The organism is Brevundimonas sp. C43 (assembly GCF_030732185.1).
GTDB classification, from domain to species: Bacteria; Pseudomonadota; Alphaproteobacteria; order Caulobacterales; family Caulobacteraceae; genus Brevundimonas; species Brevundimonas diminuta_C.
On sequence record NZ_CP132231.1, the window covers coordinates 1 to 222,374 of the forward strand.

228 protein-coding genes, 1 other RNA gene and 6 pseudogenes (1 of these 235 running past the window's edge) are annotated in these 222,374 nt (G+C 64.8%); 76 read left to right on the forward strand and 159 right to left on the reverse strand.

The window, feature by feature from the left end; all coding sequences use genetic code 11:
* Positions 1-390, forward strand: a pseudogene (locus tag Q9R14_RS00005) (IS5 family transposase); the annotation flags it as partial.
* A 94-nt stretch (positions 391-484) separates the two neighbouring features.
* Here Q9R14_RS00005 and Q9R14_RS00010 read toward each other — a convergent pair.
* Positions 485-2,266 (reverse strand): bifunctional diguanylate cyclase/phosphodiesterase, encoded by a 1,782-nt coding sequence (locus Q9R14_RS00010; RefSeq protein WP_167493331.1) that lies wholly within the window; start codon positions 2,264-2,266, stop codon positions 485-487.
* Between the two features lie 134 nt (positions 2,267-2,400).
* Between Q9R14_RS00010 and Q9R14_RS00015 the strand changes: the two genes are divergently transcribed.
* From Q9R14_RS00015 to Q9R14_RS00035, 5 genes and pseudogenes are all read left to right on the forward strand, one after another.
* Positions 2,401-3,134, forward strand: a protein-coding gene (locus Q9R14_RS00015) for an IS5 family transposase (protein WP_371929738.1) whose coding sequence is annotated in 2 segments (ribosomal slippage) — positions 2,401-2,721 and positions 2,724-3,134 — 732 coding nt in all. Because the reading frame shifts where the segments join, the coding sequence is not laid out codon by codon here.
* A gap of 50 nt (positions 3,135-3,184) precedes the next feature.
* Complete coding sequence (locus Q9R14_RS00020) at positions 3,185-3,451, forward strand: IS3 family transposase (protein ID WP_003170335.1); 267 nt, start codon at positions 3,185-3,187, stop codon at positions 3,449-3,451.
* Positions 3,436-4,371: pseudogene (locus Q9R14_RS00025) on the forward strand (IS3 family transposase); the annotation flags it as partial. The gene Q9R14_RS00020 and the pseudogene Q9R14_RS00025, both read left to right, overlap by 16 nt.
* Entirely contained in the window at positions 4,368-4,709 is a 342-nt protein-coding gene (locus Q9R14_RS00030; RefSeq protein ID WP_306003062.1) for a DM13 domain-containing protein, read from the forward strand. The pseudogene Q9R14_RS00025 and the gene Q9R14_RS00030, both read left to right, overlap by 4 nt.
* Positions 4,710-4,717: 8 nt before the next feature.
* Positions 4,718-5,986: an MFS transporter gene (locus Q9R14_RS00035; RefSeq protein ID WP_306003063.1), complete on the forward strand. Its 1,269-nt coding sequence runs from the start codon at positions 4,718-4,720 to the stop codon at positions 5,984-5,986.
* 24 nt (positions 5,987-6,010) lie between these two features.
* On the opposite strand, the gene Q9R14_RS00040 is transcribed toward Q9R14_RS00035, so the two are convergent.
* The 7 genes from Q9R14_RS00040 to Q9R14_RS00070 form a co-directional block, all read right to left on the reverse strand.
* Positions 6,011-6,550: a hypothetical protein gene (locus Q9R14_RS00040; protein WP_234791967.1), complete on the reverse strand. Its 540-nt coding sequence runs from the start codon at positions 6,548-6,550 to the stop codon at positions 6,011-6,013.
* Positions 6,547-7,107, reverse strand: coding sequence for a hypothetical protein (locus Q9R14_RS00045; protein WP_229342198.1), 561 nt, complete (start codon positions 7,105-7,107; stop codon positions 6,547-6,549). The genes Q9R14_RS00040 and Q9R14_RS00045 overlap by 4 nt, the downstream gene beginning before the upstream one ends.
* Positions 7,108-7,210: 103 nt before the next feature.
* Positions 7,211-8,179 carry a magnesium and cobalt transport protein CorA gene (locus Q9R14_RS00050; protein ID WP_037520579.1) on the reverse strand — a complete coding sequence of 323 codons (969 nt, stop codon included), beginning with the start codon at positions 8,177-8,179 and terminating at the stop codon, positions 7,211-7,213.
* Complete coding sequence (locus Q9R14_RS00055; protein ID WP_037520577.1) at positions 8,176-8,880, reverse strand: glutathione S-transferase N-terminal domain-containing protein; 705 nt, start codon at positions 8,878-8,880, stop codon at positions 8,176-8,178. The genes Q9R14_RS00050 and Q9R14_RS00055 overlap by 4 nt, the downstream gene beginning before the upstream one ends.
* Positions 8,881-9,014: 134 nt before the next feature.
* The gene (msrA, locus tag Q9R14_RS00060) at positions 9,015-9,554 is read right to left on the reverse strand and encodes a peptide-methionine (S)-S-oxide reductase MsrA (RefSeq protein ID WP_037520576.1); all 540 of its coding nucleotides are present in this window, start codon (positions 9,552-9,554) and stop codon (positions 9,015-9,017) included.
* Between the two features lies 1 nt (position 9,555).
* Positions 9,556-9,999, reverse strand: a complete 444-nt coding sequence (gene msrB / locus Q9R14_RS00065) for a peptide-methionine (R)-S-oxide reductase MsrB (protein WP_037520575.1) — start codon at positions 9,997-9,999, stop codon at positions 9,556-9,558.
* 150 nt (positions 10,000-10,149) lie between these two features.
* Complete coding sequence (locus Q9R14_RS00070; RefSeq protein ID WP_306003064.1) at positions 10,150-11,025, reverse strand: LysR family transcriptional regulator; 876 nt, start codon at positions 11,023-11,025, stop codon at positions 10,150-10,152.
* Positions 11,026-11,219: 194 nt separating this feature from the next.
* Here Q9R14_RS00070 and Q9R14_RS00075 point away from each other — a divergent pair, with 194 nt between their 5' ends.
* From Q9R14_RS00075 to Q9R14_RS00085, 3 genes are all read left to right on the forward strand, one after another.
* Entirely contained in the window at positions 11,220-12,446 is a 1,227-nt protein-coding gene (locus Q9R14_RS00075; protein WP_037520572.1) for a bifunctional alpha/beta hydrolase/OsmC family protein, read from the forward strand.
* 30 nt (positions 12,447-12,476) lie between these two features.
* The gene (msrA, locus tag Q9R14_RS00080; protein ID WP_051886815.1) at positions 12,477-13,010 is read left to right on the forward strand and encodes a peptide-methionine (S)-S-oxide reductase MsrA; all 534 of its coding nucleotides are present in this window, start codon (positions 12,477-12,479) and stop codon (positions 13,008-13,010) included.
* A 76-nt stretch (positions 13,011-13,086) separates the two neighbouring features.
* Positions 13,087-13,848 (forward strand): ZIP family metal transporter, encoded by a 762-nt coding sequence (locus tag Q9R14_RS00085; RefSeq protein WP_051886772.1) that lies wholly within the window; start codon positions 13,087-13,089, stop codon positions 13,846-13,848.
* 20 nt (positions 13,849-13,868) lie between these two features.
* On the opposite strand, the gene Q9R14_RS00090 is transcribed toward Q9R14_RS00085, so the two are convergent.
* A complete protein-coding gene (locus Q9R14_RS00090) occupies positions 13,869-14,363 on the reverse strand; it encodes a MarR family winged helix-turn-helix transcriptional regulator (protein WP_206366640.1) in 495 nt (164 codons plus the stop codon).
* Between the two features lie 683 nt (positions 14,364-15,046).
* On the opposite strand from Q9R14_RS00090, the gene gap reads away from it, so the two are divergent.
* Both gap and Q9R14_RS00100 read left to right on the forward strand, forming a co-directional pair.
* Positions 15,047-16,054 carry a type I glyceraldehyde-3-phosphate dehydrogenase gene (gene gap / locus Q9R14_RS00095; RefSeq protein WP_037520571.1) on the forward strand — a complete coding sequence of 336 codons (1,008 nt, stop codon included), beginning with the start codon at positions 15,047-15,049 and terminating at the stop codon, positions 16,052-16,054.
* 67 nt (positions 16,055-16,121) lie between these two features.
* Positions 16,122-16,424, forward strand: a complete 303-nt coding sequence (locus Q9R14_RS00100; RefSeq protein ID WP_037520570.1) for a hypothetical protein — start codon at positions 16,122-16,124, stop codon at positions 16,422-16,424.
* Between the two features lie 192 nt (positions 16,425-16,616).
* Here the strand turns inward: Q9R14_RS00100 and Q9R14_RS00105 are convergent, their stop codons facing one another.
* Both Q9R14_RS00105 and Q9R14_RS00110 read right to left on the reverse strand, forming a co-directional pair.
* The gene (locus tag Q9R14_RS00105; RefSeq protein ID WP_037520568.1) at positions 16,617-17,585 is read right to left on the reverse strand and encodes a YeeE/YedE thiosulfate transporter family protein; all 969 of its coding nucleotides are present in this window, start codon (positions 17,583-17,585) and stop codon (positions 16,617-16,619) included.
* Between the two features lie 26 nt (positions 17,586-17,611).
* The gene (locus tag Q9R14_RS00110; RefSeq protein WP_037520567.1) at positions 17,612-18,142 is read right to left on the reverse strand and encodes a MarR family transcriptional regulator; all 531 of its coding nucleotides are present in this window, start codon (positions 18,140-18,142) and stop codon (positions 17,612-17,614) included.
* Between the two features lie 212 nt (positions 18,143-18,354).
* On the opposite strand from Q9R14_RS00110, the gene Q9R14_RS00115 reads away from it, so the two are divergent.
* Positions 18,355-19,257, forward strand: coding sequence for a LysR family transcriptional regulator (locus tag Q9R14_RS00115; protein ID WP_038303941.1), 903 nt, complete (start codon positions 18,355-18,357; stop codon positions 19,255-19,257).
* On the opposite strand, the gene Q9R14_RS00120 is transcribed toward Q9R14_RS00115, so the two are convergent.
* The 26 genes from Q9R14_RS00120 to Q9R14_RS00245 form a co-directional block, all read right to left on the reverse strand.
* The gene (locus tag Q9R14_RS00120; protein WP_037520564.1) at positions 19,254-19,490 is read right to left on the reverse strand and encodes a DUF2274 domain-containing protein; all 237 of its coding nucleotides are present in this window, start codon (positions 19,488-19,490) and stop codon (positions 19,254-19,256) included. The genes Q9R14_RS00115 and Q9R14_RS00120 overlap by 4 nt on opposite strands.
* Positions 19,491-19,492: 2 nt before the next feature.
* Positions 19,493-20,710, reverse strand: a complete 1,218-nt coding sequence (locus Q9R14_RS00125) for a TrbI/VirB10 family protein (protein WP_037520563.1) — start codon at positions 20,708-20,710, stop codon at positions 19,493-19,495.
* Positions 20,707-21,756 (reverse strand): P-type conjugative transfer protein TrbG, encoded by a 1,050-nt coding sequence (gene trbG, locus Q9R14_RS00130; protein ID WP_037520560.1) that lies wholly within the window; start codon positions 21,754-21,756, stop codon positions 20,707-20,709. Before trbG ends, Q9R14_RS00125 begins: the two co-directional genes overlap by 4 nt.
* Entirely contained in the window at positions 21,753-22,436 is a 684-nt protein-coding gene (gene trbF, locus Q9R14_RS00135; RefSeq protein WP_037520558.1) for a conjugal transfer protein TrbF, read from the reverse strand. Before trbF ends, trbG begins: the two co-directional genes overlap by 4 nt.
* A complete protein-coding gene (gene trbL / locus Q9R14_RS00140; protein ID WP_037520557.1) occupies positions 22,436-23,800 on the reverse strand; it encodes a P-type conjugative transfer protein TrbL in 1,365 nt (454 codons plus the stop codon). The genes trbF and trbL overlap by 1 nt, the downstream gene beginning before the upstream one ends.
* 4 nt (positions 23,801-23,804) lie before the next feature.
* Positions 23,805-24,170, reverse strand: a complete 366-nt coding sequence (gene trbK-alt / locus Q9R14_RS00145; protein ID WP_037520714.1) for a putative entry exclusion protein TrbK-alt — start codon at positions 24,168-24,170, stop codon at positions 23,805-23,807.
* A gap of 10 nt (positions 24,171-24,180) precedes the next feature.
* Complete coding sequence (gene trbJ, locus Q9R14_RS00150; protein ID WP_037520555.1) at positions 24,181-24,951, reverse strand: P-type conjugative transfer protein TrbJ; 771 nt, start codon at positions 24,949-24,951, stop codon at positions 24,181-24,183.
* The gene (trbE, locus tag Q9R14_RS00155) at positions 24,948-27,404 is read right to left on the reverse strand and encodes a conjugal transfer protein TrbE (protein ID WP_037520553.1); all 2,457 of its coding nucleotides are present in this window, start codon (positions 27,402-27,404) and stop codon (positions 24,948-24,950) included. Before trbE ends, trbJ begins: the two co-directional genes overlap by 4 nt.
* 11 nt (positions 27,405-27,415) lie before the next feature.
* Positions 27,416-27,697, reverse strand: a complete 282-nt coding sequence (locus Q9R14_RS00160) for a VirB3 family type IV secretion system protein (RefSeq protein ID WP_008827607.1) — start codon at positions 27,695-27,697, stop codon at positions 27,416-27,418.
* The gene (locus tag Q9R14_RS00165; RefSeq protein WP_306003065.1) at positions 27,697-28,029 is read right to left on the reverse strand and encodes a TrbC/VirB2 family protein; all 333 of its coding nucleotides are present in this window, start codon (positions 28,027-28,029) and stop codon (positions 27,697-27,699) included. Before Q9R14_RS00165 ends, Q9R14_RS00160 begins: the two co-directional genes overlap by 1 nt.
* A complete protein-coding gene (gene trbB, locus Q9R14_RS00170; protein ID WP_371929799.1) occupies positions 28,026-28,961 on the reverse strand; it encodes a P-type conjugative transfer ATPase TrbB in 936 nt (311 codons plus the stop codon). Before trbB ends, Q9R14_RS00165 begins: the two co-directional genes overlap by 4 nt.
* Positions 28,962-29,178: 217 nt before the next feature.
* Positions 29,179-29,610 carry a hypothetical protein gene (locus Q9R14_RS00175; RefSeq protein WP_037520549.1) on the reverse strand — a complete coding sequence of 144 codons (432 nt, stop codon included), beginning with the start codon at positions 29,608-29,610 and terminating at the stop codon, positions 29,179-29,181.
* Between the two features lie 9 nt (positions 29,611-29,619).
* Positions 29,620-31,605, reverse strand: coding sequence for a conjugal transfer protein TraG (locus Q9R14_RS00180; protein WP_037520547.1), 1,986 nt, complete (start codon positions 31,603-31,605; stop codon positions 29,620-29,622).
* A 26-nt stretch (positions 31,606-31,631) separates the two neighbouring features.
* Complete coding sequence (locus Q9R14_RS00185; protein ID WP_037520713.1) at positions 31,632-33,371, reverse strand: VirD2 family relaxase/mobilization nuclease; 1,740 nt, start codon at positions 33,369-33,371, stop codon at positions 31,632-31,634.
* Positions 33,372-33,615: 244 nt separating this feature from the next.
* Positions 33,616-34,377: a lytic transglycosylase domain-containing protein gene (locus Q9R14_RS00190; protein ID WP_051886771.1), complete on the reverse strand. Its 762-nt coding sequence runs from the start codon at positions 34,375-34,377 to the stop codon at positions 33,616-33,618.
* A 3-nt stretch (positions 34,378-34,380) separates the two neighbouring features.
* Complete coding sequence (locus tag Q9R14_RS00195) at positions 34,381-34,728, reverse strand: DUF736 domain-containing protein (protein WP_037520546.1); 348 nt, start codon at positions 34,726-34,728, stop codon at positions 34,381-34,383.
* A 46-nt stretch (positions 34,729-34,774) separates the two neighbouring features.
* A complete protein-coding gene (locus tag Q9R14_RS00200; protein ID WP_037520543.1) occupies positions 34,775-35,320 on the reverse strand; it encodes a S26 family signal peptidase in 546 nt (181 codons plus the stop codon).
* The gene (locus Q9R14_RS00205; protein WP_037520540.1) at positions 35,317-35,838 is read right to left on the reverse strand and encodes a DUF2840 domain-containing protein; all 522 of its coding nucleotides are present in this window, start codon (positions 35,836-35,838) and stop codon (positions 35,317-35,319) included. The genes Q9R14_RS00200 and Q9R14_RS00205 overlap by 4 nt, the downstream gene beginning before the upstream one ends.
* Positions 35,835-36,089 (reverse strand): hypothetical protein, encoded by a 255-nt coding sequence (locus Q9R14_RS00210; protein ID WP_037520539.1) that lies wholly within the window; start codon positions 36,087-36,089, stop codon positions 35,835-35,837. The genes Q9R14_RS00205 and Q9R14_RS00210 overlap by 4 nt, the downstream gene beginning before the upstream one ends.
* The gene (parA, locus tag Q9R14_RS00215) at positions 36,086-36,724 is read right to left on the reverse strand and encodes a ParA family partition ATPase (RefSeq protein ID WP_037520537.1); all 639 of its coding nucleotides are present in this window, start codon (positions 36,722-36,724) and stop codon (positions 36,086-36,088) included. Before parA ends, Q9R14_RS00210 begins: the two co-directional genes overlap by 4 nt.
* Positions 36,725-36,932: 208 nt before the next feature.
* Positions 36,933-37,820, reverse strand: coding sequence for a replication initiator protein A (locus Q9R14_RS00220; RefSeq protein WP_037520536.1), 888 nt, complete (start codon positions 37,818-37,820; stop codon positions 36,933-36,935).
* Between the two features lie 11 nt (positions 37,821-37,831).
* On the reverse strand, positions 37,832-38,116 hold the full coding sequence (locus Q9R14_RS00225; RefSeq protein WP_037520534.1) for an AlpA family transcriptional regulator: 285 nt from the start codon (positions 38,114-38,116) through the stop codon (positions 37,832-37,834).
* Positions 38,117-38,242: 126 nt separating this feature from the next.
* Positions 38,243-38,638 carry a DUF2285 domain-containing protein gene (locus tag Q9R14_RS00230; RefSeq protein ID WP_306003066.1) on the reverse strand — a complete coding sequence of 132 codons (396 nt, stop codon included), beginning with the start codon at positions 38,636-38,638 and terminating at the stop codon, positions 38,243-38,245.
* A 55-nt stretch (positions 38,639-38,693) separates the two neighbouring features.
* On the reverse strand, positions 38,694-39,005 hold the full coding sequence (locus Q9R14_RS00235; RefSeq protein WP_234791947.1) for a transcriptional regulator domain-containing protein: 312 nt from the start codon (positions 39,003-39,005) through the stop codon (positions 38,694-38,696).
* 118 nt (positions 39,006-39,123) lie between these two features.
* Complete coding sequence (locus Q9R14_RS00240) at positions 39,124-39,387, reverse strand: DNA -binding domain-containing protein (RefSeq protein ID WP_037520533.1); 264 nt, start codon at positions 39,385-39,387, stop codon at positions 39,124-39,126.
* A gap of 120 nt (positions 39,388-39,507) precedes the next feature.
* Positions 39,508-39,750, reverse strand: a complete 243-nt coding sequence (locus Q9R14_RS00245) for a helix-turn-helix transcriptional regulator (protein WP_037520532.1) — start codon at positions 39,748-39,750, stop codon at positions 39,508-39,510.
* A gap of 160 nt (positions 39,751-39,910) precedes the next feature.
* On the opposite strand from Q9R14_RS00245, the gene Q9R14_RS00250 reads away from it, so the two are divergent.
* On the forward strand, positions 39,911-40,126 hold the full coding sequence (locus Q9R14_RS00250; RefSeq protein ID WP_306003067.1) for a helix-turn-helix domain-containing protein: 216 nt from the start codon (positions 39,911-39,913) through the stop codon (positions 40,124-40,126).
* Between the two features lie 204 nt (positions 40,127-40,330).
* Here Q9R14_RS00250 and Q9R14_RS00255 read toward each other — a convergent pair whose 3' ends face one another.
* From Q9R14_RS00255 to Q9R14_RS00275, 5 genes are all read right to left on the reverse strand, one after another.
* A complete protein-coding gene (locus Q9R14_RS00255) occupies positions 40,331-41,374 on the reverse strand; it encodes an IS110 family transposase (RefSeq protein ID WP_107327047.1) in 1,044 nt (347 codons plus the stop codon).
* Positions 41,375-41,488: 114 nt separating this feature from the next.
* Entirely contained in the window at positions 41,489-43,753 is a 2,265-nt protein-coding gene (merBA, locus tag Q9R14_RS00260) for a bifunctional organomercurial lyase/mercury(II) reductase MerBA (RefSeq protein WP_107327046.1), read from the reverse strand.
* Positions 43,754-43,797: 44 nt separating this feature from the next.
* Positions 43,798-43,998 carry a mercury transport protein gene (locus tag Q9R14_RS00265; RefSeq protein ID WP_107327045.1) on the reverse strand — a complete coding sequence of 67 codons (201 nt, stop codon included), beginning with the start codon at positions 43,996-43,998 and terminating at the stop codon, positions 43,798-43,800.
* Between the two features lies 1 nt (position 43,999).
* A complete protein-coding gene (locus tag Q9R14_RS00270; RefSeq protein WP_107327044.1) occupies positions 44,000-44,293 on the reverse strand; it encodes a cation transporter in 294 nt (97 codons plus the stop codon).
* A 21-nt stretch (positions 44,294-44,314) separates the two neighbouring features.
* Positions 44,315-44,740: a mercuric transporter MerT family protein gene (locus tag Q9R14_RS00275; RefSeq protein WP_107327043.1), complete on the reverse strand. Its 426-nt coding sequence runs from the start codon at positions 44,738-44,740 to the stop codon at positions 44,315-44,317.
* Between the two features lie 85 nt (positions 44,741-44,825).
* Here Q9R14_RS00275 and Q9R14_RS00280 point away from each other — a divergent pair, with 85 nt between their 5' ends.
* Entirely contained in the window at positions 44,826-45,248 is a 423-nt protein-coding gene (locus tag Q9R14_RS00280; protein WP_107327042.1) for a helix-turn-helix domain-containing protein, read from the forward strand.
* Between the two features lie 210 nt (positions 45,249-45,458).
* Here the strand turns inward: Q9R14_RS00280 and Q9R14_RS00285 are convergent, their stop codons facing one another.
* The 3 genes from Q9R14_RS00285 to Q9R14_RS00295 all read right to left on the reverse strand — a co-directional run bounded on the left by Q9R14_RS00285 (position 45,459) and on the right by Q9R14_RS00295 (position 47,096).
* The gene (locus Q9R14_RS00285; protein ID WP_037520531.1) at positions 45,459-45,785 is read right to left on the reverse strand and encodes a DUF736 domain-containing protein; all 327 of its coding nucleotides are present in this window, start codon (positions 45,783-45,785) and stop codon (positions 45,459-45,461) included.
* A gap of 561 nt (positions 45,786-46,346) precedes the next feature.
* Positions 46,347-46,790: a hypothetical protein gene (locus tag Q9R14_RS00290; protein ID WP_037520530.1), complete on the reverse strand. Its 444-nt coding sequence runs from the start codon at positions 46,788-46,790 to the stop codon at positions 46,347-46,349.
* Positions 46,791-46,928: 138 nt separating this feature from the next.
* A complete protein-coding gene (locus Q9R14_RS00295) occupies positions 46,929-47,096 on the reverse strand; it encodes a hypothetical protein (protein WP_170828631.1) in 168 nt (55 codons plus the stop codon).
* Between the two features lie 313 nt (positions 47,097-47,409).
* Here Q9R14_RS00295 and Q9R14_RS00300 point away from each other — a divergent pair, with 313 nt between their 5' ends.
* Positions 47,410-47,619 carry a hypothetical protein gene (locus Q9R14_RS00300; RefSeq protein ID WP_037520529.1) on the forward strand — a complete coding sequence of 70 codons (210 nt, stop codon included), beginning with the start codon at positions 47,410-47,412 and terminating at the stop codon, positions 47,617-47,619.
* Between the two features lie 73 nt (positions 47,620-47,692).
* On the opposite strand, the gene Q9R14_RS00305 is transcribed toward Q9R14_RS00300, so the two are convergent.
* The 4 genes from Q9R14_RS00305 to Q9R14_RS00320 all read right to left on the reverse strand — a co-directional run bounded on the left by Q9R14_RS00305 (position 47,693) and on the right by Q9R14_RS00320 (position 54,898).
* Positions 47,693-48,619: a DUF2493 domain-containing protein gene (locus Q9R14_RS00305; protein WP_037520527.1), complete on the reverse strand. Its 927-nt coding sequence runs from the start codon at positions 48,617-48,619 to the stop codon at positions 47,693-47,695.
* 316 nt (positions 48,620-48,935) lie between these two features.
* Positions 48,936-49,982: a toprim domain-containing protein gene (locus Q9R14_RS00310; protein ID WP_037520526.1), complete on the reverse strand. Its 1,047-nt coding sequence runs from the start codon at positions 49,980-49,982 to the stop codon at positions 48,936-48,938.
* Positions 49,982-54,304: a strawberry notch-like NTP hydrolase domain-containing protein gene (locus Q9R14_RS00315; RefSeq protein WP_038303978.1), complete on the reverse strand. Its 4,323-nt coding sequence runs from the start codon at positions 54,302-54,304 to the stop codon at positions 49,982-49,984. The genes Q9R14_RS00310 and Q9R14_RS00315 overlap by 1 nt, the downstream gene beginning before the upstream one ends.
* A 156-nt stretch (positions 54,305-54,460) precedes the next feature.
* A complete protein-coding gene (locus Q9R14_RS00320) occupies positions 54,461-54,898 on the reverse strand; it encodes an antirestriction protein (RefSeq protein ID WP_037519553.1) in 438 nt (145 codons plus the stop codon).
* Between the two features lie 239 nt (positions 54,899-55,137).
* Between Q9R14_RS00320 and Q9R14_RS00325 the strand changes: the two genes are divergently transcribed.
* On the forward strand, positions 55,138-55,497 hold the full coding sequence (locus Q9R14_RS00325) for a hypothetical protein (protein WP_202902432.1): 360 nt from the start codon (positions 55,138-55,140) through the stop codon (positions 55,495-55,497).
* A gap of 6 nt (positions 55,498-55,503) precedes the next feature.
* On the opposite strand, the gene Q9R14_RS00330 is transcribed toward Q9R14_RS00325, so the two are convergent.
* The 19 genes and pseudogenes from Q9R14_RS00330 to Q9R14_RS00420 form a co-directional block, all read right to left on the reverse strand.
* A complete protein-coding gene (locus Q9R14_RS00330; RefSeq protein WP_037519555.1) occupies positions 55,504-55,740 on the reverse strand; it encodes a DUF6117 family protein in 237 nt (78 codons plus the stop codon).
* Positions 55,737-56,150 carry a hypothetical protein gene (locus tag Q9R14_RS00335; RefSeq protein WP_037519560.1) on the reverse strand — a complete coding sequence of 138 codons (414 nt, stop codon included), beginning with the start codon at positions 56,148-56,150 and terminating at the stop codon, positions 55,737-55,739. The genes Q9R14_RS00330 and Q9R14_RS00335 overlap by 4 nt, the downstream gene beginning before the upstream one ends.
* A 71-nt stretch (positions 56,151-56,221) precedes the next feature.
* Positions 56,222-56,443, reverse strand: coding sequence for a hypothetical protein (locus Q9R14_RS00340; RefSeq protein ID WP_037519563.1), 222 nt, complete (start codon positions 56,441-56,443; stop codon positions 56,222-56,224).
* 58 nt (positions 56,444-56,501) lie between these two features.
* Positions 56,502-58,640, reverse strand: a complete 2,139-nt coding sequence (locus Q9R14_RS00345) for a ParB/RepB/Spo0J family partition protein (RefSeq protein WP_371929739.1) — start codon at positions 58,638-58,640, stop codon at positions 56,502-56,504.
* Between the two features lie 172 nt (positions 58,641-58,812).
* Entirely contained in the window at positions 58,813-60,009 is a 1,197-nt protein-coding gene (locus Q9R14_RS00350) for a hypothetical protein (RefSeq protein ID WP_037519568.1), read from the reverse strand.
* A 172-nt stretch (positions 60,010-60,181) separates the two neighbouring features.
* Positions 60,182-60,931 (reverse strand): hypothetical protein, encoded by a 750-nt coding sequence (locus tag Q9R14_RS00355; RefSeq protein ID WP_037519570.1) that lies wholly within the window; start codon positions 60,929-60,931, stop codon positions 60,182-60,184.
* Positions 60,932-60,936: 5 nt separating this feature from the next.
* Complete coding sequence (locus tag Q9R14_RS00360; RefSeq protein ID WP_037519572.1) at positions 60,937-61,584, reverse strand: DUF2971 domain-containing protein; 648 nt, start codon at positions 61,582-61,584, stop codon at positions 60,937-60,939.
* A 74-nt stretch (positions 61,585-61,658) separates the two neighbouring features.
* Positions 61,659-64,931: an error-prone DNA polymerase gene (locus Q9R14_RS00365; RefSeq protein WP_037519573.1), complete on the reverse strand. Its 3,273-nt coding sequence runs from the start codon at positions 64,929-64,931 to the stop codon at positions 61,659-61,661.
* Positions 64,928-66,439, reverse strand: a complete 1,512-nt coding sequence (locus tag Q9R14_RS00370; protein WP_037519577.1) for a DNA polymerase Y family protein — start codon at positions 66,437-66,439, stop codon at positions 64,928-64,930. Before Q9R14_RS00370 ends, Q9R14_RS00365 begins: the two co-directional genes overlap by 4 nt.
* Entirely contained in the window at positions 66,354-67,079 is a 726-nt protein-coding gene (locus Q9R14_RS00375) for an ImuA family protein (RefSeq protein ID WP_214442674.1), read from the reverse strand. The genes Q9R14_RS00370 and Q9R14_RS00375 overlap by 86 nt, the downstream gene beginning before the upstream one ends.
* A 199-nt stretch (positions 67,080-67,278) precedes the next feature.
* Positions 67,279-69,909, reverse strand: coding sequence for an AAA family ATPase (locus Q9R14_RS00380; RefSeq protein WP_051886739.1), 2,631 nt, complete (start codon positions 69,907-69,909; stop codon positions 67,279-67,281).
* Complete coding sequence (locus tag Q9R14_RS00385; RefSeq protein WP_037519582.1) at positions 69,909-70,676, reverse strand: helix-turn-helix transcriptional regulator; 768 nt, start codon at positions 70,674-70,676, stop codon at positions 69,909-69,911. The genes Q9R14_RS00380 and Q9R14_RS00385 overlap by 1 nt, the downstream gene beginning before the upstream one ends.
* A 205-nt stretch (positions 70,677-70,881) precedes the next feature.
* The gene (locus Q9R14_RS00390; RefSeq protein ID WP_037519585.1) at positions 70,882-71,937 is read right to left on the reverse strand and encodes a hypothetical protein; all 1,056 of its coding nucleotides are present in this window, start codon (positions 71,935-71,937) and stop codon (positions 70,882-70,884) included.
* Between the two features lie 81 nt (positions 71,938-72,018).
* Positions 72,019-72,867, reverse strand: coding sequence for a hypothetical protein (locus tag Q9R14_RS00395; protein ID WP_037519587.1), 849 nt, complete (start codon positions 72,865-72,867; stop codon positions 72,019-72,021).
* 6 nt (positions 72,868-72,873) lie between these two features.
* Positions 72,874-73,248, reverse strand: coding sequence for an XRE family transcriptional regulator (locus Q9R14_RS00400; RefSeq protein ID WP_080727226.1), 375 nt, complete (start codon positions 73,246-73,248; stop codon positions 72,874-72,876).
* Positions 73,249-73,251: 3 nt separating this feature from the next.
* A complete protein-coding gene (locus Q9R14_RS00405; protein WP_037519589.1) occupies positions 73,252-73,617 on the reverse strand; it encodes a type II toxin-antitoxin system RelE/ParE family toxin in 366 nt (121 codons plus the stop codon).
* A 40-nt stretch (positions 73,618-73,657) separates the two neighbouring features.
* Entirely contained in the window at positions 73,658-73,957 is a 300-nt protein-coding gene (locus Q9R14_RS00410) for a nuclease (RefSeq protein ID WP_306003070.1), read from the reverse strand.
* A gap of 116 nt (positions 73,958-74,073) precedes the next feature.
* Positions 74,074-75,327 carry a site-specific integrase gene (locus Q9R14_RS00415; protein WP_037519595.1) on the reverse strand — a complete coding sequence of 418 codons (1,254 nt, stop codon included), beginning with the start codon at positions 75,325-75,327 and terminating at the stop codon, positions 74,074-74,076.
* 117 nt (positions 75,328-75,444) lie between these two features.
* Positions 75,445-75,672: pseudogene (locus Q9R14_RS00420) on the reverse strand (JAB domain-containing protein); the annotation flags it as partial.
* A 32-nt stretch (positions 75,673-75,704) separates the two neighbouring features.
* Between Q9R14_RS00420 and Q9R14_RS00425 the strand changes: the two are divergent.
* Positions 75,705-77,381: a recombinase family protein gene (locus Q9R14_RS00425; protein WP_306003071.1), complete on the forward strand. Its 1,677-nt coding sequence runs from the start codon at positions 75,705-75,707 to the stop codon at positions 77,379-77,381.
* 51 nt (positions 77,382-77,432) lie between these two features.
* Here the strand turns inward: Q9R14_RS00425 and Q9R14_RS00430 are convergent, their stop codons facing one another.
* The 11 genes from Q9R14_RS00430 to Q9R14_RS00480 form a co-directional block, all read right to left on the reverse strand.
* The gene (locus Q9R14_RS00430; protein WP_306003072.1) at positions 77,433-77,921 is read right to left on the reverse strand and encodes a hypothetical protein; all 489 of its coding nucleotides are present in this window, start codon (positions 77,919-77,921) and stop codon (positions 77,433-77,435) included.
* A gap of 108 nt (positions 77,922-78,029) precedes the next feature.
* Entirely contained in the window at positions 78,030-78,929 is a 900-nt protein-coding gene (locus Q9R14_RS00435) for a tyrosine-type recombinase/integrase (RefSeq protein ID WP_306003073.1), read from the reverse strand.
* Positions 78,926-79,423, reverse strand: a complete 498-nt coding sequence (locus tag Q9R14_RS00440; RefSeq protein WP_306003074.1) for a hypothetical protein — start codon at positions 79,421-79,423, stop codon at positions 78,926-78,928. Before Q9R14_RS00440 ends, Q9R14_RS00435 begins: the two co-directional genes overlap by 4 nt.
* Entirely contained in the window at positions 79,420-79,716 is a 297-nt protein-coding gene (locus Q9R14_RS00445; RefSeq protein ID WP_306003075.1) for a hypothetical protein, read from the reverse strand. Before Q9R14_RS00445 ends, Q9R14_RS00440 begins: the two co-directional genes overlap by 4 nt.
* A gap of 55 nt (positions 79,717-79,771) precedes the next feature.
* A complete protein-coding gene (locus Q9R14_RS00450) occupies positions 79,772-79,999 on the reverse strand; it encodes a hypothetical protein (RefSeq protein ID WP_306003076.1) in 228 nt (75 codons plus the stop codon).
* Positions 79,996-80,154 carry a hypothetical protein gene (locus Q9R14_RS00455; protein WP_306003077.1) on the reverse strand — a complete coding sequence of 53 codons (159 nt, stop codon included), beginning with the start codon at positions 80,152-80,154 and terminating at the stop codon, positions 79,996-79,998. The genes Q9R14_RS00450 and Q9R14_RS00455 overlap by 4 nt, the downstream gene beginning before the upstream one ends.
* A gap of 341 nt (positions 80,155-80,495) precedes the next feature.
* The gene (locus Q9R14_RS00460; protein ID WP_306003078.1) at positions 80,496-83,387 is read right to left on the reverse strand and encodes a hypothetical protein; all 2,892 of its coding nucleotides are present in this window, start codon (positions 83,385-83,387) and stop codon (positions 80,496-80,498) included.
* Positions 83,388-83,828: 441 nt separating this feature from the next.
* Positions 83,829-83,972, reverse strand: a complete 144-nt coding sequence (locus Q9R14_RS00465) for a hypothetical protein (RefSeq protein ID WP_306003079.1) — start codon at positions 83,970-83,972, stop codon at positions 83,829-83,831.
* Entirely contained in the window at positions 83,969-84,274 is a 306-nt protein-coding gene (locus Q9R14_RS00470) for a hypothetical protein (RefSeq protein WP_156146835.1), read from the reverse strand. The genes Q9R14_RS00465 and Q9R14_RS00470 overlap by 4 nt, the downstream gene beginning before the upstream one ends.
* Positions 84,275-84,330: 56 nt before the next feature.
* Complete coding sequence (locus Q9R14_RS00475) at positions 84,331-85,893, reverse strand: ArdC family protein (RefSeq protein WP_306003080.1); 1,563 nt, start codon at positions 85,891-85,893, stop codon at positions 84,331-84,333.
* 110 nt (positions 85,894-86,003) lie between these two features.
* On the reverse strand, positions 86,004-86,168 hold the full coding sequence (locus Q9R14_RS00480) for a hypothetical protein (protein WP_306003081.1): 165 nt from the start codon (positions 86,166-86,168) through the stop codon (positions 86,004-86,006).
* Between the two features lie 558 nt (positions 86,169-86,726).
* Between Q9R14_RS00480 and Q9R14_RS00485 the strand changes: the two genes are divergently transcribed.
* Both Q9R14_RS00485 and Q9R14_RS00490 read left to right on the forward strand, forming a co-directional pair.
* The gene (locus tag Q9R14_RS00485; RefSeq protein WP_306003082.1) at positions 86,727-87,131 is read left to right on the forward strand and encodes an HNH endonuclease; all 405 of its coding nucleotides are present in this window, start codon (positions 86,727-86,729) and stop codon (positions 87,129-87,131) included.
* Between the two features lie 172 nt (positions 87,132-87,303).
* A complete protein-coding gene (locus Q9R14_RS00490) occupies positions 87,304-89,139 on the forward strand; it encodes a site-specific DNA-methyltransferase (RefSeq protein WP_306003083.1) in 1,836 nt (611 codons plus the stop codon).
* On the opposite strand, the gene terL is transcribed toward Q9R14_RS00490, so the two are convergent.
* From terL to map, 25 genes and pseudogenes are all read right to left on the reverse strand, one after another.
* Positions 89,136-90,863 carry a phage terminase large subunit gene (gene terL / locus Q9R14_RS00495; RefSeq protein WP_306003084.1) on the reverse strand — a complete coding sequence of 576 codons (1,728 nt, stop codon included), beginning with the start codon at positions 90,861-90,863 and terminating at the stop codon, positions 89,136-89,138. The genes Q9R14_RS00490 and terL overlap by 4 nt on opposite strands.
* A gap of 69 nt (positions 90,864-90,932) precedes the next feature.
* Entirely contained in the window at positions 90,933-91,226 is a 294-nt protein-coding gene (locus Q9R14_RS00500) for a hypothetical protein (RefSeq protein WP_306003085.1), read from the reverse strand.
* Positions 91,223-91,414: a hypothetical protein gene (locus Q9R14_RS00505; protein ID WP_306003086.1), complete on the reverse strand. Its 192-nt coding sequence runs from the start codon at positions 91,412-91,414 to the stop codon at positions 91,223-91,225. Before Q9R14_RS00505 ends, Q9R14_RS00500 begins: the two co-directional genes overlap by 4 nt.
* A gap of 66 nt (positions 91,415-91,480) precedes the next feature.
* Entirely contained in the window at positions 91,481-91,945 is a 465-nt protein-coding gene (locus Q9R14_RS00510; protein ID WP_306003087.1) for a hypothetical protein, read from the reverse strand.
* Positions 91,945-94,956 (reverse strand): tail fiber domain-containing protein, encoded by a 3,012-nt coding sequence (locus tag Q9R14_RS00515; protein WP_306003088.1) that lies wholly within the window; start codon positions 94,954-94,956, stop codon positions 91,945-91,947. The genes Q9R14_RS00510 and Q9R14_RS00515 overlap by 1 nt, the downstream gene beginning before the upstream one ends.
* Before the next feature lie 6 nt (positions 94,957-94,962).
* Positions 94,963-95,184 carry a hypothetical protein gene (locus Q9R14_RS00520; protein ID WP_306003089.1) on the reverse strand — a complete coding sequence of 74 codons (222 nt, stop codon included), beginning with the start codon at positions 95,182-95,184 and terminating at the stop codon, positions 94,963-94,965.
* A gap of 72 nt (positions 95,185-95,256) precedes the next feature.
* The gene (locus Q9R14_RS00525) at positions 95,257-97,815 is read right to left on the reverse strand and encodes a phage tail fiber protein (RefSeq protein WP_306003090.1); all 2,559 of its coding nucleotides are present in this window, start codon (positions 97,813-97,815) and stop codon (positions 95,257-95,259) included.
* 76 nt (positions 97,816-97,891) lie between these two features.
* On the reverse strand, positions 97,892-101,821 hold the full coding sequence (locus tag Q9R14_RS00530; RefSeq protein ID WP_306003091.1) for a hypothetical protein: 3,930 nt from the start codon (positions 101,819-101,821) through the stop codon (positions 97,892-97,894).
* Positions 101,822-101,830: 9 nt separating this feature from the next.
* A complete protein-coding gene (locus Q9R14_RS00535) occupies positions 101,831-104,035 on the reverse strand; it encodes a M23 family metallopeptidase (protein WP_306003092.1) in 2,205 nt (734 codons plus the stop codon).
* Positions 104,028-104,498: a hypothetical protein gene (locus Q9R14_RS00540; RefSeq protein WP_045811631.1), complete on the reverse strand. Its 471-nt coding sequence runs from the start codon at positions 104,496-104,498 to the stop codon at positions 104,028-104,030. Before Q9R14_RS00540 ends, Q9R14_RS00535 begins: the two co-directional genes overlap by 8 nt.
* Before the next feature lie 13 nt (positions 104,499-104,511).
* Positions 104,512-105,015: a hypothetical protein gene (locus tag Q9R14_RS00545; protein ID WP_045811632.1), complete on the reverse strand. Its 504-nt coding sequence runs from the start codon at positions 105,013-105,015 to the stop codon at positions 104,512-104,514.
* 31 nt (positions 105,016-105,046) lie between these two features.
* Positions 105,047-107,236 carry a hypothetical protein gene (locus tag Q9R14_RS00550; RefSeq protein ID WP_306003093.1) on the reverse strand — a complete coding sequence of 730 codons (2,190 nt, stop codon included), beginning with the start codon at positions 107,234-107,236 and terminating at the stop codon, positions 105,047-105,049.
* On the reverse strand, positions 107,233-107,838 hold the full coding sequence (locus Q9R14_RS00555; protein WP_306003094.1) for a hypothetical protein: 606 nt from the start codon (positions 107,836-107,838) through the stop codon (positions 107,233-107,235). Before Q9R14_RS00555 ends, Q9R14_RS00550 begins: the two co-directional genes overlap by 4 nt.
* A gap of 91 nt (positions 107,839-107,929) precedes the next feature.
* The gene (locus Q9R14_RS00560; RefSeq protein ID WP_306003095.1) at positions 107,930-108,883 is read right to left on the reverse strand and encodes a hypothetical protein; all 954 of its coding nucleotides are present in this window, start codon (positions 108,881-108,883) and stop codon (positions 107,930-107,932) included.
* A 250-nt stretch (positions 108,884-109,133) separates the two neighbouring features.
* Positions 109,134-109,979: a hypothetical protein gene (locus tag Q9R14_RS00565; RefSeq protein ID WP_306003096.1), complete on the reverse strand. Its 846-nt coding sequence runs from the start codon at positions 109,977-109,979 to the stop codon at positions 109,134-109,136.
* Positions 109,976-111,493 (reverse strand): portal protein, encoded by a 1,518-nt coding sequence (locus tag Q9R14_RS00570; RefSeq protein WP_306003097.1) that lies wholly within the window; start codon positions 111,491-111,493, stop codon positions 109,976-109,978. Before Q9R14_RS00570 ends, Q9R14_RS00565 begins: the two co-directional genes overlap by 4 nt.
* A 17-nt stretch (positions 111,494-111,510) precedes the next feature.
* The gene (locus tag Q9R14_RS00575) at positions 111,511-111,801 is read right to left on the reverse strand and encodes a hypothetical protein (RefSeq protein ID WP_045811636.1); all 291 of its coding nucleotides are present in this window, start codon (positions 111,799-111,801) and stop codon (positions 111,511-111,513) included.
* Positions 111,802-111,803: 2 nt separating this feature from the next.
* Entirely contained in the window at positions 111,804-112,016 is a 213-nt protein-coding gene (locus Q9R14_RS00580) for a hypothetical protein (RefSeq protein WP_045811637.1), read from the reverse strand.
* Complete coding sequence (locus tag Q9R14_RS00585) at positions 112,013-112,198, reverse strand: hypothetical protein (protein ID WP_045811638.1); 186 nt, start codon at positions 112,196-112,198, stop codon at positions 112,013-112,015. Before Q9R14_RS00585 ends, Q9R14_RS00580 begins: the two co-directional genes overlap by 4 nt.
* 206 nt (positions 112,199-112,404) lie before the next feature.
* Positions 112,405-112,755, reverse strand: coding sequence for a hypothetical protein (locus Q9R14_RS00590; RefSeq protein ID WP_197071086.1), 351 nt, complete (start codon positions 112,753-112,755; stop codon positions 112,405-112,407).
* Positions 112,718-113,014, reverse strand: coding sequence for a hypothetical protein (locus Q9R14_RS00595; RefSeq protein WP_045811640.1), 297 nt, complete (start codon positions 113,012-113,014; stop codon positions 112,718-112,720). Before Q9R14_RS00595 ends, Q9R14_RS00590 begins: the two co-directional genes overlap by 38 nt.
* Before the next feature lie 45 nt (positions 113,015-113,059).
* Complete coding sequence (locus Q9R14_RS00600; protein WP_306003098.1) at positions 113,060-115,492, reverse strand: DNA-directed RNA polymerase; 2,433 nt, start codon at positions 115,490-115,492, stop codon at positions 113,060-113,062.
* 78 nt (positions 115,493-115,570) lie between these two features.
* Positions 115,571-116,029: pseudogene (locus tag Q9R14_RS00605) on the reverse strand (RadC family protein); the annotation flags it as partial.
* 69 nt (positions 116,030-116,098) lie between these two features.
* Positions 116,099-116,815: a hypothetical protein gene (locus Q9R14_RS00610; protein WP_306003099.1), complete on the reverse strand. Its 717-nt coding sequence runs from the start codon at positions 116,813-116,815 to the stop codon at positions 116,099-116,101.
* A 21-nt stretch (positions 116,816-116,836) separates the two neighbouring features.
* Positions 116,837-117,655, reverse strand: coding sequence for a type I methionyl aminopeptidase (gene map / locus Q9R14_RS00615; RefSeq protein WP_017504701.1), 819 nt, complete (start codon positions 117,653-117,655; stop codon positions 116,837-116,839).
* 98 nt (positions 117,656-117,753) lie between these two features.
* Between map and Q9R14_RS00620 the strand changes: the two genes are divergently transcribed.
* Together Q9R14_RS00620 and Q9R14_RS00625 are read left to right on the forward strand one after the other, a co-directional pair.
* On the forward strand, positions 117,754-118,521 hold the full coding sequence (locus Q9R14_RS00620) for a competence/damage-inducible protein A (RefSeq protein ID WP_306003100.1): 768 nt from the start codon (positions 117,754-117,756) through the stop codon (positions 118,519-118,521).
* Positions 118,522-118,683: 162 nt separating this feature from the next.
* Positions 118,684-120,051 (forward strand): OmpP1/FadL family transporter, encoded by a 1,368-nt coding sequence (locus Q9R14_RS00625; protein ID WP_306003101.1) that lies wholly within the window; start codon positions 118,684-118,686, stop codon positions 120,049-120,051.
* Between the two features lie 113 nt (positions 120,052-120,164).
* On the opposite strand, the gene Q9R14_RS00630 is transcribed toward Q9R14_RS00625, so the two are convergent.
* A complete protein-coding gene (locus Q9R14_RS00630; RefSeq protein WP_306004168.1) occupies positions 120,165-121,637 on the reverse strand; it encodes a DEAD/DEAH box helicase in 1,473 nt (490 codons plus the stop codon).
* 295 nt (positions 121,638-121,932) lie between these two features.
* On the reverse strand, positions 121,933-122,496 hold the full coding sequence (locus Q9R14_RS00635; protein WP_306003102.1) for a hypothetical protein: 564 nt from the start codon (positions 122,494-122,496) through the stop codon (positions 121,933-121,935).
* 163 nt (positions 122,497-122,659) lie between these two features.
* On the opposite strand from Q9R14_RS00635, the gene Q9R14_RS00640 reads away from it, so the two are divergent.
* Positions 122,660-123,412 carry a hypothetical protein gene (locus Q9R14_RS00640; RefSeq protein ID WP_306003103.1) on the forward strand — a complete coding sequence of 251 codons (753 nt, stop codon included), beginning with the start codon at positions 122,660-122,662 and terminating at the stop codon, positions 123,410-123,412.
* Positions 123,413-123,655: 243 nt separating this feature from the next.
* Here the strand turns inward: Q9R14_RS00640 and Q9R14_RS00645 are convergent, their stop codons facing one another.
* The 3 genes from Q9R14_RS00645 to uvrB all read right to left on the reverse strand — a co-directional run bounded on the left by Q9R14_RS00645 (position 123,656) and on the right by uvrB (position 128,093).
* Positions 123,656-124,210 carry a hypothetical protein gene (locus tag Q9R14_RS00645; protein WP_306003104.1) on the reverse strand — a complete coding sequence of 185 codons (555 nt, stop codon included), beginning with the start codon at positions 124,208-124,210 and terminating at the stop codon, positions 123,656-123,658.
* Positions 124,203-125,570 carry an AAA family ATPase gene (locus Q9R14_RS00650; RefSeq protein WP_306003105.1) on the reverse strand — a complete coding sequence of 456 codons (1,368 nt, stop codon included), beginning with the start codon at positions 125,568-125,570 and terminating at the stop codon, positions 124,203-124,205. Before Q9R14_RS00650 ends, Q9R14_RS00645 begins: the two co-directional genes overlap by 8 nt.
* 183 nt (positions 125,571-125,753) lie before the next feature.
* Positions 125,754-128,093: an excinuclease ABC subunit UvrB gene (gene uvrB, locus Q9R14_RS00655; protein ID WP_306003106.1), complete on the reverse strand. Its 2,340-nt coding sequence runs from the start codon at positions 128,091-128,093 to the stop codon at positions 125,754-125,756.
* Positions 128,094-128,234: 141 nt separating this feature from the next.
* Here uvrB and Q9R14_RS00660 point away from each other — a divergent pair, with 141 nt between their 5' ends.
* From Q9R14_RS00660 to Q9R14_RS00685, 6 genes are all read left to right on the forward strand, one after another.
* A complete protein-coding gene (locus Q9R14_RS00660) occupies positions 128,235-128,570 on the forward strand; it encodes a PadR family transcriptional regulator (protein ID WP_161638426.1) in 336 nt (111 codons plus the stop codon).
* 26 nt (positions 128,571-128,596) lie between these two features.
* Positions 128,597-129,706, forward strand: coding sequence for a hypothetical protein (locus Q9R14_RS00665; protein ID WP_306003107.1), 1,110 nt, complete (start codon positions 128,597-128,599; stop codon positions 129,704-129,706).
* Positions 129,707-129,781: 75 nt separating this feature from the next.
* Complete coding sequence (locus tag Q9R14_RS00670) at positions 129,782-130,483, forward strand: hypothetical protein (RefSeq protein ID WP_306003108.1); 702 nt, start codon at positions 129,782-129,784, stop codon at positions 130,481-130,483.
* Entirely contained in the window at positions 130,476-130,685 is a 210-nt protein-coding gene (locus Q9R14_RS00675; RefSeq protein WP_017504712.1) for a helix-turn-helix transcriptional regulator, read from the forward strand. Before Q9R14_RS00670 ends, Q9R14_RS00675 begins: the two co-directional genes overlap by 8 nt.
* Positions 130,686-130,743: 58 nt before the next feature.
* Entirely contained in the window at positions 130,744-131,835 is a 1,092-nt protein-coding gene (locus tag Q9R14_RS00680; protein WP_306003110.1) for a bifunctional transcriptional activator/DNA repair enzyme AdaA, read from the forward strand.
* Positions 131,819-132,346 (forward strand): methylated-DNA--[protein]-cysteine S-methyltransferase, encoded by a 528-nt coding sequence (locus Q9R14_RS00685; RefSeq protein ID WP_306003111.1) that lies wholly within the window; start codon positions 131,819-131,821, stop codon positions 132,344-132,346. Before Q9R14_RS00680 ends, Q9R14_RS00685 begins: the two co-directional genes overlap by 17 nt.
* On the opposite strand, the gene Q9R14_RS00690 is transcribed toward Q9R14_RS00685, so the two are convergent.
* Positions 132,343-133,053 carry a LamG domain-containing protein gene (locus Q9R14_RS00690; RefSeq protein ID WP_306003112.1) on the reverse strand — a complete coding sequence of 237 codons (711 nt, stop codon included), beginning with the start codon at positions 133,051-133,053 and terminating at the stop codon, positions 132,343-132,345. The genes Q9R14_RS00685 and Q9R14_RS00690 overlap by 4 nt on opposite strands.
* Positions 133,054-133,162: 109 nt before the next feature.
* Here Q9R14_RS00690 and Q9R14_RS00695 point away from each other — a divergent pair, with 109 nt between their 5' ends.
* Entirely contained in the window at positions 133,163-133,561 is a 399-nt protein-coding gene (locus tag Q9R14_RS00695) for a host attachment protein (RefSeq protein WP_017504716.1), read from the forward strand.
* Positions 133,562-133,598: 37 nt separating this feature from the next.
* Here the strand turns inward: Q9R14_RS00695 and Q9R14_RS00700 are convergent, their stop codons facing one another.
* Positions 133,599-135,806, reverse strand: a complete 2,208-nt coding sequence (locus Q9R14_RS00700; protein WP_306003113.1) for a methyl-accepting chemotaxis protein — start codon at positions 135,804-135,806, stop codon at positions 133,599-133,601.
* 69 nt (positions 135,807-135,875) lie between these two features.
* A complete protein-coding gene (gene ilvA, locus Q9R14_RS00705) occupies positions 135,876-137,390 on the reverse strand; it encodes a threonine ammonia-lyase, biosynthetic (RefSeq protein ID WP_306003114.1) in 1,515 nt (504 codons plus the stop codon).
* 189 nt (positions 137,391-137,579) lie between these two features.
* Here ilvA and nadA point away from each other — a divergent pair, with 189 nt between their 5' ends.
* Genes nadA through nadC form a run of 4 tightly spaced genes read left to right on the forward strand, consistent with a single transcriptional unit; the run spans position 137,580 to position 141,955 of the window.
* Positions 137,580-138,671, forward strand: coding sequence for a quinolinate synthase NadA (gene nadA / locus Q9R14_RS00710; RefSeq protein WP_306003115.1), 1,092 nt, complete (start codon positions 137,580-137,582; stop codon positions 138,669-138,671).
* Between the two features lie 58 nt (positions 138,672-138,729).
* On the forward strand, positions 138,730-139,590 hold the full coding sequence (locus Q9R14_RS00715; RefSeq protein WP_306003116.1) for a site-2 protease family protein: 861 nt from the start codon (positions 138,730-138,732) through the stop codon (positions 139,588-139,590).
* On the forward strand, positions 139,587-141,101 hold the full coding sequence (locus Q9R14_RS00720) for an L-aspartate oxidase (RefSeq protein WP_306003117.1): 1,515 nt from the start codon (positions 139,587-139,589) through the stop codon (positions 141,099-141,101). The genes Q9R14_RS00715 and Q9R14_RS00720 overlap by 4 nt, the downstream gene beginning before the upstream one ends.
* Positions 141,098-141,955: a carboxylating nicotinate-nucleotide diphosphorylase gene (gene nadC, locus Q9R14_RS00725; RefSeq protein WP_306003118.1), complete on the forward strand. Its 858-nt coding sequence runs from the start codon at positions 141,098-141,100 to the stop codon at positions 141,953-141,955. The genes Q9R14_RS00720 and nadC overlap by 4 nt, the downstream gene beginning before the upstream one ends.
* Before the next feature lie 21 nt (positions 141,956-141,976).
* Here the strand turns inward: nadC and Q9R14_RS00730 are convergent, their stop codons facing one another.
* Positions 141,977-143,170, reverse strand: a complete 1,194-nt coding sequence (locus tag Q9R14_RS00730; RefSeq protein WP_306003119.1) for a cell wall hydrolase — start codon at positions 143,168-143,170, stop codon at positions 141,977-141,979.
* 378 nt (positions 143,171-143,548) lie between these two features.
* On the opposite strand from Q9R14_RS00730, the gene Q9R14_RS00735 reads away from it, so the two are divergent.
* Positions 143,549-143,734: a hypothetical protein gene (locus Q9R14_RS00735; RefSeq protein ID WP_137722277.1), complete on the forward strand. Its 186-nt coding sequence runs from the start codon at positions 143,549-143,551 to the stop codon at positions 143,732-143,734.
* 246 nt (positions 143,735-143,980) lie between these two features.
* Positions 143,981-144,337: a DUF6481 family protein gene (locus Q9R14_RS00740; protein ID WP_055752926.1), complete on the forward strand. Its 357-nt coding sequence runs from the start codon at positions 143,981-143,983 to the stop codon at positions 144,335-144,337.
* Positions 144,338-144,400: 63 nt separating this feature from the next.
* Here the strand turns inward: Q9R14_RS00740 and Q9R14_RS00745 are convergent, their stop codons facing one another.
* Positions 144,401-147,640, reverse strand: coding sequence for a PAS domain S-box protein (locus Q9R14_RS00745; RefSeq protein ID WP_306003120.1), 3,240 nt, complete (start codon positions 147,638-147,640; stop codon positions 144,401-144,403).
* Between the two features lie 236 nt (positions 147,641-147,876).
* Between Q9R14_RS00745 and Q9R14_RS00750 the strand changes: the two genes are divergently transcribed.
* The 4 genes and pseudogenes from Q9R14_RS00750 to Q9R14_RS00765 all read left to right on the forward strand — a co-directional run bounded on the left by Q9R14_RS00750 (position 147,877) and on the right by Q9R14_RS00765 (position 152,576).
* On the forward strand, positions 147,877-149,058 hold the full coding sequence (locus Q9R14_RS00750; protein WP_306003121.1) for a cell wall hydrolase: 1,182 nt from the start codon (positions 147,877-147,879) through the stop codon (positions 149,056-149,058).
* 79 nt (positions 149,059-149,137) lie between these two features.
* Positions 149,138-151,075: a PAS domain-containing protein gene (locus Q9R14_RS00755; RefSeq protein WP_306003122.1), complete on the forward strand. Its 1,938-nt coding sequence runs from the start codon at positions 149,138-149,140 to the stop codon at positions 151,073-151,075.
* A 48-nt stretch (positions 151,076-151,123) separates the two neighbouring features.
* Positions 151,124-151,546, forward strand: a pseudogene (locus tag Q9R14_RS00760) (response regulator); the annotation flags it as partial.
* A 70-nt stretch (positions 151,547-151,616) separates the two neighbouring features.
* Positions 151,617-152,576: an aldo/keto reductase gene (locus Q9R14_RS00765; protein WP_306003123.1), complete on the forward strand. Its 960-nt coding sequence runs from the start codon at positions 151,617-151,619 to the stop codon at positions 152,574-152,576.
* A gap of 16 nt (positions 152,577-152,592) precedes the next feature.
* Here the strand turns inward: Q9R14_RS00765 and trxB are convergent, their stop codons facing one another.
* The gene (gene trxB / locus Q9R14_RS00770) at positions 152,593-153,600 is read right to left on the reverse strand and encodes a thioredoxin-disulfide reductase (RefSeq protein ID WP_306003124.1); all 1,008 of its coding nucleotides are present in this window, start codon (positions 153,598-153,600) and stop codon (positions 152,593-152,595) included.
* A gap of 69 nt (positions 153,601-153,669) precedes the next feature.
* Here trxB and Q9R14_RS00775 point away from each other — a divergent pair, with 69 nt between their 5' ends.
* Entirely contained in the window at positions 153,670-153,960 is a 291-nt protein-coding gene (locus Q9R14_RS00775; protein WP_306003125.1) for a hypothetical protein, read from the forward strand.
* A gap of 124 nt (positions 153,961-154,084) precedes the next feature.
* On the opposite strand, the gene Q9R14_RS00780 is transcribed toward Q9R14_RS00775, so the two are convergent.
* From Q9R14_RS00780 to Q9R14_RS00800, 5 genes are all read right to left on the reverse strand, one after another.
* Positions 154,085-155,080, reverse strand: coding sequence for a mitochondrial fission ELM1 family protein (locus Q9R14_RS00780; RefSeq protein ID WP_306003126.1), 996 nt, complete (start codon positions 155,078-155,080; stop codon positions 154,085-154,087).
* Positions 155,081-155,085: 5 nt separating this feature from the next.
* Positions 155,086-155,559 (reverse strand): transcription elongation factor GreA, encoded by a 474-nt coding sequence (gene greA, locus Q9R14_RS00785; protein WP_055752933.1) that lies wholly within the window; start codon positions 155,557-155,559, stop codon positions 155,086-155,088.
* Positions 155,560-155,705: 146 nt separating this feature from the next.
* Complete coding sequence (locus Q9R14_RS00790; protein ID WP_045809837.1) at positions 155,706-155,906, reverse strand: hypothetical protein; 201 nt, start codon at positions 155,904-155,906, stop codon at positions 155,706-155,708.
* A 54-nt stretch (positions 155,907-155,960) separates the two neighbouring features.
* On the reverse strand, positions 155,961-156,626 hold the full coding sequence (locus Q9R14_RS00795) for a glutathione S-transferase (RefSeq protein WP_306003127.1): 666 nt from the start codon (positions 156,624-156,626) through the stop codon (positions 155,961-155,963).
* Positions 156,627-156,696: 70 nt separating this feature from the next.
* The gene (locus tag Q9R14_RS00800; RefSeq protein WP_039244534.1) at positions 156,697-156,897 is read right to left on the reverse strand and encodes a hypothetical protein; all 201 of its coding nucleotides are present in this window, start codon (positions 156,895-156,897) and stop codon (positions 156,697-156,699) included.
* Positions 156,898-157,025: 128 nt separating this feature from the next.
* On the opposite strand from Q9R14_RS00800, the pseudogene Q9R14_RS00805 reads away from it, so the two are divergent.
* A pseudogene (locus Q9R14_RS00805) lies at positions 157,026-158,324 on the forward strand (dicarboxylate/amino acid:cation symporter).
* On the opposite strand, the gene Q9R14_RS00810 reads toward Q9R14_RS00805, so the two are convergent.
* The 4 genes from Q9R14_RS00810 to Q9R14_RS00825 all read right to left on the reverse strand — a co-directional run bounded on the left by Q9R14_RS00810 (position 158,314) and on the right by Q9R14_RS00825 (position 163,129).
* Complete coding sequence (locus Q9R14_RS00810) at positions 158,314-158,592, reverse strand: DUF1294 domain-containing protein (protein WP_306003128.1); 279 nt, start codon at positions 158,590-158,592, stop codon at positions 158,314-158,316. The pseudogene Q9R14_RS00805 and the gene Q9R14_RS00810 overlap by 11 nt on opposite strands.
* 70 nt (positions 158,593-158,662) lie before the next feature.
* The gene (gene carB, locus Q9R14_RS00815; RefSeq protein WP_306003129.1) at positions 158,663-161,962 is read right to left on the reverse strand and encodes a carbamoyl-phosphate synthase large subunit; all 3,300 of its coding nucleotides are present in this window, start codon (positions 161,960-161,962) and stop codon (positions 158,663-158,665) included.
* 25 nt (positions 161,963-161,987) lie between these two features.
* Entirely contained in the window at positions 161,988-162,302 is a 315-nt protein-coding gene (locus Q9R14_RS00820) for a ribonuclease E inhibitor RraB (RefSeq protein WP_306003130.1), read from the reverse strand.
* A gap of 125 nt (positions 162,303-162,427) precedes the next feature.
* The gene (locus Q9R14_RS00825; RefSeq protein WP_306003131.1) at positions 162,428-163,129 is read right to left on the reverse strand and encodes an HAD family hydrolase; all 702 of its coding nucleotides are present in this window, start codon (positions 163,127-163,129) and stop codon (positions 162,428-162,430) included.
* Positions 163,130-163,170: 41 nt separating this feature from the next.
* On the opposite strand from Q9R14_RS00825, the gene Q9R14_RS00830 reads away from it, so the two are divergent.
* Both Q9R14_RS00830 and Q9R14_RS00835 read left to right on the forward strand, forming a co-directional pair.
* Positions 163,171-163,881 carry an SDR family NAD(P)-dependent oxidoreductase gene (locus Q9R14_RS00830; RefSeq protein ID WP_306003132.1) on the forward strand — a complete coding sequence of 237 codons (711 nt, stop codon included), beginning with the start codon at positions 163,171-163,173 and terminating at the stop codon, positions 163,879-163,881.
* Positions 163,882-163,931: 50 nt separating this feature from the next.
* On the forward strand, positions 163,932-165,203 hold the full coding sequence (locus Q9R14_RS00835) for a S41 family peptidase (RefSeq protein ID WP_306003133.1): 1,272 nt from the start codon (positions 163,932-163,934) through the stop codon (positions 165,201-165,203).
* Between the two features lies 1 nt (position 165,204).
* On the opposite strand, the gene Q9R14_RS16315 is transcribed toward Q9R14_RS00835, so the two are convergent.
* The 5 genes from Q9R14_RS16315 to tkt form a co-directional block, all read right to left on the reverse strand.
* On the reverse strand, positions 165,205-165,435 hold the full coding sequence (locus tag Q9R14_RS16315; RefSeq protein WP_369814622.1) for a YbdD/YjiX family protein: 231 nt from the start codon (positions 165,433-165,435) through the stop codon (positions 165,205-165,207).
* Positions 165,428-167,515, reverse strand: a complete 2,088-nt coding sequence (locus tag Q9R14_RS00845; RefSeq protein ID WP_306003134.1) for a carbon starvation CstA family protein — start codon at positions 167,513-167,515, stop codon at positions 165,428-165,430. The genes Q9R14_RS16315 and Q9R14_RS00845 overlap by 8 nt, the downstream gene beginning before the upstream one ends.
* 253 nt (positions 167,516-167,768) lie before the next feature.
* Positions 167,769-168,965 carry a formate-dependent phosphoribosylglycinamide formyltransferase gene (gene purT / locus Q9R14_RS00850; RefSeq protein WP_306003135.1) on the reverse strand — a complete coding sequence of 399 codons (1,197 nt, stop codon included), beginning with the start codon at positions 168,963-168,965 and terminating at the stop codon, positions 167,769-167,771.
* A gap of 5 nt (positions 168,966-168,970) precedes the next feature.
* On the reverse strand, positions 168,971-169,363 hold the full coding sequence (locus Q9R14_RS00855) for a VOC family protein (RefSeq protein ID WP_306003136.1): 393 nt from the start codon (positions 169,361-169,363) through the stop codon (positions 168,971-168,973).
* A gap of 61 nt (positions 169,364-169,424) precedes the next feature.
* Entirely contained in the window at positions 169,425-171,416 is a 1,992-nt protein-coding gene (tkt, locus tag Q9R14_RS00860; protein WP_371929740.1) for a transketolase, read from the reverse strand.
* Between the two features lie 95 nt (positions 171,417-171,511).
* On the opposite strand from tkt, the gene Q9R14_RS00865 reads away from it, so the two are divergent.
* The 5 genes from Q9R14_RS00865 (at position 171,512) to Q9R14_RS00885 (ending at position 173,764) form a co-directional block, all read left to right on the forward strand.
* Positions 171,512-171,760, forward strand: a complete 249-nt coding sequence (locus Q9R14_RS00865; protein WP_306003137.1) for a hypothetical protein — start codon at positions 171,512-171,514, stop codon at positions 171,758-171,760.
* A complete protein-coding gene (locus Q9R14_RS00870) occupies positions 171,760-172,083 on the forward strand; it encodes a cell division protein ZapA (protein ID WP_306003138.1) in 324 nt (107 codons plus the stop codon). The genes Q9R14_RS00865 and Q9R14_RS00870 overlap by 1 nt, the downstream gene beginning before the upstream one ends.
* Before the next feature lie 63 nt (positions 172,084-172,146).
* A non-coding RNA gene (gene ssrS, locus Q9R14_RS00875) (6S RNA) lies at positions 172,147-172,307 on the forward strand.
* Positions 172,308-172,383: 76 nt separating this feature from the next.
* Complete coding sequence (locus Q9R14_RS00880) at positions 172,384-172,932, forward strand: 5-formyltetrahydrofolate cyclo-ligase (RefSeq protein WP_306003139.1); 549 nt, start codon at positions 172,384-172,386, stop codon at positions 172,930-172,932.
* Between the two features lie 10 nt (positions 172,933-172,942).
* Complete coding sequence (locus Q9R14_RS00885; protein WP_055752952.1) at positions 172,943-173,764, forward strand: TIGR00282 family metallophosphoesterase; 822 nt, start codon at positions 172,943-172,945, stop codon at positions 173,762-173,764.
* Here the strand turns inward: Q9R14_RS00885 and Q9R14_RS00890 are convergent.
* The 4 genes from Q9R14_RS00890 to purL form a co-directional block, all read right to left on the reverse strand.
* A complete protein-coding gene (locus Q9R14_RS00890) occupies positions 173,743-174,834 on the reverse strand; it encodes a glycosyltransferase family 4 protein (protein ID WP_306003140.1) in 1,092 nt (363 codons plus the stop codon). The two genes, Q9R14_RS00885 and Q9R14_RS00890, sit on opposite strands and share 22 nt — an antisense overlap.
* 72 nt (positions 174,835-174,906) lie before the next feature.
* Entirely contained in the window at positions 174,907-176,292 is a 1,386-nt protein-coding gene (locus Q9R14_RS00895; RefSeq protein WP_306003141.1) for a cytochrome P450, read from the reverse strand.
* Between the two features lie 48 nt (positions 176,293-176,340).
* Positions 176,341-176,781 carry a DUF305 domain-containing protein gene (locus Q9R14_RS00900; RefSeq protein ID WP_306003142.1) on the reverse strand — a complete coding sequence of 147 codons (441 nt, stop codon included), beginning with the start codon at positions 176,779-176,781 and terminating at the stop codon, positions 176,341-176,343.
* Complete coding sequence (gene purL / locus Q9R14_RS00905) at positions 176,778-178,994, reverse strand: phosphoribosylformylglycinamidine synthase subunit PurL (protein ID WP_306003143.1); 2,217 nt, start codon at positions 178,992-178,994, stop codon at positions 176,778-176,780. The genes Q9R14_RS00900 and purL overlap by 4 nt, the downstream gene beginning before the upstream one ends.
* 110 nt (positions 178,995-179,104) lie before the next feature.
* Here purL and Q9R14_RS00910 point away from each other — a divergent pair, with 110 nt between their 5' ends.
* Together Q9R14_RS00910 and Q9R14_RS00915 are read left to right on the forward strand one after the other, a co-directional pair.
* Entirely contained in the window at positions 179,105-179,245 is a 141-nt protein-coding gene (locus Q9R14_RS00910; protein ID WP_153922446.1) for a hypothetical protein, read from the forward strand.
* A complete protein-coding gene (locus Q9R14_RS00915) occupies positions 179,242-179,487 on the forward strand; it encodes a Tat pathway signal protein (protein WP_184279288.1) in 246 nt (81 codons plus the stop codon). Before Q9R14_RS00910 ends, Q9R14_RS00915 begins: the two co-directional genes overlap by 4 nt.
* A 3-nt stretch (positions 179,488-179,490) precedes the next feature.
* Here Q9R14_RS00915 and Q9R14_RS00920 read toward each other — a convergent pair whose 3' ends face one another.
* Positions 179,491-180,288 (reverse strand): hypothetical protein, encoded by a 798-nt coding sequence (locus tag Q9R14_RS00920; RefSeq protein ID WP_306003144.1) that lies wholly within the window; start codon positions 180,286-180,288, stop codon positions 179,491-179,493.
* A 75-nt stretch (positions 180,289-180,363) separates the two neighbouring features.
* Here Q9R14_RS00920 and Q9R14_RS00925 point away from each other — a divergent pair, with 75 nt between their 5' ends.
* Together Q9R14_RS00925 and Q9R14_RS00930 are read left to right on the forward strand one after the other, a co-directional pair.
* Positions 180,364-180,783: a hypothetical protein gene (locus Q9R14_RS00925; protein WP_306003145.1), complete on the forward strand. Its 420-nt coding sequence runs from the start codon at positions 180,364-180,366 to the stop codon at positions 180,781-180,783.
* Between the two features lie 56 nt (positions 180,784-180,839).
* On the forward strand, positions 180,840-181,064 hold the full coding sequence (locus Q9R14_RS00930) for a hypothetical protein (protein ID WP_306003146.1): 225 nt from the start codon (positions 180,840-180,842) through the stop codon (positions 181,062-181,064).
* Here Q9R14_RS00930 and purQ read toward each other — a convergent pair whose 3' ends face one another.
* The 5 genes from purQ to purC all read right to left on the reverse strand — a co-directional run bounded on the left by purQ (position 181,065) and on the right by purC (position 184,594).
* Positions 181,065-181,727, reverse strand: a complete 663-nt coding sequence (purQ, locus tag Q9R14_RS00935) for a phosphoribosylformylglycinamidine synthase subunit PurQ (RefSeq protein WP_017504766.1) — start codon at positions 181,725-181,727, stop codon at positions 181,065-181,067.
* A 33-nt stretch (positions 181,728-181,760) separates the two neighbouring features.
* On the reverse strand, positions 181,761-182,963 hold the full coding sequence (locus Q9R14_RS00940) for an MFS transporter (RefSeq protein ID WP_306003147.1): 1,203 nt from the start codon (positions 182,961-182,963) through the stop codon (positions 181,761-181,763).
* Positions 182,964-183,023: 60 nt separating this feature from the next.
* Complete coding sequence (locus Q9R14_RS00945; protein WP_306003148.1) at positions 183,024-183,503, reverse strand: YbhB/YbcL family Raf kinase inhibitor-like protein; 480 nt, start codon at positions 183,501-183,503, stop codon at positions 183,024-183,026.
* A 96-nt stretch (positions 183,504-183,599) separates the two neighbouring features.
* Positions 183,600-183,836: a phosphoribosylformylglycinamidine synthase subunit PurS gene (purS, locus tag Q9R14_RS00950; protein WP_306003149.1), complete on the reverse strand. Its 237-nt coding sequence runs from the start codon at positions 183,834-183,836 to the stop codon at positions 183,600-183,602.
* Positions 183,836-184,594 carry a phosphoribosylaminoimidazolesuccinocarboxamide synthase gene (purC, locus tag Q9R14_RS00955; RefSeq protein ID WP_039244425.1) on the reverse strand — a complete coding sequence of 253 codons (759 nt, stop codon included), beginning with the start codon at positions 184,592-184,594 and terminating at the stop codon, positions 183,836-183,838. Before purC ends, purS begins: the two co-directional genes overlap by 1 nt.
* 289 nt (positions 184,595-184,883) lie before the next feature.
* On the opposite strand from purC, the gene Q9R14_RS00960 reads away from it, so the two are divergent.
* Complete coding sequence (locus Q9R14_RS00960) at positions 184,884-185,207, forward strand: DUF1476 domain-containing protein (RefSeq protein WP_039244540.1); 324 nt, start codon at positions 184,884-184,886, stop codon at positions 185,205-185,207.
* A 185-nt stretch (positions 185,208-185,392) separates the two neighbouring features.
* Here Q9R14_RS00960 and Q9R14_RS00965 read toward each other — a convergent pair whose 3' ends face one another.
* The 3 genes from Q9R14_RS00965 to purB all read right to left on the reverse strand — a co-directional run bounded on the left by Q9R14_RS00965 (position 185,393) and on the right by purB (position 187,972).
* Entirely contained in the window at positions 185,393-186,025 is a 633-nt protein-coding gene (locus Q9R14_RS00965) for a fasciclin domain-containing protein (protein ID WP_055752966.1), read from the reverse strand.
* A 148-nt stretch (positions 186,026-186,173) separates the two neighbouring features.
* Positions 186,174-186,674: a DNA-deoxyinosine glycosylase gene (locus Q9R14_RS00970; protein ID WP_306003150.1), complete on the reverse strand. Its 501-nt coding sequence runs from the start codon at positions 186,672-186,674 to the stop codon at positions 186,174-186,176.
* Positions 186,671-187,972 (reverse strand): adenylosuccinate lyase, encoded by a 1,302-nt coding sequence (purB, locus tag Q9R14_RS00975; RefSeq protein WP_306003151.1) that lies wholly within the window; start codon positions 187,970-187,972, stop codon positions 186,671-186,673. The genes Q9R14_RS00970 and purB overlap by 4 nt, the downstream gene beginning before the upstream one ends.
* A 162-nt stretch (positions 187,973-188,134) precedes the next feature.
* On the opposite strand from purB, the gene Q9R14_RS00980 reads away from it, so the two are divergent.
* From Q9R14_RS00980 to Q9R14_RS00990, 3 genes are read left to right on the forward strand one after another with little or no spacing between them, the layout of a single operon-like run.
* Positions 188,135-188,455 (forward strand): multidrug efflux SMR transporter, encoded by a 321-nt coding sequence (locus Q9R14_RS00980; RefSeq protein ID WP_306003152.1) that lies wholly within the window; start codon positions 188,135-188,137, stop codon positions 188,453-188,455.
* 22 nt (positions 188,456-188,477) lie between these two features.
* Positions 188,478-189,146 carry a glutathione S-transferase family protein gene (locus tag Q9R14_RS00985; RefSeq protein ID WP_306003153.1) on the forward strand — a complete coding sequence of 223 codons (669 nt, stop codon included), beginning with the start codon at positions 188,478-188,480 and terminating at the stop codon, positions 189,144-189,146.
* Between the two features lie 29 nt (positions 189,147-189,175).
* A complete protein-coding gene (locus Q9R14_RS00990; RefSeq protein WP_306003154.1) occupies positions 189,176-189,313 on the forward strand; it encodes a hypothetical protein in 138 nt (45 codons plus the stop codon).
* A 4-nt stretch (positions 189,314-189,317) separates the two neighbouring features.
* On the opposite strand, the gene Q9R14_RS00995 is transcribed toward Q9R14_RS00990, so the two are convergent.
* Complete coding sequence (locus Q9R14_RS00995; RefSeq protein ID WP_242077136.1) at positions 189,318-191,003, reverse strand: lytic transglycosylase domain-containing protein; 1,686 nt, start codon at positions 191,001-191,003, stop codon at positions 189,318-189,320.
* A gap of 84 nt (positions 191,004-191,087) precedes the next feature.
* Complete coding sequence (locus Q9R14_RS01000) at positions 191,088-191,900, reverse strand: uracil-DNA glycosylase (protein WP_306003155.1); 813 nt, start codon at positions 191,898-191,900, stop codon at positions 191,088-191,090.
* Positions 191,901-192,095: 195 nt separating this feature from the next.
* Between Q9R14_RS01000 and Q9R14_RS01005 the strand changes: the two genes are divergently transcribed.
* From Q9R14_RS01005 to Q9R14_RS01040, 8 genes are all read left to right on the forward strand, one after another.
* Positions 192,096-193,751 (forward strand): electron transfer flavoprotein-ubiquinone oxidoreductase, encoded by a 1,656-nt coding sequence (locus tag Q9R14_RS01005; RefSeq protein WP_306004102.1) that lies wholly within the window; start codon positions 192,096-192,098, stop codon positions 193,749-193,751.
* Positions 193,752-193,815: 64 nt separating this feature from the next.
* Positions 193,816-195,693 carry a tetratricopeptide repeat protein gene (locus tag Q9R14_RS01010; RefSeq protein ID WP_306003156.1) on the forward strand — a complete coding sequence of 626 codons (1,878 nt, stop codon included), beginning with the start codon at positions 193,816-193,818 and terminating at the stop codon, positions 195,691-195,693.
* Between the two features lie 3 nt (positions 195,694-195,696).
* Positions 195,697-196,575: a 4-(cytidine 5'-diphospho)-2-C-methyl-D-erythritol kinase gene (locus tag Q9R14_RS01015; protein WP_306003157.1), complete on the forward strand. Its 879-nt coding sequence runs from the start codon at positions 195,697-195,699 to the stop codon at positions 196,573-196,575.
* 203 nt (positions 196,576-196,778) lie between these two features.
* Positions 196,779-197,675: a fasciclin domain-containing protein gene (locus Q9R14_RS01020; RefSeq protein ID WP_306003158.1), complete on the forward strand. Its 897-nt coding sequence runs from the start codon at positions 196,779-196,781 to the stop codon at positions 197,673-197,675.
* 100 nt (positions 197,676-197,775) lie between these two features.
* Positions 197,776-198,708, forward strand: a complete 933-nt coding sequence (locus Q9R14_RS01025; protein ID WP_306003159.1) for a glycine--tRNA ligase subunit alpha — start codon at positions 197,776-197,778, stop codon at positions 198,706-198,708.
* A 4-nt stretch (positions 198,709-198,712) separates the two neighbouring features.
* Complete coding sequence (gene glyS / locus Q9R14_RS01030; protein WP_306003160.1) at positions 198,713-200,782, forward strand: glycine--tRNA ligase subunit beta; 2,070 nt, start codon at positions 198,713-198,715, stop codon at positions 200,780-200,782.
* 301 nt (positions 200,783-201,083) lie between these two features.
* On the forward strand, positions 201,084-203,765 hold the full coding sequence (gene ppdK / locus Q9R14_RS01035) for a pyruvate, phosphate dikinase (protein WP_371929741.1): 2,682 nt from the start codon (positions 201,084-201,086) through the stop codon (positions 203,763-203,765).
* Positions 203,766-203,997: 232 nt separating this feature from the next.
* On the forward strand, positions 203,998-204,525 hold the full coding sequence (locus tag Q9R14_RS01040; RefSeq protein ID WP_039244441.1) for a porin family protein: 528 nt from the start codon (positions 203,998-204,000) through the stop codon (positions 204,523-204,525).
* A 72-nt stretch (positions 204,526-204,597) separates the two neighbouring features.
* Here Q9R14_RS01040 and Q9R14_RS01045 read toward each other — a convergent pair whose 3' ends face one another.
* On the reverse strand, positions 204,598-204,867 hold the full coding sequence (locus tag Q9R14_RS01045; protein ID WP_017504786.1) for a hypothetical protein: 270 nt from the start codon (positions 204,865-204,867) through the stop codon (positions 204,598-204,600).
* A gap of 136 nt (positions 204,868-205,003) precedes the next feature.
* Here Q9R14_RS01045 and Q9R14_RS01050 point away from each other — a divergent pair, with 136 nt between their 5' ends.
* Both Q9R14_RS01050 and Q9R14_RS01055 read left to right on the forward strand, forming a co-directional pair.
* Positions 205,004-206,209, forward strand: coding sequence for a M48 family metallopeptidase (locus Q9R14_RS01050; RefSeq protein ID WP_306003162.1), 1,206 nt, complete (start codon positions 205,004-205,006; stop codon positions 206,207-206,209).
* 41 nt (positions 206,210-206,250) lie between these two features.
* The gene (locus Q9R14_RS01055) at positions 206,251-206,712 is read left to right on the forward strand and encodes a DoxX family protein (protein ID WP_306003163.1); all 462 of its coding nucleotides are present in this window, start codon (positions 206,251-206,253) and stop codon (positions 206,710-206,712) included.
* Between the two features lie 4 nt (positions 206,713-206,716).
* Here the strand turns inward: Q9R14_RS01055 and Q9R14_RS01060 are convergent, their stop codons facing one another.
* From Q9R14_RS01060 to Q9R14_RS01080, 5 genes are all read right to left on the reverse strand, one after another.
* Complete coding sequence (locus Q9R14_RS01060) at positions 206,717-207,871, reverse strand: beta-ketoacyl-ACP synthase III (protein ID WP_306003164.1); 1,155 nt, start codon at positions 207,869-207,871, stop codon at positions 206,717-206,719.
* A gap of 74 nt (positions 207,872-207,945) precedes the next feature.
* On the reverse strand, positions 207,946-210,000 hold the full coding sequence (locus tag Q9R14_RS01065; RefSeq protein WP_306003165.1) for a capsular polysaccharide biosynthesis protein: 2,055 nt from the start codon (positions 209,998-210,000) through the stop codon (positions 207,946-207,948).
* Positions 210,001-210,052: 52 nt separating this feature from the next.
* Positions 210,053-210,889: a CoA ester lyase gene (locus Q9R14_RS01070; RefSeq protein ID WP_306003166.1), complete on the reverse strand. Its 837-nt coding sequence runs from the start codon at positions 210,887-210,889 to the stop codon at positions 210,053-210,055.
* Entirely contained in the window at positions 210,889-211,566 is a 678-nt protein-coding gene (locus Q9R14_RS01075; protein WP_306003167.1) for an SDR family NAD(P)-dependent oxidoreductase, read from the reverse strand. The genes Q9R14_RS01070 and Q9R14_RS01075 overlap by 1 nt, the downstream gene beginning before the upstream one ends.
* A 60-nt stretch (positions 211,567-211,626) precedes the next feature.
* Positions 211,627-212,124, reverse strand: coding sequence for a GAF domain-containing protein (locus Q9R14_RS01080; protein ID WP_306003168.1), 498 nt, complete (start codon positions 212,122-212,124; stop codon positions 211,627-211,629).
* 143 nt (positions 212,125-212,267) lie between these two features.
* Between Q9R14_RS01080 and Q9R14_RS01085 the strand changes: the two genes are divergently transcribed.
* Positions 212,268-212,765 (forward strand): hypothetical protein, encoded by a 498-nt coding sequence (locus Q9R14_RS01085; protein ID WP_306003169.1) that lies wholly within the window; start codon positions 212,268-212,270, stop codon positions 212,763-212,765.
* A 28-nt stretch (positions 212,766-212,793) separates the two neighbouring features.
* Here Q9R14_RS01085 and Q9R14_RS01090 read toward each other — a convergent pair whose 3' ends face one another.
* Genes Q9R14_RS01090 through Q9R14_RS01105 form a run of 4 tightly spaced genes read right to left on the reverse strand, consistent with a single transcriptional unit; the run spans position 212,794 to position 215,186 of the window.
* Positions 212,794-213,255, reverse strand: a complete 462-nt coding sequence (locus tag Q9R14_RS01090) for a DoxX family protein (protein ID WP_306003170.1) — start codon at positions 213,253-213,255, stop codon at positions 212,794-212,796.
* The gene (locus Q9R14_RS01095; RefSeq protein ID WP_306003171.1) at positions 213,252-214,037 is read right to left on the reverse strand and encodes a DNA-binding domain-containing protein; all 786 of its coding nucleotides are present in this window, start codon (positions 214,035-214,037) and stop codon (positions 213,252-213,254) included. The genes Q9R14_RS01090 and Q9R14_RS01095 overlap by 4 nt, the downstream gene beginning before the upstream one ends.
* Positions 214,018-214,881, reverse strand: coding sequence for a DUF692 domain-containing protein (locus Q9R14_RS01100; RefSeq protein ID WP_306003172.1), 864 nt, complete (start codon positions 214,879-214,881; stop codon positions 214,018-214,020). Before Q9R14_RS01100 ends, Q9R14_RS01095 begins: the two co-directional genes overlap by 20 nt.
* 14 nt (positions 214,882-214,895) lie before the next feature.
* On the reverse strand, positions 214,896-215,186 hold the full coding sequence (locus Q9R14_RS01105; RefSeq protein ID WP_306003173.1) for a DUF2282 domain-containing protein: 291 nt from the start codon (positions 215,184-215,186) through the stop codon (positions 214,896-214,898).
* A gap of 197 nt (positions 215,187-215,383) precedes the next feature.
* Here Q9R14_RS01105 and Q9R14_RS01110 point away from each other — a divergent pair, with 197 nt between their 5' ends.
* Both Q9R14_RS01110 and Q9R14_RS01115 read left to right on the forward strand, forming a co-directional pair.
* Positions 215,384-215,911: a sigma-70 family RNA polymerase sigma factor gene (locus tag Q9R14_RS01110; protein WP_306003174.1), complete on the forward strand. Its 528-nt coding sequence runs from the start codon at positions 215,384-215,386 to the stop codon at positions 215,909-215,911.
* Positions 215,901-216,542, forward strand: a complete 642-nt coding sequence (locus tag Q9R14_RS01115; RefSeq protein WP_306003175.1) for a DUF1109 domain-containing protein — start codon at positions 215,901-215,903, stop codon at positions 216,540-216,542. The genes Q9R14_RS01110 and Q9R14_RS01115 overlap by 11 nt, the downstream gene beginning before the upstream one ends.
* Positions 216,543-216,759: 217 nt before the next feature.
* Here Q9R14_RS01115 and Q9R14_RS01120 read toward each other — a convergent pair whose 3' ends face one another.
* Both Q9R14_RS01120 and Q9R14_RS01125 read right to left on the reverse strand, forming a co-directional pair.
* Positions 216,760-216,897, reverse strand: a complete 138-nt coding sequence (locus Q9R14_RS01120) for a hypothetical protein (protein ID WP_157004566.1) — start codon at positions 216,895-216,897, stop codon at positions 216,760-216,762.
* A gap of 112 nt (positions 216,898-217,009) precedes the next feature.
* Positions 217,010-217,930 (reverse strand): hypothetical protein, encoded by a 921-nt coding sequence (locus tag Q9R14_RS01125; protein ID WP_039248382.1) that lies wholly within the window; start codon positions 217,928-217,930, stop codon positions 217,010-217,012.
* A gap of 265 nt (positions 217,931-218,195) precedes the next feature.
* Here Q9R14_RS01125 and Q9R14_RS01130 point away from each other — a divergent pair, with 265 nt between their 5' ends.
* The 6 genes from Q9R14_RS01130 to Q9R14_RS01155 all read left to right on the forward strand — a co-directional run bounded on the left by Q9R14_RS01130 (position 218,196) and on the right by Q9R14_RS01155 (position 221,332).
* Positions 218,196-218,465 carry a hypothetical protein gene (locus Q9R14_RS01130; protein ID WP_039248387.1) on the forward strand — a complete coding sequence of 90 codons (270 nt, stop codon included), beginning with the start codon at positions 218,196-218,198 and terminating at the stop codon, positions 218,463-218,465.
* Positions 218,466-218,468: 3 nt separating this feature from the next.
* Positions 218,469-218,807, forward strand: coding sequence for a hypothetical protein (locus tag Q9R14_RS01135; protein ID WP_039248390.1), 339 nt, complete (start codon positions 218,469-218,471; stop codon positions 218,805-218,807).
* A 95-nt stretch (positions 218,808-218,902) separates the two neighbouring features.
* Complete coding sequence (locus Q9R14_RS01140; RefSeq protein ID WP_306003176.1) at positions 218,903-219,082, forward strand: DUF3606 domain-containing protein; 180 nt, start codon at positions 218,903-218,905, stop codon at positions 219,080-219,082.
* Positions 219,079-219,291 (forward strand): hypothetical protein, encoded by a 213-nt coding sequence (locus tag Q9R14_RS01145; protein WP_039248396.1) that lies wholly within the window; start codon positions 219,079-219,081, stop codon positions 219,289-219,291. Before Q9R14_RS01140 ends, Q9R14_RS01145 begins: the two co-directional genes overlap by 4 nt.
* A gap of 276 nt (positions 219,292-219,567) precedes the next feature.
* Complete coding sequence (locus tag Q9R14_RS01150; RefSeq protein WP_039248399.1) at positions 219,568-220,164, forward strand: DUF4142 domain-containing protein; 597 nt, start codon at positions 219,568-219,570, stop codon at positions 220,162-220,164.
* A gap of 922 nt (positions 220,165-221,086) precedes the next feature.
* Complete coding sequence (locus Q9R14_RS01155; RefSeq protein WP_039248404.1) at positions 221,087-221,332, forward strand: hypothetical protein; 246 nt, start codon at positions 221,087-221,089, stop codon at positions 221,330-221,332.
* Positions 221,333-221,424: 92 nt separating this feature from the next.
* Here the strand turns inward: Q9R14_RS01155 and Q9R14_RS01160 are convergent, their stop codons facing one another.
* Complete coding sequence (locus tag Q9R14_RS01160; protein ID WP_039248406.1) at positions 221,425-221,709, reverse strand: hypothetical protein; 285 nt, start codon at positions 221,707-221,709, stop codon at positions 221,425-221,427.
* 133 nt (positions 221,710-221,842) lie between these two features.
* On the opposite strand from Q9R14_RS01160, the gene Q9R14_RS01165 reads away from it, so the two are divergent.
* Positions 221,843-222,061, forward strand: a complete 219-nt coding sequence (locus Q9R14_RS01165) for a hypothetical protein (RefSeq protein ID WP_306003177.1) — start codon at positions 221,843-221,845, stop codon at positions 222,059-222,061.
* Between the two features lie 16 nt (positions 222,062-222,077).
* On the opposite strand, the gene Q9R14_RS01170 is transcribed toward Q9R14_RS01165, so the two are convergent.
* Both Q9R14_RS01170 and Q9R14_RS01175 read right to left on the reverse strand, forming a co-directional pair.
* Entirely contained in the window at positions 222,078-222,248 is a 171-nt protein-coding gene (locus Q9R14_RS01170) for a hypothetical protein (protein WP_306003178.1), read from the reverse strand.
* A gap of 28 nt (positions 222,249-222,276) precedes the next feature.
* Positions 222,277-222,374: the end of a hypothetical protein gene (locus tag Q9R14_RS01175; protein ID WP_039248409.1), read on the reverse strand. The gene runs 313 nt beyond the window's last position; the window shows 98 of its 411 coding nt (coding positions 314-411); its start codon lies off the right edge, out of view; it ends in the stop codon at positions 222,277-222,279.

Genomic DNA, 222,374 nt, shown 5'->3' on the forward strand with positions numbered 1-222,374 from the left:
ATGAACACCAAGCTTCACGCCGTGACCGATGCGAACGGAAGGCCCATCAGCCTCTTCATGACAGCGGGTCAGGTCAGCGACTACATTGGCGCCGCCGCCCTCCTCGACAGCCTGCCCCGCGCCCAGTGGCTGCTGGGAGACCGAGGCTACGACGCCGACTGGTTCCGGGACGCCTTGCAGGCCAAGGGGATCATGCCGTGCATCCCGGGCCGCAAAACCCGCACCGAGCCCATCCGTTACGACAAGCGTCGCTACAAGCGGCGAAACCGCATAGAAATCATGTTCGGACGCCTGAAAGACTGGCGGCGGGTCGCAACCCGCTACGATCGCTGCCCGAACGTCTTCCTGTCCGCCATAGCCCTCGCCGCTACCGTGCTGTTCTGGCTATGAGTCCTGAGCCTAGCCGTTTTTCGTTAACCGACAGTGGCTTGCAATGACAAGGCGCATGCACGGCTTCATGGACCGTACATGCGCGCGGGGTGCCTTACGCCGCTATTGTCGCTTTTCCTGTCCACAGCATGAGGTCCGTTGCCGGCATCGGCTTGGCCATGAAGTAGCCCTGCCCCTCGTCACACCCCCAGTCCCTCAGCATATCGAAGACGATGGGCGTTTCGATGCCTTCGGCGACGACGCGATAGCCGAGATCGTGGGCCATGGCGATGATGGTGCGCACCAAGGTAAGGTCGCGCTCCGAGGTCTCCAACCCCATTACGAAGCCGCGATCGATCTTGAGCACGGAGGCAGGCAGTTGCTGGAGATACTGCAGATTGCTGTAGCCGGTGCCGAAATCGTCGATTGCCACGTCAATGCCGGCATCGCGCAGAAGGCTGAGCTGCTCGGTCACGCGTGCACTGTCACGCGCGACGGCACTTTCGGTGAATTCGAGTTCCAGCGACGCTGTGCTGACACCGTGGGCGTCGATGGCGTCGAGCAGGCGCTCGGTAAAGTTCGTTTCATCGAGATTAAGCGCCGAGACATTGATCGACACCTTCAACTCCAATCCCGCCGCATTCCATGCCTGAATCTGCCGCAGCGCCGTGTTAGCGACCCAGGCGGTCAACGGCCGGACCAGCGCGGTTTCCTCGACCGAAGGGATGAACTCGGCCGGCGGGATCGGACCCAATGTCGGGTGGGTCCAGCGCAATAGCGCCTCGGCACCGATGCAGGCACCGGTTCGCATGTCGATGCGGGGCTGGTAGACCAGCGACAACTGGTCATCGGACTCCAGCGCCAGCTTGAAATCGTTGAGCAGCATGAAGCTGCGCATGTTCTTCATGTCGTGCGCCGGCGAGTATTGCGCGAGGCCGCCTTCGGCAAGGCCGGCATCGTCGAGCGCGTTGAACAGCCTGCGCAGCACATCGCGAGGCGTCAGTTCACCGATAGGGAACTCGCAGATTCCCAGCAACGGCGCTGGCGTCACCGGTATTCCGTTGCAGGGGACCGGTTCGTGCATGAGTTCGGCCAGTTCGTGAATGAAGGCCTGCGGATCGCCGCCGAACTGCGGCGTCAGGAGAACGACGCAGCGTGTGAGGCCGACATGATAGAGACGCGCCGAATTACCCAATCGCGGGCGCAAACGGTCAACCGTGCCCTGAACGAGCGCCTCGGTGAAGTCTGACCCAAGAACCCGCTGACCTTGCCCGAACTGGCGGGTCGAAAGCAGTTCGAACATGATGCCGGTGCAGGAAGCGTCACGATTGCTTGTCGCCAGCTCTTCCAAGTCCTCGAACATCTGATGCTGGTTTGGGAGACCGCTCGTCGCATCGACCCGGCCGATCATGTTCTGCAATTCGACCTGGGCCATCACCATGCCGGCAAGGTCGCGCAGCACCTGACGCTGATCGGATTCGAGATCGCGCGGCTTCGCGTCGACCACGCATAGAGTGCCGAGCCCATGCCCCTGTCGCGTGAACAGCGGCGCGCCAGCATAGAACCGGATTCCAACCTGGGCGAGCGGGCTTGTGGCGAAGCGCGGATCGGCGAGAAGGTCAGGTACGACGAACACGTCATCGCCGCCGATCGCGTAGCTGCATGGTGCCTGCTCACGCGGAATCTCGGTCAGATCGACGCCGACGCGCGACTTGAACCATTGCCGATCATTGTCGGTCAGCGAGATCGTCGAGACCGGCGCGTCGAGCAGCCTACTTGCCAGCCGGGTCAAGCGATCAAAGCTCTCGCTCGGCGATGTGTCCAGCAAATTCAGATTACGCAACGCATTCAGCCGTGCTTCTTCGCTGTAGGCGGCGCTGTGAAGATACTCAGTCATTCCATCCCCCATACCCTTGGTTTGATCGGGTTGAGATTACGAGGAACGAGCAAGAGAAATGTTAACCGTCCTTAGGCTCAGGACCCATTGATGTGAGGCGAACGATCTGATTCAGGCTCCTGAGGAGTCTGGATATGAGCGATCTGTATTGGCTAACGGACGAGCAGATGGCTCGGCTGGAGCCTTTCTTCCCCAAGAGCCACGGCAAGCCGCGCGTTGACGACCGCCGGGTGTTGAGCGGGATCATCTTCGTCAACCGCAACGGCCTGCGCTGGCGAGATGCGCCGGCGGCCTACGGGCCGCACAAGACCCTCTACAACCGCTGGAAGCGATGGAGTGAGGCTGGCGTCTTCATCCGGATGATGGAGGGCCTGTCCGGGGCTCAGGCCGAACGCCGCACGGTCATGATCGACGCGACCTATCTCAAGGCGCACCGCACGGCTTCGAGCCTCGCGGTAAAAAAGGGGATCTCGGGCGACTGATCGGACGCACGAAAGGCGGCATGAACACCAAGCTTCACGCCGTGACCGATGCGAACGGAAGGCCCATCAGCCTCTTCATGACAGCGGGTCAGGTCAGCGACTACATTGGCGCCGCCGCCCTCCTCGACAGCCTGCCCCGCGCCCAGTGGCTGCTGGGAGACCGAGGCTACGACGCCGACTGGTTCCGGGACGCCTTGCAGGCCAAGGGGATCATGCCGTGCATCCCGGGCCGCAAAACCCGCACCGAGCCCATCCGTTACGACAAGCGTCGCTACAAGCGGCGAAACCGCATAGAAATCATGTTCGGACGCCTGAAAGACTGGCGGCGGGTCGCAACCCGCTACGATCGCTGCCCGAACGTCTTCCTGTCCGTGACGTGCCCCTGAGAATTTCCTCCACGCGGAGCTAGAGTCCGGCCCTTGAAAGGACGGACGGAATGAAACGAGCGAGATTCACGGAAGAGCAGATCATCGGGATCCTGCGGGAGAACGAGGCCGGCGCCAAAGCGGGCGAGCTGGCGCGCAAGCACGGCGTGTCGGAGGGCACGATCTACGCCTGGAAGGCCAAGTTCGGCGGGATGAGCGTGTCGGACGCCCAGCGCCTCCGGGCCCTGGAAGACGAGAACGGAAAGCTGAAGCGCCTGCTGGCCGACGCCATGCTCGACAAAGCCGCGTTGAACGATCTGCTGTCAAAAAAGTGGTAGGGCCCGCGGCGCTGCGCCAGGCCGTCGCCCATCTGAAGGCGGCGTTCGGCGTCAGCGAGCGACGGGCCTGCTCCATCATCAAGGCGGACCGTAAGTCGGTGCGCTATCGCTCCTGCCGACAGCCGGACACGGCGCTGCGGGAGCGGCTGCGCGCCCTGGCTGTCGAGCGGCGACGGTTCGGCTATCGGCGGCTGTTCGTGCTGCTGCGGCGTGAGGGAGAACCCTCGGGCAAGAACCGGATCTACCGGCTCTATCGCGAGGAAGGCCTGACGGTGCGCAAGCGCCGCTCACGTCGTCGCGCCATGGGCACGCGCGCGCCGATCCTGGTCGAGGCCAGGCCGAACGCCCGCTGGTCGCTGGACTTTGTGCACGACCAGTTCGCCACGGGCCGCCGCTTCCGCATTCTCAACGTGGTCGACGACGTCACCCGCGAGTGCCTGGCGGCGATCCCCGACACCTCGATCTCGGGACGCCGCGTCGCGCGAGAGCTGACAGCGCTGATCGCTCGGCGGGGCCGTCCCGCCATGATCGTCAGCGACAACGGCACGGAGTTCACGTCCACCGCCATCCTGGCCTGGGCGCAGGATCATGGCGTCGACTGGCACTACATCGCGCCGGGCAAGCCGACCCAGAACGGGTTTGTGGAATCCTTCAACGGCCGGATGCGCGACGAACTGCTCAACGAGAGCCTGTTCTTCAGCCTGGATCACGCCCGCCAGAAGGTCGCCGCCTGGGCGCTGGACTACAACACCCGCCGGCCGCACTCGTCGATCGGCTACCTCACCCCGGAGGCTTTTGCCGCCAGTCTGACCGCAACAGGCCGACCCGCTGCGCAGGATGAAAGCTGCGCGGCCCGGCCTGTTGCTCACCCCACGCTGCGAGGCGTAACTAACCCAAGGACTCTGGTCGCCGCTGGATGAAAACTCAGGGGCACGTCAAAGGCAGTGATCTCCTCCATTGGGGCACTGGAGAAGTTCGGATTGCGCCCGATCGGATCGCGCACCTAGGGCGTCTTTCGCCTGGTCCGGATTACAAGCTCTACCTCGCGCCCCGGTTCGTCGAGACCAAGGCGGCCTTCCTCGAGATCAAAAGCTCTTCGGTTAGGCTGGGCGATGTGAAGACCTTCAATGGGTTTATATTGCAGGTGCCCAGAGGCGTCGATGTTGACGATTACAGTGCAGTTGTCATCTGGTGCGAGGCTTTTGATCAATTCATCAGCGCTGCAGAGTATCGTGTTCCACATCAGGCTCTCAAATGAGCCAGGTAATGGACAATGTGAAGGCTGCTTGCACGCGTGGCCTCGTCCTCGCGCCAGTAGCCGCCTTGCTGTTGAGCGTCACCATCTTGCTGCTCGGCAACGGGCTGCTGGGCACGCTTTTGATCGTCAGAGCTGGTCAGGAGGGCTTCTCGGCCGCTGCGATCAGCGCGATGATGTCGTTCTACTTCGCAGGCTTCACGATTGGCGCGCTGGTTTTGCCTCGCATCATTGTGTCGGTGGGGCACGTACGGACCTTCGCCGGCTTTGCGGCGATCGCATCGATGACCGCCCTTCTCCATGTAGCGTTCGTAGATCCGGTAGCTTGGATGCCGCTTCGGCTCGTGACCGGCTTCGCATATGCGGGTATGATCCTCGCAACGGAAAGCTGGCTCAATGCCCACGCGGTTCAATCCACACGCGGTCAGCTTTTGTCGATTTTCGGCGTTGTATCCATGGGTTCTTGGGCGACCGGACAGGCGCTCCTCAACATCGCTCCACCCGCCGATGTTACACTTTTCCTCATCGTCTCGCTGCTGATATCTGCCGCAGTGGTTCCGATCACTCTACTTCCCAGTCATTCGCCGGCCGATGGACGGCACGAGTCGGTTGCATTCAGGGATCTCTTTTCTGTTTCGCCCTTGGCGTCGATCGGCGTCTTCTTGGCCGGGCTGGCCATAGGCGGCTTCTGGGGCATGGGGCCCAATTTTGCGCAAAGGATCGGTCTCGACGTCGTCGGCATCTCCGCCTTCATGGCCGCAGTTCTCGGAGGAACGCTTGTGTTGCAATGGCCGCTCGGTTGGCTCTCCGACCGGGTGTCCAGGAACCTGGTCATCGCAGGAGCGGCGCTGGCATCCGCCGTGGCAGCCATCGGCGTGTCGGTGGCGGCAGACGCCCCTTTGCCCGTCCTTCTTGCGGCGGGAGCGCTCTTCGGCGGTTTTGGCATCCCGATCTACTCGCTGTGTCTCGCCGCCGCGAACGACGACCTTCCTCCAGGGCGGCTGCTCGGCACCGCGCGAGGGCTTCTGCTGCTCAACGGGATCGGAACGGCGGCCGGACCACTTGTCGGGGGAGTGGTGATGGATCGTGTCGGGCCCGGTGGGCTGTTCGTCTATGCTGCTGTCCTGCTGACCATGCTAGCGGTGTTAGCGGGCCTACGCGGTCGCTCTCGCTCCGCAATCGAGGTAAAGGCGACACGTTGCCCGAGTACGCCGATGATCACCGCCTCTCTCGATGCGATGATACGAACCCAGGACGAGCCGCAGAGCGTTCGGAACTAGCGCTGCGGCCCTGGCGACCGTTTGCTATGAGACAGCTTCGACCTTCAGCTCTCGGCCGTTGAATTGAACGGTCTCGCCGGCCTGAGCCCCGTCGATTACCTCGAAGATCGGCGCCATCGTCGATATGCCCATAAGCTCGCGCCCATGGCAGACGAACTTGTCCGTTGACACCGCGACGACGAAGTAGCGACCCGACAACTTGATGACCGCCCCTTCTGTAACCGCCGTCTTCGGTCCGAAGTCGATTGTTCTCAGCTTGTCGAGCTTGTCGGCGTAATCGTCCAGCGTATCGTCGAGCGCCTCGGCGAAGTCGCTCGCGATCTCGGCTTGTGCCTGTTCGTCGTTCTCGATCGGCTCGCTCCGATCCAAGCGAGCCGTGGAAACATAATCGAGATACTTGTCGCGAGCGCTCTGCAGAGCAGCGGTCTCCAACGACAGCATCGTTTCCCGGATGTGGTCTTTATTCCAATCCATCTGCACCTCGTCGCATTGCAATTTGAAATGATAAGCCGATCTATCGGAGCAAGCCGTTGAAAGGCCGCGTTCCGCAGTCGGCGCCGTCATTCGTCGATGATGACGTCTTCGCCCTGGTAGGGGATCCTGATCAGCCGAGGATCCCGAATGATGCTGGTCACGAGCCAGACATACGTCTGTTCTGCGGTATCGAAGCCGAGAATGCTGAATGCGCCGCCGAACGGGCATGCCGGAAAGTCGGGGAAGCCTTCTCGAAGAACGTAACGCTCGGGTTCGCGATCGAATTCGGCCTTGTAGACCTTCCGCAGCCCATGCTTGCTCGGAACGTCTTCGTCGCCCGCAGGCGCTGTTTCACGATGTTCCAGGAGGCGCTCGGAAAGATCACGGTGGCAGATCTCGTCGAACACGTCGAAGGCATCAATCAGCAAACCTTTTCGCTCGGTCGCGGGATCGGTGATCGCGTAGATGTTCGAAGCATCTTCGGCACCGTCCCCGCTTTCGAGACGCAGCGCTGCGTCGACGCGAATGGAGCATGGATCGAGCCTCGATCCCAGTTCGAGATCGACCAGGTTGCCGTCCTTGACGCGGTACTCGCGGTCATAGCCCTTCGCGACGAAGGACTGCACTGCTTTTAGAACGTCGGTCACTTGGGCTGTCATTGATGCACCTCGAGTTCACGTTGGGACGGAAGAGCGGCCGTGGACGGCGCGCGGCAGCCTGCTGGGTCTAGTCGCGGCTCGCGCGTAGCGATCACAGCCACTTGGCCTTCTTGAACCGCACGAACAGGAAGAGGCAGAACATCAGCATGACACCAAGCACGACGAAGTAGCCGTAAGGCGTGTCCAGTTCCGGCATGTTCTTGAAGTTCATGCCGTATATGCCTGCAATCGCTGTCGGCACTGCGAGGATCGCGGCCCACGCCGCAAGTTGGCGGGTGACGACCCCGATTCTTTGCGCTTCGAGAAGGCTGCTGAACTCGAATACAGTGGATAGCACCTGCAGGAGGCCATCGACCATGGACTGGACACGATCAACATGGTCGGCAACGTCGTTGAAGTAGGGCCGCACCTCAGCGCTGATGCAGGGAAAGTGTCCGCGCACGAGCTTGCGCACCAGCTCGGCCATAGCGCCAAGGGTGCGCTGAAAGCGCGTCAGCTCGCATCTCAGGCCGAAGATGCGAGCAACGTCCTCTCGCCCAAGGAAGTCGTCGAGCGATCGCCTTTCCATCGCAAGTACGTCATCCTCGATCATTTCGAAGATGGGCAGATACTGATCCACGATCCGGTGAAGGATCGCGTGGAGGACGTAATCGACGCCTTTTCCGAACTGGGCGGGCGAACGCTCGAGTTGCTCTCGAAGGTTGCCCAATGCACCAGCGTTGCCGTGGCGAACGGTGATAAGATGGTTATGGCCAGTAAAGATCGCCGTCTTGCCGTAACGTATGCGGTCCCCGACCAGCTCAGCCGTCTGGGCGACGACGTAAAGCTCGCCGTTATAAACTTCGAGCTTGGGCGGGCATATCGGGTGCATCGCGTTGTCGATCGCTAAAGGATGCAGATTGTAGGTCGCCTGAAGCGCCCTCAGTTCGTTGACGGAGGGCTCGCTGAGCCCAATCCAGCAAAAGCCCGAACGGTTTTTGTCGAGTTCGACGCGCTCGTCGATAGCTACTTCCCGGATACGTCGACCCTCGTTGTAGTAATATGCAGCGATAACACTCATGCTGACCTCGCCGGAATGAGCAGCCCACGTTGGACTGCTGGGCGCGCGAGGCCGCGATCCAGCCACGCTTGGACATTCGAATGATTGCTAAGCCGCAGTAGGTCGCCGGCGTCGTAGGCGCCAACCAAGGCGTTGACCCAGCCGAGGGTCGCAATGTCGGCGATAGAATAGTCATCGACGATCCAGTCGCGCCCGTCCAGTTGGCGGTCTAAGACTCCCAGGAGGCGTTTGGATTCATCAGCGAAACGCTTCTGAGGACGCTTATCCTCATAGTCCTTGCCGCCCCCGCGCAGGAAAAAGCCGAGTTGACCGAACATCGGGCCAATCGCCGACATCTGGAAGAATACCCAGCTTAGCGCCTCGTAGCGCTTGGCTGATGCTCTCGGGACGAGCTGGTCGGCCTTCTCCGCCAAATAAACGAGGATCGCGCCGGATTCCCAAACGCCGAGCGGCTTACCGTCCGGACCCATTGGGTCGATGATCGCTGGTATGCGGCCATTCGGGTTTAGCGAAACGAAGGCCGGATCTTTGCTTTCGTTCTTAGAGATGTCGATAAAGTGCGGCTCGTACGGCAGGCCGATCTCCTCGAGCATGATCGAGACCTTGACGCCGTTGGGCGTGGGCGCGGCGTAGAGCTGCAGGAGGTCAGGGTTGGATGCCGGCCAGCGTTGTGCGATCGGAAACGACGAAAGATCTGGCATGATGTGGCGATCCTAACAACTCGATGGCTGAGGAGCGGTATGACCGCTTGATTAGCTGGGTTTCGGGCCCGCACCATCAGTGGATGCGGGTCCGATGGTGCGACCCAGGGGCTCAGCCGCAAATGTGGCTGCAGCTATTCCGCTGCCGCGCCGGCCTCAGCCTGGGTGTCGCCAGCGTCTTTACGCTTCGGGAGCACCCAGTTAGCGCGCGGGAAATGACAGGTATATCCGCCCGGCCTCTTCTCCAGATAATCCTGGTGCTCCGGCTCTGCTTCCCAGAAGTCACCCACGGGCTCGACTTCGGTGACGACCTTGCCGTCCCACAGTCCGGACGCGTCGACGTCGGCTATCGTATCTTCGGCGATGCGCTTCTGCTCCTCGTCGATGTAATAGATGCCAGATCGATAGGAGAGGCCGCGGTCGTTGCCCTGGCGGTTCTTTGTCGTCGGATCATGGATCTGGAAGAAGTATTCCAGGATATTACGGTAGCTCGTCACTGTCGGGTCGAAGGTGATCTCGATCCCCTCCGCATGAGTGCCATGGTTGCGATAGGTGGCGTTCGGCACGTCGCCGCCGGTGTAGCCGACGCGGGTCGAAACGATGCCGGGCTGCTTGCGGATCAGATCCTGCATTCCCCAAAAGCATCCGCCAGCGAGAACAGCGCGCTGATGCATGTTAAGCCTCCTCTACTTGGTCGAGATACTCGCCATAGCCCGCGGCTTCCATCTCATCGCGCGGGATGAATCGAAGCGATGCCGAGTTGATGCAGTAGCGCAGGCCGCCGCGGTCGGACGGCCCGTCCGGAAACACGTGGCCAAGATGGCTGTCGCCGTGCACCGAGCGAACCTCCGTCCGGACCATGCCATGCGAGCTGTCTCGCACTTCGTTCACGTGAGCCGCGACGATCGGCTTGGTAAAGCTCGGCCAGCCAGTGCCGGACTCGAACTTGTCCGTCGACGCGAACAACGGCTCGCCGGATACGACGTCAACGTAGATGCCCGCCTCCTTGTTGTCGTTATACTCGCCGGTAAAGGGTCTCTCGGTGCCGTCCTGCTGGGTGATCCGGCGTTGTTCCGGGGTCAGGCGTTCGATTGCTGCCTGCGACTTTTCAAACTTCATGGTGAGTCTCCATTACTTAGTTAGAGGGCCAGGCACACTACGTTCAATTTATCACGTCGATACTCACATCAACTATCGCAGTGGCTCCAACGATAATCCAATACGTCGTGCGTATAGTTTCTATACCGCACATGCCTCTTGCTTGGCGGGTCAACTCCAATCGTAACGGGCTGCAAGCTGAGCGACTTTTCGTATCTCGACCGGTGCCGTAGATCCGGACGCGGTGGCGATTACGATCTCACGCTCCAACGCGAAGCCCTCGATCGGCCTTGTGATCAGGCCGTGGGTGGTGGCCGCGCGTTCGGGCAAAATGCATATCCCCCGCCCTTCGGCGACGACGCGCTGCACCCAGTCGTCTCGATCTGAGCGGAAGCGAGGGCGCATGCGCACCTCTCGACGCGCGAAGTGCTCGAAGATTTGATCGCGGCACTCGCATTTCAGTCGATCGACGAACGGGAAAGCAAGCAGGTCTTCACCACGAACGACTTCGCACGCCGCCAAGGGGTGATCTGCAGCGCAGCCGAGCACGAAGCGCTCCCGGAAGAGAGGACGCACATCAAGTTTACGATCCGGCCTTGATTCGCGAGGCAGGATGCACGCGTGATATTTGCCTGAGAGCACCTCCGACGTGTCCTCGCCCGATTGGAGCGAGTGCAGTTTGATCTCGATGGACGGCACCTCTTCCAGCGCGCTGTCGAAAAAGGCTGTGAAGGTCCTCGGGCCGACGCTGGAGGCGACAGCAACGTCGAGAACACGATGCCGCCCCATTGCCCAGTTTTCCGAGTGGTGTCTTACGCTCTTCATCGCGACCAGCATTCGGCGGAATTCCAACTCGACGTCCTGACCCAGGCTCGTCAGCCGGCTGTTCTTCCCGTCACGATAGATGAGCGGTCCACCGAGTTCCTCCTCCAGGCGGCGGATCGCTCGTGTCAGGCTTGGTTGTGAGACACCACTGAGACGAGCAGCCGCAGTGAAATTCAGCGTCTCGGCCAAGTTGATGAAATAGCTGACCTGATTGAGTTCCATAGCCCTTTGGCCTGCGCCCTGACGAGTGGCACCCCAGAGGACCGATCCGACTACAGCCTCAGAAGTATGCGCGACGCATATAATCATGGTTTAGGGGCTTGTCTATATGCGCCGCGCATATAGAAAGAATGTCTTGGGCTGCTAGTTCGGGTCGATGGTGCTCCTGCTAAGCCGCCGTTGGAGGCTCGACGCATATGGCAGGAACGCGGTTCACGTTTGCCGGGGGAGGGGGGTCTGAACTAACCGGGCACCTGGAGGCGCCAGAAGGCACTCCTCGCGGCTGGGCGATTTTCGCCCATTGTTTCACTTGCGGGAAGGACAGCCGCGCCGCCGTGCACATCGCACGCGCGCTCTCGCGGGCCGGTATCGGCGTCTTGCGGTTCGACTTCGCCGGCACAGGGATCGCGAGTTCCGCGGAAGAAGCGGTAAGCTTCGCTTCTGACGTCGACGATCTGAGGGCAGCCGCGGAGGCCATGGCGGCCGCCGGTATGCCACCCGCCCTCCTTGTCGGGCACAGCCTGGGTGGAACGGCTGCGATCGTAGCCGCTGCCGCGCTGCCGGATGTCGCCGCGGTGGTGACGATCGGTGCGCCGGCCGACCTTCAGCATATCTTGCGCGTTTTCCGGCCTGGCGACCTTGACGCGATAGCGAGCGAGGGCGAGGCCTCTGTGGAGATCGCTGGCAGGCCCTTCCTCATCCGCCGCACCTTCCTGGAAACGGTAGAGCGAGCCGACATCGAGAAGTCCATCGCCGCGCTTCGACGTCCGGTGCTGGTCATGCATTCGCCGGTGGACCAAGTCGTGGGCATCGAGCACGCCTCGCGCATCTTCGTCGCATCACGCCATCCTAAGAGTTTTGTCTCGCTCGACACGGCGGATCACCTTCTCACCGACGTCGACGATGCGAACTACGCCTCAGCTATGGTCGCCGCGTGGGCCAGCCGCTTTCTTCCGCCGCTAGCGGCGGATCTTCCGCAGGTCGAGGCGGCAAAAGGTGTCGTTGCGTCGGAGACGCTAGCGGGGAAGTTCCAGCTCACGGTCCGCAGTGGCGAGCATACTCTGTTCGCCGACGAGCCGGAATCGGTCGGAGGTCTTGGGAGCGGCCTGTCTCCCTACGAACTGGTGTCAGCCGGGCTAGCTGCCTGCACGGTGATGACGATGCGCCTTTACGCCAACCGCAAGGGCTTCCCGCTCGAAAGAGCGACGACGAGCGTGCGGCACGAGAAGGTGGCGGACATAATGCCTCCCGACCGCTTCACACGCACCATCGTTCTCGATGGGCCGCTCAGTGATGATCAACGCGCGCGCATTCTTGAGATCGCGGATCGGTGTCCCGTCGATCTGACGCTCGTCCGGGGTTCTGATGTGCAGACCGAGCTTTCGAGCGGCGGCCAGCCTGCAGGTGCAAGGCCGTCGAACTGATTGGCACACAGCGTTTAGGGTGATCGGATGATGAGCCTGCCAGCTACAGACCAGACGCCGACGCAAACCGAGCGAGCGATACTCGCGGGTGGCTGTTTCTGGGGCCTGGAGGATTTGCTGCGCCGCGCCAAGGGGGTCGTGGCCACGCGTGTCGGCTATATTGGCGGTGAAATGCCAGATCCGACTTATGCGAGACATTACGGCCACGCGGAAGCCGTCGAGGTGACCTTCGATCCGTCCATTCTGACGTATCGGGCTCTACTGGAACTATTCTTCCAGATTCATGATCCGACGACCTACGAGCAACAGGGCAGCGACGTCGGCCCAAGCTATCGGTCGGCGATATTCTATACGTCTAAAGCGCAGATGGACATCGCCTTAGCGACGATCGCCGAGATCGAAGCCTCGGGTCGCTGGCCTGGGCCAGTCGTGTCCGAGATCAACCCGGAAGAATCCTTCTGGGAGGCTGAGCCCGAGCATCAGAAGTATCTCCTGCGTCAACCCGGTGGCTATAGCTGCCACTTCCCGCGACCGACCTGGCGATTGGACCGAGCGAACCGATGAGCGAGCTTCGACTATCATCGACAATACTGCTGCAAGGGTGCTCGCGCTTTGTCGTGCTGCCAGCCGGGTCACCGTCATGATGCCGGAATACGTGATCGCCGGCTTGTGGGGCCTTTTGTCGGGAAGCGGACTGCTGGTGGGGGCGGTGCTGGCGGACGTGCTTTTCGGGCGGCTTACTCACCGCATGATCTCCGCAGTCATGGGCTTTGGTGGCGGCGTGATGATTGCCGTTGTCGCTACCGAACTCATCGGCGATCGCGTTTCGGCCGGGATGGGCCCATTTGCGATCTTCGCGCTACTCGCCGGAGCTGCGATCTTCAGCGGCACGAACTGGTTTTTGTCTCGCCAAGGCGCGAAGCACCGAAAGCGATGCGGTGAATGCACGGAACAGGCCACTGAACAGGAGCACCGCGGTAGTGGTGCTGCAATTGCGCTCGGCAGCGTTCTCGACGGAATTCCAGAGGCCCTTGTGATCGGGATGTCGGTGGCTGGTGGCGGCAGGATCAGCCTGGCCGTCGTGGCAGGCTTCTTTCTTGCAAACGTGCCCCAGGGCCTATCGAGCACTTCAGGAATGAAGGTTGCGGGCCGACCCCGAAGCTATATCTACGCGGTCTGGATCGGCATTCCCCTACTCGTTTGCGTTGCCGCCGGTGTGGGAAATCTCATCCTCGGCTCGGCATCGACTCAGGCGCCAGCCATCCTTTCTTTCGCGGCCGGCGCCGTCATAGCGATGCTGGCAGAAGCTATGATTCCCGAAGCGTTCGAAAAGGCGCCGCCGTTCATAGGGCTCATCACGGTCGTGGGATTTCTGGCGGCATATCTCATCGCTCAACATTGATTCATGCGATTGCGATGGTCCTACGCCTCGCCGCTGTTCTCGCGATCTACGCCACGCTCATGCAACTCGGCATCAATCGGGCAATTCGTGCAACCCTCATAGCAACACAAGCGGCAGATACGGTAGGAATGCTCAAGATTTTCCAGGCGATGCCGTAAGACGCGTTCCGCGATGTCGCAAAGAACTCTCAATTCGTCTGGGCTTAGGATGGATAACCCCTCAGCGATCACCTCGTCGCGTGAGGAAAGGACTTCGTCGCTCGCTACCTTGCCCGCCGCAGTGAGATAGAGAGACCGGGTGCGACCATCCGTGAAATGCTCACGGCGTTCGACCAATCCCTCAGCAGCTAACCGATCCACCAAACGGACAGTCGCTGCATGGGAGAGGCCGACGCCGATGGAGAGCATGCGAATCGAGAGCCCAGGCATGTGCGCAATCAACGCCAGGGCCGATGCTGCGGGTCCAGCTTCCGGCGCCCGCGATGAACTAGCGCGAACGATGTCGTCGCTGATCATGAGTGCGAACGCCCCGAAGATATTTCGATCTCGAGGTCCATCCATTGTCACATCTATATGTGCGCGAAGCATAGACAGCAAGTCATACGCGTGTGGTGCGGGTCGGCAAGCGTGCGGAAAAAAGGCCGGATTCCCAGAGGCTTACGACGTTCCGCCGATGACGCGGGAGATTGAAACTCCGCAATTTAGATCATGGCGCGCACGGACTGCCGATACCTGGAGGCTATAGATCGGTGAAGTTTGCCGTGGTTTCGGCTGCCTTGAGGCCGAATCACATCGTTCCAGCGCCAGCTACGCGTTGTGGCCAAATGTTATCGGCAGGCCTGGGAGCTCGCTTTCTGCGTCCCACCTCAACCGACTCACCCTGGTCAGCCACGACCGTGCTTTAGCCGCAGCCAGCCGGCAGATGGATATCAAACCCCCTATCCGTCTTGGGGACGCGTAGGCCTTGAACGCGTTTCACGCAGCCCCCCAAAGAACGGCTGCTTGTTTGGACGGCGCAAGCTGGATCGTCCGTGCTGACACTGCCGCGTTGACCCCGAGTGCCCACCCAGATAGGTCTATGCGTGACGCATACATAATGTGTTGTTGCGCACACGCCGCCAGAGCCGATTTCGTGCGCCATGTTTCACTGAGCGAATGGCGGATGCTTCAGTCAGTAAGGCGAGCCAGGGGAGATAGGCATGACGGTTAAGGTCGCAATCAACGGTTTCGGTCGGATCGGGCGACTAGCCTTACGGTCGATCGTCGAACTACATCGAGAGGACGTCGAAGTGGTTGCGATCAACGACCTCGGGCCGGTCGCTACCTTGGCGCACCTTCTGAGGTACGACTCGGTTCATGGTCCCTTTCGTGGATCGATCGACCTCGGCGAAGACTGGATCGACGTCGGGTCCGGTAAAATCAGGGTGTCGTCGGAACGCGATCCAGCAAACCTGCCCCATGATGAGCTTGGTGTTGACGTGGCGCTCGAATGCACGGGCTTCTTCACATCCAGGGAGAAGGCCGAGTCGCACATTCGTGCGGGAGCAAGACGCGTGCTCGTCTCCGCGCCGAGCGATGGGGCAGACAAGACGATCGTCTTCAAGGTCAATCACGACACGCTGACCGCTGACGATGTCGTCGTATCAAATGGCTCATGCACGACCAATGTCCTCGCGCCTGTCGCGAAGGTACTGAACGACCTCTGTGGCATAGAGCGAGGCTATATGACCACGGTTCACGCTTATACCGGTGACCAGCCGACGCAGGATACCGTCCATAAGGATCTCTACCGCGCCCGCGCAGCCGCACTCTCAATGATCCCGACGTCCACCGGGGCTGCGAACGCGATCGGCCGCGTGCTGCCGGAACTAAAAGGTAAGCTTCATGGCTCGTCGATCCGCGTCCCAACGCCGAACGTCTCGGTCATAGATTTGGCTGTTTCGACGTCGCGTGAGGTTTCGATAGACGAGGTGAACGACGCCATCCGTCAGACTGCCGCCGGTGCAATGAGTGGGGTGCTCGCCTTCACGACAGAGCCCTTGGTGTCGGTCGATCTGAACCATCGGACCGAATCCTCAATCGTCGCACTTCCCCAGACAGATGTTGTCGACGGCAGGATGGTTCGCGTGCTTGCTTGGTACGACAACGAATGGAGCTTTGCGACGCGTATGGCGGATACCGCGGTCGCAATGGCGAAGCTCATATAGCCGATCGAGTGCCGGCAAAGTCGTCACTCGGCGAAAAGGTGGGTTTTCCAAAAAAAAGGAAGCATCGATGAGCATGAATGGACCATTGGCGCGCGCAGCGAGAGCCCTGATTCAGTGGCCGCGATCACATGTCGCCAAGATCGCTGAGTTGGACGAGGAAACGTTAGCTCGGTTCGAGGCCGGCGGTAGCATGCTTGCAGCTTCGGAACTGACGCGGTTGCGTGACGCGCTCGAACGGGGCGGCGCCGTCTTCATCGATGAGGATCATCGCGCGGGATCGGGCGTGAGGCTTAAGTTCAACGCCAAGGATGTGCGTGCCATTAATCGGATGGAGGGCGAAGGCGGGCCGGTAGGCACCGACGATGTCTGAAACCTCAGATTCTCGCGCCGGAGCTGGGGTATCAGGCGACAGACACTCATTCCTGCCGTGACCACGCCTATCATGACACCACCGGATGCTCGACGCACTATCCTTCGAGACGGCAATCAGGGGGATGGGCCCACGCAGGCGTATTACCTGATAAGTCGATATTCACGGGTCTCATGATCGGCCCAAGACCATCTACCCTCTCCCGTGGCCTGATGGGCGTTTCTTGAAAAGCCTGTCACGCGCTGCAAATCCAAAAACGATCGTCGTCGTCATCACGAGGTAGGCAACTATGCCGCCCGGAGAGAGTGTAGGCACTGCGGCGAGGATCAAAGCGTCGTTGCCACCGGGTATGAGGCCGATACCTATTCCCATCAACGCTCCGCCGACAATCGATCGCAGAATGCCGGCAACCGTCGGCCGTTGAAAACGCAAACGTCCCTGACGCACGGATGCCGTGATTGCTCCCGCAACAGAGGCAATGACCGCAACGAGTGCGACCTCGCCTGTTGGTGTCATTCGAAGAGGAAGGCCGCGTTGGATCAGGTCAGCGAACGTCCATGCCGGTGACAGGGCGTAAAGAAGTCCACCAGTGATACCGAGGCCAATCATTGAGGCGCCAAACGCCCAACCCGGTCTTCTTCGCGATGCGCCCTTCGTCGATACGAACATCACCGCCAGCGCTAGTACAACCGCAAGGGCGAGAACCGTAGCGGCCCCAGAGATGCTTGGGCTCGCGATAAGACTTGTCCACGTGACGAGAGAGCCGGGCCGACCATGATCGGCAATCAAGATCCCGACTGCTAGTCCCACAGGAAGAGCTAGCAGTCGCATTTCCCCATCGCCTAACCGTGCCAACGATCCAAGCAGACAAGTGTCATTGATGAGCGCCCCAAAGCCGAAGGCGATGGCGCCGATTAGGAGAAAGGCGTTGACGTTCGTCGAGGGTGCAAGGGTCGCGTTCAGCGTCCCAGACCAAGCGAGCGGAATAGCAACGAGGCCCGCCGCTGCAGACGCCGCAACAAATCCGACGAACATTCTTGGTGGGCGTCGTTTCTGCAACTCGTGAGCAGCTACGACCAGACATGTTCCACCTCGGTTTGCGGAATACCCGAACCAGAATGCCAGCATGCATATGAGAAGGTCGAACGCGATGGATTCCAAGGTATCAAGCCTGATTCATTTTCTCGTCAGTCGTTCTTCGAAGGACGCCGGGGTGGCGAGCGGGCTGGCGGCGTCGCGCTTTCAGTAGGTCGTGGCCTCGGGTAGCCGCCCAGATGCCGGAGGCTTGCGAGCTCATTTTTGTTCAACCCGTTTTCGAGGAGCCGCTCGGACAACGCGCCTAGGTCGTTCAGGTCCATGGGCGATAGGGGCGAGACCCACGCCGCGATCACCTGCTCGCGCGCTCTGAGCAAAGCTCTAGTCATCTCCTCACCGGAATTGGTGAGGTGGATGAAACGCGCCCGTCTGTCGACGGTGTGTCGCCGCCGTTCGACCAGATGATCGGTTTCAAGCCTGTCGATCAATCGCACCGTCCCGGCATGGGAAAGCCGAAGCCGGCTAGCTAGGACGCCGATAGGCACCCCAGGCTCAACACTAAGAAGGATCATCAGCGCAGCCGCTGGTCCGCTCGGCGAAAGCGAGGCTGAGGCACTCGCGATGTTGTCAGCCACCGCGAGCGCTAGTGCACCAAAATGATATTTGGCTGCCGCCGGCTCCATCCGTCAACGATATATGCGTGACGCATAGACATCAAGTGTCCGAAGATGCATGACTGCCGCATACATTTCTGGGATTCGGAGATGGTCATGCTCACCGAAGGACTCGGCTCGGATTCCTCGCCTGAGATCGAAAGAGATGCGCCGTCCACTGGCGGCTTAAAATTTCGCGCGCTGCTCGTGCGCTTGAATGGCGGCAGCCACGGAGGGGCATCATGCCCGATCTGACGCTTGATCTGCGATACCTCAAATACGCGATCCAGGTCGCCGAGGCAGGTAGCTTTCGCCGGGCGGCCGAACGCATTGCGATCTCCCAATCTACCGTGAGCCGTCGGGTGCAGATGCTAGAGCGTCAGCTTGGCGTTTCGCTGTTCGAGCGCACAAGAACAGGTGCCGCGCTAACGCCCGAGGGAGCACGCTTTCTTCAGCACGCGGCTGTAGGAGCGCGATACCTGCGCGAGGCTGCGACGGAGATCCGGTCCACACGAAACCTCAAGACCGGGCTTATCAGATTTGGGATGCTCGAAGCGTTTCCGGCGGGCCCAATCATCGACCTTCTCGCGGACTTTCGACATCAATATCCGACTATCGAGGTGAAGCTCGAGGAAGGCACGTCAGAAGAGAATACATCGCGGGTGCGGCGTGGATTACTGGATGCCGCAATTTGCCTTCGCACAAACAGCAACCGCCAGTTTCACATTCGACGCTTCTGCGATCCCACTTTGTTTGTGGCATTGTCCCAGCGTCACCAGTTGGCGTCGCGAATGCAATTGGCTTGGGAAGACATCTGCGACGAGGTCTTCCTCGTTCGTTCCGACGGTGCCGGACGTGAACTCTCTGACTTGCTCAAGCGCATGGTAGGAGCCGTAGAAGGAGAGGTTCAACTATCCATTCAACAGGTCAGCCGGGAGACACTCCTCACCATGGTCGAGCAGGGCTTCGGTTTAACCATCACGACGTTGGTTCGCCAAACTGACATCGCGTTGGTCCCGCTTTCATCGGCCCGAGCGCCTACGGCTGCTACGATTTCATGCTGCGACAACGACAATCCCGCCCTACCACTGCTGCTGAAATGTCTCGACACCCTCTCAGGGTTGAAGGGGAGGAGTCTTGGCTAATCTTCGGTCTTTTGCGTCGTAGCTCGCCTAGCTTTTGCAAAACCGCGGTCGGTCGCGATGAACCGCTGCAACATAGGAACGATCAACCTAGCCGGATCGACCGCAGGCTGCCCTTGTTCGCGCCCTAACAGATCGGCATAGTCGGCCAAGTCGTGATGAAGAGCAGCAGGCAACTCGACTTGAACTTTGATCGGCTTTTCTTCCGCGATAGGCCCCAGCTTGAGCTTCGACATTATCATCCCCCATATGGTTCGAGCACGAGATCGCGCGTCACGATAACCCGGACAGGGAATCCTGGCCGGACGGTGAGCGTCGGTGGCACATTAAGCTGCCGTCTGACGATCTGCTGACCCGCGTCGTTAAGCGTGTCCTGACCGCCGTTGCGGATCGCCTGGATCAAGCGATCATCATTGTCCACGGCGAGTTCGGCGCCGACGCTGAGCAGCGTGGAAAGTCCCGCCGCCTTGGCGAGATCCCACCAGTGGTAATCGACGCCGTCCTGCAGGCCGGCGAAACCTTCGGCATCGGCACCTGGCTGGCGCTCGAGCACGATCGAGCGGCCATTCGGAAAGATCAGCCGGTTCCAGACAAGCAGCACACGGCTTTGCCCGAACTGCACGTTGTTGTCGTACTGGCCGATGACGCGCGTGCCCTGGGGCACCAGAAGGATGCGGCCTGTCGGACTATCGTAGATGTTCTCCGTCACCTGGGCGGTGATCTGTCCCGGGAGGTCGGATCGGATGCCGGTTATGAGCGCCGCCGAGATGACTGCGCCGGCCTGAAGGATGTTCGGCGACGCCGGAGCAACGACGCGATCGGGCGCGACTGTCCGGCGATCGGCCGCTGCGTTGAGGAAGGCATTCTGGCGATCCTGCGCGGAGGGTGTGGCCGGCGGCGGCGCGAGGCCGAGGCTCGTCAAATCCGGCGCGGGCGGGAGTGCCGGGACACCTCCCGCCGCAGCGGGCGCCCCCCGGCTTTCCGATCCGGAGAAAAGGCGGCTGGTCCGCGCGGTCTCGATCTCCTGAAGGCGGCGCTGCTCTTCCGGGCTGATGCCGGGATTGGGCGTGGCGATTCCGGGTGTCGGCACCGGCTGTCCGCGATCCTGGGTGCTGAGGATCGGCCGCCCGAGGTCACCGGGAAGTGGCGGACCGAGCTGCGGCACGCCACTGTAATCTCGCGGCAGGCCGGCCAGTCCGTCAGCGGTCGAGCGGTTCTCGGTCGAATAGAGTTCGTCGTTCGGCCGACCGCCGTCGCGTGTCTGAAGCGCGTAGATCAGCGCACCGCCGAGCCCAACGCTGGCGACAAGACCGAGGCCGGCGAGAACCTTCCGCGATAACCGCGTGACGCGGGGCGGTTCGGCGCGCAGGCGCATCGGCGCTGGCCCGACCGGCTCGCCGGTCAAGGGCTGCCCATCGTCGGGCACTTCCTCATTCCGGGGCGGGTTCTCGCTCATGAGGTCGGCCTTCCGTCGGTGCGGAAGATCCTGACGCGCTTCTGCTCGCGACCGGAGCCGAAACGCAGTTCGGCGGCGGCGAACAGGCGGTCGACGATCATGTGGTGGCCGCGAACGCGGTAGTTCACCAGCTCGGAGGTATTGCCCTCGGGGCCGACGACGAAGAGCGGCGGCATCTCGCCCTGACCGATGCCGCGCGGAAACTCGATGAAGACCTGGCGGCCGTCATCGAAGGCGCGCAGCGGCCGCCAGGGCGCGCGATCACCCTCGATCGCGTAGCGGAAGTTGACGTTGGCGAGATCGACTCCGCTCGCCACCGGCTGGGCGGCCTGCGCCTCGGCGTTCTGCCGGCGCAGGGCGATGAGCTGGTCCTGCGGATACTGCCAGGAGACCGATGCCATATAGGTCCGCTCGGTCGAGCGCAGCTCCATGTGATAGGTGCGCATGTTGGTGTTGATGACGAGGTTCGTCATCAGGTCGGCCCGCGTCGGCTTCACGAGGATATGGATTTGGCGCGTCGCGCCCGATCCGCTCTCGGTGTCGCCAATGATCCAGCGGACCGTGTCCCCGGCCGCCACCGGACCGGCGCCGACGAGCTGCTCGCCCGGCTGAAGCGCGATGTCGGTGATCTGCCCGACAGCAGTATAGACCTGATAGAGCGCCCCTTGCGTCCAGGGATAGACCTGCATGGAGTTGATGAAGCCGTCGCGCACCGGCTGGACGCGGGCCGCCTCATTGGCCTGATTGACGCGCGCCGTCGGGTTGGTCGGCTCGGGCGCGCGTCGCGTCTCCGGCACGGGCTGCAACTGGCCGGGTAGCGGCAGCGGCCGCGGCAGCTCGACCACGGTGACGGGCGCTGGCGGATCGACCGTCTGCACAGCCGGGGCCGCATTGTCGTAGGAGATTTCCGGCGGTGGATTGGTGGTCGCACAGCCGGCCAGCGCGCTCGTCGCCAGCAGGACCGCAGGGAATGCGGCTTTCCGCAGAACTGCGAATACGATTGTGTGTGAAGCCGGATTTCCGGCTTTACGGAAAGACGGCTTCATTGCCCAAGCTCCCGTGACCAGTTGATGGCGTTGACGTAGATGCCGAGCGGATTGGCCCTGAGCCGGTCGGCGTTGCGAGGAATCTGCACGACGATCGTCAGGATCGCCGTCCAGCGCGTGGTTTCGGCGAGCTGGCCGTTCTCATAACGACGTTCGACCCAGGCGACGCGGAAACTGTCGGGAGACGCGCGGATGACGCTTGAGACGTCGACGGCGACCTGCTGGCGGCCGACCCGCGTGAACGGGTCGTTCGAGCGGGCATAGTCATTGAGCGCCATCGCCCCGCGATCGGTCGTGAAGTCGTATGCCCGCAACCAGTTCTGACGCACGATGATCGCGTCGGCAGGAATCGAGCGGACCTGCTCGATAAAGCGCGCCAGGTGGAAGGCGATCTGCGGATCGGTGGGACGATAGTCGGCCTCGGCCGGCGCCACGGCTTGAGCCTGACCGACGCGATCGACCTGCACCACCCACGGCACGATCGTTCCGCGTGCCGACTGCACGACGAGCGCGGTAGCGAAACCGGCGGAGAGGATCAGGGAGCCGAAGGCCATGAGCCGCCAGTTTTTGGCCTGGATGCGAGAGGCGCCGATGCGCTCATCCCAGACCTGCGCCGCGCGCTGATACGGCGTCTCGGGTTCGGCCGCTTTGCCGTAATGGGTGGTGGGTCGTTTGAACATCAGCGATCGCCTTCGGACAGGTTGACGGAGGAGCCGCCGCCGTGGGCGTCGCCGGAGCGGACGGCATGGGCCGTGGCTTGCACGGCATGGGTCATGCGCTGGGAGCGGCGCATCCGCTGCGCCCAGGCGGGCGGTCCGCCGGCATTGGCGGCACCGGAGGACGCGGCGCCGTCACCGGCGGCATCACCGCCGATCGAGCCCATGGTGGAGGAGCCGCCCGTCGCCTCGAACGCGGCTTTGCCACCGGCGTTGAAGCTGGAGCGCATGCTCTCGGCGGCGCGGGAGGCCGCACGGCGGAGCGGTGAGACCGCAGCGCTGCCACCGGCACGAGCGACCCCGCCAAGCCCCGAGGCGACACCTGTCGCGCCGGACTGCCCGGCAGCGCCAAGGCTGTAGGCAGTGGAAGCCCCGCCTGCGAGCGCAGCACCGCCACGGGCGGCTGCTGCTGCGCCACCGGCGAGTGCCGCGCCGCCGGACGCGGCTGCGCCGACCGCGCCGACGCCTGCCGCCACCATGCCGCCTGCGGCGAGGCCTGTGCCGACGGCGGCGCCGGCGCTGAGTTGAGGACCGCCGGAGACGATGCCGCTCGCGATCCCGGGACCGAAGATGCCGAGGCCAAGCAACGACAGAGCGGCGAGCACGATCGCCATAGCCTCGTCAATAGATGGGTTCTGGCCGCCGAAGCCGGATGTGAACTCGGAGAACAGCGTAGAGCCAATGCCGATGATGACGGCGAGGACCAGGACCTTGATGCCGGATGAGATGACGTTGCCGAGCACGCGTTCGGCCATGAAGGCGGATTTGCCGAACAGGCCGAACGGGATCAACACGAAGCCGGCGAGCGTCGTCAGCTTGAACTCGATGAGTGTGACGAAGAGCTGGATGGCGAGGATGAAGAAGGCGAGCAGCACCAGAGCCCACGCCAGGAACATGCAGGCGATCTGGATGAAGTTCTCGAAGAACGACCAGTAGCCCATCAGGCTGGAGATCGAATCGAGCAGCGGCCGTCCGGCGTCGAGCCCGGTCTGAGCGACCTTGCCGGGGCGCAGAAGGTCGGCTGTCGTGAAGCCCGTGCCGCTGGCCTTCAGGCCAAGGCCTGCGAAGCTCTCGAAGATGATCCGAGCGAGATTGTTCCAGTTGCCGATGATGTAGGCGAAGACCCCGACGAACAGCGTCTTTTTCACCAACCGTGCGATGATGTCGTCGTCGGCGCCCCAGCTCCAGAACAGCGCCGCTAGCGTCACGTCAATGACGATCAGCGTTGTGGCGATGAACGCGACTTCGCCGCTAAGCAGGCCGAAGCCGCTGTCTATGTAGCGGGTGAAGACCTCGAGGAAGTGGTCGATGACGCCGGTGCCGCCCATGATACTACCGTGCCTCGTCGGGCTGGGGCGCGCTTTCACGGCGGATCGGATTGTCGGGGATCTCGCGCGGAATCGCATTCGGCGGAGGCGGTTCGGGGAGACGCTCCATCGGACGAGCGCCGGGCGCGAGAAAGCGATGACGGTTCTCTGCCCAGGCTCGGAGGCACCCCGGATCGCGCGGCCCCGCTTCGCCAAGGGACTGGCAGCGGATCAATTCGTCACGCAGGGGATCGGCCTGAGCCTGGGTAGAGCGGCCGGATGGCCAGGCCGCCGGCGCTTCCTCCTTGCGGGTCATCTCGATCGCGGTCGCGGTGACCGCGACCGCGACGAACACGACGGCGCCAAGCCGCGCGAGCATCTTGCCGTCCATGACCATGTCCTCAGTTGCCGTTCGGGAACATGCGGGCGTTGCCGGGCTGGTAGCCCGTGCCCGGCGTCAGGAAGCGGCGGCGCTGTTCGCGGCCCTGTTCGGCCGCTGCCGCCCGCTCGGCCTCGGAGAGGCTCTGTGCGCGGCCATTGGCGGCAACGACGGCGGTGAGGTCAGCGAGCTGTTGTGCTTGCAGGGCGAGAAGCTGATTGCCCGCCTGCGTCGCCTGAAGCGCGCCGGTCGCGCCCTGGCTTTGGCCGACGAGCGCCGTCATCTCACCGCGATTGGTGTCGATGTTGCCGACGACGCCGGCCTGCACGCGCATGGCGTCCTGCAAGCCTCCGACTGTGTTCTGCCAGCGCTCGCGCGCTCCCGCGACGAGCGCCTGATCGGACGCCGACATCGACGCGTTGCCATAGGTGGTCTGAAACGCACGGTCGATCTGCTGGACGTTGAGGGCGATGCCCTGCGCCTCCGCGAGAAGTTGCTGGGTGCGCTGCACCGACTGCTGAAGCTGCTGAATCGATGAGTACGGCAGGCTCGCGAGATTGCGAGCCTGATTGATCAGCATGGTCGCTTCATTCTGAAGCTGGGTGATCTGCTGATTGACCTGCTGGAGCGTGCGCGCCGCCGTCAGGACGTTCTGCGCATAGTTGGTCGGATCATAGACGATCCACTGTGCGGCGGCCGGCGGGGCGAAGATTGGCGACAGCGCGAGCGGCGCGGCAAGGAGCGCGGCGCCGATGCGCAGCGCGCGTGAGCGGGAACGAACGGAACGGGTCATGGGCGTGCCTCCGGATCGGTTTGGGGGGTGATGTTGGTGAGGTCGGCGATGAGGTCGGCGGCCCAGCCGAGCCGGTTCTCGCCAAGCCATTCGGCAAGGAAACCATCCGTGCCGCTGCGGGCGTGAACCGCGGCGATCAGCGCCTGGTGCTGCTTCGACGAGGCGGCGCAGAGCGCCAGCGCTACGTCCGACAGACCCAGCTCGAAGAGCCGGTTGCCGCGGCGGGACTGGCAGTAATAGTCGCGCTTGGGCATCGCGCGCGCGAGGATCTCGATCTGGCGATCGTTGAGGCCGAAGCGGCGATAGATGGCGGTGATCTGTGGCTCGATCGCGCGTTCGTTCGGGAGCAGGATGCGGGTCTGGCAGCTTTCGATGATGGCTGGGGCGATCGCCGAGCCGTCGATGTCGGAGAGCGACTGCGTGGCGAAGACGACGCTGGCGTTCTTCTTGCGCAGGGTCTTCAGCCATTCGCGGAGCTGGCCGGCGAAGCCCTCGTCGTCGAGCGCGAGCCAGCCTTCATCGACGATCAGCAGGGTTGGGCGACCGTCGAGGCGGTCCTCGATGCGGTGGAAGAGATAGGCGAGCACGGCGGCGGCAGCGCCGGTGCCGATCAGACCTTCGGTCTCGAAGACCTGAACATTGGCCTCGCCCAGATGCTCGGTCTCGGCGTCGAGCAACCGGCCGTAGGGACCGCCGACGCAATAGGGTCGCAGCGCCTGCTTCAGGTCGTTGGACTGGAGGAGGACCGACAGGCCCGTCAGAGTCCGCTCGGCGATCGGTGCGGAGGCGAGCGACGACAGCGCCGACCAGAGGTGCTCCTTGACCTCGGGCGTGACGGCAACGCTCTCGCGCCCCAGGATCGCGATCAGCCAGTCGGAGGCCCAGGCCCGCTCGGCGACGTCGTCGATGCGGGCCAGCGGCTGGAGCGACACGCTGTCGTCCGATCCTTCGGTAAGCCCACCGCCGAGATCATGCCAGTCGCCGCGCATGGCGAGTGCGGCAGCGCGGATCGAGCCGCCGAAGTCGAACGCGAACACCTGGGATTGCGCATAGCGCCGGAATTGCAGCGCCATCAGCGCCAGCAGCACGGACTTGCCGGCGCCTGTGGGGCCGACGATCAGCGTATGGCCGACATCGCCGACATGGATGGAAAGCCGGAACGGGGTCGAGCCTTCGGTTCTGCCGTAAAGCAGTGGGGGTGCGTCGAAGTGCTCGTCCCGTTCCGGTCCCGCCCACACCGCCGACAGCGGGATCATATGGGCGAGATTCAGTGTCGAGATCGGCGGTTGCCGGACATTGGCGTAGACATGGCCCGGCAGGCTGCCGAGCCAGGCATCCACCGCATTGATCGTCTCTGGCATCGCGGTGAAGTCGCGGCCCTGGATGACCTTCTCGACCATCCGCAGCTTCTCGGCGGCGATGCGCGGATCGTCGTCCCAGACGGTGATCGTCGCCGTCACATAGGCCTGGCCGGCATAGTCGGCGCCCAGCTCCTGCAGCGCCATGTCGGCGTCGGCTGCCTTGTTCGCCGCGTCGGTGTCGACCAGTGCCGAGGCCTCGTTGGTCATCACCTCCTTGAGGATTGCAGCGATCGACTTGCGCTTGGCGAACCATTGCCGCCGGATCTTGGTCAGCAGCTTCGTCGCGTCGGTCTTGTCGAGGAGGACGGCGCGGGTCGACCAGCGATAGGGAAAGGCCAGTCGGTTCAGCTCGTCAAGGATGCCGGGCGTGGTCGCGGTCGGGAAGCCGACGATGGTGAGGATGCGAAGATGCGCATCGCCCAGGCGCGGCTCCAGCCCGCCGGTCAGCGGCTGGTCGGCGAGTAGCGCGTCGAGATACATCGGTGTCTCGGGGACGCGGACGCGGTGCCGCTTCGTCGAGACGGTGGAATGCAGATAAGTCAGCGTCTCGCCGTCATCGAGCCAGGCACATTCCGGCATGAAGGCGTCGATGAGTTGAAGGATGCGATCGGTGCGGTCTGCGAAGCCGCGCAGTACCTCGTGCGCATCGACGCCGGCATGATCGCGACCCTCGTAGAGCCAGGTCTCGGCGCGGGCGGCGTCCTCGGCCGGTGGCAGATAGAGGAAGGTCAGGAAATAGCTCGACTCGAAATGCGCGCCGGCTTCCTCGAAGTCGGCCTTGCGCTCGGCATCGACCAGGCCGGAAGCGCTGTCGGCGAACATGCTGGCCGGATAGGTGGCGGCGCCATGGCGCTGCGCCTCGACGAAGATCGCCCAGCCGGAGCCGAGGCGACGAAAGGCATTGTTGAGCCGGCCGGCGACGGCCACCAGCTCGGCCGGTACGGCGCTGTCGAGGTCGGGGCCGCGAAAGCGCGCCGTGCGCTGCAAACTCCCGTCCTTGTTCAGCACCATGCCTTCGCCGACCAGCGCTACCCAAGGGAGGTAGTCGGCGAGCCGGGTGTTGCGGTTGCGATACTCGGCAAGGTTCATCATCGCGTCGCTCCTCAGACCGACAGGTGGCCGGGGATGCGCAGATGCTTGCGCACGACGTCGACGAACTGGGGATCGCGCTTGGCGGCCCAGACGGCCGCGAAATGCCCGACGGCCCAGAGGCCGAGGCCGACCAGCCAGAGGCGCAGGCCGAGGCCGAGCGCGGCGGCCAGAGTGCCGTTCAGGATGGCCAGCGAACGCGGCGCGCCGCCGAGCAGGATGTGCTCGGTCAGCGCCCGGTGGACCGGGACTGAGAAGCCCGGCAGTTCGCCGCCATGATCCGCGCCGTCGGCCATCAGACGAGCGCCCCGCCGCCGAACGAGAAGAAGGACAGGAAGAAGCTCGACGCGGCGAAGGCGATCGCCAGGCCGAACACGATCTGGATCAGCTTGCGGGCGCCGCCCGACGTGTCGCCGAAGGCCAGGGTCAGGCCGGTGATGATGATGATCATCACCGCGATGATCTTGGCGACCGGCCCCTCGATCGATTCAAGGATCGACTGAAGCGGCGCCTCCCAGGGCATCGACGAACCCGACGCGTGGGCGGCCGGCGCCAGGGCGAGTGTGAGGAAAGTGACCGACACCGCCGTGGCGATGTGGCGGCGGATGCGCAGGGCGTGCTTGATCATGACGGGTCTCCTGTGAGGGGCTGGCTTGCGGGGATGACGCGGTAGTCGCCGTCGGGGCCGAGTCCCTCGATGCGAGCGAGTTCAGCCAGGCGGCGCGAAGCGCCGCGGCCGGAGAGCACGGCGACGAGATCGATCGTCTCGGCGATCAGCGCGCGCGGGACGGTAACGACGGCTTCCTGAATGAGCTGCTCCATGCGGCGGAGCGCGCCGATGGCGGTGCCAGCGTGGATGGTCCCGACGCCGCCGGGGTGGCCGGTGCCCCAGGCCTTTAGGAGGTCCAGCGCCTCGGAGCCGCGCACCTCGCCGATGGGAATGCGGTCGGGGCGCAGGCGAAGCGAGGAACGGACGAGATCGGAGAGCGAGGCGACGCCGTCCTTCGTGCGCATCGCGACGAGGTTGGGTGCCGCGCATTGCAACTCGCGGGTGTCCTCGATCAGGACGACGCGATCCGAGGTCTTGGAGACCTCGGCGAGCAGTGCGTTGGTGAGCGTGGTCTTGCCGGTCGAGGTGCCGCCGGCGACGAGGATATTGCGCCGATCGGCAACCGCCTGGCGCAAGGTCTCGGCTTGAGCCGCCGCCATGATCCCGGCGGCGACATAGTCGTCGAGCGTGAACACGGCGACGGCCGGCTTGCGGATCGCAAAAGCCGGCGCGGACACCACGGGGGGCAACAGCCCCTCGAACCGCTCCCCCGTCTCGGGCAGTTCGGCCGAGACACGCGGGGCACCCGGATGAACTTCGGCGCCGACGTGATGGGCGACGAGGCGGATAATGCGCTCGCCGTCTGACGGCGACAGTCGCTCACCCGTATCGGAAAGCCCCTCGGAAAGCCGGTCGACCCAGAGCCGCCCATCGGGGTTGAGCATCACCTCGACGATCGCGGGATCTTCCAGAAACGTGGCGATCGCGGACCCGAGGGCTGTGCGCAGCATGCGCGCACCGCGAAGGATCGCTTCCGATTTCTGGTGAGTGGCCGCCACGTCGTCCCCGTTCTCTTGCGGGACCGCGACATGCGGCCCTGGATCGGGGATGAGTAGAAGAGGCAGAAATCATGGCCTGACAACAACCATAATGTGGTCGTCGTACTGTGGCGTACAAAGACAGGGAAACGGCGGAACGCCCGAATACTTGCGATGCGTAGATCAGTGATTATTCCGCGTCGCGCGCGGGAATGTCTTCCGCGATTTCCTGCCTGAGCTTCGGTCCTTGCGCGAGTCGTCGGCCAAGGGCGGTGACGAAAGCTTCGTAGCGCTCGGCGGCCTTGGCGCGCGCCGCAACCTGTGCCGGCTCTGGCAGTGGCGGATTGGACGTCAGCCAGAAGCGAATGAACACGGCGAGCGTCTCGACTGAAATGCCAAGATCGCGCTCCATCCGCGCGATGCGACGATCGAGCTGGTCGAGCCGCTTAGTGGTGGCCGCCTCTTGCCGTTCCGCGGCATCAGGCGACAAGAAGGAGGCGATGCCTGCTTCTGCGACCAGCGACAGGGATAGGTCTCGCCGCGCGGCGTGCGCGGCGAGCGCCTTCATCACATCGGGATCGAGATAGACCGACAGCCGCTGTTTCTTGAGAGGTTTCGTCACGGCCGCCCCCTACAACTCGATCCCGTCGCCCGGGTCGAGCGATGCCTGACGGGCGACCTGGCGCATGGTCTGGGTCATGCGGCTGAGGCGCGCGGCATCCTCCTCGACGTCATCCCGAGGATCGATTTCGAACTCGTTCTCGATGACTGCCTTGCGCTCGACGGTCTTCGTTCGGCTGAGTTCGGGCTGATGGCGACGCTCGGATTCTGTCGGATCATCGTCCGACGCCTCCTGCGCGGCGATCGGTGCGTGGAGATCGGGCGCTGACGGCAGCGCCAATTTGCTCCAGTCGTCGGCTTGACCTGTCCTCGGCTTCGTCAGGGTCGGCGGAGCCAAGATGCGCTCCTGAAGCCGCTGATCCTCATAATATCGCGCCTTTTTCGCCCGGATCGGCGGAATGCCGGCGACCATGACGATCTCATCGGAAGGGGGAAGCTGCATGATCTCCCCCGGCGTCAGAAGCTGTCGGGCGGTCTCAGAGCGCGACACCATCATGTGGCCGAGCCAAGGCGATAGCCGGTGGCCGGCATAGTTCTTCATCGCCTTCATCTCGGTGGCGGTGCCGAGCGCATCCGAAACGCGTTTCGCGGTCCGCTCGTCATTTGTCGCGAAGCTGACCCGAACATGGCAGTTGTCGAGGATCGAGTTGTTCGGACCGTAGGCCTTCTCGATCTGGTTCAGCGACTGAGCGATTAGGAACGCCTTCAGGCCGTAACCCGCCATGAACGCCAGGGCGCTCTCGAAAAAGTCGAGCCGGCCCAGCGCGGGAAACTCGTCGAGCATGAGTAGCAGCCGATGGCGGTTGCTCTTGGCCTGGAGATCCTCGGTCAACCGGCGTCCGACCTGGTTGAGGATCAGCCGGATCAGTGGTTTGGTCCGGTTGATGTCGGATGGCGGGACCACGAGGTAGAGCGTGGTCGGATGCTTGCCGCCGACCATGTCGGCGATGCGCCAGTCGCAGCGCCGGGTGACCTCGGCCACGACGGGATCGCGATACAGGCCGAGGAAAGACATCGCAGTCGACAGCACGCCGGATCGCTCGTTGTCGGATTTGTTGAGCAGCTCGCGCGCCGCGCTGGCGATCACCGGGTGCGGGCCCGCGTCGCCGAGATGGGCGGTCTTCATCATCGCCGCGAGCGTCGACTCGATCGGCCGCTTCGGATCGGACAGGAAAGCGGCGACGCCGGCGAGGGTCTTGTCGGCCTCGGCATAGAGGACGTGGAGGATTGCCCCGACCAAAAGTGCGTGCGACGTCTTCTCCCAGTGGTTCCGTTTCTCGAGCGACCCTTCCGGATCGACCAGAATGTCGGCGATGTTCTGCACGTCGCGGACTTCCCATTCGCCGCGTCGCACCTCGAGCAACGGATTGTAGGCGGCCGACTTCGCGTTCGTTGGATCGAAGAGCAGCACGCGGCCATGCCGAGCGCGATAGCCGGCGGTCAGCGTCCAGTTCTCGCCCTTGATGTCATGGACGATCGCCGAGCCCGGCCAGGTCAAGAGCGAGGGCACCACCAAGCCCACGCCCTTGCCGGAACGCGTCGGCGCGAAGCACAGCACATGCTCGGGGCCGTCATGTCGAAGATAGTCACGCTCGTGTTTGCCGAGCACGACACCATCTGGACCGAGCAGGCCCGCGGCCTTCAACTCGTCAGGGCGCGCCCAGCGGGCCGAACCATAGGTCTCGACGTTCTTCGCTTCGCGTGCTCGCCACACTGACATGCCAATCGCGACCGCGATGGAGATGAAGCCACCCGACGCGGCGATATAGGCGCCTTCGACGAAGATCGGCGGCGCATAGGCATCGTAGAAGTACCACCACCAGAAGAAGGCGGGCGGATAGTAGATCGGCCATCCGGCGAGCTCGAACCATGGCTGCCCGAGCTGAGGTTGGAAACCGAAACGGTAGGCAGTCCATTGCGTCGCGCCCCAGGTCGTCATCAACACGATCAGGAAGACGGTGAGGATCTGGCCCCAAAGAATCTTCGTCGCCGACATGGCGGGGCACTCCTTTCTTGTTTGGGCTAGATGCCGAGGCCGCGATTGCGGCCGAAGCTCCAGTCGACGCCGCCGCCTCCGCGCGAGACGCCGGAGATGTGCTGGCCGAGCTGGCGTTCGAGGGATGGCGACCAGGGCACGAGCTGGAAGCCGAGGCCGTCGTCGATCATGGCGAAGCGGCCCGAGGCGAGCGCGAAGCGCTGCCGATAGGTGCCTGCCACATACTCGCCCGTTCCGGCCTTCGAGAATGGTCGGCCGGTCTCGGCCGCGAGCTTCTCTCCGAGCGCTTCGACCTCGCGCTGGCGCAAGGTCTCGATCAGCCCCGGCGAGAAGCTGACGCCTCGCGTTTGCCGCTCGGCGAGGCCTTGGCTGATGAGGTGTTCGGCCCGCCGGTCCATGGCCTGGCGCACTTCCGCGCCGAAGCCTCCGCCGCCGAGTGCTACCGGCTCGCGGGCGATGGCCTGCCGGTCGAGCCAGGTGGCGCCGGTCGCATGGACCTGTCGCTCGATATCGAGATCGGAGCGAACGGCGAGCGCGACACGGCGGCGACCCTGCGCATCGTCGAACTTGCGCAACTCGACGATCGACCCCGGCGCGCTGTCGGCGGCGGCGTCGAGATCGGGGAGCTTGATATGGTGGGTGCGCCCATCGGTGCCGTCGACCACGGCATAGGCCGTGCCCTTCAGCTCGTCATCGAGCCCCCGATCGACAAGCCGCCCAATAATCGGATCGTCGAGGCTCTCGCCGGCGAGCACATAGCTCGCGGCGCCACGCTCGATGCCGCGCTCGCTCAGGCCACGATGGATGCGCTTGATGATGTCGCCGCGTTCGCCGAGCGCGCGCAGCGTCTTCTCGGCATTCTCCGAGACGACCCACTGACCAGGGCCGACCTGATCGGCGAGGCCCAGCGTCTCCAGCTTCCGTAGCCGGCCGACCTTCAGCGCGTGGAATTCGTCGGGCTGGCGATCAGGATGCGGGGCGAGATCGGCCACGCCCGTGCGATAGCTGTCGCGGGCGATCTGGCGATCGAGATCGGTCCAGCGCTCCGCGCCGACCTGCCGTTCGAGGTTGCGGCGGATCTCATGCTCTGTCCGCGGCCCCAGCTCCTGGGTGACGAGGTCCTGCGCGCGGGCGCGCATGCCCTCCTTGATGTAGTCGCGGGAGATGACGAGGTCCTGGCCGTCATCGGTCCGCCCCCGCAGGATGATGTGGACGTGGGGGTTGTCGGTGTTCCAGTGATCGACACCGATCCAGTCGAGCTTGGTGCCGAGGTCCTTTTCCATCTGGCCCATAAGCTCGCGCGCGAAGGTCTTGAGGTCGGACATATCCGTCGCGTCCTCGGGCGAGACGATGAACCGGAAGTGATGCCGGTCGTCCTGGGTGCGCTCGGCGAAGGCCTTCGGATCGGCGTCCTCGCTCTCTGGGCCGAACAGGTGCGCCTTCTCTCCATCCCGGGTGACGCCCTCGCGGCGGAGGTAGCTGAGGTGAGCTGCGAGCGGCGCGGCCCGCGCGCTATGACGGACGACGCGGGTCTTGATGACCGTGTTGCGCGATCGGCTCGTGAGAAGACGATTGGCCTGCACCGTCGCGCGCTGCCCGCGCCCGAACCGCGAGCGGTTGCCCTTGCTGATCTGTCCGGTGCGCGAGATGCGGCCGCCAGCCCGCTGTGCGGCCGCGAGCGCCTGGGCGATGAAGGGCCGTGCCTGCTGGGCGCGGGTCGAGCGGATGCGACCAGGCCGGATGCGGAAATCGTCCTCGCCGCTCATGGTCGAGGCCCCGCACATCGCGCAATCGCGCGGAATTCTTTGGCGAAATGGCGAATGCGCAGGCTGCGCCGATCAGGCGCACCTCGCGCAGATGCGCCATAAGTCCCTGAAAACACACGACCGCACCAAGCCGCACATCGCCGGCTTTTATCTCGCCATCGTGCGGTTGTGCTGTCGGCTCCTCCTCTCCAGACCGCCCTTCGTCCGCCAGAACACGCCACAATGCGAACGGGTGCGAACGCGGTCATCGCGGACCACCGGGGACATTGCGCGCGACGAAAAGGCCATCGGTGCGCGAAGCCACCGGGCCTTGATCGCGCTCCGGGGCCGCCGCCGTCGTCGCGTCTGGCTCGCCCTCAGACTGCACCGGCGCTGCAGGTCCACTGCCAGCCGACTGCACGACAAAGAGCGGCGCCCGCGTCCAGGCGAGCGGATCGGCCGCCGCCACAACGACGGGGCCGGCGAGGTCACCGCCGCGGACAACGGGGGCAAGCGCGGCGACATAGGCGCGCGTTTCAGCCGGCAATGGGCGGCCCGCGAGATACTCTTCGTAGCGGCCCGGACCCGCGTTGTAGGCCGCCAGGAAGCCGGGCGATCCGTAGCGATCGTGCATCTCGCGCAGATACGCAGCGCCGGCCAGAATGTTGTCGCGCGGATCGTAGGGATTGCCGCCGAGCCGATGCCGGACGCGCAGTTCGGACCAAGTGGCGGGCATGATCTGCATCAGGCCCATTGCGCCGGCCGAAGAGATGGCGCGCACATCGCCTGCGCTTTCGACGCGCATGACGGCGCGTATCCATGCCTCTGGAACGCCGAAACGCTGCGCCGCCTCGGCGATGTAAGGGCCATATGGATCGCTGCGTGATGGCCGCTCGACCGGCGTCTGCTGGGCGTGGGCAGTGCTCGCGACCGGTGCGGCGAGGATCAGGCCGGAAAGGAGAAAGAGGGCTGCACGTCGGAGGGCGATCCTCCCTCCGACGACAGGCTTGATGCGCGCGGCGGGCATCGCTCAGTCCCGCTCGCCGCGCTTCGGCGGGCGATTCCAGTGCAGGCCCCAGGCGGATTTGTCGTCGGCCGACTGGAACAGGTTGGCGCGGATCGGATGTTCGAAGGTCGGATCGTCGAGCTGCAGCGAGACGTAGTCGCCGGCCTTCTCGCCGGTGCGCTTCCAGCCCGCGCCGATCTCCGCGCCGGTCTCGTTGCTCATCGTGTCGAGCACATGGACGCGGTAGTCGGGCGCGTTCTCGGCATCGGACGGCTCGGCCGCGACGATGATGATGTCCTGATGCAAGGACAGCGTCGTCAGGTGGCCGATGAAGCCATCATTTTCGCGAATGAATTGACCGATCACGGGCATGGGTCGTCTCCTTCATATTGCGGTGGATAGGGTCATGGGCGCGCCGTCACCGCGTCGGCGCGCGCCAAACGAAGCGGCTATCGCCGTCCTCGTCGGTATAGAGAGGGGTTGCCCGGCCGATCACGGCGGAGGCCGGGAGCGGCCCGAAGTAGCGACCGTCGAGGCTGTCGCGGACCTGCCAGTTCATCAGGAACAGCTCGCCGTTCGCGACCAACCGGCAGCCCTGCCAGACGGGCAGCGGGCGCCCGCGACGATCGCGATCGAGCGCGTCGCCCATCGGCACGCCGTCGACCGTGATGGCGAGCCCGGTCCGGCAAACCCGTTGTCCCGGGACCGCGGCGACGCGCTTCAGGAGCGGCACGCCGCGTGGCAGGTAGCCGCCATCGGACAGGAAGGTTGCGAGCGGCTCGGGTGCGTCGACGGCGACCAGATCGGTCACGTCGAGCGCGCCCACGTCGCCGATTGTGTAGAAGCCGACCGGCGTGCTGGCGGACGCGTTCCAGATCAGGCGCGGCGCGAACGAAGCGATCGAAGCCACGCCGATAAGCGAGACGGCCGCCGTAGTGACGATGGCGTAGGTAAGCCGGGTCATGCGCCGATCTCCCGACGCAGAAGAAAGGCGCGATGCTGGCGCGGACCATAGGCGCGCGGTGTTTCGCCGACGGTCATTCGGTTGTGGACATGGCGCCAATGGTCCGGCGAAACCTCGATCGGATCGATGCCGCGCGCTTCGATGGCGTCGATGAACTGGAGCATGCGCTCCACCTTTGGCCAGCCATCGACGTGCAGCAGGACCTCTGCGCCAGGCGTCACGGTCGGGACCGTCTGACACGGCGCATCGCACTCGACTGTGCGTAGGATGTCGAGGCGCGAGACCACGGTGCCGTGTTCGTTCCCCGCCCAGCGCACCAGCGCGAGGACGCTGCCGGGAGGGAAGAAGAGGATGCGACGGCGGCGGTCGAGGATCTGCTCGCGCCGCTCGCGACCGAAGCGGACCCAGTGCTCCGTCTGCTTCTCGATCCAGACGAGTTCGACCTGGGTGAACGCTTCGGGCGGCGGCTCGGCGGCAGCACGGCCGACGCGTTTTGGCGCGGCGACAAGGCCGGTCATTGTCCTTCTCCTGACGGGGGTGGGAATTCGCGCTCGAACAGCGCGCGCAGCATGTCGGCGACGGTCTGGCCGCGCTGGAAGGCGGTGATCTTGATGCGGCCCCGCATGTCGGCGGTTACGTCGATCGTCAGCCGGGCCGAGAAATCCTCGGCGGGCTGGCCGCGGGGCGCGTGGCGATCGGGCGCCTTGATCCAGCTTTCGGGATCGGCGGGACGCGCCGCAAAGCTGCGCTTCGGGGACCGCTCGCTCATGCGCCGATCCTCGCGACTTCCGCCGCGAGCGCGGCGATCTCGCGCGCGCCAGGGCAATCCTCGTCCTGCTCGGCGGCGAGCCGGCCGGTCTGCACAACGTCGGCAAAGACGATGCGCTGGCCGATTGTGGTCGAGAGCAAGGGCGGGTCGTGATCCGCCAGCGTTTCGGCGGTCTCGCGCGCCAGGATCGTGCGGGCAGCGCACCGGTTCAGCACGAAGCGCGCGGCGAGCTGCGGGCGATAGATGCGGGCCTCGCCGAGCAGCGCCAGCATTTCGGCCGACGCCCAGCCATCGAGCGGCGACGGCTGCACCGGGATCAGCACGAGATCGGCCGCGAGAAGCGCCGAGCGCATTAACCCCGCGACACGGGGCGGGCCGTCGATCACGACATGGTCGACGTCGCGGGCCAGCTCCGGCGCTTCACGGTGGAGCGTGTCGCGGGCCAGGCCGACGACACCGAACAACCGCTCCAGCCCCTCCCGGCTGCGCTGTTGCGACCAGTCGAGGGCCGAGCCCTGTGGGTCGGCGTCGATCAGCGTGACACGCTGTCCACGGCGAGCCCATTCGCCGGCGAGATGGAGGGCGAGCGTCGTCTTCCCGACGCCGCCCTTCTGATTGAGGAGGGCGACGATCATGACGGTCTCCCGGCGATCGGGGACTCGTCCACAGCGGCCGAAAACGGCCGTTGCGTTAGAAAGATTCCGTAGGAATCTAGGTTAGATAAGTTACGGGGCTCGCAAGCTGCTGATTCAGCGCGAGGAATCGACGATTCCGGTCCCCGATAGCACGAGAGTCCAGTCCCCGATGGCACGATAGTGCCGGTCCCTGATAGCACGACACTATTCACAGCTTATCCCCAGGGTGAGATTTGGTCCGGCGACGACGGCGCGGGGTGCCGAGGGCATCCGGATCGGTCGGCACGAAGGAGAGGATTTCCGGACCGCCGACGCCCTGCTCGATGGTCAGGCGGTAGCCGGGGAGCGGCTGGCGTTTGACGATGTCGCGGAGGTCGTAGGCGAAGTGCTTGAGCGGCGAGAGGCTGCCGGACTTCGAATGGAGATGCGGGAAGTCGAAGCTCCAGCCGAACTCCTGGCGACCGCCGTGCTTGCGCACCAGGCGGTAGAGCCAGCGTTCGAGCCCGCCGGTCAGGCCGAAGTAGTTTCGGTCGATCGTGAGTACGAGCGCGTCGTCCAGCACGGCGCCGTAGAACCAGTCGGGGACTATCAGTTCGAGCCCGAGCGGGCGGCCTCGGTGATCGGCGCGTTCCTTCCACTCGTTGATCCAGGAGAAGCGGTGCATCCGCCGCTCGGTCGGCTGACGGATGGACGTCGCCACCGTGGTCGACTGAAGCCGATCGAGTGCGGCCTTCAAGCGGTCGTAATCGCGCAGCGACACGCCACGACCGATGAAGTTGAGGATTTCATAGGGAGTGGTCGCCATTAGGCGCGACGGCCGCAGGCCGAGGTCGCGTGCTTCGACGATCTGCGAGGCGGCCCAGATCAGGACGTCGGCGTCCCAGATCGTCGCCATGCCGTGCTCGGCGACGGCTTCGACGCGAATCTTCACCGAGCCTGCCTTGAAGTCGATCGGCGCCAGGCGCTTCGACTTGGCGAGCGAGAAGAATGGATAGGCCATGAGGTCCTGCGCATCGCGGGGCGCAAGATCGCCGGGCAGCGCCCGGAACAGATCGAGCTGCGCACGCTCATCGCGATGCTGGTGGCGGGACGGCATGGCGCGCCGTCTCAGCGCGGAAAGCGCCCGCCGGCGGTGGCGGGAGATTTCGGCTGACGCTTGGCGGGCAGAACAGTGCCTGCGCGTGGATCGGAGGTGGAGGTCACGAGACCCTGGTCCGCCCAGGCCTGGAGGTCTTCCACCGCATAGACGACGCGACCACCAAGCTTGCGATAGGTCGGGCCGGTTCCGTAGGTACGGTGCTTTTCGAGCGTGCGCTCGGATAGGCCGAGGAACCGCGCGGCTTCCTGCGTTCTGAGATAGCGCTGCGGAATACTGGCGGCTATTTCGGCCATGATCGCACCTCCGTGTGCTCGCTGGTTGCCGCTGCGAACGAGCGGCGGGTTGCGAGCACCGTGGCGGGAGGCCGGCGCGTTCGACAGGAACGGAATTAGGAAGTTATTTTCGACACCGAGGGCGTGTCATCGCGAGCGACGCGGAAGCCGAAGGATTTTGCGGTAGCCGCCACGGACGAACGCCAGGCCGTCCCGGGCAAGGCGGACCGTCGTCTCGCGGACAGGGTTCTCGACCCAAGTCGCCGAGTCGTGTTTGAGGTTCGGGAAGAGCTGCGCGGCGATCTGGCGGTAGCTCGCTCCTGCGACACGGGCGTCGACGACGCGGAGCATCAGGCGAGCGCGCCGCTGGCGCTGCGGCGTGACTCGGGGGTCGGCGGGCGCACGCCGGTTCTTGATGGCGGCCCAGAAGCGCGCCAAAGCGGTGAGGCGGTCCGGCAGCAGATCATCGAGAATGAGAAGCGCGGCGAGCGCTTGGCGGCTGGACAATGCGGTCAGCGCGACGTCAAAGCTTTCGCGTCGCATCTCAAGCCGGACGAGCGCCTCGTCATACTGAAGGATTACATGGGCGTGCACATCTTCAGCGGTGAACGGGGGACCATCGGGCGCTGGGCCTGTCGTCAGGATGATCGCAGCCGGATCGACTTGCGGGGTCCAGAAGATCGGCTGGATGAGCGCCGAGTTGCGCGGGTCGGCGACGAAATCGCAACCCCCATTGGGCGGCAAACTCGCGCGCGGCGCTCTCGCTCAAGCGCCCGACGGCTATCAGCTCCCGATAGGATTTTCTGTAGTCTGGGTTGCGCCGCAGAAACTCCCAGGCAAGATCACCGGGCGTTAGCGCATCGATGTAATCGTAAGCGGCCTCAGACCGCCAGCTTTCGTCCTCGGACATCCTCCACCGCCTCCGCGCAATAAGACGCAACGCGAGTTATGCATGGGGCACGATTCCAAGTTGAATGAGGCTTGGGAATAACGAAGGTGGATGAAGGTGATGCGCGTTCCGCATCACCTCAGTGCGCGCGGGAGCCAAGGAACTCGCAGAAGCCGCCCTGCGTCATCCATCTGGCGCGTTCAAGATGTGCGTCGTAGACCTGCCGAGCGCGGGGCTCGTCCCGATCGGCCTCGAGGTCGAAGAGGACTTTAGCCACCTCTCGCCAATCCGCCCCTTGCGCCTCGGCATCGAGCAGACGGGCGTAGAGCTTTAGATGCGTCCGATCGTAGGCCGTCAGCGCCGCGCCGCCCGGTGGCTGGTCGAGAAAGTCCGTCTTGGTCACAACATCCCCCGAAGACGCGGTTTATCCATTCCGGGAAACATTGTTAACGCTGATTTGATCGCAATGATGAAGCGGGCAACACATGCGCGACGTCGTCGCGTTGCCGCGATAGCCGGAAAATCAGGCGTCTTTCTTAGCATCGACCAACAGCACTCCCTTGCCCTGGTCGGAGTTCAGGAAGACGATGCCGGCGCGTTCGAAAGCTCGTCTCACCTCATCGCGAGTCGTCTCGTACACCTCCAGCCCGCTATGGGATTCGAGGCGCTTGAGAGCGGTCAATGAGACCCGGGCCTTGTCCGCGAGCGTCTCCTGTGTCCAACCCAGCAACGCGCGTGCGGCCCGAAATTGTCGGGCGGTGATCATGCATGATCACCTCCCACACGGTCCTACGCGCACGCTAAAACTACGACTTCTCTATTCGGGCCGTGCCGCTTGCACGCCCCCTATCTCACTCCAATCGTTCAGATACATACTATAGTTGATAAACTCATAGTGTGTAAACTGCGACCGGTAGCGCATGGATATGCGCAAACTGGTCGGCCGGAACTTCGCCCGCCTGCGTCGGGAGAAGGGCCTGACCCAGGAGGAGGTCGAAGCGCGTTCCGGATTCAGCCAACAGTACCTCAGCAGCCTTGAGCGCGGGCGGCGGAATCCGACCGTCATCACGCTGTATGAACTCGCCCAGGCCCTTGGCGTGAGCCATCTCGAATTGGTTCAGCCGGACAACGACAGGACCTGATCGGCACTCCCGCGAGGATCATGCTTCTCTTCGTGGTCGGCATCAGAGCCGCCACAGGATGGGATCAGAAGAGCCGGTGGAACAATCTATAATGCGACATCGCGTAGGAAAGGCCGACGCGGTCAAGTCGTATTTGCGAACTCACCGTCCCTCGTCCCCTCGCGGGGAGCCGCTCGGATCGGGCTTACGCCCGGTCGAAGCTCATCAGTTCACAGCCGTCGTCACCGGCGGCGTGCCCCAGTTAAACTCGGTGCCGTCCACCCACATGCGATGAAGGATCACCCCGATCCGGCGAGCCAGCGCGACGATAGCCTTCTTATGGCCGCGCCGCCGGGACACCTGCGCGGCCCAGGCCTTCAATGCCGACCAGCGTTTGACGCGTGTCAGGAGCACCTGCGCTGCCTCGTAGAGCGCACTTCGCATCATCGCGTCGCCCCACTTCGAGATGCGGCCGGTTCGATCGACCTCGCCCGATTGGTGCTTGCGCGGTGTTAGACCGAAGTGCGCGCCCACCGTTCGTGAACGGCTGAATCGTGCAGGCACGTCGACAGTGGCGCGGAAGGTGAGTGCGACCACCGGGCCGACACCCGGAACGGTCATCAGCCGTCGAGAGATTGCATCGTCTCGCGCCAGGCGGACCAGAACATCATCCAGCCGAGCGAACTCCTGGCGAAGCGCCCGGCGAACGGTCAATAGCGGGTCGGCGACGATGTCCAGATCGCTTTCTGTGAGGAGTTCTCGGACGCGCGGCTCGAAGTCGCGAGCGGTAACCTTGCCGAGGTGATAACCGAAGTTGCGAATGAGGCCGCGGATCTCGTTCTCGACATCCTGCAGCTTGTTCCTCAGCAACTGGCGCGCTGTCAGAACCGTGCGCAGCCTCTGACTTGTGGGCGTCTTTACATGCACTGGCTTGAAGAGACCGACGCGCATCATCTGTGCGATGCCGCGAGCGTCATGGCGATCGGTCTTGTTGAGCTGCGCAGCCAGCGCGGCCTTCATGTGGCGCGTTTCGACGCAAATGACGGGAAGCCCCGCCGCGGCCAGTCCGGCGTATAGATGCTGGGAGAGCATTCCCGCTTCGAGGCCAATGCGGCCGAGGTTGAGCTCGAGACCATGAAGGTGCGCAGCGATGGCTTCGGGATCGACGCTCATCTTGCGCTCGTGCGCGACGCGTCCGTCACCATCGATCACGCACAGGTTGACGGAACGGGCAGATACATCAAGTCCAACGTAGTGTTTCTCTATCATCACCGGAGTCCTCAGTTGAATGTCCGGTGATTCCTTTAGCGCCTCCGGCGCGACTTTTGGCAACTACGACCTTTTTAGTCGCCCTTCACAACGACACTCGCAACCAGACTGCGCTCAGCCAGCGCAGCACGACAACTTGGCGACATCCTTACTGAATGCCAGCGCCGCCAGCTTCAAGCCCTCGACCGTGGTGAGATACGGGAAGATCGTATCCGCGAGGTCGTCGACGGTGAGACCTTGCCGGATCGCCAGAGCCGCCGTCTGAATGCTGTCGGCGCCTTCCGGCGCGAGGATATGCGCGCCGAGCAGGCGGCCGTTGCCGGTGTCGGCCACGAGCTTGATCAGCCCGCGGGTGTCGCGAGCGGCGAGCGCGCGCGGCACCTGGTCGAGGCCGATCGTCGAAACGCGAACCGCATGTCCAGCGGCTCGTGCTGCCGCTTCGGTCAGGCCGACGCTCGCCACCTGGGGGTCGGTGAATACGATCGCAGGCATCGCACTATTGTCGTAGCGCAGGCTGTCGCCGTTGAGGGCGTTCTTGGCCGCGAGCTTGGCGCCATAGGCCGCCATGTAGACGAACTGGTCGCGGCCGGTGACGTCGCCGGCGGCATAGACGCCAGCCTTGGTCGTGCGCATGCGGTCGTCGACCACGATGCCGCCCTTCGCCGAGACGGTGATCCCGTGCTCGGCCAGCCCAAGGCCTTCGATGTTGGGCGTGCGCCCCGTGGTGATCAGTACCTGATCGGCCTCGATCATAGCATCCTGGCCATCGCGCGTGACCGTCAGTGACACACCGCCATCGGTTTTGCGGATCGCGCGGTAAGCGATGCCGGAGATAACGGTGATGCCTTCGTCCTCGAAATACCCCGTGAGCGCCGCGCCGATCTCGGGCTCGGCCTCGGGGAGTAGACGAGACCGGCAGACGAGGGTCACATTGACGCCGGCACGAGCGAACATCTGGGCGAGTTCCGCGCCGATGTAGCCGCCGCCGATCACAAGCAGCGAGCGCGGCAGCTCCTCGAGGTCGAGCGCCGTCGTGCTGGTGAGATACGGCACGGTCTCGATGCCAGGAATGGCGGGCACCGCCGGCCGCGCGCCGGTCGCAATGATGATCTTGCCAGCGGCAATGCGCGTGCCATCAACTTCGACGCCGCCGTCGAGAAGGCGAGCTGGCCCGTCGCGATAGGCGATACCATTGTACGCGGGCAGCAGGTCCGCGTATTTGGCCTGGCGCAGCCCAGACACGAGCGTGTCCTTCTGACGAACAGTTCCGCGCCAGTCTGTCAGTTCGGCTTCAGCAGTAATGCCGGCAAAACGTGCTGCCACACGAGCGTTGTGAAGTGTCTCGGCCGCGCGGATCAAGGTCTTTGACGGCACGCAGCCGACATTGACGCAGGTGCCTCCGATGGTGCCGCTGCCGATGAGCGCCACCTGCGCGCCCTGATCAGCGGCCGTGATGGAAGCCGAGAAGCCCGCCGAGCCGGCGCCGATCACGACGAGATCGTAAGCGCCTCCATTGCGACCGTTTGTGCGGAACGAGCGGTTCGCGACTGCCGGGCTCTTCGATTCCGGATCGGCAGGCGGTCGTGGTATCACACCTAGTCCGGCGAGGCTCGGCCCGAACAGAGCGCGGCCGGCCTCCAGCCCTTCATCGATCGACAGCCGAAAACCTGGCTCGTCGGTGGAATGCTTGCGGCGCCAGGCGGAGAGATGGTCATCCGAGCAGAAAAAGGCGGTCGTCGTGCACAGCGAACTCGCGGCGCATGCGTCTTCATAGCGAACGCTTTGCCACATGACGGCCGTCCGCGGCTCGACATCGGCCAGTACCCGCCCTCGGTCCCGTGTGGTGATCCGGATCGGCGCGCCGCAATGGCGGCAGCGCGAGGCGATCGAGATATCGCGATCAATCATGGCGCCGATGCCAAGCGCATCGACCGCGCACATGGCATTGAGAACGCGCCCGTCCAGCGTGACCTGATAGCCCCTGTCTTGGTCGGTGAACGGATAGGCGCCGACGATCCGCTCGCCGTCGAGAACGACCAGGTCGCGCCGACGGAGCTCGTCGAGCAATGGCGGGACGGCCGCCTCACCGAGTCCTGCACGGTTTGCAATCGCGGCCATGGCCGGCGCTCGCCCGTGTTCGACGTAAAGCTGAAGCAGCGCAACGCGCGCGCGATCCGTAGCGGGATCGTAGCCGCTCCAGCGATTAAGCACATGGCCGGATCCGACCATGGCCAGCAGGGCGTCCCTCACCGCGTGCGATGTGACCGCTGACCAATCCGGGAAAGTTACGCCCGGCCGCACGGCATAGCTCGGCAGCGTCTCGGGCGTAGGGGTGACAGTCTCGTTTCGTGACGAGGAAGAGGCACAGCAATCGTTCATGGCTTCACGCCTTCTTTGTGGATCGTCGTCTCGCAACGGGCGGCCTATGCGCGGCGACGATGGAATATCCAAGCGATGAGGCCGAAGCTCGCAATCATCAGCGGAAGCGCAACCAGGCCCTTACCGGCTAGCCACGCGCCGAGGCCCGCCAAGGGCAGGCCGACAGCGAGGAGCGGCGCCGCGCAACAGATCGCGACCAGAACGGCGCCGGCCATGCCTGCACGGATTGCGGCGCGATCGATCATCTTAACTGCCCTGCTGCCTCAGATGGGCCGGATAGCCCGCGTTCATGCTGGCGGTGGCGATGGTGTCGGAGGTGGTCTTCGCGTCGTCGAAGGTCACGGTCGCGGTTTTCGCCTTGAAGGAGACGGTCACGTTCGCGACGCCCGGGACCGCCGCCATCGAGGTCTTCACGATGTAAGGGCACGAGGCACAGGTCATGTTGTCGACAGCAAACGTCACGGTGCGTTCAGCGGCGAACGCGGTCGATGCCGTCATCACCGAGGCGATCAGGGCAAGGACGCTCAAGCTCTTCTTCATGGGACGGGTCTCCTCTTGGTGTCAGGCGCGAAGCAGCAGTGGGGCGATATAGTCGAAGGCAAAGGCGGCGATCACGAGCACGGTCGCGATCCAGAGCGCGAACTGAACGAGCCGGCTGGAGATTGGACGCGCGCAGGCTGCGCCATCAGTGCACGCGCGCCGCGGCTTCCAGTAGACGAGGTAGAAGCCGTATCCGAGGAGGCCCGCCGTTCCGGCGACGAAGAGCGGCTTGTACGGCGCGAGCGCCGTCAGGTTGCCGATCCAGGCGCCGCCAATGCCGAGGCTGAACAGGATGAGCGGAATGACGCAGCAGGACGACGCGGCGATCGCGCCGAGAATGCCGCCCAGAGCAACCAGGCGCTGCCGTCCGGCGTCTGCCCGCTCCGACGATGCAAGATCTGTCGTGACGGGTCCCGTATCTGCTGTCTCGGATTGCGATGCAGCCATGTTCGACCTCTCATTCCTTGCCGAAATCTTCATTGGGCCGTAGGATGCAGTCTGTAGTTCCTACAGGGTCAAGGAGATTTTTGCGATGCGCGATCACGCTGGGGTGAAGGGTTTGCAGCGAGCCGAACTCGCCCGGCGGACGGGCAGCAATCTGGAGACGGTCCGCTACTATGAGAAGGTCGGGCTACTGCCTGAGCCGCCGCGCACGACGGCGGGCTACCGCAGCTATGACACGACGCACGAGCGGCGGCTTCGCTTCGTCCTGCGGGCGCGCGAACTCGGCTTCTCGCTGGATGAAATCCGCGAGCTGCTGCGGCTCGTCGATGAACGCGATCAACCTTGCGCGGAGGCGCGCGCCGTCGCTGCTGCCCATCTCGACGACGTGCGGGCGAAGATCGCCGATCTGAAACGGATGGAGCGGGTATTGAAGGACGTGGTCGCACAATGCGCCGATGGCACGCTGCCAGAATGCCCGCTGATAGAGACGCTATTTGGTGAAGCCGCTTGAAGGCTGCGCCTATACGCTTTGCGGACTATGGAGCAACTAGAGCCGGCCGCTAAACGCTCCGAATACCCCATCTATAATAGTCGCTCTCGCCTCTGAATTCCAGCAATTTCGCCCTCGGCGAGCGGACTGCCGGTGTCGAAGCCGCTGCCTGATTCGGTCGTTCGAGAATGCGAAGGCCCCGGCCTTCCGGCCGGGGCCTGACGCGGGTCCTCAGTCGCTGCGCCGCCCGTTGGGACGGGACCAGATCAGCGAGTAGGTGTCCGCGTCCTCGTCGTCGAAGAGGTTGGCGTAGATGGGGCTGTTGAACGAAGGGTCGTCCAGCTTGAGGCCCAGATAGTCGCGGCCCTCGTTGGAGCGCTTGGTCCAGGCGGCCCCGATCTCGGCACGGCCGACCAGAACCCGGTGGCTCGGAGCGTTTTCGCCGGTGGCGCGGGTGTCGGGGACGATGCGCACGCCCTTGGCCTGGACGCTGAGGGTGACGATTTCGCCGGTGAACTCGTTCGAGACGGTCTTCTTGAAGGTGCCGATGGTCGCCATGGTAAGTCTCCGTTTTTCCGTATTCGAGCCCGCACCATTGCGGCCTCGATGGCGATCGGTTGGCCGGAGGCGATCGACGGCGCACCCCGAAGGGGCTGGACAGCTAAGGAGGGGTTTCTTGTCCCGCGAGGAATGGCGGCGCAGCCGGCAGGGGAAGAAAGTTCGACGCCGCTGTTGCGTCATAGGCGATCGAGGCGTCAGCCGGCCTTCGGCCAGATCAGGCCATTGAAGAGGCCGTTTGGAGCGGTTGAGGCACGGTCAGGAAACGGATGCGATGGCGGCCACCCTGCATCGGCATACCGGCGCTGATGCGGACCCCCTGGCGATTGCTCCCTCGTACAGGCAAGTCGCGCTGCATCCTCGCCGTCGCCGCTATCGGAGGGATCGTGACGCCCGGTAGCAGGTCGCGCACGCCGATGCAGTTGCCCCGGAGCGCTTCAGCGGGGTCGTGCGCAGGGTCTAGCGTCGAGTTTCGCTCCACGCTCCAGCCACACGCGCCTCAGACTGCGGAGGCGTTGGCGCCAACGTGATTTTGGTCCGTCGCATCGGCGCTGAATGTGGTCAGGCTCGCGCGAGGCCCGGACCGGATGGGGCGGGGGCCGTCGCCATCCCGGCGACCCGCACGAAGGCGGTAATGCCAACGGCAATCGCGCCGATGATCGAGAAGGCCATCTGCCAACCGTCGGACGGCATGAGGTGTTTGACGATGCCGTGGGTGGCATGGAAGCCGGCGAGCGCGGCCGGGGCAACAAAGGCGATGGCGACAAGCAGCTTCAGCCAGATGGGTCGCACGAACGCGATCATGAGGTTGCCGATGGCAAGAGTGATCGCCGCAGCGACCAAGCCGACAAGAATGGCGCCCACGATGCCGGCGCCGGTGCCGTGCGCCCAAGCGCCGACGGTCACGCCGACGAAGGCCGGCAATGCGAAGACGGCGAGAGTGAACAGCAGCCAGCACAGCGCGGCAATAGCGGCGAGCGAGGCGAGAATTGCGAGAATGATCATGGCGGTGGACTCCGTGACGATTGGTCTGACGGTCGCGCCTTCCACCACCACCACGGCACATGGCAACTGTAGCCGAAATGCGTCCGCGCCGGGAGCGGAAATCGCTGAGGATCTCCGCCCGGCAGCGGATCGCGCCGGTTACGGGGCGAAGGGGTCGATCTCATGGATGATCTCCGAGGCGTCCCCGTCGTATTCGCTGGCGGGAGCCACCGACAGGGTGCCGTCTCCGGCCTGGAAGATGACGATGGCGGCCATCAGGGTTGTGGCGAGGCTGAAGGCGAAGGCGTGAGCGTCGTTGAGGGACATTTGCTTGGCTCCTGCTGGAGCGGGGGACCATCCCCCGCCGACAGGCGCCCGAAGTGTTCGGCCGTGGACTGCAATCACCGCGCAGGCGCAGCCGCAGCGGCGGCATGCTCGCATAGCCGACCCTTTATGGGTTGATGGCGACAAGTCTGCGGCTGAACCAAGGATCAGCGCTGAAAGGCGGGGGTGGTTCTCGTGTAAGGAGACCAACGTTACTGGCCTCGAACCTTACTCTGCTTTGCTCCAGCCAAGTGCCGCTGGACGAGGATCTAAGATATTCTGCCGACGGCAGGCGTGGTGTCGCGAGGGAGGGCCAATGGCGGAGTTCACAGGTAGAGATCTGCATCTCGTGAAGAAGGCTCTCGCGATCGCCGTGTTGGCCATCGAACGTCAGCCGGGTCCCTTTCAGTCTTCCTCCGACCAGGCGGATATGAAGACGCTGCTCGATGCGCTGATCGAGAGCGATACTGAGCTCGCGCACTATGCGCGATCCGCCCGGATAGCAGTGACAGGCAAGCCGGACTGAAAGCGGCTTTGCGAGAATACGCCAACGCGCTTCTGCGGGATGGCATCAATGCAGAGAAACGTAAGGGCGGCGCTTAAGCGCCGCCGAATTTCCAGACTGGGATGCCGAGCTTCTTCGCCTTGTCGGCGAGGTTGTCCTGAATGCCGGTGCCCGGGAAGTGCATGACCCCGATCGGCAGGACGTCGAGCATCTGATCATTGCGTTTGAACGGAGCGGCCTTGGCGTGTTTGGTCCAGTCTGGAGCAAATCCGACCTGCGGCACCTTGCGATGGTCGGCCCAGCGGGAGGCGATCTTCTCAGCGCCCTTCGGTGACTTGCCGTGGATCAGCACCATGTCGGGATGCTTGGCGTGGACCTGGTCGAGCTTGGCCCAGATCAGCGTGTGATCGTTGAAATCGAGCCCGCCGGTGACGGCGATCTTAGGACCGGCCGGAAGCAGAACCTCGTTGTCGGCACGCTTCTTCGCGGCGAGGAAGTCGCGGCTGTCGATCATTGCCGAGGTGAGGTTGCGATGGTTGACCATCGATCCGCTGCGGGGACGCCAGGGTGAGCCGGTGTGCCGTTCGTAGTGCTCGGCGGCCTGGTCGCGCATCAGCTCGAAGGCGTTGCGACGTTCGATCATCGTCTGCCCTTCGGCCGTCAGGCGCTCCAGCTCGACGGCCTTCACCTCGGAGCCATCCTGTTCGCGTTGCCCACGGCGCTGCGCCTGCTCATTGTCGTCCAGCTCGCGTTCGATCCGGTCGGTGGCTCGGTGGAAGACGTTGACGGTCGACCAGAGGAGATCGTCGAGGTCGGGCTCGAGGCGGGTGTCTTCCAGGGTGACGATCAGGGCGTCGAAGACATCGGCGATGGCGCCGGCGACGTGGTTTCCTTCGGGCAGCGGCCTTCCGTCGGGTTCGTCCGCGAAGGGACGGTAGCCATAAAGCTGAAGCTCGGAGAGGACGTGGTCGGTGGGGGATGATTCGTGATGCGGCTCGTAGCTGTCGTCGTGCTCGCTCATCGGGATGCTCCTTCGTCGGTGTGACCGCGACCCTCGCGGCCTTCTGGCGACGAAAGCCAGCAGGCGGTCCGGACCTGCACCCGGAGCGAAGCGAGAGGGCCGGAGCGCAGCGGAGGACGGCGAAGGCCGGCTATTTTGTTTCGCGATGGAAAGGCCCGAAGGGCCGCCGGAAAATAGTCGGGCGCCGACGTTGTCGGTCCGGGCCGTTTGCTGGCCGATCGCCCTCTCGAAGGCCAGGTTGCGGCTCTCCCTGACCCTTGGGAGTATCCGAGCGGGTAATAAGCGACGGCGTTGCCGCCACCAGCATTCCTTCCAGCTATGCCGCCAGCGCCATGAAGCGCGCGACGTCCTGGGGAGCGATCTGTACCCGCGCCGCTGCCCGCAGGCTTTCCAGTCCAGCCAAGCGGAGATCCTCGTTGAAGTCGCCCAGCCTCGGAGACACGACGATCGCCTCGATCCCGGCCGCGTTCGCCCGTTCGATCAGCGTCGCCATCGCACTGTCGCCGGCCGGGTCGTTGTCGCGCGCGATATAGAGCCTGCGCAGTGTCTCGGGGAACAGGATGGCGGAGAGATGCGCTGCCGAGAGCGCCGCCGCCATGGCCATTCCGGGCAAGACGCATCGCAGCGACAGCACCGTCTCGATGCCTTCGCCCGCCGCCATCACGTCGCCCGGTACACCGAAGCGGACCGCGTGCCCGAGAAGGTCGCCCATCGCTCGCCTCGGTGTGTCGATCGGCGCCTTGTCCGAGCCGTCCGGGGCGAGCCAGGTGCGATGCGCGCCAGTGATCCGGCCAGCCAAGTCGGTGACAGAGGCGATCATCGCCGGCCAGGTCTCGGTCGGGGAATGCTCGTCAGGACGATAGTAGCAACGGGGATGGAAGCGCAGTGATCCGGTTCCGTGCAAAGCCGTAATCGCACGTTCCCGTAGATACGCTTCCACGACAGTGCCCAAAATCGGCTTTGACATGCCGACAAGCCTTCGTGCCGCTTCGGGCGATCCGGTTGGGACTGGTGATCTGCGCTCGCCACCTTGCGAATGCTCCGGCTCGGGATGTGGCATGGACAGGAAGGTGCGCGCCTCGTCGGCGACGTCCTTGAAGTCGATCAGGCCGCAGCTTTCGCGAATGACGTCCAGCAGGTCGCCATGCTCACCTGTCGCGGCATCGGTCCATTTGCCTGCGGCCCCCTTGCCGGTGTCGCCGCCTTTCAGGCGCACGAACATCGAGCGGCCCGGCGTGTTGCGGACATCGCCGACCAGCCAGTAGCGGCCCTCGCGATGACCGGCCGACAGATAATGACGGCAGACCGCCTCGGCCTGTCGGCCGAGACGCTGCGCCAGTTCGGAAGCATCATGACGGACCATCACGCTGCCTCCCGCTCGCCGATGCGCTCGACGGGAAAGCGCTCCAGCACCTTGGCGAGGATCGACGGACCGGAAGCGTCGGTGGGCACGAAAAAGCGCAGCTTCCACGAGATGATCTCGCTGAACAGGCCATAGGCTCGCAGGCGATCGCGCATCGCGTCGGTGAAGCCGGACAGTTCGATGCGGTTGGCGCCCATGACGCGGACGCGGCGGAGTTGCATAGCCTCGGCGAGGTCGAGGATGGTCCGGCCGTCGATCAACGCTGTGAAAGCGTCGTCCGGTGTCAGCGTGCCTGCGTCCGATGCCAATGCGCCCGCCACCCAGGCCGGCGAGACACGACGGCCGATGATGCGCTCGCCTGCATCGGTCTGAAGCCGATAGACACGGGTCGACTCGTTCGGCAGCCGCTTCCAGATCGGCAGCAGCAGTCCAGCAACGATGTGGATGGTGCTGTCGGCAAATTCCGGCACCTCGGCTATCTCGGCCGTCCATGCCTCCATGAAGCCGTTCCGATCGGTTTCCTCCCAATGGCTCTCGTCCATCGAGCGCAGGGTGGCGTGATGCTGTTCCATCGGGCGGATCAGCGCCACGCGCCGTTCGATCTCGCCATCGTCGAGCATGATCGACGATGCCGTAACCTGCACGGCGGCTCGGCCGGAGCGGCCGTTGACCAGCAGCTTCGCGCGTGGGTCTGCGAGAAAATCGAACGCGGCATCGAGTGAGGTCGGCCGGTTGCGTTCGCGCCGGGTGATCGTAAGCAACTGCGTCTCGGCGCCAGCGCCCGGATGGACATGGATGGTGCGACGGTCGGTGACGACAAAGCTCTCGGCCTGGAGCGTCTCCAGCCCAAGGTCATAGACGCCGCTGGCGACGGCACCCTCGATCTTGGCGTTCAAGAGCTGCTCGAACGCCGTGAACAGGATGCCCTGCAGTTCGATCGTCAGCGCCAGCAACCGGTTGAGGAAGGTGGTGATCGGCGGCAACTCGTCCTTGATGCCGTTGTCGTCCGTCAGCTTCAGCCCGGTGGCGTCTTCGAACATCTGGAGCGAGCAACCCTCGACCTTGCCGCGGACCAACAGGAGATAGAGCTGGCGCAGCGCATCGCGCGCATAGTGCGATTCCAGATTGTCCTCGGGCCGGAACAGGCCCTGACCGCCGGTCTGGCGCTGGCCGCGCGTGATTGCGCCCAGCGTGTCGAGCCGGCGTGCGATCGTCGACAGGAAGCGCTTTTCGGCCTTCACGTCGGTGGCGATCGGCCTGAACAGCGGCGGCTGTGCCTGGTTGGTGCGGTTGGTGCGACCAAGTCCCTGGATGGCGGCGTCGGCCTTCCAGCCGGGTTCGAGCAGGTAGTGGACGCGGAGCCGCTGGTTCCGCGCCGACAGGTCGGCGTGATAGCTGCGGCCCGTACCGCCAGCATCCGAGAAGACGAGGATGCGCTTCAGGTCGTCCATGAAGGCTGAGGTTTCCGCCAGATTGGCCGAAGCGGCGCGGTTCTCGACGGCGAGGCGTTCGCCCCTTCGGACAATGCGACGGGACCTGCCGGTGACTTCTGCGACGATATCCGTGCCGAAGCGCTGGACGATCTGGTCGAGCGCGCCCGGGACCGGCGGCAAGCTGGCGAGCGTCTCGATCAGCTCGTCGCGTCGGGCCACGGCCTCCCGGCTCTCGACGGGCTGGCCGTCCCGATAGACCGGCCGCGACGACAGATTGCCCGCGCTATCGGAGAAGGGCTCGTAAAGCTGCACCGGAAAGGAATGGGCGAGGTAATCGAGAACATACTCCCTTGGCGTTATGTCGACGCGGACGTCGTTCCATTCCTCGGTCGGGATCTCGGCCAGGCGGCGTTGCATCAGCGCCTCGCCGGTCGAGACGATCTGGATGACAGCGGCGTGGCCATCGGCGAGGTCCTGATCGATCGACCGGATCAGGGTCGGCGTTTTCATGCTGGTGAGGAGATGACCGAAGAACCGCTGCTTGGCGCTTTCGAATGCCGAGCGGGCAGCGGACTTGGCCTGGCGGTTCAGCGTGCCGCCATCGCCGGTGATGTTGGCGGCTTGCATCGCTGCGTCGAGATTGTTGTGAATGATCGAGAACGCCCCGGCATAGGCATCGTAGATGCGCGTCTGCTCGGGCGTGAGCTGGTGCTCCAACAGTTCATATTCGACGCCGTCATAGGAGAGCGAGCGCGAAGTGTAGAGGCCGAGCGAGCGCAGGTCACGGGCCAGCACCTCCATCGCCGCAACGCCGCCGTCCTCGATCGCTTCGACAAATTCGGCCCGCGTGGCGAAGGGGAAATCCTCGCCGCCCCAGAGGCCGAGGCGCTGCGCATAGGCAAGATTGTGGACCGTGGTGGCCCCGGTCGCCGAGACATAGACGACACGCGCGTTCGGCAAGGCATGCTGAAGCCGCAGGCCCGCGCGGCCCTGCTGCGAGGCCGAGACGTCGCCGCGTTCGCCCTTGCCGCCGGCGGCGTTCTGCATGGCGTGACTCTCGTCGAAGATGATCACTCCATCGAAGTCGGAACCCAACCATTCGACGATCTGCTTGACGCGCGAAAGCTTCTCCCCACGGTCGTCGGACCGTAGCGTGGCATAGGTGGTGAATAGGACGCCTTGGCCGAGGGTGATCGGCTTGCCCTGCGGGAAGCGCGACAGCGGCGTCACCAGCAGGCGTTCCATGCCAAGCGCCGACCAGTCGCGCTGCGCGTCCTCCAGCAGCTTGTCGGATTTGGAAATCCAGACCGCTTTACGGCGTCCGCGCATCCAGTTGTCGAGGATGATGCCGGCCGACTGGCGGCCCTTGCCGGCGCCGGTGCCGTCGCCCAGCATGAAGCCGCGGCGGAAGCGGACGGCGTGCTGAGCATCATCCGGCGCGGCCGAGACGAGGTCGAAGGTTTCGTCAACGGTCCAGGCTCCGGCGAGGAATTCGCCATGGGCCTCGCCGGCATAGATCACGGTTTCGAGCTGGGCGTCGGACAGAATGCCGTCGGTGACGATGCTGGCGGGGAGCGTCGGCCGATAGCTTGGCTTCGGCGGTGCGACCGAGGCCATCGCCGCCGACTGGACCAGCTTGGTCGGGTGCGGCTGCGCGCCGGGAATCCGGATCGCCTGAAGCCCGTATTCCTCATAAATGGCGTCGGTCAGCCGGCCACCCTCGGGCGGCGTCCAGTCGACGGTTTCATAGGCGAGTTCGACGCCCTCTGGTTCGGCTATCGCTCGGCTTGGCGACGATGACGTGGCGCGGGCGAGATAGCCGCGCACGGTGCGGGGCGTCGGTGCGATAGACGCGAGCGGCGGCAGCGCGACCGGCAGGCGCGACGGGGCCTGGGTTTCGATCCAGCCGAGCAGCGTCGCCACATCCTGCGCGAGGCCAGCCGATGGCGGAAACGCGGTGGGGTCGTCGGCGGGTGCCTTGTCGATGACGGTCAGGCGGGTCTCGATGGTCGTGCCATGCTTGGCATAGACCGAGCCGTCGATCGCCGCCGTGAACACGACACGTCCGCGCTGCTGCAAGCGGACAAAGGCGTCGCGCCAGGCAGGTAGCTCAGGCGCGAAGCTGGCGCCCGTGATCGTCACGAGCCGTCCGCCATCGGCGAGCCGGGCGAGGGCCGAGGCGACATGGCGATAGGCCGCGTCGGCTACTCGGCCGCTGACATTCGCCATTACAGAAAAGGGCGGGTTCATCAGTACGACGCTTGGCATAGCGGTCGGATCGAGATGGTCATCGATCTGGGCGGCGTCGAATCGCGTGACGGGGATGGCCGGAAAGAGGGAGGAAAGAAGCGCTGCACGGGTTTCGGCCAGCTCGTTGAGCATCAGCGTCGCACCCGCCGTTTCGGCCAGGACCGCGAGCAGCCCGGTTCCGGCCGAGGGCTCCAGCACACGATCGACAGGTGTGATGGCGGCGGCAGCGAGCGCAGCGAGGCCGAGGGACACCGGCGTCGAGAACTGCTGGAAGGCCTGCGTCTCCTCAGAACGCCGGGTATGTGTCGGCAACAGGCTCGCGATCTTGGCCAGCATCGGGAGGCTGGCGGCCGGAGATCCGGACTTGCGGAAAACCGCCTTTCCGTATTTGCGCAGAAACAGCACCGTCGCCACTTCGCAGGCCTCGTAGGCCGTCTTCCAGTCCCAGGCGCCAGACGTGTCGGAAGCGCCGAATGCCGCCTCCATCGCACCGCGCAGCGTCGCGGCATCGACGGGCTGGCCCCGCTCAAGATGCGGAAGAAGGTGGTGGGCTGCGGCGAGGATGGCGGCCGGCGCCGGGCTCGCGGCAAGCGGAGACGGCGCAGCCGGAACGGCCGCGGATGCGGAAGCGATAGTCATGGAGGTCACCTCGGGAGAGCGGGAAACGGAGGAACCGGCAGGCGCTCTCTCTCGACCGCACCGGCTCAAACCCGTCCCGGCGAACCTCTTCCTCTGAACGGCAGGCATGAAAAAAGCGCCTGACCGGAAGGCCAGGCGCTCGGCGGGTCGCAGCGCTCAATCGATCGCCTGGAAGATCTCGGCGGACTCGGGGTGCTCCGCCGCATAGTCGTAAAGGCGGCTGTATCCCTCCGCCATCAGGTCGACGGGATATTGGAAGGAGAGATGGGAAAAGGCGAACAGCGTCGCGATGATCCCTGCCGCCCCGGCGGACACCTCGCCTTCATAGCCGTTCGTGTCGCATATGATCTGAAGGCGGGGCTTGGAGGCTGGCGCGAGGTAAAGCGGCTTGCCATCGCGCTGATAGAAGTCCCAGAGACCGCCTCGATAATCGCGCGGGCTGAGACGCTCCATGTGATAATAGACCGTCATCTCTCCGATCAGGAAATGCTGGCGGCCGAAGAGGGTCGGAAGGAAATCTATTCGACGAGCATCCGGAACAAGCACCGCCGAGCGGTCGACGGGTTGTTCAGCGTGGGCTGTAGTCTCGGTCATGGGGGGCACCTCGGAGAGCGGGAAACGGAGGAGCCGTCGGGCGCTCTCTCTCGACCGCACCGGCTCGACCCCGTCTCGGCCGGCCTCTCACTCTGGCGTGCGGAATGACCTTTTGGCCGCTTCATCTTCCGAGGCGGGCCGCGCGCCGCTACACTTGTTCATCCGACACATGGCGGGCGGCAGCCTCGACGATCGAGGGCGCGCGCTTGCTTCACCGAGAGAGGTCAAGGGAGACGGAGATGAAGGGAAGCGCGATCGGCATGCTGGCGGCGGGGTGCCTCGTGGTGGGGTTCGGCGCGGGATTCGTCGCGCGACCGATGATCTCGCCGGGCGGTTTGTCTGCCGCGGCCGTCGCCGGCGTCGCGCAGCCGAGCGAGGAAGAAGCGATCGCCGCAGTCCGCCGTCACCGGCTGTTCACGGGAACGTCGCTTGCCAATGCGACGCTGAAACTCGGCGATTGCTCTCCGGGTGGCGTCGGTCCTGGCGTGACGTGCATGACGCAGCTCACGATGGACACGACGCGGGCCAACGCCACACCGCAGAACCGGCCGGTCGGCTTCGCGCGCGTGAACGGCCAATGGGAAGTCGCGGTCTGGTAGCGGATATCAATCTTCGATGCCGTCACCGCCACTTGGGGGCGTGTACGCCTCGTAGGGATCGCCGTCGGCAAGGTGACCGAATGGCGTGAACACGTAGGCGCCATCATCGCGGCCGACCGCGCAGATGACGTAGCGGGTCTGCCCGGTGGCAGAGTCCGCGCATTCCATAAGCGCGAGGTTGCCGTCCGCTGCGGCGCGAAGCAGCGTCTTGAAATTGGAGCGCGCATGATCCGGGATGCTCATGACGCGCCTCCCGCAGCTAGGCGGTCGGCGAGCCAGCGGCCGCTGCTCATCCATTCGACGGTCTGCCCCGTCGTCAGGTCGAGGACATGGGCACCTCCGGAGAAGCCATCGATGCGCGGCTCGGAGGCGACGCCCGCCCATTGGAATCCCCAGCGTCCGGCGAGGCCAAAGGTCTCGGCGCACCGCGTCACGAAGGTGATGAGGAGCTGGGGGTCGGCGGTGCCGGGATCGCGCATCCAGAGGCGCGTGGCACCATGCTCGGGCTCGATGGACAGTAAAAACGGCTCGGCCGGAGGATCTTCGGCGGCATTCTGCGCCATCAGGTCGTTGTAGATGTCGAGCGCGCGAGCAGCGTTCTCGACCGTGCCCACGTCCAGCAGGCACGAGAAGCGTGTGAAATAGTCCGCCATGGCGGTCTCCTGAAACGAAAAGAGCCCGGCGTAGGGCCGGGCTCGAGGTGGATGTTGGGGTGTGGTTTGGTTCAGTAGCCGAACTGCCAGGACGGCCACGGCTGACCGTCGTCGGAGGCGCGCACCGCGTCCTTGAGGTAGGCGCTGTCGCCTTCGACGACGGTGGGATCGAGCACGGGCGTTTCGTCGATCACCGTCACGCGGCAGACGAGGCCATCTTCGACCTCGACGTGAACCGGGACGAGATATTGGAAGACGACGCGGCGCGGCGCGTCGGTGCCGGATGTTTCCATCTAAGGCTCCTTGAGACAAGCAACGGGGAGCGATCAGCGTCGCTCCCCGCCAAGTGGCCTATTCGGCAGCGATCAGGTCGGACGCATCCTCGTCGGCTTCGATCACCTCGTCATCGTCACCAGCGAGGAAGTCCGGCAGCGCCTCGGCGTCACCGGCGTCGCCGCCCTCAGGCTGATCGGCAACATCAGCGAGCCGCAGCGGCTCGGGCAGCCAGCCACTATCGGCCAGGAGCCGTTCGGCCTCCTTGGCCATATCGCCCTTCTTCAGGTGGTCGATGAGTTGGGCGGCCTGTTCGCCCTTCGCCTCGCGGACTGCTTCGAGGATGCGCGGCTTGGTTACGCGATTGAGGTAGTTGCCGAAGGTCGGACGCCAGCCGGCCTCCACCATGTCCAGCCCGGTCGCGCGCGTCAGGCGGTCGGCCTGGGTGAGCCGCATGTCGAGCGTATGCTGCGACACACCGCTGGAGCTGTGCGGATTCGGCCGCTCGTAAAGGGCGTTGACGCCGTAGCTGACGCAGTGGGCCAGCAGCGCCATGCGGCTGGTGTCGTGCAGGCCAGCCAGCCAATCCCAAAGCGCATCGTCGTCTTTCGGGATGTCGCTCGCCCAGGCGTCGTGCCGCTCCTGCACCGCACGGGCGGGAGGGCTGTCGGCGAGACTCTCGTCCTGCGCGGGGAAGTAGATGTGCTTCACGCCCGCTTCCATGGCGCCGTTATACATGCGGGTCATGAACCGGTCCGAGACGAACTTGTGCAGCAGCGCCGTCATGGCGACATGCGGGTTGTTCGCGACGGCGTCGCGAAGCGCGAGCGTGCGGTAGGCGGTCAACTCGATGACCAGGCGCTCGGGCAGCGGCTTGATGGCGTCGTCTTCGTCGTCATCTTCAGTCTCGGTGGGCTGGCCGCCGATGGTAATGACGGCGCGCTGGACCGTCTGGCCGGCGGTTGCGCCCGATACGCTATCGGTCTCCGAGCCGCTGTCGCCGTCGCCGTTGCCGTCGACCGGGATAACTGGAACGTCCTCGGGGCGGACAAAGCCGCGATCCACCGTCAGCGAGCCGTTGGCGTCGATGCTGACAAACACGCCGGCGATGGCGATGTCAGCCAGCTCGTAGTGAACCGGACGATCCTCGAAGCTCGCGAGCGCGGTCTCGATTTCGCCCAGACGCTGATCCACCTCATCCGGCAGCTCGTCGGCGTCCTGATACTCGGCTTCCAGCTTCGCCATTTCGGCGTTCAGCGCGTCAATGGTCGCCTGCTCTTCGGGCGAGAGGTCGAGCGGCGTGCCGGTGATCTCCTGCAGGCCGCGTGCCGCATCGTACGGGAAGCTCACGGCCACTTCGATCCACTTCCACCCTTCGGCCGCGATCGTCTCGGCTTCGGCCTTCAGCTTCTCGCCAACGAGGCGGTCGAGGAGGCCCGCGTCCTGAAGCCATCCGCCGTCGTCGGACTGGAACAGGTCGCGCATGACGGTGCCGCCCGCCGCTTCATAGGCCTCGATGCCGACGAAGATGGCACGCTTGTCGGAAGCGCGCACCGTCGTCTCGGTCAGCATACGCCGGATCTGGTAGGGTTCCTTGGACCAGGCGTCCTTGATCGTGTCCCAGACCTGCTGCTGGCGCGCATGGTCTTCGGAGACCGTGAACGCCATGAGCTGCTCCAGCGTCATGCCGTCGTCGGCATAGACGTCGAGGAGCGCCTGCGAGACCGAGGCAAGTCGCAGCCGCTGCTTGACCATGTTGACGGGCACGAAGAACGCCGCGGCGATTTCCTCCTCGGTCATATGCTTGGCGCGCATGTCCTGAAAGGCGCGGAACTGATCGAGGGGATGGAGCGGAGCACGCTCGATGTTCTCTGCGAGCGAGACCTCTTCGGCGAGGATCTCACTGTCATTGTCGCGTACGATGCAGGGCACCGGTGCGATCTTGGCGAGGCGCTTCTGCTTCACCAGCAGTTCGAGGGCGCGGAAGCGACGGCCACCGGCCGGAACCTCGAACATGCCGGTCTCAACACCTTCCGCGTCGATGACGGGCTGGACGCTGAGGCTCTGGATCAGGCCGCGACGGGCGATCGAGGCCGCCAGGTCTTCGATCGAGACGCCGGCCTTCACGCGCCGGACGTTGGACTGGGACAGAACCAGTTTGTTGAAGGGGATGTCGCGCGAGGACGACAGGGTGATCTTCTGAACGGCAGTAGCCATCGGGGTAGTCTCCGCGACGGGCGCCGAGAGACTCTCTCTCAGCCCTAAACCCGTCACGAAGCGAAGCGCCGCCCTCTTCCTCTAAAGGGGGCAGCGCCGAGGACCGGAATTGAGGACACGCGGAAGCGCAAAGCCGGAGACACGGAAATCCGCATCTCCGGCTTTGCGGATGTCAGGCGGCTCGATCGAGCAGCTTCTTCGCCTTAGCCTCCATGTCGAGGCGAGCGTCCTGATGGGGCTTGTCGCGTGCGACGGCGGTGATGCCCTGCACAAAATCGAAAATGCTCTCGGGCGGGCGACCTTCCTCCGTCAGGACCGCGTCGATGATCTTGCCGGTCTCGGCCTTCGAGAAGCCACGGCGGCGCAGGAAGTCGGTACGATCCTCGTCGGTGCGCGCCACGATCCGCTCGCGGGCCATCTTGATGCCGTTGACGAAAGGCAGCGGAGAGGAGTTGGCGAAGTTCGCCAGCGCCGGCGCGGCCTCATGGGCGAAGCGATTGGCGGCGTATTTGGAGTGGCGGATCGTGATCTCCTCGAAGTCCTCGACGCCCCACAGATTGCGGTTCTGGCAAACCGCGCGCAGATAGAAGCTCGCCATCCCGAGCGTCTTGGCGCCGACCTCTGAGTTCCAGCAGTAGAAGCCCCGGAAATAGAGATCCGGCGAGCCGTCCGGCAGCCGTCCGGCCTCGATCGGGTTCAAATCGTCGACGAGGAAGAGGAAGACGTCGCGATCTGAGGCATAGAGGGTGGTCGTATCCTTGGTGATGTCGACGCGCGGATTGTAGATCCCGGTCGACCAGTCGAGGACGCCGGGCACCTTCCAGCGCGTGTCGCCAGTGCCGTTGCCGGCGATGCGCTGCACCGCCTCGACCAGCTCGTGATCGAAGATGCGGCCGTAATCCGGCCCGGTGACGGCGCGCAGCTCGAGCCGACCGGTATCGGTTTCGAGCGTCTTGATCTGCTCCGCCCGATTGGACGTCAGGCCATATTGCAGGTTGATCGCGGCCAGCGGCGCCGGGAGCTGGCGCAGATATGCGGCCGGCGCACCGACCAGGCTGGCCAGTTGGCCGAAGCTCCAGTGCGTGGGTGCAATCGGCGTATCTGTGCCCGGCAGGATGAGCGCCAACCGCTCCGGGTCGCTGCGGTTCGCCTCCACATGGATGAGCGGGCTTTCCACAACGCGCGTGCGGCTGCGATCGGCGCGGTTGCGGACGGAGCGCGCCAGCTCGGACAGTGACAGATATCGCTCGTCCGCGGGCCGGGAAAACCACTCTGACGAGACGCGGCCGATCCGCTCTCCGCGGCCGACATCGACCTTGTAGCCGCCGCTGGTGTCGCGGCGCGCGTCTAGAACTGAAACCTGGGTCATGGGACCAATCTCCATGACGGGCGCCGGAGACCTCTTCTCCAGCCCTCAACCCGTCACGGAAAATCCCTCCGCACTCTCACTCTCAGCGGGGCGTTGTGGGGCAGCCGCCCCGCAGAAGGGGTCGACCGAGACCGACGGGCTCGGGCGCAGGGGAAGGCTTTCCCCTCAAGGTCTAGTCCAAGGTAGACGCGGCGGCCGGATAGAATGTACCGATCCATCGCTGCTTGAGCGTAGCGAACGCTAGTCGGCTTGGAAGGCCGCTACCCCACGTCGGTGGAAAGAACACAGTGAGCTGCTCGCCGACCTGAACCGCGAGTTTCCCGATTTCCGAGACAACCGCGTCCAGGGTGGTCGACTCTACAAAGGGACCGATCACGGCGTTGCCTTCGCGCTGTGGCCTGATCATGAACGCGGACTTCATCGTCGGGTGGCCAGCGAGTTCGGAAAACATTTTGTAGGTTTCGTAGCGCTTTTTGCCGGTGAAGCCGTCGCGAGCGTCGATGGCTTCGCGCACCTTTACCGGCCCGAATTCTTTCTGACGCGCCTTCTCATCAGCGAGACGCCAACGTCCAATCAGACTTCGATCGCCGGCGAAATAGCTTAGGAGGAAAGTCGTCTCGAGCACATCGCGAAGAATGAGCGCACTGTTCTGGCTGTAGCCTGACAGCGCGAGTTTGATGCTTGCCCCAAATGCGTTGAACGTGCGCATGCCGAGAATTTGAACGACCTTCAAATCTTCGTCGGCGGTTTGGAACTGTCGCAGTATGTCGGCGAGGTCCATCGCTGCCTCGGTCACCGCCAGATGCAGTCCCAGGCGGTCGTCCGCTGCGATCATCCCCAGAGCCTTCTCTCGAAGCTCCTCTTCGCCGGCGTGTAGCCGTGCCAGATTGGCCGATAGGAGGTCGGCCGCGCTCGGTTCCATCGGTGTCACCTCCAGAGGGTGTCGTTCTTGTTCCTTACTACGTTGAAGCTCCCGAACGCCGGCCGTGCCTTATAGGAGGTCACATGAGTGAGGGCGTCGCCCAGCGCTTCAGCCAGGTCCGCCCTGGTGATCGTCGAACGATCGCCGACGATCACCTCCACCGGCTTCAACTCGTCGGTGAAGGCCTCGAAGTACAAGTTCCCTTCGTGGATACTGTCGGCAAGGCGGCTAAAGCAACGGTATTCGGACTCGTACCTCCACGCGGTGAACTTGGTGAGCAGCAGATCATCGACGTCTGCGCTGATGATTTCGCGGTCGGATGGTGCCGGCAAACGTGCTCGGCGGTACTTCACGGGATGATAAGTGTCGTTCCCGTCCGGCACATCAAAGCCGATAGCCATGCCATGGTGCTTTTCGGCGTAATGGCCCCAAAGCATGGGGTGGGACCATTTGCGGCTAAAACATACGATGCCGAATTCGCGATCCCGTTCATTCTTCCAGTTGCGCATAAACGCGCGGACGCGCTTGTCGCGGAGGTTCCATCCAAGAAATTCGAAGGGATCGTTCAGCTCGTTGATGCGTGCAATCTTCAGACGACGTTGCTTGAGAGCGAGCAACCCATATTTCTGCGAAGTGAAGTGATAGAGGCGCATATTCGTTCAGGTCGCTTCGCTTCCTAGAGTTGCGTGGTCGCGGCATGAGTCGCGCAGAAGCCTATTCTACACTTTTATCTAAAGTCTCGGGTCTTCACCTTGATCGAGTCGATATGCAGATCGCGGACGTACATGTCGCGCGTGCGCAGTCCCTTCGGCGCAAGGCCGCGCGGGTCGGGCGTCGGGGAGGCATGATGGAATTCGTCGCCCCGACCGTGTGGCAACGGAAAGGCCGTGTCGCGCTCGCCGACGCTCGCCAGCTCAGCGGAGAGATCGGTCAGCCGTTGGACTACGAGGTGAACGACTTCGCCTTCGCGCTGAACGCGCCCGCGCACGGCGATCATGCCGGCCGACAGGATGGTGCGTCGGTTCTGCTCGAAGACCTTGGGCCAAACGACGAGATTGGCGATTCCGCTCTCGTCTTCGAGCGTGATGAACATGACGCCCTTGGCGCTGCCAGGCCGCTGTCTCACCAACACGATGCCGGCCGCCTCCAGCGACCGGCCATCTTTCGCGTCCATCGCCTCTTGGCAGGTGACCATGCGACGACGGCGCAGCTCCCGACGCAGGAACGAGACGGGATGGTCCCGCAGCGACAGGCTGACATGCCGATAGTCCTCAACGACTTCACCACCCGCCGTCATCGGGCGGAGGATGACCGCCGGTTCGGCGACCTCCGGCACGATCTCCGTCTCTCGGGCCGACGCGGCGGCAAAGAGCGGGAGCGGCTCATCGCGCAGAGCCTTGATCGCCCATAGCGCCTCGCGGCGTGCCAGGCCGAAGGGCGGTCGAAATCCGTCCGCTTCGGCGATCTGCGTGAGCGCCGCGACGGGGATGCCGGCACGGCGCCATAGATCGTCTACCGAGCCGAAGGGCTGATCCGCCCTGGCCGTGACGATCGCCGCGGCGTGGGCATTGGCGAGGCCTTTAACCATGCGCAGACCCAGGCGAACGGCGAACCGCTCTTCGCTGCCGGCGGGCTCGAGCGTGCAGTCCCATCGGGATGCGTTGGCGCAGACCGGACGGATTTCGACGCCATGATCACGCGCGTCACGCACGATCTGCGCCGGCGCGTAGAAGCCCATGGGCTGACTGTTCAGCAGCGCGGCGCAGAACACTTCAGGATGCCAGCATTTGAGCCAGGCTGAGGCGTAGGCGATCAGCGCAAAGGAGGCTGCGTGGCTTTCCGGAAACCCGTAACTGCCGAAGCCCTCCAATTGTTTGAAGGTCTGCTCGGCGAACGCCTGCTCGTAGCCGTTGGCCACCATGCCGCCGATCAGCTTGTCCCGGAAATGCGAGACGCCGCCCGTGAACTTGAAGGTGGCCATCGACTTGCGGAGCATGTCGGCCTCGCCGGGCGTGAAGCCGGCGCATTCGATCGCGACCCGCATCGCCTGCTCCTGAAACAGCGGCACGCCGAGAGTCTTGCCGAGCACCTTCTCCAGCTCGGGCTTCGGGTAGTGGACGGGCTCAAGGCCCTCCCGGCGACGAAGATAGGGATGCACCATGTCGCCCTGGATCGGACCTGGTCGGACGATCGCGACCTGCACGACGAGATCGTAATAAGTGCGTGGCTTGAGCCGCGGCAGCATCGACATTTGGGCCCGGCTCTCGATCTGGAAAGTGCCGAGCGTGTCCGCCTTTCGTATCATCGCGTAGGTGCGCGGGTCCTCGGCCGGGATGGAGGCGAGGTCGAGATTGACACCCTTGTGCTCGGACAGAAGATCCAGCCCCTTCTTCATGCAGGTCAGCATCCCGAGCGCCAGGACGTCGACCTTCATGAACTTGAGCGCGTCGATATCGTCTTTGTCCCACTCGATGACCTGCCGGTCCTTCATCGCAGCGGGCTCAATCGGGACCAGATCGTCGAGCCTGTCATGGGTTAGGACGAAGCCGCCTGGATGCTGGCTGAGATGGCGTGGCGCGCCCATGAGCTGTCGCGCGAGATCGAGGGTCAGGCGAAGGCGGCGGTCGGCGAGATTGAGGTTCAGCTCCTCAACATGCTTTGGCTCGACGCCTTCCTCGGACCAGGCCCAGACCTGCGACGACAAGGTGCCGATCAGATCTTCGGGCAGGCCGAGCGCCTTGCCGACATCACGCAGCGCGCCCTTAGCGCGGTAGCGAATGACGGTGGAGCAGAGCGCGGCGTGGTCACGGCCGTAGGTGTCGAACACCCATTGCATGACGATCTCGCGCCGCTCGTGCTCGAAATCGACATCGATGTCGGGCGGCTCGCGCCGCTCCTCGCTGACGAAGCGTTCGAAGAGAAGATCGTTGCGGCCGGGATCGATCGAAGTGATGCCGAGGACATAGCAGACTGCGGAGTTGGCGGCCGAGCCGCGACCCTGGCAGAGGATGTCTTTCGATCGGGCGAAGCGAACGATCGAATTCACTGTCAGGAAGTAGGGCGCGTAATCCAGCTTTTCGATCAGCCGCAGCTCATGCTGGAGCGCGGCGGTCACGCTGTCGGGTACGCCCTCGGGATAGCGCTCCGACGCGCCTTCCCAGGTCAGCCTCGCCAGCGTTTCTTGCGGCGAGAGCGCCGGATCGTCACGCTCCTCCGGATATTGATAGGCAAGCTCGTCGAGACTGAAGCGGCAGCGATCAGCGATCTGGAGAGAGCGAGCAAGCGCTTCCGGATAGCGGCTGAACAGCCGGTGCATCTCCTCCGGCGGCTTGATGTAGCGGTCGGCGTGACGTTCGCGCCGATCGCCGAGGGTGTCGATCGTGACGTTGTGGCGGATGCAGGTCACGACGTCTTGCAGGATGCGGCGACCCGGCTCGTGAAAGAGGATGTCGTTCGTCACCACCGCGGGCACGCGCATTTGCGCGGCGAGGTTCGACAGCTCGTGAAGGCGAAGCTGGTCATTGGGGCGACGGTGTAGCGTGAGGGCGACGTAGGCGCGGTCACCGAACGCGTCGCGAAGCCGGCGCAATCTGAAGCCGCACTCGTCATCGGCCAAGTCGGGCACAAGGACGGCGACCAGGCCATCGCCATAAGCTACGAGGTCCGGCCATTCGAGAATGCACTTGGCCTTGCCGCCGCGACCCTTGCCGAGCGAGAGCAGACGGCAGAGGCGCGAATAGGCGGGGCGGTCGGTCGGATAGACCAGCACCGACGTGCCGTCGGCGAGGTCGAGGCGGCATCCGACGATCAGGCGCACGCCGGTCGTCTTCGCGGCCTCATGAGCGCGCACGATGCCGGCGAGGGAGTTGCGGTCAACGACGGCCACCGCCTCGATCCCGGCAAGCGCCGCCTGGGCGAACAGCTCCTCGCAGGACGACGCACCGCGCAGGAAGCTGAAATGCGAGGTGACCTGAATCTCGACGTAGCGGGGCTCACTCATCCGAAGACCCCATGGATGAACCATCGGTGCGAGCCCGTGGCCGTGTCCTCGCCATCGCCAGCGCGGTAGAGCCAGTAACGCTCGCCGGCGTCGTCCTCGACCCGGAAATAGTCGCGCACGGCGACCAGCTCGGCGTCACGCTTCCACCATTCGCCGAAGACGCGCTCCGGGCCGTCGCCGCGACGCAGGCGCCGGCGCACGCCGCGCCAGGTGAAGGAGACCGGCGGATGGTCGGGCAACAGCGCCACCGTCTCGACCAACTCGGGATGAGGCAGGAGGCGCGAGGGCCTCGGCCAATGGCCGGGCCAGCCCGCCCCCGTGTCGGCCGCCATTGCCGGGATGCGGCAGACGGATCGCTCGGGAACGTCGCTTGCGACGGGAGCAAGCCGATAAAGGGCGCGCTCGCCCACCCGGTTCATCAACGTGTCGATGAGATCGGAGACGTCCGGTGTGCTTTCCTCGATGAGGGAATTGACGATCTGTCTGCGCTCAAGCGGCTCGGCGACGCTCGCGGCGAGCGTCATCACCTCGATGCCAAAGCCGGGTTCGATGGTCTCGATCCTGTCGCAGAGCAGACGCGTCAGGCGCTTAACGTCGCGGACCGGCGTTGCCATGCCGACCCTGACGGCTTGGGCGCGGCTGTCGACGCGGTGGCAGATGAGGTCAAGTCTGCGAGCGCCCAAGCCGCCGGCCTCGAGACGCTCGCAGAGCTGGCCGACGAGCTTGGCGATATACCGGGCTATGGTCTCGGCCGCGGCGATCGGCTCGGCGAAGGCGCGGCGCACTTCGATGAGATCGACCGGCCGGACCGGCTCGATCGGCTCGGCCGCCTGGCCGAGGGCTTGATCGATGCGGCGGCCGATTTGGGGGCCGAAGCGCAAGGTGAGCGGCGCCCGAGGCTGCGCGAGAAGGTCGCCGACCGTATCGAAACCGAGTGTCCGCAGGGCGGCGACGGTGGACGCGGCGATGCGCAGCGCTGCGAGCGGCAAAGGCTCCATTATGGATGCGCCATGTCGGTCCGGTGCGATCTGCGGGGCATAGCGGGCCAGAGCGTGCGCAGCGCCCCAGGTGTCGGCGATCGCGCCCCGAGCCGCGATCCCGGACATGGCAAGCCGGCCGATGAGGCCGTCCAGCATCGCACTTTCGCCGCCATGGAGATGATCGGCGCCCGTCGAGTCGATGATGATCCCGTCCGGCGGATCGGGAGCGACGACGGGAGCGTATCGGAGGAGCCAGGCCGCGAGCCGGTCGAGCGCCTCGGCGTCGCCTACCGGGTCGGCGTCCTGCACGATGAGTCCGGGCGCCAGGACCTGGGCCTTGGTGACGGGCATGCCAACGCGCAGGCCAGCAGCGCGGGCAGCGGCGTCAGCCGCCAGCACCACCCGCCTGTTCCCGTCGCGGCCAATCAGGACGAGCGGCGCCTCAGCCGGAGGCGCCGCGTCGCCAGCCTTCCGCCGTAGCCGGTCGGTGGACCAGCTCGGCAGGAAGAGCGAGACGACCCGTGTCATCGCACGCCTCCACTTCGAAATCTGCACTTTCGCCCGCGCGAGCGCGGATCAGTTCGACCAGCCAGCGGGCTCGACCCACGCCCGGAACGGGAAGCGATGTCGAAGGCAAAGCGGAGACGCGCCAGCGCGTCATCGCCGCTGTAGGCTGGCCGAAGTCTGTAGCCTCTGTCTGTCGCCGCCAGCGTCGCAGCGCGATCCCGATCGATCCGGTGCCTTCGGCCGCCAGTTGCAGGCGCCGCGAGGCGGTCATGGAAAGTCGGGCCACTTCACCAAGGACGGCGCCCAGGCCACCGTGGCGCAGGCCTTCCTCCATGCAGGCGAGCACGGTCTTGTCGTCGCCGGCTTCGAGATAGATCACGCGATCGGATGCAAGGCCTGCTTGGGCGATCGCTGGCGCGAAGAGGTCGGGGCGCGTGATGCACCAAAGGATCTTGCCCTTCGTGCGGGCGGCGATCCCGGCGCTGAAGAGGGCGGCAGCGGCTCCATCGATCGCGCCGTTGCCGCCGCCGGCGATCTCATGCAGGGCGCCGAGCGCGAGTCCTCCGCCGGGTAGGCGCGAGTCGACCTCGGCAATCCCGAAGGGGAGAACCGATTTGGCGCGCCGGCTGCGACCTTCGATCTTTTCGATCTGCGCGCGCAAAGACTCTATGGCGGGCTCGGGCCGCAAGCTCGTTCTTGACCTCCAAGGGCGGGTTCTTCGTCATGTTCGCTATTTGTTCTATCTTTCAGGAACGAGAGTCAAGCCCGGATCGGCGTGAGCGAGGGTGCGCGACACGGTTTTACTGTCTCGTGGCTATCTGAGCGCCGCTGGGCGGTCGAGGCGCATGCAGCGAAATCGCTTAAGCATAGGAGGTGACGGGAGCCTTGGCCTCCTTCTGGCGCTGCTGGATGCTACCTAGCCACGTCTCCAGTTTCACGACTTCGGCTATCAGATCGGCATGAGAAACAGTCTCAGGGTTCAGGGTTTCCGCGGACGTATGCATCTCTTCCGACAACCGGCCTCGCGCTGCTGTTACGGTCTTAACGTCGTCATCGCTGATGATCGCGAGCTTGAATAGACTGTTGCCCTTTATGGCGTTATCGAATCGAGCAAGGACCGGAAATACAAAGTCTGCGATGCCTTGATCCCAAGATTCTCGAAGTTGCTCGATGATGCCTTTGCAGAAGATAGTCCGCCGAGCATCCGGCCATGTATCAAATTGGTGCTTTGCTTCTTTCAGCTCCGAGCGCAGGGATTGCGCCAATTGTTGCGCTGATTTCGCCTTCATCGGCAGCTCTGACTCCACAAAGCCGGGTCGGCTCTGTTTGCGACAAACTGTCTGATACTGGATGGAGCGCGTTTTTGCGTCCGCTTCGCGACGCAACTCGAAAAGAAACGTCAGATCGTGTGTAAACACGATGACCTGCCGGTGCTCAGCCTCCTCTACAAGTCGCGCTGCTACCGCCCTGCGATGAATGTGATCGAGCGATGACATAGGGTCGTCGAACACAATACTGGAGTATTGTTTGGATGTGACAAGCTCGGCCAGGAATGCAGCGAGTGCGACGCAACGATGTTCGCCCTCGCTGAAAATCTCGCCCACAGGCTCATCAGGTTTCTCAACGAGACAAACTTGAAAATATGACACAGCATTCGAATCTTTGACTTTCCGAAGCTCGACCGGCATTCTAGCCAACTTGAGCTTATCAATCTCACGCGCGAATCGACCGCGTAAGGCGTTCGTAACAAGCTTGTCAGACAATTCCTTATTCTTAGTCGTAACGGATCGTTTTGCCGTATCCTTTGCGGCCTTGGTTATGATTTCGGCCTCTTTGCGCCTCTCAATCTCGGCTTTAATGTCCGCGAGTAGAGGGCCGAGTGCCTCTCGATCTTTCAGTTCTCGATATTCCTTCACCAAGGCAAGGTGCTCTGGGCTGTTTTGATCGGCTGACAGTTGAAGCGCACGACTCGCAAGGCGGACAGATAGCGCGGCGAGTGCAGTGGCTGGGAAGGCAGTGAGTTGCTCGGGAGCGGTCTTGCTACGGACGAAAGATCGAAGCCGCCAAGCCGCCCGCGTACTGCATTCTCTCACAACACCGGCAAGAGAGACGTCCCCGATCTCGGTCTCAATGAGGCTAACGAACTGGCGGCGGGCCGCAGCGCTCATATGCTTAGCGGCGGCTTGTTTTATCGCATCGCTATAGGCCTCTTCCGCGGCGTCTTCGTCGGCTTTTGTCGAGCCCTTAACGAACGTCTCGAACGTCACGAGGCGCTCAATCGCATCTTTTTCCATGGGCTGTTGGCAAAGCACGCACAACTCATCATGGCCCGTTGGATGCGGGAATGTCCTGCTCGGATATGCGATGCCATCGGAGTATTTCCGGGCGGCCTCCCAAAGAGCGCGCCATGTCGCCTTCCCCACGTCAGGAAGCGGCGAAGCGGCGAACAACGCGTCGGATGCCAATTTCGCGCTCTCGGCTTTGGTTTCCCAGTCGGATTTCAAGGAGGAGCGCATCGCAAACGCCGCAGGAGATGCCGTGTCGACCAGATTCTTGAGCTTGCCGATGCCATCATCAAGGCGTGCTTTCTGCGCGGTGATTTTCGCAGCGGCTCGTTTCGGTTCTTGTGCGAGATCGCTTTCCAGCGCGGCGAGGTGGGAGGTTTCCGCCTCTGACAATTGCGCCAGCAGGTCGAGCTGAGCGATGCTTGATTTTGTGGAGAGGCTGCGCACGAAAGCGCCGGCAGCGGTATCGGCACCAAGTTGGGGCTCTTTAATTGCCAGCGGCGTTTTCGCATTGATGGCGGCAAGCCGATCATCGAGCTTTGCCTTGACCTGATCACAGGCCGTAGCCAACGCTTCCAAGACACGCATTGGCTGGGGAATGTAGGCCACGGCGTTCGTCTTCTCGACGTGCACGTTGGCGCTTCTGGAGTCGAAAATGCTTATCGACGGAAGGTCAGCGTGGCTCGGCGCTTCCGGGCTCCATGCGAATTGATCCTCCGTGGCACCACGTAGGAACACAATGTTGGCGGTCTGCGGGGTAGCTGCCGCATCTTCCACGTCACGCAAGATCTTGTTGTTGCGGTCGCGTGTCCGGCAGGCGTGCTTCAGGATACGGACATAGCCAGATTTGCCTGACCCATTGTCGCCGTACACGATCGACAGTCCCGCCTGCGCGAATTCGAGTTTTTGATCGAAGGCCAGGGCATTGACGCCGGTTGGATTCTCGATACGCAACACGCTGACCGGTGCACCTAAGATACTTTGTGACGAGACATCTGCGTCTGACAACGGCGTGTGAGGCAGCGCTGGATCAAGGCAAATTTCGAGAAGTTCGTCGATCTCCTCGCTGCCAAGGATGCCGCTCTGAACAAGTCGGCGCAAAGCATCTCGTTGCCAAGCCGGACGCGTAGCAGACCAAGCAAGCACCTCGGCAAAAGCGAGGTTTTCGGTCAGCGTTTCTTCGTTGGTAGATTGAGCCTCAGCCATCAGCCTTTGCCACCTTTCTTGTCGGAGTCCCAGGCCGGGAGAATGAACGGCTGGCCATGGTCGATAGGAACGCGAATTGACGTTTCCCCCCACTCGGCGGGCGCTGCAAGCGCGATGATGAAGCGCGACGAGAGGTCGGCATATTCGCCTTCCGGCATGGGCGTATGTCGTTCGGGCAAGCGGCGGAAAAGATGAGTATGATAGACCCAAACGTCATTGCCCCTGAGCAAGACCAAGAGCTGCTTGATCCGGCGGCGAACGGCGATTTCTTCGCTTGGGGCCACCTTCTCTAGGATGCTCCGGACGGACCACGTTAGGCCGTCCAAAATGCCGATCAGCTCTTCCGCGTACTCAGCCGCCTCATCCGTCAGCGAGATCATAATTTCGCAAGCGAAGTCGTTCGAGCTGTTTGCCTGCTTGAACAGCAGACCTTCATCCATCGTCACATTTGCGAGGTCGTAGTCGTACCGGGAAACCAAACGCTCTTCGCGCATCTCAGCAATGACAGCAGAGAAAACCTCGCCGGCGCCCGCGGTCTTTGATTGAGTGGCATCACAAGGAAACGAGATTTGCTCCCGGCGGACGTTCAAAACCTTCGCAAGTCGGTCAAGAACGTCTACTGGTACAGGCGCATTTTTGTTTTCGATCTCGCGAAGCGTCCGTTCGCTGACCCGAACCTCATAGGCCAATTCTTTCTGTGTCGAGACACGCTCGGCGTTGGTGCGGAGCCTCTTTATTTGGCTTCCATCGGGGGTAACTTTCTTCACTGTCGCCTCGGTTTGTAATTGTCGATTTAGGCACAGTATAACAGTCGACCTGCGAGTAGTCGGCAACAAACCGGCAGCTAACCGGCAAGCGCGCGGCAAGCCTGCGAGCGCGGCGGCTTTCACTCGCAGATCGATGCCCCAAAATCCCGGCGGGGCGGTTGAAACAGCACATCGACAGCAGCCGTTCCGAATGGAGGGCCTTGCCTCATCGGCGATCCATGGCCAGATCCTCCTGATACTGATGCCAGCCGTACATATCTTGTATGGGCTCGGCCATGACCTCATCGAGGTCGTCGATTTCCTGATGGAGCCGAGCATAGCAATCCAGGACAGCGAGATCGTCCATGCCGAGCCGCAGCTTGGCTGCTTGCCGACGCCAACTGGCAAACGGCAACTTCTTATGACGGGGCTTCCATTCAGGAAGAAGCCTTTGGTTCGCCTCGATCAGAACGCTGCTTCCGCGGGCGATGGAAAGCCGATCCGGATCGAACGGTTCAAAGGGAGTCTGGGTCGCTTTTAACTGGCGCTCACGCTCACGATGACGGCGCACTACCTCCGCGATCGTGTCGGCCTCGAGTTGAACACGACGTAGGGTCTGAGTGGGGTCATCCTTACCGCTGCGACCCTTAGCGATTATTCCGAAATCGGTTTCCGATTTCCCTGCGAGGCCGATTAAGTGCTCCGCCAATGCATTGCCGAGCAGAAGAGGGTCGGGATCGACGCGCGCGGCGACGCGCATGCAGAACGCCGATACGTCGACCTTGCAAGCATACCGCCGCGTCTCCGCAAGCTCGGGAAAATGTTCGATGATCTCACCCCGGGAGAGTGACTCCTCCCAACGCAGGAAACGCACCGGCCTCAGCAATTGCGGCGCGTAGCTCAGTACGAGTTTGAGGTATAGGCGGGCGAGGGGGCCGATGACAGGGTCGTCGCGCAGACCAACATGGTAGAGCTGATTGCGATAGCCGTGAAGGATCTGAACAGATCTGACGTCAACGTCCGCGAAATAGCCTGCCCGCTTTAACAGGGACGTCTTCGCATCAAAATTTTGCCCACGTCCAGCGAGCTTATCTTTCAGGGTCAATTTTGGGCTTGCTAATCTGCTATCTTCTTCGATCAGTTCTAAGCATCTTTGATGGCACATCAGCTCGAAAGCATTGTCGATTAAGATCAGCGCCATCCGGCTGCTGAGCGGACGTGCCGCCGATAGTTCCGCGGCCGCTCTGTCGAGTTGCTCAGCAAGAGGTAGGATGAAGCGCATCAGACCTCCGGCGAGAGGTACTTGCGAGACAGCATCGCTTTCAAAGTGCGCCGAGCCCCCACGTTTTGATTATTCGAAGCGTCACGCGACCCGCCTAGCCAGGCGCTCATGCTCTGCGATGAGGAAAGTCAGATAGCTTCGTATGAGGTTGCAGTAGAGGCGTGCCTCATCGATCTGGAGCGCAAGGCCCTCCCTGAGATCGACCCCGTGACGGACGCCACCACCCGTCGGCGAGGAAAGATAGCCATGCAACGTCATCATCCATTGCAGGATTTGCTCTTGATGCCCGCGGCCGCGCTGGCGTAGTTCGCCGATGATTTCGTTGAAGTACCGACCCTGGATGCTGCCGTCTAAGATCTCAGGACCACGAAACGCCGTCGAGATCGTCTCCAGCAGCCAAAGGACCTCTTGGACGGCCTGACGGCCGTTGCCTTCGCTCAACGAGTGCTGGGAGGCATCAAGAGATTCGTTGATGATCGCTTGCGCCTGCACATCGAGAGATGGGGGAGCGTCGGGTACGTTGATCGGAATGTGGACCCGCGTTGCGACCAGCATGGGAGGGTCGAGCTGATAGCCAGCGTCTGCGTCCGCGAGGATGCGGTTTATCCGCCCGGCATCCGGCACGACCATGGTAGGATTGCGGGCGCGAAGTTCCTGGCATGCATCCCAGAATGCCTCGATGAATATGGGGGCGTTCGTCTCCGCACGCGCCATATCTCGGTCGAGATCTTCGGATGCGAACCGTTCGTTGGTGCTCGGCCAATACTCTGTGTTGGCTGCGGCGCAGAAGCGAGCCTTGAAATGCTCCAAAATAGCCTTCCGCTGGCCTTGCCCGCAAACGCGGTTGATGAGATCGCGAAAGCCCTCTTGGACGGCGGCTTCTATCGGGCCGGGACTGTCAAAACGCCATCTGCCATCGAACTGGAGCATCGGGTGTCACCGCGCTGCCGCCGACTTTCGGCGTGCTACGGTGCGCATAGGTCTGTCGTGGGAGACGGTTCCATCGCTGAGACGCTGGAGCCGGATGGCCGGCCGCCCCGGCAGATTCACCGTCAGCTCAAGTTTTCCGCCGATCGCCTCAACGTAGCTGCGCAGTGTCGATAGGTACATGTCAGCCTGCTTTTCGATCTTCGAGACCGACGGTTGCTTTATCTTCAGCGCCGCAGCGATGTCCTCCTGCGCCTTCCCGGCGATCTGACGCATCTCGCGCAGGCCCTCAACCTCCTGCTTCAGTTCCTCATAACGGGCTTCGATCTGCTCCTGCTGATCGCGGGGCAGAGAAGCAATGACGTCGTTAAGGCTCCGGCCCATCGATCAATCCTTCTTTGCGGATTTCAGGCTTTCCAGATGTGCGGAAAACCGACTGTCCGCCTTTGCGATAAGCTGCTTGTAGAAGCGCTTCTGGCTGCCGCCGGATTTGTCGCCTGCAACGAGAAGGATGGCCTTCCGTTCGGGATCGAAGGCGAAGGCAGCACGCCATTCGCCGTCGGCGGCAGAGAAACGCATCTCCTTCATATTGGCGTGCTTCGAGCCGTTGAGCGTGTCGGCGTATGGCCGACCGAGCTGCGGACCGAATTCGCCGAGCAGTTTCGCAACTGCCAGCAATTGGGTCTGAACCTCGCGCTCAAAAGCCAGGAACTCCGCCTCGAAGGCGTCATGCAATCTAACATCCCAGGTCATATAGCTTCCAAGCTATGTTGAGTCAATGGCGAGCGGGGCATTAGTTGCCACCCTCGGCCACGCCAGCCTGGCGAAGCAGATCGCCAAGGCTCTTTCCACCGATCCAACATCGCGCAATGACGCGGTCAAAGGAGCGGACGCGGCCGCCGCGCCCACGTTCGGCCGTGCAGGTGATCTCGCGCCGAAGGGCGACGCGTTCGAGCGCCGCTTTCGCCGCGGGACCGCCTGGCGTGTGCAGCTCCGGGGCATCGAAGTCGGCAAGGCGCACCTCGATCCACTCGTTGGGGTCCGATGTACGCCCGACGCAAAGACCGTCGCCGTCGCCGACATAACGGACCAAGCCGGAGAACTCGACTCCAACCTGCGAGGGGACAGGCGCCTCGCATGGATCTGCATGGGCCGGGACCGCAAAGCAGGCCGTGACGAATGCGCCGGTGACAGCGATGAAGCGACCGCTCACGCGGCCTTCTTCAAGGCGCTGCCGCCCTTCTTCTTCGCTAGCAGCGCCCGGACGAACTTATCCCACTTGGCCATGCCGGCGCGCTTTTCGACCATGTAGTTCCAGCGATCGTAGTGCTTCGAACTGACGTCCTGAAGGGCGTGGTTCTGAAGCCGATCGCGGATTTCCTTCGGCACACCAGCTTTTCCGGCGAGCGTCTTGAAAGTGCGCCGGAGATCGCGGTTCGTGACGTAGGGGATCACGCCGCGATCGCGCTGACGCCACATGAACGAGTATAGAGTGCCATGGCTGACCGGCTTTGACTGGTCCGTGGCGGAGGGGAAGAACCATCCATATTCGTTGGGCTTGATGGACTCGATCAGTTCGGCCGCGAGCGACGGGACCGGGACAGCGTGCGGCTGGAGGTTTTTGGTCTTCGACCAGTCGATGATCCGCTCTTTGGCGTCCCACTGGTCGACATGGAAGCGAGCGATCTCCTCAACGCGCTGTCCGGTCAGCATGAGAAGCTGCACGGCGCGGAGGTAGGAGGGAGTGACTGGCACATCGGGGCATTCGAGCCAACGATAGAGCTGCAGGAACTCGTCCTCATCCAGCCAGCGCGTGCCCTGGACCTTGGGCTCCGTCGGGATGCCGGTGGCCGGATTAAAAGGGATGCGGAAGCGGCGAGCCGATTGCTGTCGATAGTCGTTGTCGGATTTCATACCCCAGCCAAAGGCCGCGTGGAGATACGACCGCACATGATCGGCCATCGACTTCGCGCCACGATCATAGATCGGACGGATTAGCTCGATGATCTCCTCGGCCTCGATCTCGCGGGCGAGGCGGTTTCGTCCGAGCGTATCGGCAATCTTGTTCAGGCCTTTTTCCGTCTCCTTCCACGATGGCTTGCCGGCGGCCTTGAGCGACGCGACATAGCCCTCGAATAGGTCCGCGACCGTGCCAGGACGCGTATCCGTTGCGATCTTGATGCTTCGGCCCTTCTGGATCACATCCGCGAAGTCGCGCTTGAAGACCGCGCGCGCGTCAACGAGGGACATCGAGGGATACGCACCGATCTTCTTCTTGGTGCGCTTGCCATCACGCCACTGCTGGGCCATCCAATCGGCGGTCACGCGCTTGGGCATTGGCTTGAGGACAAGGACGAGACGGCCGGTGCCGCGTCCATCGCCGTCGGCGAGATTTTCTTGCTTCTGGCTCACCTCGACGCGCTTGAGCGCATGCCGGATGGCGGTGTCGGTCAGGCTGGGCATCGCGATTCTCCTGTTCCGCAACTGGGATCGGTTCAGGAGAAACAGGGGTCGCTTGCTGGGAGCGTAGAGCCGTTTTCTACCCCTTAAACCGCCCCCAGTTTGCCAAAACCGTCCCCACTACGCAATGCCAAAAATGCCCGAGTTTGCTAGTGTTTCAGCGTGCTTGTGCGTGCTCCAGCGTGATCTTATTGACCGAGTGGGATGGTTGTGCACCAGGATCAGGGCGCTGGCCGACAGCTCCAGCGCGCGCCGCACGACCTCGCGCGGATAGACCGGCGCATGATCGACCGTGCCGCGGTTCTGCACCTCGTCCAGGATCAACTGGTTCTTCTTGTCCACATTGAGTGCCATCTGCAAAACACCTATACGGCCACGCCATGCAAGCGATAGTCTATCGACGGTATTCCTCGGACGAACAAGGCGACGGCTCTGCCCAGACCTTGGAAGCGCAGCTTGAACGCTGTCAGGATTTCGCCGCCGCTCAAGGCTGGCACATCACCGAAGTTCTGACGGACCCCGGTCTGTCAGCCTTCAAGGGTGAACACCTTCGGCCGAACGCAGACCTCGGCAAGTTCCTGCGGCGGCTGCGAGAGGGCGAGTTTCCACGCGGCACGGTCCTGATCGCCGACAACCTCTCTCGCCTGTCCCGGCGTCCCGTGGACGAAGCCATGGCGTGGGTGAACGAGGTCAACGGCTACGGCATCGAAATCGCGTTGGCAGACACGCGAGATGTCTTCAAGCCAAACCCGTCTCTCGGGGATTTCCTTCAGACGGCCATCAAGTTCGGGGTCAGCCATCAGGCGTCGGCCGACAAGTCCGACCAGACGCGCCGATCCAAGAACAAACTGTGGAAGCTGGCCGAGGCCCGCCAAGGCAAATGGACCAACCTCGCCGGGCTGTTGCCGCGCTGGCTGGAACGGAACGCCACCTGTGACGGCTGGATCGTGGACAAGGACATGGCCGAGACGATCAACCAAATTTATCGCTGGTCGGCTGACGGCATCGGCGTGAATACCATCGTCAACATGTTGAACGCCCGGCCCGATCTGCCGCCGTTCGGCGACCCAGAGGACTACCGCAGCGGCGTCCCGGCGTGGTCGCGGACGACGGTTAGGCAATACCTCAAGAGTGCAGTTGTCGAAGGCGATTTCCGCCCAAGCACCGGCATGTTCAAAGGTCGGGTCATCCATGATTTCTACCCGCGCATAGTGGACGCCGATACCGTGGCCCGCGCTCGCGCCGATCTGAACGCCCGGCGGAAGGTTGCAGGAAAGGGAGCCGGGACCGGCTACACCAATCTCTTCGCCGGGGTCACGAAGTGCGGCGTTTGCGGTCAGCGCGCCTCGCTGTCCACGTCAGTCCAAAAGGGTAAGCCCTACCCCTACGTTCGCTGTGAAGGCTCGCAGGAAGGCCGCTGCACTAACAAGGGCGGCTATGCCTACCGGGCGTTCGAAACGACCGCCCTCGACACGTTCTTGGACCTCGCGCTGGACGATAGATTCTTTGAAGCGACCGGCGAACTCGGGCGCGCTCGGATCAGGAAAGCGGAAATCGAAAAGACGCTGGCTGACCGCCGGGCCTTCAAGATGAACCTGCTTCGGTCGTTCTCTGGTCAGGACCAAGAGGTCGCCACCGTGATCGCCGAAGCATCCGAGGATATTAGTCGCCTGACCGCCGAACTGACCGAGGTCGAAGCGGCCATAAGCGTCGCTTCGGGCAAGGTGGGAAACGTCGAACACCTTCGCCGCGTGAACGACATCCGCGAAGCGGCGAAATCGCCGGAAAACGCCGTCCGTAATCAGGCGCGGTCCAAACTGCGGCAAGCCCTGTCCACCATCGTCATGTCGGTCGATATAGAGCGCGATGAAGAGGACGAACGGGTGTTCACGGTGATCCTGCGTGGCGGCGTGATGGCCGTCAGGATCGACGTGAAGGGACGGATCAAGAAATCCGTCTCTGACGCCGTTGGCCAACCGCTCTACAGCTACCTGACTGACGACCAACGCGAAGTGCTGGCACCCTTGATTCAACGCATCGAGAAGCTGGCGGCTTAACAAAAAGCCCTCGCAGCGTCCTGCGAGGGCCTTCGGTCATCATCTGGCAGATTAGAACCGGATGGTGATGTCTACTTGCGAGGGCGTCACGCCATGGGCCTCGGCGACGATGGCCTTGGCCCGTTCCATCGGCGACAGAACGACGGGTTCTGGGACGGTCTGCCATTGCAGCTTGCTCTCGTCGATGTTCAGGACCGAGAGGTCATCCCAATACTGAACAGGGTTTTGGCCGGAGAGCGGTAGTTCGGGACCGTCGATCAGCGCGTATTCGCTGAACATGATCTTGTTGCGCGAGGTGCCGTCCGGGTCATGGGCTTCCCCGTCAATGTCGGCGTCCACAACCTCGCTGATTTTGCCGATCAGGAAGGCGTGTTTGTGAGGCTCGGGGCCTTCGGCCTTGTAGGGGCCATGAGCGTGTCGAGCGGCGACGACATACTTCGCGCGACGAAGGCGGCGGCGGTCTGCCCGCCATGCCTGTGAGCCGCCGACCCGGATCAGGTGATCCTTACCCTTATAAGTTAGAACTGAAACGACCTGCACGGGCCACGTCCTCCGCTAAAACGCCGGTCATTCGGCGCACGCAGAGTCATATGTGAACTATTGTGTGTCCGTCAATAGGCGTCAAACACGAAAACAATAGGCTATTGTTTACGCCGCGATCTCGTCCACCATATCCACGAGGTCGTCAGCCGACAGGTGGCCGTATCGGTCGGCCGTGATCTGGATGCTGGCGTGACCGGCGAGCTTCGACACCTTGGCCAGCGGAAACCGCTTCATGGCTTTGGTCAGGGTGGTGTGACGACAAGAATGGTAGCGGACCAGAGAGAAATCGTGACCGCGCTTGGCCATGTCCACGCGAACCGCCTTCCACAGTCCCCAAAGCTGGCTTGCCGTGAACGGGAACAGCGGGCCGTTGCCTGACTGTAGGCGTAAGGACGGGAGCATCCTGACGATCTCGGCCGACAGCGGCACGATCCGGGGCTTCTTCGTCTTGGTGGTGTAGCGTTCGAAGATCACGAAGTGCCGGGCTTTGCCGCCGACATCGCGCTGCTCGACGTGTCCCGGCCAGACCCGCAACGCCTCGCCTCGGCGACAGGCCGTCGCCAGCAGGAACCGCATGAAGGCGTCGAAGCGGGTCCAGTCACGGTGCGGCTCGGCCTCACGCCGGGCGGCGATGACCTCGAACATGTCCGCCAGTTCGGCGTCGGAGATCGTGCGCTCCTGAATGTTGTCGATGTCGAACGTCGGGAACGTCGGCTTGGCGATCAGGACAGGCGAGCCGTCCGGGTTCGTCATCTTCGTCGCGATGGTCAGGGCGTTCGACAGGGTGTCGAGCTTGCGCTTGACGGTGGCGGGCGCCGCCGCCTTTCGACCGTAGGTCTCAAGCTGTGAGGCCAGCGTCTTTAGCCGGGTGTAATGCAGACCGGCGATGTCGTCGTCGCCGATCACGGCGTTCAGTTGCTTGATGTTGGTGCGGAGCGTGGCCTTGGACCGATGCCCGCGCCACTCGTGCACTTCGCAGTATTTCAGGAGGTCGCGGACTTTCACGGCTTCTCCTTCAAGAGCTTGGCGATCTTGATGGCCATGGCCTCCCCCTCCGGCGTCAGGCGCAGGAACTTTTGGCGCCGGTCATCCTCGTTCTCTTCGACGTAGGCCCAGCCCAGAGCGTCAGGCTCTTTCTTCGTCGGCTTGAGGAACAGTTGGTAGGACCGCCCAATGGACTGGCCGAGAAGATCGTCGCCAGACGTATCGCTTCCGGCCTTCTCCCTGATGTCAGCGATGGTGACGTTGTGACCAAGGCTGACCTGTTCGACGATCATCGCAAAGGTCAGCAACTGGCGGACAGTCACCCTGTTCGGGAGTTCGTAGGCGATGGCGTGAAGCGCAGCGGCGAACGTCGAGTAGGTCCAGATGTGAGACTTGATCGAGGCCATGGGTGATTCCTTCGGCGTGATGACACGCAAAGGATGCGTCGGTTTGGCCTTCGCTTCAATGAGCATATCGAGCGTGTCGTCGCACGGCTTAAGGGCGACGGCCTTCATTTGAAGAAACTCGCGACGTTGGTCTTGATGCGCTGGGCGGCTGCACGTTGAGCAATGAGGCGGGCCGCGCCAGCCTCGCGTTGAGCCTGACGACGGGCATCATCGCGATAGTTCTTAAGATGGGTTGCGTAAGCCGCTCTCCGGCGAATGTCTTCCTCGCGCCGTGAAGCGGCTTCCTGACCGCCGCGCATTTCTATCCAAACCCGTTTCAGGCCGTTGCACACGCCGACAACGGCCATCATCGCGTAATACAGGGCGACCCATGGCAGGATCAGATACAGCAGCACGTCCACGTCGCAGCCTCCATCAAATGCGTTGACGCAATGATGGCGCCGATGACTCTTTTCGTCAATCCATCCGGCCGTGACGCAGGAAGTAGGCTTCGGCGAACTCGGCCGCTTCGGTGATCTCGTTGTCGAGCGTGACCAAGAAGTTCTCAAGCTCATGCAACCGGGTCCGTGTCTTGCTGATTTCGGATCGGGTGGTCTGGGCGTTCGCATCGGCGCGACTGAACAGCAGCAGCTTTTGGGCCAGCATCCGGGGCGTTAGTTCGGCATCCGTGTAGATGCGTTTCACTGATTGCCCTCCGGCAGGGTCCAGAGGCGGTAAGGCTCGCCGGTCAGGTCGTCGGTGTAGTCGCCGAGGATGACCGCGTTCGCGATCTCCCCGCCATCGACGGGGGCGCGGAGTTCAGTCTGGTTGATGGTCGTGCGAATGGTGCGGGCGGTCATGCGCGCCCCCGGATCATCGTCCAGAGTTGGCGCAGGATCGTGCCGTCGCGTTCGTCTCGCTCGCGTTGGCGCCTGAACTTGAGACGGGTCCAGCCTCGGCGGACTGAAATCAGATCGGCCGCTTCCTGCGGAGTGACCGGGTTGCCGTGATAGTGAAACATTACTCGTCACCTTTAATATCGCCTTCGCGTGCAGCGTCGGTTAGATTCTGTGGTGACAGAGCTTCTTCGAAGATGTCCGCGAGCATCGCGTCCATGTCGAACGTAGTTGGGTCCATGATGGGCCTCCGAGATAAGTTGTTGTGACAAACTTATTTATCGCGGAGGCCCATTTCGGCGGCTTTAGGCCGCCAATGCTTGCCGCAAGGCGGCCAACCTTTCTTTCCCTGACATCATCGGACGAACCGCGACGGCGGCTTTCGCTCCCGTCTTGCCCGCCTTCTGCACTCGCTGGCTGACGCGCTCGCGCATCTCGTAGCGCGCGAACTTCAAAAGCGGCGTCAGAGCCTCGAACAGGCGCCGGTTAATCAGGACGATGTGCGCGGGCTTCGGTCCAGACCTCGGCGCCCGGAACCCAAGGTTCCGCCCGGCCGTCTGGTTGAACTGGTCGAGGTGATAGAGCCGGATCAACTCATCCCGCCCGCACCATGCGTTCAGAGCCTCAAGGCGTGCGTATTCCTCCGGCGGGAGCAAGGCCATGGTCTGCACGATGTCGCGCCCGATGTAGCCGTTCGATCCCTTGGCGGTGTGGTGCGTCTGGGTCTGCACGAGGTCTGACATCTTGTTGCCGATGCCCCAGAGCGGACGCCCGGTCTCGTTCAGATGCTCGGCCCGCGCCTCCCGCACGAGGGTATGCAGGTTGCGCGAGATCACGTCGCGGCTCGGCCGCACGTCGGTCACGTCAGGCGCAATCTGCGGTGTGTCCAACTCCGTCACCGTCCACGGCTTGCCGATCTTGCGAATGATCGCGGTCGGCACGGCCTCTGTCGTCAGGATCAGAACCTTGGCGGCCGATGTCGTCGGCCACGCCTTGACGTGCACACGCCAGTCACGGCCCGCCGCGTCGCCGTAGATGTCGCGCCAGTCCGTATTGTTGGCCGCGACATAGGCGCCGTATTCGCCGCTGTCCTTGGCCGTCACACGATCCCAACCGTTGGCCGGGACGTCGCGGATCGCGACCGCTTCCTCGAACGTCAGACCCTCCGGCGCCGGGTTCAGTTTGGCGAACAGGGTGTAGCCTTCCAGCAGCCGCGTCAGGGGCGCCCCCTTCGGCCAAAGCTTCTTTCGTCCACCTTCCGGGTGCGGCATGGCCGAAAGGTCTTCCACCCATGCACACGCCTCGGCCGTGTCGATCCTGACGAGATTGTCTTTCGACACCTCGTCGTGGATCAGCACCGCAAGCGCGGTTTCATCCCGCGCTCGCTGACGCTGGGCCTTCGGGTCCAAGGTCTTGTCCCAGAAGGCGGGCGACAACATCAGACGCGACGCGCTGTCCTTGACCCATTCGTGGGCCACGTCATGCACCGTGAACAGGATCGGCACGGCCCCGGCATACGACCAGCGCAAGCCTCGGAACATCGACGCCACGCGCTCCATGACTTCTGGCTGGTGAACGCGCACGGCTTGCAGGATCGAAGGCGATCCAAGCTCCAACGCCCGCGCCAAGGTGATCTCCGCGACGCCAAGGGCCTCGCAAGCCTCCGAATAGTTCCGGCTCCAACTCTTCAGCACCACGGCCTTGAAACGCTTGCCGAAGCGCGGGAACGGGTGCGCCGCGTTGAACTCGTCGGCCTTCTCTTGCGCCAACTTGTAGGTCGAGAAGGCGAACATCATCAGACCGTGTTCGCCCGCGTTCTCGAACCGCTTGAGATAGCTGGGCGTGTTCGCGATCAGGGTGCGCGACTTCGAAATGCCCTCCGGCGCCGACAGGAAATGACAGGGGCGGTCATCCATCACGAGGCTGTCCAGCACCGTCCCCATCGCCGCGATGGCGGCGTCACGGTCGGTCGCAGCCTCGGCGAACCGTTGCTCAAGATCGGTGCGCTGGCGCCCGCCCGGCGCAAGGTGACGCTCGCGGTATTCGTCGCTCCAGATTGCCAGCATATCCCCGAGACACTTCGGCAGACGCGGCGGCTTGGGTCCAAGGAAACTGCCTTGGATCATGATCGAGGCGAACCCCTCGGCCATGTAGGACGACGGGCGTTTGTCGCCCGGCCCGTTGTAGAACTGTGCGCGCAACTCTCCGCGCTCGACGACGAAGCCCGCGAACGACGGATAGTCAGGGTAGAACTCGCGCAGACGATCCGCGCAGTGATCCGCCTCCGGCGTCCCCGGCAGGAAGTCCAGCGGCGCGGCCTTGCCCTTGCGAGCCGTCGCCGGAATGTCGGTGCGGGTAAAGTCCGCCGGGTTGAAAATGCTCCCCTTCGCGCCGCGCCCGGACTGGCTGCGAACATGCTCCCAAAGCACAAGCTGCGGGACCGGCTCGCCTTTGGGAACATCGAAGGCATGGGCCTTGTCGATCAGGCGGGTTCCGAGTGGAAGGCGGCGATACCACTCCGGCTGACGCAAGGTGCGGTCAGGGCTTTCCGACGCTGGGAGGGCGAGAGCGGCGAAGCCTTGGAACTCTTGGGCGAGAGCGTCCCAAGCCTTTTGCAGACCGTAGCGGAGAGAAGGCCGCTCCGGCGCCCGCTGGGCCACGATGTGGGTCGAGAAGGCGAAGTGATAGTGCAGGCTTTTGTTGCCGCTGTAGGTGACGTTCAGGCCGACGAAATCAGCATAGGTCGCGCGAAGGTGGGCGACGAACTGTCCAATGGGACTGTCGAGCGGATTATTAGGGGTGCGGAGCCATCCCAACTGCTGACGGAAAAAGGTCAGGTCAGAGTCGAACTCGACGGTGAAGATGTAGTGCGGCCCGAGAGCCGTGCGGAGCATCGGGTGATTGTAGTTCGGATCATTCACCGTCGCGATGGTCAGGACGTTGGTGAAGAGGGACTGATACTGCCAGTCGGCGTCGGCGAGGTCGCGGACGATGCTGTGATCCCGCCCCTCAAGGTTCTTCGTCGGGCTGACGGACATGTAGGTTCCGAGATCGGGACGATAGGCCGATGGTCGGATGATGGTGTCGAGGAAGGTGCGCTGCGGCTTCGCACTGGCGTCGGTGAACTGGCGAAGTTCACGGGATGAGAGGCGGGGCGCGTAGTAGGTGGCCCAAATGGGCGCGTAAGGATCGTTCATAGGTAAGTCGGCAGTAGGTCGGGGTTATGTGTGGCGGGCTGACGACCTACCAAGTCCGACCGGGTAGCTACTCCCGACGTGCCCGCCACATGACTACTTATACCGCGAGGCCAATTCGGGCGCCATTTCTTTCGACGTGTGAGACGTGATCGGTCGAAATGGGTCGGGTTTGGTCGATATTTTCCCTTATGAAACGGGTCGCCCTATTATAGTTCTTATACGGCGTCCCGTTTCGTAAGGGAAAACTGAACCACATCTCAACACACGTCATCTGGCGCGACGAAGGCGCGGCACTGACCCGTGAAGTCGATACTTCAACACGTCAGACAGAAAGAACCCGCCGGAGCGGTTAACTCGGCGGGTTCCTGTCACTTCTTATCGGGGATGTCCCGCGAACAAGCTGCGAAAGCGGAACAGATGTATTTAGGCCGGAGGCGCGGATCAGTGGCGCGGATCGACGAACCCGGCGGGCAGGGCGACACGTCGCACAACGTCATAGATCGTGGCGTCAGGCTTCCAGCCTTCGCAGACGATCACCGTGAACCGTTCCGACGTGCGACGGTCCAAGAGGGTCAGGGCGATCATCGGAACAAGTCTCCCTGCATACGATCCCGCGACGGTTCGGAAGGCTCAACGCCTTGAGGGACCGTGAAGAGATCGGGCGGACTCTGCGCGACGCCGAACGCGCAACGCTGTGCAGCCGCGCCATCGGATAGACTGACATAGCCCCACGCCAGTCCGTCGTCGGCCTCAAAGGTCCAGCCCTCGCGAGCCGCCAGATTACGCGCCGCCTCGACTTCATCCGCAAGGGCGACGCCGACTCGCTCGCAGATCAGGACGCCATCGCGCCAAGCCCGCCAAGTGAAGCGTTCACCCTCGGCGATCAAGGCTCGCGCCTCGGCCGATAGGGGCGACCATACAGCCGCCCGATTGCCCCGCGCCCTCATGCGAAGAACTCCGCATCATGGTCGCCCCAAACGTGCGCGTAGTCGTCGCGCAGTTCGCGATCCATCGCCGCGATCAACATCTCTGGCGTGACCGGGTGCATGTTGTCGCTGCTATCCATCGTCGGGACGGCGACATCATCGAAATACCCCGCCTCCCAAGCCATCATCGCAGCCCGCTCAAGGGACACGCCATCGGCGCGGACAAGCTTGCGCCGGAACGGCGCCTCGCGATGCCAGCGGTCGAGGTCGCGGGCCTGTAGCTCCCCGCCATCGTCGCAGATGCCCCGGATCGACAGGAACTCGCACAAGCTCGGATCGCGTCGGGGATGGAAAGGCCGGGCGACCGGTTCGGGAGTCAGGTCCGCCACGATGTCGTCAACGGTTCTGGCCTTGCGAGCCGCGACGCGGGAAGGCGCCCGGACGCGCCCTCCCTTGAAAGCGGTAAGCCGCGACAGGAACCCGGCTGCAACGCCAGTCGAGACGGGAGCCGGTGCAGGTGCGACAGGCGGCGTCGGATCATCATCGCCGTCATCATCGTTCAGGGCGACGGCCTCCCGTGCGGCGGCGACCAAAGCGGCTCGCGTCAGGCGGTTAGCAGCTTCCACGTCAGGGGCCGAAACCGGCTCGGTGACGCCTCCCGAGAGGTCGGGCAGACATATGACGCCAGCGGGCGGGAAAGGCCGCTCTACGGCCGTTTCTGGGGCCTTCTCGGCGAGGTCGAAAAGGTAGTCACACGCGGCTTGAGCCTTGCTCGCCGCCGTGAAAATCGCGCGCTTATCGGCTTTTAAAACCTTGAGCCATGACGCCAGATAAGAGGCGTGATCCTCGCGGGTTTCGTTCTCGATACCCAGACGGGCACAGGCGAAGGCGGCGCCCATTTCAGCGACCAATTCCTCAAAGGCGTAAGCCTTATCCCCGAACCGCTTTCCGAAGGTCCGATCAAGCCGGGCCTTGGCTCCGCTCCAATGCGTCAATTCATGCGTGAGGGTCGAGTAATAGCGTTCGGGTTCGGCATAGGCAGCGAAGGGCGGGACTTGGACATAATCGCCCTTGGGCGAATAGAAGGCTTGGCTTCCCCCGTGTCTGATGTCGGCGCCAGTCGCGACGGCCAAAGCGTCCGCCTTGGCTATGCGGGTCTCGGAAGGCTCAACCGTCGCGGGTTCAAAGAACGAGGCGGGCAGTCCGTCGATTTGCTCGATGTTGAAAACGCTGTAGCCCTTGGCAAACATGCCCGACTTGCCCTCGGACTCTTCGTCGGGTTCGGTTTTGAACGTGCCCCAATAGACGACGGGCGAGGCGCGCTCCCCCTTGCGGACGGACCCGCCTAAAGCCTTGGCTTGATTGAACGTCATCCAAGTGTGGTGACGGTATCCCTTCATTTCAGCGGCGCCCCAAAGCAAGGCGACGTTGATCCCGCGATAGGCTTGCCCGTTGGCGCGGGTCGGGATGACCGGAAGGCCGCAAGCCTTGGCGTTATGGCCCGGCGCCCAAGGCTTCACGCCCGCCTCAATCATGGCGACGATAGAGTCGGTGACGGTTTGGTAGATGTCGGTTTTCATGTCGTAAGCCTGTTGTTTGCGTGAAGGCATGTATTAGGGACGAGGATTGGTCGCGATCAGGATCGCCACGCCAGCGGCAGGCAGGATCACGGTGACGATCAGGGCGGCGATCACGAGACGACCTCAAAGAGCCAGCCGTTGATCGCGAGGCGTTCGCCCGTGTCGTCGCAGATGGCCTCGAACGTCGAGTCGAGGTCCGCGCCCGGCTGCACCCAGACAGTCAGGTCATAGGGTCCGCCGGTCAGGTCGATTAGGTTTGTGAAGCCCGGTTGCATCAATGAATCCTTTGCGTGAAAGCACTTAATGACCACGGCTTAGAATCCATTCCCGAAATGGTGTCAAGCACATTTTTTGCGTGAAAGCATCCATTCCCCAAAAAGGCAGAGACTAAACTTCGCACCAGAACGCGCGCGCAATATCGTCCGCACACGTCCTATTGAACGAGGGCAGACGATCCGGCCCCACGCTCGATTGCCGGTTATGGTGGGAATGTTCCTCAACAATCTCAACACGTTAGGCGCATCGTCCGCGCGAACATCACTCCCGACCGCCCGGCGCATCCCTATAGAACCCTCATGGGTGCAGGGTGCTGGCCAAGGGTCGGGGGATGACCCTACCCGGAGGGGGGTAGCTGGCGCGGGCGCACACGTTTTCCCCATTTCGGCCAAGTGACGCATTTTCAATCCGACCCTCTCGTGAATAATGCGAAGGCCGTTGAGGCTCTGTATTATCGCCTCATGCTCACTCAAGAACGATTGAAAGAACTTCTCCACTACTGTCCCGGCCTTGGATTGTTTTGGTGGGAACCGAGGCATTCTGGATCGCGCGGTGATATGGCCTTCAACGGTCGAGACGCGGGACATATTGCGGGAAGCCGAACACAAGACGGATACGCTGCAATCAAGCTCGATGGGTGCCACTATCTGGCGCATCGTTTGGCGTTTCTGTTCATGACAGGATCGTGGCCGAAGGATCAGGTGGATCATCGCAACGGCTGGAAGCTGGACAATGCGTGGTCCAATCTGCGTGAAGCAAGCCATAGCGAAAACATGAGCAACCGTCCCGGTTGGGGGCGACACCCGAAAGGCGTGACGCAGGATCGAAGCGGGCGTTTCCGTGCGGCCATCCGAAAGGACGGTAGTCGCGAATATCTGGGAACTTTCGACACGCCAGAGGAAGCACACGCAACATACGTCGCTCGCGCGCGCGAACTGCACGGTATGTTTGCTCGCCCCTAAACTCCGGCCGATTTGGTTGACGCCTCCCAATTCTATGAGATCATGAAAGAAGGTGGCGTTGCGGACTGATGTGGGTTTCATAAGTCACTGAAATAGTTGGGCAAATATGCTTGACGAGTGGGCGACCTGTGGCAGCTTGATAGACATCTATCGCTGCTACGGAGACCCGGATTTGACGACCAAGAAGATCGCTCGCGGAGGTTTTGCCGCTGTCCCCGATCCGGCATTCGCCGAGGGAAGCACGGCGCGTCTGGTGACGGGCCACTCGCTGCAATGGCTCAAGGCCCAGCCGTCGAAGTCCGTCTCGATCTTCTTCTTCTCGCCGCCCTACAACAAGCGTTCGCGCCGCAAGCGCCGTGGCCATGAGGGGGGAACGTGGGGTGGTGCGCCTCTGCTGGTGGAAGGCTACGCCAGCTTCAGCGATGACCTCCCGCACGACGAGTATGTCTCGTGGATGCATGATCTGCTGAATGAATGCTGGCGCGTCCTCAAGGACGACGGCGCGATTTTCTTTCAGCACAAGGACCAACCCTTTAAGGGTCGTCTCCTGACGCCCGAAGAACTGATCCCTGCTGACGTTCTCGACCATCTGCGCCAACGGATCATCTGGCATCGTCAGGCGGCGTATACGCCGAACAAGAACTTCCTGAACCCGAGCTTCGAGTTCATCCACCTGCTGGCGAAGCCGAAGTTCAAGTTCGCGACGGCGGGCAAGCTGTTCGACGTGCTGTCGATCCGTCCGACTGCGAAGATCGATCCGAACCATCCGGCGCCTATGCCGGTCGAACTGCCGCGTCGTATCTTCGAACACCTCAAGCCCGAGCATGACATCATCTGCGATCCGTTCAGCGGATCGGGAACGACGGGCGTCGCGGCTCGCGCGACCGGCCGTCACTACATCGGGATCGAACTGGACGCGGGCTACAACGCCAAGGCTGCGAAGCGTTTGAACTGCACCGTCGAAACGCTGGCGCCCCCGGCGCCGGTCGAGCGTCCTGCGGTCAAGGCGACGCTGTTCAACGCCGATTGCCTCAAGGCGATGACGAAACTGCCTGACGAGTCTGTCCACCTGATCGCGGTGGACCTGCCTTACGGAGTCTCGGTCGAAGTGTGGGACAAGATCGTCCCGTTGGATAAGATGTTCGCGGAGTTCCGCCGCATCCTGACCCCGACCGGCAACATTGTTCTGACGGCTCAAGGCCGGTTCACGAACGCGCTGATGAACGCCGCGCTGGACCTGCACCGCTTCAACATGGTTTGGGCGAAGACCCGCAAGACGCAGCACCTGCACAAGGACTATCGCGTCCTCGCGGAGCATGAGGATGTTCTGGTGTTCGCCAAGGGCGGCATGGGGAACAACGCGAAGGTTCACCCGACCTACAATCCGCAAGGTCTGGTCGAACTGGAAACACCGATCACGAGCCGCAACGGCAATCAGGAAGACAGTTTCTATAAGGTGCGCGGGCTGAACGCTGACCGTGGCCGCTACCAGACCCACACGAACTGGCCGTCGTCGATCCTGTTTTTCCCGAGCGTGGGCGGCAAGGAGAAGATCAAGGGCAAGGGCAACGCGCCCCAGACCCAGAAGCCGGTCGCGCTCATGGACTATCTGATCCGCACCTACTCGAACGAGGGTGAGACGGTTCTTGATTGCACTATGGGTTCGGGCACGACGGGCGTCGCCGCCCTGCAAGCTGGCCGCAACTTCATCGGTATGGAGATCAACCCGCGTTTCTTTGAGAACACGGAAGTTCGCATCCGGGCTGCGGCTCCCGATGCGGAGTTTGAAACCCACGTTGAGAGCGCGCCGGTCGAGGCTCCCATCAAGTCGATGATCGACGAGATGATGGAGCGCAAGCGCGCCGCCTATCGCGAGTTCAAGGCGCGCGAAGCGGCGGTCAAGTCGGCGAAATCGAACGTCGTGACGCTGACGGCTGCTTGCCGCGTGGAGCGTGAGCAGCCGGTCTTCGTCATCGACGATCTGTGCGACATGCTGATCGCGGCTTAGCGCATCTTCCGACCACGGGCGCGGACCCGGCCCTTGTTCAAAAGGTGTCCGACATTCGTGCCCGCGAAGAACTTCTTCTCGAACTCCCGGTCCAGCCTGTCGAGGTGCTGACGCTCGTGTTTCTCTTCGTCCGCGTTGAGATATGGGCGCCAGTATTCGGCGGCTTGGGCCAGCACGTCGATGCGGTCGTCATGGCGAAGCGCGCCGCGCACGACGGTCATGTTCGTCATCTGGAACAGGCCCCGGCGTAGGCTGTCCGCCTTGAGGTCTTCGCGCACCACGGCGAGGTCGATGACCAGACGGTGTTGCTTCATCACCGGCTCAAGGGCGCCGACGATCCGCTTTTCCTTCATGCTTGAAACCTTGTGGCCTTCCAGCTTGCAGGGGTTTTTGCGCGCGAGGATGGGGGACAGGAGTTGGCGGAACATGCCGTCGCCGAAGTTGTCTTCGACCATGACCAGATTGACCTTCTCGTCCCGTGCGATCTCGGCCAGCTTGGTCAGGGTTTCGGTAGACGTGCCGTCCACGAACCCGCCCCACTTTCGAATGTAGATGCGCGTCCCGAGAAACTTGGTGACGACATAGGCCGTCTCGTCCTTGCCGGAGCCGGAGGGGTCGATATGCATGACCGCGCCGGTGAAGTCGGCCCAAAGTTCGGAGATGTTGAAGGGACGATAGAGACGGTCGCCCGACCATCCGACGTTCTCGACATCCTTGATTTGGTAGTCTGGCGCGGAGGTCCAAGCCATGGATACCGGCCCGCGTCGCGGGTCCACGTCCATGACGATCAAATCGCTCGTTTTGAGCGGGTAGCGTTCCGCGTCGCTCAACGTCACGTCGAGCATCATTTGAAGCATGAACTCGGCGGCGGTGCCGTCCAGTTCGTTTTCGATCAGCTTGGCGTCGGTGAAGCGGTCGGGATCGGTGGGCACCCCTCCGAGCTTCGACAGGCCACAAGGCTCGCAAAGCTTGGGGTCACGCTCGATGTCGGCGAGCAGCATGGGCGCCAGCGCGGACCCATAGTTCGCCAGCTTGTCGGCGAGGGGGTAGCGGGCGGTCCAGATGCGGACGGTGTATCCGCGAACCGGGAGGCCGTTGTAGATGGACTCTGCCGTCTGCGGCGTTCCGAGGACGATGATCTCGGAAGTGTCGAGCGGTTTGATGATGTTCGAGAACTCGCCGAACAGGTGGCGCAGCTTGTCGCGCTGATCCTCTGTCCACGAGTTGCGGGGGTTCTCAACGTCGTCGCCGATGATGATGTCGGCTCGGTTGCCGGGAAGCTGGCCGGTGATACCGATGCACTTCACGGACGGCTGTTTGTCGGCGCCCTTGCCGCCCACGTCGAACGCCAGCGTCGAGGACTTCTGGTCGCGGCCGGGACGCAGAGAACCCCAGAGCTTGTCGCCCGCCTCGTGGTAGATGATGCCCTTGATGAGCGAGGCGTTGTCGGCCGCGCCGGTCTCGCCAGCGGAGACGATCAGGACGGTTTTCTTCGGGTCTTTCCAGAGACGCCAGACGACGTAGGCACACGTCAGGAAGGATTTGCCGATGCCGCGCAGGGCTTGGATGGCCCGGCGGCTTGGTCCGCTTTCGAGGAAGCGGGCGATGTCCTCTTGGATGCGCGTCGGCTTCGGAAGGCCGAGAACGTGTTTCCAGACGTAGCGGACGAACGCGGTGAAGGATTGCCGAAGAACGTCGGCGAGCGTCAGGTTGGTTGCGATCAAACAGGAGGTGCGCCGCCCAGCCGCTCGCCGGTGAAGGCGAGCGGCGGCGAGCGTGGTGGTCTCGGGGTTTTAGTTCGGGGTCATGCCCGACAGAATCTCGGCGTCGAGGTCGAGATCGTGCAGTTGGGCCGCGAGGTCTTCGACGACCTTGGAGCCAGCCGGTGCGCTGACGCCGTTGTCTTTGAGGAACTTGAGAGCTTGACTGATGAGTTGGGGAGAGATGGCGAACGACGGATCGTTCGGGTTCATCTCGGCGCGGAGATTTGCGCGGTCCAGTTCGTTCGACAGGAGCAGCGCGACGAGGCGGTGCATGGTGTCGAGTTCGCCTTCGGTCGCCCGCGTCGTCTTGATTTGGTCGATCATGACTTCACCAAATCAGCGACGAAGCCAGCGATGGCGCCGAGCGCGGCGGCGGCGCCCATGAGCCAGAACTTCGCATTTTCGAGTGCGCGGGTGCGCGTTTCGAGGTTGTCGTGCTTTCCCTGCAAGGTCTCCATGAATTTCATGTAGGTGCCAAGCTGGCCTTTGATTTCACCGAGGATCAGCACCAAGGCTGGGTCGGAGTTCGATGTGTTGTGAGTGGGGTCCATTAGACCTTTCGATTGTGGGTGAGAGGATTAGATCGCGTCGCCAGCCGTGTATTGGAAGTCGAGCGTGAGTTCGTAGGTGCGACCGCCGACAACGACGGAGCAGTAGGCTTGCCCGAAGGCTTGGTAGGTAAAGCCCATGGGCGAATAGGTAGGCCCTGTGAACGTCGCAGACGCTCCGCTGCCGTAAGCATCCCCGCCCCACGAATAGGAAGTTGGGGCGAGATAGGGCGTCACCGAAACTCCGAACGTGATCCGGTCGTATTGCTGACGGTTCCAGTCGCCGAACCCCATCTCCACCTGCTCGTAGCTGGTGATGATGAGGCGGACGGTGCGGGCCGACTTTCCGTAGAAGTCATTCGGCAGAGTGACCGACCCGGACTGGATGCCAGCCAAGTCGCGCACCCGCTGATCGAGCAACGAGAGTTCGCCGGTGATGCCGAGTTCGGCTTTGATGTCGTCTATGCTGATCGAGCCGGAGGTTGGGAGAGTCATCAGACCCTCCCTTCCAGAACCGCCACGCGGGCGTTCGTCTGCTTCAAAGCCTCGACAAGCAAGGCCACGACGGGACCGTATTCGACACCCTTCATACCGTCCGCGTCTTCGGTCACGAGGGCCGGAATGACCTGTTCGAAGTCTTGGGCGATGAAGCCCATGCCCGCCGATCCGTCACGCTTCCAGTCGAAGGTCACGCCCGTCAGGGCCTCGACCTTCTGGGTAGCGTCGGTGATCGGAGCGATGTTCGTCTTAAGGCGCCTATCGGATTCGCCGACGACGGTGTTGGCGCGGACCTGTGCCGAGCAATAGAAGCTCTTGCCGTTATAGACGCGAACCCAATCGTTGTCGGACATATGGAAGCCGCCGCCGTGGTTCTCCCAATAGATGCCGTTGCCGGAGCCTCGAACACGGAACCAACAGTTGTTGCCGCCGTAGATTTGACCCCCGAAGTAGGCGTCATTGTTGTCGAGGTTGATTTCCAGAGGCCATCCGCCGCCAGTCATTTCCCAGCCCGTCGAGTTCGCGCCTGATCCTCGGAGGACATAGAATCGATTGCTGTTGACGTGGATCATCGCCGAGCGGTGATCGCTGTCTTGGAAATAGACGGTAGGGCTGGTGCCTCGGATATAGATACTTCCGTCCACGTCGCAGTTGCCAATGGCGTTGATGCCGTATTCGTGGATTTTCAGCTTCGTGGCCTTGTTCTTTTGAAGCCACAGTTCGTTGCCATCGGACGAAATGCGGTTAACCCCGAGGTTGCCGAGGTTCGACTTGTCGCCTTGGACCCCAACGTAGAGCCAAGCATCCGAACCCATCCACAGGGAGCGGGCGCATACGTTTTTCCAGTGGAAGGTCAGGGCCGGAGCATAGGCATGGCCGGATTGGGTATTTCCGACGTTCTGAACTTCTTGGATTTCCATCCCGCCGTTCCAGACATCGTTCGTTGCGGTCTGTGAATAGGCGTGAAGACGGCCTGTGAGAGTGGTTCCTCCGTCACCGTTCCGGCGGACAATCGTGTATGGCCCTCCGTCCCAATTAGCGGCGTTCCAGCTAATCTTGTCGTCAGGGTTGAAGTTCCATCCAGTGTAAACGGGCCGCCCACGCCAGCTAAAGCCGCCGTTGTAGTCGAGGATCAGATCGGAGCGGTCGTTGGTATTGCCATTCTTGAAGACAGAAACGGTATAGTTCGTGTTGTCGTTCGAACCGCTGACGAAGGTGTGCGCGCCAATCACAGCCCCTGATGCTTGTCGGCGATATTCCAGAACTGTGTAGCCCGTCTCACCGCGATCCCAGAGCCGGGTGTAGCTCGGAAGGTGCGTGTCGCCGTAGGCGTGAAGCTCCTTCTGTGTCGTCAGGTGACGGTCAAGGTAGATGTCGCCCGACGCCAGCGACATGCGTAGAGGTCGCAAGCCGTTGAACTCACCGTCTGCATCGTTCTGGTTGGTCAGCAGCCAGTAGTAGTTGTCGGCGTCCATATGGTGCAGCAGACCGTAATTCACCGCCGAACCCGCATTCGTTTTCAGGCGAATTTGGCGACCGCCATTGGCGAAAACTTGGGCCGACTGGAACTCGTTGTAGCCGTTCCTGACCGCCGGATTGCCGAGGTTCGAACTGTCCCATGGCGTTGCGCCCGCGAAGGTGGGGCGACGGTTCATGGTGATGGTCTTCCAACCATCCATCTTAAGGTTCGATGTCGCGTTCCCATCGACGCCGTAAAGCAGCATATCGCCCGGACGAGCCGGATGGTTCTTGCCGTGCAGGACGATGACGGCACCAGTGTCGGTCCAGCCTTGCCCCCCTGCAATGACCCATGCCGCCGAGTTGCTGTCCCGTCGAAGATACGGGTCTGCGCCGGTCATGGTCAGACTATCTTTGACGGTGATCCCGCCATTGAACGTCTGTCCGCCGTTCCACGAGTTTCCGCCGGTAAGGCTGCTCTTCTCGTTCAATGCGGTCTGTAGGCCGCTGACGTTGGCGATGTCGGTCGGGAAGATCGTCGGGCGATCAGTAATGGTCGTCCACGCATGGACGTGGCCGGTCAGGGCGCGAGCGTCGAGAGCCACCTGAAGGTTCGCAACATCGGCGATGCCATGGGCGTGACCCACGGCGGACTTCCCATCCAGTGCCGATTGCAGACCGGCCACGTTGGCGATGTTCGACGGGAAGAACGACGGCTTGTCCGCGATCACGGACCAGACCGGCGTCACATCGCCCTGTTCGATGTAGCTGGCTTCCGCCGTCTTCGAACCTTCGCCGGAATAGACCCAGCGACGACCGTCCGTGGTGGCGATCAGCGTCCCCGGCATGATGCCGGTCTGCTGGCCAGCGGTCAGGTTGGCGATCCCGCCCGACGACACGACCGGCGTCTGGCCTACGAGGACGGGGATGCGCGCCGGGTCGATCATGCCGGTGAGACGAGACGCCGCCAGCGTGTCCGATTTCTTGTCGAAGAGGTTCGGATCGAACGTCGCGGCCAAGGCTGCGGACGCTGCTGCATCCTGAGCGTCCTGAGCCGCCAGTGCGGCGTTATCGGCAACCTGCTCGGCAAGTTCTTCGACGATCTCGCGATCATCGGAAGACCCTTGCCCGGCGCCTTGGGCGAGTTCGGCCCAATAGCGAGCGTTGGCCTCGCTCGTGCCCGCATGATCGCGGTGCTGTTGGGCGAGGTTTCGTGCATCGACCGCCGCGCCGCGAGCCGCTTCCGAAAGGATGCGCTGTGCGTCGGAACGGTCGGCATGACCCTTCGCCAGATCGCGCGCCAGTTCGGCCGCGACCTTGGCCACGGTGGCTTGAGCCGCCGGGCCGGAGGTCATGTCGCTGAACGATGCGGGCGAAGGCACGAGGATTTCACGACCGGTCAAATCCACGAACGGATACCGGCCGTCATTGTTGGGACCGCCATCGGCGGACCCACCCAGCCAAGCAGCGAGATTGGAGTTCTGCTGCTTCGTCTTATCAAGAAGGTCTTGGACTTGCTGGGCGAGAGTGGTGATCGTCAGCCCGCTCATCCAGCCTTACTCCTGTTCGGGAGCCGCTTCGGCGGTCGAGGATTTCTCGACGGCTTCCTGAGCGATCTTGAAGCCGACTTCGGCGCCTTGCAGGGCGGCGCGGGTCGTGGCCAGCGCAGCCTTGGTCGTCTCGACTTGCGAGAGAAGCTGACCCAGAGCGGCCAGAAGGTTTTGCTCTTGGATGGTGAGCGATTGATGCTGTTCAGCAGCAGTCGGGGTGTTGGACATGCGTCTCCTGAATTTGTTGAAAGGGTATGGATATTTAGCCGGGCGACCGGCCCGTTAAGGCCGGTCTCTTGGTCAGGTAATGACGGGTTGGTCGGTGTAGCCGCCGCCGCCCGGATCGTAAGGGTCGATCCCGCCGCCGCCGCCACCGCCGCCGCCGCCAGACGATCCGCCACCCGAGCCGACGCCCGAGCCGGAGCCGGAGCCGCCGCCGAGCGACGAGGTGTTGTTCTTCAGTTCGACGAGCTTGGCGTAGCGGGCCGTGACCGATTGGGTAGTCATGTTCGAGACGTTGAAGAAAATCTGGACGTAGTAGTGCCAGTTGCCCGCTTCGTTCGGGCGGTCGAGGTGAAGGACCGGGATCGCGCCCTGCCACACGTCGTTCGCCATGCCCGAGCCGTTGATGTTGAACGACTGGATGACTTCGCCGCCGGTCTCGCCACGGGAGCGGACAAGCTGAACGGTCGCGACGAACGATCCGCCCGCGTTGTGCAGGAAGGTCGCCCAAGCGTTGAAAGTGATGTCGATGGGGCTGGAAGCCTTTTCGACAGTGATCCATTCGCCGTGAATACGGGTCGGGGTGGCGTTGTTGAGGCTGATCGTGCCAGCCGCATATGCGGCTTTCACCCCGCTCACGGTGTTATCGACCAGCTTGGTGTTGTTGATCGTGCCCGTCACGAGCAAGTCGCCGTAGATGTCCACGTTCGCGTTGAAACGCGCGCGACCGGCGACGACGCTGAACGGCTGAACTGGTGAGCCACCGTTCGGGGCCGTGATCGAGAAGTTGTCAGCGACGATGGCGAAGGTGCCATAGCTGCTATTGTTGTTCATCACGAAACCGGTGATGTGCCCGTTCCCGTTCAGAGCCACGCCATAGCGGGTGTTCAGACCGTTCGTGACCTCTTGCAGCGAGGTGATCGAGGCGGTGTTTCCGCCGACCGTGTTCTGCACGGTCTGGAGCGTCTGAGAGAGCGCGTTGTCACCGTTGATCCGGGCGGTCTGTTCGTTGACCACGGACGCGGAGACGTTGCCGATGGAGGTGTCGATGCCAGACAGGCGAGTGCCGAGCGTCCAGCCCGCCGCGACTTCGACCCGGTTGAGGTCGAGGACGAAGGCTGACTGACCATTCCGCCATGCCCCGAGAACGGCGAACTGCTGGGCGATGGCGCCGTCAGCATTGGCCCGCGTCGTGGCCTCGTTCTGGATAGCGGTCGAGTTCGCCGCGACCTGTGACGCCAGCGATTGGCGGGCTTGGCTTTCGGCCTGATCCGCTGCGACGCGAGCGTTCGTTTCGGTCAGGACGGCGGCTGCGATGTCCTGCGGCATACGGGCCGTCAAAGCCTCGCGCTGCGACGCCTCTGCGGAGACCGCGTTCGTTCGGGCCGTCACCTCATTGGCGATGGCCGCTTCATTGGCATCCGTCTTTGCGCCGACGCTATCAATGCGTTGACCCAAAGATTGATCTTGGCTCGCCCGCGTCGTGGCCTCGCTGGTGACGAGGGCCTGAGCGTTGGTCCCCGCCGTCGCCACCATCTGATTCAGACGCTGGGTGAAGGACTCTGTGGGTCCGACCAGAACCTTATTGAGGTCGAGGACGAAGGCGGTGTTGGCGCCGTTGCGGGCGCCCAGCATGGCGATGGTCTGGGCGAACGACGTGTCCGCCGTGGTGCGGGCGGTCGCCTCGTTCGTGATGCTGGATTCCGCCGAACCGACGCGGGTGATGAGGGCCGTGATCCGGTCGGCTTCCGCACTGACGGCGGTGACGCGAGCGGTCTCTTCGGCGATGATCTTCGCGGCGTTGTCGTTGGCCTTGGCCGTGATCGCCGTCAACCGTTGGCCGAGGCTTTCGGTGGGGCCTACGCGGACGGTGTTGAGGTCCAGCACGAATGCGTTGTTCGCGCCGTTCTTCGCGCCGATAAGAGCGAGCGTGGTCGCCAGAGCGGTATCGCCTTGGACACGCTGATCGGCTTCGTTCTGGATGATGGTGGCGAGGCCGGTGCCGTCCTCAAGGTTGGCCAACTGGTCAACGAGGTCGGTGATCGTATCAACGCGGAGTTCGAGGCCGTCCGTCCGCGCCGTGGTGTTGGCCAAGATGCTGTCGAGGGTGTCGGTTCGGAACGCCTGATCGGTAAGCTGGAAGGATTGGTCGAGGATGCGTTCGGCCGAGAGGTCGATGCTGGCCAGCGCATCCCGAAAACGGTTCAGGAGGTCGTCGCCCATCTCCGAGATGCGGAGAAGTTCGTCCATGATGGCGTCGGGCGTGGTGACGACGCCGAGGTGATCGCCAAGCCGCACCTGCGCCCGGTCGAGTGCGTCGGTGTAGAGGTCGTCGATTTCCTGAAGGCGGTAGAGGTTCTGAAGGTGCGCCCGGTTCAGTTCTTCGGCGGTGAGGTTCGCGCCGTTTTGGAAGTCAACGAGGGTCGTGCTGATCGGCGTCTCGCGCCGGATTTGCAGGACGCTGTTTTCGACCGGCGGCTGGCGAAGTCGGATGCGGCTGTCGGAGACCCATTCGAAGAACGGGATGGAGCCGTTGAGCGTGACCCTGATGTGGGTCCGGTCGAGGTAGGGAACCGCAAGATCGAACTCTTGCTGGCCACCCGTCACGATGTATTGGGCGCGGGTCTGGTGAGACATTGATCCTTTCGTTCACCCACGCCGAATGGCCCGGCCGCGTGAGCGACCGGGCGATCCGGGTGGATTGTGGTTGGTGTTATTGGCCGGGTTGGAAGTTCATGATGGCGGACATGTCGCCTTGGCTGACGCCGTAGCGTCGGGCGTTGGCTTGGGTCTGCCAGCTATTCCAGCCCTCTTGAGCAGCCCGCTCGTTGGCTTTTGCCCCGCCTGTTCGGTTCACCATTTCCCGCAGTTCGGGAACGGCGCCGTTGCGGATCGAGGCGTTGGCCAAGCGGCGATATTGCGAGACCGTTTCCTTGATGCTGGCGGCTCGTTGCGGATCGCCCATGAGGGCGTATTCGCGTGACTGGATCAGCGATCCCAAAGCCTCGTGCATGTTCTGGCCGGTGTAGGGATGGCGATAGCCTTGGCCCTGATATTCCAGAACCGAAGCGTGTTCGCGCTTCGTGATCTTTTGCTCGTTGAACCGCTCCGGCGGGCGTTGTGCCATTCGGAGTTCCGGGTCGGCAGTCGAGAGAGCCGAGACCTCGCGGCGCACGATGTCTTCAACTGTCTGGCTGACGCGGGTCGGCTGGACCAAGCCCTCGAACAGGCCGTCGTCCTTATCCTTGCGGATGACCGGAAGGCCGAGCCAGTCGCGACGCTCGGGCAGGGATTGCGAGAGGGTCGGGATATTGGCCGCGAGATGTTCGAGCAGACCGCTCGCCTCGCGCATCACCGGGTCTTGGGTCTGGGCGAGGTTTCGGACAACAGCCGGAATAGCGGAAGAGCCGATCTTCTTCATGACCTCCTTGCCGAAGCGTTCGCCCCGGTCAGTGTCACCCGCCGTGAAAGACGGGTCGATCATGTCCCAGAAGTCGCCGATGCCTTGGAGCGCGGCCTTGTTGACGATGTTGTTGACGATGGCCGAGAGGACGCCGCCGCCAATCCCTTGCAGGATGTCGTCGTCGTTGATGTCGTGGTCGCGGAAGATGCGGCTCATGTCCGCGACGATCCCGAGCATTTCCGCGACCGGCGAGAGTTGCTGATATTGGACCCAGCGACCGCCGATGCGGATGGAATACGACTTCACGCCGTCCTCTTCCTCCGCTGCTGATCGCTTGCCGACGAGATCGCCATTCGCGAACAGGAGGCCAGCGGTGGCCATGAAACCCACACCGGTCACGAGACGCGCCATAGCCAAGTCGGCTTCGGCGCCGCCACGTTCGAGCGACTGATCCAGACCGCGCAGGGCGGCGGTGTAGTTCTTGAACTTCGTCCGGTTCTCGCCGAGGGCGGCGAAGAGGATCGGATTGCGGTCGAACATGCCAGCCCGAACAAGATTGATCGGGGTTCGCAGGAACGGGACAAACAAGGCTCGGAACAGACGGTGTTGGCCCAAAGCCTGTTCCCACTTTTTGAGGGTGGGGCCGCTGTTCTGGAAGGTCATTAGTCGTGCGTAGTCGTCGGCCATCGCATGGAGATCGACAGCCGCCAGCACATCGGCCGCTTGGTAGAGGGTCTGATCCTTGCCGTAGTTCTTGGCCGGATCGTAGGTCTCGCCAGACAGTTCAAAGACCGACTTGGCACGGTAGATCGCAGCCGAAGACGGACGGTTGGCAACTGCGTCCATGACGCGGCTGAACTCCTTGGCTTGATCGGCGCCCTTGAGGCGAGCCGAGCGATACGAAGCCTCACGCACCGACAGTGCGTTCAACTGCATCTTGTAGGTCATCGCCTTGGCGAACTCGTCCATGGCGATAGACGGGCGGTGGCCCAGCGTTCGGATGGTCGAGAAGATCGCGGCGCCCGCCATGTCGGGGATCGACAGGACAGGGTTCTGTTTCCAGCGCGCCTTTCGTTGGGGGGTGATGAGGAACGGCTGATTGAAGGCTGCATCGCCGAGCGACGATGCACCGTCTCGAACAGGAGCCGCCGTCTTGAAGGCTTGGAAGCCCGCACGGCTGGCGTCTGCAAAGGATTGATAGATGCCCGCCACATAGGCGTTGGCCTCGCGGAAGGTGATGCCTTCGACCGATGCTTTCGAACCCGAGAAGGCGCGGCGCAGGGGCGTGGTGACACCGGCGGCGACGTAGCGTTCGCCAACCGACAGACCGGCATGAAGCACCGAACCCACGGCGTTGCGGACAGCGGTCGCGGGCGTCGTGAGGTAGCCCATGACGACGTAGTAGGAGAGGTAGTCTTCCCAGCCCATGGCGCGCATCTTTCGAACCTCGTCCTTGAAGCCCTTGGCCCCGCCGTTCTTGTTCGCCTTGATGAGAGCGTCGAGCGCGGCGCCCATATCGTCGCCCTTAACACCGCCGCCCATGGCGTCGGACAGGTCGTTGATGGATTGCTGTAGGTCGTTGAAGGTTCGGACGCGGGTCTTCGTGGCCTTCATGATGTTGAGGGCGCGAGCCACTTCGGACTTCGCACCGCCAGCCATGGCATCGAACATCTGGGTTGCCTGTAGGTTGGCGGCGAGATCGGAGATGTCGGTCGCAGTCGCATTGCCGTTGGCCATCTTGGCGCGAACGTCGGCGACCTTGGTGACGAGGTGATCGACGTGCTGCATGGCGATGGTTTCGAGCGCATGGATTTTCGACGAGACGCCGAACTCCGAAGTGATGTCGGCGTGAGCCTTCACCGCGTCTGATGTGGCGATCCCGAACGTCTGCTGACGATCCTGAACCGACTTCCACGACTTCGGCGCATCCCCGGCCGCGTCATAGAGCGGCTTGAAGATTTGTCCCATGACGTTCGCCAGTTCTTCAAACTGGTCGGGATCGTTGACGAGCTTGTCGAAGTCGAACACGTCAGCGTTCCAGTGGCTGGCACCGTCCGTGATCTCGTCACCCTGCTTGCCGAGCCAGCGGACGAAGCGGTCAACCTGTTCGGGTTTGACGAACTTCTTGAGACTGTCGAGGTGAGCCATGGCCGCCTTGGCGCGCTCCGGCGATCCGGCCAGTCCCCAATCCACACCGTTCCAGCGTTCATCTGCCTTGGTCTTGGCGTCCGCTCCGGCGGTGCGGGCTTCGGCCTCAAGGTCTTCGAACGACGGACCCTTGGCGCGGGGCTGTTCGACGCGCATCGGCAGAGCCGAGACATCGCCGCGAACCGGGGGGCGGAAGGTCATGTCGTCCAGCGTGAGAGCCGGGAGGTTCACAGCGTCGGACAGGTCCAGTTCATCGCGCATTGCCTGATCCAGTTCGACCATCGACGGGCGCGGCTCGTTGTTGCGGAAGCGTCGGACAATCGACCCGGCCCCTTCAAAGACGCCCGTGAAACCTGCACCCGCACCTGCGCTCGCAAGGGTTCGGATAAGGTCGATGTCATTCTGCACGCCCGCCGACGTGGCGTCATTCTGGGCCAAAAGATCGGTCGCTCCAGCGACCAAACCTTGGACGCCCATCTTCATCCAGACCTTTGATCCACCCGAGATGTAGGAGGTCGGATCGACGGCCGAGCCACCGAGGACGCCAAGCAGTGCGGCGCCGCCATGCAGACCCTTGCCGACCAAACCGCCTTCAGCTTTCCAAAAAGGATCGGCGGCGGACTCTCGTGCGAATTCCTGACGGCGTTGACGCTCATTGGAGATCGCGGTGTCGGCGGCACGTCGCGTGTCGCGGGTCTTGTCAGTCATGTCGGTCAAGACGCCGACCGAGTTATAGATTCTTGAGGCGAGGCGGATGGGGTTGAGGGTCTGGCGACCTGCGATGTCGGTAGCCGCTCGCGTGTCTCCCCGCTGCGAAGCGTCGATGTAATCAGCGGTGTCGTCGAGACCCGCTCGCCAACCTTCGGCAATGAAGTTGGTATTCCATGTGTCCGAGAACACGTCGCCGAGCCGTTGGCCCAGAGTGCGTTTGTCCTTGGGATTGGACAGCGAGACCGCCGCCGAGCGACGGTCCCGCTGTTGTTCCTGCGCTTGCCCGTAGTGGCGGGCCATTTCACGTTCGATGACGCTTGGCGGGGTGTTGTCAGGGAAGTTGATGACAGCCCCATCAGGGCCTCTAACAGTGATGCTCATTCATGCCTTTCATCGGGCCGGGACGAGTCCTTGGCCGGGGATGTATTGATATTGCGCGGGGGCTTGGTTGGTCGTGCCGGTGGCTCCGGGCGCGCGCGTGTTGCCCGATCCGCCCGGAGGTGGAACCGCAGCAAGCGTGGTTGTGCCGCCACCACTTCGGAGGAAGCCGCCGTAGTTTCTGACGATGGCGTCGGCTGCTTCCATGGGGTCTTCCCCATTGGCGATACGGCGTTCGAACTCGTTTTCCCCTTGGGTCACGAGCCGCAGCATGTGCGGAGGAACGGCGCCGCCGACGCCTTGCGTGACCATCGACCGAAGCGAACCTGACACCAATCCACGGGCGTTGCTGACGATCTGCTGTTGGGCTGGATCACGACCGGCATCGCCGCGTGAACCGCTGGCCGCACGGGTGCGAACCTCGATGTAGGCGCGGGTAGCGGCGCGGCCCGTTCCGAAACGACCGGCGCGATAATCGCGGTCGGCCTGCGCGGTGATGCTGGCGTAGTTCGGATTGTTCGCAGCGAACCGTTCGCCGTAGCGCAGCACCAAATCATCGTCGGCTTCGCCTTCAAGGGTGGTGTCACGGAGCGAGCGGAAGGCGTTGCTCATAGTCATGCCTTCACCCGGCTCCAGCACACCCGAGCGGACGTTCTGTTCGATGGCGTCCGACACGTCTTCGCCACGGCTGGCGCGGGACCACAGGTCCATCGTCAGTTCGTCCTTGGTTGCCTGACGCGCCTGTTCGGTCTTGCGTTCGGTGTCACCCTCGATGCTGTCGATGGCATTGAGGACGCGGACCTGTTGAGCCGGGTTCAGAAGTGAGCGGCCGGGCAGTCGCGGACGGCGAGCCGGTTCGATTTCCGCCGATGCTGTCTCGACAGTTTCAGCCGGAGCCGCAGCCATCGCTTGGGTCTCGGAGCCGACCATTGAGCGCGGGTCTTTCCGCTCGCCTTTGGCGTCGCGGTAGGTCCAGTGCAGGTGCGGCCCGGTGCTGTTGCCGGTGTTGCCAGATGCGGCGACCTGCTGGCCTTGGGACACGGTATCTCCGACCTTCACGCCGATGTTGTCGAGGTGGGCGAAGCCTGTCGTTGAACCGTCTGCATGTCGGATGATGAGGGTCTTGCCGCCACGGCCACGGACGCCCGCGACTTCCACCACGCCATCGGCCGGAGCCGAGACGGCGGTGCCAACCGGGACCGGAATGTCGATGCCGCCATGATTGGTCGAGGCTCCCGGCAGAGGGGCGCGACGGGCGCCGATCCCAGAAGACACATTCGAGATGTTGGCGAGAGGCGCAGCATAGGTCTGGCGCGTAGGCGCCGCAGCCGGAGCAGCGGGCGTCGGCGTTTCCACCGGAGGGAGCGGCTGACCTTCAATCGTGTTGTTGAAAGCGATGACATCGGGGTCTGTCGGGTCGCGAGCGTCCAGCAGGTTTTGAAGGACGGTCGTGTCACCCGTCTCTTGAGCGTAGGCCACGACGCCGTTGACGAGTGCTTCTTGCACCGCGTCACCGTTCAGACCCGCTTGGGTCAAACGGCTGCGTTCGGCCGCGAGGTCGAAACCATCGCCACGCTGTAGGCCAGACACGGCGTTGCTGACGGTGAGGTCCAGCAGTTCCTTGTCGGTTTTCTCCTTCATCATCGCGTTGGCGCGCGTATCGAGATCGCCAGACCAACGGATCAGGCGTCCCGCGACCTGACGCTGAACATCGGGTTGAGTGAAGAGGTCGCCGGATTCGGCGATGAACTCTCGGTTCCGCTCCATCATAAATTCGTCGATGTCGTCGGGCGTCGCCCCGCTGTTGATGCGGCGTTCGACTTCCTGCGCGGTCTCGGTCTCGAACTTGGTTTGGCGAGCCGCCGCTGTGGTCGAGTAATAGGCGCGTTCGTAGGCGACCGACTGTGCCATGGCCGGGTCCATGACGCCGCCGGATGCGGCGTCGGTCTGGCCCTGTGCGAAGTCATCATCCGCCTGAACGCGGCGTTCGGCGATGTCGTTTTCGTAGAAGGCTGCTGCGTTCTGGCGAGCGAGGCCGAAGAAGTCGCGGAGGGCGTCGGACTGACCGCCGTCGCCCCGGAAGGCGGAACGGAGGTCGGCGGTGACGCGCACGTCCTGCGCGCGGGTCTCGCGGTTGATGGGGAGGATGGCGTCACGGTTGTTCGTGATGCGGTCCTGTGCGGTGCGGCGGATGCTGTTGCGGGAAAGATCAGCCATTCAGAGACGGACCTTTCGAAGCCGCGTCTTGAGACAGCTTGATACCCTTGCCTTGGTAGTAGCCGCCGACGCCAGCTTGGGCGATGCGGAGGCCAGCCCCGAGGATCGTGGGTCGAGAAATGCGGGAATACATGGAGTTCGCTTCGGCGACGGCCGCTTTCTGCTGGTTGTCAGCATTGATGTTGGTGCGCTCGGCGGCGAGCGAGTTCTGCATGACGGAATCGTTCAGAAGGTCGGTCACGCTACCGCTGATATTTAGCCCGGCTTGACCGGCCGCGACCTTGATGCGGGCCTGTTCGCGTCGAGCCTGACGCTGGCGGTCGTTCAGTTCGGCGACCTGCTGAGTGGCGATCTGCTCTTGCTGTTGTGCAAGCTGCTGGTCGATGGCGCGGGTCTGGTTTTTGGCGGACTGGATTTCGCCGATGACTTGGGTGGCGGTTCCGACGACGGCGAGGGTCGTCATGACCGTGATCGGATCACAGATGGGTTGGTCCCTCCCTTGTATGAGACATGAGGTAGAAGGGGCGCCGTTCGCGCCCGTGGGTGAGATCGACTTGTTCAATCTCGAACCCGGCCCAGAGCAGCCAGTGAATGGACTGGTGATTGCGGGCGTCGATGTAGTTGGAAAGGTGGGGCCAGAAGAGGTGCCAGCGATCCACGAAGTTTGGGGTGGCCCGGCCAATGGCCAGCTTTGCTCGCGGCCTTTCCATGCCATTCGCGCCGATCATCCAGACGATCCCGCCGTCAGCCGCGCCGAAGACGCAGATGGCCTTGCCGCTGTCGGTGATGATCCAGCCGTCAACGGACTGCATGACGCTGACCGTGAGCAGATGCAGCGGGTCAGGGTCTTCCATCTTGAGCATGGGATTGGTGGCTTTCATCTCGTCCCAATCGCCGGGGCGAAGGTCGGCGCAGATGTCTTCCAGCCATGCGATGGTCTGCTCGGCCGACACGTCGGCGAGGTCGTGAAATTCGATCATATGAAAGGTGGGTCTGACCGCCCGAAGGCGGTCAGACTCGTGCGCGATTGTTGTAGGTCGCTTCCCACTCTGCGCTGATGAAGGTGGAGGCGAACGGCGTGTCGTTCTCGATGCGGATGCGCGCCAACTGGTTCTGACCGAACACCATGAAGCGGTATCGGCCGGTCCCATAGGTCGGCGTGTTCAGCTTGAAATGCCCGGCGCCGATGGTGCGGCCGGTCATATCCGCCAGCTTGGTCGGCACAACTTCATCGACGGTATCGTCTGACCCATAGGGCGCGACGAGGGTCTTGAAATAGGCCGTGTCGGCATAGTTCACCGTGAAGGATCGCATGACCTGACGGCCGGTCGTGACGGCCACGCCATCGGATCGGCGGACGAACTGTTTCGAGAACTGGAAGGCGAAGGTGTAGCCCTCGCCGACGATCACCGGCGCCATGATCTCCGACCCCGGCACAGACACGATGTTGTCCGTCAGCCATTGGTAGGTCGTAGGGTCGATGAGCGTTTCCTGACGCCCTCCAAACCCTGCTGTGCGGACCATCTGAAAACGGTCTTTGGCTGGGCGGAACGGGAGGGTGAAGTAGGTTCGGTTCTCGGTCGTGTTGAACTCGCCGGTGACGACGGTGCGACGGTCGAGGTGGATTTGAGCGGTAGTCTCGGCCGGGATCGCGCCCGACTGAAGGTTGATCTTCTCAAGCCACAGGCCATCGGCCCGCTGCATGACGAGGAACAGCACGCCCTTGAGATAGGCGCCCGAGACGATCTTCGTGCCGGTCCCGAAATCCCACTGGTGCCAAGCCGACTGCGCCTTTTCGTCCGAAGAGGACCAATAGAACTGATAGACATAAACGCTCTGAGACGATCCATGCGTTAGCGCAAAGAGCGTATTCAAATCGTCCGCAGCGATCAGGCCATGGACACCGGCCGGAATGTAGGTCGGGCAATGGGCGGTCACGTCGGCGGCCGAGGTCGCGTCCGTGCCAGACAGGCGGGTGTATTCTCGGATGCTGGCGAAGCCGGAGCGTTCGACCGCGAAGTAGATTTCGGAGCCGAGAGCCGCGAGGCCAGCAGACGTGTTGACGGTGTAGTTCGTGGTCGGCCGCATGGCGATGGAGGCGGTCGTCAGGCCCATCTCGCCGTTGGTCAAAGAGAACTGCGTCTGGTCCGAGGTCAGGAAGATTCCGTCGTTGTGAGCAACTGCGTCGAAGAGCTTGGCCACCTTTGTCGAGGTCGCTCCGACTTCGATCCGGTCGGTGTCCAGATAGTCGAGTTGATCCATGCGCCAGAAGTTTCCGAACATGCCGGATTCCGACATGACCACGGCTTCGTCGAACAGGAACGAGAGGCGGTTCTGATAGAAGAACACCTTCTGGATCGTGCGGCCGATGAAGCCCGGCGTGGGGTTCGTGGACTCATCGCCCAGACGACGCGGCGCCCATGAGAAGGGGGCGAAGGTGAAAGTGCCGTCCGCTTCCGAGATCAGCGCGTGAGGCATGGTCCGGTAGTCGATGGCGTTGACGAGGCCCGGCATGACGCACTGTTTCCAGACGCCGCCACTGCGACGCAGATAGTAGCTGACGAAGCCGGAGCTTTCGTCGCCTTGAACGCGGTAGACCGCGCCTTCCGCCGCCGTTTCAGGGAGCTTGTCGGATCGCTGAACCGTGCCGGTCAGATAGCCGCCAGCCGGGTTCGGCTCATACTGGTAAGGGGCGCCGGGACCGAATGCGACGCCGTTGGCATCGGTGCCGTAGTGGCGGTTGACCCAGATTTGGTAGGCTTCGTCAGGCTGCTCGTCATCGCCGAGTTCGCCCATGGCGCAGACCTTCCGGCGGTTCACGAGGAAGCTGTAGTCGGCGACCGTGAACATCGACAGGTCGCCCGCATAGTCGGCGATCCCTTCCAGATAGCCCCAACCGCCGGGAGCGTTCACTTCGCGCTCTTGACCGGTCTGACTATCGAAGACGCGGATGCGTTCGTCCGTGATCGTGACGACGTATTGCTCTTGGGTGTTGCGGTTGATGGTGTGGACGAAGACGTTGTTCGGCGCCGTCTCCATCAGCCGGGCGACACGCTCGGTCGGGGGCCGTTTGCCGAGACCGTCCGCGATGGACGACCAGCCGTTCAATTGGCTTTCGAGTTGGTCAGTGGACCGGACGAGATCGGATTGCTGGGAGACGCCGCCGATGAGAGCCGGGATAGCCCCGGTCATCAGGCTCATTCAGACCCCCAGACCCGGCGGCCACGGATCAGCTTTCGGCCGATGTGGGCCGTGTTGAAGATGTTGATGTCGGAGATCGCGGTCTGGTCGCGGCGCAGGTTGATCCAAGCGCGCTGCTCGTCCTCTTGGGCGAAGCGTTCGCGTTGGGCGTCGCCAACGAAATCCGCGAGGAAGAGGCGGCCAGCTTTGACGGTGGCGTAGACGCGGGCCAGTTCAGGCAGGGCGTCGTAGCTGTAGGACCATCGGATGCGGACCTTGACCGGCTCGCTGATCGTCCACGTCAGGTTCGCCTTGTCCCAGAGGCACATCTGTTCGCGGGTCGGGTGGAACCGCTGAACAAGGTTCTGGCGCGGGTCCATCGGATTGATAGACATGGCGCCCGCCGGAATGGCGATGACGCCTTCGACATCGGGCGTGAGAACGTAGTTCTCGTCGGTATTGAACGAGAAGCCGTGCGAGCAGACCTCGCGGACGACGTTGGCCAGATGGCCACGGGCGATGTTTTGATCGCTGATCGTGCCGGAGAAGCTGTTGACCGGAGCTTGGCCGGTAGCGGCCAGCATGGAGTTCACGGCCTCAAGTTCCGTGAGCGGCGCAGCCATCATGGCGGCCTCCTTTCGGAACGAGGATGAAAAAAGGGCCGCCCTCCGGTGGGGAGGACGACCCTTGATTGGTGCGGTTAGCTGATCCCGATTAGGTCGGGGCGCCGGTGCGGAGTTCGACCGCATCGGTGGCGCGCAGGACGTTCGTGCCGCTCATGTAGCGACCGACGATCAGGTGGCCTTGCTTGCTGATCTGCTCTTCGTGCTGGATCGACACGTCCTGCACCTGTGCGGTGACGAGAGCGTCCGGGGTCCAGACCACGCCGACAGTCTTCGAGTAGTCGCCCTGATAGCGAGCCAGAACGCCGGGGGTGGCGGACTGGTTGACGCCGAACGGCGACAGGTTCGACTTCATGATCTGGATGCCGTCGATGGTGGTCAGAGCCATGTTGCGAACGTCGGCGGTGCCGCCGTTGTAGTCGCGGTTCAGGTTCTTGTCCGACTGCTTCAGGGCATACCACTGAGCGGTCGAGACCATGCCGTAGATCGGCTTGGTGTCCACATCGACGTTCTTCAGGTCCATGACCTTCTTGGCCTCGGAGAAGGCGTCGAAGAGCTTGGTCACGTCCGTCAGGAGTGCGGTGTTGGTGACGTTGCCGCCGCCTTGACCCAGCTTGCCAGCATCGCGGGAAGCCTTGATGAGGGCGCGGATGGCGTTGGCGTCGAAGTGACGGGCGAGGAAGCCACCGATTTCGTCAGCGTAGGCCGAGCGAACTTCGTAGTGGTTCAGGGCTTCGTCGATGTCGGCGATGAAGACGGACGAGACGAGCTTGTCGTCCGGGGTCACGACGATCTCGTCGTGTGCGATCTGGTCGCCGGTGATCTCAACGCCGGGGGTGTGGTAGCCGCCGGTCGCCTGACCCATGACCGGGTAGCGATACGACTTGCCGCCGTTCAGATTCACGATGCGGTGCAGACCGCGCATGATCGTCTTGGCTTCGTAGGTGGAGAGGACTTCGCCAGCGAACAGGTCGAGGAAGAGGTCGAGGTTGCCAGCGGCGCCGCCGGTCTTGAAACCGGGACGCGAGGGGATGGAGTTAGCCATTAGGCTCCTTGATTGAGAGAGAGTTTGAGGCTCCCGTCGATCAATCGGAGTCCGCTGGCGGATGAGGTTGTGCGGTCGGAACCGGCCTCGTCGCAGCCGGATGTTTCCGCGTTGATTTGGGAGAAAGGGTTAGGCCGGGCTTTCACCGGCCGCCCGTCCGAAGACGGTCAGTTCCCTATGTGCGCGGGGAACTGTGCGGCCCCGCCGGGCAAGTCCCGATAGGACGAGCGGGCGTGGTCTTAGGGGTAGATTACAGCAGTGATCCCGCTGCATTCGAACGCCACAGTTTCTGCGCCACGTCGTTTCTATACGCCGGGTCAGTCTTGTAGCGAGGGTCTTGGATGGCGGCCGTCATTTCCGCCTTGGAGCGGAAGACATCGCCGGATGCCGGGCTTGCTTCGGCCTCGATCAGAGAGCCTTCGGCGGGGCGCGCGGCGTTGAACTTCGCCATGAGCCATTCGACACCCTGACGGGCGGTCGTCTGGTTCTCGACGAGAGTGTTGTAGCTGTCCTGTTCCGCAGGGGTCAGGCCAGACTTGGCCCAATCAATCGCGGCGTTGAACTGATCCTCGCCGCCAGCGGCGGCGTAGGCGTTGGAGAACTGCTCTCGGGCGAGGGCTTCAAGCCCGGCCAGATAGTTGTCCACGACGCCTTGAGGGACGCCCAGCGCGACGATCTTTGCGATGTCGTCGGCGCCCGGCTGACCCTTGGAATCTTCATAGACCTTGGCGAAGCCTTCGAACGCCGACGTGATCGGGTTCGGGGCGTCTTCCGCCGGGGTCTCGCCTTCGGTCTTTTCGATCTTCAGGCTGTCGGCCTTGGCCGGGTCTTCGACCTTCCCGCGCTGCTTGGCTTCAAGCTCGGCGTAGGATTTCGCGAGGTCTTCCCAACGAGCCTCACCTTTGTCGGCGTCCCAGAATTTCTCGGGGACGTGTGCAGGACGTTCAGGTTTCGAGGGGGTTTCCGGCTCCGACTTGTTGAGCGATTGAGCGTAGGTGGCGGGGTCAACGCCCGCCGGGAAGGCCGAAGCCGGAAGGTTGGAATAATCGTTCGGAGTATCCGAAGCGGTCTCAGTGACCGGAGTTTCGAGGCTCATTCAGTTCCTTGGTTAGGGTTCTGCGACGCGGCTTTCATCGCGGCGTCCATGAAGCCCGGAGCAGCGGCTTGAGTGGCTTGCGCCATCATCGCCTGTTGCTGTTCGGCTTCGATTTGTTCGGGAGATTTCAGGAGGCTTTGCAGGTCGGTCACGCCATGCTCGACGCCCAGCTTGTTCATCAGCGCGGTCGTATCGACCTTGGCGATGAACTCGGCTTGGCCAAGCAGCGACATGACATCCGAAGCCCACGTCCGAACGCGGTTCACTTCGGCGGCGGCGCCCAGCGCAGCGAGGCCCGTGATGACCTTCGGCTTGATGCCAGCCGGGAGGGTGGGGATCAGGTCTTCGCGCTCGGCGATGTAAAGATACCGCGTGGCGACGGCGTATTGCAGTTCGGCCGACAGCACCGAATAGGTGCCGCCCAGCGTGTTCTCCAACTCTTCCGACGACATGCGGATTTCTTCGGCCGTGACCCGCTCCGCGTTGCGGAACTGCTGGATCAGGAACGCCTTGGCGACACGCGCCTCAATGGCTGACGCCAGACGTTCGGCGACCATGAAGTCAGCCTGTTTGTCGAGGCTCAAGACCGAGATGTCTTTGGCTTCGCCGGTGTGGAAGGAGCCGCGCTCCGAACCCACAACCACGTCGAGGTCGATGACCGAGTTCGGCTGGACGAAGAACTTAATGTCCGACGTGATCGCGGTGTAGGCGATCATCGACTCGTTCAGTTCCTCAAGTGCCAGAAGATCGCCGATGTATTCGGTGACGTGCGAGCGGCCGTAATCGTTGGCGGGGATCGCCAGCCAGCGGAGAGCCAGCCAGCCCGACTTCTCAATCGGGGTCTCGCTCTCCGAACCGGGGACGCGCTTGCCGTTGATCTCTTGATATTGGGCGTGGTTCTCGCCGCGCTTTTCGATGACCGTGTAGACATCGACGGTCTGATCCTTCTCGGGATCGAGCGTCAGGCCGACAGCGGTGCGGGTCTCGGCCGAGAGCGTCGAGACATGGACGCTTTCGCGGGCGATGATGAGGATCGGGACGCCCCGGCTATCGCGCTTCACGACATACTGGTCGAGGCGATAGATGCGGGGCGTATCCTTTAGCGGGATGTGCAACAGGACGTTGCCCGCGATCACGAGGTGACGAAGCACTTCGGCCAGAACGGCACGGGCGCGACGGTCATCCAGAAGGTTGTTCGCCGACTGTGCGAACTGCGCCAGTTGGACATCGACCGCGTTCTTTTCCTCGCCGGTGAACTGCGCCACGGCGGCGTCCACGTTCAGGCGGAAGAACCCGACATTCGTCGGGAACAGGGTCATCAGAAGACGAGCCGACAGGCTGCGGACGCCATCGGCGCCAACGCTCTGATAGGGTTGGGTCGGAGTGTAGTGTTCGTTCTGACCCTCAAGCGGGATCAAACCGGGGATGGTCACACGCGCGGCGGTGCGCGCGTTCTCCAAGACGGTAGAACGTGCAGCCGCGAGTGCACTGAACCGTGCGGCTGCGGTTTTCATGCGGGATTAGGTCGCTTTCAGAGGGTCATTCGGCCAACCAGCGAGAGCGTGTCGGTGGGGCGGGTGACGGTATTGGTTTGGGTGCCGGTCAGACCGCCGCCCGAAAGGGTCGGGGTCAGCGGAACTGTCGCGGTTCGAGGCGCGGTCGAGGCCGTGCCTGACGCTCCGCGCGGGATGGTCAGGGAGCGGACGCCGCCTGTGCGGGCGCGTTCAATCGCGGGCAGACCGTCGAGGTAAGGATTGGTGATGATCGCCGGTTCTTTGTCGGCCGGTGCGGCGACGACCTTCGGCTTTTTGACGAGGCACATGGTCAGTCCTCCTTGCGTTTGAGGGAGGCTTCGAACTCCCGGCGCATCTGGAGGGCGACGGCGCGTTGGCCCGCCTTGAACATGATGGTGTCGAGGGTGTCGCCAGCCTTCGGCTCCGGCTCGGGGAACTTGAAGTCGAGGTATTCAAGGAACTCAGCGACCGTCACAGGGAACGGCCGAGAGTGGGCGTAGGCGGTGGGCTGGCGGTGTCTCACGCGGCGGGCTTGTCTTTCCAGACGATGCCGAGAACGCCGCCAACTGCGGCGCCGATGGCCAGCGCGACATCGACATAGGTCGGGTCGATGCTCATGCCGAAGGCGGTGGCGAGGGCCACGAGGCCGACGTAGGTGCTGCGCTCTTTGAGGCGCGGAAGGATGTAGTCGCGGACGAAATTCATGGCGTCAGCCCTTTCGAGAAAATGGATTGTGGGGAGGCATCCGGGGTAAAATCGGGGATGCTGAAATCAGAGGGCCGCTGGGCGGCGAGGATCGACGAACTGCTGGCGCCACACGTCGCGGCGCCACCGCCAGTCAAGGTTCGTCAGAAGAGGGTCGGTGTCGAAGAGACGGCGAAGTGCGACACCTGCGATGCGGAGTTCACCTATCAGCGGATGGGGAAGCCACGCAGCTTTTGCAGCAACGGCTTGCACGCTGAAGAAGTCAGTGCAGCAAAAACGAGAGGCCCGCGCACGTCTTCGGAACCCCACATCCTGAATGCGACGGCGCCGAGGTCGTCGGCTATGGAGATCACCGTCCCGCCGGTTGGTTCACGCCCCATGACGTAGAGGTCATTCCATTCATGCTCGATCCCTTGGGCCAAGAGCCATGCGGAGGCTTCATCGGCGAGGTCAGTCGGCATGAGGAAGTGAGAGACCGGCGACTGCATCAGCCGCACAAATCCGACGATCACATCGACATCAGGGATCAACGTAGCGGCGCAGTTCATTTTCCGCATAGTCGCGGATCGCCTGAACGTGGACGGTATGGTCGGCCTCCGCATCCGACATCAAGCGGAGCGAGCGGCTGACTTCTTCGTGGGGGTCGATCCCTACGCCCAACGCCATAGCGACTGCGGCGAGGAACGTGGCGCGAATCTGGTCCGCCGGATCAATGCCAGACACACGGTCCAGAACGAGAAAGGCGGGTTCGCGAAGAACGGCGACGGTCGATGCGCTTCGAACTCTGTCGCCGAGATTAGGGTCGGAGAAGATCATAGGTTTCGGTCTCTTTATAGGTGTCCATCCTTTGCGTTAAAGCACTCAATGGAAGAGGTAATCGGATCGGCGGACCTCGTTGATGTCGAAGTCCCCCATGGCCGGAAGGGGCGGGAGCTTCGCGGCGAACGCTTCGGGAAGCTGGGCGATCAGTTCGTCGCGAAAGATGGCCAGACGATCCACGCTGTATTGATCCGCGAAGGTGTCGCGCAGGATCGAGCGCAGTTCGAACACGCGGGCGGCGTGGACGCCGAAGCTGTCATGGACCACGGACAGGTCGAAGATACCGGCCTCGCGACAGGCATTGGCCACGGCCATCAGGTGTGCCGCATCCATGGAGTGGATGAAGTTGGGGCTGATCCCGTTGGCCTGACGCTGGCCGTCAATGCCGGGGGCGTCATGGCGCAGCTTGAGCCGCATCATCTTGTTCTTGTGATAGACCTTCACGAGCGACGAGCGGCCCTTCGGATAGGTCTGGAGAACCGGAAGGCCCGCCGGTGTCGTCCACCAAATCGGCAGACCGGCGGCGGTCATCACCTTGGCCGCTTCGCGCAGCCAAGCCATGGCGGTCGAGGCCGCGATGACGGTGCCGGAGATCGCCTCCCACAGGGCGTAGGACATGTAGAGGGACGAGGCGTAGTTGTCGGCCGAGCCGAGATGGGGCTGGCCGCTGGCGTCCAGTTCTCGCAGCGTCTGATAGATCATGTCCGTCATCCCGAAGCGCGTCGCGCTGTAGGTGAAGGTCATGCAGGGACGCTTGGCGATCTTGCGCGTGACCAGTCCGCCCCGCCACGGGAGAGCGCGTTCGTCCTCATCCTGATCGGCGAGGGCTTGGGCCTTCGCCGCAACGTCCGAGTAGATGTCCTGCGGGCGGTCATCCGGCACGAGGTTGACGGCCTTCGCGCCTACAGGATCGCGGAGCATGGCCGAGAAGTGCTGTAGCCCGCTGTTCGAACCGTCGAGGCTGATCGGCAGGTGGCTGATGAAGTCGGCACCTTCGCGGATATACCCCGACCATTCGATACAAGCGGCCAGAGCCATGAAGGGGCTGTCCGCTTCCGCCCAGAAGCGGGCGCCGTCGAGAGGGTTGGTCGCGCTGTCGAGGATCAGATGCTCGTTCGCCCAGAACCAGTTCATGCGCTCGTCGTGAGAGACCTTATCGACGCCGAAGAGACCGGCGATATGGACGGCCAAGGCTCCGGCCCCGGCGTCAGTGATCGGGTGGCCTTTGGCGAAGGTCAGGAGAGCCTTGCAGATGTCGTCGCCCTGCGGGTTGGGACCGGACGACGGGATCGGATAGACGCGGCCCCGGAAGTCCACGCTGTGCGGAAAGTAGATGGCGGCTTCGTCCACGAACTTGTCGGCGACCCATAGACGCTGACTGATCGCCAGACGCTTCGCCAGATTGGCGGCGTTCAGGTCGTGGATGTCGGCGGCCTCACGCTTCCATCGGGCCTTGACTTGTTCGTCATGGGCGAACTCCGGCGGGCGAGGCGGGAGGTCGAGAGGGTGACGGTTCGGCAGACCGCCCAGCACACCGCCGCCGTCCCAGATTTCGCGCACGACATCGAGGACCGCGCGATTGATTCGCCAAGCCGTGGACTGCACCGTGTTCACGGCCGAGTAGACGGCGGACATTTCCACCGTGCGGAGGTGTTCGTGATAGGCGGCGTTCGTCTGCTTCACGAGGCGGGCGCCCGGCGTCTTGGTGACGTAGCCGCCACGGAAAGGCGTCGTCCACCGGCGAGGGGGGACGATCATCGGCAGGTGCATCGGCTCCAACAGTTCGCACCGGGCGTGTTGCTGTTCGAGCCAGCGGTAGACAGCTTCGGTCGGGCGAATGATCTTCGTTCCACGGGCGATGGTCTCGACGGTGAACAAGCCGGTCGCATCGCAGAACAGTTCGAGGGCCTTGGCTCCCGCGCGGACGCGCTGCTGCACGGTGAACGTCCGGTCCACCCCGTGAGCGATCATGATGTTGTTGATGCCCTTGCGCTTCTTGCGCGTGACCAGAGACGACGACTTCCGCTGCGATTTGAGCAACGCCTTGAAGACATCCTTCCGGCTTTGACGAAGACCATCCATCTGGATGTGGTCGATGAAGGCGTCGGCTACAGCGATGCAGGTGACGGTGAACTTCTTTCCCGTGGCTGCTGCGTCGAGGGCGACGCGGCCAGTCAGATAGGCGGCTTCTTCCGCGCCGATCTGGGAGAGGATCAGGTGAGCATCCACGCCGCGCGCGGCGCCGCCATGATCGACGCGCTCGACAAACTCGCGGATGGCCTTGGCCGTGGGTTCGGTCGCAAGCTTGAGAAGCTGACGGCCGGGCGGGAGATCGGCTTCATCGTCGGGTGCGCGCGACTCATTGCGCCACGGCATAGGGCGGTTCGAGCGATAGCGGCTGGCGCCCAGCGCGCGTGACTCGTTCTCAAGGTCGATCTGGCGAGCGACTTTCTGTCGATAGGTTTCCTGTTGCACGACGATATTTAGCCGTGCGGGGCCGGGGCTTAAGGCGGGTCAGAACACCCCAAAGGGTTATTTGCAAAAAGCACTCAACTGGTCCAGATACAGCACCCGGAACTGCTCGCGCGGCTCATGCTGCAAGGTGACGCGGACATAGGCCAGCAGCGCCGTCCAGGACGAGATCACCGGCCGCTTCGCCGTCGGCTCCTTCGCGATCCGCCGCGTCACGTCGAAGATCAGCTGAAGGTCCAGCGCCACCGCCCGCGTCGCCTTGCCGACGGCATATCCCATCGACCGCGCCACCTGATCCTCGATCGCCTCATGGCTGGCCGCGCCGATCCCCTCCAGCCCTCCGAACCGCGCCAGTAGATCCTTGGCCAGCGGCTTGGTGTCCTTGTAGGGCACGCTGCGAAACAGCAGCAGCTCCAGCAGCTCATAGTCGGGCAGGGCGCCCAGGCCCCCCTTCGCCGCCCGCTCACGCAGCCGGTCGCGATGACCGCCGTGGCGCGGCTTGGGCTTGTCCCCGACTTCGGGCGCCTTGTCGTCGAGCATGATCCCTCCCGCTCAACGCAACCTGTGCGGAATTAGGGGGATGATCAAGAGTGTGTTGGCATGTCCGAGCTAGAACGCCGGGGGTGGCGACACGGCATTTAGGCTGGTCCGCCGTAACAGACCATATCGGTACGTAACCTCCCAACCATCAGGGGCGGCCTGAGATGGAGCTAGCCTGAAGGAGAGACATTTCGTGTCGCCCACGCAAGGCGTCGCCGACACAATCCGACTGGACGAAAGATAATTTGTGGATGGGTCGAATACGCGATCTCTCTCCGGCAGGGCTTGGACAGCGTCTCGATAGGCGCGCAGCATGTCTGCAGCGGTGTCGGATGACGGCGCTGCAAATCCAAGGGGTGCGCCGGTCTCTTGGCGACAGCCGCCTCCTGCGTCAGCGGTGCGATAGAGGACTTGGCGATACCCGCTGAATACGTTGACCAGCGGCTTGCCTTGAACCGATTGGTCCGTCCCGATGAAGCTGTTTGATGCTGTTTCGCAAACGTTTTTCGCACGCACTTGCGGTATTTCGACAAGTTCGATCATGACGTTGCCCAACGGCGCGGACGACGACACGGACCCCGTCTCGATGTCATCCGCGCGTTCAGGCGTAAGCCAAAGCGCCAGATCCCTAGTGGAATAAGACTTAAGCTGAGCGGCGGGCCTCTCCTCCGACGGGATCGGAATCTGACTGTAGCCGATATTCAGTTGAGTCAGCGTTCCCGCCAGGTCGAGCTTTGGCGCGCAACCGGCGAGGAGAAGAAACAGTGGCATCGCAGTCTGTTTCATACGAGCCCCTGCCGCCGTCCGTCAGTTCGGTCGGAACAACCCCGCCGGCGACGCCGTGAAGATTTCCAGTCCGTCTTCCGTCACCCCGATGGTGTGCTCGCACTGGGCCGACAGGGACTTGTCGCGCGTCACAGCGGTCCAGCCGTCGGACAGCACCTTCACGTGCGGCTTGCCCAGGTTCACCATCGGCTCGACGGTGAAGAACATGCCGGGCTTCAGCACCGCGCCCTCGCCGCGACGGCCGTAGTGCAGGACATTGGGGCTGTCGTGGAAGACGCGGCCGATGCCGTGGCCGCAGAAGTCGCGCACCACGCTCATGCGCTGGGCTTCGACGAACTTCTGGATCGCATAGCCGATGTCGCCGAACGTATTGCCAGGCTTGACCTGCTCCAGGCCCAGATCCAGCGACTGATAGGTCACGTCGATCAGCTTCTTCGCCCGCGCATTGATCTCGCCCACCGCATACATGCGGCTGGAGTCGCCGTGCCAGCCGTCCACGATCACGGTGTGGTCGATGTTGACGATGTCGCCGTCCTTCAGCACCCGGTCGCCGGGAATGCCGTGGCAGACGACGTGGTTGATCGAGGTGCAGACGGTCTTCTCGTAACCCTTGTAGCCCAGGCAGGCGGGAAGGCCGCCATTGTCCAGGGTGAACTCGCGCACCAGATCGTCGATCGTGCTGGTCAGGACCCCCGGCTTCACATGGGCCGCGATCATGTCCAGCGCCTCGGCGACCAGACGGCCGGCCTTGCGCATGCCCTCGAAGTCTTCCGCCTCATGGATGCGGATGGCGCTGGAGCGGACCAGGACGTCGGTTTCGAGTTCGGGCGTTTCGTACATGGGGGCGATCGGTCTGCAAAAGGCGGGATACGGCGCAATCCGTTCGCCGCAGATGGGCGTTATAGCATGAAACCTCAAGCCTGCCCCCGGATTCCCGCATGACCGACGCCGCCTCAATCGCCTCTGCGCCGACCGCCGCCGTCCTGGTCATCGGCGACGAAATCCTGTCGGGCCGGACCCAGGATACCAACACCAACACCATCGCCCGGTTTCTGGCGGCATTGGGGATCGACCTGATGGAGGCGCGGGTCGTCAGCGACGATCACGGCCGGATCGTCGAGGCGTTGGACGCGCTGTGCTCACGCTGGGACTATGTCTTCACCACCGGCGGCATCGGTCCGACCCATGACGACATCACCGCCGACGCCGTGGCGGCCGCCTTCGGCGTGGCCCTGCCCGAACATCCCGACGCGCTGGCCATCCTGTCGCGCCGCTATGGCGACGAGTTCAATGCCGCGCGCCGTCGCATGGCGCGCATTCCCGAGGGCGGCGTTCTGATCGCCAATCCGGTCACCGACGCGCCCGGCTTCCAGATCGGCAATGTCTTCGTCATGGCCGGCGTGCCCAAGATCATGCAGGCGATGCTGGAGGATGTGGCCCCGCGCCTGCGCACCGGCGCGATCGTGCATGTCCAGACCTTGAAGGTCACAGGCGTGGGCGAGGGGGCGGTGGCGGATGTGCTGCGAGCGGCGGCCAATCAGCGCCGCGACCTGTCCTTCGGCAGCTATCCGTTCGGCCATGGCGGCAGCGGCGAGATCGGAACCCAACTGGTCATTCGTGGCCGCGATGCCGATCAGGTCGATGCGGCGGCGCATGATTTGATCGCAGAACTGCGTAATCTGAGCATCGACGTTGCCGCTGCGTAACCTCGCAAAGCCGTGATCGTGTGCGGCTCAGGCGCCACGGTTTCGCCTGTTTCCGGTCCGATGGGGGCCTTGCCCGCAACGCTTTCGCGCCGCGAACGCTGAGAGGGCTCCTCCCCTGATCGACCGCGCGTAATGCGGCCGGCGCTTACTTAGGTGTATGAAATGACCTCCAGGAACTTCGCCCGCGCGGGCGGGATCGCCCTGACGACCGCCCTGCTGGCCGGCGTCGCCGCCCCGGCCATGGCCGGCTCCTTCTATGTCCAGGAACAATCGACCCGCGGCCAGGGTCGCGCCAACGCCGGCGTCGGCGCCGACAAGGGCGTCCAGTCGCTGTGGTGGAACCCCGCCGCCATCGCCGGAACCCAGCGTGAAGTTTACGTCGGCGCTCACGGCCTGATCCTGGACTCCGACGTCGATAACCGCGGCTCCACGCTCAGCTACAACCTGCCTGCCCCGACGCCACCGTTCCCGGCCGGCACGATCCTCAGCGGCTCCACCGTTGTCGCTGGCGACCCGCATGTCCACGACGTCGTCGAAAGCGGCATCGTGCCGAACTTCGCCGTCTCCATGCCGATCGGAGACCGCTTCAACGTCGGCCTGGCCGTCCAGGCGCCCTACAACTTCACCACCAAATACGAACAGCCTGACTTCGCCCGATACGACGCCCTGACGTCGGAACTGCGTTCGGCCAACGTCAGCCTGGTCGCCGCCATGACGGTCACCGACTGGTTGGACATCGGCGCCGGCTTCGACGCCCAGTACGCCAAGGCGACCCTGTCGTCGGCGCTGCCGAACCTGCCGACCGTTGCTGGCGTTGCTCCGCTGGTGCTGATCCCCTCGGCCACAGACGGCCGCAACCAGCTGGAAGGCGACGGCTGGGATTACGGATGGAACGCCGGCGCCCAGATGCACTTCGGCAAGCTGGACCTGGGTCTGTCGTATCGCTCCAAGATCGAGCACGAGCTTGAAGGCTCGGTGAACATCTCCGGCCTGACGGGCGCATTGGCTGCGGCAAACGTTTCGGCCGACGGCCAGGCCAGCTTCAATACCCCCTGGTACGCCACTGTCTCGGCCCGCTACGCCGTCAACGATCGCCTGACCCTGAACGCCCAGGTCAATCAGATCGGCTGGAGCGAGTTTGACGCCATCCGCGTGACCTATGGCGCCAACGGTCGTTCGACCATCGTTCAGGACTATGACGACGTCACCACCGGCGCCATCGGCTTCGACTACAAGATCGACCCCTCGATGACCTTCCGCGCCGGCCTGGGCTACGACCCGACCCCGACCTCGGACGATCACCGCACCGCCCGTATCCCGGACGGCGACCGCTGGCTCTACGCCGCCGGCCTGTCCAAGACGGTCGGTTCGATGACCTTCGACGGCGCCGTGACCTATATCGACATCGACACCGCCACGATCAACGACACCCGCGACGTCTATGGCAACGGCCTGGTCATCTCGAACCTGCGCGGCGAAGCGCAAGGCTCGGGCGTCGGCTTCTCGCTGGGCGCGACCTGGAACTTCTGAGGTCCGCTCAGCCCCGGCTGATATGAGAACGGCGGCTCCTTCGCAGGAGCCGCCGTTTTTATTGTCTCAACATGACGGCGTCGGGGAGCAAACGCGCTCCCCGATCCTCAGGCTTACCCCTTAGCGGCGGCGCCGTAGCCCTTGCCGCCGTTCGACGGGCGGCGACGCGGGCGGCGCTTCATCTGACCTTCCGCCGGCTTGGCGTTGTCATTGATCGACGGCACGCGCTCGCCAGCCAGGGGGTTGTAGGCGCGTTCCGGTCGGGCCGGAGCGGCCTCGCCGGTGACGCGATTGCCGCGACGCTGGCGGTGCGGCTGGCCGCCGCCTTCCGGACGCACGCCCTCGCGGTGCGGGGCGCGACGACCGCGACCGCCGCGCCCGCCTTCGTTGCGCTCACCGCCTTCGCGTTCCGGCAGGGTCGCCTTCTTGCCGACGCCGGTAGCCATGATGGTGGCGTCCAGCTGGCCCAGGGCCTTGTCGTTGCGGCGGTCGATGGCCGGGATCTTCTGGCGCGTGACCTTCTCGATGTCGCGCAGCAGCTTCATCTCGTCGCCGGCGACGAAGCTGACGGCGGTGCCGTCCTTGCCCGCCCGCGCAGTGCGGCCGATGCGGTGGACGTAGCTTTCCGGCACGTGCGGCAGTTCGAAGTTCACGACGTGCGAGACGCCGTCCACATCGATGCCGCGCGCGGCGATGTCGGTGGCGACCAGGACGCGCAGCTTGCCCTTCTTGAAGGCTTCCAGCGTGCGTTCGCGCTGGGGCTGGCTCTTGTTGCCGTGGATGGCCCCGGCTTCGACGCCGCCGGCTTCCAGATAGGCCGCGACCTTGTCGGCGCCGTGCTTGGTCTTGGTGAAGACCAGGCAGCGCGTGTACTCGGGGTCGCTGAACATCTCGGTCAGCAGGGCGCGTTTGCGGCCCTGTTCGATATAGACGACCGACTGGCTGATGCGCTGCACCGTGGTCGACTGCGGCGTGACCTGGACCTTGACTGGATCCTTAAGCAGTTCGCCCGCCAGCTTGCCGATCTCGCTGGGCATGGTCGCCGAGAAGAACAGGTTCTGGCGCTTGGTCGGGATCTTGGACACGATCTGGCGGATCGGCTTGATGAAGCCCAGGTCCAGCATCTGGTCGGCCTCGTCCAGCACGAAGATCTCGGTCGAGGACAGGTCCAGGTTCTTCTGCTGGATGTGGTCCAGCAGGCGGCCGGGCGCGGCGATCAGGATGTCCAGGCCCTGTTGCAGGGCCCGCTCCTGGGCGCCGTATTTCACGCCGCCGAAGATCACCGCGACCCGGAAGCCCAGGTGCGCGCCGTAGGCCTTGAAGCTGTCGCCGATCTGGGTGGCCAGCTCGCGCGTGGGGCTCAGGACCAGCACGCGCGTCGTGCGCGGCCGGGGCGGAATGCGGTTTTCGGCCAGGCGATGCAGGATCGGCAGGGCGAAGGCGGCGGTCTTGCCGGTGCCGGTCTGGGCGATGCCCAGCAGGTCCTTGCCGGCCATGACGTCGGGGATGGCCTTTTCCTGGATCGGGGTCGGCTTGGTATAGCCGGTCGAGGCCAGGGCCTGCAGCAGGGCCTTGTTCAGGCCCATGGATTCGAATGTGGTGCTCACAGCAATGTCTTTCGCGTAGCGGCAGGGCGCTATCAGCCATGGCATGACGCCGTCGGGCCGCGCACCGCCAGTCCCGACGGGGCCTCGGGGAGGAGGCCTGCGGGGTGGATCGGGCGCCGCCCCGCGTGTCCGGGCAGCGAATGGATATGAGGGGCCGGCGGCTTCTACAGACAGGTCCGAAGGGGATCCACACGCGCTGGAGACGCCGGAGATCGCGAGTGTGCGACGCCGCGCAAATGGGCGCTTATCGCCGATAAGTCAACTGCCGCACACATCAGGGCGCGTATCGCGTCGCCGCCTCGGGCAGTCCGTCGGGCAGGCCGATGGCCGCGCGCCAGTCCTCGGGATGCAGCCGCGCCATCTCCAGATCCAGCCACGCCAGCGGCTTCAGCGCCCCGTCGTCGTCCCAGAACCGCTCGGCCCACGGCTGGCCCGTCTCGATCGCCCGCGCCCGGTCCCGCGCCGTCGCCTCGGACCCCAGATGTGTCGCGCGCCAGTGATACAGCCACGGAATATGCCAGTGCGGCGCCTGCGTCAGCCGCTCGTCCGTCATCGCCGCCGCCAGACATTCCGCCAGCGCCCGCGCGTCCTCCAGCTGGGCGTTGAAGGCGTCGCGCCGCGCCTGGATATGCCGGTCCCAGCCCTCGGCCGGCTCGATCGGCGCCAGCGTCGGCTCGGGCCGTTTCCAGCCTTCCGCCTCGCGCCGCTTCCACAGGGCGTGCACCCCGACGTCATAGCGTGCGGCGACGGACCGCGCGGTCTCGCCGTCCTCCCACGCCTTCCTGACCTCGGCCCAGACGGCGTCCGGCCGGATCTTGCGATGTATGCCTTGGCTCATGGGACGGGGGTGTCGCACGCCCCTGCGTCATCATCGGTCGCACCCGCGCCGATGCACAGCTGGCGCGTGACCCCTGACATGTCGCGATGTGTAAAATCAAATCTCTAGCCTCGAAAATCGGCCTTCTTCCGGCCTGGGGTAGAGACCGCCCCATAATGCCCGCATGGAAAAACGCCGCTACAAGATCAAACCGCCCGAGGTCTGGACCCAGGTCCGAAAGGACTATCTGTCCGGCCTCGACGCCAAGACCGTCGCCGCCCGCCACGACGTGACCGAGGCCTCCATCCGCGCCCGCGCGACGAAGGAGGGCTGGTCCCGCCATCCGCGCAGCGAGGCCGCGACGCCCGCGCCCCAGCCCCTGTCGCCTCACGATGCGGCCGAACTGTCGCCGGAAGACCCCAATGATCCCGCCGCCCTGGCGCGCGCCGCCGCCCAGGCCTCGGGCCGCGCCCTGCACGCCCAGGACTTCGCCCAGGCCCGCGCCCTGGCGGCCTTGGCCGAGACCTATCGCAAACTGGCCGACCGCGACGGCCCCAGCCGCGCCGCCCGCCTGACGGTGAAGAACGCGCCCCTGCAACTGGTCTTCGACATCCTGACCAATGAGGCCGAGGCCGAGCGCCGCTTCGCCATGAACACCAGCGACAAGAGCGACTGGGAACTGCGCGGCCAGTACTGGCAGGCGAAGCAGAAGCTGGAGCGCGCCAACACCGAATGGGGCCACGCCCAACTGGCCCGCCGCGTCCAGCTGGACCGCCGCATCGCCGCGCTCGAGGACCAGCTCCGCGCCGCCGGCCTCGACCCCGTCATCGAACGCGAACAGGACCGCCGCATCTCCCAGGGCCTCGACCTCTTCCTCGGCCCCCTGCGGGGGAGAGTGACGATGGAGGAGTGGGAGAAGACGCTGGATGAGTTGTGAAGGCAGTCCTGGCTGCCTTTAGGCGAGAATGAAGCAGGTTGCGAATAAGCGCCGAGGTAACACTCCGCCTTCCACCCGCCTGACAAGGATATAGACCTTGCGAAGAAGGCGGCCGATCAGATTTGGCAGAAGCTTCCATTCTGCGGTTCTCCAAAGAGGTCCTCGACGGAGACGGCATTAATGAAGAGGTGGCCCATCCCGCTAGAAGTGGAGGCGAGATGGGGCCAGCCATGATCGGGTAGCCTATGCTGCCCCAGCATTGAGCCAAGGCCATTCGCATCGAACTTGGGCTTTAAAGGCTGCGAAGCTTGGAGACCGACCTTCGATCTCATTGGCTGTACACGCCTTTAATAGTTCCGCGCGCTCGAGCGGGGAGTGGCTTATGCCGGAAATGGTTCGTAGTACGCCTTTCGCTGCCACTCCATCACCGGCGTATGTAAACGACGCATCAAATCGCCGCCGCATCTCCGCTTCATCTGCTAAAATCCAGTTCTCAATATGAATGTCAGGCACTCCGATCGAAAAGCGACGACCCGGTGCCAGCTTCGCAAGCTCACTGTGCAATTCGTTCGCGAACTGTGTCGCTGAGGCTTGTCGCCTTTCTCGATCTACGAGGATGATGAAATCCGCGAAATCGGCTCCAATACGGGCCAAGGGGGCTGCGATCTTTTTCGAGATGACCTCTGTCGACACATCCTTACCATTTGTGAATGGGCGAAGTATGAGGGCCGACGGGTATGTTCTCCTGATGAAGTGCTCTTCGGTTTGTCCTTCAACGATTGCGACAATCCTACGCATCAAGCGCACCCATGCGATAAAGATCGCCCGCGCCGAATCCGCTATCTTCAATAAGCAGCCTGACTCCTTCTATATCTGGAGCTCTCCGCGCGTGTGTTAATCCAGAATGACTGTCAAATACAGATATTTCATCTATATTACAGCAATTTAAAAGTGTCTGGCTGTGTGTTGAGATCAGAATCTGACGATCTGCTGGAGATCCCTCCAGTATGTCTCGGCATAGGGATATGAAAGACTCCTGCATCCTTGGGTGCAAAAAATTTTCCGGCTCTTCAATAGTGCGGAAGTGATTCTGCGAGAAAAGTATAGTTACTAAAGTAATCCATTTAATCGTTCCATCACTGAGTCTTGAGAAAGCAAATTCATTTCCGCCTTGATCTTCGTGTGTCGATACAAAACCCTTCAAAAGCGCCTCGGCTAAATCGAGCCGGACTTCAATATTCTGTATGGATGGATTAACTTCTCTAGTCCAGCTCAATATGCTAGAAAATCTATTGTGCTGTTCACTTCTAGATAAGAAATGGCTAGGCACGAATGTACCCATTCGATTTGTTGGGTAGTATTCGCCTCGGCTTAGTCTGTATATAGTTCCAGAAAGATTCTCCCCATTGAACTCAATGGAACTCATCCGCGATACGGGGGACGGCTTTCTCGCGAGAGACGGCTCAATGTTGATTGATCTGTAGGAGGTGGCATCGAGAAAAATCTGCGCCATCGCGTCGCCACGAATGGGCAACACCCGCAACAGTGACATTCCGGGGGCTAGGCTGTCGGCTATCTGCTCTATTCGCGGTGCGTCCTCATCGTCATCGTCCCCAAAATAGAAATTTTCCCAGTGCTTTTGCACGAGAGAGCTGAATGGATGTCGCTTAGGGCTCATGCGAAATCGAGTCCGATGACCAATCTCGGTCATCTGGGTGTGCCGCCACAAACTGAAAAGTGGCGTATCAGACGTCGCAAGATGTATACTATCTGACTCGACGAATATCTGTGACAATGTCTTGTTGTATCTTACGCTGCATTGATATCTATAATCAACGCGAGTCCCGCTTGCTAGCGGCATGTCCCGATCGCGAATTCTTCCAGTCGACTGAACAGTGTAGTATCCGCAGATTGAAAATCTCAGATGGGCATTCTTTGGGGTGTTGCGTTCTACGCTGAAAAGCGAGCCAGCGCCTTTTGCAACGGCAATCGCAGCATCTAACCCGTCCTCAATGAACTCACCCAGAAAATCTAGAAAAGAAATGAGGTTGGATTTCCCAGCGCCATTCGGCCCAACGATCACGTTGAGACCTGGTCGAAATTCGTAGCCGAAGTTCACCAGCGAGCGAAATCCGTCGATGTCGATACGTTGCAGCATAGGCCCTCCGCGGAAGACTTAAGCAAGAACCGATCAGTGCGTAAAGGTTGTGCTGCGCGGGTGTCCAGGATTGCCGTCCGACTTTTTGGAGTTTTGCCGGCTGCCTTTACGTGCGCGACGCTACACAGGTGGCTCGTAGCTCAGTGGACTGTTGAAAGGCTACGCTTCTGCGTATAGTCGCAGCTACCGCCCCTTCCTGAACCGCTCCTGCGCCTCCGCCGCCGCCTCGGCGCGCCAGCGTTTTGGCGCGGACTTGTCGACGGCTTCGCCGGCGCCGGTCAGGGCTTCGTTGGCGAACTCCAGGTCCATCAGCTTCATGCGCTTGATCTCGTCGCGCAGGCGCCCGGCTTCCTCGAACTCCAGGTTGGAGGCGGCCTCGCGCATGCGGCCTTCCAGGTCGCGCAGGGCGGCCTGGAAGTTGGAGCCGACGAAGGGTTTGGAGGCTTCGGCCACGCCCGGCCTGGTCAGGCGATCCATCTCGCGCGACTCATAGGGGCTGTCCATGATCTCCTTGATGTCGCGCTTGACCGTTTCGGGCGTGATGCCGTGTTCGGTGTTGTAGGCCATCTGCCGTTCGCGACGGCGGTCGGTCTCGGCGATGGCGCGCTCCATACTGCCGGTCATGCGGTCGGCGTACAGGATGACGCGGCCGTCCACATTGCGCGCGGCGCGGCCGATGGTCTGGATCAATGAGGTCTCCGAGCGCAGGAAGCCCTCCTTGTCCGCATCCAGGATGGCGACCAGGCCGCATTCGGGGATATCCAGCCCCTCGCGCAGCAGGTTGATGCCGATCAGGCAGTCGAAGGTCCCCAGCCGCAGGTCGCGCAGAATCTCGATCCGCTCCAGCGTGTCGACGTCGGAGTGCATGTAGCGGACGCGGATGCCCTGCTCGTGCATGTATTCGGTCAGGTCCTCGGCCATCTTCTTGGTCAGGGTGGTGACCAGGCTGCGATAGCCCTTGGCCGTCGTCGCCTTGACCTCGTCGATGACGTCGTCGACCTGGTTGCGGGTCTTGCCTGAGACGGGGCGGATCTCGACCGGCGGGTCGATCAGGCCGGTGGGGCGGATCACCTGCTCGACGAAGACGCCGCCCGCCTGTTCCATTTCCCACGGGCCGGGGGTGGCTGACACGTGCACCGTCTGGGGGCGCATGGCCTCCCATTCCTCGAACTTCAGCGGGCGGTTGTCGATGCAGGAGGGCAGGCGGAAGCCGTATTCCGCCAGCGTCGACTTGCGGCGGTAGTCGCCCCGGAACATGCCGTTGATCTGGCCGATGGTGACGTGGCTCTCGTCCACGAACAGCAGGGCGTTGTCGGGGATGTATTCGAAGAAGGTCGGCGGCGGCTCGCCCGGCGCGCGGCCGGTCAGCCAGCGGCTGTAGTTCTCGATGCCCGCGCAGCTGCCGGTGGCCTCCATCATCTCCAGGTCGAAGCGGGTGCGTTGCTCCAGCCGCTGGGCCTCCAGCAGCTTGCCGTTCTCGACCATCCAGTCCAGCGTCTCCTTCAGCTCGGCCTTGATGCCGCTGGTGGCCTGGTTCAGCGTCGGGCGCGGGGTCACATAGTGGCTGGCGGCATAGACGGTGATCTCGTTCAGATCGGCCGTCTTCTTGCCCGTCAGCGGATCGAACTCCTGGATCGCCTCCAGCTCGTCCCCGAACAGGCTGATGCGCCACGCCCGATCTTCCAGGTGGACCGGGAAGATTTCGATCACGTCGCCGCGCTTCCTGAACATGCCCCGGTCGAAGTTCAGGTCGTTGCGCTTGTACTGCAGCGCGATCAGATCCGCCCGCAGCTTCGCCTCGTCGATCTGATCCCCCACCTTCAGCGTGAACGTCATCGCCGTATAGGTCTCCACCGACCCGATGCCGTAGATGCAGGACACCGACGCCACAACAATGACGTCTTCGCGTTCTAGTATAGCTCGTGTCGCAGAGTGCCGCATCCGGTCGATCTGCTCGTTGATCGACGAATCTTTCTCAATGTAGGTGTCAGTTCTCGGAACGTAAGCTTCCGGCTGGTAGTAGTCGTAGTAGCTTACAAAGTATTCGACAGCGTTATCCGGGAAGAAGCTCTTGAATTCGGAATAGAGCTGGGCCGCCAGCGTCTTGTTCGGCGCTAGGATCAGGGCAGGGCGCTGGGTTTCCTCGATCACCTTGGCCATGGTGAAGGTCTTGCCTGAGCCGGTGACGCCCAGCAGCACCTGATCGCGGTCCCCGGCCTGGGCCTGGGCCACCAGTTCGGCGATGGCGGCGGGCTGGTCGCCGGCGGGCGTGTATTTGGTCTCCAGCCGAAAGCGGCCGCCCTTCTTCTTGCCCTCGTGCGAGGGGCGGTGCGGCACCCAGTCTGCGGGCGCGGCGAGCGGCTCCTCCGGCGTCAGGCGCGGGCCGGCGACCGGGGCGAACATCGGCATCTTGCCCGTGTCGCGCAGGAACGCGGCCGACGCCTCCTGCACCCCAGGATTTGGGACGTGAACGGGCTTGGCCGGCTTGGCGGCGGCGGGCTTCGGCGTCGAAGAACGGTTCATGAACAGAACTTAGTGCGTGAGGGCGTGTCTCGCCATAGCGCGCTGAGTTGCGCTGGGTTGCGGTCGGTTCAGCTTGACTCCCTCGCACAGTATGTCCCATACACTGTGTGTCACACACTATGTGGCGTACGGAGGTGGTGGGTGAGCGAGAACGACGAGGCGTTGCTGTTCGAGAGTCTGCGGCTGGAGCTGCGGCGGGGGTCGTTGATCCTGGCCGTGCTGGCGAGCCTCAGGCGCGAGCAATACGGCTATTCGCTGCGGGTCGCCTTGGGCGAGGTCGGGGTCGAGATGGAGGAGAGCACCCTCTATCCGCTGCTGCGCCGGCTGGAGAGCCAGGGGCTGCTGGACAGCGAATGGCGTGAGGAGGAGCGGCGCAAGAAGCGGTTCTACCGCCTGTCGTCGCGCGGGGAGGCGATGCTGGAACGGCTCGCCGTGGAATGGCGCGGCCTGTCGGCCTCGCTGGAGAAGATGCTGTGAACATCGGGAAAGAGGGAGAGGCGGGCATGGACCTGGTCGAACGTTATTTGAAGGCCGTGGCGGCCCAGCTGCCGAAAGAAAACCGCGAGGACATCGTCGCCGAGCTGCGCGACGAGATCATGGGGCGTCTGGAGGCGCTGGAGGCGCGTCTGGGCCGGGCGCCCACAGACGACGAAGTCGAGGCCCTGCTGCGCGAGGTCGGTCATCCGCTGAGCGTGGCGGCGCGCTATCGCCCAGGACCGCAGGCGCTGATCGGGCCTGAGCTTTATCCGTGGTGGATGTTCGGGTTGAAGGTCGGGCTGACGGTGATGGCCGCCGTCACCCTGATCGGCCTGGCGGTGCGAGTCCTGGTCGGCGACGTCTATTTGGGCCAGGCGATCGGGCAGGGGATCTCCAGTCTGATCAGCGGCGCGATCACGGTCGTCGGCTTGCTGACCGCCGTCGGCTTCGTTCTGGAGCGTCAGTCTAAGAAGCCGGACTTCATCGCCAAATGGCGCGTCAAGGACCTGGGTCTGTTCGAACTGGGCGGCGGTTTCGACGCCGAGCAGTGGGGGCAGAAGCTGGCGAACGGAGACTGGTCGGGCGGAAGCGCGGGGCAGGCCAAGTCGGGTCGTGCTGTGCGCAGGAGCGCCGAGATGTCGCCCGTGGCGCGTGCGGTGGCCAGCGCCATCAGCTGGACCGTGGTGCTGCTGTGGTGGACGGGTCTGTTGCAGGTGGCGCCGATCCGGCCGGAGGAGCTGGCCGGGGTCGTCGACGGCGTCGATTATGGGCGCATTCTGGCCGACATGGTGCGGGTCGCCTATTGGCCGGTCGCCCTGTTCGCCGCCTGCCGCATCGGTTTCGATCTGATGCGGGCGGCGTCGGGCGGCAATGTGCGGGTCACGGCGCTGGGCGACCTGGCGTTCGGGATCGCCGCCGCCTGGGGTCTGCTGTGGGTCTGGTTCTGGTCGGCGCTGTCGCCGATAATCTGGGTCGGCAGCGTCACCGATTTCGTGGATCGGATTCGGGTGTTGATCGGCCGCTCCGGCGAGGACGTCGGCGGCGTGGCGACGATCCTGATGGTCGTGGTGGTCTGGGCCTTCGCCGCCGAAGTGGTGCGCGTCATCCGCGCGGCGGCGCGGCTGGTGGTCGGTTGATAAAGGCGACGCCCCTCTTGACGGCGTGTAACCTATAGGTGATATGTCACCTCAAGGTTACTTCAGGAGGAAGTCGTGAACAAGGACGAAAACGCTTCGGTTCTGCGGGTGCAGTCGAGCCGGCGTCGATACTGGTGGGGCGGCGTCGCCATGCTCGTCATCGGCGCCGCCGCCCTGGCGGGCGGCGCGGGCTTCGCGCTCATGCATGGAACAGAGGGCGATCAGGCGACGACGGCGGGCGTGGCGGCGGGCTTCGGTTTCGGGCTGATGATCATCGGGGCCATGATGGCGTGGTGCGGCCGCCCCGGTCAGCTCATCGGTGTTGCGGAGAGCCGTGACGGCGCCCGCCGCGAAAAGCTGCAGCGGGAGCGCACCCGACAACTGGTGCTCTTTCCCCTCGTGCTGCTGCTGTTCATGGCTCAGGCGCATCTCGCCATGCAGAGGGTCCTGAGCGGGGACCACAACCTGGGCGCCTATGTGCAGATCCTGCTGCCGGTTCTGTACGGCTGGCTGATCCCTGTGCTCGTCATGGGCTGGGACTGGAACGCGCAGAAGAACCGCCGCTTGATGGAGGACGAGCTGACGCAGGTTCTGCGGGCGCGGTCGATGATCCTGGCCTTCGTCGTGCTGATGGGCGGGGTGACCGTAGCGCTGGGTCTGGGTCTGTGGCGCGCGGACTATGGCGTGCTGGCTCTGCCCTATGTCCTGGCGCTGGGCGGGGCGTCGGCGGGCCTGCGGTTCGCCTGGCTGGATCGCGAGGCCGGTCGCGATGGGTGATCCCAGGCTCGGCTCGAGGTTGAAGGAGGCACGCACCGCCGCGGGCCTGACGCAGCAGGGGCTGGCCGACAAGGCCAGCGTCTCGCGCAAGACCATCAATACGGTAGAGAACGGCGTCTTCGTGCCCTCGACCGTTCTTGCCCTTGAACTCGCCCGGGCCTTGGACACGACGGTCGAGGCCTTGTTCTTTCTGAGAGACTGATCCGATTCATGTCCGAAAACCGCGAGACATCGTCGGGCGGGCGGCGCATCCTCCGGGCATGGATCAGTTGTTGGATCAGGAGGCCTGCTGGCGCGCCGTCGTGGCGCGGGACGCGCGTTTCGACGGGCGTTTCTTCACCGGCGTGACCTCGACCGGCATCTATTGTCGGCCCATCTGCCCGGCGCGGACGCCAAAGCGCGAGAATGTGGTCTTTCACCCCAATGCGGCGGCGGCCGAGGCGGGAGGCTTGCGGGCCTGTCTGCGTTGCCGGCCCGAGACGGCGCCGGAAATGGGCGCCTGGCGCGGCACGTCGAACACCGTCAGCCGCGCCCTGGCCCTGATCGAGGCGGGGGCGTTGGACGTCGGCAACACGGACGCTCTGGCGACACGGCTGGGCTTGGGCGAGCGACAACTGCGCCGCCTGTTCCGTCAGCATCTGGGCGCCGCCCCGGTCAGTGTGGCCCAGACACGGCGCGTCCTCCTGGCCAAACAGTTGATCCACGAGACCGACCTGTCGATGGCCGAGGTGGCGATGGCGTCGGGCTTCGGCAGCGTGCGACGATTCAACGAGACGTTTCAGGCCCTTTACGGTCGCGCGCCGTCGGACCTTCGGCGCCGCAAGGTCGAAGCCGAAGCGGGCGGAGTGATCAAGATCGGTCTGTCCTACCGTGCGCCCTATGACTGGGACGCCATGATGACGACCTTGGTGACGCGCGATGTCGCGGACGAGGCGGTTGTCGATGGTGTCTGGGCTCGGCGGCTGCGACCCGACGTGGATGGCACGGAGGGTGCGGTGACGCTGCGCCCCGCTCAACCGGGCAAGGCGGCGGTCGAGGCGCGGATCGACAATCTAAAAGCCTTGCCGGGCGTACTGGCGCGGGTGCGGCGCGTGTTCGATCTCGCCGCCGATCCTGAGGCGATCATGCGCGACCTGTCGGCCGATCCCGTTCTGCACGCCGCAATCACGGCCATGCCGGGGTTGAGACTTGCGGGCGAGTGGATCGACGCCGGCGAGGATGCGCCCAGCGACCGGCTGGCGACGACGGACGCCGCGCTGCTGGCGCGCGCCGAGCGATGGCGGCCTTGGCGGGCCTACGGCGCACTCTATTGGGCCCTGAGCGAGGAACGGCGAAATGAACGAGCAGCCTGACATGCATCTGACCCTGGATCGCATCCCGTCCCCCGTCGGCGAGGTGCTGGTCGTCACCGACGCCGACGGCGCGGTGCGGGCGCTTGATTTCCACGATTACGAAGCCCGCCTACGCCTGCTGCTGCGCCGACACTACGGTGAGGTCGTGCTGACCGAAGGCCGCGCGCCGGAGCTGGTGCGTCGGGCGGTCGAGGCCTGGTTCGGCGGCGATCTCACCGCCTTCGACGCCATCACGGTCCGCACCGGCGGCACGGAGTTCCAACGCGCGGTGTGGAAGGCGTTGCGCGACATACCGACCGGCGAGACCTGCACCTATGGTCAGCTCGCTGCGGCCATCGGCGCGCCCAAGGCCGTCCGCGCCGTGGGCCTGGCCAACGGCGCCAATCCGGTCGGCGTGATCGTGCCGTGCCACCGTGTAATCGGAGCGAACGGGACGCTGACCGGCTATGCGGGCGGCCTTGAGCGCAAACGCTGGCTGCTGGCGCATGAAGCGGGCGGCCGGCTGCTTTAGCCTCGAGTGAAGCGCTCAGGCGTCAGGGCGGCGTGGGTGAAGCGGGCCTGACGCACCGCCCCCTTGAAGTAGTTCACGCGGTTGATGCGGCAACCGACCGAGGCGCGGCCCGGCCCTTGCGGCTTGAACGGCACCGGGTGCTCGCCCTGCAGGACGCCGTCGACATAGGCCCGGTACAGGACGCCGTCGAAGGTTTGCGCGACGTGGAACCACTGTCCGCAAGGATGGAGCCGCTCGGGGAAGATCAGGGTGTGGTTGTAGCCAGGCCCGCGCGTGAAAGCGTCCAGGTACCAGCGGTCCTGAACCACCCGGATCTCGAACAGGAAGCGCGTCTGCGACGGCGGCTGGCCGGCCGGCGCCTCTTCGGCGAGATGAAACCAGCGTTGCTCGAAAGCGCCGCCGTCGGGTCGGAACAGGGCCTCGAACGTGAAGGTTTCGGCCCCGGCCAACGGATGCTGATCGATTAACAGGGCGTCGTCCACGCCGTCAAACTGAACTGCTCGGCCAAAGGGGCTGTCGATCAGGCCCGGCGCGCCCTCGACGCGGGTTTCGATCCCCCCGATGTCGGCTAAGCGATCGAAGGTCCATACCGACTGGCGCGGCGATGCAGCCGTCATGGTCGCGCACCCCGGCAGAATCGCAGCCGCAGCACCCGATGCGCCCAGGGCCATCAGGCGGCGGCGGTCCAGCGGCAGGACGTCAGGCATGGTTCATCTCCCGGCGGTTTTGTCGCGCGACACTATGGGATCGGCGGCCCGAGGCAACGGCCTGCGTCCCGGTTCGTTGTCCATGTCCCTACACACTGGAGTATCGACGATGAAACTTTCCAACGGCGCGCTGGTGGCGGTGGTCGATGGCGAGAAGCTGGCCCTGTTCAAGAACACGAACGCCTCGGACATCAAGCTGACGCCGCTGGAAACGCCGGCCATCGCGGATCGGGTGTCGGGTTCGGCCGGCCGCCGATCCAATGAGGCGAACCCCGACAATGACACCCAGGCCGAGGACGGTTTCGCCATGGGCGTCGCCGAGGTGCTGAACAAATGGTCGGTCACCAACAAGATCGACGAACTGCTGGTGATCGCCGCGCCCAAGACGCTGGGCGAGCTGCGCAAGCATTGGCACAAGGACCTTCAAGCCAAGCTTGTCGGCGAGATCGCCAAGGACCTGACGGGCCATTCCAGCGATCAGATCGCCGCAGCCATCGATAAGGCGTGAAGACAGGCGGGCGCTGTGCCTGGCGCCCGTTCTCTGATCAGGCGGCGCGTCTCGACTGCGTCGTCTGACCCAGATCAAAGCGACTGATCAGCCCCTCCAGTTCGCCAGCCTCGCTCGTCAGGGCGTGGCTGGCGGCGGTGGATTCCTCGACCATGGCGGCGTTCTGCTGGGTAAACTGGTCCATCTGATTGATCGCCACATTGATCTCGCCGATGCCGACCGACTGTTCGCGCGTCGCGGCGGCGATGGTGCGAACCAGGGCATTGGCCTCCGCCACCTGGACAGCGATGGCGCTGAGGCTATCGCGCGTCAGCGACACCTGATCGGATCCGCGCTGCACATTGCTTTGCGACAGGGCGATCAGCGCCTTGATCTCCTTGGCGGCGCTGGCTGACCGTTCGGCCAGGCCCCTTACCTCGGAGGCGACGACGGCGAAACCGCGTCCGGCTTCCCCGGCCCGGGCGGCCTCGACGCCGGCGTTCAGGGCCAGAAGGCTGGTCTGGAAGGCGATCTCGTCGATTACGCCGACGATCTGATTGATCTGGGTCGACGACTGCTCGATCTCCGACATGGCGCCGATTGCGTCCTGCACGACGGCCTCGCCCTTGTCCGCCGCCGCCTGAGCGGCCTGAGTGATGTCTCGGGCGCGCTCGGCGTTATCGGCGCTGCTGCGCACCGTCTGCGTCAGCTCGTCCAGCGCGGCGGCGGTCTGCTCCAGACCGGCGGCCTGCTGTTCGGTGCGGCGCGACAGGCTGTCGGCGGCGGCGGCGATGTCCTGGCATCCGCCGCGCATCGACTGGGCCGTAGTCCAGATGCCGGTCATCGTCGTGTGCAGCTGATGCAGGGCGGCGTTGTAGTCTTCCGGGATGCGACGCGTGTCGGCGGTGAAGCCCGCCTCGTGCATTCGCCAGGCCAGTTCGCCGGCGGCGAGGCGCGACAGACCTTCGCCCAAAGTCTCGACGGCGCGCGTTTGCGAGGCGGCGAAAAGCTCCGTCTCCTCGGCGTGCCGGCGACGATCGGTTTCGGCGGCCGCACGTTCGCGCTGTTGCTGATCGCGCCGCGCCAGACCGTCCCCAAGCTCGAGCCGGAAACCTTCGAGCGCCCTCGCAATCTGGCCCAGTTCGTCGGCCTTGTCCGCACCGGCGACGGGGATGTCATAACGCCCTTCGCTCATGGTCCGCACATCGGCCGTCAGACGCGCAAGCGGGCGTCGGATCAGACGGTCGCTGGTGATCAGTAGGGCGACGATGATGGCGGCGATGATCAGAACGCCGCCGACCAGAAGCATCAAGGCCAACTGCCGCGCCGGGGCCTCGATCGTCGCGACGGGAATGTCCAGTACGACGGCCCAGGTCGCCTTTTGACCGGGCAGGATCACAGGCTGCACCAGACGTCGAACCGGCTCGCCGTTCACGCTGACGCCCTCGACCGCCTGGGCCTGGCGTTTGGCGATGACGTTGCGCACGATGTCCGCGCCAGCATCCGCATAGGCTTGACCTCGTACGGCGGCGTCCGAATGGGCGACCCAGACGCCCTTGTTCGACACCAAGGTCACGCGGCCCGTGCCCAGCGGCTTCATCGCCGCCAGACGCTGCGACAGGTTGGCCAAGGTGATGTCCAGGCCTGCGACGCCGATGATGCGGCCGTTGACGCGCACCGGATAGGCGACCGAGGTCATCGCGACCTTGCCGCCGCCAATGTTCTCTTCGTACGGCTCGGCTACGACCGGCGCGCCGCTGGCCATCGGCTCGGTGTAATAGGCCTGTTCGAAGTCGGAGCCGTCAGCCTCAGGCTCCAGGGAAATCTGACCGTCGCGGCGCACCCAATAGATGGAAAGTCGTCCGTTGACGTTCGAACTGCTCGCCGCATGACCGATGTGGGCGGCGTCGGCCCCGACGGCGTCAGGCGCGGCCATGAACCAGGCGCCCATGACCTGATCGGTGGCTTCGGCGTTCGGCTTGACCAGCGCCATATAGGCGGCGCGGTCGGTCAGTCCCGTCTGTCGTGCGGCGCCCAAGGTCGCGGCCAGGGTCTTGGCGCCCGTGCCGGCCGAGACGATCTCGTTGCGGATTTCTTGCGAGGCTTCTAGCGCAGCGCTTTCGGCGTATCGGCCGGCCATGTCGCGGACGATCGCGCCGGAATAGGCCGTCACGCCGATGGCCGCGACGATCATCAAGGCGCCGATGGCGAGCCCCGCCACGACGGCGAGCTTCAAGGCGATGGACAGGCGATTGAACGAGAACATGACGGGCTCCGTAGGCCTTTACTCATGCGCCCGCGCCCGCAAACGCCCGGTTAAGGTCGCACTACGTAGTTACGCGCCGTCCAGAAACAGGCGGCACGCCGGATTGGCGGTTTCGTCGACGTAGGGGTAGCCCAGATCGGCCAGGGCGGCGGTCAGTTGATCCTGTTCCTGGGGCGGCACGCTGATGCCCGCCAGTACTCGGCCGACGTCGTCGCCGTGGTTGCGATAGTGAAACAGCGTAAGGGCCCAGGCTGGCTGGAGGCTGTTCAGGAACCGCAGGAAGGCGCCGGGGCGTTCGGGGAACTGGAAGCGCAGGATGCGCTCGTGCGGCAGGCCCACCGTGCGGCCGCCGACCATGTAGCGGACATGCAGCTTGGCGGTCTCATTGTCGCTCATGTCCTCGACGGCGTAACCGCCGGCGCGAAGGCTCGCGATCAGGTCGTCGCGCTCGTGCGGACCGTTTCGCAGGGCGACGCCGACGAAGATTTGCGCCTGCCCGTCGCCGGACCAGCGGTAGTTGAACTCGGTGACCGAACGACCGTCCAGACTGTCGAGAAAGCGGCGGTAGTCGTCGCGGTCGTCCTTCATCGCTACGGCCAGCAGGGCCTCGGCGCCCTCGCCGACCTCGGCCCGTTCGGCGACGTGGCGCAACCGGTCGAAGTTCAGATTGGCGCCCGAGTTGACGGCGATCAGGCTGCCGCTTCCGGTGTGGGCGGCGGCCCAGGCCTTAAGCCCGGCGAGTGCGACGGCGCCCGAGGGTTCGGCGATGGCGCGGCTGTCGTCGAAGATGTCCTTGATCGCGGCGCAGATCGCGTCGGTGTCCACCAGCACGATTTCGTCCACCAGGTCCTTGCATAGGCGGAAGGTCTCGGACCCGGCACGACGCACGGCGACGCCGTCGGCGAACAGACCGACCTCGTTCAGGGTCACGACCTGACCCGCGTCGATGGCGGACTTCATCGTCGGGGCATCCACCGGCTCGACGCCGATGATGCGAGTCTCGGGCCGCAGAAATTTGATGATCGCCGCGACCCCGGCCGCCAGGCCCCCGCCGCCGATGGGCACGAAGATGGCTTCGATCGGATCGGCGTGCTGACGGGCGATCTCCAGCCCCACCGTGCCCTGTCCCGCGATGACGTCGGGGTCGTCGAAGGGATGGATGAACGCCGCACCGGTTCGGCTCTCCAGTTCACGGGCGTGGGCGTAGGCCTCGTCGAAGCTGTCGCCGTGCAGAACCACCTCGCCGCGCAGGGCCCGGACGGCCGCCACCTTGATGCCGGGTGTGGTGGTGGGCATGACGATGGTGGCGGGGACGTTTCGGCGGGAGGCGGCCAGGGCCACCCCTTGCGCGTGATTGCCGGCCGAGGCGCAGATGACGCCCCTGGACAGTTCGTCCTCCGACAGGCCGGCGATCTTGTTGTAGGCGCCGCGGATCTTGAACGAAAAGACCGGCTGCAAGTCCTCCCGCTTTAGCAGAACGGGCCGGTCGAGCCGGGCCGACAGGCGGCGCAGCGGGTCAAGGGGCGTTTCCTCCGCCACGTCATAGACGCGGGCGGTGAGGATGCGGCGGATGGTGTCCTGCATGGAAATGTCGTGAATGGGCGCTTAAAGGCAAAGAAGTCGGCTGCCGTCTAGGCGATATCCACCAAAGTGGGAACAGTTTTGCAAATCTTCGTCTTGGACGGCTGAGAGGGAGCAGCGCGCATTTCCTCTTGCACAGCGCCCGCATCGGCCTACATTGCGCCTGCTTATGCTAAATGTGAGCATAAGGGTATGGAGATGATCATGGCTGACGGCGCCTTTGGTCTGACGATAGAGCTGGAGCGGGAAACCGCCGGGGTGTGGGCCAAGGTCAAGGACCACGTCACGCCGCTGGAATGGCCCGCGCAGGCCCGGCTGATCAGCGAGATCAACCGGCTGAAGCGCGAGCGCGACGCCGTGATCCTGGCCCACAACTATATGACGCCCGAGATCTTCCACGGGGTCGGAGATTATGTCGGCGACAGCCTGGGCCTGGCCAAGGAGGCCGCGCGGTCGGATGCGAAGGTGATCGTCCAGGCGGGCGTCCACTTCATGGCCGAGACGTCCAAGATCCTGTCGCCCGAGAAGACCGTGTTGATCCCCGACCTGCGCGCCGGATGCTCGCTGGCCTCGTCGATCACGGGGGCGGACGTGCGGCTGATCAAGCAGCGCTATCCGGGCCTGCCGGTCGTGACCTATGTGAACACCACTGCCGATGTGAAGGCCGAGACCGACATCTGCTGCACCAGCGCCAACGCCGTTCAGGTGGTGGAATGGGCGGCCAGGGAATGGGGCGTGGACCGTGTCATCCTGATCCCGGACGAATTCCTGGCGCGCAACGTCGCGGCCCAGACGACGGTCGGCATCATCGCCTGGAAAGGCCGTTGCGAGGTACATGAGCGGTTCACGGTGGACGATATCGCCGAGATGCGCGCCGCCTATCCCGGCGCCGAAATCCTGGCCCACCCCGAATGCCCTGAGGACGTGCTGGCGGCGGCGGACTTCGCCGGTTCGACGGCGGCGATGACTGACTATGTCGCGGCGCGCCGGCCCAAGCAGGTGGTGATGATCACCGAATGTTCGATGGCCTCGAACGTCGCTGGCGACGTGCCGGGCGTGCAGTTCATCGGCCCGTGCAACCTGTGCCCGCACATGAAGCGGATCACATTGCAGAACATCCACGACTGCCTTCTGAACATGCAGTTTGAGGTGACGGTGCCCGCCGATATGATCGAGCGTGGACGTCTGGCGGTGCAGCGAATGATCGACCTGCCGCCGCCCGCCGTTCCCGCGCGCTACGACCTGGTCAAGGCGCGCCACCACGTCGATGTGGAGCTGATCTGAGCGTGACGCGGCGATCGGTCCCGGCGACGGGGCGGGTCCTTGCGCCCATCTGGACGCCATGAGCAACACTGACACGACAGATCAAACGCCCGGCCGCGCGCCCGGCCCCTGGGACGCCAAGCCCGAACCGACATCGGCGCGTGGGGCCGCGCCGACGCCCGCAGCCGAAGCGCCGGTCGAGAAGGATCAGAGCCTGGTCTGGGCGATGCTGTCCACGGCGCTGATGGGCGGGTTTCTGTGGTGGATCACGGGCAGCGCCATCGTGGCGGGCGCGGTGCTGATCGGCCTGTTCGTCCATGAGGCGGGCCACGCCTTGGCGATGAACAAGCTCGGTATGGGACCGGCGCGCATCTACATCATCCCCTTCCTGGGCGGCCTGGCCAAGGCGCGGCGTGAGCCGAAGAGCGAGTGGGACGGGGTTCTGGTGTCATTGGCCGGACCGGCCTTCGGCCTGCTGGCGATGATCCCGTTCGTCGGGGTCTGGATGGTTCTGGGGCAGGGCGAATGGCTGATGGGCGCCTTCTTCATCGCCATGCTCAATCTGGTGAACCTCGTGCCGGCGCCGCCTCTGGATGGATCCAAGGCTCTAGGGCCGGTGCTGACGCGTGTGCACCCGCGCCTTGAGCAGATTGTGCTGCTGGTCATCGGTGTCGCGGTGGTGTGGTGGGGCCTGACGACCGGGCGGTTCATCCTGGCCGCCTTCCTGGCCCTGTCGGTGTTCAGCCATCTGAAGCGTGGCGTCTGGCGTGCGGCCTGGGGCACGCTGAGTTGGTCCGAGGCGGGCAAGAGCCTGGCGCTCTATCTGCTGACCCTGGCGGTGTGCGCGGCGGCGGCCGTCGGCGCCCTGATGCCGATGACCGGGGGCGATCCGTCCGGCGCGGTGCAGTTGGGCCTCAACTACCTAGGCTTTGGACGATGAACCGAACGCGGCATGACGGACCTCTGATCGTCGGGGCGGGGCTGGCGGGGCTGTCGGCCGCGCTGGAGGCGGCGAAGTCTGGGGCCAAGGTTCTGGTCGTGACGCCCGAGCCGTTGCTGAACGCCTGTTCGTCCGCCTGGGCGCAGGGCGGGATGGCGGCGGCGCTGACAGGACAGGACTCGGCCGCATTGCACGCCAGGGATACCGAGGCGGCGGGCGCAGGTCTGGTCGAGCCGGTCGCGGCGCGCGCCCTGACCGACGCCGGGCGCGAGACGGTCGAGTGGCTGGCGGCCCTGGGCGCGCCGTTCGACCGGGATGCGGACGGCGGCTTCGTGGTCAGTCTGGAGGCGGCTCATTCCGTTCCTCGCGTGGCCCGGGTCGGCGGCGACGGCGCAGGCCGGGCCATCCTGTCGGCCGTCGTTGCGGCGGTGCGGGCTGAAAAGTTGATCGAGGTCTGGGACGACGCGCGGCTTAAGGCCCTGTCGCAGGACGCCGACGGCCGGGTTGTCGGGGCGGTGGTCGTGCGCGGCGACCGCCTTGTCGAGATCACGGCGACGGCGGTAGTGCTGGCCACAGGCGGGGCGGGCGGTCTGTTCGCAGCGACCACGACCCCGGCGGCGTTGAAGGGCGAAGGGATGGCCTTGGCCGCGCGCGCCGGCGCGGAAATCCTCGATCCGGAGTTCGTGCAATTCCACCCCACCGCCATCGACGTGGGACTGGACCCCGCGCCGCTGGCGACTGAGGCTCTAAGGGGCGAGGGCGCGCGGCTAATCGATGGTCAGGGACGGTTTTTGCTGGGCGACGAGGCCGACGCCGATCTGAAGCCGCGAGACGTGGTGGCGCGGGCGGTCCATGCGGCGCGCGCCGACGGGCGAGGAGCCTTTCTGGATGCACGCACGGCGATCGGGGACGAGTTTCCGCATGCGTTTCCCGCCGTCTTCGGTGCCTGTATGCGCGCCGGTCTGGACCCGCGCGTCAGCCCGATCCCGGTGATGGCGGCGTGCCACTATCACATGGGCGGGATCGCCGCCGATGCCGATGGCCGCACGTCGGTTGCGGGCCTTTATGCGGTCGGAGAGTGCGCGGCGACCGGCGTGCACGGCGCCAACCGGCTGGCGTCCAACTCCCTGCTGGAAGCGGCGGCCTTCGGTCGGCGCGCGGGCCGGTCGGCGGCCCAGGAAGGCGGCGGCGGCCGCCCCTTGGCGGCTGACATCTCGCCCGACCTGCCGGATGCGGCGATGGCCGAACTGCGGACCGCCATGACGGCCCATGCGGGTGTCGTGCGTGATGCGGAAGGTCTACAGATCCTCATCTCCCTGATTGACCGGCTGGAGAGCCGGCACGGGCCGGCGGCCGTCCTGTTGGCGGCGAGGCTGATCGCCCAGGCGGCTCTCGACCGGCGCGAGAGCAGGGGCGGGCACTACCGGTCGGACTATCCGCAGACGCATGGGGCGGCGGTGCATACGCGGGCGCGGATCCCCCACCCGGCGGCGTTGGAGGCGGCGGAATGAGACGACTTCCCGAAGTGCTGATCGAGCCCGTCGTGCGTCTGGCGCTGGCCGAGGATTTGGGTCGGGCCGGCGATGTGACCGCCATGGCCTGCATCCCAGAGGATGCGCGGATGAAGGCGGCCTTTGCAGCCAGAAAGCCCGGTGTTCTGGCGGGCATCGACTGCGTACGCCTGGCCGTGCTGGCCTTGGACGCGCAGGCCTCGGTCGATTTGAGATTGAGAGACGGCGACGCCTTTGAAGCGGGCGCCGTGCTGGCTGTTGTCGAGGCCGACGCGCGCGCCTTCCTCTCGGCCGAGCGGACGGCGCTCAATCTGGTCGGACGGCTCAGCGGCGTGGCGACCTCGACGCGCACCTATGTCGAGGCCGTCGCCGGGACCAGGGCGCGGATCGCGGATACGCGCAAGACCACGCCGGGGCTGCGCGCGCTGGAGAAGCACGCCGTGGCCTGCGGCGGCGGGATCAACCATCGCTTCGGCCTGGATGACGCCATCCTGATCAAGGACAACCACGTCGCCGTCTGCGGCGGTGTCGCCAAGGCGGTGCGGCGGGCCAAAGCCTTCGCCCCGCATCTGATGAAGGTCGAGGTCGAGGTCGATGGGCTGGATCAGCTGGACGCCGTATTGGCCCTGATCGACGAGGGCGCGGCGCCGGATGTCATCATGCTGGACAACTTCAGCCTCGACGACCTGCGCGCCGCCGTGGCGCGCGTCGCCGGGCGGATCGTGCTGGAGGCCTCGGGCGGGGTCGATCTGACGACGGTGCGCGGCATCGCCGAGACGGGCGTGGACGTCATCTCGGTCGGCGCCCTGACCCATTCGGCGCCGGTTCTCGATATTGGCCTGGACGCGCTCTGACCGCTTGCAGGCCTCCGCCGATCAAGCGGGGCTGGAGGCCGTCTCGGCGACGTCAGTCTTGGCCGGCGTGTCGTTCGCCCGCGCGGGGCGGGAAGCCGGTTGGGCAGCGGCGGCGCGTGTGGCGGCAAGCGAAGGCGTCGTCGACTGGGCCGCCGGCGTGGGCAGGGCGCGACCTTCCTGCGCCAACACCATCGAATAGGCGACCGCCTGTCCGGCCTGACGCGCGGTCTCGACCGGGTTGAGGCCGGCCTGGATCAGGCGCGGCTGGTCCGCCGGCGCCGCGCGACGTGCGGCGTAGGTGAAGGTGCCGCCGCTGCTCGAACGGCCGCCGAAGCGATAGAACAGATGGCTGCCGACCTGGCTGACCTGCACCAGCGACGAACGCCAACCCGGCGTCACGGCGGTGGTGTGGAAATGGGTCGCATTGCCGACACGCGAGAAGACCGATCCCGACATGGCGTTCGAGGCCACGGTCCTGGCGCGGTTCCAGGCGGCCTGGTTGACGCGGCCGCGCATCGCGCCGGAGCAGGTGAAGGAGAATTGGCAACCGGTGCTGCGCGCCGCGCCCTGAAAGACGACGCCGCAGACGGTCTTGGGGAAGGCGGGGTGGCGCACGCGGTTCAAAACGACCTGAGCTACGGCCTTCATGCCGTCGGCGCCCTCGCCACGGGCTTCATAATAGACGGCCTGGGTCAGGCAATCGAGATCGCGGCTGGCGTCCAGGGCGTTGGCCACGCGGAAGGCGGGAGCGGCGGTTGGGGCGGTCAGGCTGGCGCGGCGAAGGTTGGGGTCGCCCGGCGCACGGAGTTGTTCGAGACGAGCGGCCAGCAGTTCGGCCTGGCGATCGCGCTGGGCCGAGCCCGCGCTGGTATAGGGATCATGACGCCGCGCGATGGTCAGGGCGCTGGCGTCGAGGCCGCCGGCGGCGGCGGCAAGGGCTTCTTCCGTGAAACCGGCGGCGGTGGCGCCCTGAATCCGTTCGGCCTGGGCGCGCAGCGTCGTCGCGCGCGCCGTCGTGCCGCCCAGATAGGCGCATCCGATCGCCAGTCCCAACAGGCCGCCAAAGGCTACAGCGGCCGTCATGGGCTTGATCTTGGCCACACGATCGGCGCGCAGAATGGCGCGCGTCTGCGAGGAATGCGACAACGAGGTAGTCCTGTTCAGCAGGGCGAGAAACGCGGCCCCCGGGGTAGTCTTGCCGGCGAGGCGACCCATTGCGGTCGCGGTCCAGCCTGCAAATTCCGGCGCTCGGCTCAGTGGCTCGGGCGTCGAGGACGGGCCTTTAGCCAGCCTTTTATGGCCTCAATGTGTTCGATTCGCAATCCTATGGTTAACGCGTCGATTTCGATGGGCATTTTTTAGTCTCGGCACCCTGTGTGGCTGCAAAACGGCAAGACCAGATAAATCTATCGCTTTAATACTGTATCCAACTACAGTGAGACTTGTTATCTATAGATATGTTGCGGCGCGACAGACTAAATGCATTGATAAAATCTGTTTAGAATTGTGGCGTGGAGTGTCCACGCAACTAGAGCCCAAGCCAGGAACCGCTGTGCGGCGTTTGCGTTGAAGCGTGGCCTTTGGAGAGAAGCCATGACCAAAATCATCACCCTGACCGCAGCCGCTGCGACGGCGCTCGCCCTGTCAGCCTGCGGCGCGACGATCGAACAGAAGGCCGCCAGCGGCGCCATCGCCGGCGCGGTCGTCGGCGGGCCGGTCGGGGCCGCCGTTGGCGGCGCGGCCGGGACGGCCGTCGGTCAGGCGCAGAAGCCGAACTAAGACCGCCTTGATCGACGCACGCTCTTATCGCTGCGCTTGCGATACGGGCCGCGTCGCTTATCTGATTAAGGTGTTGCGGCCACGCTGCCGCGACGCTCCAAATGACGCATCAGGCCGATTTGCGGGCTGCGAACCTTGATTTTCGCGCGCTTATCGGCTTTGTGCGCCCCGCTTCGGGCCGTGCGTGGCGCAGCCTGACCCCCGACGACCGCCCTGGTCGCTCACAAGGAACCCTGACGCTTTCGCATGAAAGATCTGAAGACCGGATTCTCCGACCGCATTACCGCCCAGCAAGAGGCCAAGAAGGCCCTGCTCGCCAAATTCAAGCCCAAGGCTGCCGCGCCCGATCCCGAGTTCGAGCGCTTGGCCGAAAAGCGCGCCGCCGAAAAGGAAGCCCTGCGTCAGCAGCACGAGCTGGCCAAGGCCGAGCAGCGCCGTGAAAAGGCGGAAAAGGAAGCCGCTCGTCTGGCCGCCGAACTCGCCGCCCAGGAAGAGATCGACGCCGAAAAGCGCGCCGACCGCAAGGCGCGCAAGCAACTGACCAAGGAAGAGCAGAAGGCCAAGCGCGACGCGCGTTACGCCGCCCGCAAGGCCCGCCGCTAAATCTAGCTGCAGCTCCAACCAGATCGACGCGTCGCATCGCTGCGGCGCGTTTTTCTTTGGTCTTCAGTTCGTCGGGGCGGCGCTTAGGCGTTCCAGCAGGGTGCGTAACTGTTCCGACGAATAGGGTTTTCTCAGCAGCGGCCAGACCGTGTCGGCCAGCACCGCATCCACGTCTTCGCCGACGTAGCCCGAGGTCAGGGCGATCCGCAGGTCCGGCCAGCGCGCCGCCGCCTCGCGCGCCAAATCGATGCCGCTCATGCCGCCGGGCATCACCACATCAGTCAGCATCAGGTCGAAGTCGTCGGCCTGAAGGAACTTCAGCGCATCGTCGCCCGTCTCGGCCCAATCGACCTCCAATCCGAAGCCTTCCAGGATTTCCAACGCGACTGCGGCGACGCCGGCGTCGTCTTCCACCAGCAACATCCGCCCGCCCTCGACCAAGGCGGCGCCATCGGCGGCGACCAGGTTCGACGTCACTGCGGCGTCTTCCGCCGACAGCGGCGGCAGGAAGATGCAGATCTCGGCCCCGCGGCCCGGCTCGGAGATAATCTGGACCCCGCCGCCCGATTGGCGCGCGAAGCCATAGACCTGGCTCAAGCCCAGGCCTGTGCCCTTGCCGACGCCCTTGGTGGTGAAGAAGGGTTCGAACACCCGGTCGCGGATGTCCGGCGACATGCCTTCGCCGTTGTCGGCGACGCTGACGCAGACGTAGTCGCCGGCCGACAGTTCGGCGATCTGTCCGGCCTCGACGGTGCAGGCCCGCGTATGCACGATGATGCGGGCCTGGCGGCCCTTGGCTCCGGTCACATCGCCCAGGGCGTCGCGCGCATTGACGATCAGGTTCAGCAGCGCGGCTTCGAACTGGGCCGGATCGACATTGGCGGGCGCGCCGCCGCGCTTCAGCTTGACCTTGAAGTCCACCGCCTCGCCGACGGCCCGACGCAGCAGCGGTTCGCTCTCGCGGATCAGGGCGTTCAGGTCGATCGGCTCGGGCCGCAGCGCCTGACGACGCGAGAAGGCCAGCAACTGATGCGTCAGGCTCTCGCCCCGTCGCGCCGCCGCCAGCGCCGCCTCGCCCAGCTTCTTGCGCTTGGCCGCGTCTTCGCTCCGCAGGATGATGTCCAACGCCCCGATCACCACGGTCAGCAGATTGTTGAAGTCGTGCGCGACCCCGCCGGTCAGCCGCCCGACCGCCTCCATACGCTGGGCGTGGACCAGTTGCGCCTCGGCCTGGGCCTTTTCGATCAGGGCTTCATCGACCCGTTCTTCCAGCAGTTCATTGATGCGTTTGAGGTCGTCTTCGGCCCGCTTGGCGTCGGTCACATCAAGGCAGGCGCCGACATAACCCTGGAATAGGCCCGAGGCGTCGAAGCGCGGTACGCCTTCGGTTCGCAACCAGCGCGGGCCGAGCGTCGGGTGGTTGATCCGCGTCAGCGCCTCGAACCGATCCCGGGCCTCGAAGGCGCGCATGAAGGCGGCGGCGAACACTCCTTCGTCATCCGGGTGGATCAGGCGTCGCCAGCTATCGGGCAGATGCGCGTCCGCCTCTACGCCGAAGAAAGTGCGATAGCGCCTGTTGGCGAACACCATCTGGGCGGCGTCGTCACTCATCCAGATCAGGGCGGGCGCGCTGTCGGCGACGGTGCGGAAGCGGTTCTCGGATTCCTCCAGTCGCGCCTGGGCCGTGCGCATGTCTGTCACGTCGAACGCCACGCCCACGAAGCCGACGACGTCCTGACCTGCCAGACGGGGACGGGAGAAGGATTTCAGCCAGCGCCATTCGCCGTCGTGACGGCGATAGCGCGCCTCCATCGAAAAGGGCTCGCGCGTCGCTTCTCCATTCACGGACTCCGCTAGAATGCGCGCCTGATCCTCAGGATGCAGCACGTCGCGCCAATCCAGGTTGAGGACGGTCTGATAGTCCGAGCCGTGAAAGTCGACATAGGCGCGGTTGACGAAGGCGCGCGTGCGATCCTGTTTCGTGACCCAGATCAGAACCGGCGCGGTGTCGGCGATGGCGCGGAACCGCTGCTCGCTCTCACGGGTCTCGTTTTCCGCGCGGGCGCGCTCGACCTCGGCCCAGGTACGCGCGGCGACTTCCTCGACAAGGCTTACCTCGGCCTCGGTCCAGTCGCGCGGGGTCGCGGAATGGACATAGAGAAACGCGCGCAAGCGTCCGGTGCGGATCAGCGGCGCGCGCACCAGGGCGCGGGTCTGGATGGCGTCGAAGGCGTCGGCGACCGCGGCCGTGCGAGGGTCGTCGCGCACATCCGAAATCTGAATGGTGCGGCCTGCGTTCAGGTCCGCGATCAGACCTTCGCCAAAGGCGTTAAGGCTGAACTGACCCTGAGCGCTTTCGACGCCGGCGGTCCAGTCGCGGCTCATGGAGACGACGCCTGCCGCCTGATCCACCTCGCCATAGCCCACCCGCTCGACATCCAGCAGGGCGCCAAGGGTGCTCTCCACATCGCCCATGATGTCTTCGGGATCGGTCAGGTCGCGCAGTCGGTCGCTGAGGTCCAGCAGGAAGGCCTGACGCCGCGCGGCGCGCGCCGCCGCATCCAGCGCCTCGTGGGTTTCGGTCACGTCAAAGGAAATGCCGGCATAGCCGACGAAGGCGCCTTGCCCGTCGAAGCGCGGACGCACGACGGCCCGCATCCAGCGCCAGACGCCGTCCTGTCCCTGAACGCGCGCCTCCATCTGGAACGGCTTGCGATCAGCGGCGCCGGCCTTCTCGGCCGCCTTTACGGTTTCCAGATCGTGGGGGTGCACGGCCGTCTTCCAGCCGCCCTCGCGCAACGCCTCGATGTCCAGCCCATGCAAGGCGAAGACGGCGGCGTTGACGAACTCGAACTCGCCCTTGGCGTCCAGCAGCCAGATCGGCGAGGGGGCGGTATCGGCCAATTCGCGGAAGCGGGTCTCGCTTTCACTCAGCCGCGACAGGGCCTTGCGCAGTGATGACCCCACCAACGCGAAGAACAGGCCGACCAGAACGAAGTTCCAGGTCGCCGCACCGCCGATGGCGTCAAGCACGCCATCGCGACCGGTCGCCGTCAGGGCGACGATCGCCCAGCCGCCGCTGGTGCAGACCGCAAGCGCCGCCAGGGCGCCGGTCCAGCCGGCCGCCAGCGCCGCCAGCGTCACCGCAGGCAACAGGATGGTGAAGCCGGTCACCTCGCCATACAGCGGCGACGCTGCCGCCCGTATCACCAGCCCGGCGAGCCCGATGCCGATCCCGATCAAAAGACGACGCGACGCGGAGGTCGCGGGCAAGCGCGCCAGGCCGACCAGCCAGCGATCCATGCCTGCGATCCGCCCTTTCGATCCGCCTGCGCTCATATCCTCGGTTCGCCCCACCAGCGACGCGTTTGCGCCGCTGGAACATAGCTTTACACCTTGCGTTTGGGGCGACCACCCCTGACGCGCAAAGGGATGCGATAACGGCGGTCGTTGTGGCGCCGGAAAATGGCCTATAAGTCGGACTAGACGCGCGATCTCAGCGAAAGGCCGTTGCGCCGATCGCGGCTGTTGGACCCTGAATGACCCGGTTGCCCTGGAAAACGATGTGGAAGGCGCTGCGGCGTTCGGCGGCGGCCTTGCCCGCGGCCGGCGCGGTGCTGGGCGTCGCCATGGCGGCGGGGTCCAGCGTGCGGCCCGACATGGATCGGACGGCCGAGGCGGTCTCGCGCATCACCGGCGGCGATCTGGGCGCGGGCGGGCTGGCGGCAATCAAGGGGCGACTGACGCCGTCGCAACTGGCGGTGGCCATGCGTCATGATCCGAACCTTCTGCAACCGGCCCTTTACGGGCTGACGCCGGGTTGGGAGAGCCTGACGCTGGCTGGAAAGCCGGGTCTGGAACCGGGCAAGAGCGGCCTTGAGGCCCAACGTCTGAACGCGGCCATGGCGCCCGCGTCAGGCCCGCTGCGTCCCGCCTTGCCGTTCGTGTTCAAGGGTAGCGCCGAGGATCGCAGGCGGGCTTTGCGCTGCCTGACCCAGGCCGTCTATTATGAGGCGGCGCTTGAGCCGGACAACGGCCAGGCGGGCGTGGCTCAGGTGGTCCTGAACCGCGTGCGCGATCCGAACTACGCCAACACCGTCTGCGGCGTGGTGTTCGAGGGTGCCGAACGCGTCACCGGCTGTCAGTTCAGCTTCACCTGCGACGGCTCGCTGGGCCAGGCGCCGGTCGGCTGGGCGTGGGAGCGGGCGCGCAAGGTGGCGGAGCGGGCGCTGAACGGCGCCGTGGCTCAGGACGTCGGCACCGCCACCCATTATCACGCCGACTATGTGCATCCCTGGTGGGCGCCGACGGTGGCCAAGGTGACGCAGATCGGGGCGCACATCTTCTATCGTTGGAAGGGCGTCTATGGCGAAACGGCCGCTTTCCGCAAAACCTACAATGGGCGCGAACCGGCGATCGACGAGGCGCGCTTCTCGCGTCCGCGCATGACGATCGCGGCCGGCTCCGCAACCGGCGGCGCCGATCCCGACGTTCCGCTGAAAGACGCGCCTTTGAAGACGGTCGAGATCGATGGCCAACAGCGGGTCGTCGGCGTGGTCAGCCTGGGCGGTCGCCGCCTGCCGACGCGTGACGAAGTCGCCGCCATTAACGCGCGTCTGAACGCCCTGGAGCAGCCCGCAGTCGCCACAAAGCCGGCCGCTCCGGCCCCGGCGGGCGTCACGACAATGGATGTGGAGGAAGTCGGTCGCCCCGCGAACTGACATCCAGCATTGCAACGCTTCGTCACTCCGAGCATTGATGTCGATGGCCGGGGCTGACCGGCCCAGCGAGGACGCCTGCTTGACCCACCCCGAAGTCGATTGTCCGAGGTGGGACGAAGCCGACCGTCTGAAGGCCCTGACGAGCTACGGCGTGCTGGACACGACGCCTGAAGGGTCGTTCGATGATCTGGCGTCGCTCGCCGCGCGCATCTGCGAAGCGCCGATGGCCGCCGTCAGTCTGGTCGATTCCCAGCGTCAGTGGTTCAAGTCCGAGGTCGGTCTGGGCGTGCGCGAAACGCCGCGCCCGCTGTCGTTCTGCGCCCACGCCATGCTGGGCGACGACGTCATGGTCATCCCCGACGCGATGCAGGATGACCGCTTCATCGACAATGATCTGGTGACGGGCGCGCCGCACATCCGCTTCTATGCCGGCTATCCGCTGAGGACGCCCGACGGCGTGCCGCTGGGCGCCCTATGCGTTCTGGATGACAAGCCGCGCCCGCAAGGTCTGACCGAGCTTCAGCTGATGGCGCTCAAGACCCTGGCGCAACAGGTGATGACGCAATTGGAGCTGCGGCGCGCCCTGTTGGACCGGGACCTCAGCGACCGCACAGCGCGGTTGGCGATGGAGGCCTCGGCCTATGTGGGGGCCTGGGACTGGGACATTCCTGAGAACCGCGTGATCGCCGACGAACGCTTTGCTCGCATGTACGGGGTGGATCCCGAAGCGGCGCGCGAGGGCGCGGCCATCGAGGTTTTCACAAGTAACGTCCATCCCGACGACGCCCAGCGCGTCGCCGACGAGATAGACCGAGCCATGACGGGCGACGGCGTATTCGTCAGCGAATATCGTCTGGGCCAGGGCGATGACGTGCGTTGGGTTCTGGCGCGCGGGCAGGTTTATTTCGACGCGGAGGGCAAGCCGATCCGCTTCCCTGGCGTCGCGGTGGACATCACCGAACGAAAGACCATCGAGACGGATCTCGCCGAGATCGCGGTCGCGTTGAGTGAAAGCGAGAGCCGGTTCCGGGTCTTGGCGGACGCCATGCCGCAGATGGTGTGGTCCACCCTGCCGGACGGTTTTCACGACTACTATAATGCCCGCTGGTACGAATTCACGGGCGTGCCGCTGGGTTCGACGGACGGCGAAGGCTGGAACGACATGTTCCATGCCGACGACCGCGAGCGGGCGTGGGCGGTGTGGCGCAATTCGCTGGAAACCGGCGAGCCCTATGAGATCGAATACCGGCTGAAGCATCACAGCGGCGTCTATCGCTGGACCCTGGGCCGCGCGGTGGCGATCCGCGACGAGGCGGGCGAGATCACCCGCTGGTTCGGCACCCTGACCGATATCGATGAGCTGAAGCGGCTGGAGCAAGGCCGCGAGCTGGTCAGCCAGGAGCTGAGCCACCGGATCAAGAACATCTTCGCCGTGGTCACCGCCCTGGTCGCCCTGTCTGCGCGCCAGTATCCGGAGGCCAAGGCGTTTGCGGCCTCATTGCGCACACGCATCGCCGCCCTGGCTCGGGCGCATGAGTTCGTGCGACCGCATACGGAGACGTCCAAGACCACGATCGGTGCGACGACGCTGCATTCCTTCCTGTCCGACCTGTTCAAGGCCTATGCGGACGAGACGGGCGGCGCGCGCGTCGTGATCCGGGGCGAGGACGCCGTCTTCGACGACCAGGCGGCGACCTCCGTGGCGCTTCTGTTCCATGAGCTGGCGACCAACGCCGCCAAATACGGCGCCCTGTCCGAGCGCGGAGGAGTCGTGACGCTCGACACAGAGCGACAGGAGGATCGTTTCGTCCTGACCTGGTCGGAAACAGGCGGTCCGGTCATCCAGGGCATGCCGCAGCGCACCGGCTTCGGCTCCTCCCTGGCCAGTCTGTCAGTCGAGGGACAGCTGGGCGGTCGGCTGTCGCGCGAATGGCGGCCAGAGGGGCTTCAGGTCGTCGTGGATCTGCCGGCGACGGCCTTGTCCAGGCGGCGTGCGGCGGGCGGATATTCAAATTAGTCTTCTATTGAAACCTAACCCTCACACTGGCGTTACGTACGTTCCCGAACACCCGATCGAGCCATGACTGCGCGTATCCTCATCATCGAAGACGAAGCTCTCGTTGCGATGGAGCTCAGGTTCGTCCTGGAGGATCTCGGTCACGAGGTTCTGGGCGTCGCCGCGACCGCACAGGCCGCGCGCGATCTGGTGCGCGAGAACGACGTCGATCTGGCTCTGGTCGACATCCACCTGTCCGATGGTCCTACCGGGATCAACCTGGGTCGGGAACTGGGCCAGGACATGGGCGTCTCCGTCCTGTTCATGACGGCCAATCCCGGCATGGTGCGCGAGGGCGTGGCCGGCACCATCGGCGTGCTGTCCAAACCGACCGACGAACATGCGGTGCAGACGGCCGTGGATTACGCGCTGCGTCGGCGTCAGGGCCAACCGGTCGATTACGCGCCTCCGGGTCTTCAACTCTTCGGCTGACCGCCGCCGAGGCGGTTGCGGTCGCAGCGATGCGGCATATGTCGAAGGCTCCCTGCAAGGAGACCTCCCCATGACAACCCTTCCCAAACGCAAGCTCGGCTCCAGCGGCGTGGACATCGCCCCCCTGGTGTTCGGCGGCAACGTCTTTAGCTGGACGGCGGACGAGGCGACGTCATTCGCCCTGCTGGACGCCTTCGTTGAGGCCGGCTTTGACGCCATCGATACCGCCGATGCCTATTCGCGCTGGGTTCCGGGCCACTCTGGAGGGGAAAGCGAGACGATCATCGGCAAGTGGCTGAAGGCGCGCGGCCGGCGCGACGACGTCAAGATCCTGACCAAGGTCGGATCGGACATGGGGCAGGGCCACAACGACCTGTCGCCGGCTTGGATCGAGACGGCGGTCGAGGCGTCGCTGCGCCGACTCCAGACCGACCATATCGACCTGTATCAAACCCACTGGCCGGATTCGAAGACACCGCAGGAGGAGACGCTGCGCGCGCTGGATAAGCTGGTGCAGGCCGGCAAGGTACGCGCCATCGGCACGTCCAATCATTCGGCCGAACAGGTGTCCGAAGCTCTGGACATTTCGCAGCGCGAGGGTCTGGCCGCCTATGCGACGGTCCAGCCGCACTACAACCTCTACAGCCGCGACACCTTCGAGGGCGGATTGCAGGATTTGGCCGTCGAGAAGGGCCTGGGCGTCATTACCTATTTCAGCCTGGAGAGCGGCTTCCTGACCGGCAAATACAAGACTGTCGATCAGATCGCCGGGACCAAGCGCGAGGGCATGCTGAAGGACAAGTTCGACGAGCGCGGCGTGCGTATTCTGGCGGTTCTGGACGCCGTGGCGCAGAAGAACGAGGCCACCTCCGCCCAAGTCGCCTTGGCCTGGCTGCTGGCCCAGCCGGGCGTCACGGCCCCGATCGTCAGCGCCACCTCGACCGAACAACTGGCCGACACGCTGAAGGCGGCGACGCTTAAGCTGTCAGATGAGGATCTGGCGGAACTGACGGAGGCCTCGGCCTACTGATCGTGCAAGACCGGGGTCACCAGACCCCGATCTTCTCCGCCTCGGCGTGGCTGATGGGGTTGTGGGCCTTGGCGTGGTCTTCCTCGGCGAGGAAGCGGCTGACTTCCAGGGCGGCCATGCAGCCCATGCCGGCGGCGGTCACCGCCTGGCGATAGACGTCGTCCGTCACGTCGCCGGCGGCCCAGACGCCTTCGATCTCGGTCGAGGCGGTGCCGGGCTTGACCCGCAGATAGCCGCCGGCGTTGGTCTCCAGCTGGCCCTTGAACAGTTCCGACGACGGGGCGTGACCGATGGCGATGAAGACGCCGTCGACGGGGATTTCCCGGGTCGAGCCGTCCTGGACGTTCTTGAGCCGAACGCCGGTGACGTTCTTGGCCATGCCGTCCACAACGCCGACGATCTCCTCGATCGCCGAGTTCCAGATCACCTCGACCTTGGGGTGGGCGAACAGCCGGTCCTGCAGGATCTTCTCGGCGCGGAACTCGTCGCGGCGGTGAACGACCGTGACCTTGGAGGCGAAGTTGGTCAGGAACAGCGCCTCTTCGACGGCGGTGTTGCCGCCGCCGACGACCACGACTTCCTTGCCGCGATAGAAGAAGCCGTCGCAGGTCGCGCAGGCCGAGACGCCGAAGCCCTGATAGGCGGCCTCGCTCTCAAGCCCCAGCCATTTGGCCTGGGCGCCGGTGGAGATGATCACCGTCTCGGCCAGCATCTCCTCGCCGCTGTCCAGCTTCAGGCGGAACGGGCGTTGCGACAGGTCGGCGGAGACCACGATGTCGTGGATGACCTCGGTCCCGACATGCAGGGCCTGGGCCTGCATCTGCTCCATCAGCCAGGGGCCCTGGATGGTGTCGGCGAAGCCGGGATAGTTCTCGACGTCGGTGGTGATGGTCAGCTGGCCGCCGGGCTGGATGCCGGCGATGACGACGGGGTTCAGCGAGGCGCGGGCGGCATAGATGGCGGCGGTCCAGCCGGCGGGGCCGGAACCGATGATGGCGACGCGAACGGTACGAGCTTGGGTCATGGCCCCTATTTAGGCGGTGATTCCCGTTTGCGCGATGCTAGTCTCGCCCGACATGCAGGGGAGATGGGGATGACGAACAAGAACGCGGCCTTCCTGCCGATCGGGATCGGCATGGGCCTGTCGACTGGCGTGGCGCTGGGCGTGGCCCTGGACAACGTCGGCCTGGGTCTCGCCCTGGGCACGGCCATCGGATCAGGGTTCGGCGTGGCCCTGATGGGGGCGGCGAACATGAAGGCCAAAAAGGGCGGCGGATCGGACGGCGGCGCCGTCATGCCGTCATCGGATACGTCCCAGCCCAGCGGCTCTGACTGCAGCGGGGACAGCGGCTGTGACGGCGGCGGCGGGGGTGGCGGCGACTGAAAAGGCCACTCCAGAAAATTTTAGTGCACTTTCGTGCAGATTTTTGCGAGCCGTTCTTAGGAAGCCTCCCGATGACGGCCGCCACCATGGGGCCTGGCTGCGTCAGGAACGGACGTGGGTTTCGCTATCGGGTCCGCATCGCTTCCAGAACGGCGCGCGCGGCGCGGTCGGTCTCGGCCAGCGGCTCGTAGGTCCAGCCGTCCAGCGCGCCGTCGAACGGACGGGTGGCGCCGCGCGATTGCAGGTCGTCGTGCAGGCGAGCGAACTTGTCGCCCGCCTTCAGCGGCATCATCGGCAGGACATGGACCGGCTTGCCGGTGGAGGCGGCCTCGGCCGCCATATTGGCGCTGTCCTCGGTGACCAGGATGTGGTCGGCGAAATGCAGGAAGCCGAACAGGGGATTTTCGCCTGTCCCATCCCAGATCCAGCCCGGCAGGTCCGAAAGGCGCGCGGTCATGACGGCCTTGGCCGCATCGGGCGTCCGGCGTGAGAAGGTCAGCATCAGCGCGCCGCCAGATGCTCGCACGGCGTCGGCGATCTGGTCGGCCAGTTCGGCCGCATGGGCGGGGGGCAGGTCGAAAGCCTTGGACTTGCCGCCGATCAGCACCGCGATGCGCGGATAGGGCAGGGAGGCGATCCGGTCGGCGAAGGCGGGCGCGGCCTGACCGATCCGCTGCGGCGTGATGCGGTGGGGCGAGCCGGTGATCTCGAAGACATTGTCGCCCGACAGACCGTCATGGGCGGGGGCGACGATCAGGTCGTAGCGGTCGTTGGCCCATCGGGGGTCCTGGGTCTGAACGACGAAGGTCTTGCCGCCGCTCCAGGCCTTGACCCGGGTCGACAGCGGCAGGGTCGCGCGACCCGTGGCGATCCACAGATCAGGCCAGGGGGCGGTCAGCGGCGCGGACGCCAGCATCGCCGGGGTCTTCAACGCCGACGGCAGGCGGTCGAAGATCGGCCGCCAGCGGATATGTTTGATCGTGATTTCGGCCGGGGTCAGGCGCTGAACGGCCTCGGCGAGACCCAGCGCCTGATTCTCGATGCCGGCACGGCCGTCGGAGGCGACCCAGATGGCCAAAGGCTCGGGAGAGAGGGGGCGCGCGGACGCTGCCCCCGCCATCGTTGTTACTTCCACTCGACCTTGAGGATCTCGTAGGCCTTCACGCCGCCGGGGGTGTTGACCTCCACGACGTCGCCGACCTCCTTGGAAATCATGGCGCGCGCGATCGGCGAGGCGATCGAGATCTTGCCCTTCTTCACATCTGCTTCGTGTTCGCCGACGATCTGATAGGTGGCCTCTTCCTCGGTGTCTTCGTCCACCACGGTGACCGTGGCGCCGAACTTGACCTGGCTGCCCGACAGTTTGGACACGTCGATGACCTGGGCGCGGCTGATCTTGTCCTCGATCTCGGCGATCTGGCCTTCGATCCAGCCCTGACGCTCCTTGGCGGCATGGTATTCGGCGTTTTCGGACAGGTCGCCGTGCTCACGCGCCTCGGAAATGGCGGCGATCACGCTCGGCCTTTCGACCGACTTCAATTGCTTCAGTTGATCGTCGAGGGCACGGTAGCCCTCGCCCGTCATCGGCACTTTTTCCATTTGTGTCGTGATTTTTCTGGTTCGCCCGGAGACTGGAAAGACGCGAGATAAGCACACAAAAGGCCGCGGGGCGGGCGCGGCCGGGCATCAAGACTAGGGTTTCTCGCTCAGGAATTCAAGAGCGTAATGCCCGCCCCGGTTGACCCTCAGGCGCGGGCCGGCGGTTCGGGCTTGTGGTCGCGGCGCAGGACGCCCTTGATGAGGCTGTAGGCCAGCCAACCCACGGCGGCGAGGCCGGCGAGCATGAAGATGCCGGAAATCAAGGCGGCTCCTGCCGCCATGAAGGCGAGGACGAAGGCGACGGCCGCAGCCAGTCCGGCCACGATCTGAATGGTTTGAAGGCGCATGAGACCTTAACGCCCTCGACCACGGCGGGTTGCGCCGCCGCGATCACGATCCGATCACGCGTAGCTGTAGGGACCGCCGCGTTCGAGCGCGCGCTGATAGGCGGGCCGTGCATGGATGCGGTTCAGGAAGGCCTTCAAACGGGGCTTGGTCTCGGCGTCGAAGGCGCGGTCGGCGCCCGCCTCGACCGGAAAGCTCATCATGATGTCGGCGGCGGTGAAAAGGTCGCCCGCGAACCATTCCGAGCGGCCCAGCTCGTCTTCCCAAAAGCCGACATGGGTGCGCAGTTGCGGGTCTACGAAACTGGCGATCGCCTTGTTGGCGACGCCATTGACGATGGGTTTCAGCAGAGCGGGCGCGCGGCGCGGCAACATGCTGAAGACCAGCTTCAGCAGCAGGGGCGGCATGGCCGACCCCTCGGCATAGTGCAGCCAATAGGTGAACCGACGGCCGTCTTCGGTTCCCGTCGCTGGACGCAGGCGACCTTGGCCGTAGGTATCGAGCAGATATTCGACGATGGCCCCGGTCTCTGCGACCTTGACCGCGCCGTCCTCAATGACCGGCGACTTGCCCAGCGGGTGGATCGCCAGCAGCTCGGGCGGCGCCAGCCGGTTGCCGGGGTTTCGTTGGTAGCGGACCACCTCATAGTCCAGGCCCAACTCTTCGAGCAGCCACAGGACGCGTTGCGAGCGGCTGTCGTTCAGATGGTGGACTTTGATCATGGGTCGGCTCCGGGCGGCGAGGCATGACTATTCGCAACGCCGCCCCAGAAGTCGAGCGGCGATTGCAGCTTCAGCGCGGGCGGCGGCCGCTCCAGCGTCCGCGCGGTTGCGGCGCGACCTTGGGCTTGGCGCCTTCGCGGCGGTTGCGCCAGACCTCATAGGCCAGGGTCGCCAAGGCCAGCTTCCCTGCGTGACGACCGGCGACGCGACGGCCGCCCTTGGAGAGCAGCAGGCTGCCGAGGAGGGGAACGAGCTTGTGCAGACGGGACATGATGGAGTTCCTTTCGTCGTCCCAACGCGCGGTGTGCGACCGGGGTTCGCCCTGCGACGACATGAACTGTCAGCGACCGACAGAAGGTTTGGCGCGCGCGATGCGTCAAGCGGTGCTAGCGCTAGGGTATGAGCCAATCCCGCATCGCCGCCTTCTTCACCTCCCTGAGCTTTTTCGTCATCGCGGCCCTGGTCGCCGGCGTCGTCGTCGGCGCCCTGGCGCAAGGATCGCAGGCCGCCTGGCTGACCGGCGCCTTGGGCGTGGTCGAGAGCCTGGGCCAGGTGTGGCTGAACGCCTTGCGCATGACCGTCATTCCCCTGGTGTTCAGCCTGTTGGTGACCGGCATCGTCTCCATCGCCGATGCGGCGGCGACGGGCCGGATCGCGGTGCGGTCGCTGGTGGTGTTCGGCGTCCTGCTGGTCGGGGCGACGCTCTATGCGATCCTGGCGGGCCTGGGCCTGCTGGCGGTCTGGCCGATCGATCCGGAGGCGGGGCGTGGGCTGCTGGCGGGCGTCAGCGCCGAATCCCTGGCGACGGTGGGCGAGGCGGCGCGCACCGACGGCCTGCGCGCCTTCCTCGCCAGTCTGGCGCCGGCCAATGTCATCAAGGCGGCGTCCGACGACGGGGTGCTGGCGGTGGTGGTCTTCGCCGTCGCCTTCGGCTTCGCCGCGACGCGGATCAAGGCCGAGCTGCGGCGGCCCCTGGCCGGCTTCTTCGAGGCGGTGGCCGAGACCATGGTGGTCATCGTCCACTGGGTGCTGCTGGCGGCGCCGTTCGGCGTGTTCGCCCTGGCGCTGGGCGTGGGTTTGCGCGCGGGCCTCGGGGTGGCGGGGACGCTGGCCCACTATGTCGCCATCGTCTGCCTCAGCCAGATCGGCCTGATCCTGATCATCTATGTCGTGGCGATTGTGTGGGGGCGGATTTCGCTGGCCCGTTTCGCGCGCGCCGTGGCCCCGGCCCAGGTCGTCGCCGTCTCGACCCAGTCGTCGCTGGCCAGTCTGCCGGTGATGATCGAGCGCGCGCGCGACTGGCTGGGCGTGCCCCAGACCTCCGCCGGCCTCGTTCTGCCGCTGGCCGTGGCGGTGTTCCGCATCACCAGCCCTGTCGCGAACTTGGCGGTCTGTCTCTAAGTGGCGCAGTTGCACGGGGTGGAGTTGGGGCTCGGCGTGCTGGTCGCCGGCGGGCTGACGGCCATTGCCGTGTCCATCGCCTCGGTCGGATTGCCGGGTCAGGTCAGCTTCTTCGCCGCCATCGGCCCGATCTGCCTGGCCATGGGCCTGCCGCTGGGCGTGCTGCCGCTGCTGCTGGCGGTCGAGGTCATCCCCGACATCTTCCGCACCGTCGGCAACGTCACCGCCGACCTGGCCGCGACCCGGATCGTGGCGGGCGAAGATGGGGCGGGCGAGGGCGATCGCGTTACAGAATGACCCAGGCGGCGGCGCCCGCCAGCAGGATCAGGTGGAGCAGGACGATCAGGCCGAACTGGGTCCTGAACGGCTCCTTGCGCGTCTTGTGGCGCAGGATGTGCTGACCCATCCACGCGCCCAGCCCGCCGATCAGGCCGAACAGCAACAGTGTGGACTCCGGCGTCCGCCACAGGCCGGCCTTGGCGCGCCGCTTGTCCCTGGCGAAGGCGAGAAACCCCAGCACTTCGCCGCACAGGATGGCGATCAGGGCCAGATCGAGATTGGACATCGGCTTGTCTCCGGCGTTCGGCCGCTACAGCCTTGCAGCGTGCGGCCGAAAACCGGAGATTTCGTCAACGTCAGGCGTAGTCTTGGATCGCCCGCACATCCAGGTCGCCGGCCTTGATCGCGCCGATGGCCTGGGCGGCCGCCAGGGCGCCGGCGGTGGTGGTGTAGTAGGGCATCTTCATCATCAGGGCGGTCCGGCGCAGCGAGAAGCTGTCCTGCAGCGACTGCTTGCCCGATGTGGTGTTGAAGACCAGCTGAACCTCGCCGTTCTTCATGGCGTCCACGATGTGCGGGCGGCCTTCCAGCACCTTCTTGACCAGTTTCACCTCCAGCCCCTGTTCGACCAGATAGGCGTGGGTGCCGCCGGTGGCCATCAGGCTGAAGCCTTCAGCCAGCAACGTCCTGGCGGCGTCGACGATGAAGGGCTTGTCCTCGTCCTTGACCGAGATGAAGGCGCAGCCCGAGGTCGGCAAGGTGGTCCCGCCGCCGATTTGGGACTTGGCGAAGGCGCGGGCGAAGGCGGGGGCCATGTCGGTCTCACCCGGCCGCTTGAAGTCCAGGCCCATGACCTCGCCGGTCGAGCGCATTTCCGGGCCCAGGACGGTGTCCACCCCGGCGAAACGGGCGAACGGGAAGACCGCTTCCTTGACCGCGATATGGTCGTAAGGCTTGTCCGCCAGACCGAACGACTCCAGCGGCACGCCGGCCATGACCTTGGCGGCGATGGAGGCGATAGGCTGGCCGATGGTTTTGGCCACGAAGGGCGCCGTGCGGCTGGCGCGCGGATTGACCTCCAGCACGAAGATGCGCGGGTTTTCGCTGTGCGGCTCCTCGATGGCGAACTGCACATTCATAAGGCCGCGCACCTTCAGGGCCTTGGCCATTTCGGTGGTCTGGCGTTTCAGCTCGTCCACGATCTCGGGCCGCAGCGAGAATGGCGGCATGGAGCAGGCGCTGTCGCCCGAATGGACGCCGGCTTCCTCGATATGCTCCAGCACGCCCGCGACGAAGACCATCTCGTCGTCGCACAGGGCGTCGACGTCCACCTCGGTGGCGCGGTTCAGATAGTGGTCGATCAGGACGGGATCGTCGCCCGAGACGCGCATGGCCTCGTGGACATAGCGGTCAAGCTGCTCGCGGTCGTGGACGATCATCATGCCGCGACCGCCCAGGACGTAGGAGGGGCGCAGGACGACGGGATAGCCGACCTCTTCGGCCTTCTGCGCGGCTTCTTCCGCCGAACGGGCCAGGCCGTTGGGCGGCTGGCGCAGGCCGATGCCTTCCAGCATCTGCTGGAAGCGTTCGCGATCCTCGGCCAGATCGATGGAGTCCACGCTGGTGCCCAGGACGGGGATGTCATCCTCTTGCAGGGCGTGGGCCAGCTTCAGCGGGGTCTGGCCCCCGAACTGGACGACGCAGCCGATCAGCTCGCCGTTCGAGCGTTCGACCTCGATCAGCTCCAGCACATCCTCGGCCGTGAGGGGTTCGAAATACAGGCGGTCGGAGGTGTCGTAGTCGGTCGAGACGGTCTCGGGGTTGCAGTTGACCATGATCGACTCGACGCCGATCTGGTCGAAGGCGAAGGCCGCGTGGCAGCAGCAGTAGTCGAACTCGATCCCCTGGCCGATCCGGTTCGGACCGCCGCCCAGGATGATGGCCTTCTTCTTGTCCGTCGGCTCGGACTCGCATTCGGGAACCTGGCCCAAAGCGCCGGTCTCATAGGTCGAGTACATATAGGCGGTGGCGCTGGCGAACTCGGCGGCGCAGGTGTCGATCCGCTTGAACACCGGGCGGACGTTCAGGCCGCGACGGGCCAGACGCACGGCCTTTTCGGTCGCCCCGGTCAGTTGCGCCAGACGGGCGTCGGAGAAGCCCTTGGACTTCAGACGGCGGAACTCGGTCGGGTCCGTCGGCAAGCCCTTGACCCGGACGTGGCCTTCCTCACGGACGATGTCGGCGATCTGGCGCAGGAACCAGGGTTCGTAGGCACAGGCGGCGTTGACCTCCTCGACCGTCAGGCCGTGGCGGAAGGCCTGGGCGATGACCCGGATGCGGTCGGGGGTCGGAACGCCCAGAGCGCGCACGACGGCAGCGCGGGCTGTCGCATCGTCTTCGGCGCCGGCCACCCCTTCGATCTCGATCTCGTCGAAGCCCGACAGGCCGGTCTCCAACCCGCGCAGCGCCTTCTGCATCGATTCCTGGAAGGTGCGGCCGATGGCCATGACCTCGCCCACCGACTTCATCGAGGTGCCCAAGAGGGGCTCAGAACCCGGATATTTCTCGAAGGCGAAGCGCGGGATCTTTGTGACGACATAGTCGATCGACGGCTCGAACGACGCCGGCGTCACTTGGGTGATATCGTTGGTCAGTTCGTCCAACGTGTAGCCGACCGCCAGACGCGCCGCGACCTTGGCGATAGGGAAGCCGGTGGCCTTGGACGCCAGGGCCGAGGAGCGCGATACGCGCGGGTTCATCTCGATCACGACCATGCGGCCGTCGGCGGGGTTGATGGCCCACTGCACGTTCGAGCCGCCCGTCTCGACGCCGATTTCGCGCAGCACATTGATCGAGCCGGTCCGCATCCGCTGATATTCCTTGTCGGTCAGCGTAAGCGCAGGGGCGACGGTGATGGAGTCGCCCGTATGGACCCCCATCGGATCGACGTTCTCGATCGAGCAGATGATGATGCAGTTGTCCGCCGTGTCGCGGACGACCTCCATCTCGTATTCCTTCCAGCCCAGGACCGATTCCTCGATCAGCACCTCGGTGGTCGGCGACAGGTCCAGGCCGCGCAGGACGATTTCCTCGAACTCCTCGCGGTTGAAGGCGATGCCGCCGCCGGTGCCGGCCAGGGTGAAGGACGGGCGGATGACGGCGGGCAGGCCGACGAACTCCAGCCCCTCCAGCGCCTCTTCCATCGAATGGGCGGCCTTGGAGCGGGGCGATTCCAGGCCCAGCTTGTCCATCGCGTCACGAAACTTCTGGCGATCCTCGGCCTTGTCGATCACCTCGGCCTTGGCACCGATCATCTCGACGCCGTGCCTGGCCAGGGCGCCGGATTCATGCAGGGCCAAGGCGGTGTTCAGCGCGGTCTGGCCGCCCATGGTCGGCAGAAGCGCGTCGGGCTTTTCCTTGATGATGATCTTCTCGACCATCTCGGGCGTGATCGGCTCGATATAGGTGGCGTCGGCCACCTCCGGGTCGGTCATGATGGTGGCGGGGTTCGAGTTGACCAGGATGACCCGGTAGCCTTCCGCCTTCAGCGCCTTGCAGGCCTGAACGCCGGAATAGTCGAACTCGCACGCCTGGCCGATGACGATCGGGCCGGCGCCGATGATGAGGATGGATTGGATGTCTGTGCGCTTGGGCATCGCCAGCTCTTCTTCTTATTGAACGCTAATGGGTCACGACCGCGCAGTCCCAGCCGTCGTAGTCCAGCTGGAAGGCCGCGGCCCAGGTCTGCATCATGGCCGAGGTCGCCGCGAACGACGCCGCATCCACCGCCATGGTGGTCTCTAGAATGGTGGAATCGTCCGCGCCGCTGGTCAAAAAGCCCGCGCGCCGCGCGACCTCGTTCAGATCGCCGTGATCGCCCTCGCCATAGAAATAGAACTGCGTGTGGCGCGGCGTCACGCCGCTGTCGCCCTGTTCGGCCAGCGCCGCGCGCACCATGGCGTCGCGTTCGTCATGACTGATGTCCGGGGCGAGCAAGGGCGGCGTTTTCCTTCGGTCTCTACGCGCGCGAGAAGCCCCCGCACGGCAGGGCCATGCGACGTTCGCGTCAGGTTGTCGGTTAAGCGGCCCGTTTAGAGAGGGAGGGGCGCGGGGGCAAGACCTTAAGCGGCGTCGATCGCCGCGATCCAGTCGGGGAGTTCGTCGATGCGGGCCAGGGAGACGTAGCGTGGCTCATCCACCGGGGCGTCGGCCAATTCGTGGGCCCAGGTGACATGATAGGGGATGTGGACGCCGAAGGCACCGGCCGCGATGGCGGGCAGGACGTCGGACTTCATGGAGTTGCCGGCCATGACGGCCTCGGCCGGGCCGGTGCCGTGGCGGGTGAAGACCCGCTCGTAGGTGGCGCGATCCTTTTCGGAGACGATCTCGACGGCGCTGAACAGGTCGCCCAGGCCTGAGGCCGCCAGCTTGCGCTCCTGATCCAGAAGGTCACCCTTGGTGATCAGGACAAGGCGGTATTTTTCGGACAGTTCGGCGACGACCGCATCCACGCCGGGCAGGGTCTCGACCGGGTGGGCCAGCATCTCGCGACCGGCGGCCAAAATCTCGCGCACCACATGGGGCGGGGCGGCGCCGTTCGTCAGCTCCATCGCCGTCTCGATCATCGACAGGGTGAAGCCCTTGATGCCGTAGCCATAGAGCCGCAGATTGCGTTGCTCGGTTTCGGCCAGGCGCGCCTCGATGGTCGCCTCGTCGCCGTGGTCGGCCAGAAGATCGACGAACCGCGCGTGGGTCAGACGGAAGATCGTCTCGTTGTGCCAGAGGGTGTCGTCGGCATCGAGGCCGACCGTGGTGATGCTCATGTCGCGCCCCTATCATGGGATGAACGCGGAAGGGAGACGCGATGAACGGATCGGCGGTGGTGATCGGGGCGACGGGCGGCATCGGCCGGGCGATGGTCGAGCGGATCGTGGCGGACGGCGCGTTCGAGACGGTGTGGGCCGTGTCGCGGTCGGGCGCGGACGTGGCGGGCGGGCAGGGGCTGAGCGCCGATTTGGAGGATGAGGCCAGTCTGGCGTCCGCCGCCGAACGGATCGGCCAGGGGCCGGCGCCGACCCTGATCGTCGTGGCGACCGGGGTGCTGCACGACGGACTTCAGCCGGAGCGGGCTTTTCGCCAACTGGATGCGGAACACCTTTTACGCGACTACCGCGTCAATGCGGTGGGGCCCGCGCTGGCGGCGAAACATCTGCTGCCGCTGATGCCGCGCGATCGGCGGGCGGTGTTCGCGGCCCTGTCGGCGCGGGTGGGGTCGATCGCCGACAACCGACTGGGCGGCTGGCATGCCTATCGCGCGTCCAAGGCGGCGCTGAACATGATCCTGCGCAATCTGTCGGTCGAGATTGCGCGCAGCCATCCGCAGGCGGTGATCGCCGGTCTGCATCCTGGCACGGTGGCGACGGATCTGAGCGCGCCGTTCCAGAAGGGGGTGGCCGAGGGCAAGCTGTTCACCGCCGACTATTCCGCCGAGCGGCTGCTGTCGGTGCTGTCGAACCTGACGCCGGCCGACAGCGGCGGCGTCTTCGCCTGGGACGGGGCGCGGGTGCCGGAATAGCGCGCAGTCGTGACTTGAGCGGAACGGTCGACTGACGTCAGATGGCGTCCATGCGTCTGAGCGTTTCCGCCCGGCTTTTCAGCCTTATGTTGCTCGGCCTGCCGTTGAGCGTTCCGGCCGTGGCCCAACCGGTTAATTCGCCGGTTGTCGATCCGGTGGTCGCCACAGCGCCCTCGCGTGACCGCGCGCGGTTGAACCAGCGGGTGTTCGACCGGGTGTGGAGCGAGGTGCGGCGGGGCTATTATGATCCGACCCTGCACGGCGTGGATTGGAACGCCGCGCGCGCGACGTTCCGGCCCCAGGCCTTGGCGGCGAGCGACGAGCGGGGTCTGTACCGCGTCATCAATGCGATGCTGGATCTGCTGGACGACGGTCATGCGGCGGCCAGTCCGCCGGCGGCGGTGCGGCGTCAGGAGGCGCAGTTCGCCCGGCGCGCCGTGATGGGCCTGACCCTGATGCGGGGCGAGGCGCCGGACGACTGGACCGTCGAACGTGTTCGGCCGGGTTCGCCGGCCGAGGCGGCGGGCGTGCAGATGGGCTGGGCCCTGAATTCGGTCGACGGGAAGCCCTGGGGACCGGATGTCGAGACCTATGACGGGGTTCCGGTGCAACTGGTCCTGACCGACGATGCGGGGCAGAGGCGCGAGATCGCCCTGACGCCGCGGGTGATGGAGGCCATCGAGCCGTTCACCGCTGACAAGTCGCGGCCGGGGGTGCTGGTGCTGCGGGTCGAGCAGTTCGACAAGGGGCTAGGCGCCTGGATGGGCAGCGAACTGGAAGGCTTGCCGCCCGATGTCGATGTGGTGCTGGACCTGCGCGGCAATCCCGGCGGGCGGCTGATGGAGGCGGAATCGGTCCTGACCTGTTTCCTGCCGCGCGATCAGGTCTGGGCGACCCGAACGGGACGCAGCGGCCGGCCGGTGGTGCTGAGGGCGGCGGGCGACTGCGGCGACCGGCGCGATCCCCTGGCCAATGATGTGGCGGTTCTGGTGGATCAGGGCAGCCGCAGCGCCGCTGAACTGACGCCGGCCGCCTTGCAGGAGGCGCGGCGCGGCATCGTGGTGGGCGAGAAGACCGGCGGATCGGTGCTGATCGCCCAAGAGACCAATCTGCCGGACGGCGGGCGGCTGACGCTCAGCCGGGCGGACTTCGTGACTTCGGGCGGGATTCGGCTCGAGAAGCGGGGCGTGACCCCGGACATCGCCGCGCCGCGCACCGTGGCCCAGCGCCGCGCGGGCGACGACCCGACGCTGGAGGCGGCAATCGCCGCCCTTCGGGCGGAGGAGCGGGCCAGGGCTTCGACCCCCGCCAGCAGTTTCTAGATCAGCAGCATTTGAACCCGCCGGCGCCGCCGAAGCGGCGCTGCTCGTGCAGGCGGAAGAAGGCGGTCTTGTCCAGCGGCGGCTGGTCTGGATGGGTCGTCGCCGCGTGATCGACATAGGCCTGATAGTCCGGCTGACCGATCATGGCGCCGGCCGTGCGCCTGACGCCGCGACCCCACCGCAAGGCGGTGTCGCGACACAGGCACAGCAGGTCGTCCTGAACGTCAGGCACGGGCCGCATCCGCCGCCTCGTCGGCCGCCGTCACTTGGTGGCTTTCCGGATATTCGCGCACCGTCGGGCGGTTGTTCGTATAGGCCTTGCGGCACGCCAGGACGCCATAGACGACCATGGTGACGACCACGAACAGGAAGCCCGCCGTCAGCGTCGAGTTGACGTAGTCGTTGACCACGATGCGGTGCATGTCGCCGATGCTCTTGGCCGGGGCGATCAGTTCGCCGGCGCCCAGCGCCTCCTGATATTTGCGGGCGTGGGACAGGAAGCCGATGCGGACGTCCGGGTGGAACAGCTTCTGGAAGCCCGCCGTCAGGGTGCAGATCAGCAGCCAGGTCGCGGGAACGACCATGACCCAGGCGAACTTCTCGCGCTTCATCTTGAACAGAACGACGGTGCCCAGGATCAGGGCGACGGCGGCCAGCATCTGGTTGGCGATGCCGAACAGGGGCCACAGGCTGTTGATGCCGCCCAGCGGATCGACCACGCCGGTATAGAGGAAATAGCCCCACAGACCGACCGTCAGGGCCGTGGCGACGACATTGGCGCCCCACGACTTGGTCTCGCGCATCCTGGGCACGGCGACGCCCAGCAGGTCCTGGATCATGAAGCGACACACGCGGGTGCCGGCGTCGACCGTGGTCAGGATGAACAGGGCCTCGAACAGGATGGCGAAGTGATACCAGAAGGCCATCATGGCCTTGCCGCCGATCACGCCGGACAGGATGTGGGCCATGCCGACCGCCAGGGTCGGGGCGCCGCCTGCGCGCGACAGGATCGAATGTTCGCCCACGTCACGCGCCAGCTGTTCCAGTTCTCCGGGCGTGATGTGGAAGCCCCACTGGGCCACGGCGGCGGCGGCGGAGGCTGCATCCTTGCCGATGACGGCGACCGGGCTGTTCATGGCGAAATAGACAGCCGGGTCCAGAACCGTGGCGGCGATCAGGGCCATGACGGCGACGAAGCTTTCGCACAGCATGGCGCCGTAGCCGATCATCGGAATCTGGGCTTCGTTCTCCAGCAGCTTGGGCGTGGTGCCCGACGAGATCAGGGCGTGGAAGCCCGACACCGCGCCGCAGGCGATGGTGATGAACAGGAAGGGGAACAGGGCGCCGGCGAAGACCGGGCCGGTGCCGTCGATGAAGGGGGTGATGGCCGGCATCTGCAGGTGCGGACGCACGATGAGGATGCCCACGGCCAGGGCCACGATCGCGCCGATCTTCAGGAAGGTCGACAGATAGTCGCGCGGCGCCAGGAGCAGCCACACCGGAATGACCGAGGCGATGAAGCCATAGACCATCATCAGGATCGCCAGGGTCGGGCCGGTCAGGGTGAAGGCAGGACCCCAGAACGGATCGGCCGCGATATGGCCGCCGCCGATGATGGCCAGGATCAGCAGGACGACGCCGATCACCGAGACCTCGCCCACCCGGCCGGGCCGCAGGAAGCGGGTGTACAGGCCCATGAAAATGGCGATGGGGATGGTGGCGGCGACCGTGAAGGTGCCCCACGGGCTTTCGGCCAGAGCCTTGACCACGACCAGGGCCAGAACCGCCAGGATGATGACCATGATCATCAGGACGCCGACCTGGGCGATGATGCCGGGGATGTTGCCCATTTCGGTGCGGATCATGTCGCCCAGCGACTTGCCGTCGCGGCGCGTGGACATGAACAGGACCATCATGTCCTGAACCGCCCCGGCCAGCACGGCGCCGACCAGGATCCACAGGACGCCCGGCAGATAGCCCATCTGGGCCGCCAGCACCGGCCCGACCAGCGGGCCTGCGCCGGCGATGGCGGCGAAGTGGTGGCCGAACAGCACGTTCCTGGGCGTCGGCACATAGTCCAGCCCGTCGTTTCGGCGCATGGCCGGGGTCAAGCGCGCGGGATTCAGCTGCATGACCTTGTTGGCCAGGTAGCGGCTGTAGAACCGATAGGCGATCGCATAGGTGCAGACGGCGGCGACCACCATCCAGACCGCGCTGATGCTTTCACCCTGATGCAGGGCGATCATGCCGAGGGACACCGCCCCCAGGATGGCGATGGCGCCGAAGATTATGGGTGTGCTGAGTTTGCCCACGACAGATCCCTCCCGGCCGGCTGACTGCGACCCTCGCCCTTGGTTTGCACCACAATCCGGGACAAGGCCAATCGACTAAAGTCGTAGAAATGAGGGACCAGAAGTCTCCTCGCTGCGGAGCGGGGAGGTGGCGCGGCGCGTCTTCGCGTCGTGACCGAGGGGTTCTGCGACGCATCAAGAGCGCCAATGGGACTGAAGGAACCCCTCCACCGCTTCGCGGTCCCCCTCTCCGCTAGCGGGGAGGAGACGCAGGTCAGCCCCGAACGACTTTCACACAGCCTGCGGCTTCACGCGCGCGGTCGCGGGCCTGCTCCACATCGGCGCCGCGTGCGGTCGCCACGCCCATGCGGCGGCGCTCGAAGGCTTCGGGCTTTCCGAACAGACGCAGGTCGGCGCTCGGGACTGACAGGGCCTCCGCAACGCCCTCGAAGGCGATCCCTTGCGCGTCCATGCCGCCGTAGATGACGGCGCTGGCGGCGGGCTCGCGTTGGGTCACGTCGACGGGCAGCCCCAGGATGGCGCGGGCGTGCAGCGCGAACTCGCTCATCGTCTGGCTGGCCAGGGTGACCAGACCGGTGTCGTGCGGGCGGGGCGAGACCTCGGAGAACCAGACCTGGTCGCCCTTGACGAACAGTTCGACGCCGAAGACGCCGTAACCGCCCAGGGCCTCTGTGACCTTGGCGGCGATGTCTTGGGAGGCGGCCAGCGCAGCGGGCGTCATGGCCTGCGGCTGCCAGCTCTCGACATAGTCGCCCTTGACCTGGCGGTGGCCGATGGGCGCACAGAAGTCCGTGCGGGTCGTGCCGTCGGCGTCGCGCGAGCGGACGGTCAGCAGCGTGATCTCGAAGTCGAAGTCGATGCGTCCCTCGACGATGACGCGGGCGCCGGCGACCCGGCCGCTGTCCTGCGCGTAGGTCCAGGCGTCGGCGATTTCATCGGCGCTTTCGACGAAGGATTGCCCTTTGCCGGACGAGGACATGACCGGCTTGACGAAGTTGGGATAGCCGACGGCCTCGGCGCCGGCGGCCAGTTCCTCGGCCGAGCCGGCGAAGGCGTAGGGGCTGGTGGGCAGGCCCAGTTCTTCGGCGGCCAGTTTGCGAATACCCTCCCGGTTCATCGTCAGTTGCACGGCGCGGGCGGTCGGGATGACCGTCGCCATGCGGGCGGCCTCGATATCGGCCAGGACCTCGGTGGCGATGGCCTCGATCTCGGGCACGATGAAGTGCGGGGCCTCGGCGAGGATGACGCCGTTCAGCACCTGGGCGTCGGTCATCGGGATGACGTGGCTGCGGTGCGCGACCTGCATGGCCGGGGCGTTGGGATAGCGATCGACGGCGATGACTTCGACGCCGAGCCGCTGAAGCTCGATGGCGACTTCCTTGCCCAGTTCGCCCGAGCCCAGCAGCATGACGCGCACGGCGGTGTCGGAAAGCGGGGTGCCGAGTTTCATGGGCGTCAGGCTCCGGTATCGGGTTCGATCAGGTCCCAGGCGTTGCCATAGAGGTCTTCAAAGACCACCACCTTGCCATAGGTCTCATGTCGCGGGGTTTCGCGGAAGTGGACGCCCGCGGCAAGCCAGGCGGCGTGGTCGCGCATCAGGTCGTCGGTTTCCAGAAACAGCCAGACCCGGCCGCCGGCCTGGTTGCCGACCTGAGCCTTTTGGGCGTCGGTCGTGGCGCGCGCCAGCAGCAGGCTGGTCTCGCCGCCTATGGGGGTGACGCGCACCCAGCGTTTGCCCCCGCCCATGTCGGTATCCTCGCTGAGATCGAAACCCAGCTTTCCGACATAGAAGGCGACGGCCGCGTCATAGTCGTGAACAAGCAGGCTGATCGCGCCGATGCGGCTCATGGCTTCTGCTTTCAAAAAATCTCCCCCGTGAAGCGTCGCGCACGGGGGAGTGATCCGGGTTTTACAGCCGCGCCTTGACCGCCGCGACGATGGCGTCCGAGGTGATGCCGAACTTGTCGTACAGAACCTCGGCCGGGGCCGAGGCGCCGAAGCCGGTCATGCCGATGAAGGCGCCGTCTTCGCCGATGAAGCGTTCCCAGCCTTGCTTGATCGCGGCTTCCACGGCGACGCGGACCGTGCCGCGGCCGATCACAGAGGCCTGGTAGGCGGCGTCCTGCTGTTCGAACAGTTCGAACGATGGGACCGAGACGACGCGGGTCGCCACGCCTTCGGCTTCCAGCGTTTCGGCGGCCTTCAGCGCCAGGGCCAGTTCCGTGCCTGTGCCGAACAGGGTGGCCTTGGCCTCGCCATTGGCGGCCTTGATCTCATAGGCGCCCTTCGCCGACAGGTTTTCGGTCGCGGCGGCGGTGCGGACGGCCGGCGTCTTCTGGCGCGACAGGGCCAGGGCCGACGGCGCGGTCTTGGTCTGCAGGGCGACCTGCCAGCATTCCATGGCCTCGATTGTGTCGGCGGGGCGGAAGACCAGCAGGTTCGGAATGGCGCGCAGGGCCGCCAGATGTTCGACCGGCTGGTGCGTCGGGCCGTCTTCGCCCAGGCCGATCGAATCGTGCGTCAGGACATGGATGGCGCGCACGCCCATCAATGCGCCCAGGCGGATGGCCGGGCGGCTGTAGTCTGAAAACACCATGAAGGTGCCGCCGTAGGGAATGACCCCGCCGTGCAGGGCCAGGCCGTTCATGGCCGCGGCCATGCCGAACTCGCGGATGCCCCAGTTGACGTAGCGACCTTCATAGGTCGGCGCATCCAGGATCGGCGTGCCCTTGACGAAGGTGTTGTTCGAGCCGGTCAGGTCGGCCGAGCCGCCGACCAGTTCGGGAATGGCGGCGAACAGTTCGTCGAGCGCCGCGCCCGACGCCTGGCGCGTCGCCTGGGCGGGCTGGGTCTCGACCAGTTCGGCGATCTTGGCGTTCAGGGCGTCGAAGGCGGCCTCGGGCAGGTCGCCCTTCATGGCGCGGGTGAAGTCGGCGGCCTGGACCGAGGCGGCGAGGCGGGCCTCCCACTTCTTGCGGTCCTTGGCGCCGCGACGGCCGACCTTCTTCCAGGCGTCGGCGATGGTCTGGGGCATTTCGAAGGGATCGTGATCCCAGGCCAGGCCGAGGCGCGTGGCGGCGATCTCGGCGGCGCCCAGGGCCGCGCCGTGGGTCTTGTGGCTGCCTTCCATCGTGGCGGCGCCCTTGCCGATCTTGGTCTTGCAGGCGATCAGGGTCGGCTTGTCCTGACGCATGGCCCACTTCATCGCGCCCTTGATGGCGTTCATGTCGTGACCGTCGATGGCCTTGACCGCCCAGCCCGCGGCCTTGAAGCGGGCCTTCTGGTCGGTTGCATCCGACAGCGAGACCTTGCCGTCGATGGTGATTTCATTGTCGTCCCAAAGGACGTGCAGCTTGTTCAGCTTGTAGCGGCCGGCGAGCGCGATGGCTTCCTGCGACACGCCTTCCATCAGGCAGCCGTCGCCGGCGATGACCCAGGTGCGGTGATCAACCAGATCATCGCCATACTTCGCCGCCAGATGGCGCTCGGCCATGGCAAAACCGACCGACGTGGCCAGGCCTTGGCCCAACGGGCCGGTGGTGACCTCGACGCCCGGCATATGGCCGTATTCCGGGTGGCCGGCGGTCTTGGAGCCCCACTGGCGGAAGTTGGACAGTTCTTCCTTGGTCGCGGCCTTGTAGCCGGTCAGGTGCAGCAGGGCGTAGATCAGCATCGAGCCGTGGCCGGCCGACAGGATGAAGCGGTCGCGGTCGGCCCAGTCGGGGCGCGAGGCGTCGAACTTCAGGAAGCGTGAAAACAGCACCGTGGCGACGTCGGCCATGCCCATCGGCATGCCGGGGTGGCCGGACTTGGCCTTCTCGACGCCGTCCATGGCGAGGACGCGAATGGCGTTCGCCATCTGCTCGGGCGTGGCCTTTGGTGCGGTTTTGGCGTCGGTCACTGTGGAGACCTCTGTTGGGAAGGCGGAAAAAGGGGGGCGCGCCCCTTTACCCCGGCGCGTCCTCGGCTTCTATACGGAATCTAAAGGAGCGACCGATGGCAGACGCCACCACGGCCGCACGGGCGCGTATCGACCGCGCCCTGGCCGATTTGGAACGCAAGATTCTGGAGCTGAAGGCGCGGCCCGCCTCGGCGCCTGCGATCGCGGACGACGACCTGTTCGCACCGCGCGCCACCGACCAGCGCGTGGCCGAACTGGAGGCCGCCGGGCGCGAGGCGTCCGAGGCATTGGGCCGCGCCGCCCAGGCCGTGCGCGAGGCCCTGGCCGAAAGTGAGGCCGGCTGATGGCGACGGTGACGGTCGAGGTCAATGGACGCCCCTATGCGGTGGGCTGCGCCGACGGGCAGGAAGAGCGGGTCCGCATCCTGGCCAAACAGTTCGACAACCAGGTGCGCCAAGTCGCAGGCGACGTAGGCCATGTCGGCGATCTGCGGCTGTTTCTAATGTCCGCGCTGATTCTGGCCGACGAACTGCATGAGGCGCGGCTGAACGCCGGCAAGGCGGTGCCTTCGTCAGCGGCCGCCCCAGCGGCGGCTTCGACGGACGGGGTCGCGGAGGCGTTGAACGCCGTCGCCGCGCGGATCGAAAAGATCGCCCAAAACCTCTAGTCGATTATTCGTCTGCGGATGCTGGCGTCGGGGCCGGCGAAGGCCTATCTTGATCGACGGCGGGTCATGCTGCGGCTCACGTCGAAGACAACATATCCTTCTGACCTTAATTCACTCTACGGGATCTGTCCCTGTCCGGGCTCGAGGGCTTGGGCATACGGAGCCCACCTGGCTACCCAGGTCGAGAGGATTTAAACGTTCTTCACGGTTCGTGCGGCGCCGCCACCCTCTCCCTGTGATGTGCTATCGCTCGCCGCGCGGCGGCTCGCTGCATGAGCACGCGTTCGTAGGGGCGGTTCGATGATCCAGGACAAGCACGAACTTCGATCGGCCGCCCGCGCCTTGCGCAAGCGTCTGGCCCAGGTCGATCCGCTGGCCGCCAGCCGGGCGGCGGACCATGCCGATGCGCTTCCCGCCGCTCAGATCGTCGCGCTCTATCGCGCCATGGGGTCGGAGCTGGACACCGATGCCCTGGCTGGGACGCTAGAGGCGGCGGGCCGCCGCCTGTGCCTGCCGGTCGTGGTCCAGCGCGACGCCCCGATGGAGTTTCGCGCCTGGTCGCCCGGCGAGCCGCTGGAGATAGACGCCGCCGGATGCCCCGCGCCTCTGCCGCTGGCCGAGGTCATAACGCCGGACTTGATCCTGACTCCGCTGCTGGCTTTCGACAATCAGGGCGGGCGTCTGGGGCAGGGCGGCGGCTATTATGACCGGACCTTCGCCGCCCGATCCGACGCCATCCGCATCGGTTTCGCCTATGCCGGCCAAAGGGTCGAACGGCTGGCGTTGGAGCCTCACGACATTCGACTGCATGGCGTTCTGACCGAGACCGGCTATACGGCTTTCGAATGAGACTTTTTGCATGAGACTGGCATTTTTCGGCGACGTCATCGGCAAGTCCGGCCGTGACGGCATCAGCGATCATCTTCCGGGCCTGAAGCGGGACCTGAAGCTCGACTTCGTGGTCGTGAATGCGGAGAACGCCGCGGGCGGCTTCGGCATCACCGAGAACACGGCGCGCGAGCTGTTCATGGCGGGCGCCGACTGCCTGACGCTGGGCAACCACAGCTGGGACCAGCGTGAGGCACTGACCTATATCGTGCGTGAGCCGCGCCTGATCCGGCCGGCCAACTATCCGCGCCTGATGGATGCGCCGGGTGCCGGGGCCAATCTGTTCGAGACCCATTCGGGGCGCACCGTCCTGGTCATGAACGTTCTGGGCCGGGTGCACATGGACCCGATGGACGATCCGTTCGGGGCGGTGGAACGCGAGCTGGCGGCGGCGCCGCTGGGCGCGGTGGCGGACGCCGTGATCGTGGACATGCACGCCGAGGTCACGTCCGAGAAGATGGCCATGGGCCATTTCTGCGACGGGCGCGCCAGCTTGGTCGTCGGCACCCACACCCATGTGCCCACCGCCGACTGCCAGATCCTGCCGGGCGGCACGGCCTATCAGACCGATGCCGGGGGCTGCTGCGATTACGACAGCGTGATCGGCAACGAAAAGGAAGAGCCGCTTCGCCGCTTCACCACCCGGATTTCTGGCGGTCGTTACATGCCGGCGTCCGGGCCAGCGACCGTGTGCGGGGTCTTCGTCGAGACGGACGACCGGACGGGTCTGGCCAAGCGGGTAGAGCCGATCCGCGTCGGCGGGCGGTTGTCTCAGGCGATCCCGGTCGTCTGACGCGCGGGGCGTCGGTCGATCACGGTCTGGCGCACGGCCATCAGCTCGGCCGCGCGGCGCTCGGGCGTATGGATCGCCAGCACATAGGCCTGGGCGGATCGCGCCAGCGCCAATCGTTCGTCGGGCGCCGTGATCAGCCGTTCCATCGCCGCCGCCAATGTCTTCGGGGTCACCGCATCGACATAGAGGGCGTGCGGCCCGCTGGCTTCGCGCAAGCCCCCGCGCCCGGACGAGATCAGGGCTGCGCCTGCCGCGTGGGCCTCGATCGCCGTCAGGCCGAACGGCTCGTCCCAGACAGACGGCGTCAGAGCGATGGCCGCTGTCTGCATCCGACGCCGGACCTGCGCCAACGGCGCGGACTTCAGCACCTCCACCCGGTCGCCGTAGTTTTCCAGCGGCGCGACATGCCGGGCCGCCCAGCGCGCATGATCGTCCCAGTCGTTCAGCATCAGCACGGCGCGCCAGTCGGGGTGGGCGTCCAGCACACCGGGCAGGGCGGCGCACAGAACATCGACGCCCTTTTCCGGCATGGCGCGCCCGGCGAAGGCGATCACCGGCTGTCGATCCTCAGGCGAGGCCAGCCAGGCGCCGGCGTCGATGGGGTTGGGCACCGCGAACGCCCGGTCGTGCAGATCAGGGAAGGTGCGCACGAAGGCGTCCCGCTCCGCCAAGCTGACGAAGACCAGGCCGTCCAGCCGCTCATAACGCGCCCGATACCGCCATCGGTCGATGGAGTGGCGCGGCGGGCGCAAGGCGTTGTGACGATAGAGTAGGTGGGGCGTCTCGGGCAGGGCCTGCTGCACGGCCAGCGCCTGTTTCACCTGCTGATGATGTTCGATCACATCGGGTCGAAAGGCGCGCAGCCGCTCGATCAGGGTGGGCATGCGGATGCGGCCCGCCGGCAGGGCGTCCACGGCCGTCGAAACGCCGTCGTCCGCGCCCTGACAACAGAAGATGCGAGTCTCGCCGCCCTGATCGACGCCCGCCATCGTCCGCACCACCGTCTCCATTGAGTTCGGCTGGGCTTCGGAAAACAGGCATCCCGGAGGGAGCAGGATGGCGGTGCGCAAAGGTCGCCTCCAAGGGAAAGGATAGCGCGACCTATAGACGGTTCGTGGCGGAACGGCGACGGCGCCGCTTGGTCAGCCCTTGCGCCGCGCCCTCAGCCTCAACCGCATCGGCTCGCGGCTGCGCAGGGTGATCTGGTGAACTGGGCGAGGTTCCACCGTCGTCAGAGCCTCGACATCGGCGACGCGAAGGATGGCGGCGAGCGCGATCATCGCCTCCTGCAGGGCGAAGGCGGCGCCGATGCAGACGCGGGGTCCGGCGCTGAAGGGGATGTAGGCGTAGCGATCGATGGCCTTTCGGTTCTCCGGAAGAAAACGTTCGGGCCGGAAGGCGTCGGGGTCGTCCCACAGCAGCTGGTGGCGCTGGAGGATCCACGGCGAGATGATGACGGTGGCGCCGGCCTTGATCGTCTGTCCGCCGATCTCGTCGGCGGCCAGGGCCTTGCGGGCCATGGTCGGGGCGGGCGGAAACAGGCGCATCGTCTCCTCCAGCACGGCGCGGGTCCAGGGCAGGGCCTCGGCCCATTTCGGATCGGAGACGTCGAAGGCGTCGGCCTCGGCCTGGAGCCGGGCAAGATACTCGGGCTGGCGCGACAGCAGATGCAGGGTCCAGCCCAGGGCGCGGGCCGTCGTCTCATGCCCCGCCAGGATGAAGGTCAGGATGTTGGCCGCGACCTCTTCGTCGCTCAGGCCCGGACCGCCGTGTTCGTCGCGGGCCAGCAGAAGCGCGCTGAGCAGGTCGTCGGGCGGCGCGTCGCCGCTCTCGATCTTGGCGCGGCGGGCCTCGACCAGCTTCGTCACGCGCTGCTCGAAGAAGCGGGCCGAGCGGAAGCTGGCCAGGCGGCCCAGGCGCGGGGCCCAGTCCGGTGCGCCCAGCACGTCAAGCGGATCGATGCGCGCGCCGTTGGCCAGAAACTGGTTCAGCGCCTGCTCGAACCCGCGGGCCTCGCCGCCAAGCTCGTCCGAGAACATGGTCGCCGACAGAATGTCGAAGGTCAGGCCCGACATCTCGCTGTCGATGTCCAGCACCCGCCCGCGCGCCGACAGCGACCAGGCAGCCACACGCGCGTGACAGACCTCGGCCATCCTTGCGTTCAGGGTCGCCATCTTGGCGGGGGTGAACAGGGGCGCGAGGATGCGCCGGGCGCGACGCCAGACCTCGCCCTCGGTCAGCAGCAGGCCTTCCGCCAGCATCGGCCCCAGCACACGACGTTGCAGATCGCCTTTCACATAGTTGGCGGCGTTCTCGGTCAGGACATGACGCACCCCCTCGGGATGGCTGACCACCAGGATTTCGCCAAAGGCCGAGGACCCATGCAGTTGCGGCTCGGTGAAATGCCGCTCGGACCACATCTGGATCGGATCGCGCCAGCTGATCCACAGGAAGGGCAGCAGCGACAGCGGCTTGCCCGCGCGCCGGGGCGGTATCGCAGGGCGGAAGGGTGTCGTTCCGTCGGCCATGCGCAACAGTTAGGCGCTGTGTGCAGCCTTCGAAAGACCTTCAGCGCACTATTGCGCGGTCGGCGCCCAGGCCTTCATCTCGGCGATCTCGCGCGTCTGGGTGTCGACGACGCTCTGGGCCATGCGGCGGATTTCGGGGTCGCGGCTGTCGCGCAGGGCGACCTTGGCCATGGCGACGGCGCCTTCGTGGTGGGCGATCATCTTGGCGACATAGGCCTGGTCGATCGTCTGACCCGAGGCAGCGGCCATCTTCCGGTGCATCTCGGCCTCGGAGGCGGCGAAGGCCCGATCTCCAGGGGTGACGCCGGGCGTAGGGCCGCCCATGGCGTGACCGGCATGACCGGCGGCCTGCATCTGTTCGGTCGTGCGCGCCGCCGCGGCCTGATGGGCGGCCGAGGTGTCGCGCAGCGCCTGCTCCACCGGATCGCCGCCGCCGTCGCAGGCGCTCAGCAAGCCTAGCAGCGCGAGCGGCACCAGGACGCGGATCATGCGGCGTCGCCCAGCCAACCCGGCATCCAGCCTTCGTGCCATTCGCGCAGGTGGGCGACGGGGATGCTGAACAGTTCGCCCTTGTCGCCCTTGGAGGCGAAGGCGGCGCCGCCCGCATGGCCGACGACCGAAGCGTGCAGACCCGCCTCGCGCGCCTTGGCGATGAGGGCGTCGGCGTCCGGCACGGCGACCAGGTAACGGGCCTGGTCCTCGGCGAACAGGAAGATGTGGGCGTGGGCCGCGCTGGAGGCGTCCAGGGTCACGCCGACGTCGGAAGCTAGCACCAGATCGGCCGCAGCGCCGATCAGGCCGCCGTCCGACAGGTCGTGAACCACGGTCAGTTCACCGGCCTCGATCCGGTCGCGCACGAAATCGCCGGTCTTCTTTTCCAGCTTCAGATCGACGGGCGGCGGAGCGCCGTCCTCACGGCCCAGGACCTCGCGCAGATAGATGGAGGCGCCCAGTTCACCCTGGGTCTGGCCGATCAGGACCAGCGCGTCACCCTCGGCCATGGTCGAGAATCCGGTCACCACGTCGTAGTTGGGCAGCAGGCCGACGGCGCCCACGGTCGGGGTCGGCGGAATGGCGACGCCGTTGGTCTCGTTATAGAGCGACACGTTTCCGCTCACGACCGGGAACACCAGTTCGCGGCAGGCCTCGGCCATCCCGTCGATGGCGCGCACGATCTGGCCCATGATCTCGGGCCGCTGCGGGTTGCCGAAGTTCAGATTGTCCGTGATGGCGATCGGACGCGAGCCCACGGCCGTCAGGTTGCGCCAGGCCTCGGCCACCGCCTGTTTGCCGCCCTCATAGGGGTCGTTCTGGACGTAGCGGGGGGTGCAGTCCGAGGTGACGGCCAGACCCTTGTCCGTGCCATGCACGCGCACCACGCCGGCGTCGGCGCCGGTCGAGGAGTCCTGCAGCGTGTCGGCCATGACGTGGCGGTCGTACTGTTCCCAGATCCAGCGCTTGGAGGCCATGTCGGGGCAGGCGACGACCTTCATCACCGCATCAGCCCAGTTTTCGGGCGCAGGAATGTCCGAGTGGTTCAGCTTGGGCTGAAGCGCCGGCTGGACCCACGGGCGGTCATACAGGGGCGCGTCGTCGAACAGGGGCGCCAGCGGCACGTCGCAGACGGTCTCGCCGTGATGCTTCAGCACCAGATGGCCGGTGTCGGTGGTCACGCCGATGATAGCGAAGTCCAGGCCCCACTTCTGGAAGATGCGATAGCCGACGTCCTCATAGCCGGGCTTCAGCACCGCCAGCATCCGCTCCTGGCTTTCCGACAGCATCATCTCATAGGCCGTCATGCCGGTTTCGCGCTGGGGCACCTTGTCGAGGTTCAGTTCGATGCCGACGCCGCCCTTGCCCGCCATTTCGACGGAGGAGGAGGTCAGGCCCGCCGCGCCCATGTCCTGAATGGCGGCGACGGCGCCGGACGCCATCAGCTCCAGCGTCGCCTCGATCAGCAGCTTTTCGGCGAAGGGGTCGCCGACCTGAACCGTGGGGCGTTTGGCCTCCGACTCGTCGTCGAACTCGGTCGAGGACATGGTGGCGCCGTGGATGCCGTCGCGGCCGGTCTTGGAGCCGAAATAGACCACGTCATGGCCCGCCTCCGGCGCGGCCGAATAATAGATTTCGTCGGCGCGGGCCAGGCCGACGCACATGGCGTTGACCAGGATATTGCCGTTGTAGCCCTTGTGGAAGTTGGTCTCGCCCGCGACCGTGGGCACGCCGACGCAGTTGCCATAGCCGCCGATGCCGGAGACCACGCCCTTGACCAGTCGCTTGGTCTTCTCGTGCGACGGATCGCCGAAGCGCAGGGCGTTCAGCAGGGCCACCGGGCGGGCGCCCATGGTGAAGACGTCGCGCATGATGCCGCCCACGCCCGTCGCCGCACCTTGGTAGGGTTCGATGTAGGACGGGTGGTTGTGGCTTTCCATCTTGAAGATGCAGGCGTCGCCGTCGTCGATGTCGATCACCCCGGCGTTCTCGCCCGGCCCGCAGATGACGCGCTCGCCGGTCGTGGGGAACTTGCCCAGGTGAATCTTGGACGACTTGTAGGAGCAGTGCTCGGACCACATGACCGAGAAGACGCCCAGCTCGACATGGTTGGGCTCGCGCCCCAGCCGGTCGAGGACGACCTGATATTCATTGGGGGCCAGGCCGTATTCGGCGGCCAATTCAGCCATGGTCTTTTGCGGAGCGCTCATGGGCGGCGCTTCTAGCCGCAGATGGGCCGAATGTCAGCCCGCGCGGCGCAACATCGGGGAACATCGTCCATCGCAGGTGGTTGATCCCGGCGACAGCCAAAGGAGCCGCCATGACCGACACGCCCATCGACCCCGCCGCCACCCCCGAAGATGACGACCTGCCCGAGATCGCCGCCGACGACGCCGGCGCCTCCGCCTTGGCCGAGCGGGCTCAGAAACAGGCCGATGACGCCGAGGAGGACGAGGCGTGAGCAAACCGCACACCGACCGCATCGTCCCGGCCTCGGGCCAGCAGATGGATCGTTCAAATGATCCTGAAACCACTGCGGAGATGGACGCCGCAGCGCCTGAAGCCGCGCTGGCCAGCCGTCGTCAGCGGCTGACCGGTTCGGCCGTCGGGGTCGGCAGCGTCGGCTTCGACGAAACCGGCGCCTTCGACGTGGGCGCCGACGACCATGCGCCTCAGGACGACGCGGTCACCGACAAACCCTGAGGCTTAGCGAGCGCGTTCGACGCCCGGTCGCAGGCGGAAGGTCAGCAGCAGGCCGCCGATCAGCAGGACGATCGCGCCGGCCAGGGCCGTGAAGGCGACGGTCGGCTTGTCCGCCTGTTCGGCGACGAACGCGCCCAGAAGACCCCAGGCCGTCGGCAGCGGATAGGCGAGGGTGCGCAGCACCGCCGTCACCGCTAGGGCGACGACCGTGACGGCGACGATGGCGACGATGGCCCACAGGTCAGGCGTCAGGGCGGCGGGAAGAGCGTTGAACGCGGTCGCCGTCGTGATCAGGTTCAGCGGCGCAGCCACCGTCAGCCAGCCCGCCAAGGCCGCCAGCGGCCAGACCAGCAGGATGCGCTCGCGATCGAACATCCGCAGCGCGCGGATGTGGCCGGATACGGCCAGCATCGGCAGCAACAGCGCGATAAGCGAGGCGAAAATCACGCCCACGCTGGCGGCCTTCAGGTTCAGGGCCGCCACGATGATCCAGAATCCGATGCCGAAGAAGGCGACGGCGGACGGCAGACCCATTCGGCCCAGCAGCGGGCTTTCGCCCGTCTGCGGCAGGGCCTGACGGATGGCATAGGCCAGAATGCCGATATAGATCAGGCCCCAGATCGAGAAGGCGTAGCCCGCAACGCGCAGGGTGCTGTTGCCGTCTGCGGCGAACTCGGCCTGGTTCAGGCCCAGGCCCGCCAGGTTCTGCACCAGGGGCACGACGATGGCGAACAGGGCGGCGGCCAGAACGACCAGACGACGGGTGCGTTGGCGGGGCGTGGGACGGATTATGGAGGACATTCGATTTCCAGTGCGACGCGTGTTCCCGCCTTTACGCCTCGCCACGCCAGAAGGTTCACCGCGAGCGGCAGAAAAGTGAAGCTTGCATTGGCCGCCGGCGGCTTCATCCTGCCCGGTATGAAGCTGAAAGCCTCCCTGCCGGCTCTGTTGATCGCGATCGTCGTGGTCGCGGGCCAGGCGTCCGCCCAGACACGCGGAGCGCCTCTGCCGACCTCAATCCAGACTGCCTGGTCACGCGTTCGCGCGGCCCTGACGCCCCAGCAGCAGGCCAATGAGGTGCGGGGTTTCCTTTCGGCGCTCGCCAACGAAAACCGACGGCCGACAACGCCGGCGCTGGATGCGCGCGATATCGCCTCAGGCCGCGCCGTGTCGCTGGACGACCCCGTCCTGCTGCAGCGACCTCAGGCGCATGAGGTCACGGTGACGGTGGACGGTCGGTTCCTGATCTTCCGCCCGCTGTCGCGCTCCAGTCTGGAGCCGTTTTTCGGCCGTTAGGAACAATCGGCCCGATCGCGTGGTTGTCAGAAGCAATCCACACGCAGGAGCTCATCATGGCCGATACCGAAAACACCCAGCCCTCGCTCGAAGACGAAGTCGCCGCCAACCGCGCCATCGAACAGGGCCTTGGCGTCGGCGCCCGCGAACTGGCCGCCCAGCGCGAACCGGGCGGCGTGGTTACGCCGGACGAGGACGAAGGTTCTGAAGACGGCGTATCGACCGAAGCTGACGAACTGGACGAAAGCCTGGCCGTTCAGGGCGTCGACGACGCCGACTGATCAAGCGGCGGCGTAGATGCTCTGGAACAGGGTCGCGCCGTCGGCGGAGCCCAGTTCGGCTTCGAAGGCACGGTCCGGGTGGGGCATCATGCCGAGGACATTGCCGCGCGCGTTCTGGATGCCGGCGATATCGTTGACCGAGCCGTTGGGGTTGTCGACGTAGCGGAAGACGACCTGACCCTCGCCCTCGATCCGGGCCAGGGTTTCGGCGTCGGCGAAGAAGTTTCCGTCGCCGTTGCCCTGGGTCATCGTCACTTCGCGCTGGCCCTGATAGCCGGCGGTGAAGCGGGTCTGGCCGTTGGCGACGGTCAGGGCGATGGGCTTGCAGACGTATTTCAGACCCTTGTTGCGCAGCAGGGCGCCGGGCAGCATTCCGGCCTCGCACAGGATCTGGAAGCCGTTGCAGATGCCGACCACGGCGACGCCGTCGTCCGCAGCCTTCTTGACCGCCTGCATCACCGGCGACTGGGCCGCCATGGCGCCGCAACGCAGATAGTCGCCGTAAGAGAAGCCGCCGGGGATGACGATCAGGTCCAGGCCTTGAGGCAGTTCGGTCTCGGCGTGCCACACCATCGAGACCGGCTCGCCGGTGGAGCGTTCGACGGCGACCTTGCAGTCGCGATCACAGTTGGAACCGGGGAAGACGATGACGGCTGCGCTCATGGCGCGGGCCTTTAGCAGGCTTCTTTCGCCTTGTCAGGCCGTCGTGCGCGCCTGACCGGTCAGCCAGGCGATCACGAAGATGACGAAGCCGCCCAGCGACAGGCCCATGCCGACCCAGCCGGTCGAGGCCCAGCCATAGCCGGCCGCAATCGCCATCCCGCCCAAGAGCGGGCCGATGGCGTTGGCCGTGTTGAACGCCGAATGGTTGAGCGCCGCCGCCAGGGTCTGGGCGTCGCCGGCGACATCCATCAGCCGCGTCTGCAGGATCGAACCCAGGCCGCCTCCGCCGCCGATCAGGAAGACCACGACCATCACGGCCCACAGGTGAGACGCCGCCAGCGGATAGAGGGCCAACGCCGCCGCGCTCCACAGCAACAGGCCGCCCGCCGCCTTGAACCCCAGATGATCCGCCGCCCAGGCCCCCAGGATATTGCCCAGGAACATGCCGACGCCGAACACGGCGAAGACCCAAGGCAGCACGCCGGGGCTGGCGCCCGTCACCGCCTCAAGCGTCGAGGCCAGATAGGCGTAGACTGCGAACATGCCGCCAAAGCCGATGGCGCCGACGCCTAGCGTCAGCCAGACCTGGCTGCGCTTCAGGGCGCCCAGCTCGCGCCAGGGACTGGCGTCGGGGTGGGCCGGATCGCGCGGTGCGAACAGAGCGACCAGGGCCATGGTGAGAACCGCCAGCACGCCGACGATGGCGAAGGTCCAGCGCCAGCCGTGGGCATGGCTGATGATGTTGACGACAGGCACGCCCAGAACGGTCCCGACCGTCAGCCCCATCAGGATGGTCGAAACCGCGCGCGTGCGAAAATGCAGCGGCACGATCGAGGCCGCGACCAGGGCCGCCACGCCGAAATAGGCCCCATGCGGCAGGCCGCTGAGGAAGCGGAAGACCAGCATCCAGTGATAGGTCGGGGCCAGGGCGCTGGCCACATTGCCGATGGCGAACAGGGCCATGAAGGAGATCAGCAGCAGCCAGCGTGGGTAGCGCGCGCCCAGGACCGCGAGGATCGGCGCGCCGACCACGACGCCGGCGGCGTAGGCGCTGATGACGTGGCCGGCGGTCGGCGCATCGACGCCGAGCCCGGCGGCGAAGTCCGGCAGGATGCTCATGGCCGCGAACTCGGTCACGCCGATGGCGAACCCGCCCATGGCCAGGGCGATCAGCACGAGGGCGACCGCCCCGCGCGAGCGGGCGGGAAGGGGAGTGTCGAGGGCGGCGTCGGTCATGTTGCGCTGCAAACTAATCAGCGTTCATGACGCCACAAGGGCGACGCCGCCCGGCGCCGATCACGCTTTGTTTTCGTAGGTCGCCGTGATCGACGCCTTGGCCAGGGTGTGGAAATGCAGGTTGAAGCCGAACACGGCGCCGGAGTTGTCGGCCGTGACGTCCAGGCTCTCAACATCCACGGCGAAGACGGTGAAGATGTAGCGGTGCGGACCATGGCCGGGTGGCGGGGCGGCGCCGCCAAAACCGGGCTGACCGTAGTCGGTGCGGCCCTGGATGGCGCTGTGGGGCAGATGTCCGCCGGGCGAGCCGGCGCCGGCCGGCAGTTCAGTCACATCCGCGGGAATATTGGCCACTGTCCAATGCCAGAAGCCCGAGCCGGTCGGCGCATCGGGATCATAGCAGGTGATCGCATAACTCTTGGTCCCCTCCGGCGCGCCGGACCAGGAGAGCTGCGGCGAGATGTTGCCCTTGGCGTGAACCTGGGCGTCCGGCAGCACGCCGCCGTCGTGGATATCGGTGGAGGTAAGGGTGAAGGTCATGGGCGCTCCGTCAATCAAGCCGTCTGCTAAACTGGCGTCGATGCCGAAGGATGCAACCGTCTCCTTCCCGCGACATGGGAGAGGAGACGGCAGACTTTACGCCGTCTCGATGCGGAAGCTTTCGATCACCGTATTGGCGAGCAACTGCTCGCACATCTTCTTGGCTTCGCTTTGCGGGTCTTCGGCGCCGGCGAGGTCGAATTCGATCAGCTTGCCGACGCGGGCGTTGGAGACGCCCGACCAACCCAGACCCTGCAGGGCGCCTTCGACGGCCTTGCCCTGAACGTCCAGCACGCCGGGCTTGAGGAAGACGTGAACTTTCACCTTAGCCATCAGTGAAGTCCTCCCTGGATCACCGTCGGCATGCCCTTCATGATGCCCAGGCGACGCGCGACTTCGGTATAGCTTTCAATGACATTGCCCAGGTCGCGGCGGAAACGGTCCTTGTCCAGCTTCTCGCCGGTCGAGGCGTCCCACAGGCGGCAGCTGTCGGGGCTGATCTCGTCGGCCAGCAGGACGCGGCTGAAGTCGTTTTCCCACACACGGCCGAACTCGATCTTGAAGTCCACCAAAGTGATGCCGACGGCGCTGAACAGGCCCGACAGATAGTCGTTCACCCGCACCGTCATCGCCAGCATGTCGTCCAGCTCCTGGGTCGAGGCCCAGTTGAAGGCGGTGATGTGCTCTTCGGTGACCATCGGGTCGTTGAGCTCGTCCTTCTTGTAGTAGAATTCGATGATCGAGCGGGGCAGCGGCGTGCCTTCCTCGATGCCCAGGCGCTGGCTCATCGAGCCGGCGACGATGTTGCGGCACACGACTTCCAGCGGAATGATCTCGACTTCGCGGATCAGCTGTTCGCGCAGGTTCAGACGCTTGATGAAGTGGTTGGTCACGCCGATGCCGTTCAGGCGCGACATGATGAACTCGCTGATCTGGTTGTTCACCACGCCCTTGCCTTCGAGGACGGCCTTCTTCTGCGCATTGAAGGCGGTGGCGTCGTCCTTGAAATACTGGATCAGGGTGCCGGGCTCGGGTCCTTCGTACAGGATCTTGGCCTTGCCTTCGTAGATCTTCTTGCGCTTGCTGTTCATGGTCCGGTCCCGGCTTACGGGCGCCCTCCAGAAACAAAAATCGCGCGGCCATAAGTGGAGGGGGAAGACCCGGTCCTGGCGGCGCGTTTCGGAATCGTTCGGGCAGTCAATCTCGTTCGGGGTCTCCTTAGCCGAAGGCGGCCCTCGATACAAATGAGGATGGCCGGCGGCGCAATGATTGGGGACAGGATGTCCATGCGACGGAAGTCAGGTTGCGTTCGCGGGCGGTCGGTCTATAGACGGCGCTTGCCCCGACGTTAGCGGGGTGGACGGAGCTTTGCTGAGCGAAATGACGACCTTCGACGATCGGGAAAAGGCCTTCGAAGCCAAATACGCCCTCGATCAGGAGCAGGAGTTCAAGGCCATCGCCCGGCGCAACCGGATGCTGGGCCTTTGGGCTGCGGAAAAGATGGGCCTGTCGAGCGAAAGCGCGGACCAGTACGCCGCCGCCGTGGTGCGCGCCGATTTCGAGCAGCCGGGCGACGAGGACGTGTTCCGCAAGGTCGCCGGCGACTTCAAGGCCTCGGGCCTGTCGGTTTCGGAGGGCGAGATTCGCTCCAAGATCGACGAGCTGGCCTCGATCGCCCGCGAGCAGATCCGCGCCGGCGAGTAATCGCCTCGGTCTTTGGACCGATCTGAGAATTCGAAAGGGCCGCACCCGGGGGAAAGTGCGGCCCTTTCTTCTTGCCGGGGACGTTGGGGGGATGTCTCACCCGGCGTACTGTGCGTCTCGCGCCCCTGAAGAACACCAGGGCCGAGATTTGGTTTCAGGCATCGCCGCCCGAAACCAAATATTTTTTACGGCATCAGAACCGTGTCGACGACGTGGACGACGCCGTTCGATTGGCCCACGTCGGCCTGCGTGATCGTGGACTTGCCGCCTTTGGCGTCGGTGATGACCCAGGTGTTGTTCGGGCCGGCCGAAACCTTCAGTTCTTCGCCCTGAACCGTCTTCAGCGTGGCGGTGCCGCCGTTGGCCTCGGCCTGGGCGGCGATATCGGCGGCCGTCAGACGACCGGCGACCACGTGGTAGGTCAGGATCTTGGTCAGATCAGCCTTCATCGCCGGCTGCATCAGGCTGGTGCGCGTCGCCTCGGGGATCTTCTCGAAGGCGGCGTTGTCAGGGGCGAAGACGGTGAACGGACCCGCGCCTTGCAGGGTGTCGACCAGGCCGGCGGCCTTCACGGCGGCGACCAGGGTCGTCAGGTTGGAAGCCTTGGAAGCGTTGGCGACGATCGTTTCGTTCGGGCTCATGGCCGCGCCGCCCACCATCGGGTCAGTCGCGGGGGCCATGGCGGCGCCGTCGGCCGGGGCCATGGCGGTCGATTCCGCCGGCGTCGTGGCGGCCGGCTCGTTGTTGCCGCAGGCGCCGAGCGCCATCAGCGCGCCGCCGGAGACAGCGACGAGCATAAGATTGCGAAGTTTGGTCATGTGTTTCGTTCCCTTTGGGCCGCTCTCAAGGCGGTAACGGGAACGTTACGCGTGACACCGCACAATGGATGCATTCCGCGCGACAAGATATCGCAGCTTCGCCATTGAGTTTTCACTCGCAATTCTATGCTGCTTTGCAGCAAGAAACCTATCGTTCAATCAGATCAGTCAACGAATTCCAGATGTTCGCCTTGCCTGCCAGTGGAATCGCATGAGCTGGGCTGGATGAAGGCAGGTCGACAAGGCGAACCCCTGCGACGTCGCCGATAATGCGCCGTCCCAGCTTGGCCGCCAGCTTTCCGTTGAAGGCGACCGCCCTCAGCCGGGGCAAGCCGCCGATCAGTCCGCGCAGATCGGCTGCCTCCGGCGAGCGGATCGCCGCATCGAGACTGCCCGACCGCTCCGCCGAAGCAATCACATCCCACAGTCCCACGCCGCGCGCCTTCAAACGATCCAGCCGCTGCTCATAGCGGAGGGCTAGAAGGTCCTCGCCCAACACACCGCCGATCAGGGGCCAAAAGGCGTTGCGCGGATGGGCGTAGTACTGCGCCGCCTTCAGCGAGGCGTCGCCGGGCAAGCTGCCTAGGATCAACAACCGGGTTTCCGTATCGACGACGGGTGCTAAGCCGATGCGTCGGACGTCGGTCACGCGTCTCCGAACACCCGCTTGAACACCACGTCCACGTTCTTGGTGTGGTAGCCCAGGTCGAACAGGGCCTCGAGCTGGTCGGCGGGCAGGGTGACGCGGCCGTCGGCCTTCAGGAAATCCAGGAAGGCGCCTTCGCCGCGCCAGACCTTCATGGCGTTCTCCTGAACGGCGGCATAGGCGTCTTCGCGCGACACGCCGGCCTGGGTCAGGGCCAGCATGACCCGCTGCGAGTGAACCAGACCGCCCAGGCGGTCGATGTTCTTCTGCATGTTCTCGGGATAGACGTTCAGCCGCTCGACCACATTGGCCAGACGGTGCAGGGCGAAGTCGAGGTGGATGGTGGCGTCCGGGCCGATGCCGCGCTCGACCGAGGAGTGGCTGATGTCCCGCTCATGCCACAGGGCGACGTTTTCCATCGCGGGCGTCACGGCCGAGCGTACCAGACGGGCCAGGCCGGTCAGGTTCTCGGTCAGGATCGGGTTGCGCTTGTGCGGCATGGCCGACGAGCCCTTTTGACCCTTGTCGAAGAACTCCTCGGCCTCGAGGACTTCGGTGCGTTGCAGGTGGCGGATCTCGACGGCGAGGCGTTCGACCGAGCTGGCGACGACGCCCAGGGCGGCAAAGAAGGCGGCGTGACGGTCGCGCGGGATGACCTGGGTCGAGACGGGTTCGACGGTCAGGCCCATCTGGTCGGCGACATACTGTTCGACGGCCGGGTCGACATTGGCGAAGGTGCCGACGGCGCCCGAAATGGCGCAGGTGGCGATCTCTTCCTTGGCGGTGATCAGGCGGCGTTTGGCGCGTTGGAACTCGGCGTGATAGCCGGCCAGCTTCAGGCCGAAGGTCACCGGCTCGGCGTGGATGCCGTGCGAACGGCCCACGGTCGGGGTGTATTTATGCTCCTTGGCGCGGGTTTCCAGCGCGGCCAGAACCCGGTCGACGCCCTCGATAAGCAGGTCCGAAGAGCGCGCCAGCTGAACCGCGAAACAGGTGTCCAGCACGTCCGAGGAAGTCATGCCCTGGTGCAGAAAACGCGCTTCCTCGCCGACGATCTCGGCGACGTGCGTCAGGAAGGCGATGACGTCGTGTTTGGTGGTGCGCTCGATCTCGTCGATGCGGTCGGCGTCGAAGGTCGCATCCTTGCCCTTGGCCCAGATGGCGTCGGCCGATTCCTTGGGGATCACGCCCAGTTCGGCCATCTTCGTGGCGGCGTGGGCCTCGATCTCGAACCAGATCTTGTACTTGGTTTCCTGGGACCAGATGGCGGCGGCGACGGGGCGGGAGTAGCGCGTGATCATGGGCGGGTCGTGTCGGTCGTGGGGGGCGCGGAGTCAAGGTTTGCGGGACGGCGCGATTGACTTTGCCGGTCGTTGTCCCAGATTCAGCGCGCTTTCAGGAGGACGACCTCCCCCACATGGGACCAACGCCGGGACGACCCGACGCCATGCAGGGAGAATGTCATGGCCTGGGTATTCCTTCTTTTCGCCGGCCTGCTCGAAGTCGTCTGGGCGTTTCTGATGAAGGCGTCGGCCGGCTTCACGCGACCTTGGCCGACGGTGGGCATGATCGTATTCATGATCGGCTCTTTCGGTCTGCTGTCGCTGGCGATGAAGACCCTGCCTCTGGGCACGGCCTACGCCATCTGGACCGGCATCGGCGCAGTCGGCGCCTTTGTGGTGGGTGCGGTCTTTCTGGGCGAGCCGCTGACGCCGCTAAGGATCGCGGGCGTCGCCCTGGTCGCATCGGGCCTGGTTGTGCTGAAGGTGGCGGCGAGCCATTGATGGCGGCGACAGGAGACGCGTGATGGAACTGGTGATCGGCGACAAGGCCTATTCGACGTGGTCGCTGCGGCCGTGGCTGGTGCTGAAACATTGCGGCGCGGTCTTCGATGAGATCGTCGTGCCGCTGAACCAGCCCGACACCGATCAGCGCATCCGCGAGCATTCGCCGTCCGGCCTCGTCCCGGTGCTGAAGGTCGAGGGCGAGGTGATCTGGGATTCGATGGCCATCGCCGTCTGGGCGGCCGAACGCTATCCGCAAGCCCGCCTCTGGCCTTCGGACGCCCATGCGCGCTGGCTGGCGCGTTCGGCGGCGTGCGAGATGCATGGCGGCTTCACCGCCTTGCGCACGGCCTGTTCGACCGGCCCGGATCACTGGATGGTCGGCCCCAGTCGCGCGCCCGCGCCGGATCATCCGGGACTGGCCAAGGATTTGCGCCGGATCGTCGAACTGTGGCGGAGCCTCCGTGAGCGGTTCGGCGCGGGCGGCCCCTATCTGTTCGGCGACTGGTCCGTGCCGGACGCCTTCTTCACGCCGGTCGCCGCCCGCATCCGCCATTTCCAGTTGGACCTCTCAGCGCACGGAGACGACGGCACGGCCCGGGCCTATGCCGAGACCTTGCTGGCTCATCCGCATTTTCTTGAGTGGGAAGCGGACGCGCTGGGCTTAACGCACGACAACCATCCCGGCTGACGCAGCGTTAAGCGGACGCTGTTATTTCGATGGGGATGACGCGCCCGATCCTGCCCAGCCCTTCGACCCAAGCCGCTGCGCGCGGCCTCAATCCGGTTATGGCCTATGGGCTTGCGGCCCTGGTCGGGGCGGCGTTTTGGGCCAGCCTGCTATTTGCGATCTTCTAAGAGGTCAGCGCGCCCCGGCGATGGGCGTCGTTTCGGCGATCAGGACCGGCTCGGCCTGCGGCGGCGGGGCGACGTAATCCAGCGCCATCGGCACGGCGCGCGCGCCCGACGCCACGGCGTCCAGCGTCTTCAGCGGTCCGCCGAACAGCCGCTGATAGATCCAGTAGCTGGCCATGACCTTTTCGACGTAGTCGCGCGCCTGGGGCACGTCGATCGTCTCGATCAGCAGCAGGGGATCGGCGTCCGCGCCCAGTTTCCTGACGGCCGCCAGCATCGGTCCGGGACCGGCGTTGTAGGAGGCCACGGCCCGCAACAGATCGCCTTGGAAGGCCGGCAGGGCCAGCATCTTGTTGATGTAGGCCTGGCCCAGACGCATGTTGACCGCCGGAACCAGCAGCTTGGTCGGGTCCGAGACGAAGGTGCGATCGCCGGTCATCTCGGCTGCCGTCGTCGGCATGACCTGCATCAGCCCATAGGCGCCGACGCTGGAGCGGGCGTTGGGATTGAAGTCGGTTTCCTTGCGCGCCAGGGCGTAGACCAGCGCCCGCTCAATGACGAATCCGCCTTCGGGCGTTAGGTCTGGGATGGGGTAGCGCGTCGCGTCGATGCGCGTGGCGTCGCCGTTGTTGACCGGCAGGATGGCGCGCGCCAGGGCCGTCCACATCTTGGCCGCATCGCCGACGGCGGTGCGCAGCCCGGACCGCAGTTCCGTCTCGGCATCGGCGTTGCGCCCGACCTCATAGAAGGCGACGGTGCGTTTGGCGCGGGCGTCGGCCTGAACGAAGGCTTCCAGGGCGGTCGGTTCGACGGCGGCGCTCTGGGGCACATAGGCGGCGCGACGCAGGCGGGGCTCGGCCTCATAGGGGCGAGGGCCCATGTTCTCGATCGTCGGCTCTTCTCCGAGCTGACGCAGGGCGATCTGGCCATAGAAGGTGGCCGGCCACTGGGCCGACAGACGCAGATAGTCGGTGACGCGGTCCTGACGCCCCGACTGGGCGGCGGCGCGCGCGGTCCAGAAGGCGGCGCCGGCGCGCACCCAGGCATCCTCGGTCGGATCGTTGGCGACGCGTTCGAAGGCGGCGAAGGATTCGTGGAACTGGCCCAGACGCCATTCCGCCAAGCCGACCGTCCACCAATCGCCGATCTGGCGCCCCAGGGCCGACGCCCCGGTCAGGTCGTCGTTGTTGTAGGCGACGCGCGCCGCCTTGGCCGGATCGATGACGCCGCCGTCGCCGGACACGGCGCTGACTAGGCTGTTCCAGGTGCGGCCCAGCACGCCGCCAGGGCGTACCGGCTCGGGCGCGCCGTCGGGGCGACGACGCAGCGCCAGCGTATAAACGCGGTCCGCGCACGGCAGATCCGAATAGGTCTCAAGCCAGGCCGTCAGCTCTTCGTAGGTGGCGACATGATCGGGATGGAACAGGCTTTCGAACTCGACCTGACCCAGCAGCACGCGGTCCTGCGCCTGACGGGCCGCCGTGCGGGCCGTCTCGATGTCGCCGCGTCGCAGGGCGTCGAAGGCGGTGGTGTAGGAGATTCTGTCGGCCGAACTCAGCGCGGTGGGGCGCCCGGAACCGGCTCCGGCCTCGGCGGTTGATCCGTAGGGCGTCTCGGCGGTCGCGGCCGTCGTGGCGGCGCAGAACGCAAGGACAAGCGTCGACGCGAGGATCGCGCGGCGGAACAGAAACATAAGCGGCGGCCCCCTCGTTGGCGACGCGCGTAAGATACAGGCGCGTGTATGGCGATCGGTCGTCAGCATGCGAACATGCCGCGATTAGCCTTGTTCTTCAACCGAGTCCGTTTCAAGGCGAACGGCCAGCGAAAGCAGATCAGCCCACACCTGCCGCTTGGCTTGCGGCTGACGCAGCAAAAAGGCGGGATGCAGGGTCGGCATGACGGGCGCCGACACCGCCCCCTCCAGCAGGCGCCATTCCTTCCAGACGCCGCGCAGTTTCATGATGCCTTCCTCGGCGCCGAGCACCGACTTGGCCGAGGCTGCGCCCAGCAGCAGCACGGCCCTGGGCTTCAGCAGGGCGAATGCGCGCTCGACGAAGGGCGCGCACACCGCCTGTTCCTGCGGGCTGGGGGTGCGGTTGCCGGGGGGGCGCCAGAAGACCGTGTTGGTGATGAAGACCTTGTCGGTCAGGCCCGCCGCCGCCAGCATCCGGCCCAGCAGCTGCCCGGCCTTGCCGACGAAGGGCTGGCCTGCCCGGTCCTCATCCCCGCCGGGCCCTTCGCCGATAATCAGGACCGAGGCGTTGGGGTTGCCGCGTCCGAACACCGATTGCGTCGCGCCCATGCCGCGCAGCGGACAGCCCTCGAACGCTGCGACCGCCGCCGCCAGATCCTGAAGCGTCGCGGCGCCGGCGGCCAGCCGCCTCGCCTCGGCGAGGGCGTCATCGGCGTTGACGCCGGCCAGGGGCATGACGACCGAGGCCGTCGCCCTCTGCACCGCCTTGACGGCTGGCGGTGGGGCGATGTGGGTGTGATCGACGGGCGCATCGCCATAGCAGGCGTCGACCCCCGCATCCCGCCAGAAGGCGAGCAGGCTTTCGACTGCAGCGATGTCATGGGGTTGCGCGTTCATGTCTCGAACCACCGATAAGCCTTGACCGCCCTCGCGTCACCTTCCGATAAGCGGCATAACCACACAGATAACCGGGATTCAGGGGAAACCATGGCCGAAGACGCCATCGAAGGCGGCGCGGAGAACGCCCGTCAGGAAGCCATCATCGACAATCTGCCGCCGCTGGAGGCGCTGAACGGCGTCGAGCGCGAGATCATGGAATATGACGTCGTGATCGTCGGCGGCGGCCCGGCCGGCCTGTCGGCGGCCATCCGCCTGAAGCAACGTGCGGAAAAGGACGGCAAGGAGATCACCGTCGCCGTTCTGGAAAAGGCGGCCGAGGTCGGCGGTCATATCCTGTCGGGCGCGGTCATCGATCCCAAGGCGCTGAACGAGCTGTTCCCCGACTGGAAGGAACGCGGCGCGCCGCTGGAGACGCCGGTCACCAAGGACAAGTTCCTGCTGTTGGGGCCGCAAGGGTCGGCGTCGCTGCCGATGCCGCTGATGCCGCCCTTCATGCACAATCACGGCTGCTACATCGCCTCGCTCGGCAACGTGACGCGCTGGCTGGGCGAGCAGGCGGAGGCTCTGGGTGTCGAGGTCTATCCCGGCATGGCCGCCAGCCACGTCGTCTGGGAAGAAGAGACGGGTCAGGTGAAGGGCGTCGTCGCCGGCGTCTTCGGCATCGACCGCGAGGGCAAGCCGACCGGCGACTTCCAGCCCGGCATCGAACTGCACGGCAAGTACGTCTTCATCGCCGAGGGCGTGCGCGGCTCCCTGGCCAAGACCATCATCGCCAAGCACAAGCTTCAGGACGGCAAGTCGCCCCAGAAATACGGCATCGGCCTGAAAGAGCTGTGGCAGGTCCCGGCCAACAAGCACCAGCCCGGCCTTGCCCAGCACACCACCGGCTGGCCGCTGGACGAACACACCGGCGGCGGCAGCTTCCTGTATCACTTCGGCGATCGCTACGTCGCCGTCGGCTATGTGGTTCACCTGAACTACAAGAACCCGTTCCTGTCGCCGTTCGACGAGTTCCAGCGCTTCAAGCACCACCCCGAGATCGCCCAGCACCTGGAGGGCGGGACACGCATCTCCTACGGCGCGCGCGCCATCACCGAAGGCGGCCTGCAGTCGATCCCGAAGCTGAGCTTCCCCGGCGGCGCGCTGATCGGCTGTTCGGCCGGCTTCGTGAACGTGCCCCGCATCAAGGGCAGCCATAATGCGATGAAGACCGGCATGCTGGCCGCCGACGCCGCTTACGACGCTGTTCAGGCCGGGCGCGCGGGCGACGAACTGGTCGAATACCAGACCGCCTTCGAAAAGAGCTGGGTCTATAAGGAGCTGTCGGTCGTCCGCAACGCCAAGCCCCTGCTGTCTAAGTTCGGCACGACGCTGGGCGGGGCGCTGGGCATGTTCGACATGTGGTGCCGCACTCTTTTGGGCGGTCTGTCGCCGATCCCGACGCTGAAGCACGAAAAGACCGACGCCGCCTCGACCGGCCTGGCCGCCGACCACAAGGCGATCGCCTATCCCAAGCCGGACGGCAAGCTGTCGTTCGACAAGCTGTCGTCGGTGTTCATCTCCAATACCAACCATGCCGAGGACCAGCCGGCCCACCTGAAGCTGCTGGATCCGTCGATCCCGATCCGGGTCAACCTGCCCAAATACGGCGAGCCGGCGCGGCTCTACTGCCCGGCGGGCGTGTACGAGGTCGTCTATGGCGACGAGGCGGCCAAGGCCGATCCGCGCTTCGTCATCAACGCCCAGAACTGCGTCCACTGCAAAACCTGCGACATCAAGGATCCGTCGCAGAACATCGTCTGGACCACGCCCGAGGGCGGCGGCGGTCCCAACTATCCGAACATGTGACGGAACGGGGCAGGGGCGGTGTTCCGCCCTTGCCCGCCGCTGCAAAAGCGTGAAGGGTCCGGGCATGATCGCCTCCCGTTCTCGTCTGTTCGCCGCCTCCCTGACCGTCCTCGCCGTGGCGCTTGCCGGCCACGCCTCGGCTCAGGAAACGACCCCGCCCGCCCCGACGCCGGACACCCATCCGCCGGCCGTCATCCTGGAGCCGGGCCAGACGGCGCCGGGCCAGGCCACACCAGGTCAGGCGCCGACCGAGGCCGCGCCCGATCCTCACATCATCATCACCGATACGCCCGCGACGCCGGCGATCCCGGCCGTCTGGGCGCCGATCCCGACGAACGCCGAGGGCCGCAGCGCCTATGGCCTGTATCTGGCAGGCAAGCTGGCCCTGATGCAGGGCGAGGGGGCGACCGGCTCGGACTATCTGGCCCAGGCTGAACGACTGACGCCGGAACAGCCACGCGTCCGCGAACAGGCCTTCACCTCCGCCCTGCTGACCGGCGATCTGGACGTGGCGGCCGCCCTGGCCCCGACCGATGCGACGGCGTCTCCCGCGTTCGTCGAGGGCGGACGGCTGGTGCGTCTGGTTCAGGATTTCGTGCGCGGCGACGCCAGGACGCCGAACGCCGAACTGGCTCGTCAGCCCATCGGCGCCCCGCACGCCCGCGCCGGTCTACTGGTTGCGCCGTGGATCGCCGCCGCAGCCGGCGACTGGACCCGGGCGCTTCAGCCGGTCCCGACCGACGGAGATCCCCTGACCCTGGCCTTCGCCCGCATCAATCGCGCCGCCCTGCTCGAGAAGCGCCGCGACTATGCCGAGGCCGAGGTCGAGCTGAAGGCCGCGTCCGAAGTCGCCGGCGTCGGCGCCCTGTTCAAACGCCCCTATGGCGAGTTTCTGGAACGGCGCGGACGCCGCGACGACGCCGTCGCCCTGTATGAAGCCGCCATGGCGGTGCAACCCGTCGATCCGGGCGTGGCCCGCGCGCTGCAACGTCTGAAGGACGGCGTCCGCCCGCCCGCCTTGCCCGACTTCCGCGAAGGCGCCGCCCAGGGACTGATCACCGCCGCCGCCCAGGCCTCGGCCGAGCGCGGCAATGAGTTCGCCGCCGTCTATCTGCGCCTCGCCCAGAACCTGCACGACGATGACGAGACGGAATATCAGCTGGCCCAGGTCCTCTCGCGCGCCGGTCTGAAGTCCGCCGCCCGCAACGCCCTGTCACGGGTCGGAAACGCCGATCCAAAACTCTATGCCGCCGCCCGCGCCCAGTTGGCCGTCGCGCTGGAAGAAGACGGCCAGTCGCAGGACGCGCTCAACGAACTGCGCCGCGCTGCGGCCGCCAGCCCCGACGATCGGCAGATCGCCTTGGTCTTGGCGGGTCAGCTGATGCAACTGAAGCAGCATGAAGAAGCGCTCGCCCTGCTGGATGGGCCGCTTCTGAACACCGCCGATCAGGGCGCCAGCGTCCACTTCCTGCGCGGCGCCGCCTATGAGGCGCTGGGTCGTGTTCCCGAGGCCGAGGCCGAACTGTGGGCCGCGCTTCAGACCGCGCCGAACGACGCCGACATGCTGAACTACCTCGGCTATCTGTGGGTCGATAAGGGGCTGCGAGTTCAGGAAGGCGCCGAGATGATCGCCCGCGCCCATGCGCTGGAGCCCGACAACGGCAACATCCAGGATTCGCTGGGCTGGGCGCAGTTCAAACAGGGCCAGTACGAGACCGCCGTCAACACGCTGGAAGAGGCCGTCGACAAGGAGCCGTCCAACGCCGAGATCAATGATCACCTCGGCGACGCCTATTGGAAGGTCGGCCGTCAACGCGAAGCCGTCTGGCTGTGGAACCGCGTCCTGGTGCTGGAGCCCGAACCCGAACGTCGGGCCGAGGTCGAACGCAAGATCGCCAATGGGCTGGACAGCGCGCCGAGCGCTCAGGGCGTCACGCAATAGGTCATGCCCGCCCTGACCGCCCTGGCGCCGGCCAAGATCAATCTGTTCCTTCACGTCGGAGCGGTGGACGCTGACGGCTATCATCCGCTGTCCAGCCTAGTCGCCTTCGCCGATGTCGGGGATCGCGTGTCGGTCGAGCCGGCGGATCGTCTGTCGCTGACGGTCGAAGGGCCTTTCGGCGCCGGGCTGGGCGCGACGGACGACAATCTGATCCTGCGCGCGCTGCGCCGATTGGGCGAGGCCTGCGATATCGGAGAGCCAAAGCTCAAGGTCACGCTGGACAAGCGCCTGCCCATCGCGGCGGGGTTGGGCGGCGGATCGTCCGATGCGGGCGCGGCGCTGAAGCTGGCGCGCGACGTCCTGGCGCTCGATCTCGACGACCACGCGCTTGAGGCGGTTGCGGGCGTCGTCGGCGCGGACGGGCCGATGTGTCTGCGGATGCGCTCGGCCTGGGCCGAGGGGAGGGGAGACGTGCTGACCGACGAACCCCGACTGCCGCCGCTGCCGGGCGTGCTGTTCAACCCCGGCGTCCCATCGCCGACCGGCGCCGTCTATCGCGCCTATGATCAAGGGCCGGTGCAGGCCGCCGACAGACCCACGCCGCCCCAGGACTGGTCAATCGCCGCCGTCATCAAATGGCTGTCGGCCCAGCGCAACGATCTTGAAGCGCCTGCGCTGGCCCTGACGCCGGCGATCGGCGCGGCCCTCTCGGCGGTGGCGGCGACCGACCAGATCGCCCTGACGCGAATGTCCGGCTCAGGCGCGACGGTGTTCGGTTTGTATCCCAGCGACGATGCGGCCCGATCTGCTGCGCGCGCACTGTCCGCCGCACATCCCACGGCCTGGGTCAAAGCAACGCAACTGTCCGTACAGCAACGCTGAAGCTTTGTGGCCGAATACCGGCGATCAGACTGCGAAACCGGCGATTTCGCCCAGGTCTCGCCCAGATCATCACAAACGTTACGCATTGTTTCGAAATCTCGGAACCAGATCACGGCGTTCTGATTTGAGTCGGCAGTTCCGATGTCTGGAACGGGTCGCCTTCTCCCTCGTGGCGATCCTCAAACAGGAAAAAGGAAATCGCCATGCTTCGTGCAAAATTGCTTGCCGCCACCGCCGTCGTCAGCCTGATGGCTGCCCCTGCTTTCGCCCAGGACATGACCGCCCCGGCGACCACGACGACGCCCGCCCCGGCGACCATGCCGCAAACCGATCCGGCCATGCCGGCCATGCCGCAGACGCCGGCGCCGACGGCTGAGACCGCCGCGACCACGACCACGACGGCAGAGGCGACCACGCCCGTCGCCGGCGAAACCGTCGTCGACAAGCTGAAGGCCAGTGGTCAGTTCACCACCTTGCTGGCCGCGCTGGACGCCGCCCAGCTGACCGACACCCTGGCCAGCCGCCCGGCCATCTCGATCTTCGCCCCGACCGACGCCGCCTTCGCCGCCGTGCCCGAGGCCGAGCGTACGCGTCTGATGGACCCGGCAAACGCCGCCGAACTGCGCCAGCTGCTGCTGTATCACGTCATCGTCGCCGACGTGACGCCCGACCAGATCATGGGCAAGAAGGGCGGCGTGGAGACGGCTGCCGAGAGCCAGGTCCTGCTGGACGGCACCGGTTCGGCCATCAAGGCCGACGGCGCGACCGTGGTCAGCGCCGAGTTGGACGCCTCGAACGGCGCCATCTTCCCGATCGACAAGGTCCTGAACCCGGCGAATTCCATGGCCGCCATGGGTGATGAAGAGGCGGCTGCGCCCGCCGAGGCTGCCGCTCCGGCCGCTGAGGCGACCCCGGCTGCTGAAGCGACGCCGGCTCCGACGGCGCCGAACGGGCAGCCCGCCGCGATGACGACGACCACGTCCTCGTCCCCGGTCGTCAATCCGACCGATGGTCAGGTCGATACCCCGGCAAACCCGCCGGTCGATGCGGCTGATCCCGCCGCCGACGGCGCGGCCGAAGCCAAGCCGACCCCGAACTGATCAGGGTCATCCACGCGCTCGCTCGGTAGCGTGTTGAAGCGGAAGGCGGCGGGCCCTATGGTCCGCCGTCTTTTTTGCAGCCCCTCCCCACGAGCCCGATTTGACCACCTCGACCGAGCCGCTCGCGTTTCAGGACCTGATCCTGACGCTCCACCGCTATTGGGGCGAGCAGGGCTGCGCCATTCTGCAGCCCTATGACATCGAGGTCGGGGCCGGCACGCTGCACCCCGCCACCGTCCTGCGCGCGCTCGGCTCGAAGCCGTGGAAGGCCGCCTACGTTCAGCCCAGCCGCCGCCCCGGCGACGGCCGCTATGGTGAAAACCCCAATCGCCTCCAACACTATTACCAATACCAGGTGATCCTGAAGCCGAACCCGGACAATCTTCAGGAACTGTACCTAGGGTCGCTGGCGGCGATCGGCATCGATCCGAAACTGCACGACATTCGCTTCGTCGAAGACGACTGGGAGAACCCCACCGTCGGCGCCTGGGGGCTGGGCTGGGAGGTCTGGTGCGACGGGATGGAGGTGACGCAGTTCACCTATTTCCAGGGCGTCGGCGGCATCGAGGTCGACGTGGTGTCGGGCGAACTGACCTACGGGCTGGAACGTCTGGCCATGTACGTCCAGGGCGTGGACAACGTCTATGATCTGAAGTTCACCAAGGAGGGCCTGACCTATGGCGAGGTCTTCCTCGAGAACGAGCGGCAACAGTCGGAAGCCAACTTCCACGGCTATGACGTCGACGGTCTGAAGCGCCGGTTCGAGGATATGGTGGGCGAGGTCCAGCGCCTGCTGGACATGCGTGGGCCGCAGGATCAGCCGCTGGTCCTGCCGGCCTACGACCAGGTTCTGAAGGCCAGTCACCTGTTCAACCTGATGGACGCACGCGGCGCCATCGCCGTCGCCGAACGCCAGAGCTACATCGGCCGCATCCGCGAACTCTGCAAAGCCTGCGCCCTCGCCTACGTCGAACAAGAGCGGTCCGTCGGATCGGCGTCGCTGCGCTCCTTGTCCGAGGATGACGGGATTTAATCGAATGCCTCAACTCCTCCTCGAAATCTTCTCCGAAGAAATCCCCGCCCGTATGCAGCAGGGCGCCGCGCGCGACCTGGAGCGTATGGTCTGCGACCGTCTGAAGGCCGCCGGCCTGACGTGGGAGGCGCTGACGGCCTATGCCGGTCCGCGCCGCCTGACCTTGGTGATCGACGGCCTGCCCACGGCCACGCCCGACCGCGAAGAAGAGGTCAAGGGCCCGCGCGCCTCGGCCCCGGAACAGGCGCTGGAAGGCTTCCTGCGCAAGACCGGCCTGACGCGCGATCAACTGACCGAGCGCGACGGCGTCCTGTTCGCCGTCCTGTCGTCCAAGGGCCGCGCCACGACCGATCTGGTCGCCGAGACGGTCGATCAGGTCGTCCGCACCTTCCCCTGGCCCAAGTCGATGCGCTGGGGGTCCGGCACGCTGCGCTGGGTGCGTCCGATCAAGCGCATTCTGTGCCTGTTCGACGGCAAGGTGGTCCCGTTCGAGATCGACGGCATTTCATCCGACGCGATCACCGAGGGGCACCGCTTCCTGGGCTCGGGCCAGCCGCTGAAGGTCAGCGACTTCGTCGACTACCGCACCCAACTGGAAAAGAACTTCGTCCTGCTGGACGTCGCTGATCGCAAGCTGCGCATTCTGGAACAGGCCAAGGCCGCCTGCACCGCGCGCGGCCTCGCCCTTGTCGATGACGACGGCCTGCTGGACGAGGTGGCGGGCCTGGCGGAATGGCCGACCCCGATCCTGGGCGACATGGACCCGCAGTTCCTGGCCCTGCCGCCCGAGGTCGTGCGCCTGTCGATGAAGGTGCACCAGAAGTATTTCGCCGTCCGCGATCCCTCCAAGGATGGCCTGGCGCCCAATTTCCTCGTCGTCGCCAATGTCGAGGCGACCGACGGCGGCAAGGCCCTGGCCGCCGGCAACAGCCGCGTCCTGTCCGCCCGCCTGAACGACGCCCGCTTCTTCTGGGACGAGGACCAGAAGGTCGGCTTCGACGCCTGGAACGCCAAACTGTCCGGCGTCACCTTCCACGCCAAACTGGGCACCCTGGCCGAGCGCGTCGAGCGCATCGCCGCCCTGGCCCGCGAGATCGCCCCACTGGTCGGCGCCGACGCCGACGAGGCCGAAACCGCCGCCCGCCTGTCCAAGGCCGACCTGCTGTCGGGCATGGTCAGCGAGTTTCCGGAACTGCAGGGGATCATGGGTGGCTATTACGCCCGTCTCGCCGGCCATTCCGACGCCATCGCCGACGCCGTGCGCGACCACTACAAGCCCCAAGGCCCCGCCGACACGGTCCCGACTGCGCCCGTCACGGTCGCCGTCGCCCTGGCCGACAAGCTGGACACCCTGGTCGGCTTCTTCGCCATCGACGAAAAGCCCACGGGGTCGAAGGACCCGTTCGCGCTGCGTAGAGCGGCGTTAGGGGTGATCCGGCTGGTGCTGGAGAATGGGGTGCGGGTGTCGCTCGACCGTCTCTTTGATCTTTCGAAACCTGGCGCTGATCCGTGGGGTTTCGTTTGGCCAGGGTTTGAGCTGATCCGCTTCCTTGTTGATCGCTTGAAGGTGATCTTGCGAGACAGCGGAGCCAGACACGATTTGGTCGACGCTGTTATCGAGACACGCAAAGGCAGCGAAGGCTTAGTAGACGACGACCTCGTCCGCATCGTGCGTCGGGTTGAGGCGCTGGCCGCCTTCCTCGCCACGGACGACGGGGCCAATCTGCTGGCCGGCTACAAGCGCGCTTCCAACATCCTGCGCGCCGAGGAGAAGAAGGGGCCGCTGCCGACCGGCATGGTTCAGACCGGCCTGCCGAACCAGCCAGAGGCCGAGACCACCCTGGCCTTCGCCGTCGGCGCCGCCCGCACCGCCGTCGAGGCCGCGCTGGAGACCGAGGACTTCGCCGCCGCCATGACGGCCCTGGCGCGCCTGCGCGCGCCCGTGGACCGTTTCTTCGACGACGTTCTGGTCAATTCCGACGTCCCGGCTGAACGCGAGAACCGCCTGAAGCTGCTGGGCCAGGTCCGCGACGTCATGGGTCAGGTCGCCGACTTCGGCCAGATCGCGGGGTAATGAGACGGCTTCCCTCTCCCAGTGGGAGAGGGCTTGAGCGCACGGCGGCGACAGCCGTCGTCCTGGCGCGAAAGGGTGAGGGTCGGGCGCGCGAGCTGGCCCACCAGCCGCCCCTCATCCGGCCCTCTGCACCACCTCCTCCGAATGGGAGAAGGCGCACTGCATTTGGCGTCAAGGAAACCGCGCATCCGCTCACGCATTGTTACATCCGCAATGGTCAAGGCCGCTCTCACGCGCTAGATCGTGCTGCATGTGCGAGCGGGGACAACCCGCCGGACGATCCGAAAAGCTCAGGGACTGCATGATGACTCAGTGGGTGTACGGCTTCGGCGGAGGCTCCGCCGACGGCGACGCGTCGATGAAGAACCTTCTCGGCGGCAAGGGCGCCAATCTGGCGGAAATGTCGTCGCTGGGTCTGCCGGTTCCCCCGGGCTTCACCGTCACCACCGAGGTCTGCACCCACTATTACGCCAACAACGAGACCTATCCGGCCGATCTGGACGCCCAGGTCCAGGCCGCCCTGGCCAAGGTCGAGGGCGTGGTCGGCAAGACCTTCGGCGATGTCGATAACCCGCTGCTGGTGTCGGTGCGGTCGGGCGCGCGGGCGTCCATGCCGGGCATGATGGACACGGTGTTGAACCTGGGCCTGAACGACCAGACGGTCGAAGGTCTGGCGAAACTGTCGGGCGACCGCCGCTTCGCCTTCGACAGCTATCGTCGCTTCATCACCATGTATTCCAACGTGGTTCTGGGCCTCAGCCACGACGATTTCGAAGAGGTGCTGGACCAGCACAAGGATCGCCTGGGCGTCACGGTCGACACCGATCTGACCGCCGCCGACTGGGAGAAGGTGGTCGCCGACTACAAGGCCGTGGTCGAGCGCGAACTGGGTCACGCCTTCCCGCAGGATCCCAAGGACCAGCTGTGGGGCGCCGTGGGCGCCGTGTTCGAAAGCTGGATGAACGACCGGGCGAAATTCTATCGCCGCATGCACGACATCCCCGAAAGCTGGGGCACGGCGGTCAACGTCCAGTCGATGGTGTTCGGCAACATGGGCGAGACCTCGGCGACCGGCGTGGCCTTCACCCGCAACCCCTCGACCGGCGAGGCGCGCCTGTACGGCGAGTTCCTGATCAACGCCCAGGGCGAGGACGTGGTCGCGGGCATCCGCACGCCGCAGTCCCTGACCAGGATCGGCCGCGAGGAGATGGGCGAGACCGCCCCCTCTATGGAAGAGGCCATGCCTGAGGTGTTCGCCCAGTTCGTCGACGTCGTCGGCAAGCTGGAAAGCCACTACCGCGACATGCAAGACATCGAGTTCACGGTCGAACAGGGCCGTCTGTGGATGCTGCAGACCCGCAACGGCAAGCGCACCGCCAAGTCGGCGCTGAAGGTCGCCGTGGACCTCGCCGCCGAGGGCGTGATCTCCCAGGAAGAGGCCATCAGCCGGGTCGAGCCGTCGGCGCTGGACCAGCTGCTGCACCCGACTCTGGACCCCGATGCGGCGCGCACCGTGGTCGCCGCCGGCCTGCCGGCCTCGCCCGGCGCCGCGACCGGCAAGATCGTGTTCGACGCCGACGAGGCCGAGCGCATGTCGGGTCTGGGCGAAGCGGTCATCCTAGTGCGCGAGGAAACGAGCCCCGAGGATATTCACGGCATGCATGCGGCGCGCGGCATCGTCACCGCCCGCGGGGGCATGACCAGCCACGCCGCCGTCGTGGCGCGCGGCATGGGCCGGGCCTGCGTCTCCGGCGCCGGCGAGATCCATATCGACGAGGCCAAGGGCACCTTCACCGCGCGCGGCCGCACCTTCAAGGCCGGCGAGGTCATCACCATCGACGGCTCCAAGGGCGAAGTGCTGGACGGCGCCGTGCCGATGATCGAGCCGGAACTGACCGGCGACTTCCAGACCCTGATGGGCTGGGCCGACAAGGTGCGCCGCCTGAAGGTCCGCGCCAACGCCGAGACCCCGCTGGACGCCAAGACCGCGCGCGGCTTCGGCGCCGAGGGCATCGGCCTGTGCCGCACCGAGCACATGTTCTTCGACGACACCCGGATCGCCGCCGTGCGCGAGATGATCCTGGCCGACGACGAGAAGGGCCGTCGCGCGGCGCTGGCCAAGATCGCGCCGTTCCAGAAGTCGGACTTCGTGGAACTGTTCGAGATCATGGCCGGCCTGCCGGTGACGGTGCGCCTGCTGGACCCGCCGCTGCACGAGTTCATCCCCCACACCGAGGAAGACATCGACGCCCTGGCCGCCTCGTCCGGCATCGACGCCGAGAAGCTGAAGCGCCGCGCCAAGGAGCTGCACGAGACCAACCCCATGCTGGGCCATCGCGGCTGCCGCCTGGGCGTCGCCTATCCCGAAATCTACGAGATGCAAGTCCGCGCCATCATCGAGGCGGCGCTGGAGGTCAAGCAGAAGTCGGGCACCGCGCCCCTGCCGGAGATCATGCACCCGCTGGTCGCCCTGGGCCTTGAGATGAAATATCTGCGCGAGCTGACCGATCGCACGGCCAAGGCCGTGTTCGAGGAGACGGGCCAGAGCATCGACTATCTGGTCGGCACGATGATCGAACTGCCACGCGCCGCCATCCGCGCCGGGGACCTGGCCGAATACGCCCAGTTCTTCAGCTTCGGCACCAACGACCTGACCCAGACGACGTTCGGCATTTCGCGCGACGATTCCGGCCGGTTCCTGCAGGCCTATCTGGACAAGGGCATCTTCGAGACCGATCCTTTCGTGCGTCTGGACCAGGACGGCGTGGGCGGCCTGATCGAGATCGCCGCCGAGCGCGGGCGCAAGGTCCGGCCCGAGGTCAAGCTGGGCATCTGCGGCGAACATGGCGGCGACCCGTCGTCGATCGCCTTCTGCGAACAGGCGGGTCTGGATTACGTCTCCTGCTCGCCCTACCGCGTGCCGATCGCCCGTCTGGCGGCGGCCCAGGCCGCGCTGAACGTGGAGCGCGAGAAGGACCGCTAGGCCTTCTCAGCAGGACGAACCAAGGAAGGGCGGTCTCTGTCGAGGCCGCCCTTTTTGCTGCGGCGCCACAAAGTCGCCGATCTTGACGGAACGCTGTATGTGTCCCGGCGTCCACAGGCATTCGTCGTGTTTTCGCGCCTCTGGAACAGATGACGCCGTGACCTATTTAAGCACTCGCTGGATGGGGCTGATGATCGGCTCGGTCATCACATCTAGGAGTTAATAAGAATCAATGCGTAACATTCTTCTCGCTGCTGTCGCCGTTTCCGCAATCGCCGCTCCGGCCTTTGCTCAAACCAATCCTGAGCCGCGTGGTTACGGCTCGTTGGGCTACACTCATCTTGAAGGCGACAATGCAACGACGGGCGCCGTCACCGGTCGTCTTGGCGTCAACCTCAACCGTTACATCGCTGTGGAAACTGAAGCCTCGGTCGGCGTGAAGCATGACGACTTCACCGTCGCGGGCGTCGATGGCGAGATCAAGCACGAGTGGGACGCCGCCGGTTACGTGGTCGGCAAGGTGCCGGTCTCTGACAAGCTGGAACTGTTCGCACGTGGCGGCTACGGCCACACCGAGCTGAAGCAGAAGTTCCCCGGCGCCAACACCGACGTGGGCGGCGATAGCTGGAACTACGGCGCCGGCGCCAACTACTACCTAGACGGCGTCAACGGCGTGCGCGCCGACTGGACCCGTCGCGACTACCGCGACAACGGTGGTGAAGCCGACGCCTATTCGGTCAGCTACATCCGTCGCTTCTGATCTGATCGATCAGTCCTAACGACGAAGGCGCGCTCCGCAGGGAGCGCGCCTTTTTCGTTCAGGAGAGTGAAGTCAGCCGAAGTCGCCGGCCAGGGCCCAGCGCTGCGAGCCTTCGCCGAATGGGCGAACGAACCAGTCGCGATAGTATTCGAAGGTCTCGATGATCTTTTGGCGAAGATCGGGCGGGTTGACCGCCTCGCCGCGCTGGCGCTTCATCGCCGCCACGCAATCGACCACCATGTTCTGATGCGCCGAGCCACCCATGCTCTTCAACACGGTGGCGATATCATGAGCCAAGCTTTCCAGGACCTGCTTGGGCGTCTTGTGAGCCATCTGGGACATCCCCTGTTCTCGACAGGAGAATGCGTGACAAAAAGTCGTGAAAGATTCAAGCGTGGCCGGGCGAGAATCATCATGGATGCGAATTAACCTGACATAACGCGGGTCGCGCGGTTTGGTTCTCGCAAGGGAGAAAACCATGACGAATTTCGATCCGGCGGCCGCGACGGCCCAGTGGCTGGCGACCCTGTCGCCCCAGGAAACGGCCCGCGCCATCGCCTATACCCACGGTTCGCACTGGCTGATCCTGTGGAGCTTCCTGGTCTCGGCCATGGTCGCCTGGATCATCGTGCGCACCGGCCTGCTGGTTGCGATCCGCAGCCGGATCGAACGTCGCCGTCGTCGGCCGGTCCTGGCCAGTTTCGTCGTCGCCGTGGTCTATTCGGCCATGAGTTGGGCGCTGACCCTGCCGTGGGCGATCTATCAGGGCTGGTGGCGAGAGAAACAGTATGGGCTGACCAGCCAGGTCCTGGGCGGCTGGCTGGGCGAGGCCGTGATCGGCGCGGCCATCTCGGTGGTGGCGACCTCGCTGCTGCTGGTGGCGATCTATGCCCTGATCCGACGTGCGCGTCGGTTCTGGTGGGGCTGGGCGGCCGGCGTGACGGCGGCCTTCATCGTCATCGGTCTGGTGCTCGCACCCTTGCTGATCGAGCCGATTTTCAACACCTATACGCCCGCACCGAACGGGCCGGTGCGCGACGCCGTCGTGACCTTGGCCAAACAGACCGGCACGCCGTCGGACAAGATCTTCATCTACGACGGCTCCAAACAGTCCGACCGCTACACCGCCAATGTCTCGGGCCTGTTCGGCACGGCGCGGGTGGCGATGAGCGACACCATGTTCAAACAGGGCGCGGATCTGGCCGAGGTGCGCGGCGTGGTCGGCCACGAGATGGGCCACTATGTCCGGGCGCACATTCTTTGGACCGTCGGTATTCTGGTCGTCCTGTCGGTGCTGGCCTTCTGGCTGACCGACCGGCTGTATCCAGTAGCGCATCGTCTTTTGAGGGCGGATCGGGTGGGCGACATCTCCGACCCTGCGGGCCTGCCGGTCCTGGCCCTGGTGCTGGCCTTCCTGGGCGTGCTGGGCACCCCCGTCTTCGCCACCATGACCCGCACGATGGAGGAGGACGCCGACCACTTCTCTCTGGTTCACGCCAATGAACCGGACGGTCTGTCCAAGGCCCTGATCAAGACCGCCGAATACCGCGCCCCGTCACCGTCGGCGATCGAGGAGTTCCTGTTCTACGATCACCCCAGCGTCGAGAACCGCATCCGCCGCGCCATGGAATGGAAGGCGACGCATCCGCCACGCGACGGGGCCGAGCAACCGACACGCCCGTAAGGCATTGAAGGCTCCGCCATTCCAAGCGGAGCCTTCGCCCCATGATCGACCTCTATCGCGGCCTCGACCTGGGCGTTCCGGCCCTGATGGACATCGCGCCCCTGATCGCGCGGGTCGTGGTCGGGGGAATGTTTTTCCTGTCCGGCTTCTACAAGCTGTTCACCCCGGCCCAGGCCGAGAAGATGCAGAAGACGATGGTCGAGGCCGGCATCGCCGCGCCGCGCCAGACCGCCAAGTTCGTCTCGGTGTGCGAATTCGCCTTCGGCGCCCTGCTGATCATGGGCCTGTTCACCAGCTTGGCGGCCCTTGTGCTGATGATCATCAGCCTGGTCGCCCTGGTGACGGTGGCGTCAAAATCGGTGGAGGGGACCAGCCTCGGCTATCGCCTCTCCAGCTATTTCGACCTGCCCGAGACCCTGCTGCTGGTCATCCTGATCTGGCTGATCGCCAATGGACCGGGGCTGTGGAGCCTGGACTTCGTCCTGTTCCTGCCCCGGCTTTAAGGCTTCAGGCGGCGCGCTTCCTGACGAATACCGTCCCGGCCGAATAGCCGGCGCCGAAGCTGCAGATCAGGCCCGTATCGCCCGCCTCGAACCCGTCATTGTGAAGGTGGAAGGCGATGATCGACCCGGCCGAGGAGGTGTTGGCGTATTCGTCCAGGATGATGACGTTCTCATCCGCCGAGGGCTCGCGACCCAGCACCTTCTTGCCGATCATCGTGTTCATGTTGATGTTGGCCTGGTGCAGCCACAGCCGCTTCAGGTCGTGCGGATCAAGGCCCAGTTCGCCGGCGTGATCCACGATCATGTCCGACACCATCGGCACCACGTCGCGGAAGACCTTGCGGCCCTGCTGAATGAACAGCTTGTCGTTCTGAACGCTGTCGTCGGCTTCGGGGCTGTCCAGATGCGCGGTGTCGCGCGCATTGCGGTTCAAGAAGCCGAAGTTGTTGCGGATGTTGTTCGAGAAGGTCGTCTTCAGCCGCGTGCCCAGCACGTCCCAGCCGCCCGGCCCAGCCGTATCCGACGACTCCACGATCACTGCAGTGGCCACATCGCCGAAGATGAAATGACTGTCGCGGTCGGTGAAGTTCAGGTGGGCCGAACAGACTTCCGGATTGACCATCAGAACCGCCTTGACCGAGCCGCCGGCGATGAAGTCCGCCGCCGTCTTGATGCCGAAGGTCGCCGAGCTGCACGCCACATTCATGTCGAAGGCGAAGCCCTCGATGCCCAGGGCCTGCTGAACCTCGATGGCCATGGCCGGATAGGCGCGCTGCATGTTCGATGCGGCGCACAGGACGGCGCCGATTTCGGAAACCGGCTTGCCCCAGGCCTCAATCGCCTGACGCGCGGCCTTGACCGCCATCTCGGCCAGGATCGAGATTTCGTCGTTGGAGCGTTCGGCCAGGTTCGGCGCCATCCGCTCGGGATCGATGATCCCGGCCTTGTCCAGCACGAACCGGCTCTTGATGCCCGAGGCCTTTTCGATGAACTCGGGCGAGGAGTGCGACTTGGCCTCCAGCTCGCCAGCCTCGATCTGAGCGGCATGGCGGGCGTTCCAGCCGTCGGCCCAGGTATTGTAGCTGTCGACCAGTTCGGCGTTCGAGACGGACTGTTCGGGGGTGAAGAGGCCGGTGGCGGCGATGACGGCGTGGGTCACTTTGGTTTTTGTTCCTATCGCTCGGCCCGCGGGACCTTGCTGCTTGAGGACAGTCCGTTTCCTATCAGAACGCGTCAATAGGACGGCGGCGGCTTGCGGTCGAGACTGGCGATGACGCCGGCGGCCCAGCGCTGCACCTGACCGCGCGGCGCCTTGGGCGTCGGCTGGTCGCGCGCGGCGATCAGCCGGTCCACCAGATCCTCGGCCTCGCAGGGCCAGCCCTCGGGCGTGACATAGAGGGGATAGGCGATCAGGGCGGCGTGGACCAGGTGATCGACGCCGGCGCGGCGGCTGCGGCGCTCGAACGTCAGCCGGTCGTCGGTCAGTCCCCATCCGGCATAGAAGGGCCGGCCATAGACCGACACCGCCTTGCCCCGCATCAGGGCCTCGAAGCCCGTCAGGGAGGTCAGGGTCGCCACCCGGCGACAGGCGTTCAGACAGTCCACGATATCCAGCCCGTCGCCCACGGCATCGACCGAGGCCATGGCTCCCGCGTCCAGCCGCCCCGGCCGGTTGCCCGCCAGCACGTCGGGGTGATTGCGATAGACCAGAAAGGCGTCCGGATGATCGCGCCGCGCCGCCTCCACCAGGGCCGAGTTGGTGTTCAGATCCGGCGCACAGCCCAGCAGAATCGACTTGTCGTTCTCGACCTGGCCGACGACCAGCAGGATGTCGCGATCAACGGGCCAGTCCGTCGGCGCCTGGCCCCTAAGATTGTATTTCGACAGGCCCGCATCGACCACGCGCGTCCGCAGCGCGGCGGCCCGCGCCAACTGCATCGGCGACAGGTCCGAGGTCTCGATCAGGGTCTCCAGCCGCGAGGGCCGCGACGGATCGTAATAGACGCCCTGATCGTCCAGGGCGACCGACAGGGCGCCGACGAAATCGGACCCCAGGCCCCGCGAACGGATGAAGCCGTCCTCCATCCGTACGGTCGGACCGTCGAAATCGGCCGCCGCCTGACGCGTCGCCTCGCTCTCCTTGCCCGCCCACCAGATCAGCCGCCCATCGGTCGCCTTGGCTTGGGCGGCGGCACGCGACGGCGACATGAAATAGCGCATCGTCGCCTTGGGCGAGTTCAGCAGTCGGCGCACCGGCGGCCGCTTGGCGGGCGCGAACCCCACCGCCGACCACGACCCCGCCAGTCGGTCGGCCCGGTCGCGCAGGGCGATCAATCGCTCTAGCGCCTGTTCGGCCTCGCATCGCTCGCCCGTCACTGGATCGACGTAGCGGCTGTAGGCGATCAGAGCGGCGGCGGCGACCTGTTCGATCGACCGCGCGACGCCGCGTCGCCCCGTCTGGACCGCATCGGTCGTCAGGCCCCAGCCGGAATAGAAGGGCGCCCCGAAACACCGCACCGGCAGGCCACGCAACAGCGCCTCGAACCCTAGCGCCGAGGTCACGCAATAGACCGCATCCACCGCCGCCAGCAGGTCGGCCGGCCGTATATCCCTATCGGCCAGTGTGACGCCGGTCAGCTCCGTCACGCAGCCGCGCTTCTTGCCCGCCGCCACCGCCGGATGACGTTTGACGATCAGCTGGGCGTCCGGTTCGTCGCGCCGGGCGGCGGCGATCATGTCGTCAAAGCTCTGAGCTGTCGCGAGGCCGCAGGCGATGGAGGCGTCGCCGAACGTCTGGTCCACGATCAGCACGCGCCGACCGGGCTTCAGCAGGCCCGGATCCAGCGGCCCGCCCATATTGGTCTTGGAAACGCCCGACGCCACGATCCGGTCGATCAGTCCGCGCGCCCGCGCGATCATGGCCGCGTCGCACCAGTCGTCGGCCGTCTGGATCAGATGCTCCAGCCGGCTGGGCCGCGTCGCATCGTAATAGACGCCCAGATCGTCGACGATCAGGCTCAGGCTCGTCGCGCCCGCCTCGCCGATGCCGACCGAACGCAAAAACCCGTCCTCCAGCGCCACATAGGGCCGCCCGTTCTTCTCGGCCCACCGTCGCCCCGCCGCCGCCGTCGGCTTCATTCCCCAGCCCAGCACGGCCTGAACCTCGTCCCCCGGCAGGCGACGCAGGTCGTAGTCGGCCAGAAAAACGTCGAGGAACGGGACCTTCAGCACGCCGGGCGCACAGACCCAGGCCGGGATTTTCGAAGGCGTGTCGGAGGGTAGGGGCAAGGCGGGTCCGCTGAGGTTCGACGCGAGCTTTACGGCGGTTGCGTCGACGCGACTAGGCCCGATCCGCCCGCGCCAGCAAGGCCTTCGCCTGCTCCAGATGCAGCCGTTCGACCATCGCCCCGTTCACGCGGATCGCGCCTCGCCCCTCGGCGTCTGGCGCGTCGAAGGCGGCGACGATCGCTTGTGCATCGGCGAGCTCGGCTTCGGACGGCGAGAAGCTGGCGTTGGCGGCCGCGATCTGCGACGGGTGGATCAGGCTCTTGCCGTCGAACCCGTACAGTCGCCCCTGCGCCGCCTCGGCCTCAAAGCCTTCGGCATCGTCGATGCGGTTGAACACCCCGTCGATGGCCAGCAAGCCATTGGCCCGCGCGGCGGCGACCAGCATGGCCAGCCACGGCTTGAACGGTTCGCGATCCGGCGAAGCCCCGGTCCCCAGCGCCTTGGCCAGGTCGTTGACCCCCAGCATCAGCCCGTCCAGCGCCCCATCCGCCGTCGCGATGTCGGCCAAGGCCATCAGCGCGCGCGGCGTTTCGATCATGGCCCACAGGGCGCAGCCCTTGGCCAGGCCGGCGGACAGGGCGTGCACGGCTTGCGGCGTCTCCACCTTCGGCGCGACGACCAATGTGGCGCCTGCCGCCTTCATCGCCGTCAGGTCGTCCAGCCCCCAGTCGGTGTCCAGGCCATTGATCCGAACGCCCAGGCGTGGCCCGAACCCGCCGTCCCGAAACGCCGCGACGGCGGCGTCACGCGCGTCGGCCTTGGCATCGGGCGCCACGGCGTCTTCCAGATCCAGCACGGCGACATCGCAATCCAGCGTCCGCGCCTTCTCGATCGCCCGCGCATTGGAGGCGGGCAGATAAAGGACGCTGCGGACCCGGTCGCTGCGCATCAGACGCGGCCCGTGACGGGCACCAGGGCGCCGGTCATGGCCCGGCTCTCGGGCGAGGCCAGGAACAGGATCACCGCCGCCAGATCGGCCGGCGCGACCCAGGTCGCCGGGTCGGCGTCGGGCATGTCCTTGCGGTTCGTCGGCGTGTCGATGATCGACGGCAGGACGGCGTTGACCGTCACCTTTGTCGCCTTCAACTCCTCGGCCAGCGCCTGGGTCAGGGCGTGGATCCCGGCCTTGGCCGCGCCATAGGCCCCCATGCCCGCGCCGGCCTTAAGCGCGGCGGCCGAGCCGACATTGACGATCCGACCCTCGGGCGAGGCCTTCAGCGCATCCAGCGCCGCGCGGTTGGTGTTCACGGCGGTGGTGACGTTCAGCGCATGCATCCGGTCCCACGCCGGTTCCGCATCGTCGGCTGTCTGCCAGACGAAGCCGCCGGCGATATTGAGCAGGGCGTCCAGCCGCCCGAACCGCGCGATCACGGCGTCGACGGCCTTCTGCGCCTGGCCGGCGTCCGTCAGATCGACCCCGCCGACCTCCAGCACGCCGTCGGGCACGGTATGGCCCTCGGCATGGTCGATGACCGCGACCTGCCAGCCGGCTTTCAGCGCCGCCTCCAGCACCGCCCGGCCCAGGACGCCGTGTCCGCCCGTGATTGCGACTGTTCGCTGCGTCATCCGATCCTCCATGTCGCCGGGGACCATAGAGCCGGCTGCGGCCGGATCAACCGGTCCCGATCAAGCGTCGGCGAACACCTTCGCCATCAACCGCTCCAGCGCCTCCTGGTCGTCCGTATCGAAGGCGGCCGGCGTCGTCGCATCCACGTCGAACACCGCGATCAGCGCGCCCGAGGCGTCGCGCACAGGCACCACGATCTCGCTGGCCGAACGGCTGTCGCAGGCGATGTGGCCGGGGAAGGCGTGCACATCCTCGACCAGCTGCGTCTGGCCCGTCGCCGCCGCCGCGCCGCATACTCCGCGTCCGAACGCGATGCGCAGGCACCCCAGCGTGCCCTGATAAGGCCCGACCACCAGTTCGTCGGTCTTGTCCGGCGCGACGACATAGAAGCCGGTCCAGAAATAGTGCTCGAACGCATCGGCCAGCATCGACGCCACCGTCGCCATTCGCGCCGTTACATTCGGCTCGCCGTCGAGCACGGCCAGGACTTCCGTCTCGACCTCCAGATAGCGCGCCGCCTTGACGGCGGGACGATCGTTGCGGGCGACATAGGCCATGGAAAAACTCCGGAGCGGGACAGGCTGGCGATATAGGCGAGCGCTTGGCCGAAGGGGAGGGGCGGCATCAGTCGCGGTCGCTTTGCCGGGAACGCTTGCATGCGCCCCCGTGTTGGCGCTGGGAGACAACGACGGAGGCTCGCGTGACATCCACCCCTTCACGATCGCTCAGCCTGATCGCCGCCCTGATGCTATCGGCCGCCGCGGCCGCCTGCGGTCAGGACGCCGGCGCGCCTGGGCCAGCTGACGCGACGCAGACCCCCGCGCGGTCCGCACCAGAGCCGATGGCGCCGCCTCCGGAACCGGCGAAGATCAACACGAACCCTGCGACCTCGTCGTCAGCGTCAGCGACGCCGGCGGCGTCGCGCAAGCCCTGTTATCTCTCGGTCGACGGCAAGGTACTGCTCGACGAGCCCTGCCTCGTCTATCCGTTCGGCGACGGCGGCTACACGATGAACGCCTGGTCCGAGGGCAAGCCCAAGAACTCGCATTTCGCCGTCGTCGTCCTCATGGCCGACGGCAGGGCCGACGCCACCTGGAACGCCGACCCCGACGACGACAAGGCCGGCGATCGCCTGGGGACCGTCCGCCTTAACGGGGACTGCTGGATCAACGACCGCGCGCGCATCTGTGTAAAGTGAGCGGCGTCGGTTGAGAACGCGTCGATGTCTAGCTTCTCCGGCTCAGCCAATGATCCAGGCTGATCGGCCCGGCGCCGAACCTGATGATGTAGAGCAGCACCGTCGCCCAGAGCAGGTGGGTCGGCCAACCGAGGGGGTAGACAAAAACCTCGATCACTATGGTCATGCCAAGAAGCGCGAGCGCGGCAAAGCGGACGCCGAGGCCGAGCACCAGCAGGACCGGGAACAAATGTTCCGAATAGGTCGCCAGGTGGGCGGCGATATCGCCGGGGATCAGAGGCAGTCGGTATTCCTCGGCGAACAGAGCATAGGTGCTGTCGGTGATGGTCAGCAGACCCTCCACCTTTGTCCGGCCGGAAAGAAAGAAGACCGCCGCGATCGATACACGCGCGATCAGGCTGAGCACCGGCAGGGGGATCGCAGCCTGGGCCAGGCGTGGGAGGACCGCCAAGGAGGGGCGCGGCGACGATGCGGCGGTCAGTTCGGTCATTGTGGCGCTCCGGTTTCGATACGGGTGAAGGCGCCGCTCAGAAGCAGATCTCTGAACAGCTCGGACAGATTGGCTGCGGGATCGACGGCGAGGGCGGCGAGAGCCGCCGCTCCGACGGTGCGGCCGTGCCGGCAGGCGTCAAGGAAGGCGAACTGGAGCCGGTTCAACCGATGGGTCTGGACCTGCATTTCCGGACGCACGATCAACAGGCCCTCGGGGGACTGGTCCCACAGCATGTCGTCCGGAGGCGTAGCCAGACGATTGGCCAGCCAGATCGATGGCGCGGTCCAGTCGAACCAGAAGACTTGCGCAGACGGATGCAGGACCGCGCAGCTGACGTTGAGAGCAGTGTGCGACAGGGCGGCGACCGTCCTTGGAGCCAGTGTCGGTGCGTCAGTGGCGCGGTGTGCGCGGCTCCATGCGCGATCAAGACGGGCGACAGGCGGCAGAAACTGAAGTTCAAACGCCGGCGGAAACGTCGCCAGCCACTCCGGGAAGCCCTCGCCATAGGCATCCAGAACCGGGGATGAGGGAGGCACGCGGTCGGCGTAGATCAGAGCGGCGTCGCGAAACCAGTCCGGACCGACCAACCGTTCTACAGTCGGATAGAGACCCGCCAGGGCGTCGGTCCGCCCCTTGGCCACCGTGTTTCGATAAACCGCCAGTCCGGGCGCATGTGGATCCGCCAGCCACGGTGTGAGCACGGAGCCCGGCCCCTGTAAGGCCAGGGAGAAGCTCGCATGAAATGACAGCATCTGATCGTCAGGCGGCGCGCTGGACATGGCAGGCCTCCATTATGGCGACGGCTTGCTCGCGTTCGGCGATCAACTCGGCGAAGTCGGGGATGTTGTCGTCGCGCTCGATCAGCGTGGGACGCGGCCCGATGCGCATGAGTGTCTCGGCATAGAGGGACCAGACGGCGTCGCTGACCGGCGCGTCGTGGGTGTCGATCAACAGCGCCTCTGCGTGGACGGGATCGGGCGCAAAGCCGGCCAGATGGATTTCGCCGATGAGATCGACCGGAACGGCCGCCAGATAGTCCCGCGGGTCGGCGCCGAGATTGTTGGCGCTGATGTGCACATTGTTCAGATCGAGCAGCAGGCCACAGCCTGTCGCGGCGGCCAGTTCGACCAGGAAATCGACCTCCCCCATCTCGTGGCCGTTCAGGTCGAGGTAAAGGGATGGATTCTCGATCAGCAGGCGTCGGCCCAGCGCGTCCTGCGCGCGCGCTACGTTGTCGCTGACCTGATTCAACATCTGTCGGGTGCGCGGAAACGGGAGCAGATCAGGATGGTAGACGCCGCCGCCCCGCGACCAGGCCAGGTGTTCGGACATCAGAAACGGCTCGAACCGGTCAGCGAGCGTCTTGAGCCGCGCCAGATGCTCCGGGTCCGGCGCCTCGTCGCCGGCCAGCGACAAGCCGACACCATGCAGGGACAGAGGCTTTTCTCGACGGATGGCCTCCAGCCATTTCAAGCGAGGGCCGCCATCGACCATATAGTTTTCAGGATGGACCTCGAACCACAGACCGGCCGCCGGAGACGCCAGAGCCTCGTCGTAATGGCGGGCTTTGAGGCCCAGTCCCACTGTGGGGACAGGCGTCGTGGCGATCGATCCATGGTTCATCGGTCCAGCTCCGATCAGCGCGAGACGGGCGTCAGCGAGCCGTTGCCGCGCGGGGTGCGGATGCTGGTGCAGGTGCCGGCGGGCGTGTGCTTCCAGGCGTTGCCCTGATAGTCGCGCACCGAGGTGCCGGCGCAGGTGGTGCCGGGGCCGGCGGCGCAGTCGTTCTTGCCAGCCAAAGCGATGCCATAGCATTTTTCCATGGCGGCCGGCCTGGTCTCGGCGTTCCTGGTCGATTGGGCGTGGGCCATGCCGGCGCCGGCGGTCAGGGCGACAAGGGTGGCGGCGGCGATCTTGGTGCGGGTCATGCAAGAGGTCCTTCTCAAAAACCACGGCCGTTCGTGGCCGCTGAATCCGCCTTTCGCCGACGGCCCGCCGCGCGTTACATTTTCGAGCCAACTATTTTTCGTGCATCAATTCGCGAGACGCCATGTAACCGTCGCGGTCTCCACAGCGTAGGTCGCAGTCGCACGTGCTTGACCGGGAATCACAACTCAAAGCCTTGATGCTCAAAGGCCTGGACGGTGACGCGCAGGCTTGGCGCGTGCTGCTGTCGGACCTGGCCGCGCACCTGCGGCCCTTTTTCAAACGCCGTCTTTTCAACGGAGAAAGCGACGCGGAGGACCTCGTGCAAGAGACCCTGATCGCCATTCACGCCAAGCGCGCCACATGGGATCGCAACCAGTCGTTCACGGCCTGGGCCTTCACGATCGCCCGCCACAAGCTGATCGACCACCTGCGCCGCCAGGGCCGACGCCTCACCCAGCCGCTGGACGACGCAAGCGTGCTGCTGGCCGAGCACACGGTCGAGGACGGGGTCATGCGACGCGATTTGACCCGCGCCTTGTCGATCCTCCCGGCGCGACAGCGCGCCCTGATCCATGATGTGAAAGTCACCGGACTGAGCGTGGCCGAGGCGGCCGAGCGTCACGGCTATTCCGTCGCCGCCGCCAAGGTCAGCATCCATCGCAGCTTCAAGGCTTTGACCGCGCGCTTCGCGGCTGGAGCAGCAGGGTCCAACGATGAAGACTGACGACCTGATCACCAGCCTGGCGCTGGACTTGCCGCCGACGTCCCGAAGCGACGTCGACCGTCGTGTGCTGCTGTTCATGCTGCCGGCGGCGGGCGTCGCGCTTGCTGGTGTCGTTTGGTGGCTGGGATTGCGACCGGATCTGATGTCGGCCGTCGCCGGACCGACCTTCTGGGCCAAGGCGGCCTATACGGCGGCCCTGTGCGTCGCCGGCTTCTGGCTCCTGGATCGACTGGGGCGGCCGGGCGCTTCGCCGCGCCGCCCCGCAATCCTGCTAGCCGCCATTTTGGCCGTCGCTGCCGGATGGGCTGTCTTGGAGTTGCTGGGCGCTGCGCCTGACGCGCGGATGGACATGGTCATGGGGCGCTCCGCCAGGGTCTGTCCGACGAACATCCTGTCGCTCGGCGCTCTGGCGGCGCCGTTCATCTTCTTCGCCGCGAGACGATTCGCCCCTGTGAAGCCCGCTTCCGCCGGCGCCGCCGCCGGTCTTCTGACCGCAGGGCTGGCCGCGACCGTCTATGGCCTGCATTGCCCCGAGCACACGGCCGCCTTTGTGGCGGTCTGGTACACCTTGGGCATGGGCCTCGTCGCGGCCCTGGGTGCTGCTATCGGTCGTTTCACCTTCCGCTGGTGAGCGTGCATGCAACACTGCCGTTAAGCGGTCGTGAGCCGCTTCTAAGCGGTTCCGACAGACAGGGTGGTAGGCCCGGAGGGCGTGCGCTTCCGAGCCACAGCAACGACTTAGGCTGTCAAACCCCTGTTTAGGAAAGCCTGCCGCCGCGCGACGACAGCGGTTGGTGTCAAACCTGAAACGGCGGCAGGAGAGGGGGCTATTGTGTACGCCGGCCCGCTCAGATGAGCATGGCCTGTGGCGCGGCTGGGGCCAGCTCAACACCCTTGGCGATCAGCAGCTCGGCCGCGCCAGGCGCATTCCCGCCCTGGATCGAATAGACCGTCTTAACGGCCTCGACGTCGGCCCAGGCAAACATCTCGCGGATCTCCGGCCGGTCGTTGATCGACAGCAGGAAACGCCCCCCCCTTCGATCGTTCGCAGCTTGCCGCCCACCCCGGTGAAGGTCACCGCGCGCAAGCCACGGTTCGTCACGAAGGTTCAGCGGGGGAGTCAGGGCCTATGTCCAACTCGGGCTGACCTATGGGCGCAGGGCGGTGCTCGAGGACTTTCTTGATCACGTAATGGGACGTAAAGCTCGAACCGGCGCGCACCGATACCTCTTCAACTTCACAAATAAGAAGATCGCCCTTTGCAAACCGTTCTTCATTACGATCGACACGGCCGTTGAAGTCAGCGTCCTCTATGAGCACTTGGCGAGTCGCACGCCCGTCATGCAAACGCCATTTCCGGCCAGACGTGAAATGCAGAGAGACGATTTTGAACGGCTTCACGAACTTCGAGACGAACTGATCGTCAGAAGTGTCGGGCAACTGCCGAAACCAATCAGCATCCGTTTCGTCCACGACGACCCGAGTGGTGACCCCGTCGCCAATTTTGACCGTATCGATACCATCACGCTCGAGTGGCTCGACGAACACCTTTTCCAAGGCCTCACGTACGCCAGGGTCAAGCGCCAGCTTGAATACAGGTTCTGGCAGGTCGAGTATCGTACCGTCTAAGGTCTCAATACGCAGTGCTCCATCGCCCAGCCGACTTTGCACCTTCGGCCTACTGCCGCGCATGGCCTTGATCGCTTGAATCGCTCCGTCTTTTGCCGTGAAACCCAGAAGGCCGAGCAAGGTCGCCGCAGCTTGAACGTCTGGCTGCTTCCAAAACTCCCAGACTGCGTGGGCGCCCAATACCCCGAGGCTGAGAAGAACCTCAAAACTACCTTCACGTGTAGCCTTTGCCTTGACCGTAACTGACGCCTCGTCACCGTAAGTCGCCTTACCAGCCGCTTTCAAAAGACGGCTCAAGCCGATGAGCGCTGGTCCTAAGTCGGCAAGGTCCATCTCGCCGTCACGGACGGCGTCACCGTCGTACGCTAAACTGAAGGTTGCTTCGCTCATACGCATAGCTTTGGACGACCTGAGGTTAACGCGGGCTTAGGACGCAACTGTGGCCATGTCCACAACGACGAGAACATTACGTGAACAATTCATTTGCGGAGTCGCCTTTTGCACGAGTAGGAGTCCCCGGCTCGCGTGAGCGGGGGCGGCGATCAGCCGGACGGCCGATCGGTCCTGGTCGTGCGGGGGGGACGCCCGCAGATCGACGCGGTGCAACGCGCCGATCCCGCCCCGGACGAGGGCGAAATGAAGGAGGAGGAAGGGCATGCCGATCGACAAACCGGGTTCGTCACGACCGATGCCGCTGTCAGAGCTGATGCGGTTGGAGGCCGAACTGGCCGCGCGCGTCGTGCGCAATCCTCCGCCGCATCCCAGCCTGCCGGCGACGCCGGGGCCGGGGTCGAATGTCGCCTATGTGTCGAAGGAGGAGAACGACCGCCTGGTCGGCGCCGCCCTGGCGCTTGGCATGGGACAGTTCGCCAAGATGACGGCGGACGAGACCCATAGGCTCGCGGCGCGCCTCTCGCGCCGATGAGCCGTGGGCTACAAGAAGCCGGAGAACCGGGGCCTCGGCCATCACCTCAGCGTGGCTCCGCACATGACTTTGTCGCAGCTGCGCCGCGACCGCTGGACGATCTCGACCCGGTGCCCCCGCTGTCATCTGGATTGCTGGGTGGACCTGTCAGTCGTCATTCGACTGTCGGGGCCGCAGGTGAAGCTCTGGAACCGCTGGGCGCGCTGCCGCCGCTATGGATGCCCTGGCCGAATGGTCTTTCTGTTCACGCCGCCCGGCGAGCCGAAAGGCGTCTTCTGGCCCATGCACGATCCGCCCGAGGCGCGCGTGAAGGCGACGATCAGCGACGATCCGGAGCTGTGATGCCGTGCTGAACTTTTATCGGGACGACACGACTGAAAGCGACGGAGGAGCAAACCAATAGAGATGTGCGTTGCGTCCGTAGGAGGACCACTGCCATGAGCGACGACAAATCAAAGACCGGCAACGCAGACCGCGTTCGGATCAATCTCTCTGAAGATTACGAAGTCCGTGACTGGGCTAAAAAGTTCGGGGTGACTGAGGATGCTCTCAGGCGTGCTGCCGAACGAGTGGGCCCTATGGCCGAAGATGTAAGGCGTGAGCTGGGCGGGCAGTGACCCTCTCAGAAATCGACGGGCTGATTGATGTTGCGATAGACGCCGGCGCCCTGTTCGTTACTGCAACAGACTGGCAGATCGTCGCGGCCGCCCCTGGAGTGATCATCCTAGACAATGGCGGTCTGAACTATCGCGGTTTGGATGTCTGGATCACCCGCGATACTCGCGTGGCTGATCGTAATGAGGCCGCTCGACTGCCGCGCGTTTGAAGCGACAGGCGGCCTTACCTAGGAGAGTAGACCGCCCGTCGCACGGAGTGACGCATTTGCCGGGCCGTCACCCCTTTGGCCGGCTCCGGCACCACAATCAAAGGCTTGGGCCGGCAGTTCCCGATGTGCGATAACGAGCATACATCCTCACAATAAGACGGTGGGCGTCGCGGCCATTTTCGAATGCGGCTGGTTCGGGCGTGACCGATGTCCGTCATGTTGTCGGAACTTCACGCGCCCGTGATGGTTTTTCCAAGTTTATAGGGAGACCCTTCCATGAAATATCTTGCCATCGCCAGCGTCGCTTCGATTGCCCTTCTCGCAGCCTGTAACCAGGGTGGCGACAGCGCGGCTCAGAACACTAGCGAAGCCGTCAACGCCACGCAGGACGCCACGGCAGGCGTTGTCGGTCAGACTTCTGCGATGACCCTTGGCGCCAATACAGTCGACGGCTTTGTCACCAACTTGGCCATCGGGAACATGTATGAGTTGGAAGCTGCCAAGGTGGCGGCGACCAAAGCCAAGAAAGCCGACGTGAAGGCGCTTGCCGCAATGATCACCAAGGACCACACAGATGCAGGTCAGAAGCTGCAGACGGCAGCCGCCGCTGCGGAACCCGATATTGCCATCCCGACCGCGCTCGACGAGCGTCGAAAAGGCATGATCGACAATCTGAACGCCGCGACTTCTGACGACTTCGACAAAGTCTACCTGACTCAACAGGTCGCCGCCCATAACGAAACCCTCACGCTGCTGAAAGGTTTTTCCGACAACACTGAAGCGCCCGGCCTAGCCAGCCTAGCTCGCGAGTTGATTGCACCAGTCACCATGCACCGCGACCGCGCCCAAGCCTTGCTCGATGCGATGAACTAAGCGCAAGATCGGATGAGACGACCGCCGTCGCACGCAAGGCGGCGGTCGCCAGACGAGTTCGCGGTCCGGGTTGATCGCCTCAGGATTGCTGGTCACATTCGCCTGCCGCTGACCAGCAGTCCCGACGAGGAACGCTTGAATGACTGACCTACTGGCTCGCTTGAGCTCGGAGTCCGATATCCACAATGTGGAAGCAGCGGAGGTCGGGTTCAGCATTATAGCAAAGCCTGAGCGGATTGCTGATTTTTCGTTGATGGTCAGGGCAGCTCTCGACTGTCCTGACGCACCGTTTGTCGTTTTCGCGACCCCGATCGGGAGTGCTCAAGACGGGCATTACGAACGCGCCCACGTCCTCCCGCTTTGACAGCTGCCGGCAGCTGATTAGGCGATGCGACGGGCACTTTACAGCTTGGGAAAGTAAAATGTCCCGCCGCATGGGGTGGCGCATCTGGCCGGGCCACCACCCCCGCAGGCCGGCTCCGAAGATTAAATCCAACTAAGCGCCGCAAGTTCCTGTGAGCGGAAAGCGACAAAGCCTCCGCCCACAAAGGACGGCGGCCAGATCACGCAACACATGGAAACAGTCTTCGCAAACGGTATCGCAGCACAAATCGCCGAACGTAGATTCTCGTTCGGCTGAATCTGCCGCGTCGGTTCAAGGTGGTGGCCCGGCGCCCTCTGAGAGGGTGGGGATTCACCGAGCCGCCGTGTTCCAACGAAGGGGAACGCCTTCCTGTAGGGCGACAAGGGAGGGCTGACCCGTTAATTTGAGTTCATGCGGCGGGCCGAGGGCCAGTAGACGAAAAGGCCGCCGTCCCTGAGGACAGCGGCCTAATGCTGTTTCCAGCTGGATCACCTGGGAACGACCCGACTCTACAATCGCAGAAAGGCGTGTCAGGTTCCAACTAGGAGGATTGAAGCCATGGCAACACGGAAGACCCTCATCAAATCACGCGCAGGCGTCCGCCTTCAACACATTGAGCAACTGGCCCGGCAACAGGTCGTGCAGTCGTCTTGGAGGGTCTCGACGATACGCCACAACCAGCCGCGCATCTTTGCTGACCAAACCGAAGCCGAGGATGCTTTCGACGTGGAGGTGATTGCCTCGCTGACCGATCCCATCGTCATCGATATGCAGCGGCGCGGTCTGCTTGAGGAGTTCGAATAATCGGCTACGTCTGCGCGACGTGTTCTACGCGCCCGCGCGCAGAAAAAAGCCCGCCATCATTTCTGGCGGCGGGCTGATGCGACGTATGGATACTATCGGTCAGTTGAAGGGACGGCCCGACCGGCTGCATCCCCAACGTTATCGGCGGCATTGCCGACGCTTTCGGCCGCGCTTGCGACAGCGTTCGATTCGACCGCTTCACTGTTGCTCATGTTGAGCAGGAAATAGCCGATTACGATCACCGCCAGGACGCCGACGATCAGAGCGACGATGGCGCCTGAACCGCCGCCTCGGCGGGTTTCGACGGCAGCACCGTTGGTGGTCGTAGTCCGTTCGACTGTGCCGTCGGTGCGACGCACTTCGTGTTCTGTAGCCATGATGTGAATCCTCCCTATAGATCCGATTGAACAGGCTTATGCCCGATCGGTTCCGTCGGACCTGATCAAGCTTAGCGCTTGCGTCCTCTCTCTCTAACTCGATAGATCGGGCGCACTCAGTAGGGAGTGGTCGATGCAACGCAAATCTATCGAAGAGTTGTGCGAGTTGGCGAGTTGCGGTGGCAGCATCACAATCTATGCCGACACGCGTTCTGCTGACGAACTTATCCAGCTCGCGAGCGCGCTACGCCATGGGGCAAAGCTCACACTGAATGGCACAGCGATGCGGCCGAATGAGGAGCTATGTCGGATCGCCAAAGCGTCGCCGGGCAACGTCACCTTCACGGGCTAGAGGGTTCGCGGGAACATCAGAGCTGACGTCGCTGCTCTTTCAGCTTCAGCCACTCGTCGATCAGCCGTCGTTCGGCTATCAGCGTGTCGACGGCGAGGGCGCGAGCCGCGTCGCAGCTGACCACCTGGGCGCCGCGCTGCATATAGGTCGCGTCGAGATCAGCGGCCGTCGGATGATCCGGCAGCACAGCCAACGCGCAGGGCCGGGTCGCCGCATCAGGGAGCGCCAGGCGCGGCGGGGCAACCGGCCGGGGCGATGTCGCACAGGCGGCGGTCATGATCGCGAAGGCGAGCGGCGCGATCGGCCGCAAGAG

Coding starts and splice junctions, on each gene's coding strand:
- Q9R14_RS00630 (WP_306004168.1), bottom strand. CDS start 121,637: ATGGGCCTGAACAAGGCCCTGCTGCAGGCCCTGGCCTCGACCGGCTAT.
- Q9R14_RS01110 (WP_306003174.1), top strand. CDS start 215,384: ATGCTCAAAGGCCTGGACGGTGACGCGCAGGCTTGGCGCGTGCTGCTG.
- Q9R14_RS00565 (WP_306003096.1), bottom strand. CDS start 109,979: ATGAGCCTCGAAACTCCGGTCACTGAGACCGCTTCGGATACTCCGAAC.
- Q9R14_RS00220 (WP_037520536.1), bottom strand. CDS start 37,820: ATGCCGTCCCGCCACCAGCATCGCGATGAGCGTGCGCAGCTCGATCTG.
- Q9R14_RS01100 (WP_306003172.1), bottom strand. CDS start 214,881: ATGAACCATGGATCGATCGCCACGACGCCTGTCCCCACAGTGGGACTG.
- Q9R14_RS00610 (WP_306003099.1), bottom strand. CDS start 116,815: ATGAAACAGACTGCGATGCCACTGTTTCTTCTCCTCGCCGGTTGCGCG.
- Q9R14_RS01095 (WP_306003171.1), bottom strand. CDS start 214,037: ATGTCCAGCGCGCCGCCTGACGATCAGATGCTGTCATTTCATGCGAGC.
- Q9R14_RS00865 (WP_306003137.1), top strand. CDS start 171,512: ATGGCAGACGCCACCACGGCCGCACGGGCGCGTATCGACCGCGCCCTG.
- Q9R14_RS00510 (WP_306003087.1), bottom strand. CDS start 91,945: ATGACTCTCCCAACCTCCGGCTCGATCAGCATAGACGACATCAAAGCC.
- Q9R14_RS00595 (WP_045811640.1), bottom strand. CDS start 113,014: ATGATCTTCTCCGACCCTAATCTCGGCGACAGAGTTCGAAGCGCATCG.
- Q9R14_RS00685 (WP_306003111.1), top strand. CDS start 131,819: ATGAACGAGCAGCCTGACATGCATCTGACCCTGGATCGCATCCCGTCC.
- Q9R14_RS00645 (WP_306003104.1), bottom strand. CDS start 124,210: ATGCGTAGGATTGTCGCAATCGTTGAAGGACAAACCGAAGAGCACTTC.
- Q9R14_RS00835 (WP_306003133.1), top strand. CDS start 163,932: ATGCGTCTGAGCGTTTCCGCCCGGCTTTTCAGCCTTATGTTGCTCGGC.
- purL (WP_306003143.1), bottom strand. CDS start 178,994: ATGAGCGCTCCGCAAAAGACCATGGCTGAATTGGCCGCCGAATACGGC.
- Q9R14_RS00555 (WP_306003094.1), bottom strand. CDS start 107,838: ATGGCTGCGCCGCTCACGGAACTTGAGGCCGTGAACTCCATGCTGGCC.
- Q9R14_RS00225 (WP_037520534.1), bottom strand. CDS start 38,116: ATGGCCGAAATAGCCGCCAGTATTCCGCAGCGCTATCTCAGAACGCAG.
- Q9R14_RS00730 (WP_306003119.1), bottom strand. CDS start 143,170: ATGGGTCGCCTCGCCGGCAAGACTACCCCGGGGGCCGCGTTTCTCGCC.
- Q9R14_RS00540 (WP_045811631.1), bottom strand. CDS start 104,498: ATGACGACCCTCGCCGTCGTCGGAACCGCCACCCAAGTCATCGGCGAA.
- Q9R14_RS00050 (WP_037520579.1), bottom strand. CDS start 8,179: ATGAGTGTTATCGCTGCATATTACTACAACGAGGGTCGACGTATCCGG.
- Q9R14_RS00330 (WP_037519555.1), bottom strand. CDS start 55,740: ATGAGCATCCCGGATCATGCGCGCTCCAATTTCAAGACGCTGCTTCGC.
- Q9R14_RS00210 (WP_037520539.1), bottom strand. CDS start 36,089: ATGAGCGAGCGGTCCCCGAAGCGCAGCTTTGCGGCGCGTCCCGCCGAT.
- Q9R14_RS00750 (WP_306003121.1), top strand. CDS start 147,877: ATGACCCGGTTGCCCTGGAAAACGATGTGGAAGGCGCTGCGGCGTTCG.
- Q9R14_RS00265 (WP_107327045.1), bottom strand. CDS start 43,998: ATGATCGATCGCGCCGCAATCCGTGCAGGCATGGCCGGCGCCGTTCTG.
- Q9R14_RS00115 (WP_038303941.1), top strand. CDS start 18,355: ATGCCCGATCTGACGCTTGATCTGCGATACCTCAAATACGCGATCCAG.
- Q9R14_RS00790 (WP_045809837.1), bottom strand. CDS start 155,906: ATGCGCCTTCAAACCATTCAGATCGTGGCCGGACTGGCTGCGGCCGTC.
- Q9R14_RS00360 (WP_037519572.1), bottom strand. CDS start 61,584: ATGCGCCTCTATCACTTCACTTCGCAGAAATATGGGTTGCTCGCTCTC.
- Q9R14_RS00340 (WP_037519563.1), bottom strand. CDS start 56,443: ATGGAAACATCCGGCACCGACGCGCCGCGCCGCGTCGTCTTCCAATAT.
- Q9R14_RS00650 (WP_306003105.1), bottom strand. CDS start 125,570: ATGCTGCAACGTATCGACATCGACGGATTTCGCTCGCTGGTGAACTTC.
- Q9R14_RS00335 (WP_037519560.1), bottom strand. CDS start 56,150: ATGGCGGACTATTTCACACGCTTCTCGTGCCTGCTGGACGTGGGCACG.
- Q9R14_RS00040 (WP_234791967.1), bottom strand. CDS start 6,550: ATGACGGCGCCGACTGCGGAACGCGGCCTTTCAACGGCTTGCTCCGAT.
- Q9R14_RS00290 (WP_037520530.1), bottom strand. CDS start 46,790: ATGATCATTCTCGCAATTCTCGCCTCGCTCGCCGCTATTGCCGCGCTG.
- Q9R14_RS00300 (WP_037520529.1), top strand. CDS start 47,410: ATGGCGGAGTTCACAGGTAGAGATCTGCATCTCGTGAAGAAGGCTCTC.
- Q9R14_RS00895 (WP_306003141.1), bottom strand. CDS start 176,292: ATGGCCGACGGAACGACACCCTTCCGCCCTGCGATACCGCCCCGGCGC.
- Q9R14_RS00345 (WP_371929739.1), bottom strand. CDS start 58,640: ATGGCTACTGCCGTTCAGAAGATCACCCTGTCGTCCTCGCGCGACATC.
- Q9R14_RS00700 (WP_306003113.1), bottom strand. CDS start 135,806: ATGTTCTCGTTCAATCGCCTGTCCATCGCCTTGAAGCTCGCCGTCGTG.
- Q9R14_RS00285 (WP_037520531.1), bottom strand. CDS start 45,785: ATGGCGACCATCGGCACCTTCAAGAAGACCGTCTCGAACGAGTTCACC.
- purB (WP_306003151.1), bottom strand. CDS start 187,972: ATGATCACGCGCTACTCCCGCCCCGTCGCCGCCGCCATCTGGTCCCAG.
- Q9R14_RS00980 (WP_306003152.1), top strand. CDS start 188,135: ATGGCCTGGGTATTCCTTCTTTTCGCCGGCCTGCTCGAAGTCGTCTGG.
- Q9R14_RS00765 (WP_306003123.1), top strand. CDS start 151,617: ATGACAACCCTTCCCAAACGCAAGCTCGGCTCCAGCGGCGTGGACATC.
- Q9R14_RS01130 (WP_039248387.1), top strand. CDS start 218,196: ATGCCGATCGACAAACCGGGTTCGTCACGACCGATGCCGCTGTCAGAG.
- map (WP_017504701.1), bottom strand. CDS start 117,655: ATGTACGAAACGCCCGAACTCGAAACCGACGTCCTGGTCCGCTCCAGC.
- Q9R14_RS00665 (WP_306003107.1), top strand. CDS start 128,597: ATGGACCTGGTCGAACGTTATTTGAAGGCCGTGGCGGCCCAGCTGCCG.
- Q9R14_RS00090 (WP_206366640.1), bottom strand. CDS start 14,363: ATGATCAGCGACGACATCGTTCGCGCTAGTTCATCGCGGGCGCCGGAA.
- Q9R14_RS00195 (WP_037520546.1), bottom strand. CDS start 34,728: ATGCCCGTGATCGGTCAATTCATTCGCGAAAATGATGGCTTCATCGGC.
- Q9R14_RS00355 (WP_037519570.1), bottom strand. CDS start 60,931: ATGGAACCGAGCGCGGCCGACCTCCTATCGGCCAATCTGGCACGGCTA.
- glyS (WP_306003160.1), top strand. CDS start 198,713: ATGCCTCAACTCCTCCTCGAAATCTTCTCCGAAGAAATCCCCGCCCGT.
- Q9R14_RS00255 (WP_107327047.1), bottom strand. CDS start 41,374: ATGATAGAGAAACACTACGTTGGACTTGATGTATCTGCCCGTTCCGTC.
- Q9R14_RS01055 (WP_306003163.1), top strand. CDS start 206,251: ATGATCGACCTCTATCGCGGCCTCGACCTGGGCGTTCCGGCCCTGATG.
- Q9R14_RS01010 (WP_306003156.1), top strand. CDS start 193,816: ATGATCGCCTCCCGTTCTCGTCTGTTCGCCGCCTCCCTGACCGTCCTC.
- Q9R14_RS00795 (WP_306003127.1), bottom strand. CDS start 156,626: ATGATCAAAGTCCACCATCTGAACGACAGCCGCTCGCAACGCGTCCTG.
- Q9R14_RS01140 (WP_306003176.1), top strand. CDS start 218,903: ATGAGCGACGACAAATCAAAGACCGGCAACGCAGACCGCGTTCGGATC.
- Q9R14_RS00425 (WP_306003071.1), top strand. CDS start 75,705: ATGCAAGCGATAGTCTATCGACGGTATTCCTCGGACGAACAAGGCGAC.
- Q9R14_RS01045 (WP_017504786.1), bottom strand. CDS start 204,867: ATGTCCCAGATGGCTCACAAGACGCCCAAGCAGGTCCTGGAAAGCTTG.
- uvrB (WP_306003106.1), bottom strand. CDS start 128,093: ATGAACCGTTCTTCGACGCCGAAGCCCGCCGCCGCCAAGCCGGCCAAG.
- purC (WP_039244425.1), bottom strand. CDS start 184,594: ATGAACAGCAAGCGCAAGAAGATCTACGAAGGCAAGGCCAAGATCCTG.
- Q9R14_RS01075 (WP_306003167.1), bottom strand. CDS start 211,566: ATGACGCAGCGAACAGTCGCAATCACGGGCGGACACGGCGTCCTGGGC.
- Q9R14_RS00735 (WP_137722277.1), top strand. CDS start 143,549: ATGACCAAAATCATCACCCTGACCGCAGCCGCTGCGACGGCGCTCGCC.
- Q9R14_RS00235 (WP_234791947.1), bottom strand. CDS start 39,005: ATGTCCGAGGACGAAAGCTGGCGGTCTGAGGCCGCTTACGATTACATC.
- Q9R14_RS00965 (WP_055752966.1), bottom strand. CDS start 186,025: ATGACCAAACTTCGCAATCTTATGCTCGTCGCTGTCTCCGGCGGCGCG.
- trbL (WP_037520557.1), bottom strand. CDS start 23,800: ATGGGCGGCACCGGCGTCATCGACCACTTCCTCGAGGTCTTCACCCGC.
- Q9R14_RS00545 (WP_045811632.1), bottom strand. CDS start 105,015: ATGATCGAATTTCACGACCTCGCCGACGTGTCGGCCGAGCAGACCATC.
- Q9R14_RS00870 (WP_306003138.1), top strand. CDS start 171,760: ATGGCGACGGTGACGGTCGAGGTCAATGGACGCCCCTATGCGGTGGGC.
- trbE (WP_037520553.1), bottom strand. CDS start 27,404: ATGATGAACCTTGCCGAGTATCGCAACCGCAACACCCGGCTCGCCGAC.
- Q9R14_RS00020 (WP_003170335.1), top strand. CDS start 3,185: ATGAAACGAGCGAGATTCACGGAAGAGCAGATCATCGGGATCCTGCGG.
- nadC (WP_306003118.1), top strand. CDS start 141,098: ATGAGACGACTTCCCGAAGTGCTGATCGAGCCCGTCGTGCGTCTGGCG.
- Q9R14_RS00310 (WP_037520526.1), bottom strand. CDS start 49,982: ATGGTCCGTCATGATGCTTCCGAACTGGCGCAGCGTCTCGGCCGACAG.
- Q9R14_RS00695 (WP_017504716.1), top strand. CDS start 133,163: ATGAAACTTTCCAACGGCGCGCTGGTGGCGGTGGTCGATGGCGAGAAG.
- Q9R14_RS00960 (WP_039244540.1), top strand. CDS start 184,884: ATGACGACCTTCGACGATCGGGAAAAGGCCTTCGAAGCCAAATACGCC.
- Q9R14_RS00280 (WP_107327042.1), top strand. CDS start 44,826: ATGCGCGATCACGCTGGGGTGAAGGGTTTGCAGCGAGCCGAACTCGCC.
- Q9R14_RS00405 (WP_037519589.1), bottom strand. CDS start 73,617: ATGACCTGGGATGTTAGATTGCATGACGCCTTCGAGGCGGAGTTCCTG.
- Q9R14_RS00250 (WP_306003067.1), top strand. CDS start 39,911: ATGCGCAAACTGGTCGGCCGGAACTTCGCCCGCCTGCGTCGGGAGAAG.
- greA (WP_055752933.1), bottom strand. CDS start 155,559: ATGGAAAAAGTGCCGATGACGGGCGAGGGCTACCGTGCCCTCGACGAT.
- Q9R14_RS00440 (WP_306003074.1), bottom strand. CDS start 79,423: ATGAAGGCCGTCGCCCTTAAGCCGTGCGACGACACGCTCGATATGCTC.
- Q9R14_RS00365 (WP_037519573.1), bottom strand. CDS start 64,931: ATGAGTGAGCCCCGCTACGTCGAGATTCAGGTCACCTCGCATTTCAGC.
- Q9R14_RS00620 (WP_306003100.1), top strand. CDS start 117,754: ATGACCGACGCCGCCTCAATCGCCTCTGCGCCGACCGCCGCCGTCCTG.
- Q9R14_RS01125 (WP_039248382.1), bottom strand. CDS start 217,930: ATGAGCGAAGCAACCTTCAGTTTAGCGTACGACGGTGACGCCGTCCGT.
- Q9R14_RS00295 (WP_170828631.1), bottom strand. CDS start 47,096: ATGTCCCTCAACGACGCTCACGCCTTCGCCTTCAGCCTCGCCACAACC.
- Q9R14_RS00010 (WP_167493331.1), bottom strand. CDS start 2,266: ATGACTGAGTATCTTCACAGCGCCGCCTACAGCGAAGAAGCACGGCTG.
- purQ (WP_017504766.1), bottom strand. CDS start 181,727: ATGAGCGCAGCCGTCATCGTCTTCCCCGGTTCCAACTGTGATCGCGAC.
- Q9R14_RS00775 (WP_306003125.1), top strand. CDS start 153,670: ATGACGAACAAGAACGCGGCCTTCCTGCCGATCGGGATCGGCATGGGC.
- Q9R14_RS00380 (WP_051886739.1), bottom strand. CDS start 69,909: ATGGCTGAGGCTCAATCTACCAACGAAGAAACGCTGACCGAAAACCTC.
- trbG (WP_037520560.1), bottom strand. CDS start 21,756: ATGAAGCCGTCTTTCCGTAAAGCCGGAAATCCGGCTTCACACACAATC.
- Q9R14_RS00075 (WP_037520572.1), top strand. CDS start 11,220: ATGGCAGGAACGCGGTTCACGTTTGCCGGGGGAGGGGGGTCTGAACTA.
- Q9R14_RS00800 (WP_039244534.1), bottom strand. CDS start 156,897: ATGTCCCGTCTGCACAAGCTCGTTCCCCTCCTCGGCAGCCTGCTGCTC.
- Q9R14_RS00920 (WP_306003144.1), bottom strand. CDS start 180,288: ATGTCCTCCATAATCCGTCCCACGCCCCGCCAACGCACCCGTCGTCTG.
- Q9R14_RS00460 (WP_306003078.1), bottom strand. CDS start 83,387: ATGAACGATCCTTACGCGCCCATTTGGGCCACCTACTACGCGCCCCGC.
- Q9R14_RS00720 (WP_306003117.1), top strand. CDS start 139,587: ATGAACCGAACGCGGCATGACGGACCTCTGATCGTCGGGGCGGGGCTG.
- Q9R14_RS00315 (WP_038303978.1), bottom strand. CDS start 54,304: ATGACTATCGCTTCCGCATCCGCGGCCGTTCCGGCTGCGCCGTCTCCG.
- Q9R14_RS00390 (WP_037519585.1), bottom strand. CDS start 71,937: ATGCGCTTCATCCTACCTCTTGCTGAGCAACTCGACAGAGCGGCCGCG.
- Q9R14_RS00320 (WP_037519553.1), bottom strand. CDS start 54,898: ATGACCGAGACTACAGCCCACGCTGAACAACCCGTCGACCGCTCGGCG.
- Q9R14_RS00395 (WP_037519587.1), bottom strand. CDS start 72,867: ATGCTCCAGTTCGATGGCAGATGGCGTTTTGACAGTCCCGGCCCGATA.
- ppdK (WP_371929741.1), top strand. CDS start 201,084: ATGATGACTCAGTGGGTGTACGGCTTCGGCGGAGGCTCCGCCGACGGC.
- Q9R14_RS00270 (WP_107327044.1), bottom strand. CDS start 44,293: ATGAAGAAGAGCTTGAGCGTCCTTGCCCTGATCGCCTCGGTGATGACG.
- Q9R14_RS00910 (WP_153922446.1), top strand. CDS start 179,105: ATGACCGACACGCCCATCGACCCCGCCGCCACCCCCGAAGATGACGAC.
- Q9R14_RS01080 (WP_306003168.1), bottom strand. CDS start 212,124: ATGGCCTATGTCGCCCGCAACGATCGTCCCGCCGTCAAGGCGGCGCGC.
- Q9R14_RS00675 (WP_017504712.1), top strand. CDS start 130,476: ATGGGTGATCCCAGGCTCGGCTCGAGGTTGAAGGAGGCACGCACCGCC.
- Q9R14_RS00690 (WP_306003112.1), bottom strand. CDS start 133,053: ATGCCTGACGTCCTGCCGCTGGACCGCCGCCGCCTGATGGCCCTGGGC.
- Q9R14_RS00030 (WP_306003062.1), top strand. CDS start 4,368: ATGAAAACTCAGGGGCACGTCAAAGGCAGTGATCTCCTCCATTGGGGC.
- Q9R14_RS00780 (WP_306003126.1), bottom strand. CDS start 155,080: ATGGCGGGGGCAGCGTCCGCGCGCCCCCTCTCTCCCGAGCCTTTGGCC.
- Q9R14_RS00535 (WP_306003092.1), bottom strand. CDS start 104,035: ATGGCTGATCTTTCCCGCAACAGCATCCGCCGCACCGCACAGGACCGC.
- Q9R14_RS00085 (WP_051886772.1), top strand. CDS start 13,087: ATGATGCCGGAATACGTGATCGCCGGCTTGTGGGGCCTTTTGTCGGGA.
- Q9R14_RS00350 (WP_037519568.1), bottom strand. CDS start 60,009: ATGACCCAGGTTTCAGTTCTAGACGCGCGCCGCGACACCAGCGGCGGC.
- Q9R14_RS01105 (WP_306003173.1), bottom strand. CDS start 215,186: ATGACCCGCACCAAGATCGCCGCCGCCACCCTTGTCGCCCTGACCGCC.
- Q9R14_RS01150 (WP_039248399.1), top strand. CDS start 219,568: ATGAAATATCTTGCCATCGCCAGCGTCGCTTCGATTGCCCTTCTCGCA.
- Q9R14_RS00525 (WP_306003090.1), bottom strand. CDS start 97,815: ATGTCTCACCAGACCCGCGCCCAATACATCGTGACGGGTGGCCAGCAA.
- Q9R14_RS00125 (WP_037520563.1), bottom strand. CDS start 20,710: ATGAGCGAGAACCCGCCCCGGAATGAGGAAGTGCCCGACGATGGGCAG.
- trbJ (WP_037520555.1), bottom strand. CDS start 24,951: ATGACCCGTTCCGTTCGTTCCCGCTCACGCGCGCTGCGCATCGGCGCC.
- Q9R14_RS00940 (WP_306003147.1), bottom strand. CDS start 182,963: ATGACCGACGCCGCCCTCGACACTCCCCTTCCCGCCCGCTCGCGCGGG.
- purT (WP_306003135.1), bottom strand. CDS start 168,965: ATGAAACTCGGCACCCCGCTTTCCGACACCGCCGTGCGCGTCATGCTG.
- Q9R14_RS00110 (WP_037520567.1), bottom strand. CDS start 18,142: ATGGAGCCGGCGGCAGCCAAATATCATTTTGGTGCACTAGCGCTCGCG.
- Q9R14_RS01000 (WP_306003155.1), bottom strand. CDS start 191,900: ATGAACGCGCAACCCCATGACATCGCTGCAGTCGAAAGCCTGCTCGCC.
- Q9R14_RS00680 (WP_306003110.1), top strand. CDS start 130,744: ATGGATCAGTTGTTGGATCAGGAGGCCTGCTGGCGCGCCGTCGTGGCG.
- Q9R14_RS00275 (WP_107327043.1), bottom strand. CDS start 44,740: ATGGCTGCATCGCAATCCGAGACAGCAGATACGGGACCCGTCACGACA.
- Q9R14_RS00370 (WP_037519577.1), bottom strand. CDS start 66,439: ATGACACGGGTCGTCTCGCTCTTCCTGCCGAGCTGGTCCACCGACCGG.
- purS (WP_306003149.1), bottom strand. CDS start 183,836: ATGGCTAAGGTGAAAGTTCACGTCTTCCTCAAGCCCGGCGTGCTGGAC.
- Q9R14_RS00070 (WP_306003064.1), bottom strand. CDS start 11,025: ATGGAACTCAATCAGGTCAGCTATTTCATCAACTTGGCCGAGACGCTG.
- msrA (WP_037520576.1), bottom strand. CDS start 9,554: ATGCATCAGCGCGCTGTTCTCGCTGGCGGATGCTTTTGGGGAATGCAG.
- Q9R14_RS00810 (WP_306003128.1), bottom strand. CDS start 158,592: ATGTCCAATCTCGATCTGGCCCTGATCGCCATCCTGTGCGGCGAAGTG.
- trbK-alt (WP_037520714.1), bottom strand. CDS start 24,170: ATGGACGGCAAGATGCTCGCGCGGCTTGGCGCCGTCGTGTTCGTCGCG.
- Q9R14_RS00245 (WP_037520532.1), bottom strand. CDS start 39,750: ATGATCACCGCCCGACAATTTCGGGCCGCACGCGCGTTGCTGGGTTGG.
- Q9R14_RS01160 (WP_039248406.1), bottom strand. CDS start 221,709: ATGGCTACAGAACACGAAGTGCGTCGCACCGACGGCACAGTCGAACGG.
- Q9R14_RS00530 (WP_306003091.1), bottom strand. CDS start 101,821: ATGAGCATCACTGTTAGAGGCCCTGATGGGGCTGTCATCAACTTCCCT.
- Q9R14_RS00325 (WP_202902432.1), top strand. CDS start 55,138: ATGAAGGGAAGCGCGATCGGCATGCTGGCGGCGGGGTGCCTCGTGGTG.
- ilvA (WP_306003114.1), bottom strand. CDS start 137,390: ATGCAGGACACCATCCGCCGCATCCTCACCGCCCGCGTCTATGACGTG.
- Q9R14_RS00120 (WP_037520564.1), bottom strand. CDS start 19,490: ATGTCGAAGCTCAAGCTGGGGCCTATCGCGGAAGAAAAGCCGATCAAA.
- nadA (WP_306003115.1), top strand. CDS start 137,580: ATGGAGATGATCATGGCTGACGGCGCCTTTGGTCTGACGATAGAGCTG.
- msrB (WP_037520575.1), bottom strand. CDS start 9,999: ATGAAGTTTGAAAAGTCGCAGGCAGCAATCGAACGCCTGACCCCGGAA.
- Q9R14_RS00200 (WP_037520543.1), bottom strand. CDS start 35,320: ATGACCCGGCTTACCTACGCCATCGTCACTACGGCGGCCGTCTCGCTT.
- Q9R14_RS00570 (WP_306003097.1), bottom strand. CDS start 111,493: ATGAAAACCGCAGCCGCACGGTTCAGTGCACTCGCGGCTGCACGTTCT.
- Q9R14_RS01090 (WP_306003170.1), bottom strand. CDS start 213,255: ATGACCGAACTGACCGCCGCATCGTCGCCGCGCCCCTCCTTGGCGGTC.
- Q9R14_RS01005 (WP_306004102.1), top strand. CDS start 192,096: ATGGAATATGACGTCGTGATCGTCGGCGGCGGCCCGGCCGGCCTGTCG.
- Q9R14_RS00475 (WP_306003080.1), bottom strand. CDS start 85,893: ATGAAAACCGACATCTACCAAACCGTCACCGACTCTATCGTCGCCATG.
- Q9R14_RS00625 (WP_306003101.1), top strand. CDS start 118,684: ATGACCTCCAGGAACTTCGCCCGCGCGGGCGGGATCGCCCTGACGACC.
- Q9R14_RS00455 (WP_306003077.1), bottom strand. CDS start 80,154: ATGACCGCCCGCACCATTCGCACGACCATCAACCAGACTGAACTCCGC.
- Q9R14_RS00585 (WP_045811638.1), bottom strand. CDS start 112,198: ATGAATTTCGTCCGCGACTACATCCTTCCGCGCCTCAAAGAGCGCAGC.
- Q9R14_RS00485 (WP_306003082.1), top strand. CDS start 86,727: ATGGCCTTCAACGGTCGAGACGCGGGACATATTGCGGGAAGCCGAACA.
- Q9R14_RS00715 (WP_306003116.1), top strand. CDS start 138,730: ATGAGCAACACTGACACGACAGATCAAACGCCCGGCCGCGCGCCCGGC.
- Q9R14_RS00400 (WP_080727226.1), bottom strand. CDS start 73,248: ATGGGCCGGAGCCTTAACGACGTCATTGCTTCTCTGCCCCGCGATCAG.
- parA (WP_037520537.1), bottom strand. CDS start 36,724: ATGATCGTCGCCCTCCTCAATCAGAAGGGCGGCGTCGGGAAGACGACG.
- Q9R14_RS00945 (WP_306003148.1), bottom strand. CDS start 183,503: ATGACCTTCACCCTTACCTCCACCGATATCCACGACGGCGGCGTGCTG.
- Q9R14_RS01115 (WP_306003175.1), top strand. CDS start 215,901: ATGAAGACTGACGACCTGATCACCAGCCTGGCGCTGGACTTGCCGCCG.
- Q9R14_RS00520 (WP_306003089.1), bottom strand. CDS start 95,184: ATGTCCAACACCCCGACTGCTGCTGAACAGCATCAATCGCTCACCATC.
- Q9R14_RS00230 (WP_306003066.1), bottom strand. CDS start 38,638: ATGCGACGCGAAAGCTTTGACGTCGCGCTGACCGCATTGTCCAGCCGC.
- Q9R14_RS01120 (WP_157004566.1), bottom strand. CDS start 216,897: ATGTTTGCCTGGGCCGACGTCGAGGCCGTTAAGACGGTCTATTCGATC.
- Q9R14_RS00480 (WP_306003081.1), bottom strand. CDS start 86,168: ATGCAACCGGGCTTCACAAACCTAATCGACCTGACCGGCGGACCCTAT.
- trbF (WP_037520558.1), bottom strand. CDS start 22,436: ATGTTCAAACGACCCACCACCCATTACGGCAAAGCGGCCGAACCCGAG.
- Q9R14_RS00305 (WP_037520527.1), bottom strand. CDS start 48,619: ATGAGCGAGCACGACGACAGCTACGAGCCGCATCACGAATCATCCCCC.
- Q9R14_RS00740 (WP_055752926.1), top strand. CDS start 143,981: ATGAAAGATCTGAAGACCGGATTCTCCGACCGCATTACCGCCCAGCAA.
- Q9R14_RS00550 (WP_306003093.1), bottom strand. CDS start 107,236: ATGAGCCTGATGACCGGGGCTATCCCGGCTCTCATCGGCGGCGTCTCC.
- Q9R14_RS00035 (WP_306003063.1), top strand. CDS start 4,718: ATGGACAATGTGAAGGCTGCTTGCACGCGTGGCCTCGTCCTCGCGCCA.
- Q9R14_RS00825 (WP_306003131.1), bottom strand. CDS start 163,129: ATGAGCATCACCACGGTCGGCCTCGATGCCGACGACACCCTCTGGCAC.
- Q9R14_RS00180 (WP_037520547.1), bottom strand. CDS start 31,605: ATGTCGGCGACGAAGATTCTTTGGGGCCAGATCCTCACCGTCTTCCTG.
- Q9R14_RS00160 (WP_008827607.1), bottom strand. CDS start 27,697: ATGGCCGACGGCGCGGATCATGGCGGCGAACTGCCGGGCTTCTCAGTC.
- Q9R14_RS00640 (WP_306003103.1), top strand. CDS start 122,660: ATGGAAAAACGCCGCTACAAGATCAAACCGCCCGAGGTCTGGACCCAG.
- Q9R14_RS01040 (WP_039244441.1), top strand. CDS start 203,998: ATGCGTAACATTCTTCTCGCTGCTGTCGCCGTTTCCGCAATCGCCGCT.
- Q9R14_RS00830 (WP_306003132.1), top strand. CDS start 163,171: ATGAACGGATCGGCGGTGGTGATCGGGGCGACGGGCGGCATCGGCCGG.
- Q9R14_RS01020 (WP_306003158.1), top strand. CDS start 196,779: ATGCTTCGTGCAAAATTGCTTGCCGCCACCGCCGTCGTCAGCCTGATG.
- Q9R14_RS00995 (WP_242077136.1), bottom strand. CDS start 191,003: ATGTTTCTGTTCCGCCGCGCGATCCTCGCGTCGACGCTTGTCCTTGCG.
- carB (WP_306003129.1), bottom strand. CDS start 161,962: ATGCCCAAGCGCACAGACATCCAATCCATCCTCATCATCGGCGCCGGC.
- Q9R14_RS00185 (WP_037520713.1), bottom strand. CDS start 33,371: ATGAGCGGCGAGGACGATTTCCGCATCCGGCCTGGTCGCATCCGCTCG.
- Q9R14_RS01070 (WP_306003166.1), bottom strand. CDS start 210,889: ATGCGCAGCGACCGGGTCCGCAGCGTCCTTTATCTGCCCGCCTCCAAT.
- Q9R14_RS00885 (WP_055752952.1), top strand. CDS start 172,943: ATGAGACTGGCATTTTTCGGCGACGTCATCGGCAAGTCCGGCCGTGAC.
- Q9R14_RS00165 (WP_306003065.1), bottom strand. CDS start 28,029: ATGATCAAGCACGCCCTGCGCATCCGCCGCCACATCGCCACGGCGGTG.
- msrA (WP_051886815.1), top strand. CDS start 12,477: ATGAGCCTGCCAGCTACAGACCAGACGCCGACGCAAACCGAGCGAGCG.
- Q9R14_RS00930 (WP_306003146.1), top strand. CDS start 180,840: ATGGCCGATACCGAAAACACCCAGCCCTCGCTCGAAGACGAAGTCGCC.
- Q9R14_RS00590 (WP_197071086.1), bottom strand. CDS start 112,755: ATGCGGAAAATGAACTGCGCCGCTACGTTGATCCCTGATGTCGATGTG.
- trxB (WP_306003124.1), bottom strand. CDS start 153,600: ATGACCCAAGCTCGTACCGTTCGCGTCGCCATCATCGGTTCCGGCCCC.
- Q9R14_RS00190 (WP_051886771.1), bottom strand. CDS start 34,377: ATGCCCGCCGCGCGCATCAAGCCTGTCGTCGGAGGGAGGATCGCCCTC.
- Q9R14_RS00985 (WP_306003153.1), top strand. CDS start 188,478: ATGGAACTGGTGATCGGCGACAAGGCCTATTCGACGTGGTCGCTGCGG.
- Q9R14_RS01155 (WP_039248404.1), top strand. CDS start 221,087: ATGGCAACACGGAAGACCCTCATCAAATCACGCGCAGGCGTCCGCCTT.
- Q9R14_RS00205 (WP_037520540.1), bottom strand. CDS start 35,838: ATGACCGGCCTTGTCGCCGCGCCAAAACGCGTCGGCCGTGCTGCCGCC.
- Q9R14_RS00900 (WP_306003142.1), bottom strand. CDS start 176,781: ATGATCCGCGTCCTGGTGCCGCTCGCGCTGCTAGGCTTGCTGAGCGCC.
- Q9R14_RS00880 (WP_306003139.1), top strand. CDS start 172,384: ATGATCCAGGACAAGCACGAACTTCGATCGGCCGCCCGCGCCTTGCGC.
- Q9R14_RS00500 (WP_306003085.1), bottom strand. CDS start 91,226: ATGATCGACCAAATCAAGACGACGCGGGCGACCGAAGGCGAACTCGAC.
- Q9R14_RS00100 (WP_037520570.1), top strand. CDS start 16,122: ATGAGCATGAATGGACCATTGGCGCGCGCAGCGAGAGCCCTGATTCAG.
- Q9R14_RS00855 (WP_306003136.1), bottom strand. CDS start 169,363: ATGAGCCGCATCGGCGCGATCAGCCTGCTTGTTCACGACTATGACGCG.
- gap (WP_037520571.1), top strand. CDS start 15,047: ATGACGGTTAAGGTCGCAATCAACGGTTTCGGTCGGATCGGGCGACTA.
- Q9R14_RS00745 (WP_306003120.1), bottom strand. CDS start 147,640: ATGGATCGCTGGCTGGTCGGCCTGGCGCGCTTGCCCGCGACCTCCGCG.
- merBA (WP_107327046.1), bottom strand. CDS start 43,753: ATGAACGATTGCTGTGCCTCTTCCTCGTCACGAAACGAGACTGTCACC.
- Q9R14_RS01015 (WP_306003157.1), top strand. CDS start 195,697: ATGCCCGCCCTGACCGCCCTGGCGCCGGCCAAGATCAATCTGTTCCTT.
- Q9R14_RS00465 (WP_306003079.1), bottom strand. CDS start 83,972: ATGATCGCCCTGACCCTCTTGGACCGTCGCACGTCGGAACGGTTCACG.
- Q9R14_RS01165 (WP_306003177.1), top strand. CDS start 221,843: ATGCAACGCAAATCTATCGAAGAGTTGTGCGAGTTGGCGAGTTGCGGT.
- Q9R14_RS00560 (WP_306003095.1), bottom strand. CDS start 108,883: ATGGCTAACTCCATCCCCTCGCGTCCCGGTTTCAAGACCGGCGGCGCC.
- Q9R14_RS00415 (WP_037519595.1), bottom strand. CDS start 75,327: ATGCCCAGCCTGACCGACACCGCCATCCGGCATGCGCTCAAGCGCGTC.
- Q9R14_RS01050 (WP_306003162.1), top strand. CDS start 205,004: ATGACGAATTTCGATCCGGCGGCCGCGACGGCCCAGTGGCTGGCGACC.
- Q9R14_RS00515 (WP_306003088.1), bottom strand. CDS start 94,956: ATGAGCGGGCTGACGATCACCACTCTCGCCCAGCAAGTCCAAGACCTT.
- Q9R14_RS00990 (WP_306003154.1), top strand. CDS start 189,176: ATGGGGATGACGCGCCCGATCCTGCCCAGCCCTTCGACCCAAGCCGCT.
- Q9R14_RS00635 (WP_306003102.1), bottom strand. CDS start 122,496: ATGAGCCAAGGCATACATCGCAAGATCCGGCCGGACGCCGTCTGGGCC.
- Q9R14_RS00055 (WP_037520577.1), bottom strand. CDS start 8,880: ATGCCAGATCTTTCGTCGTTTCCGATCGCACAACGCTGGCCGGCATCC.
- Q9R14_RS00575 (WP_045811636.1), bottom strand. CDS start 111,801: ATGTGCCTCGTCAAAAAGCCGAAGGTCGTCGCCGCACCGGCCGACAAA.
- trbB (WP_371929799.1), bottom strand. CDS start 28,961: ATGCTGCGCACAGCCCTCGGGTCCGCGATCGCCACGTTTCTGGAAGAT.